Source organism: Rhizobium sp. G21 (assembly GCF_014158035.1).
Classification (GTDB): Bacteria; Pseudomonadota; Alphaproteobacteria; order Rhizobiales; family Rhizobiaceae; genus Rhizobium_E.
On the sequence record NZ_JACFXW010000001.1, the window covers coordinates 110,733 to 338,098 of the forward strand.

208 protein-coding genes, 4 tRNA genes, 28 pseudogenes and 1 riboswitch (2 of these 241 cut by a window edge) are annotated in these 227,366 nt (G+C 62.5%); of the genes and pseudogenes, 143 read left to right on the forward strand and 97 right to left on the reverse strand.

All coding sequences use genetic code 11. From position 1 onward, the window contains the following. The 9 genes from H2O14_RS00625 to H2O14_RS26955 form a co-directional block, all read left to right on the forward strand. Positions 1 to 305 carry the 3' portion of a hypothetical protein gene (locus H2O14_RS00625; RefSeq protein WP_182826080.1) on the forward strand. It extends 79 nt beyond the left edge of the window, so 305 of the gene's 384 nt are visible here — the last part of the coding sequence; its start codon lies off the left edge, out of view; it ends in the stop codon at positions 303 to 305. Positions 306 to 376: 71 nt separating this feature from the next. Continuing rightward, on the forward strand, positions 377 to 2,146 hold the full coding sequence (locus tag H2O14_RS00630) for a hypothetical protein (protein ID WP_182826081.1): 1,770 nt from the start codon (positions 377 to 379) through the stop codon (positions 2,144 to 2,146). Positions 2,147 to 2,289: 143 nt separating this feature from the next. Beyond that, positions 2,290 to 2,673, forward strand: a complete 384-nt coding sequence (locus H2O14_RS29180; RefSeq protein ID WP_409526887.1) for a hypothetical protein — start codon at positions 2,290 to 2,292, stop codon at positions 2,671 to 2,673. After that, a complete protein-coding gene (locus H2O14_RS26940) occupies positions 2,664 to 2,927 on the forward strand; it encodes a hypothetical protein (RefSeq protein ID WP_246697256.1) in 264 nt (87 codons plus the stop codon). The genes H2O14_RS29180 and H2O14_RS26940 overlap by 10 nt, the downstream gene beginning before the upstream one ends. 26 nt (positions 2,928 to 2,953) lie before the next feature. Beyond that, entirely contained in the window at positions 2,954 to 3,130 is a 177-nt protein-coding gene (locus tag H2O14_RS00640) for a hypothetical protein (RefSeq protein WP_182826082.1), read from the forward strand. A gap of 185 nt (positions 3,131 to 3,315) precedes the next feature. Further along, positions 3,316 to 3,540, forward strand: a complete 225-nt coding sequence (locus tag H2O14_RS00645; protein WP_182826084.1) for a hypothetical protein — start codon at positions 3,316 to 3,318, stop codon at positions 3,538 to 3,540. Positions 3,541 to 4,253: 713 nt separating this feature from the next. Beyond that, positions 4,254 to 4,508 (forward strand): hypothetical protein, encoded by a 255-nt coding sequence (locus H2O14_RS26945; RefSeq protein ID WP_246697257.1) that lies wholly within the window; start codon positions 4,254 to 4,256, stop codon positions 4,506 to 4,508. 11 nt (positions 4,509 to 4,519) lie between these two features. Then, positions 4,520 to 5,017 carry a helix-turn-helix domain-containing protein gene (locus H2O14_RS26950; protein ID WP_246697258.1) on the forward strand — a complete coding sequence of 166 codons (498 nt, stop codon included), beginning with the start codon at positions 4,520 to 4,522 and terminating at the stop codon, positions 5,015 to 5,017. Between the two features lie 35 nt (positions 5,018 to 5,052). Beyond that, positions 5,053 to 5,586 (forward strand): ImmA/IrrE family metallo-endopeptidase, encoded by a 534-nt coding sequence (locus tag H2O14_RS26955; protein WP_312858530.1) that lies wholly within the window; start codon positions 5,053 to 5,055, stop codon positions 5,584 to 5,586. A 137-nt stretch (positions 5,587 to 5,723) separates the two neighbouring features. Here the strand turns inward: H2O14_RS26955 and H2O14_RS00660 are convergent, their stop codons facing one another. Then, a complete protein-coding gene (locus H2O14_RS00660; RefSeq protein ID WP_182826085.1) occupies positions 5,724 to 5,978 on the reverse strand; it encodes a hypothetical protein in 255 nt (84 codons plus the stop codon). Positions 5,979 to 6,114: 136 nt separating this feature from the next. Here H2O14_RS00660 and H2O14_RS00665 point away from each other — a divergent pair, with 136 nt between their 5' ends. Then, entirely contained in the window at positions 6,115 to 6,663 is a 549-nt protein-coding gene (locus tag H2O14_RS00665; protein WP_182826086.1) for a hypothetical protein, read from the forward strand. Between the two features lie 69 nt (positions 6,664 to 6,732). Further along, positions 6,733 to 6,912 carry a hypothetical protein gene (locus tag H2O14_RS00670; protein ID WP_182826087.1) on the forward strand — a complete coding sequence of 60 codons (180 nt, stop codon included), beginning with the start codon at positions 6,733 to 6,735 and terminating at the stop codon, positions 6,910 to 6,912. A 15-nt stretch (positions 6,913 to 6,927) separates the two neighbouring features. On the opposite strand, the gene H2O14_RS00675 is transcribed toward H2O14_RS00670, so the two are convergent. The 3 genes from H2O14_RS00675 to wrbA form a co-directional block, all read right to left on the reverse strand. Beyond that, the gene (locus H2O14_RS00675) at positions 6,928 to 7,215 is read right to left on the reverse strand and encodes a hypothetical protein (RefSeq protein ID WP_182826088.1); all 288 of its coding nucleotides are present in this window, start codon (positions 7,213 to 7,215) and stop codon (positions 6,928 to 6,930) included. Beyond that, on the reverse strand, positions 7,208 to 7,477 hold the full coding sequence (locus H2O14_RS00680) for a hypothetical protein (protein WP_182826089.1): 270 nt from the start codon (positions 7,475 to 7,477) through the stop codon (positions 7,208 to 7,210). The genes H2O14_RS00675 and H2O14_RS00680 overlap by 8 nt, the downstream gene beginning before the upstream one ends. Positions 7,478 to 7,943: 466 nt before the next feature. Then, positions 7,944 to 8,543 (reverse strand): NAD(P)H:quinone oxidoreductase, encoded by a 600-nt coding sequence (gene wrbA, locus H2O14_RS00685; RefSeq protein WP_182826090.1) that lies wholly within the window; start codon positions 8,541 to 8,543, stop codon positions 7,944 to 7,946. 217 nt (positions 8,544 to 8,760) lie between these two features. Between wrbA and H2O14_RS00690 the strand changes: the two genes are divergently transcribed. From H2O14_RS00690 to fghA, 14 genes and pseudogenes are all read left to right on the forward strand, one after another. Beyond that, complete coding sequence (locus H2O14_RS00690; protein WP_182826091.1) at positions 8,761 to 9,528, forward strand: competence/damage-inducible protein A; 768 nt, start codon at positions 8,761 to 8,763, stop codon at positions 9,526 to 9,528. Positions 9,529 to 9,616: 88 nt separating this feature from the next. Further along, positions 9,617 to 10,447, forward strand: coding sequence for a universal stress protein (locus H2O14_RS00695; RefSeq protein WP_182826092.1), 831 nt, complete (start codon positions 9,617 to 9,619; stop codon positions 10,445 to 10,447). Positions 10,448 to 10,558: 111 nt separating this feature from the next. After that, positions 10,559 to 11,056 carry a xanthine phosphoribosyltransferase gene (gpt, locus tag H2O14_RS00700; protein WP_182826093.1) on the forward strand — a complete coding sequence of 166 codons (498 nt, stop codon included), beginning with the start codon at positions 10,559 to 10,561 and terminating at the stop codon, positions 11,054 to 11,056. A 414-nt stretch (positions 11,057 to 11,470) separates the two neighbouring features. Further along, a complete protein-coding gene (locus H2O14_RS00705) occupies positions 11,471 to 13,348 on the forward strand; it encodes a methyl-accepting chemotaxis protein (RefSeq protein WP_182826095.1) in 1,878 nt (625 codons plus the stop codon). Positions 13,349 to 13,396: 48 nt separating this feature from the next. Beyond that, positions 13,397 to 13,972: a hypothetical protein gene (locus H2O14_RS00710; protein WP_182829235.1), complete on the forward strand. Its 576-nt coding sequence runs from the start codon at positions 13,397 to 13,399 to the stop codon at positions 13,970 to 13,972. Between the two features lie 680 nt (positions 13,973 to 14,652). Then, positions 14,653 to 18,446, forward strand: a pseudogene (locus H2O14_RS29185) (vitamin B12-dependent ribonucleotide reductase). Positions 18,447 to 19,079: 633 nt separating this feature from the next. Further along, positions 19,080 to 19,484: a hypothetical protein gene (locus H2O14_RS00720; protein ID WP_182826096.1), complete on the forward strand. Its 405-nt coding sequence runs from the start codon at positions 19,080 to 19,082 to the stop codon at positions 19,482 to 19,484. A 724-nt stretch (positions 19,485 to 20,208) separates the two neighbouring features. After that, positions 20,209 to 21,891, forward strand: a complete 1,683-nt coding sequence (locus H2O14_RS00725; RefSeq protein ID WP_182826098.1) for a methyl-accepting chemotaxis protein — start codon at positions 20,209 to 20,211, stop codon at positions 21,889 to 21,891. A 225-nt stretch (positions 21,892 to 22,116) separates the two neighbouring features. Then, positions 22,117 to 22,563 carry a histidine phosphatase family protein gene (locus tag H2O14_RS00730; RefSeq protein ID WP_182826100.1) on the forward strand — a complete coding sequence of 149 codons (447 nt, stop codon included), beginning with the start codon at positions 22,117 to 22,119 and terminating at the stop codon, positions 22,561 to 22,563. A 145-nt stretch (positions 22,564 to 22,708) separates the two neighbouring features. Continuing rightward, a pseudogene (locus H2O14_RS00735) lies at positions 22,709 to 24,332 on the forward strand (FMN-binding glutamate synthase family protein). Positions 24,333 to 24,466: 134 nt separating this feature from the next. After that, positions 24,467 to 25,858, forward strand: a complete 1,392-nt coding sequence (locus H2O14_RS00740; protein ID WP_182826101.1) for a DegQ family serine endoprotease — start codon at positions 24,467 to 24,469, stop codon at positions 25,856 to 25,858. Further along, positions 25,855 to 27,162: a replication-associated recombination protein A gene (locus tag H2O14_RS00745; protein WP_182826102.1), complete on the forward strand. Its 1,308-nt coding sequence runs from the start codon at positions 25,855 to 25,857 to the stop codon at positions 27,160 to 27,162. Before H2O14_RS00740 ends, H2O14_RS00745 begins: the two co-directional genes overlap by 4 nt. A gap of 9 nt (positions 27,163 to 27,171) precedes the next feature. Then, the gene (locus H2O14_RS00750; RefSeq protein ID WP_182826103.1) at positions 27,172 to 28,206 is read left to right on the forward strand and encodes a hypothetical protein; all 1,035 of its coding nucleotides are present in this window, start codon (positions 27,172 to 27,174) and stop codon (positions 28,204 to 28,206) included. Between the two features lie 28 nt (positions 28,207 to 28,234). Then, positions 28,235 to 29,074: an S-formylglutathione hydrolase gene (gene fghA / locus H2O14_RS00755; protein WP_182826105.1), complete on the forward strand. Its 840-nt coding sequence runs from the start codon at positions 28,235 to 28,237 to the stop codon at positions 29,072 to 29,074. A gap of 54 nt (positions 29,075 to 29,128) precedes the next feature. On the opposite strand, the gene H2O14_RS00760 is transcribed toward fghA, so the two are convergent. The 8 genes and pseudogenes from H2O14_RS00760 to crcB form a co-directional block, all read right to left on the reverse strand. Then, a complete protein-coding gene (locus H2O14_RS00760; protein WP_182826107.1) occupies positions 29,129 to 29,416 on the reverse strand; it encodes a hypothetical protein in 288 nt (95 codons plus the stop codon). 58 nt (positions 29,417 to 29,474) lie between these two features. After that, a complete protein-coding gene (locus H2O14_RS00765; protein ID WP_182826108.1) occupies positions 29,475 to 30,035 on the reverse strand; it encodes a hypothetical protein in 561 nt (186 codons plus the stop codon). A gap of 95 nt (positions 30,036 to 30,130) precedes the next feature. Beyond that, entirely contained in the window at positions 30,131 to 30,727 is a 597-nt protein-coding gene (locus H2O14_RS28345) for a calcium-binding protein (RefSeq protein ID WP_182826109.1), read from the reverse strand. A 35-nt stretch (positions 30,728 to 30,762) separates the two neighbouring features. Then, a complete protein-coding gene (locus H2O14_RS00775; RefSeq protein WP_182826110.1) occupies positions 30,763 to 31,317 on the reverse strand; it encodes a GH12 family glycosyl hydrolase domain-containing protein in 555 nt (184 codons plus the stop codon). Then, positions 31,317 to 32,153, reverse strand: coding sequence for an ATP12 family chaperone protein (locus H2O14_RS00780; RefSeq protein WP_182826111.1), 837 nt, complete (start codon positions 32,151 to 32,153; stop codon positions 31,317 to 31,319). Before H2O14_RS00780 ends, H2O14_RS00775 begins: the two co-directional genes overlap by 1 nt. Then, the gene (locus H2O14_RS00785) at positions 32,146 to 32,796 is read right to left on the reverse strand and encodes an HAD-IA family hydrolase (RefSeq protein ID WP_182826112.1); all 651 of its coding nucleotides are present in this window, start codon (positions 32,794 to 32,796) and stop codon (positions 32,146 to 32,148) included. The genes H2O14_RS00780 and H2O14_RS00785 overlap by 8 nt, the downstream gene beginning before the upstream one ends. Before the next feature lie 3 nt (positions 32,797 to 32,799). Further along, positions 32,800 to 33,788, reverse strand: a pseudogene (locus H2O14_RS00790) (RluA family pseudouridine synthase). A 27-nt stretch (positions 33,789 to 33,815) separates the two neighbouring features. Next, complete coding sequence (gene crcB / locus H2O14_RS00795) at positions 33,816 to 34,193, reverse strand: fluoride efflux transporter CrcB (protein ID WP_182826113.1); 378 nt, start codon at positions 34,191 to 34,193, stop codon at positions 33,816 to 33,818. A gap of 112 nt (positions 34,194 to 34,305) precedes the next feature. Here crcB and H2O14_RS00800 point away from each other — a divergent pair, with 112 nt between their 5' ends. After that, positions 34,306 to 34,605: a nucleotidyltransferase family protein gene (locus H2O14_RS00800; protein ID WP_182826115.1), complete on the forward strand. Its 300-nt coding sequence runs from the start codon at positions 34,306 to 34,308 to the stop codon at positions 34,603 to 34,605. Positions 34,606 to 34,631: 26 nt separating this feature from the next. Beyond that, on the forward strand, positions 34,632 to 34,964 hold the full coding sequence (locus H2O14_RS00805) for a DUF86 domain-containing protein (protein WP_182826116.1): 333 nt from the start codon (positions 34,632 to 34,634) through the stop codon (positions 34,962 to 34,964). Here the strand turns inward: H2O14_RS00805 and H2O14_RS00810 are convergent. The 5 genes from H2O14_RS00810 to H2O14_RS00830 all read right to left on the reverse strand — a co-directional run bounded on the left by H2O14_RS00810 (position 34,961) and on the right by H2O14_RS00830 (position 38,152). Next, positions 34,961 to 35,419 (reverse strand): YaiI/YqxD family protein, encoded by a 459-nt coding sequence (locus H2O14_RS00810; protein WP_182826117.1) that lies wholly within the window; start codon positions 35,417 to 35,419, stop codon positions 34,961 to 34,963. The genes H2O14_RS00805 and H2O14_RS00810 overlap by 4 nt on opposite strands. Before the next feature lie 26 nt (positions 35,420 to 35,445). Further along, on the reverse strand, positions 35,446 to 35,859 hold the full coding sequence (locus tag H2O14_RS00815; RefSeq protein WP_182826118.1) for a hypothetical protein: 414 nt from the start codon (positions 35,857 to 35,859) through the stop codon (positions 35,446 to 35,448). A gap of 113 nt (positions 35,860 to 35,972) precedes the next feature. Next, positions 35,973 to 36,983, reverse strand: coding sequence for a P1 family peptidase (locus H2O14_RS00820; RefSeq protein ID WP_182826119.1), 1,011 nt, complete (start codon positions 36,981 to 36,983; stop codon positions 35,973 to 35,975). A gap of 93 nt (positions 36,984 to 37,076) precedes the next feature. Continuing rightward, positions 37,077 to 37,271 (reverse strand): hypothetical protein, encoded by a 195-nt coding sequence (locus tag H2O14_RS00825; protein WP_182826121.1) that lies wholly within the window; start codon positions 37,269 to 37,271, stop codon positions 37,077 to 37,079. Further along, positions 37,268 to 38,152: an ABC transporter substrate-binding protein gene (locus H2O14_RS00830; RefSeq protein ID WP_182826123.1), complete on the reverse strand. Its 885-nt coding sequence runs from the start codon at positions 38,150 to 38,152 to the stop codon at positions 37,268 to 37,270. Before H2O14_RS00830 ends, H2O14_RS00825 begins: the two co-directional genes overlap by 4 nt. Before the next feature lie 170 nt (positions 38,153 to 38,322). Between H2O14_RS00830 and H2O14_RS00835 the strand changes: the two genes are divergently transcribed. From H2O14_RS00835 to H2O14_RS00855, 5 genes are all read left to right on the forward strand, one after another. After that, positions 38,323 to 38,772 (forward strand): flavin reductase, encoded by a 450-nt coding sequence (locus H2O14_RS00835; protein ID WP_246697491.1) that lies wholly within the window; start codon positions 38,323 to 38,325, stop codon positions 38,770 to 38,772. Between the two features lie 53 nt (positions 38,773 to 38,825). Next, positions 38,826 to 39,746 carry an AAA family ATPase gene (locus tag H2O14_RS00840; protein WP_182826126.1) on the forward strand — a complete coding sequence of 307 codons (921 nt, stop codon included), beginning with the start codon at positions 38,826 to 38,828 and terminating at the stop codon, positions 39,744 to 39,746. Positions 39,747 to 39,834: 88 nt separating this feature from the next. After that, a complete protein-coding gene (locus tag H2O14_RS00845; protein WP_312858647.1) occupies positions 39,835 to 41,013 on the forward strand; it encodes a VWA domain-containing protein in 1,179 nt (392 codons plus the stop codon). A gap of 5 nt (positions 41,014 to 41,018) precedes the next feature. Then, positions 41,019 to 41,333 carry an XdhC family protein gene (locus H2O14_RS00850; RefSeq protein WP_409526888.1) on the forward strand — a complete coding sequence of 105 codons (315 nt, stop codon included), beginning with the start codon at positions 41,019 to 41,021 and terminating at the stop codon, positions 41,331 to 41,333. Then, a complete protein-coding gene (locus tag H2O14_RS00855; protein ID WP_182826128.1) occupies positions 41,333 to 42,019 on the forward strand; it encodes an XdhC family protein in 687 nt (228 codons plus the stop codon). The genes H2O14_RS00850 and H2O14_RS00855 overlap by 1 nt, the downstream gene beginning before the upstream one ends. Positions 42,020 to 42,087: 68 nt before the next feature. Here the strand turns inward: H2O14_RS00855 and rpmG are convergent, their stop codons facing one another. From rpmG to topA, 5 genes and pseudogenes are all read right to left on the reverse strand, one after another. Beyond that, positions 42,088 to 42,255 (reverse strand): 50S ribosomal protein L33, encoded by a 168-nt coding sequence (rpmG, locus tag H2O14_RS00860; protein ID WP_137153468.1) that lies wholly within the window; start codon positions 42,253 to 42,255, stop codon positions 42,088 to 42,090. Between the two features lie 89 nt (positions 42,256 to 42,344). Then, positions 42,345 to 43,520 carry an MFS transporter gene (locus tag H2O14_RS00865; protein WP_182826129.1) on the reverse strand — a complete coding sequence of 392 codons (1,176 nt, stop codon included), beginning with the start codon at positions 43,518 to 43,520 and terminating at the stop codon, positions 42,345 to 42,347. Between the two features lie 135 nt (positions 43,521 to 43,655). After that, a complete protein-coding gene (locus H2O14_RS00870; RefSeq protein WP_182826130.1) occupies positions 43,656 to 44,090 on the reverse strand; it encodes a DUF983 domain-containing protein in 435 nt (144 codons plus the stop codon). Between the two features lie 22 nt (positions 44,091 to 44,112). Continuing rightward, positions 44,113 to 46,433 (reverse strand): annotated as a pseudogene (rnr, locus tag H2O14_RS00875) (ribonuclease R). Between the two features lie 5 nt (positions 46,434 to 46,438). After that, positions 46,439 to 49,150: a type I DNA topoisomerase gene (topA, locus tag H2O14_RS00880; protein ID WP_182826131.1), complete on the reverse strand. Its 2,712-nt coding sequence runs from the start codon at positions 49,148 to 49,150 to the stop codon at positions 46,439 to 46,441. A 306-nt stretch (positions 49,151 to 49,456) separates the two neighbouring features. On the opposite strand from topA, the gene H2O14_RS00885 reads away from it, so the two are divergent. Beyond that, the gene (locus H2O14_RS00885) at positions 49,457 to 49,669 is read left to right on the forward strand and encodes a hypothetical protein (protein ID WP_312858531.1); all 213 of its coding nucleotides are present in this window, start codon (positions 49,457 to 49,459) and stop codon (positions 49,667 to 49,669) included. On the opposite strand, the gene dprA is transcribed toward H2O14_RS00885, so the two are convergent. The 11 genes and pseudogenes from dprA to H2O14_RS00940 form a co-directional block, all read right to left on the reverse strand. Then, on the reverse strand, positions 49,627 to 50,769 hold the full coding sequence (gene dprA, locus H2O14_RS00890; protein ID WP_182826133.1) for a DNA-processing protein DprA: 1,143 nt from the start codon (positions 50,767 to 50,769) through the stop codon (positions 49,627 to 49,629). The two genes, H2O14_RS00885 and dprA, sit on opposite strands and share 43 nt — an antisense overlap. Positions 50,770 to 50,775: 6 nt before the next feature. Next, positions 50,776 to 51,393: a glycerol-3-phosphate 1-O-acyltransferase PlsY gene (plsY, locus tag H2O14_RS00895; RefSeq protein WP_182826135.1), complete on the reverse strand. Its 618-nt coding sequence runs from the start codon at positions 51,391 to 51,393 to the stop codon at positions 50,776 to 50,778. Between the two features lie 141 nt (positions 51,394 to 51,534). Beyond that, positions 51,535 to 52,820 (reverse strand): annotated as a pseudogene (locus tag H2O14_RS00900) (dihydroorotase). Beyond that, positions 52,817 to 53,734: an aspartate carbamoyltransferase catalytic subunit gene (locus H2O14_RS00905; protein ID WP_182829237.1), complete on the reverse strand. Its 918-nt coding sequence runs from the start codon at positions 53,732 to 53,734 to the stop codon at positions 52,817 to 52,819. Before H2O14_RS00905 ends, H2O14_RS00900 begins: the two are co-directional and overlap by 4 nt. Positions 53,735 to 53,859: 125 nt before the next feature. Beyond that, positions 53,860 to 54,741, reverse strand: a complete 882-nt coding sequence (locus H2O14_RS00910) for a DMT family transporter (RefSeq protein WP_182826137.1) — start codon at positions 54,739 to 54,741, stop codon at positions 53,860 to 53,862. A 183-nt stretch (positions 54,742 to 54,924) separates the two neighbouring features. Beyond that, a complete protein-coding gene (locus H2O14_RS00915; protein ID WP_182826139.1) occupies positions 54,925 to 55,098 on the reverse strand; it encodes a DUF1328 domain-containing protein in 174 nt (57 codons plus the stop codon). Between the two features lie 114 nt (positions 55,099 to 55,212). Then, positions 55,213 to 55,289: transfer RNA gene (locus tag H2O14_RS00920), tRNA-Arg, on the reverse strand. A 44-nt stretch (positions 55,290 to 55,333) separates the two neighbouring features. Next, a pseudogene (locus H2O14_RS00925) lies at positions 55,334 to 55,638 on the reverse strand (ETC complex I subunit). Between the two features lie 113 nt (positions 55,639 to 55,751). Further along, a tRNA-Pro gene (locus H2O14_RS00930) sits at positions 55,752 to 55,828 on the reverse strand. A gap of 133 nt (positions 55,829 to 55,961) precedes the next feature. Continuing rightward, entirely contained in the window at positions 55,962 to 56,390 is a 429-nt protein-coding gene (locus tag H2O14_RS00935) for a DUF192 domain-containing protein (protein ID WP_246697262.1), read from the reverse strand. 48 nt (positions 56,391 to 56,438) lie between these two features. Further along, positions 56,439 to 57,017 (reverse strand): cold-shock protein, encoded by a 579-nt coding sequence (locus tag H2O14_RS00940; protein WP_182826141.1) that lies wholly within the window; start codon positions 57,015 to 57,017, stop codon positions 56,439 to 56,441. Positions 57,018 to 57,207: 190 nt separating this feature from the next. Between H2O14_RS00940 and gloA the strand changes: the two are divergent. The 3 genes and pseudogenes from gloA (at position 57,208) to H2O14_RS00955 (ending at position 60,476) form a co-directional block, all read left to right on the forward strand. Further along, a pseudogene (gloA, locus tag H2O14_RS00945) lies at positions 57,208 to 57,647 on the forward strand (lactoylglutathione lyase). A gap of 450 nt (positions 57,648 to 58,097) precedes the next feature. Then, entirely contained in the window at positions 58,098 to 59,138 is a 1,041-nt protein-coding gene (locus H2O14_RS00950; RefSeq protein WP_182826143.1) for a D-Ala-D-Ala carboxypeptidase family metallohydrolase, read from the forward strand. Positions 59,139 to 59,267: 129 nt separating this feature from the next. Then, positions 59,268 to 60,476: a UbiH/UbiF family hydroxylase gene (locus H2O14_RS00955; RefSeq protein WP_182826145.1), complete on the forward strand. Its 1,209-nt coding sequence runs from the start codon at positions 59,268 to 59,270 to the stop codon at positions 60,474 to 60,476. On the opposite strand, the gene H2O14_RS00960 is transcribed toward H2O14_RS00955, so the two are convergent. Together H2O14_RS00960 and H2O14_RS00965 are read right to left on the reverse strand one after the other, a co-directional pair. After that, a complete protein-coding gene (locus H2O14_RS00960) occupies positions 60,444 to 61,406 on the reverse strand; it encodes an AEC family transporter (protein WP_182826147.1) in 963 nt (320 codons plus the stop codon). The two genes, H2O14_RS00955 and H2O14_RS00960, sit on opposite strands and share 33 nt — an antisense overlap. Before the next feature lie 15 nt (positions 61,407 to 61,421). Further along, positions 61,422 to 62,171, reverse strand: coding sequence for a cytochrome c biogenesis CcdA family protein (locus H2O14_RS00965; protein ID WP_182826148.1), 750 nt, complete (start codon positions 62,169 to 62,171; stop codon positions 61,422 to 61,424). A gap of 211 nt (positions 62,172 to 62,382) precedes the next feature. Between H2O14_RS00965 and H2O14_RS00970 the strand changes: the two genes are divergently transcribed. Both H2O14_RS00970 and H2O14_RS00975 read left to right on the forward strand, forming a co-directional pair. Further along, positions 62,383 to 62,458, forward strand: a tRNA-Lys gene (locus H2O14_RS00970). Positions 62,459 to 62,478: 20 nt separating this feature from the next. Continuing rightward, positions 62,479 to 62,554: transfer RNA gene (locus H2O14_RS00975), tRNA-Val, on the forward strand. 126 nt (positions 62,555 to 62,680) lie between these two features. On the opposite strand, the gene H2O14_RS00980 is transcribed toward H2O14_RS00975, so the two are convergent. The 4 genes from H2O14_RS00980 to H2O14_RS00995 all read right to left on the reverse strand — a co-directional run bounded on the left by H2O14_RS00980 (position 62,681) and on the right by H2O14_RS00995 (position 65,922). Continuing rightward, positions 62,681 to 62,953, reverse strand: coding sequence for a hypothetical protein (locus H2O14_RS00980; protein WP_210275385.1), 273 nt, complete (start codon positions 62,951 to 62,953; stop codon positions 62,681 to 62,683). Between the two features lie 764 nt (positions 62,954 to 63,717). Beyond that, positions 63,718 to 63,954, reverse strand: a complete 237-nt coding sequence (locus H2O14_RS00985) for a hypothetical protein (protein ID WP_182826150.1) — start codon at positions 63,952 to 63,954, stop codon at positions 63,718 to 63,720. A gap of 708 nt (positions 63,955 to 64,662) precedes the next feature. Next, a complete protein-coding gene (locus H2O14_RS00990; protein ID WP_182826152.1) occupies positions 64,663 to 65,001 on the reverse strand; it encodes a tudor domain-containing protein in 339 nt (112 codons plus the stop codon). A gap of 474 nt (positions 65,002 to 65,475) precedes the next feature. After that, entirely contained in the window at positions 65,476 to 65,922 is a 447-nt protein-coding gene (locus H2O14_RS00995) for a helix-turn-helix domain-containing protein (RefSeq protein WP_182826154.1), read from the reverse strand. 157 nt (positions 65,923 to 66,079) lie between these two features. Here H2O14_RS00995 and H2O14_RS01000 point away from each other — a divergent pair, with 157 nt between their 5' ends. Further along, positions 66,080 to 68,398, forward strand: coding sequence for a heavy metal translocating P-type ATPase (locus H2O14_RS01000; RefSeq protein WP_182826156.1), 2,319 nt, complete (start codon positions 66,080 to 66,082; stop codon positions 68,396 to 68,398). Between the two features lie 159 nt (positions 68,399 to 68,557). On the opposite strand, the gene H2O14_RS01005 is transcribed toward H2O14_RS01000, so the two are convergent. Next, on the reverse strand, positions 68,558 to 69,136 hold the full coding sequence (locus H2O14_RS01005) for a PAS domain-containing protein (protein ID WP_182826157.1): 579 nt from the start codon (positions 69,134 to 69,136) through the stop codon (positions 68,558 to 68,560). A 290-nt stretch (positions 69,137 to 69,426) separates the two neighbouring features. Here H2O14_RS01005 and H2O14_RS26985 point away from each other — a divergent pair, with 290 nt between their 5' ends. Together H2O14_RS26985 and H2O14_RS01010 are read left to right on the forward strand one after the other, a co-directional pair. Beyond that, complete coding sequence (locus H2O14_RS26985) at positions 69,427 to 70,404, forward strand: rhomboid family intramembrane serine protease (protein WP_246697263.1); 978 nt, start codon at positions 69,427 to 69,429, stop codon at positions 70,402 to 70,404. Continuing rightward, positions 70,313 to 70,699, forward strand: a complete 387-nt coding sequence (locus tag H2O14_RS01010) for a CBS domain-containing protein (protein ID WP_246697493.1) — start codon at positions 70,313 to 70,315, stop codon at positions 70,697 to 70,699. The genes H2O14_RS26985 and H2O14_RS01010 overlap by 92 nt, the downstream gene beginning before the upstream one ends. 47 nt (positions 70,700 to 70,746) lie before the next feature. Here H2O14_RS01010 and H2O14_RS01015 read toward each other — a convergent pair whose 3' ends face one another. The 3 genes from H2O14_RS01015 to folE all read right to left on the reverse strand — a co-directional run bounded on the left by H2O14_RS01015 (position 70,747) and on the right by folE (position 72,908). Beyond that, on the reverse strand, positions 70,747 to 71,706 hold the full coding sequence (locus H2O14_RS01015; RefSeq protein WP_182826160.1) for a patatin-like phospholipase family protein: 960 nt from the start codon (positions 71,704 to 71,706) through the stop codon (positions 70,747 to 70,749). 124 nt (positions 71,707 to 71,830) lie between these two features. After that, entirely contained in the window at positions 71,831 to 72,280 is a 450-nt protein-coding gene (gene hisI, locus H2O14_RS01020; protein ID WP_182826162.1) for a phosphoribosyl-AMP cyclohydrolase, read from the reverse strand. A gap of 10 nt (positions 72,281 to 72,290) precedes the next feature. Further along, the gene (gene folE / locus H2O14_RS01025) at positions 72,291 to 72,908 is read right to left on the reverse strand and encodes a GTP cyclohydrolase I FolE (protein ID WP_182826163.1); all 618 of its coding nucleotides are present in this window, start codon (positions 72,906 to 72,908) and stop codon (positions 72,291 to 72,293) included. A gap of 314 nt (positions 72,909 to 73,222) precedes the next feature. Here folE and H2O14_RS01030 point away from each other — a divergent pair, with 314 nt between their 5' ends. Both H2O14_RS01030 and H2O14_RS01035 read left to right on the forward strand, forming a co-directional pair. Further along, positions 73,223 to 73,687: an iron-sulfur cluster assembly scaffold protein gene (locus H2O14_RS01030; protein WP_182826164.1), complete on the forward strand. Its 465-nt coding sequence runs from the start codon at positions 73,223 to 73,225 to the stop codon at positions 73,685 to 73,687. Between the two features lie 123 nt (positions 73,688 to 73,810). After that, positions 73,811 to 75,463, forward strand: coding sequence for an acyl-CoA dehydrogenase family protein (locus tag H2O14_RS01035; RefSeq protein ID WP_182829240.1), 1,653 nt, complete (start codon positions 73,811 to 73,813; stop codon positions 75,461 to 75,463). Positions 75,464 to 75,674: 211 nt separating this feature from the next. Here the strand turns inward: H2O14_RS01035 and H2O14_RS01040 are convergent, their stop codons facing one another. Further along, positions 75,675 to 76,937 (reverse strand): Glu/Leu/Phe/Val family dehydrogenase, encoded by a 1,263-nt coding sequence (locus H2O14_RS01040; protein WP_182826165.1) that lies wholly within the window; start codon positions 76,935 to 76,937, stop codon positions 75,675 to 75,677. Between the two features lie 463 nt (positions 76,938 to 77,400). Here H2O14_RS01040 and H2O14_RS01045 point away from each other — a divergent pair, with 463 nt between their 5' ends. Beyond that, positions 77,401 to 78,627 carry an MFS transporter gene (locus H2O14_RS01045; protein WP_182826166.1) on the forward strand — a complete coding sequence of 409 codons (1,227 nt, stop codon included), beginning with the start codon at positions 77,401 to 77,403 and terminating at the stop codon, positions 78,625 to 78,627. On the opposite strand, the gene dgcA is transcribed toward H2O14_RS01045, so the two are convergent. Continuing rightward, the gene (gene dgcA, locus H2O14_RS01050; protein WP_182826167.1) at positions 78,579 to 79,562 is read right to left on the reverse strand and encodes an N-acetyl-D-Glu racemase DgcA; all 984 of its coding nucleotides are present in this window, start codon (positions 79,560 to 79,562) and stop codon (positions 78,579 to 78,581) included. The two genes, H2O14_RS01045 and dgcA, sit on opposite strands and share 49 nt — an antisense overlap. 152 nt (positions 79,563 to 79,714) lie before the next feature. Between dgcA and H2O14_RS01055 the strand changes: the two genes are divergently transcribed. From H2O14_RS01055 to H2O14_RS01080, 6 genes and pseudogenes are all read left to right on the forward strand, one after another. Next, complete coding sequence (locus tag H2O14_RS01055) at positions 79,715 to 80,863, forward strand: ABC transporter permease (protein ID WP_182826168.1); 1,149 nt, start codon at positions 79,715 to 79,717, stop codon at positions 80,861 to 80,863. A 7-nt stretch (positions 80,864 to 80,870) separates the two neighbouring features. Then, positions 80,871 to 81,680 (forward strand): ABC transporter ATP-binding protein, encoded by an 810-nt coding sequence (locus H2O14_RS01060; protein ID WP_182826169.1) that lies wholly within the window; start codon positions 80,871 to 80,873, stop codon positions 81,678 to 81,680. A gap of 53 nt (positions 81,681 to 81,733) precedes the next feature. After that, positions 81,734 to 83,103: pseudogene (locus H2O14_RS01065) on the forward strand (MlaD family protein). A gap of 62 nt (positions 83,104 to 83,165) precedes the next feature. Next, on the forward strand, positions 83,166 to 83,723 hold the full coding sequence (locus tag H2O14_RS01070; protein ID WP_246697494.1) for an ABC-type transport auxiliary lipoprotein family protein: 558 nt from the start codon (positions 83,166 to 83,168) through the stop codon (positions 83,721 to 83,723). Between the two features lie 55 nt (positions 83,724 to 83,778). After that, positions 83,779 to 84,567 carry a carbon-nitrogen hydrolase family protein gene (locus tag H2O14_RS01075; RefSeq protein ID WP_182826171.1) on the forward strand — a complete coding sequence of 263 codons (789 nt, stop codon included), beginning with the start codon at positions 83,779 to 83,781 and terminating at the stop codon, positions 84,565 to 84,567. A gap of 340 nt (positions 84,568 to 84,907) precedes the next feature. Beyond that, complete coding sequence (locus H2O14_RS01080) at positions 84,908 to 85,405, forward strand: DUF930 domain-containing protein (RefSeq protein ID WP_182826172.1); 498 nt, start codon at positions 84,908 to 84,910, stop codon at positions 85,403 to 85,405. 60 nt (positions 85,406 to 85,465) lie between these two features. Here the strand turns inward: H2O14_RS01080 and H2O14_RS29190 are convergent. From H2O14_RS29190 to H2O14_RS01095, 3 genes and pseudogenes are all read right to left on the reverse strand, one after another. Further along, positions 85,466 to 86,038 (reverse strand): annotated as a pseudogene (locus tag H2O14_RS29190) (hypothetical protein); the annotation flags it as partial. Positions 86,039 to 88,350: 2,312 nt separating this feature from the next. After that, a complete protein-coding gene (locus H2O14_RS01090; protein WP_312858648.1) occupies positions 88,351 to 91,431 on the reverse strand; it encodes a hypothetical protein in 3,081 nt (1,026 codons plus the stop codon). Then, positions 91,386 to 93,401: a hypothetical protein gene (locus H2O14_RS01095; protein ID WP_182826175.1), complete on the reverse strand. Its 2,016-nt coding sequence runs from the start codon at positions 93,399 to 93,401 to the stop codon at positions 91,386 to 91,388. The genes H2O14_RS01090 and H2O14_RS01095 overlap by 46 nt, the downstream gene beginning before the upstream one ends. Before the next feature lie 435 nt (positions 93,402 to 93,836). On the opposite strand from H2O14_RS01095, the gene H2O14_RS01100 reads away from it, so the two are divergent. Together H2O14_RS01100 and H2O14_RS01105 are read left to right on the forward strand one after the other, a co-directional pair. Next, a complete protein-coding gene (locus H2O14_RS01100) occupies positions 93,837 to 94,205 on the forward strand; it encodes an Hpt domain-containing protein (protein WP_182826176.1) in 369 nt (122 codons plus the stop codon). Positions 94,206 to 94,293: 88 nt separating this feature from the next. Next, complete coding sequence (locus tag H2O14_RS01105) at positions 94,294 to 94,614, forward strand: 2Fe-2S iron-sulfur cluster-binding protein (RefSeq protein ID WP_182826177.1); 321 nt, start codon at positions 94,294 to 94,296, stop codon at positions 94,612 to 94,614. 330 nt (positions 94,615 to 94,944) lie between these two features. Here the strand turns inward: H2O14_RS01105 and H2O14_RS01110 are convergent, their stop codons facing one another. Continuing rightward, positions 94,945 to 95,550, reverse strand: coding sequence for a DUF922 domain-containing Zn-dependent protease (locus tag H2O14_RS01110; protein ID WP_182826178.1), 606 nt, complete (start codon positions 95,548 to 95,550; stop codon positions 94,945 to 94,947). Positions 95,551 to 95,666: 116 nt separating this feature from the next. On the opposite strand from H2O14_RS01110, the gene folP reads away from it, so the two are divergent. The 3 genes from folP to folK are packed head-to-tail and all read left to right on the forward strand — an operon-like array spanning position 95,667 to position 97,412. Further along, the gene (gene folP, locus H2O14_RS01115) at positions 95,667 to 96,539 is read left to right on the forward strand and encodes a dihydropteroate synthase (protein ID WP_182826179.1); all 873 of its coding nucleotides are present in this window, start codon (positions 95,667 to 95,669) and stop codon (positions 96,537 to 96,539) included. Continuing rightward, on the forward strand, positions 96,536 to 96,910 hold the full coding sequence (gene folB, locus H2O14_RS01120; RefSeq protein ID WP_182826180.1) for a dihydroneopterin aldolase: 375 nt from the start codon (positions 96,536 to 96,538) through the stop codon (positions 96,908 to 96,910). Before folP ends, folB begins: the two co-directional genes overlap by 4 nt. Then, positions 96,894 to 97,412: a 2-amino-4-hydroxy-6-hydroxymethyldihydropteridine diphosphokinase gene (folK, locus tag H2O14_RS01125; protein ID WP_409526936.1), complete on the forward strand. Its 519-nt coding sequence runs from the start codon at positions 96,894 to 96,896 to the stop codon at positions 97,410 to 97,412. Before folB ends, folK begins: the two co-directional genes overlap by 17 nt. Before the next feature lie 55 nt (positions 97,413 to 97,467). Here the strand turns inward: folK and H2O14_RS01130 are convergent, their stop codons facing one another. The 4 genes from H2O14_RS01130 to H2O14_RS01145 all read right to left on the reverse strand — a co-directional run bounded on the left by H2O14_RS01130 (position 97,468) and on the right by H2O14_RS01145 (position 101,270). Then, positions 97,468 to 98,013, reverse strand: a complete 546-nt coding sequence (locus H2O14_RS01130; RefSeq protein ID WP_182826182.1) for a hypothetical protein — start codon at positions 98,011 to 98,013, stop codon at positions 97,468 to 97,470. Between the two features lie 198 nt (positions 98,014 to 98,211). Continuing rightward, a complete protein-coding gene (locus H2O14_RS01135) occupies positions 98,212 to 99,243 on the reverse strand; it encodes a YcjF family protein (RefSeq protein ID WP_182826183.1) in 1,032 nt (343 codons plus the stop codon). Beyond that, on the reverse strand, positions 99,240 to 100,712 hold the full coding sequence (locus H2O14_RS01140; RefSeq protein ID WP_182826184.1) for a YcjX family protein: 1,473 nt from the start codon (positions 100,710 to 100,712) through the stop codon (positions 99,240 to 99,242). The genes H2O14_RS01135 and H2O14_RS01140 overlap by 4 nt, the downstream gene beginning before the upstream one ends. 54 nt (positions 100,713 to 100,766) lie before the next feature. After that, positions 100,767 to 101,270, reverse strand: a complete 504-nt coding sequence (locus H2O14_RS01145) for a SixA phosphatase family protein (RefSeq protein WP_182826185.1) — start codon at positions 101,268 to 101,270, stop codon at positions 100,767 to 100,769. Positions 101,271 to 101,576: 306 nt separating this feature from the next. Here H2O14_RS01145 and dksA point away from each other — a divergent pair, with 306 nt between their 5' ends. From dksA to H2O14_RS01160, 3 genes are all read left to right on the forward strand, one after another. Next, positions 101,577 to 101,996: an RNA polymerase-binding protein DksA gene (dksA, locus tag H2O14_RS01150; protein WP_182826186.1), complete on the forward strand. Its 420-nt coding sequence runs from the start codon at positions 101,577 to 101,579 to the stop codon at positions 101,994 to 101,996. A 273-nt stretch (positions 101,997 to 102,269) separates the two neighbouring features. Beyond that, the gene (locus H2O14_RS01155) at positions 102,270 to 103,553 is read left to right on the forward strand and encodes an O-acetylhomoserine aminocarboxypropyltransferase (protein WP_182826187.1); all 1,284 of its coding nucleotides are present in this window, start codon (positions 102,270 to 102,272) and stop codon (positions 103,551 to 103,553) included. Beyond that, entirely contained in the window at positions 103,550 to 103,897 is a 348-nt protein-coding gene (locus H2O14_RS01160) for a cupin domain-containing protein (protein ID WP_182826188.1), read from the forward strand. Before H2O14_RS01155 ends, H2O14_RS01160 begins: the two co-directional genes overlap by 4 nt. A 57-nt stretch (positions 103,898 to 103,954) precedes the next feature. Here the strand turns inward: H2O14_RS01160 and H2O14_RS01165 are convergent, their stop codons facing one another. Both H2O14_RS01165 and H2O14_RS01170 read right to left on the reverse strand, forming a co-directional pair. Then, positions 103,955 to 104,971 carry a hypothetical protein gene (locus H2O14_RS01165; RefSeq protein WP_182826189.1) on the reverse strand — a complete coding sequence of 339 codons (1,017 nt, stop codon included), beginning with the start codon at positions 104,969 to 104,971 and terminating at the stop codon, positions 103,955 to 103,957. A 41-nt stretch (positions 104,972 to 105,012) separates the two neighbouring features. Next, positions 105,013 to 106,260 (reverse strand): cytochrome P450, encoded by a 1,248-nt coding sequence (locus H2O14_RS01170; protein WP_182826190.1) that lies wholly within the window; start codon positions 106,258 to 106,260, stop codon positions 105,013 to 105,015. Positions 106,261 to 106,376: 116 nt separating this feature from the next. On the opposite strand from H2O14_RS01170, the gene H2O14_RS01175 reads away from it, so the two are divergent. From H2O14_RS01175 to hupB, 6 genes and pseudogenes are all read left to right on the forward strand, one after another. Further along, complete coding sequence (locus tag H2O14_RS01175) at positions 106,377 to 106,622, forward strand: type II toxin-antitoxin system Phd/YefM family antitoxin (protein ID WP_409526889.1); 246 nt, start codon at positions 106,377 to 106,379, stop codon at positions 106,620 to 106,622. A gap of 178 nt (positions 106,623 to 106,800) precedes the next feature. Beyond that, a complete protein-coding gene (locus tag H2O14_RS01180; protein ID WP_182826192.1) occupies positions 106,801 to 106,992 on the forward strand; it encodes a hypothetical protein in 192 nt (63 codons plus the stop codon). A 218-nt stretch (positions 106,993 to 107,210) separates the two neighbouring features. Then, positions 107,211 to 107,842 (forward strand): annotated as a pseudogene (locus tag H2O14_RS01185) (ATP-dependent Clp protease proteolytic subunit). Positions 107,843 to 108,173: 331 nt separating this feature from the next. Beyond that, positions 108,174 to 109,454, forward strand: a pseudogene (gene clpX, locus H2O14_RS01190) (ATP-dependent Clp protease ATP-binding subunit ClpX). Between the two features lie 350 nt (positions 109,455 to 109,804). Then, positions 109,805 to 112,224: pseudogene (gene lon, locus H2O14_RS01195) on the forward strand (endopeptidase La). A 193-nt stretch (positions 112,225 to 112,417) separates the two neighbouring features. Continuing rightward, a complete protein-coding gene (hupB, locus tag H2O14_RS01200) occupies positions 112,418 to 112,693 on the forward strand; it encodes a DNA-binding protein HupB (RefSeq protein ID WP_137158040.1) in 276 nt (91 codons plus the stop codon). Between the two features lie 36 nt (positions 112,694 to 112,729). Here hupB and H2O14_RS29195 read toward each other — a convergent pair whose 3' ends face one another. Beyond that, positions 112,730 to 113,485, reverse strand: coding sequence for a hypothetical protein (locus H2O14_RS29195; RefSeq protein ID WP_409526890.1), 756 nt, complete (start codon positions 113,483 to 113,485; stop codon positions 112,730 to 112,732). Further along, positions 113,473 to 113,916 carry an MFS transporter gene (locus tag H2O14_RS29200; RefSeq protein WP_409526891.1) on the reverse strand — a complete coding sequence of 148 codons (444 nt, stop codon included), beginning with the start codon at positions 113,914 to 113,916 and terminating at the stop codon, positions 113,473 to 113,475. The genes H2O14_RS29195 and H2O14_RS29200 overlap by 13 nt, the downstream gene beginning before the upstream one ends. 170 nt (positions 113,917 to 114,086) lie before the next feature. Further along, positions 114,087 to 114,231, forward strand: a riboswitch (FMN riboswitch). Between the two features lie 96 nt (positions 114,232 to 114,327). Here H2O14_RS29200 and H2O14_RS01210 point away from each other — a divergent pair. Both H2O14_RS01210 and H2O14_RS01215 read left to right on the forward strand, forming a co-directional pair. Then, positions 114,328 to 115,225, forward strand: a pseudogene (locus H2O14_RS01210) (DMT family transporter). A gap of 115 nt (positions 115,226 to 115,340) precedes the next feature. Then, the gene (locus H2O14_RS01215; protein ID WP_182826193.1) at positions 115,341 to 116,987 is read left to right on the forward strand and encodes a Wzz/FepE/Etk N-terminal domain-containing protein; all 1,647 of its coding nucleotides are present in this window, start codon (positions 115,341 to 115,343) and stop codon (positions 116,985 to 116,987) included. Positions 116,988 to 117,169: 182 nt separating this feature from the next. Here the strand turns inward: H2O14_RS01215 and H2O14_RS01220 are convergent, their stop codons facing one another. From H2O14_RS01220 to H2O14_RS01255, 8 genes are read right to left on the reverse strand one after another with little or no spacing between them, the layout of a single operon-like run. Next, positions 117,170 to 117,730 carry a putative colanic acid biosynthesis acetyltransferase gene (locus H2O14_RS01220; protein ID WP_182826194.1) on the reverse strand — a complete coding sequence of 187 codons (561 nt, stop codon included), beginning with the start codon at positions 117,728 to 117,730 and terminating at the stop codon, positions 117,170 to 117,172. After that, positions 117,727 to 118,485 (reverse strand): glycosyltransferase, encoded by a 759-nt coding sequence (locus H2O14_RS01225; protein WP_182826195.1) that lies wholly within the window; start codon positions 118,483 to 118,485, stop codon positions 117,727 to 117,729. The genes H2O14_RS01220 and H2O14_RS01225 overlap by 4 nt, the downstream gene beginning before the upstream one ends. After that, positions 118,428 to 118,889: a glycosyltransferase gene (locus H2O14_RS01230; protein WP_182826196.1), complete on the reverse strand. Its 462-nt coding sequence runs from the start codon at positions 118,887 to 118,889 to the stop codon at positions 118,428 to 118,430. The genes H2O14_RS01225 and H2O14_RS01230 overlap by 58 nt, the downstream gene beginning before the upstream one ends. Beyond that, positions 118,886 to 120,127, reverse strand: a complete 1,242-nt coding sequence (locus H2O14_RS01235; protein ID WP_182826197.1) for a polysaccharide pyruvyl transferase family protein — start codon at positions 120,125 to 120,127, stop codon at positions 118,886 to 118,888. Before H2O14_RS01235 ends, H2O14_RS01230 begins: the two co-directional genes overlap by 4 nt. A 59-nt stretch (positions 120,128 to 120,186) precedes the next feature. Then, a complete protein-coding gene (locus H2O14_RS01240) occupies positions 120,187 to 121,551 on the reverse strand; it encodes a hypothetical protein (protein ID WP_182826198.1) in 1,365 nt (454 codons plus the stop codon). Then, positions 121,538 to 122,809: a hypothetical protein gene (locus H2O14_RS01245; RefSeq protein ID WP_210275386.1), complete on the reverse strand. Its 1,272-nt coding sequence runs from the start codon at positions 122,807 to 122,809 to the stop codon at positions 121,538 to 121,540. The genes H2O14_RS01240 and H2O14_RS01245 overlap by 14 nt, the downstream gene beginning before the upstream one ends. Positions 122,810 to 122,814: 5 nt before the next feature. Next, a complete protein-coding gene (locus tag H2O14_RS01250; protein WP_182829241.1) occupies positions 122,815 to 123,984 on the reverse strand; it encodes a WcaI family glycosyltransferase in 1,170 nt (389 codons plus the stop codon). Further along, complete coding sequence (locus tag H2O14_RS01255) at positions 123,939 to 124,166, reverse strand: hypothetical protein (RefSeq protein WP_182826200.1); 228 nt, start codon at positions 124,164 to 124,166, stop codon at positions 123,939 to 123,941. Before H2O14_RS01255 ends, H2O14_RS01250 begins: the two co-directional genes overlap by 46 nt. Positions 124,167 to 124,888: 722 nt before the next feature. Here H2O14_RS01255 and H2O14_RS01260 point away from each other — a divergent pair. Further along, positions 124,889 to 125,176, forward strand: a complete 288-nt coding sequence (locus H2O14_RS01260) for a hypothetical protein (protein WP_182829464.1) — start codon at positions 124,889 to 124,891, stop codon at positions 125,174 to 125,176. A 452-nt stretch (positions 125,177 to 125,628) separates the two neighbouring features. Continuing rightward, positions 125,629 to 127,020, forward strand: coding sequence for an efflux transporter outer membrane subunit (locus H2O14_RS01265; protein ID WP_182826201.1), 1,392 nt, complete (start codon positions 125,629 to 125,631; stop codon positions 127,018 to 127,020). Here H2O14_RS01265 and H2O14_RS01270 read toward each other — a convergent pair. Further along, positions 127,017 to 128,030, reverse strand: coding sequence for a LacI family DNA-binding transcriptional regulator (locus tag H2O14_RS01270; RefSeq protein WP_182826202.1), 1,014 nt, complete (start codon positions 128,028 to 128,030; stop codon positions 127,017 to 127,019). The genes H2O14_RS01265 and H2O14_RS01270 overlap by 4 nt on opposite strands. 101 nt (positions 128,031 to 128,131) lie before the next feature. Here H2O14_RS01270 and H2O14_RS01275 point away from each other — a divergent pair, with 101 nt between their 5' ends. Together H2O14_RS01275 and H2O14_RS01280 are read left to right on the forward strand one after the other, a co-directional pair. Then, a complete protein-coding gene (locus tag H2O14_RS01275; protein WP_182829242.1) occupies positions 128,132 to 129,325 on the forward strand; it encodes a phytanoyl-CoA dioxygenase family protein in 1,194 nt (397 codons plus the stop codon). A gap of 260 nt (positions 129,326 to 129,585) precedes the next feature. Beyond that, a complete protein-coding gene (locus H2O14_RS01280; protein ID WP_182826203.1) occupies positions 129,586 to 130,407 on the forward strand; it encodes an SDR family oxidoreductase in 822 nt (273 codons plus the stop codon). Positions 130,408 to 130,422: 15 nt separating this feature from the next. On the opposite strand, the gene H2O14_RS01285 is transcribed toward H2O14_RS01280, so the two are convergent. Beyond that, on the reverse strand, positions 130,423 to 131,340 hold the full coding sequence (locus H2O14_RS01285; protein ID WP_182826204.1) for a LysR substrate-binding domain-containing protein: 918 nt from the start codon (positions 131,338 to 131,340) through the stop codon (positions 130,423 to 130,425). 119 nt (positions 131,341 to 131,459) lie between these two features. Between H2O14_RS01285 and H2O14_RS01290 the strand changes: the two genes are divergently transcribed. Then, entirely contained in the window at positions 131,460 to 131,690 is a 231-nt protein-coding gene (locus H2O14_RS01290) for a hypothetical protein (protein ID WP_182826205.1), read from the forward strand. 9 nt (positions 131,691 to 131,699) lie between these two features. On the opposite strand, the gene H2O14_RS01295 is transcribed toward H2O14_RS01290, so the two are convergent. The 3 genes and pseudogenes from H2O14_RS01295 to H2O14_RS01305 form a co-directional block, all read right to left on the reverse strand. Further along, positions 131,700 to 132,608 (reverse strand): LysR substrate-binding domain-containing protein, encoded by a 909-nt coding sequence (locus H2O14_RS01295; RefSeq protein WP_182826206.1) that lies wholly within the window; start codon positions 132,606 to 132,608, stop codon positions 131,700 to 131,702. Positions 132,609 to 132,683: 75 nt separating this feature from the next. Further along, positions 132,684 to 132,899 carry a hypothetical protein gene (locus tag H2O14_RS01300; protein ID WP_182826207.1) on the reverse strand — a complete coding sequence of 72 codons (216 nt, stop codon included), beginning with the start codon at positions 132,897 to 132,899 and terminating at the stop codon, positions 132,684 to 132,686. 109 nt (positions 132,900 to 133,008) lie between these two features. Then, a pseudogene (locus tag H2O14_RS01305) lies at positions 133,009 to 133,922 on the reverse strand (LysR family transcriptional regulator ArgP). A gap of 92 nt (positions 133,923 to 134,014) precedes the next feature. Here H2O14_RS01305 and H2O14_RS01310 point away from each other — a divergent pair. Further along, complete coding sequence (locus H2O14_RS01310; RefSeq protein ID WP_182826208.1) at positions 134,015 to 134,623, forward strand: LysE/ArgO family amino acid transporter; 609 nt, start codon at positions 134,015 to 134,017, stop codon at positions 134,621 to 134,623. Between the two features lie 48 nt (positions 134,624 to 134,671). Here H2O14_RS01310 and H2O14_RS01315 read toward each other — a convergent pair whose 3' ends face one another. Then, on the reverse strand, positions 134,672 to 136,570 hold the full coding sequence (locus H2O14_RS01315; protein WP_182826209.1) for a hypothetical protein: 1,899 nt from the start codon (positions 136,568 to 136,570) through the stop codon (positions 134,672 to 134,674). A 161-nt stretch (positions 136,571 to 136,731) separates the two neighbouring features. After that, a complete protein-coding gene (locus H2O14_RS28350; protein WP_263822301.1) occupies positions 136,732 to 136,860 on the reverse strand; it encodes a hypothetical protein in 129 nt (42 codons plus the stop codon). 328 nt (positions 136,861 to 137,188) lie between these two features. On the opposite strand from H2O14_RS28350, the gene H2O14_RS01320 reads away from it, so the two are divergent. Then, positions 137,189 to 137,776, forward strand: a complete 588-nt coding sequence (locus H2O14_RS01320) for an endo alpha-1,4 polygalactosaminidase (protein WP_182826210.1) — start codon at positions 137,189 to 137,191, stop codon at positions 137,774 to 137,776. Further along, positions 137,752 to 138,159 (forward strand): hypothetical protein, encoded by a 408-nt coding sequence (locus tag H2O14_RS01325; RefSeq protein ID WP_182826211.1) that lies wholly within the window; start codon positions 137,752 to 137,754, stop codon positions 138,157 to 138,159. Before H2O14_RS01320 ends, H2O14_RS01325 begins: the two co-directional genes overlap by 25 nt. A gap of 219 nt (positions 138,160 to 138,378) precedes the next feature. On the opposite strand, the gene H2O14_RS26990 is transcribed toward H2O14_RS01325, so the two are convergent. Next, a complete protein-coding gene (locus H2O14_RS26990) occupies positions 138,379 to 138,900 on the reverse strand; it encodes a hypothetical protein (RefSeq protein WP_409526892.1) in 522 nt (173 codons plus the stop codon). Further along, a complete protein-coding gene (locus H2O14_RS29205) occupies positions 138,866 to 139,354 on the reverse strand; it encodes a PHB depolymerase family esterase (protein ID WP_409526893.1) in 489 nt (162 codons plus the stop codon). The genes H2O14_RS26990 and H2O14_RS29205 overlap by 35 nt, the downstream gene beginning before the upstream one ends. Positions 139,355 to 140,028: 674 nt before the next feature. Here H2O14_RS29205 and H2O14_RS01335 point away from each other — a divergent pair. The 3 genes and pseudogenes from H2O14_RS01335 (at position 140,029) to H2O14_RS01345 (ending at position 144,848) form a co-directional block, all read left to right on the forward strand. Beyond that, a complete protein-coding gene (locus tag H2O14_RS01335) occupies positions 140,029 to 141,147 on the forward strand; it encodes an AI-2E family transporter (RefSeq protein ID WP_182826212.1) in 1,119 nt (372 codons plus the stop codon). A gap of 769 nt (positions 141,148 to 141,916) precedes the next feature. After that, a pseudogene (gene thrS, locus H2O14_RS01340) lies at positions 141,917 to 143,901 on the forward strand (threonine--tRNA ligase). A 119-nt stretch (positions 143,902 to 144,020) separates the two neighbouring features. Next, on the forward strand, positions 144,021 to 144,848 hold the full coding sequence (locus H2O14_RS01345; protein WP_182826213.1) for a lysophospholipid acyltransferase family protein: 828 nt from the start codon (positions 144,021 to 144,023) through the stop codon (positions 144,846 to 144,848). A gap of 15 nt (positions 144,849 to 144,863) precedes the next feature. On the opposite strand, the gene H2O14_RS01350 is transcribed toward H2O14_RS01345, so the two are convergent. Beyond that, positions 144,864 to 145,862 (reverse strand): hypothetical protein, encoded by a 999-nt coding sequence (locus H2O14_RS01350; protein ID WP_182826214.1) that lies wholly within the window; start codon positions 145,860 to 145,862, stop codon positions 144,864 to 144,866. Between the two features lie 92 nt (positions 145,863 to 145,954). Here H2O14_RS01350 and H2O14_RS01355 point away from each other — a divergent pair, with 92 nt between their 5' ends. Both H2O14_RS01355 and H2O14_RS01360 read left to right on the forward strand, forming a co-directional pair. Further along, entirely contained in the window at positions 145,955 to 146,530 is a 576-nt protein-coding gene (locus tag H2O14_RS01355; RefSeq protein ID WP_182826215.1) for a nitroreductase, read from the forward strand. A 4-nt stretch (positions 146,531 to 146,534) separates the two neighbouring features. Further along, positions 146,535 to 147,140, forward strand: a complete 606-nt coding sequence (locus H2O14_RS01360; protein ID WP_182826216.1) for a flavin reductase family protein — start codon at positions 146,535 to 146,537, stop codon at positions 147,138 to 147,140. Between the two features lie 3 nt (positions 147,141 to 147,143). Here the strand turns inward: H2O14_RS01360 and H2O14_RS01365 are convergent, their stop codons facing one another. Continuing rightward, positions 147,144 to 147,668, reverse strand: coding sequence for a hypothetical protein (locus H2O14_RS01365; protein ID WP_182826217.1), 525 nt, complete (start codon positions 147,666 to 147,668; stop codon positions 147,144 to 147,146). Between the two features lie 112 nt (positions 147,669 to 147,780). Between H2O14_RS01365 and H2O14_RS01370 the strand changes: the two genes are divergently transcribed. Further along, the gene (locus H2O14_RS01370; protein ID WP_182826218.1) at positions 147,781 to 148,920 is read left to right on the forward strand and encodes a DUF2336 domain-containing protein; all 1,140 of its coding nucleotides are present in this window, start codon (positions 147,781 to 147,783) and stop codon (positions 148,918 to 148,920) included. 41 nt (positions 148,921 to 148,961) lie between these two features. On the opposite strand, the gene H2O14_RS01375 is transcribed toward H2O14_RS01370, so the two are convergent. The 5 genes and pseudogenes from H2O14_RS01375 to H2O14_RS01395 all read right to left on the reverse strand — a co-directional run bounded on the left by H2O14_RS01375 (position 148,962) and on the right by H2O14_RS01395 (position 152,298). Next, entirely contained in the window at positions 148,962 to 149,378 is a 417-nt protein-coding gene (locus H2O14_RS01375) for a hypothetical protein (protein ID WP_182826219.1), read from the reverse strand. Positions 149,379 to 149,429: 51 nt separating this feature from the next. After that, the gene (locus H2O14_RS01380) at positions 149,430 to 149,870 is read right to left on the reverse strand and encodes an HIT family protein (RefSeq protein WP_182826220.1); all 441 of its coding nucleotides are present in this window, start codon (positions 149,868 to 149,870) and stop codon (positions 149,430 to 149,432) included. Between the two features lie 74 nt (positions 149,871 to 149,944). After that, positions 149,945 to 151,112, reverse strand: a pseudogene (locus H2O14_RS01385) (GNAT family N-acetyltransferase). Beyond that, positions 151,109 to 151,831, reverse strand: coding sequence for a glycerophosphodiester phosphodiesterase (locus tag H2O14_RS01390; RefSeq protein ID WP_182826221.1), 723 nt, complete (start codon positions 151,829 to 151,831; stop codon positions 151,109 to 151,111). The pseudogene H2O14_RS01385 and the gene H2O14_RS01390 overlap by 4 nt, the downstream one beginning before the upstream one ends. Beyond that, positions 151,831 to 152,298 (reverse strand): RidA family protein, encoded by a 468-nt coding sequence (locus H2O14_RS01395; RefSeq protein ID WP_182826222.1) that lies wholly within the window; start codon positions 152,296 to 152,298, stop codon positions 151,831 to 151,833. The genes H2O14_RS01390 and H2O14_RS01395 overlap by 1 nt, the downstream gene beginning before the upstream one ends. A gap of 117 nt (positions 152,299 to 152,415) precedes the next feature. Here H2O14_RS01395 and H2O14_RS01400 point away from each other — a divergent pair, with 117 nt between their 5' ends. The 7 genes from H2O14_RS01400 to H2O14_RS01430 all read left to right on the forward strand — a co-directional run bounded on the left by H2O14_RS01400 (position 152,416) and on the right by H2O14_RS01430 (position 158,523). After that, the gene (locus tag H2O14_RS01400; protein WP_182826223.1) at positions 152,416 to 153,246 is read left to right on the forward strand and encodes a cell envelope integrity EipB family protein; all 831 of its coding nucleotides are present in this window, start codon (positions 152,416 to 152,418) and stop codon (positions 153,244 to 153,246) included. A 190-nt stretch (positions 153,247 to 153,436) separates the two neighbouring features. Next, positions 153,437 to 154,195, forward strand: coding sequence for a 30S ribosomal protein S2 (rpsB, locus tag H2O14_RS01405; protein ID WP_182826224.1), 759 nt, complete (start codon positions 153,437 to 153,439; stop codon positions 154,193 to 154,195). Between the two features lie 235 nt (positions 154,196 to 154,430). After that, positions 154,431 to 155,357: a translation elongation factor Ts gene (gene tsf, locus H2O14_RS01410; protein WP_182826225.1), complete on the forward strand. Its 927-nt coding sequence runs from the start codon at positions 154,431 to 154,433 to the stop codon at positions 155,355 to 155,357. A 211-nt stretch (positions 155,358 to 155,568) separates the two neighbouring features. Further along, positions 155,569 to 156,291, forward strand: coding sequence for a UMP kinase (gene pyrH, locus H2O14_RS01415; protein WP_182826226.1), 723 nt, complete (start codon positions 155,569 to 155,571; stop codon positions 156,289 to 156,291). 62 nt (positions 156,292 to 156,353) lie between these two features. After that, complete coding sequence (gene frr / locus H2O14_RS01420; protein WP_182826227.1) at positions 156,354 to 156,914, forward strand: ribosome recycling factor; 561 nt, start codon at positions 156,354 to 156,356, stop codon at positions 156,912 to 156,914. Between the two features lie 44 nt (positions 156,915 to 156,958). Then, positions 156,959 to 157,696: an isoprenyl transferase gene (locus H2O14_RS01425; protein ID WP_182826228.1), complete on the forward strand. Its 738-nt coding sequence runs from the start codon at positions 156,959 to 156,961 to the stop codon at positions 157,694 to 157,696. After that, positions 157,693 to 158,523 (forward strand): phosphatidate cytidylyltransferase, encoded by an 831-nt coding sequence (locus H2O14_RS01430; protein WP_182826229.1) that lies wholly within the window; start codon positions 157,693 to 157,695, stop codon positions 158,521 to 158,523. The genes H2O14_RS01425 and H2O14_RS01430 overlap by 4 nt, the downstream gene beginning before the upstream one ends. A 5-nt stretch (positions 158,524 to 158,528) precedes the next feature. Here the strand turns inward: H2O14_RS01430 and H2O14_RS27000 are convergent, their stop codons facing one another. Then, positions 158,529 to 158,753, reverse strand: coding sequence for a hypothetical protein (locus H2O14_RS27000; RefSeq protein ID WP_246697695.1), 225 nt, complete (start codon positions 158,751 to 158,753; stop codon positions 158,529 to 158,531). On the opposite strand from H2O14_RS27000, the pseudogene rseP reads away from it, so the two are divergent. The 16 genes and pseudogenes from rseP (at position 158,658) to H2O14_RS01510 (ending at position 176,822) form a co-directional block, all read left to right on the forward strand. Further along, a pseudogene (gene rseP, locus H2O14_RS01435) lies at positions 158,658 to 159,699 on the forward strand (RIP metalloprotease RseP). The gene H2O14_RS27000 and the pseudogene rseP overlap by 96 nt on opposite strands. A gap of 189 nt (positions 159,700 to 159,888) precedes the next feature. Next, positions 159,889 to 162,226: pseudogene (gene bamA / locus H2O14_RS01440) on the forward strand (outer membrane protein assembly factor BamA). A gap of 57 nt (positions 162,227 to 162,283) precedes the next feature. Beyond that, positions 162,284 to 163,339 (forward strand): UDP-3-O-(3-hydroxymyristoyl)glucosamine N-acyltransferase, encoded by a 1,056-nt coding sequence (lpxD, locus tag H2O14_RS01445; protein WP_182826230.1) that lies wholly within the window; start codon positions 162,284 to 162,286, stop codon positions 163,337 to 163,339. After that, positions 163,336 to 163,800 carry a 3-hydroxyacyl-ACP dehydratase FabZ gene (fabZ, locus tag H2O14_RS01450; protein ID WP_182826231.1) on the forward strand — a complete coding sequence of 155 codons (465 nt, stop codon included), beginning with the start codon at positions 163,336 to 163,338 and terminating at the stop codon, positions 163,798 to 163,800. Before lpxD ends, fabZ begins: the two co-directional genes overlap by 4 nt. Continuing rightward, positions 163,797 to 164,611: pseudogene (gene lpxA, locus H2O14_RS01455) on the forward strand (acyl-ACP--UDP-N-acetylglucosamine O-acyltransferase). Before fabZ ends, lpxA begins: the two are co-directional and overlap by 4 nt. 8 nt (positions 164,612 to 164,619) lie before the next feature. Then, positions 164,620 to 165,492 (forward strand): LpxI family protein, encoded by an 873-nt coding sequence (locus tag H2O14_RS01460; protein WP_182826232.1) that lies wholly within the window; start codon positions 164,620 to 164,622, stop codon positions 165,490 to 165,492. Next, a complete protein-coding gene (lpxB, locus tag H2O14_RS01465; RefSeq protein WP_182826233.1) occupies positions 165,489 to 166,658 on the forward strand; it encodes a lipid-A-disaccharide synthase in 1,170 nt (389 codons plus the stop codon). The genes H2O14_RS01460 and lpxB overlap by 4 nt, the downstream gene beginning before the upstream one ends. Before the next feature lie 115 nt (positions 166,659 to 166,773). Beyond that, the gene (locus H2O14_RS01470; protein WP_182826234.1) at positions 166,774 to 167,157 is read left to right on the forward strand and encodes a phasin family protein; all 384 of its coding nucleotides are present in this window, start codon (positions 166,774 to 166,776) and stop codon (positions 167,155 to 167,157) included. Positions 167,158 to 167,388: 231 nt separating this feature from the next. Then, positions 167,389 to 167,742 carry an ATP-dependent Clp protease adapter ClpS gene (gene clpS, locus H2O14_RS01475; RefSeq protein ID WP_182826235.1) on the forward strand — a complete coding sequence of 118 codons (354 nt, stop codon included), beginning with the start codon at positions 167,389 to 167,391 and terminating at the stop codon, positions 167,740 to 167,742. Between the two features lie 10 nt (positions 167,743 to 167,752). Next, a complete protein-coding gene (gene clpA / locus H2O14_RS01480; RefSeq protein WP_182826236.1) occupies positions 167,753 to 170,200 on the forward strand; it encodes an ATP-dependent Clp protease ATP-binding subunit ClpA in 2,448 nt (815 codons plus the stop codon). A gap of 174 nt (positions 170,201 to 170,374) precedes the next feature. Next, a complete protein-coding gene (gene pcsA / locus H2O14_RS01485) occupies positions 170,375 to 171,109 on the forward strand; it encodes a phosphatidylcholine synthase (RefSeq protein WP_182826237.1) in 735 nt (244 codons plus the stop codon). A 16-nt stretch (positions 171,110 to 171,125) separates the two neighbouring features. Further along, on the forward strand, positions 171,126 to 172,109 hold the full coding sequence (locus H2O14_RS01490; protein WP_182826238.1) for a quinone oxidoreductase family protein: 984 nt from the start codon (positions 171,126 to 171,128) through the stop codon (positions 172,107 to 172,109). Positions 172,110 to 172,144: 35 nt separating this feature from the next. Next, positions 172,145 to 173,717: pseudogene (locus tag H2O14_RS01495) on the forward strand (ABC transporter ATP-binding protein). Then, the gene (locus H2O14_RS01500; RefSeq protein WP_182826239.1) at positions 173,707 to 174,798 is read left to right on the forward strand and encodes an ABC transporter permease; all 1,092 of its coding nucleotides are present in this window, start codon (positions 173,707 to 173,709) and stop codon (positions 174,796 to 174,798) included. Before H2O14_RS01495 ends, H2O14_RS01500 begins: the two are co-directional and overlap by 11 nt. 1 nt (position 174,799) lies before the next feature. Continuing rightward, on the forward strand, positions 174,800 to 175,720 hold the full coding sequence (locus tag H2O14_RS01505; RefSeq protein ID WP_182826240.1) for an ABC transporter permease: 921 nt from the start codon (positions 174,800 to 174,802) through the stop codon (positions 175,718 to 175,720). Positions 175,721 to 175,752: 32 nt separating this feature from the next. Continuing rightward, positions 175,753 to 176,822, forward strand: a pseudogene (locus H2O14_RS01510) (BMP family ABC transporter substrate-binding protein). A gap of 205 nt (positions 176,823 to 177,027) precedes the next feature. Here the strand turns inward: H2O14_RS01510 and H2O14_RS28355 are convergent. The 6 genes and pseudogenes from H2O14_RS28355 to H2O14_RS01540 form a co-directional block, all read right to left on the reverse strand. Next, on the reverse strand, positions 177,028 to 177,603 hold the full coding sequence (locus H2O14_RS28355) for an acyltransferase family protein (protein ID WP_182826241.1): 576 nt from the start codon (positions 177,601 to 177,603) through the stop codon (positions 177,028 to 177,030). Beyond that, a complete protein-coding gene (locus H2O14_RS28360; RefSeq protein ID WP_182826242.1) occupies positions 177,603 to 178,184 on the reverse strand; it encodes an acyltransferase family protein in 582 nt (193 codons plus the stop codon). The genes H2O14_RS28355 and H2O14_RS28360 overlap by 1 nt, the downstream gene beginning before the upstream one ends. Positions 178,185 to 178,200: 16 nt before the next feature. Further along, positions 178,201 to 179,132, reverse strand: a pseudogene (locus tag H2O14_RS01525) (GDP-L-fucose synthase family protein). Between the two features lie 5 nt (positions 179,133 to 179,137). Further along, entirely contained in the window at positions 179,138 to 180,211 is a 1,074-nt protein-coding gene (gene gmd, locus H2O14_RS01530) for a GDP-mannose 4,6-dehydratase (RefSeq protein WP_246697265.1), read from the reverse strand. A gap of 258 nt (positions 180,212 to 180,469) precedes the next feature. Next, positions 180,470 to 181,192 (reverse strand): transcriptional repressor LexA, encoded by a 723-nt coding sequence (gene lexA, locus H2O14_RS01535; RefSeq protein ID WP_182826244.1) that lies wholly within the window; start codon positions 181,190 to 181,192, stop codon positions 180,470 to 180,472. 177 nt (positions 181,193 to 181,369) lie between these two features. Continuing rightward, positions 181,370 to 181,603, reverse strand: coding sequence for a hypothetical protein (locus H2O14_RS01540; protein WP_182826245.1), 234 nt, complete (start codon positions 181,601 to 181,603; stop codon positions 181,370 to 181,372). Positions 181,604 to 181,755: 152 nt separating this feature from the next. On the opposite strand from H2O14_RS01540, the gene H2O14_RS01545 reads away from it, so the two are divergent. Next, a complete protein-coding gene (locus H2O14_RS01545; protein ID WP_182826246.1) occupies positions 181,756 to 182,622 on the forward strand; it encodes a VOC family protein in 867 nt (288 codons plus the stop codon). A gap of 6 nt (positions 182,623 to 182,628) precedes the next feature. Then, positions 182,629 to 183,471: a 3-deoxy-8-phosphooctulonate synthase gene (gene kdsA / locus H2O14_RS01550; protein ID WP_182826247.1), complete on the forward strand. Its 843-nt coding sequence runs from the start codon at positions 182,629 to 182,631 to the stop codon at positions 183,469 to 183,471. A 60-nt stretch (positions 183,472 to 183,531) separates the two neighbouring features. On the opposite strand, the gene H2O14_RS01555 is transcribed toward kdsA, so the two are convergent. Further along, positions 183,532 to 185,490: a methyl-accepting chemotaxis protein gene (locus tag H2O14_RS01555; RefSeq protein WP_182826248.1), complete on the reverse strand. Its 1,959-nt coding sequence runs from the start codon at positions 185,488 to 185,490 to the stop codon at positions 183,532 to 183,534. A gap of 370 nt (positions 185,491 to 185,860) precedes the next feature. Between H2O14_RS01555 and eno the strand changes: the two genes are divergently transcribed. The 36 genes and pseudogenes from eno to H2O14_RS01735 all read left to right on the forward strand — a co-directional run bounded on the left by eno (position 185,861) and on the right by H2O14_RS01735 (position 220,179). Continuing rightward, positions 185,861 to 187,132: a phosphopyruvate hydratase gene (gene eno, locus H2O14_RS01560; protein ID WP_182826249.1), complete on the forward strand. Its 1,272-nt coding sequence runs from the start codon at positions 185,861 to 185,863 to the stop codon at positions 187,130 to 187,132. Positions 187,133 to 187,280: 148 nt separating this feature from the next. Next, positions 187,281 to 187,589, forward strand: a complete 309-nt coding sequence (locus H2O14_RS01565) for a septum formation initiator family protein (RefSeq protein ID WP_182826250.1) — start codon at positions 187,281 to 187,283, stop codon at positions 187,587 to 187,589. A 208-nt stretch (positions 187,590 to 187,797) separates the two neighbouring features. Further along, a complete protein-coding gene (gene pdhA, locus H2O14_RS01570) occupies positions 187,798 to 188,850 on the forward strand; it encodes a pyruvate dehydrogenase (acetyl-transferring) E1 component subunit alpha (RefSeq protein WP_182826251.1) in 1,053 nt (350 codons plus the stop codon). A gap of 100 nt (positions 188,851 to 188,950) precedes the next feature. Continuing rightward, positions 188,951 to 190,363 carry a pyruvate dehydrogenase complex E1 component subunit beta gene (locus H2O14_RS01575; protein ID WP_182826252.1) on the forward strand — a complete coding sequence of 471 codons (1,413 nt, stop codon included), beginning with the start codon at positions 188,951 to 188,953 and terminating at the stop codon, positions 190,361 to 190,363. Between the two features lie 15 nt (positions 190,364 to 190,378). Next, complete coding sequence (locus H2O14_RS01580) at positions 190,379 to 191,719, forward strand: pyruvate dehydrogenase complex dihydrolipoamide acetyltransferase (RefSeq protein ID WP_182826253.1); 1,341 nt, start codon at positions 190,379 to 190,381, stop codon at positions 191,717 to 191,719. Positions 191,720 to 191,792: 73 nt separating this feature from the next. Further along, on the forward strand, positions 191,793 to 192,041 hold the full coding sequence (locus H2O14_RS01585; protein ID WP_182826254.1) for a hypothetical protein: 249 nt from the start codon (positions 191,793 to 191,795) through the stop codon (positions 192,039 to 192,041). Positions 192,042 to 192,073: 32 nt separating this feature from the next. Next, positions 192,074 to 192,712, forward strand: a complete 639-nt coding sequence (locus H2O14_RS01590) for an SGNH/GDSL hydrolase family protein (RefSeq protein WP_182826255.1) — start codon at positions 192,074 to 192,076, stop codon at positions 192,710 to 192,712. Positions 192,713 to 192,788: 76 nt separating this feature from the next. Next, positions 192,789 to 193,055 (forward strand): YdcH family protein, encoded by a 267-nt coding sequence (locus H2O14_RS01595; protein ID WP_182826256.1) that lies wholly within the window; start codon positions 192,789 to 192,791, stop codon positions 193,053 to 193,055. A 75-nt stretch (positions 193,056 to 193,130) separates the two neighbouring features. After that, positions 193,131 to 194,574: pseudogene (gene lpdA / locus H2O14_RS01600) on the forward strand (dihydrolipoyl dehydrogenase). Between the two features lie 76 nt (positions 194,575 to 194,650). Next, the gene (locus H2O14_RS01605) at positions 194,651 to 194,908 is read left to right on the forward strand and encodes a GlsB/YeaQ/YmgE family stress response membrane protein (protein ID WP_182826257.1); all 258 of its coding nucleotides are present in this window, start codon (positions 194,651 to 194,653) and stop codon (positions 194,906 to 194,908) included. 109 nt (positions 194,909 to 195,017) lie between these two features. Continuing rightward, positions 195,018 to 195,987 (forward strand): annotated as a pseudogene (gene lipA, locus H2O14_RS01610) (lipoyl synthase). 27 nt (positions 195,988 to 196,014) lie between these two features. Further along, positions 196,015 to 196,293, forward strand: coding sequence for a type II toxin-antitoxin system RelE/ParE family toxin (locus H2O14_RS01615; RefSeq protein WP_182829243.1), 279 nt, complete (start codon positions 196,015 to 196,017; stop codon positions 196,291 to 196,293). Next, positions 196,253 to 196,513 carry a HigA family addiction module antitoxin gene (locus H2O14_RS01620; RefSeq protein WP_210275388.1) on the forward strand — a complete coding sequence of 87 codons (261 nt, stop codon included), beginning with the start codon at positions 196,253 to 196,255 and terminating at the stop codon, positions 196,511 to 196,513. The genes H2O14_RS01615 and H2O14_RS01620 overlap by 41 nt, the downstream gene beginning before the upstream one ends. Before the next feature lie 477 nt (positions 196,514 to 196,990). Then, a complete protein-coding gene (locus H2O14_RS01625) occupies positions 196,991 to 197,356 on the forward strand; it encodes an NADH-quinone oxidoreductase subunit A (RefSeq protein WP_182826259.1) in 366 nt (121 codons plus the stop codon). Then, a complete protein-coding gene (locus H2O14_RS01630; protein WP_182826260.1) occupies positions 197,347 to 197,931 on the forward strand; it encodes a NuoB/complex I 20 kDa subunit family protein in 585 nt (194 codons plus the stop codon). Before H2O14_RS01625 ends, H2O14_RS01630 begins: the two co-directional genes overlap by 10 nt. Positions 197,932 to 197,942: 11 nt before the next feature. After that, positions 197,943 to 198,542: an NADH-quinone oxidoreductase subunit C gene (locus H2O14_RS01635; RefSeq protein WP_182826261.1), complete on the forward strand. Its 600-nt coding sequence runs from the start codon at positions 197,943 to 197,945 to the stop codon at positions 198,540 to 198,542. Positions 198,543 to 198,573: 31 nt separating this feature from the next. Beyond that, positions 198,574 to 198,936, forward strand: a complete 363-nt coding sequence (locus H2O14_RS01640) for a four helix bundle protein (RefSeq protein ID WP_182829244.1) — start codon at positions 198,574 to 198,576, stop codon at positions 198,934 to 198,936. Between the two features lie 78 nt (positions 198,937 to 199,014). Beyond that, positions 199,015 to 200,205 carry an NADH-quinone oxidoreductase subunit D gene (locus H2O14_RS01645; protein ID WP_182826262.1) on the forward strand — a complete coding sequence of 397 codons (1,191 nt, stop codon included), beginning with the start codon at positions 199,015 to 199,017 and terminating at the stop codon, positions 200,203 to 200,205. Further along, a complete protein-coding gene (locus tag H2O14_RS01650) occupies positions 200,205 to 200,453 on the forward strand; it encodes a hypothetical protein (protein ID WP_182826263.1) in 249 nt (82 codons plus the stop codon). Before H2O14_RS01645 ends, H2O14_RS01650 begins: the two co-directional genes overlap by 1 nt. 15 nt (positions 200,454 to 200,468) lie before the next feature. Further along, a complete protein-coding gene (locus H2O14_RS01655) occupies positions 200,469 to 201,587 on the forward strand; it encodes an NADH-quinone oxidoreductase subunit E (RefSeq protein WP_182826264.1) in 1,119 nt (372 codons plus the stop codon). Positions 201,588 to 201,597: 10 nt separating this feature from the next. Beyond that, positions 201,598 to 202,902: an NADH-quinone oxidoreductase subunit NuoF gene (nuoF, locus tag H2O14_RS01660; protein ID WP_182826265.1), complete on the forward strand. Its 1,305-nt coding sequence runs from the start codon at positions 201,598 to 201,600 to the stop codon at positions 202,900 to 202,902. Then, positions 202,899 to 203,444 carry a hypothetical protein gene (locus H2O14_RS01665; RefSeq protein ID WP_182826266.1) on the forward strand — a complete coding sequence of 182 codons (546 nt, stop codon included), beginning with the start codon at positions 202,899 to 202,901 and terminating at the stop codon, positions 203,442 to 203,444. The genes nuoF and H2O14_RS01665 overlap by 4 nt, the downstream gene beginning before the upstream one ends. Before the next feature lies 1 nt (position 203,445). After that, a pseudogene (gene nuoG / locus H2O14_RS01670) lies at positions 203,446 to 205,529 on the forward strand (NADH-quinone oxidoreductase subunit NuoG). A gap of 22 nt (positions 205,530 to 205,551) precedes the next feature. After that, positions 205,552 to 206,595: an NADH-quinone oxidoreductase subunit NuoH gene (gene nuoH, locus H2O14_RS01675; RefSeq protein ID WP_182826267.1), complete on the forward strand. Its 1,044-nt coding sequence runs from the start codon at positions 205,552 to 205,554 to the stop codon at positions 206,593 to 206,595. A gap of 38 nt (positions 206,596 to 206,633) precedes the next feature. Further along, positions 206,634 to 207,126 (forward strand): annotated as a pseudogene (nuoI, locus tag H2O14_RS01680) (NADH-quinone oxidoreductase subunit NuoI). A gap of 117 nt (positions 207,127 to 207,243) precedes the next feature. Further along, entirely contained in the window at positions 207,244 to 207,858 is a 615-nt protein-coding gene (locus H2O14_RS01685) for an NADH-quinone oxidoreductase subunit J (RefSeq protein ID WP_182826268.1), read from the forward strand. 21 nt (positions 207,859 to 207,879) lie between these two features. Next, a complete protein-coding gene (gene nuoK, locus H2O14_RS01690; RefSeq protein ID WP_137153656.1) occupies positions 207,880 to 208,188 on the forward strand; it encodes an NADH-quinone oxidoreductase subunit NuoK in 309 nt (102 codons plus the stop codon). A 75-nt stretch (positions 208,189 to 208,263) separates the two neighbouring features. Next, the gene (nuoL, locus tag H2O14_RS01695) at positions 208,264 to 210,228 is read left to right on the forward strand and encodes an NADH-quinone oxidoreductase subunit L (RefSeq protein WP_409526894.1); all 1,965 of its coding nucleotides are present in this window, start codon (positions 208,264 to 208,266) and stop codon (positions 210,226 to 210,228) included. Continuing rightward, positions 210,228 to 211,739, forward strand: a complete 1,512-nt coding sequence (locus H2O14_RS01700; protein ID WP_182826269.1) for an NADH-quinone oxidoreductase subunit M — start codon at positions 210,228 to 210,230, stop codon at positions 211,737 to 211,739. The genes nuoL and H2O14_RS01700 overlap by 1 nt, the downstream gene beginning before the upstream one ends. 18 nt (positions 211,740 to 211,757) lie before the next feature. Then, positions 211,758 to 213,200 (forward strand): NADH-quinone oxidoreductase subunit NuoN, encoded by a 1,443-nt coding sequence (nuoN, locus tag H2O14_RS01705; RefSeq protein WP_182826270.1) that lies wholly within the window; start codon positions 211,758 to 211,760, stop codon positions 213,198 to 213,200. After that, positions 213,200 to 213,958, forward strand: coding sequence for a biotin--[acetyl-CoA-carboxylase] ligase (locus H2O14_RS01710; RefSeq protein ID WP_182826271.1), 759 nt, complete (start codon positions 213,200 to 213,202; stop codon positions 213,956 to 213,958). The genes nuoN and H2O14_RS01710 overlap by 1 nt, the downstream gene beginning before the upstream one ends. 19 nt (positions 213,959 to 213,977) lie before the next feature. Beyond that, positions 213,978 to 215,645: a ribonuclease J gene (locus tag H2O14_RS01715; protein ID WP_182829245.1), complete on the forward strand. Its 1,668-nt coding sequence runs from the start codon at positions 213,978 to 213,980 to the stop codon at positions 215,643 to 215,645. Between the two features lie 88 nt (positions 215,646 to 215,733). Then, entirely contained in the window at positions 215,734 to 216,003 is a 270-nt protein-coding gene (locus H2O14_RS01720) for a DUF1467 family protein (RefSeq protein WP_182826272.1), read from the forward strand. An 846-nt stretch (positions 216,004 to 216,849) separates the two neighbouring features. Beyond that, positions 216,850 to 218,180: pseudogene (gene proS / locus H2O14_RS01725) on the forward strand (proline--tRNA ligase). Positions 218,181 to 218,191: 11 nt separating this feature from the next. Beyond that, entirely contained in the window at positions 218,192 to 219,493 is a 1,302-nt protein-coding gene (locus H2O14_RS01730; protein ID WP_182826273.1) for a lipoprotein-releasing ABC transporter permease subunit, read from the forward strand. 8 nt (positions 219,494 to 219,501) lie between these two features. Continuing rightward, entirely contained in the window at positions 219,502 to 220,179 is a 678-nt protein-coding gene (locus H2O14_RS01735; protein ID WP_182826274.1) for an ABC transporter ATP-binding protein, read from the forward strand. Here H2O14_RS01735 and H2O14_RS01740 read toward each other — a convergent pair whose 3' ends face one another. Next, positions 220,180 to 220,752 (reverse strand): hypothetical protein, encoded by a 573-nt coding sequence (locus H2O14_RS01740; RefSeq protein ID WP_182826275.1) that lies wholly within the window; start codon positions 220,750 to 220,752, stop codon positions 220,180 to 220,182. Positions 220,753 to 220,790: 38 nt separating this feature from the next. Further along, positions 220,791 to 221,798, reverse strand: coding sequence for a carboxylesterase (locus H2O14_RS01745; protein WP_182826276.1), 1,008 nt, complete (start codon positions 221,796 to 221,798; stop codon positions 220,791 to 220,793). Positions 221,799 to 221,875: 77 nt separating this feature from the next. Between H2O14_RS01745 and H2O14_RS01750 the strand changes: the two genes are divergently transcribed. After that, positions 221,876 to 222,196, forward strand: a complete 321-nt coding sequence (locus tag H2O14_RS01750) for an HlyU family transcriptional regulator (RefSeq protein WP_182826277.1) — start codon at positions 221,876 to 221,878, stop codon at positions 222,194 to 222,196. A gap of 54 nt (positions 222,197 to 222,250) precedes the next feature. Here the strand turns inward: H2O14_RS01750 and H2O14_RS01755 are convergent, their stop codons facing one another. Together H2O14_RS01755 and H2O14_RS01760 are read right to left on the reverse strand one after the other, a co-directional pair. Continuing rightward, a complete protein-coding gene (locus H2O14_RS01755; RefSeq protein ID WP_182826278.1) occupies positions 222,251 to 222,907 on the reverse strand; it encodes a DsbA family oxidoreductase in 657 nt (218 codons plus the stop codon). After that, complete coding sequence (locus H2O14_RS01760; RefSeq protein WP_182826279.1) at positions 222,904 to 224,709, reverse strand: extracellular solute-binding protein; 1,806 nt, start codon at positions 224,707 to 224,709, stop codon at positions 222,904 to 222,906. The genes H2O14_RS01755 and H2O14_RS01760 overlap by 4 nt, the downstream gene beginning before the upstream one ends. A gap of 266 nt (positions 224,710 to 224,975) precedes the next feature. On the opposite strand from H2O14_RS01760, the pseudogene H2O14_RS01765 reads away from it, so the two are divergent. Further along, positions 224,976 to 225,595, forward strand: a pseudogene (locus tag H2O14_RS01765) (invasion associated locus B family protein). A gap of 115 nt (positions 225,596 to 225,710) precedes the next feature. Here the strand turns inward: H2O14_RS01765 and H2O14_RS01770 are convergent. The 4 genes from H2O14_RS01770 to H2O14_RS01785 all read right to left on the reverse strand — a co-directional run. Continuing rightward, positions 225,711 to 226,412: a glutathione binding-like protein gene (locus H2O14_RS01770; protein WP_182826280.1), complete on the reverse strand. Its 702-nt coding sequence runs from the start codon at positions 226,410 to 226,412 to the stop codon at positions 225,711 to 225,713. Positions 226,413 to 226,526: 114 nt separating this feature from the next. After that, positions 226,527 to 226,772: a hypothetical protein gene (locus H2O14_RS01775; RefSeq protein WP_182826281.1), complete on the reverse strand. Its 246-nt coding sequence runs from the start codon at positions 226,770 to 226,772 to the stop codon at positions 226,527 to 226,529. Further along, positions 226,769 to 227,065, reverse strand: a complete 297-nt coding sequence (locus H2O14_RS01780) for a hypothetical protein (protein ID WP_182826282.1) — start codon at positions 227,063 to 227,065, stop codon at positions 226,769 to 226,771. Before H2O14_RS01780 ends, H2O14_RS01775 begins: the two co-directional genes overlap by 4 nt. A 218-nt stretch (positions 227,066 to 227,283) precedes the next feature. Next, positions 227,284 to 227,366, reverse strand: partial view of a LysR family transcriptional regulator gene (locus tag H2O14_RS01785; RefSeq protein ID WP_182826283.1) — the end only. The gene runs 853 nt beyond the window's last position; only the last 83 of its 936 coding nucleotides appear in the window; its start codon lies beyond the right edge, outside the window; the stop codon is at positions 227,284 to 227,286.

The window sequence follows — 227,366 nt, forward strand, 5'->3', positions numbered from 1 at the left end:
GGTTCGTTCATGATTTCGGCGGCGCGATCGGGGCGCATCGGATCGCCACGACGCCTGCGGATCTCGACGGCTGGGCGCGCGTGACGGCGCTGGCGCAGGCGATGATGCTGGCCGGCGACGACAGCGCGTCGATCGAGATCGTGACCGAGACGGGGGCGGCGCGCGTGACGCCGGCCCAATGGAATGCGGCGATGCTGGCGTGGCGTCGCGAGCATGAGCAGCCGATCCTGCTCGCGGCCATCCGGCTGCGCGCGATGAGACCCCCGCCGCAAGACGCGGCATTGCCGGCGCACTGGCCGGCCTGACCTGACCCTATCGAGACGAGACGCGCCGCCCGGCCTGCCGGAGCGATGGCGCATGACCTGTGGAGAGACAGATGGCGCAGCAGCCGACCTATAATGACGGCACGGTGACGGTGGGGGCGGGCGGCACGACCGTGATCGGCGTTGGCACGCAATTCAACGTTTACCCCAGAGTAGGCGACTATTTCTGGGCGCAGGGGCGCTCGGTGAGGATCGCGGCAATCGCCAACGCGACGCAGCTGACGCTGGCTTATGGCTGGCCGGGCGAGGCGATCACCAACGGCAATTACGAGATCATTTATACGCCGGCGCAGCAGGTCGCGCAGGCGAAGACGACGGCGCTCCTGGGGCAGCTGTCGAACGGCAATCTGTCGTCGATCGCGGCGCTGACGACGGCGGCGAACAAGCTGGCTTACTACAGCGCGCAGGGCGTAGCGGCGCTGGCTGATTTCAGCGCGTTTGGGCGCACGCTGCTCGACGACGCCGATGCGGCGGCGGCGCGGACAACGCTGGGGCTGGTGCTGACATCAAGCACGACGGACACCACCGCGGGGCGAGTCGTGAAAGTGGCCGACTTCGGAATCGGCACGCCGCTAACGGCGGCATCCGGTGTGGATTTTTCGTCCTACTCGACGTCGGCCTCATTTGTGCACAACCCGTCAACCTCGAACGTACCTGCAGATCTGCCTGGCAGTGGAGAGAGTTGGTATGGTTTCAGCGTTAACACCCTAGGCGGCGCTCGCGGAGCCCAATTGCTTGTCGGGCACAATTCGGGGCGAATGTTCTGCAGAGGACATGTCGGCGGCACCTACGGCTCTTGGTATGAGAGCGTCGATACGACCAGATCGCAGACGCTGACGAATAAAAAGCTCGACGATGCGACGACGACCATCATCGACAACAGTGACGCCACGAAAATCGGGAAGTTCGAGCTATCCGGCGTTTCGACTGGAACGACGCGCACGTTGACGTGGCCAAACACTTCCGGAGCAATCATGCTCAGGGAGGCGTTTGAAACGCTGACCGGCCTCAAGACGAAAACACTATCCAATTCCACGACGACGACACAATACGACTCCTGGACGCCGACTGATTATGGCGCTGGGAAGCCCGCCTTGGGCGTCGTGAAGAAGAGCACCGCAGATCTTTGGGCGCTCGAGCTGTGGGATGGGGCCAGTATCGCCGGAACGATCATGGTCAACAGCGGATCGTTCCGCGCAACCGGCGCATACTCCACCACGACAGCGAGCGCGGCTAATGCGAATATTGCTTCGGATGGCACTGTCGCTCGATCAACATCTTCGGAACAGTATAAAACCGGCATTGAGCCCATGTCCGACGAGTGGGCGGACACCATCCTCGACATGGAGCCGATCTACTACCGATCCACCTGTGAAATCGACAATAGCGCATGGAGCTGGTGGGGACTCAGCGCCGAGGCGGTCGCGGAGATCGATCCGCGGCTCGTACATTGGCGAACGCATCAAATTGTGCATGAGCCGCGCCAAGTCGAGCGCATTGAGACGGAGCAATATATCGAGCGGGTCGAGACGCATTATGAGCCCCAGCTTAATGAGGCCGGGCAACCGCTTGATCTACCCGAATACAGGGCAGTGGAAGTTCCGATCTATGGAACGCGAGAGGTGACGCGCATTGAAACGGTGGTTGAAACGACAGCCGTGCCGCTTGAAACTCCGGTTCCGGAAGGCGTCGCCTATGAGCGCCTGACCTGCCATCTCATCAGCGTCGCCAAACGCGAAAACGCGAACGCGCGGCGCGGCTGTCGATCGAGGCGCAACTCGCCAACCTCGCCGCCCGTGTGGCGGCGCTGGAGGTCTGACTAACGCTCGCGCCAAAGCCACCAGCCGGCGGCGACCAGCGCCAGTGCATTAACGACCGTCGTGGTCGCATCGAACATCTCAAACATCACGCGCCCTCACGCCTGCAACAGGCAGAATAGGCCGCATTTTCCAGAAAGGAAAGATCAATGGACCGCTCGAAACTTTTCGACACGGTGCGCGACCCGCTGTTCGGCGGGCGCTTTGCGCAGCCGCAGGTGGATGGCATCGACGCCATTCTCGACGCCTGGGACGAACAGGGGCTGAGCGATGCGCGCTGGCTCGCCTATATGCTGGCCACGGCCTATCACGAAACCGGGCGGCGCATGGAGCCGGTGGAGGAAAACCTCAACTATTCGGCTGTCGGCCTGCGCAAGACGTTCCCGAAATATTTCCCGACCGACGCGATCGCCTTGCCTATGCGCGCCAGCCGCAGCGCATCGCCAACCGCGCCTATGCCAACCGGATGGACAATGGCGACGAGGCCTTGGGCGACGGCTGGCGGTTTCGCGGGCGCGGCCTGGTGCAGCTGACCGGCCGGCGGAATTACGAGATCTATGGCGTCGCCAATCGGCCCGACATCGTGCGCGAGCTGGATTTCTCGGCGCGGATCCTCGTGCTCGGCATGCGCGACGGCGTGTTCACCGGGCGCAAGCTGGAGCACTACATCACCGGCTCGCAATGCGACTATGTCGGCGCGCGCGCCATCATCAACGGCAAGGACAAAGCCCGTGAGATCGCGGCTTACGCCCGCGTCTTCGAACGCGGCGCGGCCAAGACGCTGTAGGCCAAAACCCTCAAAGGAGAATCGAGATGAAAACCTATTCGAAAGCGATTGGGGCGGCGATCGGCGGCGGTCTGGCGGGCACGGGCGTGAGCATCGCCGCGCTGCCGGAGGGCTCGCCCTGGTACGCCTATGTGCTGATGGCGCTGGTGACGACGGCTGTGCCGGCGCTCATCACCTATTTCGCGCCGCAGAACGCCAAGTGACCTACATTTTGTTGCAAGTTATCGCAGTGTTTTAATCCTACAGTCGCGCCCAGAGCCAACGCGCAGAAGCCTACATAGCCCACAAATTCATGCTTGGAGGTTGATGTTCTTAATGCAAGATAATTATCTTGACAACCAAAGCATTTCAATGATGTTGCAGTCTCTTGAGCTAACAGGAGGTAGAGATGAAACTTTCAAGCGCCGATCATAACAATATGGATAAGTTGCTTGGTAATATTCTCGATGCGCATGCCAGTGGAAAAGTGACGCGCGGTGAAGCAATTGGCGTACTGGCGCACATTATTTCAGCGCTTGCTATCGAGAATCCGCAGGAATTTAATAATTGGATTTCCGATCCGGCGGTGTTCGAAAGATGGCTGAACGATACCTCGCAACATCGTCGCTCTTAAGTTTCGGATGTTGCGTTCACTATAGATAAAATCAGCAATTTTCTAAAAAATGTAAATGGCAGCATGTTGCCACTTACAAGGGATGCGCGCGGAAATGTCCGCGTGTCACTCTTGTCCGACACGTCGAATATGATTCCGATTCTATACTTGTTAAGACGTGTCGGGCCAGTGAACACGGTAGGAACTTGGTGGCTATGTAAGTCGTCTTGTATGGCGGGGCCGCGGTTGGCAATTGTCCTCTTATCCGGCATGGCTGGTGTATCCTGCAGAGGCTGCTGAGAATATCGCTTGCCATGTTGATTTTTTTAACCTACTGGTAGGTTGAATAAATCGACATGGCAAGGATCAGTTATGATTGTTGAGACACGGGTGCTTCGTGAGGAAGCGGACATCGACAAGCGATTGGGCGAGCTTGGCCTGGATCGGCGGCGTCTCCTTGAAGTCAGAGATGTGGCAAGGGGCGCTGCATCGAATGCCACGCCATTCCATCCCGTTAATGCAGCTGGAACGTTTTCTTATCAAGAGGGCTCATGGGCCATGCGGGACAGGTTTGTAGGCGATGAATGGGAAATCGACCGTTCCGAGGGCGTTGAAGCAATTAAAAATGAACGCCGTGGTCTTCGAGTAGTATTTTCAAATGTCGACATTGCTTCCCATGATGAAAAAAGCCAAAGCCGCGTTCGCCCAAAGGAGCGGGAGCGGAGCGCGCCTGCATGGGCAACCTTTTTGGTGCCGACTTGCCCGAATATGCTAAATTCAACAGTGAAGCTGTTCCCACCTATTTTTTGATGGTGGACGAACGTGGAGCAGCAGAGCTTACGCGACCAGTGGTTGAAGGAAGGACTTTTAGTGCCTACATTGAGCGCATCTACCTTTCGGATGGTGCGGATATGGAGCTTGACAAGCTTCTCCTCGATGATGGAGACCGCGCTGATGATTTTGATCCAATGGTGGTGGCGCGTAAATAGCAAGAAATACCATGTTTAATAGTAAACGGCTTGTCCTAGCTCGAACACGTCGACGTCTCACAGCAAAAGGTCTGGCAGATCTAACTGATTTATCGGCGATGACGATCACTCGCCTAGAGAAGGGAGAAAACAGACCCGATCCTTCGACGGTTGAGAGGATTGCCAAGGCAGTCGGCTATCCAGCGGCCTTTTTCTACGGTGATGATCCCGAAGAGTTGAACATCGCGGCCGTCAGCTTTCGAAGCCTCACGAAAATGAGCGCCAAGGAGAGGGATGCTGCATTGTCTGCTGGCGCTTTGGGTCTGCAGTTGAGTGACTGGGTTGAAAGACGTTTTTCTTTGCCTTCCTCAAATCTGATCGATCTTAGCTACGAGACGGATGTCGAAGCAGCGGCGAGGTCTCTTCGTCAACATTGGGGGCTCGGCGAAAAACCTGTTGGCAATGTCATTGGTCTCTTGGAGGCTCAGGGTGTTCGGGTTTTTCGCTGTCGGAGAACACCAGGACTGTAGATGCGTTTTCGTTCTGGCGAGATGATAAACCCTATGTGTTTCTGAACAATTTTAAAACTGCAGAACATAGCCTTTTCGACTCAGTTCATGAACTCGGTCATTTGGTTCTGCACCAACACGCTGGACCGCAAGATCAGTCGCGAGCAGCTGAAAGAGAGGCTAATGCCTTCGCGTCGGCGTTTCTTATGCCGGCAAATGACGTTAAAGCGCGTGCTCCTCGCTTCATTGACGCGAATGTTGTCATCAAATTGAAAGGCAGGTGGCGGGTTTCCGCCATGGCGATGGCTTATCGACTGCATGCTTTGGAGCGGCTGACGGAATGGCAATATAAATCGATATGCATTGAGCTTGGCAAGCGTGGATACAGATCAGGCGAACCCAATGGTATAGAGCGTGAAGCTTCAATCGTTTGGAGGAAAGTCTTGGCGCAGCTGTGGCAGGATCGCACAACCAAGAATGACGTTGCTGCTGAACTAAAGATTCCGCTGGATGAGCTGGAAGGTTTAATTTGGGGTGTTGCGAGCACGTCCGTTACCCCGCCAGGTAAGCGATCGCTTCATTTAATTTAGTATAGCCCGCATACTCCCCAAAATTACTCGCAGGATCAATTTTTTGATCACATTCTTGGATATCAACGAGTGGTGTCTTACGTTCAGGTTTCTCCGCCAGTTACTCCAATCGGAAATTTTGTATTTGCAGGCATACGTTAATCCCATTGATGCTTACGGAGGGCGGTCAAAATATCCGCGTCCGTTTTTGCGTTGGCCTCGCGCTGCAACATGAGGTTCTCCGCGACGGAGATGATGGCCGCCAACGATTCTGCGCCGCCCCAGCCAGCCGCCTCGGCGGCGTCGACAAGCGCGATAACGCCAGCCTCGATCTGCGCCTCGCATTCCAGTAACCGGTCGGGGTGATCCTGCGGCAGGCGCGGCGAGCTCATGGGCGGCGAGTTGGTCGTCATTGGTCAAGTGCTTCTTATGGTGAAGGAAACGAGGGCCGGGACTTATTCAGTCCTCGCCCTCAATGCCATCGGGCGATGTAAACGGCGCGTCGAGGACACGACCTTTATCAAGCCATAAAAAGTTGATCTTGCCTATATGAAGAAGTCGGTGACGCTAAACTTATGCAGCATCATAGTAAATTCCGGAAATGCCAACGTGAATTGCGGCTTTCACGGGCGCGTGTTTTGTTTTCTACATCATCCTCAAAGGCGAGCCATGACTTTCGAGCAAGACCGTATCCAATCTCTCATTCTCGATCGGCTGACGCAGATCGACAGCCGGATGAACCGGATGGAAGAGAGGATGGATGACGAGAAGGATGCGGCGAGCGAGAGCCGGCGGCGCATGTATGATCGCCTTGAGCAACAGGGCTCGACGCTGATCACGGTGTCGCACCGGATGGAAGGACTGGAAAAGGCTGTGGCCGCCGACAGTGTAACGCTGTCGGATTTTCGTGAGACGCGCGCCAAGGCGGCGGCGGCGGGATGGGTCGGCGGCTGGCTGTGGCGCACGGGAAAGTGGCTGTTGGCCGGGGCGGCGGGGCTTTACGCCATGCGCCAGGACGTGGCCAGCTGGTGGCACTGGTTTATCGGGAGGTGGGGATCGAAGATCCATTCGCATAAAGTTGATGTTTTAAATCAATAGTAGACGCTAGGTTGCGTCGAGAGTATATCTGTTCTCCATATTGAAATGCGACGTTTTGTGGGGGACGTAATGGTCATTTCGCATAGTTATCTCGCCTCTCAATTGCGGCCTTTTCTCGAAATCGCAGGCCAGATGGATGATGTTTTCCCGGCTTATGCGCTCAGCATGCTCATCGAGCATTGTGACGATGTGGCAATGAAAAAGCCGATCCGGTGCGGGCAGGGGCGAGATTTGCGCCCTATGTGCTGACGCCTCCGGAGCGCCTCACCTAACCAGATCTTCATTGCTGAGGCAGCGCCGTCGCGCCTCTTCGAAGGCCGCCTCGACCGCTAGCGCGGCCGTCTTCTTGCTCACCTCAAAGCCGGCAATTGCCACACCGCTTGCCGTGTAGCGATCATCGTTCATGTGCCATTCCCAGCGGCCTTGCTGCGGACCATAATCGAGGCGGCGGATACGGCCGAAAACAACGCCATCGGGATCTTCGGCCTTGAAATCATAATGGGCGCTGACGAAGGTGCGCGACCAGGCGTGCTTAAGTCTGACCTCAGTCATCGCCCATCAACGCGTTGACGATCGCCTGCGCCTCCTCCGTCAGATCATCCGGATCGCCAACGCCGCCTGCGGCGTGACCGAGTGTGAAGAGCTTGCGCATGGCGGCGCGCGCTTCGGCGCGGCTCATCAAGTGACGCTGCAGATCAGGCGCGGCGGCGCGCGCCATCCTTTCCCAAAGCTCCATCGCCGCGCGCGGCTCCATGCCGGCGGCCTCGATCATGCCATCCGTGGCGTCGATCGGCAAAAGCATCCATGCGGACATCGTGCGCCCCTTTGTTCACTTTGCGTTCTCGTATCGCAAAGGACGCAAGGAGTCGAGCCGGTATGGCAATCATCGTATATCTTGGCGCAGATTGGATAGGCACTGCGCGCGAGGCCGTGTGACACGCGCCCTTGAAAAAGCTGATCGTTCTCGAAGCTTCCCAAGCTGTATATGAGCTCTTTAAAGCCGATATTTCAGCCGCAAATTGTTGTGCAAACAGGCGGAAAAATGCATCCAAATGCATCCGTTTCCGCTAGGCCGTTGTGTACGATAACGTAATTAAATCAAGGGTCAGATGGAATTTTAAGTCCCTTGCGTCTACCAGTTCCGCCATGTCCGCAGGGTAGCCTATCCCGCCTAACCCGGCGGCGGGATTCGTTCAAGAGGGACTTGTCCACGCTTGGAGCCACGGCGCGAAAAAGGGCGACGCGCGCGCCGCCCTTCCCATGATGATCTCGATTCGTGATCAGGCGCCGAGCTTGGCGGCGAGCTTCGCGATATGGGCGCCCTGGAACTTCGCGCCTTCCAGTTCCACTTCGGACGGCTGGCGGGAGCCGTCGCCGTCGGTGATCGTGGACGCGCCGTAGGGCGAGCCGCCCTTGACGGCGTCGACGCCCATCTGACCGGCGAAAGCGTAGGGCAGGCCGGCGACGACCATGCCGTGATGCAGCAGAGTCGGGATGAAGCTCAGGATTGTGGATTCCTGGCCGCCATGCTGGGTGGCCGACGAGGTGAACACGCCGCCGACCTTGCCGACCAGCTTGCCCTGGAACCACAGGCTGCCGGTCTGATCCCAGAAATTACGCATCTGCGAGGCGACCGAGCCGAAGCGGGTGCCGGCGCCGACGATGATGGCGTCGTAATCGGCCAGCTCTTCGGCCGTGGCGATCGGAGCGGCCTGGTCGAGCTTGAAATGCGCGCCCTTGGCGACGTCTTCCGGAACCAGTTCCGGAACGCGCTTGACGGTGACGTCGGCGCCGGCGGACTTCGCGCCTTCGGCGACGGCGTAGGCCATCGTCTCGATATGGCCGTAAGAGGAGTAGTAGAGCACGAGAACCTTTGCCATTGTGGCGTCCCTTCGTTGTCTGAGAAAAATTCGACACCCGTTATATAGGCGGATCGTCTCGTTCTGGCAGCATGGCAATTTGCGGCTTGAGTGTTCTCTATTGTTGAACAATGGAGGTTTTGTGAAACCGATTTCCTTTACGCCGCGTCGACGCGCCCGGCTTGACAGGCGATAAACGCAGGCCCAGTTTGCCCCCATCTTCCCGGAGACTCTGATTATGACCCATACAGACATCGTGACGGCCGCCATGCTGGCGATCGGCGACGAACTCCTGTCCGGACGAACCAAGGACAAGAATATAGGCTATCTCGCCGACATGCTGACGTTGAACGGCGTCGACCTCAAGGAGGTCCGCATCGTCCCGGACGAGCAGGACGAGATCGTCGCGGCGCTGAATGCGCTGCGGGCGAAATACGACTATGTCTTCACCTCCGGCGGCATCGGCCCGACCCATGACGACATCACCGCCGACGCCATCGGCGCGGCCTTCGGCGTGCCCGTGGCGCATGAGGAAAAGGCGATGGCGCTGATGGCCGCCATGTATGCTGCACGCGGGCTCGAGTTCAACGAGGCGCGCCAGCGCATGGCCCGGCTGCCGGTCGGCAGCGTTCATATCGACAATCCCGTCTCGACCGCGCCCGGCTTTTCGATCGGCAATGTGCATGTGATGGCGGGCGTGCCCAATATCTTCCAGGCGATGCTGGACAATGTGCTGCCGACGCTGCGCACCGGCGCGAAGATGCTGTCGCGCTCGACGCCCTGCAATTTCGGCGAGGGCGACATCGGCGGTCCGCTGACGGCGGTGCAAAAGGCCCATCCGGACACGGTCATCGGCTCCTATCCGAAATTCGACGGGCAGCGCTATTCCACCGACATCGTGGTCAGGGCGCGGAGCGCCGAGGCGCTCGAGGCGGCGGTCGCGGCGGTGCAGGCGATGCTGGCCGAGGTGGCCGCCCGGCGCGAGGCGAAAGCCGACACGGATTGAGGCGGCAGGATTGACCTTGATCAAGGTTGGGCGGAACTTTGCGCCTATTGTCGACTTGAAACCGTGAGAACAACGACGGGAGGCTCCTATGCCCATCAAGACGATCGCAGTCGTATTGTCCGACCCCAAGACCGCCCAGGCGGTAACCAGCGCCGCCATCGGCGTGGCGCGAAAGGAGAGTGCTCATCTGATCGGCCTTCATGCGGAGATCGTCGATCCGCCGCCGATCATGACGCCTTTCGACCTGCCGGATTCCTCGATCATCGCCAGCCTCTATGAAGCGGCAGGGGAGCGGCGCAAAGCCATCGAGGCGATGTTCAACGAAGCGACGGCGCGTGAAGGCGTCTCCGCCGAATGGCGCGCGAGCCGGGGCACGGGCGTTATGGCGTCGCAGGCGCTGATCGATTCCTGCCGTATCAGCGATCTCGTCATCGCCAGCCAGCCGGCCTCCGACCGGGTTGGCGATGTCGACGAATTGCTGTTCGAGACGGGGCGGCCCGCGCTGTTCATCCCCTGGATCGACCAGCCTGTCGCCGGCTTCAACCGGGTGCTGGTCGCCTGGGACGGTTCACGCGAGTCGACACGGGCGGTGTTCGACGCCATTCCGCTGATCAAGGATGCGGCCGAGATCGAACTTTTCTCCGTCGATCCGCAGGAGACCAATTCCAAGAGCGCGGTGCTGACAGGGGCGGATCTCGCCGAGTCGTTGGCCCGTCACGGTTTGAAAGTGACCACGAACACGCAGGATTCCGAACGCGTGGCCATTTCGGCGGTTCTCGAGAACCGCTGCACTGATTTCGCCGCCGACCTGCTGGTCATGGGCGCCTATAGCCATGCCCGCATTCGCGAACGGCTGTTCGGCGGCGTCACCCAGATCATCCTGGAATCGATGACGGTGCCGGTCTTCATGTCCCGCTGATCGGCGATATGAGGGTTTTGTCGGGGATCAAGGCCGCCGCGCACTTTACGGCGCGGCGGCAACTCGGATAATGGCGCGACAGATCTTCCACCTTCCATCCGAGGACATTCCATGTCGCTGCCTGAAAAAGCTTTCCCCGTTTCCTGGGATCAATTCCATCGCGACGCCCGCGCGCTCGCCTGGCGGTTGGCGGGGCAGAACAAGCCGTTCAAGGGCATCGTCTGCATCACCCGCGGCGGTCTCGTTCCTGCTGCGATCATCTCGCGCGAGCTCAATATCCGGCTGATCGAGACGGTCTGCGTCGCGTCTTATCACGACTATGTCAATCAGGGCGACATGAGCGTTCTCAAGGGCATCGCCGAACCGCTGCTGGAAAATGGCGGCGAGGGCATGCTGGTGGTCGACGATCTCACCGACACCGGCAAGACAGCCGCCGAAGTCCGCGCCATGCTGCCGAATGCGCATTTCGCCGCCGTCTACGCAAAACCGAAGGGCGTGCCGATGATCGACACTTTCGTGACGGAAGTGTCGCAGGACACATGGATTTATTTCCCTTGGGATATGGGCTTCACCTATCAGGAGCCGATCGCCAAGGACCATCGCGGCTGACCTCGATCGACTATCGGCAAAACAACAACCGCTCGCGCTGTCGGCCGCGAGCGGTTTTTAGTTCGTCACGTGGCGGGAGGCGTGGTGCGTATCGCGGACGCCGAACCCATGAAATCACGGTCGTCGAAAGGGTGTGCTGACCTGGTCAGTCGCCACTGACGATTGATAATATTTTTCGCTAAATTGTTCCATTTCTCACGATATTTTTCGTTTTCTCGGCGCTTAAACGTCATTTTTGCGAAAATTGTCCACCGCGATAAAATCAATCGGCGCGTGTTTCATGGTTTGTTAATATAGCGATTGTAGGTTTGGCCTGCAAAACACGCAAGGCAGCCATGCATTCTTGCCATGAGGGCAGGCGAATGAGGCGAAATCTCCCGGCGTTTTCCGGGAGGCGCTCAATGAGGTCCCTCCATGACGCTATTCCGCAATCTCTCCCTGACCGTCAAGCTGTCGGCGCTGATCGTGGCGATCAACGCCGTGGGGCTGGCGGGGCTCGCCGTCAATACCTGGCGTCAAGAAAGCGCCCAGATGCTGTCGATGTCGGAGCGGGGTTGGATCAAGGATTCCGAACAGTTTGCGACGCTCGCGGCCGGCGGTGTCAAATGGGGCAAGGCGTCCGTCGTCCAGGAAGCCTATGCGCTCTACCGGGACAATGCGGGCCTCAACCTTACCCAATTTACCGCGCTCAACGCGAGCGGCGCTCCGGTCGACGCCTGGGTGAGACCGGACAGCGTGACGTCCTTGACCCCGGAAGATATCGCCGCGCTGGCGAAGCAGGGCGCGGAGACATCCGACGTGAGCCATGCGCGGGTCGCCGATGGACTGGTGGCCGTCGCCTCTCCATTGCCGCTCGACAAGAAGGGCAAGCCGCAAGGCGTGGTGGTGACCGTCTGGTCGGCGGAGGCCATTTTCGCCGAAGCGCGCAACAAGGCGCTGATTGCGCTCGGCATTCAGTCGGCGGTCATCATCCTGGCCATCGGCGCTTTCCTGTTCGCCATGCGTCGGCTGGTGGGCGCCCCGCTCGCCTCGATCGGCGACCGGATATCGCGCCTGCAGGCCGGCGACCTCGATACGCCTGTGATCCATCAGGATCGCAGCGACGAGATCGGGTTTCTCGCCAGGGCGCTGGATCAATTCCGGCAGCAGGCCATCGAAAAGGTCCGCCAGACCGAGGCGTCCGAACAGCAGCGCCTCAACATCGAAGCCGAACGTCGACACAACGCCGAAGCCGAGAGGCAGTCGTCGCACCGGCAGAAGGCGGTGGTCGACACGCTCGCCACGGCGCTCGGCAAGCTCGCCGACGGTGATTTCAGCATTCGTCTCCACGATCTCGGCGCGGATTTTTCGGATGTCCAACGCGACTTCAACCGCATGATCGAAGCCGTGGCCGACGCCATCGACAACATCAAGCGCGTCTCCGTTGCGGTAGAGAACGGATCGCAGGAACTCGCCAATTCCGCCGAGCAGCTCGCCAAGCGCACCGAGCAGCAGGCGGCTGCTCTCGAAGAGACGGCGGCGGCGCTGTCCGAAGTCAGTTCGACGGTGGATCTCACCGCCCGCAGCGCCGAAACCGCGGTGCGCATGGTGGAGGACGCCAGAAGCGACGCCCATAATTCGGCCGTCATCGTCCGCGAGGCGATCGGCGCCATGGACCAGATCCAGACTTCGTCGAGCCAGATCGGCAAGATCATCGGCGTCATCGACGAGATCGCCTTCCAGACCAATCTTCTGGCGCTCAATGCCGGCGTCGAGGCGGCGAGGGCGGGCGAAGCGGGCAAGGGCTTTGCGGTGGTTGCGCAGGAAGTGCGCGAACTCGCCCAGCGCTCCGCCAACGCCGCCAAGGAAATCAAGCAGCTGGTGACGATGTCGAGCGCGGAAGTGTCCAACGGCGTCAACCTCGTCAACCGCACGGGGGATGCGCTGGTGACCATCGAAGAGCGCGTCAACGGCATCACCCATTCGATCCAGGCGATGGTCCAATCCTATCAGAGCCAGGCGCATGGGCTGCGCGAAATCAACGGCGCCATGAACCAGATGGACCAGACCACGCAGCAAAACGCCGCCATGGTCGAGGAAACGAGCGCCGCCTGCCACGATCTGCTCAGCCAGAGCCGCGCCTTGCAGGCCGGCGCCCAGCGCTTCCGCATCCGTGAGGCGGCTCCTGCGCCGCGGCAGGAGAAGAAGCAACTGGGGGCGGATGTCGCGCCTGCTCGTCGGCCGGCGCCGGCAAGGTCGGTGCGGACTGCGACAGCCGTGGCGCCGGTTGCGGATTCCTGGGAAGAGTTTTGAGATTTACATGCGCACGAAACCGTGCGGGGCGAAAGGAAAGGGCGAATGATGAGGAACACACTGACGGCCGCCTTGATGGCGGCGACCATGATCGCGCCTTGGTCGGCGCGGGCGGAAGAAGCGCATGTCGCGCCTGTCACCGACTATGTGAAGGTGAATGTAGCCCCGTGGATCAAGGATCCCGTGATCGTCAATGCGGTCAAGGCGCAGAACGCTAAAAATGCCGGGCTCGCCCAGGCCGATATCGACGGGCTCGACAAGGAGTGGCGCGCAGAGGTCGACGGCGGCGATCGCAAGATGATCGACGAGGTTCTCAACAACGCCGTTTCGAAATTCCTGCATGAAAAGCAGGAGGCGTCCGAGGGCGTCATCTCCGAAATCTTCGTCATGGACGCCAAGGGGCTGAATGTCGGCCAGAGCGATGTCACCTCCGATTACTGGCAGGGCGACGAGGCGAAATTCGAGAAGAGCTACGGGGCGGGCGCCGATGGCTTCTTCGTCGACGAGGCGGAGAAGGACGAGTCGACCCAGGCGCTGCAATCCCAGGCCTCGATGACCATCGTCGACGAAACCGGCGCGCCGATCGGCGCCGTCACCATCGGGATCAATCTCGACGCGCTCTGAGCCGTTTCTCCCTCGAAAGCAAACCCTGTTGCGGCCGGCTCCGGCAGGAGTTGGCCGCTCTTTTTCCGCATAGAGACGGCCTTTTTCCTGATTCGTTTTCGGGCTGCCACAGATCGCTCTCGCGCAAAAGCGATAGGGTCTTTTTGAAGAAAAAATAAATATTCGATTTACCAAACTGTGAACAAGCAGCCCCGGCCGGACCCCGGCTCGACCCGAAACGCCGAGATTAGAAGCGGTTAGCAGATATCCCGTTTTTCCACATGCCAGCGCCACTAGATATGGTGTTAATAAATCCGTCACAGACCACCCCTTGACGGAATCGTGCCCCTGTTTCTTAATGGGAACGTTGCGGCGGCGACTGGACCGGAAAGTTACGAGGACCCGGTTCATCCTAAGGAAAATTCGGTGGTTTTTACGCTCTCCGGCGATCGTTTGGTTGCGTCCGGGGGCTGGGAAAGCCGCGTCGAAAAATTCCGCCCGCCATGGAACGAATGCTGGATCAGTAAAGTTGTTGATACTATATTTAGTGTTTGCAGCTAGATTGAACACCAGATAAAGGGGCGACAGGACAGCGTGTTTCCCAAAAGGTGAAGAGACGCGAACTGGCTGCGGGGCTAACCCTCGCACCGGACAAGGATATTCGCGCCCATGGCGCGGGCAAGATGCTAGGGGTTAACGAGATGCGCATAGAACGGAAATTCACCGAGGCCGGCAAGTCAGCCTATGACGCCATTGCCTTCCGCACCGCCACCAGCGAGATCCGCAATCCCGACGGGTCCGTGGTCTTCCGGCTCGCCGACATTCATGTGCCGGAGCAATTCAGCCAGGTTGCGGCCGACATTCTCGCCCAGAAGTATTTCCGCAAGGCCGGCGTGCCCAAGGCACTGAAGAAGGTCGAGGAAAACAACGTTCCGTCCTGGCTGTGGCGCTCCGAAGCCGACACCGCCGCGCTCGCCAAACTCCCCAAGGACGAGCAGTACGGCTCAGAAACCGACGCCCGCCAGGTCTTCGACCGTCTGGCCGGCACATGGACCTATTGGGGCTGGAAGGGCGGCTACTTCACGTCCGAAGAAGACGCGCTGACTTTCCGCGACGAACTCGCCTATATGCTCGCCACCCAGCGCGTGGCTCCGAATTCGCCGCAGTGGTTCAACACCGGCCTGCATTGGGCCTATGGCATCGACGGCCCGGGTCAGGGCCATTTCTATGTCGACCCCTTCACCGGCAAGCTGGTGAAGTCGAAGTCGGCCTATGAGCATCCGCAGCCGCATGCCTGCTTCATCCAGTCGGTCGAGGACGATCTCGTCAACGAAGGCGGCATCATGGATCTGTGGGTGCGCGAGGCGCGCCTGTTCAAATACGGCTCCGGCACCGGCTCCAACTTCTCCTCGCTGCGCGGCGAGGGCGAAAAGCTCTCGGGCGGCGGCAAGTCGTCGGGCCTGATGAGCTTCCTCAAGATCGGCGACCGCGCCGCCGGCGCAATCAAGTCGGGCGGCACCACCCGCCGCGCCGCCAAGATGGTGGTGGTCGACATCGACCATCCGGATATCGAGGCCTATATCGACTGGAAGGTCAAGGAAGAGCAGAAGGTCGCAGCCCTCGTCACCGGCTCCAAGATCGTCGCCAAGCATCTCAAGGCGATCATGAAGGCCTGCGTCAATTGCGAGGCCGACAACGACGCCTGCTACGACCCCAAGCAGAACCCGGCGCTGAAGCGCGAGATCAAGGCCGCCAAAGCCTCCCTCGTTCCGGAGAATTACGTCCAGCGCGTCATCCAGTTCGCCCGCCAGGGCTATAAGGACATGGAATTCAAGACCTATGACACGGACTGGGATTCCGAAGCCTATCTGACGGTCGCCGGCCAGAACTCCAACAATTCCGTCTCGATCAAGGACGACTTCCTGCGCGCCGTCGAGCGCGACGACGTCTGGAACCTGACCGCCCGCAAGGACGGCAAGGTCGTCAAGACGCTGAAGGCGCGCGATCTCTGGGAATCGATCTCCTACGCCGCCTGGGCGTCCGCCGATCCCGGCCTGCATTTCAACACGACGATGAACGACTGGCACACCAGCCCGGCGGCAGGCCCGATCCGCGCCTCCAATCCGTGCTCGGAATATATGTTCCTCGACGACACCGCCTGCAATCTCGCCTCCTTGAACCTGATGATGTTCAAGGATCCGGCGACCGGCTCTATCGACATCGCGGCATACGAACACGCCGTGCGTCTGTGGACCGTGGTGCTCGAAATCTCGGTGATGATGGCGCAGTTCCCGTCCAAGCGCATCGCCGAACTCTCCTATGAGTATCGCACGCTCGGCCTCGGCTACGCCAATATCGGCGGTCTCCTGATGTCCTCGGGCATCCCCTACGACTCAAGGAAGGCCGCGCCATCGCCGGCGCGCTGACCGCCATCATGACCGGCGTCTGCTATGCGACGTCTGCCGAAATGGCCTCCGAACTCGGTCCGTTCCCGATGTTCGCCCCGAACCGCGACAACATGCTGCGGGTCATCCGCAACCATCGGCGCGCCGCACTCGGCCAGACCAGCGGCTATGAGAAGCTGTCGGTCGATCCGGTGGCGCTGATCCATGGCGATTGCCCGGACCAGACGCTGATCGCGCACGCCACCGCCGCCTGGGACAAGGCGCTGGAGCTCGGCGAACAGCATGGCTATCGCAACGCCCAGGTCTCGGTGATTGCGCCGACCGGAACGATCGGTCTCGTGATGGACTGCGACACGACCGGCATCGAGCCCGACTTCGCGCTCGTCAAGTTCAAGAAGCTGGCCGGCGGCGGTTACTTCAAGATCATCAACCGCGCTGTGCCGGAGGCGCTGCGTTCGCTCGGCTATACGGAAAGCCAGATCGCCGAGATCGAGGCCTATGCGGTCGGCCATGGCAATATCAATCAGGCGCCGGGCGTGAATCCCGGCTCGCTGAAGGCCAAGGGTTTTTCCGACGAGAAGATCGAGGCGATCAACGGCGCCACCAAGGCCGCCTTCGACATCAAGTTCGTCTTCAATCAGTGGACGCTCGGCGCCGACTTCCTGCGCTCGCTCGGCGTCAGCGACGACGCGATGAACGCCATCGACTTCAATCTGCTCGATCATCTCGGCTTCTCCAAGAAGGAGATCGAGGCGGCCAACATCCATGTCTGCGGCGCGATGACGCTGGAAGGCGCGCCGTTCCTGAAGAAGGAGCATCTGCCGGTCTTCGATTGCGCCAATCCCTGCGGCAAGATCGGCAAGCGCTATCTCTCGGTCGAAAGCCATATCCGCATGATGGCGGCCGCCCAGCCGTTCATCTCGGGGGCGATCTCCAAGACGATCAACATGCCCAACGACGCCACCGTCGAGGATTGCAAGAGCGCCTACATGCTCTCCTGGAAGCTGGGTCTGAAGGCCAATGCGCTCTATCGCGACGGCTCCAAGCTCTCCCAGCCGCTCAACGCCTCGCTGATCGAGGACGAGGAGGACGAGGATGCGATGGAGGAACTGTTGCAGGCTCCGGCCGCCGCAGCCGCCGTCACCGTCACCGAGAAGATCGTCGAACGGGTGGTCGAGCGTCTCGTCCGAGCGCGAAAAGCTGCCGAACCGCCGCCAGGGCTACACCCAGAAGGCCGTGATCGGCGGCCACAAGGTCTATCTCCGCACCGGCGAATTCGGCGACGGCCGTCTCGGCGAAATCTTCATCGACATGCACAAGGAAGGCGCCGCCTTCCGCGCGATGATGAACAACTTCGCCATCGCCATCTCGCTCGGCCTGCAATATGGCGTGCCGCTTGAGGAATATGTGGAGGCCTTCACCTTCACCAAGTTCGAGCCGGCCGGCATCGTGATGGGCAATGACGCGATCAAGAACGCCACGTCGATCCTCGACTACGTGTTCCGCGAACTCGCCGTCAGCTACCTGAACCGCCATGATCTGGCGCATGTCGACACATCCGACTTCTCCAACACGGCGCTCGGCAAGGGCATCCAGGAAGGCAAGACCAACCTGATCTCCACCGGCTGGACGCGCGGCTATAAGCCGACGCTGGTCGGCGGCGCGGGCGTCGATCGTTCGGAGGCCAAGGGGCGGCGACGACCGCCGCTCCCGCCAAGGGCTCGGTCAATGTCGCCGCCTTCTCGGGCAACGCCGCGCGCAAGCTCGAACCGGTGGCAGCGATCTCGACCTCGGAAGTCGTCTCCTTCAAGCGTGATTACGAAGAGCGCGCCAAGGAGTTCGTCGAAGACATCACTGAGGAGATCACCGAAACCGCCTCGGACGCCACCGCGCTCTTCTCCGACAAGGCCGCCGCCGATGCCGCCGCGGCCAAATCGGAAGCCAAGAAGATGGAGAACGCGCGGCGCATGCAGTCGATCGCCCAGGGCTACACCGGCAATATGTGCTCGGAATGCCAGAACTTCACCATGGTGCGCAACGGCACCTGCGAGAAGTGCGACACCTGCGGCGCGACGAGCGGCTGCAGCTGAGGCCAAGCGCAATGGTCGGCGGCGGCAATAAATTGCAGTTGCAGCTGGTTGAGGGAGGGGCAGCCACGGTTTCACCGTGGCTGCGTATTCCGTCTACCGTTATTGGACGTTCCATATTTGATCGGTCTCAGAGTGCAGTCTATAGGATTGCTCAGGACGACATTAGGAAAGCGCTAAATTTAAATCGCAAACAGCCTCTAATCGACCTATGGTCTGTTGTGTTGGGAGAAATTCCCCCGTTTCCTAACGCACACTCCAAATGGTCTAGCTGTCAGATTTCCCTATCATCCTTAGGTGATGCTCATGCTTGTTTCCGGGGCCTTAAGCGCCCGGTTGGCGACGATCTTCGGGGATTCGATCATTTTGCTCTGATTTCAAAACCGAAAAGTTTTTTGTTTACGAACCATCGATGTCTTGTAACGTTAAGTTAATGGACGTGCCCCACGATTTGGTTCATATTGCTTATGTGCGATGCGACTTTCCGGCAGGTCGAGGAAAACGCGATGTGGCGGGTGATGTACCCTCTATAGGAAGTGTCGGTGTTGTTACTCACTGGCAGTTCGTTGAAGCGGACGTATTTGCCCCGGATCTGCCGCACGATTATCGGGAGCGCTACAGACAGAGAATATGGTGATGTCTCAACATATGAATCCGACGCGTGACGGTGGCTACCGACCAACGGCGGTTTACTATGAAGACGCGGATTTTGTAGAATATGTTCGCCGAGATGTAGCGGCATTACATCGCCGGATTGATGGTCGCTTAACACTCGTAATTGATATGTACTCTAGAGAGCCTATAGGCTTCAGCTTGAAGGGCTTCAAGCATTTCTGCAATAATTTTGGTTCATCGAATATAGAAAAGCAGAAGATTTTTCTTGATATGGTCGTTATTCTTGAGAAGCTTGTCTCTGAGTTAGGTGATAAAGTTTTTAACGAGGACTCTCGGCGGGTTGCTTATCGGCAGGCTATAGAAATTGCGAAAGATGACCAAGTAGAGTTGCGAGATCTTCCAAAGTATGCGGAAAATATGTCTTAAAATTTGCGGCATTAGTATTTTTTTATAGCGTAATAATCATTATTCAACTCTGATGCTTTCTCTCTTTGCGACTAGTGATTGTCGTGTATTTGTTGAAGATTTTAGAGCAGGGCAAGGTGCCTGAGGCGGGCTCCCTTATGTGGTGTTTTTGGACTGTCTTAAGGCGCGGTTGTTCAAGCTTCAGATTAATGGTGATCATGCGGCACATTGCCCGGGCTTGACTTATATCAAGGAGCGTTTGCGGGCGGGGATTAAAACGGGAAGCCTCAAGCGAAGAGACTTCCATCCTGAGTGTCCGCCTCAAGCAGCCGTCCACCGCCGGCCTTCTACAGTCGCCGCTGAAACAGGCGGTCGCGCCCGCGGAAACCATGGCTTCGCTCAGCGCCGCATAAGGGGCAAAATCTTGATGGCTGGCGATGTCGTCTCATTTCCCGCAAGCGTTCCGGAAATCTTTATTGGGTGGTGAAATGCCGCCCTTAGTCGATTATTGTCGGCGCATTGATGGGATATGAAAATTTTTCCAGAAAAAATACAGCTTCGGTGATCCGTCAAACTTTTGTTTTCGTATAAAAATACAGCGTCTCCTTTTAAGTATAACTCTGCGTATGAAAGTATAATTCTCACTTGCTCGCGTTTATTAGAAGTCAATAATGCTTGATTAAGCTTTATTGCGTAGAATTCCTCTCAGTTTGCGCAGGATTGCGCTGTTCATCCGGAGGGGTTCATGTTTGTGAATGCGAAAATGGAAGCGCAGATACAGGCTTTGGCGGCGATGAAGGCCAATGTCATGGTGGCGGACGCCAAACTCAACATCACCTATATGAACCCGGCGGTGGTGGAGCTGTTGCAGGATGCGGAAGAAGATCTGAAGAAGGAACTTCCCCGCTTCTCCGTCGCCACCCTCATCGGCAGCAATATCGACGTCTTCCATAAGAACCCCGCCCATCAGCGCAACATGCTGGCGGCGCTGACCAAGACGCACAACGCCACCATCCGCGTCGGCGCCCGCGTCTTCGATCTGGTCGTCACGCCGCTGAAGAAGGGAACGAAGATCACGGGCTTCGTGGTCGAATGGTCCGACGCGAAGGCGCGGCTGCTCAATATGGATTACACCGCCCAGATCGCCGCCATCAGCCGGTCGCAGGCGATCATCGAATTCACGCCCGAAGGCGAGATCATGACGGCGAATGCCAATTTCCTCGCTCTGATGGGCTATTCGCTCGACGAAATCCGCGGGCGCGATCACTCGATCTTCGTCGATCGCGCCTATGCCCATAGCGACGGCTACGCCGCGTTCTGGCGCAACCTCAGGGAAGGGCGCTATCAGGCCGCCGAATTCAAGCGCGTCACCAAGCAGGGCAAAGAGGTCATCATCTCCGCGTCCTACAATCCCATCCTCGATCACAATGGCAAGGTGATCAAGGTGGTCAAGTTCGCCACCGACGTGACGCAGCGGGTGCAGACGGTGAGCTCGCTCGGCGAGGCGTTGAAGAAGCTCTGCTCGGGCAATTTCGGCTTCCAGCTGTCGACGCCTTTTTCGCCGGAGTTCGAAGAACTTCGCCACGATCTCAATCGCTCGGTTTCGCAACTCTGCGATACGTTCCTGGAAATTTCCGGCAGCGTCGACACGATCAGCACCGGCAGCCAGGAAATCCGCCAGGGCGTGTCGGATCTGTCGCGCCGCACCGAGACCCAGGCCGCGACGCTGGAAGAGACGGCCGCCGCGCTGGACGAGATCACCGCTAACGTCACCTCCTCGTCCGCCCGCGCCGAGGACGCGCGCCGCGTGGCGTCCGAAGCAAATTCGAGCGCCAATCGTTCCGGTCAGGTCGTGGCGCAGGCGGTGGAGGCCATGAGCCGCATCGAGGATTCCTCGTCGAAGATCTCCTCGATCATCAGCGTCATCGACGAGATCGCCTTCCAGACCAACCTTCTGGCGTTGAACGCCGGCGTCGAGGCGGCGCGGGCGGGCGAGGCGGGACGCGGCTTCGCCGTCGTGGCGCAGGAAGTGCGCGAACTCGCCCAGCGCTCGGCGAAGGCCGCCAAGGAGATCAAGGATCTCATCCAGAATTCCACCGCCGAAGTTGCGAGCGGCGTCAAGCTGGTCAGCGAGACGGGCCAGGCGCTGAAGGCGATCAGCGACCTCATCTACCAGATCCACAACCATATGGAGGCGATCTCCACCGCCTCGCGCGAACAGTCGACCGGCCTCTCCGAAATCAACACGTCGGTCAACAGCATGGATCAGACGACGCAGCAAAACGCAGCGATGGTGGAGGAAAGCAGCGCGGCGGCGTCCACGCTCGCCTCCGAGAGCCAGAAGCTGCGGTCGATGATCGGTCAATTCCAGCTGACCGACGACAGCGCCGGCGGCTATGGCGCCGCATCCAATCGTCGCGCGGCCTGACGCGGCTGTCATCCTCGGTTGATCCGTCCGACCTCCCGGGCCCTATAAATGGTGGACGCTCTCGCCGAGCGTCCACTTGCCGTGAGGGCCATTACTGACGGAGAAGCCGATGCTAGTGATCGAAAGACGCGCCTTCGTCCTCAGCGCCTTTGCGTTCGTCGCCGCCGGCGGCGCGCGCGCCGAAGAGGTCTGGGGGAGTTTCGCCGCGGCGACGCGCTGGCGCTGATGCGGCACGCCACCGCGCCGGGAACGGGAGATCCGCCGGGCTTTCGCCTGGGCGACTGTTCGACCCAACGCAATCTTTCCGATGAGGGACGAGCGCAGGCGCGTCGCATCGGCGAATATATCCGCCGAAACGGAATCGCCAGAGCCTCCGTCTATTCGAGCCAATGGTGCCGGTGCCTCGACACGGCGCGGGCCTTGGACCTGGGTGAGGCGCGCGAACAGCCGCTGTTGAATTCCTTCTTCGGCAAACCCGGACAGAGCGATGCGCGCAGCCGCGAAACGCTCGCCTGGATCGGGACGCTGAGGCGCGCCGCGCCGACTGTGCTGGTCACCCATCAGGTGAACATCACCGCGCTTACCGGCGTTTTTCCAGCCTCCGGCGAAATCATCTTCGTCTCTCCGGGACAGAACACGATGGCGGTTCGCGGGCGCATGACGCTCGGCTGATCCATGTCGGGAGCGCCGGGTTCATCACGGGTGAGGTCGGCCGCAGCGCGAGAGCGAAAACATGCGGTTTGGCCCGGAGGAGCTTCACGTTTATATAATGGAAATCATCTAATTTACGGCCTTCAGCATCCTTTCGGGTAGCACCATGGCCGCACTCCGTCTCGTCTTCTCCGCCCGCATCCTGCCGCTCACGATCAGCATCGCCTGTCTGGGGATCTTCGGGCTGGCGCTTCTGGCGATGGGCTTCCTCCATCCCGTCATCCTCGGCTTCTTCCTTTTGTCGCTGTTCCTCTCGGTCGTCGGCGTGCACGACATCGTCCAGAGCCGGCATGCGGTGCTGCGCAACTATCCGATCAGCGGTCATGCGCGCTACATCATGGAGGATCTGCGTCCGAAGATCCGGCAGTATTTTTCGAAGGGGAAAAGGATGGTCGGCCTTTCCCGCGTGACAAGCGGTCGCTCGCCTATCAGCGCGCCAAGGGCAAACTCGACAAGCGGCCGTTCGGCACCGAATACGACGTCTATGAGCCGCGCTACGAATGGATCTCGCATTCGCTCGCGCCCACCAGGATCTCGGATCACCATTTCCGCGTCGTTGTCGGCGGTCCCGATTGCGCCCGGCCCTACAGCCATTCGGTCCTGAATATTTCCGCCATGAGCTTCGGCTCGCTGTCGGCCAACGCCATCCGGGCGCTCAACAAGGGCGCCAAGATCGGTGATTTCGCCCATGACACCGGCGAAGGCGGCATTTCCCCCTATCATCGCGAACATGGGGGCGACCTCGTCTGGGAAATAGGCTCGGGCTATTTCGGTTGCCGCAATCCCGACGGCTCGTTTTCGCCGGAGCGTTTCGAGAAGACCGCCGCCGATCCGCAGGTCAAGATGATCGAGATCAAGCTGAGCCAGGGCGCCAAGCCCGGCCATGGCGGCGTGCTGCCCAAGGCAAAAATCACAGAGGAGATCGCCGAGATCCGCGGTATTCCGATGGATCGCGACTGCGTGTCGCCGGCCGGCCATCCGGCCTTTTCGACGCCGCTCGAGCTCATGGCCTTCATCGCCCAGCTCCGCAAGCTCTCCGGCGGCAAGCCGGTCGGCTTCAAGCTCTGCATCGGTCACGCCCATGAGTTTCTCGCGGTGGTCAAGGCGATGCTGTCGACGGGGATCACCCCGACTTCATCGTCGTCGACGGCAAGGAGGGCGGCACGGGCGCTGCGCCTTCCGAATATATCGATCATATCGGCATGCCGCTGCGCGAGGGTCTGACCTTCGTGCACAATGCGCTGGTGGGCGCCGGCCTGCGCGACAAGATCCGCATCGGCGCCTCTGGCATGATCATCTCGGCCTTCGACATCGCCCGCGTCATGGCGCTCGGCGCCGACTGGGTCAATATGGCGCGCGGCTTCATGTTCTCGATTGGCTGCATCCAGTCGCAATCCTGCCATACCGACCACTGTCCCGTCGGCGTCGCCACGCAGGACGAGCATCGCCAGCGGGCGCTGGTGGTGCCGGACAAGGCGACGCGCGTGGCGCAGTTTCACGCCAAGACGCTCGAAGCGCTGGCGGAAGTGGTGGCGGGCGCCGGCCTGCATCACCCGTCGGAATTCAAGCCTTTCCACTTTCACAAACGCATCAATCACAGCCAGGTGACGACCTTCACGCATCTTTATCCGCCGCTGCGCTCCGGCGAACTCCTGGAAGGGACGAACGACGTCCGCTTCCACATTCCCTGGCAGATCGCCCGCGCCGAAAGTTTTGCGCCGATGCACTGATTTTTTCTGTCGCGACGATGAAATCTCGCCCCGATCGGCGCGTTATAGTGCGGCCGGCGCAAAGCGTCGCTGCCGCACTTGGCAAGCCGCGCGCCGGAGTGAGACAATGAACGCCGCAAGAAAAAGGGAATCACATGCTGTTTCGTCCGCGCTTCCTGTTGATGATCATGGCCTTGTCGATCACCGTCCCGGCCGGGGCGGAAGAGACGAAAGCGCTGCCTCAAAGCCGCGCCGAAATTCAGCTGTCGTTTGCGCCGCTGGTGAAACAGACTGCGGGAACGGTGGTGAATGTCTACGCCGAAAAAGTCGTCCAGCGGCCCTCGCTCTATTCCGATCCGTTCTTCGAAGAATTCTTCGGGCAGCGCCTGCCGAACCGCACGGAGAAGCAGAGCTCTCTCGGATCCGGCGTCATCATCGGCAAGGACGGCCTCGTCATCACCAACAACCATGTCATCTCCGGCGCCGACGACATCAAGATCGCGCTGTCGGACGGACGCGAATTTTCCGCCAAGGTCACGTTCAAGGATGAGCGGCTCGATCTCGCGCTGCTGAAAGTCCAGGGCGGCGGCTCGTTCGCGGCGCTGCCGATCGGCGATTCCGACGGCGTCGAGGTCGGCGATCTCGTGCTGGCGGTCGGCAATCCCTTCGGCGTCGGCCAGACGGTGACTTCGGGCATCGTCTCGGCGCTGGCCCGCAACAGGGTGGGCGAGGGCGATTTCTCCTTCTTCATCCAGACAGACGCCTCGATCAATCCCGGCAATTCCGGCGGCGCGCTGATCAATATGCGCGGCGAGTTGATCGGCCTCAACACCGCCATCGTCTCGCGCGACGGCGGCTCGAACGGCATCGGCTTCGCCATTCCCGCCAATCTGGTCAAAGTGTTCATCGAGGCGGCGCGCGGCGGCCAGAGCGGTTTCACGCGCCCGTATGTCGGCGCGTCCTTCGAGCCTGTCACGTCCGAAGTCGCCGAGGCGCTCGGCCTGAAACTCGCCCGCGGCGCCCTCGTCACCAAAATCGTCAAGGACGGCCCGGCCGACAAAGCCGGCCTGAAGCCCGGCGAAGTCGTCACCGCCGTCAATGGCCGGGCCGTCGAACATCCCGACGCGCTCGGCTATCGCCTGACCACCGCCGGCCTGGGCTCGACGGTCACGCTGGCCGTGTCCGACAACGGAAAGGAGCGTGAAGTCAGCCTAACCCTGCAACAGGCGCCGGAAACGCGGCCCAAGGACGAGCGGCTGATCGACGGTCGCAATCCCTTCGCCGGGGCGCTGGTCGCCAATCTCTCGCCGCGGCTCGCCCAGGAACTGCAGATGCCGGCCGAAGCCACCGGCGTGGTGATCGAGGAAATCTCGCGCGGGTCGCCCGCCGCCCGCCTCGGCTTCGAGCCGCGCGACATCATCATCGCCATCAACGGCCAGGAGATCACCTCCACAGAGGGACTGCAGGCCATGCTCGAATCCGACCCGAATTTCTGGCGGGTGGAGATCGATCGCGGCGGCCAGCGCATCCGGCAGTTCATTCGATGAGCAGCCTGTTCGATCATGCCGGCGTCGCCGACGCGATCCGGCCGCTCGCCGATCGTCTCCGGCCAAAGAGCCTCGCCGAAGTCTCGGGCCAGGAGCACCTGACCGGGCCGGACGGCGCGTTGACGCGCATGATCGAAGCGAAATCCCTGGGCTCGATGATCTTCTGGGGACCGCCCGGCACCGGCAAGACCACCGTGGCGCGGCTGTTGAGCCGCGAGACGGATCTCTATTTCGAGCAGATATCGGCGATCTTCTCCGGCGTCGCAGATCTGAAAAAGGTGTTCGAGGCGGCGCGCATGCGGCGGGAGCAGGGGCGCCAGACGCTGCTGTTCGTCGACGAGATCCACCGCTTCAACCGGTCCCAGCAGGACAGTTTCCTGCCGGTGATGGAGGACGGCACCATCGTGCTGGTCGGCGCGACCACCGAGAACCCTTCCTTCGAGCTCAACGCGGCGCTTTTGTCGCGCGCCCGGGTGCTGACCTTCAAGTCGCATGACGAGGCGAGCCTGTCGTCGCTACTCGCCCGCGCCGAAGCAGAGATGGGCAAGCCGCTGCCGGTGGATGACGAGGCGCGCGCGCTGTTGCTCACGCTCGCCGATGGCGACGGGCGCGCCATCCTGACGTTGTCCGAGGAAGTTTGGCGGGCGGCGCGCGAGGGGGAATTGTTCGATTCCGGGCAGTTGCTGAATGTCGTGCAGCGTCGCGCGCCGATCTACGATAAGGGCCAGGACGGGCACTACAATCTGATCTCGGCGCTGCACAAGTCGATCCGCGGCTCGGATCCCGACGCCGCGCTCTACTACATGTGCCGGATGCTCGACGCGGGCGAAGATCCGCTGTTCGTCGCGCGCCGGTTTGTGCGCATGGCGGTTGAGGATATCGGGCTTGCCGATCCGCAGGCTCTGGTGGTCTGCAACGCCGCGAAAGACGCCTACGACTTCCTGGGATCGCCGGAGGGGGAACTGGCGCTCGCCAACGCCTGCATCTATCTCGCCACCGCGCCGAAATCCAACGGAGCCTATCTCGCCTACAAGGCTGCCGTACGCGACGCGAAGGCCAATGGTTCGCTTCTGCCGCCCAAGCACATTTTGAACGCTCCGACCAAGCTGATGTCGAGCGAAGGCTATGGCGACGGCTACCGCTACGATCACGACGAGCCGGACGCCTTTTCGGGCCAGAATTATTTCCCGGAAAAAATGGGCCGCCGCCGCTATTATGCGCCCCCGGAGCGCGGCTTCGAGCGGGAAATCAACAAGCGCCTGCAATATTGGGCGAAGCTTCGCGAGGAGCGGGGCGAGAAGTGAGGGTTTGGAATGGCTCTTGTCAGTCTCTGCATGCCGAGCCGGCGACCGCTGGCCACGGCCAAGCCCTCGATCGACAATATGATCGCCTATGCGCGCGCGCGGGGCTGTCGGCTGATCATCTCGGACAATTCCGATGATCTCGACAAGGCCGGCTATTATGCGCAGGCTTGCGATGTAGCGACGGTGCTGCAAAATTCGGGCGCGGGGCCGCTCGACAATCTGATGCGGACGGTCGAGGCCGCTGATACGCCTTTTATCCTTCCGGTCGGCGATGACGACTTCATCGAAGAGGTGGCCGGCGCGCCGATGCTCGATCTCGCCCGGCTGCCCGCCGATTGCGTCGGAGCGCGGCCAAGCGTGGTAATTTTCGCCGAAGGGGAGCCGGAACTGCGACGGCTCGACTATGCCTTGCCGGAGGACACCGCTGTCGATAGGTTTCACGCCTATGCCCAACGCCGAGGCGGCTGCAATTCTCTCTATTACAGTTTCTTCAGGCGCGATTCCTTTCTGGCGGTGCACGAGCCCTACTGGCGTCGACGCAGGACCGTGATCGGCGATTTCGACTGGGCGGTGACGACGTCGCTGTTGTTTGAAGGCAAAGTCGTCCACGATCCCTCGACGCTCTATCGCTATGATCTCGGTCGCTGGCGCCGGCAGGCGAGTATAGATGCGACGGTCAGGAGCTTTTATCTCGATGCCGGCCTGCCCGATTGGGCGGCGAAATTCGACACGCTGTTCAAATATATCGACATCTATGTCACGACACAGCGCCCATCGCTGCAACTGTCCGATCTCGATCGGTTGAAAGCGCTCTACACCGCGACGATCGCGCTTCTCGGATCGCTGTTGCGCAACGCGGCCCAGAACGCCGAGCGCTATCGGGGCTTCGAGGATTACGTTGCCGAGATCAAGGCCGCCGTCACCGATCCCAACGACGACCTGTCGAGCGTCTTCGACGCCTGCGCGCGCATCGCCGGACGCATGAAGCCCGGCTTCGAAGACGAACTTCACCAATGGCTGGCCGCCACGCGCGCCGCCGATTGACGCCACTGACGTTCACAGGAGACTATCTATGCTCAACATCATTTCCGAAACCACCGCCCATGGCGGCATGCAGGGCGTGTTCTCGCATGCCTCGGAGGCCTGCAAATGCGACATGACCTTCGCGGTCTTCGTGCCGCCCCAGGCCAAGGACGAATTGTGTCCTGTGCTCTGGTATCTTTCGGGACTGACCTGCACGCACGCCAATGTCATGGAGAAGGGCGAATATCGTCGTCTCGCCGCAGAGCTCGGCCTGATCATCGTCTGCCCCGACACCTCGCCGCGCGGCAACGACGTGCCGGACGAGTTGACCAATTGGCAGATGGGCAAGGGCGCGGGCTTCTATCTCGACGCCACCGAAGCGCCCTGGGCCGAGAATTACCAGATGTACACCTACATCACTCAGGAACTGCCCGAACTGATCGGCAAGACCTTCCGCGCCGACATGACCCGGCAGGGCATTTTCGGCCATTCCATGGGCGGTCACGGCGCGCTCACCATCGCGCTGAAACATCCCGATCGCTTCAAGAGCTGCTCGGCCTTTGCGCCGATCGTCCAGCCTTCGACCGCGGACTGGTCGCGTCCGGCCTTCGAGAAATATCTCGGGACGGACGAACTGACCTGGCGGAAATATGACGCCGTGGCGCTGGTAGAAGACGGCATGACCTTTCCTGAATTCCTGATCGACCAGGGACTCGCCGACAGTTTCCTGCAGACCGGTCTTCGGCCCTGGCTGTTCGAGGAAGCGCTCGAGAACACCGACATGAAGCTGACCTTGCGCAACCACGAGCGCTACGATCACTCCTACTACTTCATTTCGAGTTTCATGGACGATCATCTGCGCTGGCATGCCGAGCGGCTCGGCAAATAAGCAAAAAGCCCGGGAGACCGGGCTTTTTTCGTATGGCGTCTCACCTGTCTGAGCTCAGCATTTCTTCTCCAGCGTTTCCACGCAGGGCTCGCCATCGTCCGCCGGCGCAGGCGCAGATTGTTGGTTGGTCGCCGGTGTCGTCTGCGGCGCGGCTTCGGCCTGGGCGCCGGTTTCCGGCGACGCCGGCGCTTCCGACTTCTTCGGCATGATCACGACCTTCGCCTTGGCGCCGTCTTCCACGGTGGCTGGGGCGGCGGCGTCCGGCTGCGCGGCGTCGTTCAAGCCGGCCTGCGGCACCTTCGCCGGCGTCGCCTGTCCCGCGACGGGGGTTTTGGAGTTCAACAGCGGATCCTGATCCGCGCCGATCACGGGCGCGTTTTTCAGAGGAATGACGACCGGCTTATAGTCTTGCTCGGCGGCCGGCTGCGTTTGTTGTTCGGTCGTCGGCAGGGACGGACGAATCTGCGTCGACAGCGGGGGGGTCATGGGTCAGGCGCTTGACGATCGGCGGTTGGTTCAGGCGATATTCGTAGCGCAGCCGCGCCGCGATGGCTTCCGCCGCCGCCCAGTTCGCTGCGCGCCGGTCGACCGACAGGCTGAGCACGAGATAGCTGCGGACATGGACGGGATGACCCGAGACGACATCGCTCAGCATCACCGAAATTTCGGTCTGCGTCTGCAATCCATCCTCGGTCGGAACCTGCTGGACGCCGACGACATGCACCGTCATCACCGCCCTCGGCATCGGGGTCGGGCGGACGGTTGCGGCGATCGCGTCGTCGAGCCGGTCCTGGATGGCGCTCATCAGCTTCTTGGGCGATCCCGCGTTGCCGGTGACCAGCGCGGCGCGGACCTCGTAGATCTGTGTCGCTTCCGGCAGGCTTTTTGGTCTGGTACCGCAGGCGGTCAGAAGCAGGCCAGCCGCAAAGATGACGACCACGCGCAGAAAAAGCCCCAGCATCGTTCGAATCCCCCATAAGCAAGTGCTTAAGCGACCATGAACGTTTATGGTTAGCGGGGAGTTAACGAGGGCGTGACGCAGCTTAAAACAGCCGATCAGACGATGTGGAAATCATCCGCTTGCAGCGTCGGGGTGTTGGACAATACGCCGATCAGTCGCCGGCCATGCGCTGCGCCGTCCCCGTCCGCATCGTAGAAGAGCGCGCCGGTCTCGCGGATATAAAGTATCCGCGTCGCGTCTCCGAAAGCCTTGCCTTGTCTGAATTCCCCGGCATCCAGCTCGCCCTTGCCGAGGGCCGCGAAGACATCGGCGTCCAGCTCAATCCGATCGTGATCCGATCTGAAGTCGAGAACGGTGTCGATCTCTTTGCCGATATGATCGAAGACGAAGACGTCGTTGCCGCCGCCGCCGGACAGCAGGTCGGCACCGGCGCCGCCGTCGAGATAATCGTCGCCGCCCCGACCATGCAGCCGGTCGTCGCCGCCTTTGCCGAACAGGCGGTCCCGGCCTCCGTCGCCTTCGAGCAGATCGGCGCCGGCGCTTGCGTCATAGGTCGAAAAGCGGTGCTCCACGCTGTCGAGCGTGACGCGCCCCTTTCCGCGGACGATCTCCGCGCCGATTTCATATCCGGAGACGAAGTCGCTTTCCTTCACCAATCCGCGGCCGATCAATTCGGTCAGCACGTCGCGCATGTCGATGCTGGCCCGGAGAGCGTCCTTGTCGGGGATCAGGGCGATATAGCGCCAGGTCTGGTCGTTGTCGCCCGCCCGGAAATCGTCATAGGTGACGATCGTGTAGTCGACGCCTCTGTTGACATAGTGTCCGACGACCGATGCGGGTCGATGTCGAACTCATAGGCATGCGCCCAGACCATCAACTCGGTTGTGATCGTCTGGCTGCCGCCGAGCTCCTTGTCGGTCAGCCACAGATCATAGGCGACATTGAAGTTCCGGGTCTGCCCGTCGATCGTGATGTCATGTGAGAGTACGAAATTCTTGATATCCGAAATCCGGCTGCTCAGGCTGTCCGGCCGCTGCGCGGGCGTCAGTGAAGCGTCCCATGGCTTGTAGCCGACGATGAGCTCGGGATACGCCAGTACATCATCCGACGAAGACGGCCAGTTCCAGGCGAAAGTGATGTCACGGCTGAGATCGGAGGGATCGTATGTAACGGTCTGGCTGTAGTCGACGCCGGACTGGAGATCGCCCTTGTTCCAGACATTGTTGCTGACCTCACGGTCGCCGAGCCTGTAGGCGTCCCAATCCCGCGCCAGTTTCGCCATCACGGATCCGTCGTCTCGTCGGCCTGATGCTGATGCATGGCGCCGAACAGATCGGCTGCAGTCTTCATCTCGACCCAGCGGGCCTTGCGACGGGCTTCCGCTTCCGCGTCAGCTCCCCATTGCGCGATGTTGAAGTCTTCATCGACATGAGCGGCGGTCCAGGCGGCCTCGGCGTCGAGACGACCCTTGGCGAAAGCAAGAGCCAGAAGCGCCGAGCCGGTGAGGGTGGTGATGGTGTGCAGGGCGGCGAGCGCCAGCGGATGGCGATGATCGGCCAAGGCCCTGCGATAGGCGTCGAGCGCCTCTGCCGGCTGCTGTTGATGCATGACGCCGGCGGCCAGGATGAAGCGCGCGCCGAGATCGTCTGCCGCCCAGAACAAGACGGGATCCCAATGCGCCGCCTGGAGATTTGCAAGCCGCTCCGGATGTTCTGCGCGATAGCAGACGAGATCCGTGCCGGCGAAGGAGACGATGTCCTCCGCAACCGCATCGATCTCGCGCGCGATGCCGTCGATGGCGGTGTTGGCGAGACGGGTCGCCGGCATTTTCGCAGGGTTGATCTCTTCGCCCTGAGCGCGCCATTCCGCGGCGACGATCCCGGCCGCGGCCGCCGTCGGCAGGACGAGCGCCGATTTCATCGGCGTCTTGACCGGCCGGCCGTCGAGCAGGATCTGATGACCGCCCTCGGTCTGTTGCACCGACACGTCCTTGTAGAAGCGCTTCGGCAGCGGCCGCTTCATCTGGATTTGCGCCCGTCGGGTAGGGTCCTCATCGGACAGGACCGGCGCGGCGAGGTCGCTGAAAATGTCGCGTAGCGATTGATCGTCTTCAGACATGAGCCAGGATCTCCAAGGGGGCGTGCAGCACGGCGTCGGCGCCGGCGTCCCAGAGGGCGTCGACCGCGCCATAGCCCCAGGATACGCCGAGCGCTTTCGCGCCGGCGGCTTTCGCCATGCCTATATCGTAAATCGAATCGCCGATGACAATGGTCTCGGAAGCGTCGATACCGGCTTCCGCGCAGCATTCGAGCACCATGGCGGGATGCGGCTTGGAGGGGCAATCATCCGCCGTGCGCGACACGAAAAACGTCTTCTCGAAGCCATGCGCATCGACGATCAGGTTCAACCCGCGCCGAGATTTGCCGGTGACGGCGCCGAGAAGCAGATCGTCGCGCGCCGAGAGCGTCGCCATCACATGACCGATGTCTTCGAACAACGGCTCCTGGAAATGCGGCAGAGCGCGGACATCGCCATAGATCGCCTTGTAATGCGCCGTCATTGCCGCCACGCGCTCGTCGATATGCTCCTGACCCATGATGCGGGCGATGGCGCTGTCGAGCGTGATGCCGATGATCGCCTTCGTCGCTTCGTAACTGGGTTCGGGCATGTCGTGATGCACGAAGGTGCGCACCATGACTTCGTGGATGAGGCGGCCGCTGTCGACCAGCGTGCCGTCGCAATCAAACAGGACAAGTTTCAAGGCTCATTCCCCGTAATCGTCGCCGTTGCCTTCCTCGAAGCCGAGCAGGTTCCAAGTCTGGACCATATGCGGGGGAAGGGGGCGGTCACGCGCAGGCGGCCGCCGTCGGGATGCGGAATGTCGATATGGCGGGCATGCAGATGCAGCTTGTTCTGCACGCCGCCCGGGAAATCCCAGCCTTGTTCGGCCTCGAAATATTTGGGATCGCCGATGATCGGATGGCCGATATGGGCGGCATGGACGCGCAGCTGGTGGTGGCGGCCGGTATAGGGCTCCATTTCCAACCAGGTCAGGCGCTGGGCGGCGTGTTCGCGGACACGGTAGTAGGAGACCGCGTGATCGGCGCCGTCGTCGCCATGCTTGGCGACGCGCATGCGGTCGCCGTCCGGCGTCTGTTCCTTGACCAGCCAGGTCGAAATCTTGCCTTCATGCGGCTTGGGCATGCCCTTGACCAGCGCCCAATAGGTCTTTTTGGTGTCGCGCTCGCGGAAAGCGCCGGTCAGCGCCTGGGCTGCGCCGCGGGTCCGGGCGATCACCAGCACGCCGGTCGTGTCGCGGTCGAGGCGGTGGCAGAGGCGGGGCTTTTCGCCGCGCGGGCTGGTCCAGGCTTCCAGCATCTTGTCGACATTGCGCACCACGCCCGAGCCGCCTTGGACCGGCAGGCCATGCGGCTTGTTGAGCACGATGACTTTCTTGTCTTCATACAGCACCATGCGCGACAGGAGTTCGTGATCGCTGGAATGCGAGAGCTCCTTGCCCGACAGGGGCTTGCCCTTCTTCTCGTCGACATCGAGAGGCGGCACGCGCACCGTCTGGCCGGCCTGGACGCGGGTGTCGGATTTCACCCTACCGCCATCAATGCGGATCTGGCCGGAGCGCAGGAGCTTCTGCAGCGGGCCGAAGCCCAGTCCGGGATAATGAACCTTGAACCAGCGATCGAGCCGCATGCCCGCTTCGTCTGTTTCCACCTGTTTATGCTCTACGCCAGCCATCGTCTCAATTTTCCTTTTCGGCAGGCTTTAGAGCAAAGCGCGTCCGAGCGCCAGCCCCGCGAAAACCGCGGCAATCGAGATCACCAGCGTCGCCGCCAGATAGGCGAAGGCGAGCCCGAGATCGCCGCGTTCGAACAGCGTAGCGAAATCGAGCGAGAAAGACGACAGCGTCGTGAAGCCGCCCATGACGCCGGTGACCAGGAGCAGCCGCATCTCCATGGAGGCGCTGAGCCTGCGCGCGATCAATTCCACCAGAAGGCCGATAGCGAAGGAGCCGACGATGTTGACGACCAGCGTGCCCCAGGGGAAGCTCGGGCCGAACAGGCGGGTGGTCAGAACGCCGGTGAGATAGCGGGCGACGGAGCCGAGCGCGCCGCCGAGCGCGACGAGGAGGATGGGGAGCATGGTGATCCTCTCACTGCGGGATGATCGATATGTCCTCACGTCGCATGGCCGATGGGGAGTGTCAAATCGGCGCTGGATGACTTTTCAGTCTCTTGGCGCTACATTGTGAGGCATGAACAGAGATGTCGTGATCGAGAAGCTGAAAGCGCTGGAGCCGAGACTGAGAAATCTCGGCGTCGGCGGGCTTTATCTCTTTGGCTCCGTCGCCCGCGATGAAGCCGGACCGGCATCGGATATCGATCTTTTCATCGACAAAAGCGATCCATCGCGCTTCGGATTTACCGAATTCATGGCGTCCTATGACATTCTGGCCGAAATAGCTCCTCGTGAGAGCCTGTCATACACGACGCGAGAGGGACTTGTAGACTTCTACCGAGCGGACATCGAAGCGACGGCGATCAAGGTGTTCTAGTGATAAGTAGGAACCCGCTACTCCGATTGAAACATATAGAGTTTCATATCGCGAGCGTCATTGAGGCTCTGGAGGGGAAGACGGTCGACGACTACGCAGGGTCATATCTGCTCGAGCGCGCGACTGAGCGTGCAATTTCAATCATCTCAGAAGCGGCCAAGCTCTTGACGCCGGAGTTGCGCGACCAATATTCGTCTGTTCCGTGGATGCAGATCATCGGCATCGGAAATTTGCTGCGGCACGAGTATGAGCGGGTCGACACGATGATCATGTGGGACATAGCCCGGAACCACCTGCCACCGATGCTGATCACGATAAGGCAGATGATTGCAGCCCTGGATGAAGCCGATCCCGCCTAAACGGCCGCCTTCGCCCGCCGGCACAGTTTCTCCAGCGTTTCCAGAAAGGCCGAGCGATCCCGGGGCGAGAAGGCGGCGTTATAGCCCTTGCTTTCGCCAGTTTCACGCAGATGCTGGCCGAGATCGCGCATGGCGGAAGCCATGCCGATATTGGTTTGATCGAAGACCCGGCCGGTCGGGCCGGTCACATGCGCGCCCTTGGCTACGCAGCGCACGGCGAGCGGCACGTCGGCGGTGATGACGATGTCGTTGGTTTTGACCTCGTCGGCGATCCAGTTGTCGGCGGCGTCGAAACCGTTGGACACGATAATGTTGCGCACAAGCGGATCTCGCGACGGGCGCAGGCCCGAATTGGCGACCAGCGTCACCCTCAGGCCATGCCGTTCGGCGACTTTCAGGATTTCGGGCTTCACCGGGCAGGCGTCGGCGTCGACATAGATTTCGATCGTGGACAAGAGAGTTCCGTTAAGAGTGCTGGGGGTCAGGGTTTGGGCGCCGCCGGCGCCTGGGCGCGCGGCTTGGACTCCACTTTCGTGGTCGCCGTCTTGGTTTTGGCCGATGCGCGCGCGCCGTCTTTCGGCGTCCAGGTCTCATAGGCGACGCGATCGACGTTCTCATAGGTCCATGCGCCGCTCCAACTGCCGTCCGCCTGTTCGGAATAGACGGCGAGGCCGACATCTTTGCCGCTGCGAAACAGGATCGAAATCGCCGTATCGCTTTCCGAGGCCGGCGCGGGGGTGAAGACGCCATCGATCATGGATCCGCCGATGCCGGTGCCGGTGAATTTGGTCGAACCGACGACCCAGTTCGCCCTATAGGTTTCGCCGTTGCGCGTGACGGTGATTTTCCCTGATACGCCGCCGATCCGTCGGCATTGCCGCCATTCACCAGCCACGAGCCGGTGGGATCGGCCAACGCCGGCGCGGCGAACGCAGCGGCGAGAAGGAGACCTGTAAGCCAGGCGCGCATGGACGGCTCCGTGAATCGCGTTTTCAAGCAAGAAGACTATCAGGCGCGGGCGCGGTCCGTCCACACCGGCAGGAGATCGCCGTCCATCGGTTCGGCGCAATGGACGCCGCGGGCGATGGCGCGGGCCATGACGGCCGCAGCCGCCGCCGACAGCGCCACGAAATCCATCGGCTCTGGTCTGCGCCCGGATGCGCCGGTCGCCAGCGTGAAGACGATGTCGCCGTCGAACGGCGTATGCGAGGGCCAGAGCGCATGGGCGAAACCATCATGCGCCGCCATCGCCAGCCGCTTGGCTTCGGCCTTGGTCAGCACGGCGTCGGTGGCGATCACGGCAATGGTGGTGTTGGCGTCTTTCGGTTGGCCCAGATCCATCTTGGTGAAGATCTTGGTGGCGTCGTCCGGCAGCCGCGGCGGCAGGCCTAGCCCGCCGAATTCGCCGTCGAGCTCGAAGGCGGCGGCGCGGAAACAGGGCGTGGCGCCGAAGGTGGCGGAGCCCAGCGCATTGACGGCGGCGAGAGCGCCGACGGTAAAGCCACCCGGCAGAATGGCGGAGGCCGAACCGAGCCCGCCCTTGAGCCCCGCCGTCAGCGCGCCCGCGCCGGCGCCGACCGAGCCGAGCTCGAACTCGACCGAAGCTGAGAGCGCCGCCTCGTAGCCGAGATCGCGATAGGGCGAGTGGCGTCCCCAGCTCTTATCGCCGCCGTTCAGGAGGTCGAAGAGGATGGCGGCGGGCACGATCGGCACTCTGACCGGACCGACCGCAAAGCCGCGGCCTTTTTCACGCAGAGCCGATTGCACGCCGGAGGCGGCGTCGAGGCCGAAGGCCGAGCCGCCCGACAGCGTGATGGCGTCCACCTCCTGAACCGTGTTGTGCGGCTCCAGGAGATCCGTTTCGCGTGTTCCAGGCGCGCCGCCCATCACATGCGCGGCGGCCACCGCTGGCGGATCGCAGAGAATCGCGGTCACTCCGGACTTCAGCCGATCATCCGTCGCATGCCCCACAGAAAGACCGGCGACATCTGTGATGCGGTTGCGCGGACCCATTTTCATAGAGATCTCCGTGGTTTCGAGGCAAACGCTCAAAGTTCGAGTCACCGATCTGAGACATTGAATCCGGCTGACTGCACAAGCCTCTGACGCGACTTACTCCACCGTCACGGCCGGCTCGAAGCGCTCACCCGTCCAGCGCATGAGCGTGAAGGGATTGGTCTCCAGTTCATGGCTCTTGGTGAAGCGGACTGGCCCTATGGCGGTGTCGAACGGCGTGTCGACAAGCGCTTCGGCGAGGTCGGCGCCGCTGTTGGCGGAAATTTCGGCGGCGTCGATAGCGATGGTCACGCCGCCGCCGCCGCGGGCAGGGCGTAGCCATCGGCAGACTGCCCGGTGGCGGCCAGCGCCTCGACGATCGCCTTGGCGTCCGGCTGCTCGGTCCAGTCGGGCGTCGTCACGGCGAGGACGCCCGATTCCAGCGGCGCATCCATATCCACGGCGTTCAAGGCGTCGCCGCCGAGGAAGACCAGCGGCAGGCCCGCTTTCTTGGCGTCGCGCGCCATCACCGCCATGTCCGCGCGGTCGGCGGCGGCGAAGACATGGGTGACGCCGGCTTTGGCAAGCCGCCGCATGAGCTGCGTCTGCACCTCCTGGGCAGGGCGGAACGTATCGGTGAAGGTCGGTTTCAGCCCCTGCGTCTCCAGCGCATTGCGCACCCATTCGGCGGTGTCGCGGCTGGTGATCGTGCCGTCGTCGAGAATGGCGAAGGGTTTGTCGGCCCAATAGCGGCGGATGGTCTCGGCGAGACGTTCGCGTTCGGCCTGCGGGCCCGGCGCGAGGCGAAAGAGCGGCCAGCCATGCCTGAGCGCGTCTTCCATGGGGATGGGCGCGCGGATGCCGATGGTGATCACCGGGATCTTCGCTTCGGATAGGGGCGCGAGCGATCCGTCGAGCGAGTCCGTGCAGAGAAAGCCCACCGCCGCCTGGACGCCCGCCGCCTTGATCATGTCGGCGAGTTTCGGGCCGGAGCCGTCCTCGCAACTCTCGCTCAGCATCACCAGTTGAGCTCTGTCGCCGGCTGCGGCGTTCGCTCCGCGCCGCGCCTGATCGCCCAGCAGTCCCAGCGCGTCGCCCTCCGGCGCCACGACGGCGATCTTGATCGGCGCGGACAGCGCTGAAGGCGCGAACGCCGCGACGAGGGCGGCGAGGAGGAACGGCTTGATCGACATAGGTTTTCGTCCCCTGGGGATGAATGCGCATCAAAAGCCGTATTGGCGCAATTTCGCAAGCGCCTATCGCGTCGCTTCGAACTTTTTCAATCCTTCATCTGTATATAGCCTGTCACCAAACAAACGAAGGCGGGAAGACATTGGTCGAATCCAAACTCTATCGCGACGCCATGGCGCGTTATGCCGGACATGTGCAGATCGTCACCACGGCGTTCAACGGCGAGAGACGCGGCGTGGCGGTCACGGCGGCCTGCTCGGTGTCGGACGCGCCGCCGACGGTGCTCGTCTGCCTCAACCACCATAATGAGAAGAACAAGATCTTTTTCGACAGCGGCGTCTTCGCGCTCAATTCGCTTGCGGCCCATCACCAGCCGCTGAGCCATGCGTTTTCCGGTCTGGAAAAGCTGACCATGGACGAGCGCTTCGCCCGGGGCGAGTGGGACGTGCTGGCCACCGGCGCGCCGGCGCTCAAGGATGCCGTGGCGACCTATGATTGCCGCATTGCACAGATGATTCCTTACACGACCCATACGATTTTGATCGGCGAAGTCGCATCTCTGCGACTGGGCGGTCAGGATGCCGCGCTGGTCTATATGGACCGCTCCTATCATTCGCTGTAGTCTGGCGCGGACGGATGCCCGCGCGTCGCGCCGGGTCGAGAGGAGTTCGCCTGATGGTCCAGACCGCGCTGCCCGCTTCGATCGACGAAACGCTGCGGCTTCTGGAAGGTCAGGATTATCTGGCCGGTCGGCCGCTCGCCACAGTGCTCTATCTCGCGCTGAAGCTAAAGCGGCCGCTGTTTCTCGAAGGCGACGCCGGCGTCGGCAAGACGGAGATCGCCAAGGTGCTTGCCAAGGGGCTGGGCCGCGAGCTCATCCGGCTGCAATGCTATGAGGGGCTCGACGTCTCCTCCGCCGTCTATGAATGGAATTACCCGGCCCAGATGCTGGATATCCGACTGGCGGAGGCCGAAGGCGTCACTGATCGCGGACGGCTCGAAAAAGATTTGTTTTCGGAAAAGCATCTGATTCGTCGGCCGGTGCTGCAGGCTCTATCCAATGCCTCGGGCGCGGCGCCGGTGTTTCTGATCGACGAACTCGACCGCACCGACGAAGCTTTCGAAGCCTTCCTGCTCGAAATCCTGTCCGATTATCAGGTGACGATCCCGGAGTTCGGCACGATCAAGGCCGCCGAGCCGCCGCTCGTCATCATCACCACCAATCGCACCCGCGAAGTGCATGACGCGCTCAAGCGCCGTTGCCTCTATCACTGGGTCGATTATCCCAGCGCATCACTGGAACTCGCCATCGTGAAGCGCAAGGTTCCCGGTTGCAACGAGCGGCTGGCCTCCGAAATCGTCGGTTATGTGCAGCGGCTGAGGACGCTCGATCTGTTCAAGAATCCTGGAATCGCCGAGACGATCGACTGGGCCACCGCGCTCACCGAACTCGATCGCGTCGCGCTCGATCCCGAAACCATTTCCGACACGGTCGGCGCGCTGCTCAAATATCAGGAAGACATCGCTCGAATTCAGGGCGGCGAGGGGCGCCAGGCGCTTGACGCCGTCAAGGCCGAACTGTTGGCGGCGGGCTAGGCGAGGCCATGATCGAGGGTCGTTCGAGCGTTCAGGACGGTCTCGTCGTTCCCCGGTCGCGCCGGGCGCGGGCCGCTTCGCCGACAATATCGTGCATTTTTCCCGCGCCCTGCGCCGCGCCGGCCTGAAGATCGGCCCGGGCGCGGTGATCGACGCGATCGAGGCGGCGGAAGCGATCGGGGTCGGCTCCCGCGACGAATTCCACACGGCGCTGTCGGCCACGCTGGTCAAGCGGCATGAAGACATGGCCGTGTTCGACGAAGTGTTCGAGATTTTCTGGCGGCCGCGAGATTTCGAGGGCAAGCTGATCCAGATGCTGTCGCGGATGACGCCGGATCTGGGAGAGAAGGAAAAGCCGCGCCCGGCGCAGGCGCGCGCCACGGATGCGCTCTACGCCGAACGGCCCGAGCAGACGCGGGAACGGCAAGAGATCGAGATCGATTCCCGCTTCTCCGTCTCCGAGCGTGAGACGTTCCGGCAGATGGATTTCGCGCAGATGAGCGCCGTCGAACTGCGCGAGGCGCGGGCGGCGCTCGCGAAACTCACGCTGCCGATGGACGAGGTTCTGACCCGGCGCTTCGAGCCCTCCAAGCGTCCCGTCCGCTTCGACGCCCGCGCCACGCTGCGGGCGGCCATGCGCACCGGCGGCGACCTGATGCTGCCGAAATGGCGCAAACGCCGGCGGGTGCAGCCGCCCCTGGTGGTGCTCGCCGATATCTCCGGCTCGATGAGTCAGTATTCGCGCATCTTCCTGCATTTCATGCATGTGCTGACCGAGCGCCGCAAGCGGGTGCATACGTTCGTGTTTGGCACGCGGCTGACCAACGTCACGCGCGCCATGCGTCACCGCGATCCCGACGAGGCGGTGGCGCTCTGCCTCGGCTCGGTCAAGGACTGGTCGGGCGGCACCCGCATCGGCGAGACGCTCAAGGAATTCAACCGTCGCTGGGCGCGCCGGGTTCTGGGGCAGGGCGCGACCGTGCTGCTGATCACCGACGGGCTGGAGCGCGACGACGCCGCACTCTTGGCCCAGGAGACCGACCGGCTGCATCGCTCCTGCCGCCGGCTGATCTGGCTCAATCCGCTGCTGCGCTTCGAGGGTTTCGAGGCGCGGGCGCGCGGCGTCATCGCCATGGCCGCCCATGTCGACGAACTCAGGGCCGTGCATAATCTGGACGCCATCGGCGATCTCGCCAAAGCGCTGTCTAGCGTCCCCTCGCGCGACGCCGATCCGCGCCGTTTCCTGCCCGAAAGACGAAAGGACTGACCGCCATGCCGCATGATCCGCTGGATATCGCAGAGGCTTGGACCGGAGAGGGCCGCAGCGTGGCGCTCGCCACCGTCATCGAAACCTGGGGCTCGGCGCCGCGACCGGTGGGGTCGCATCTGGTGATCGACGCCGACGGCAATTTCGAAGGCTCGGTGTCCGGCGGCTGCGTGGAAGGCGCTGTCATTTCCGAGGCGCAGGACGTCATCGCCTCGGGCGAGGCGAAACTGCTGGAATTCGGCGTCGCCGACGAGACCGCCTGGCGCGTGGGCCTGTCCTGCGGCGGCCGCATCGCCGTCTATGTGGAAAGGATCGCCTGATGAAGCGCGCGGATCTCGTCCGGTTGAACGCGCTGAGGGCGGAGCGGCGCGCGTCCGTCTATGTCGCGGATCTCGATCAGGGCGACGGGCGGTTGATTGCGGAGGGAGAGGTTGTCGACGACAGTCTCGCCGCAGCCGTCAGATCGGCTTTTCGCACCGGTAAATCGGTGCAGGTCGAGATCGACGGAAAGCGTTTGTTCCTCAATGTCCAGGTTCCGCCGCCGCGCATCGTCGCCATCGGCGCCGTCCACATCACACAGGCGTTGGCGCCGATAGCGGCCATTGCCGGCTTTGATTTGAGCGTCATCGATCCGCGCACCGCTTTCGCGACGCCGGAAAGGTTCGAGGGCGTCGATCTCGTCGCCGATTGGCCGGAGGATGTGTTGGAGGCGCGGCCGCTCGACGCCTATACGGCGCTGATCGCGGTGACGCATGATCCGAAGATCGACGACTTTCCGATCGCTGCAGGCTTGAGGGCCGGCTGCTTCTATGTCGGCGCGCTCGGCAGCCGCAAGACGCATGCAAAGCGGGTGGAGCGGTTGTTGGCGCTTGGCCTGACCGAGGATCGGATCGCCCGCATCGATGCGCCCATCGGGCTCGATATCGGCGCAATCAGCCCGGCTGAAATCGCGGTGTCGGTTTTGGGCGCGGTCATCCAGTCTTTCCGGCGTCGCGACATCCGTTGATCCACACAAACAAAAAGCGCGTCAGCCGGTAGGCGACGCGCTCTCATTCCGGAACCGGAAGACCAAGATTACTTGATCTTGGTTTCCTTGAACTCGACGTGCTTGCGCACGACCGGGTCATACTTGGTCTTGACCATCTTCTCGGTGAAGGTGCGGCTGTTCTTGGTGGTCACGTAGAACGTGCCGGTGTCAGCCGTCGAGAGAAGCTTGATCTTGATGGTGGTTGCTTTCGCCATGGTCGTACTGCCCTTAAAAAGTTGACGCCGTGAAAACCGGTGAGGCCACGGCGAAATCTGGCGCGAAACTACGCATAAAGCCTGGAAAGTCAAGTCCGGCGCGGATGAAAAATCAGGCGGTAGAGAGCGAAGACCACGAAGACCACGAAGAAGGCCGTCAAAGTCCAGGCGAAACCATCGGTTCCGCCGAGATCCATGCCCGCGCCGATCGCCGCAGGACCGGCCACCGTGCCGACCGCATAGAAGAAAATGAATGCCGCGTTGGCGGCGGCGAGGTCGGAGCCCGAGAATCGCTGCCCTATGAGACTCAGACCGACCGTGTAGAGACCGGCGACCACGCCGCCCCAGATCAAGAGCAGCACCGCGAGCTTGACCCAGGAGGACGACGCATGCGGCAGCAGGAAAGCGCCGATGAGACCGATCACGCCCATGGTCAGAAGCAAGAGGCGGCGGTCGCGAATGCGGTCCGCCATCAGTCCGATCGGGATCTGCAGCGCCACATTGCCGATCGCCATCACCGTCAGCAGCGTGCTCGCCTGGGATTCGGTGAAGCCCAAACGCGTCGCATAGACCGGAAGCAAAGCCAGCCCGCCCGCTTCGACCGCGCCGAAGACGAACACTCCCATGATGGCGGTCGGCACGGCGAATGTATAGCGCAGGAAATGCTGGCGCGGCTTCTCGTCGAGATAGGGGCTTTCCTTGCGGGCGATGAAGATCGGGATCGCGGCCAGCGTGATCACCAGCGCGCCGATCACGAAGGGCAGCACGCCCTGCGTTCCGACCAGCGAGAAGATCGCCGTGCCGCCGGCGAAGCCCATGGACAAGACCGTGGCGTAGACGCCGAGCACGAAACCGCGTTTCGACGGCGGCGCCGCGTGGTTGATCCAGAATTCCGACAGAATGAACAGCGTGGTCGTTGCGCCGTGGAAGACGATGCGCAGCGGAAACCAGGCCCAGAAATTCTCGATATAGTAGAAGCCGAGCGAACTGATCGCGGCGACGAAAACCGCCCAGATCATGGTGGTCGCCACGCCGTAATCATGGGCGAGCTTGGTGGTGATCGGGGCCGCGATCATCGCGGCGATGCCGGCGGTGGCGGTGTTCAGGCCGTTCAGCGACGAGGGAATTCCGCGCTGTTCGAGCAGCAACGACAAGAGAGGAAGCCCGAGACCGATGGCGATGCCCACGGCGGAGATGGACGCAATCGCAGCGATCAGCGAAGGCCAATGGATCGCCTCGCTCTCGCCTCCCAAGGGTTCACTCATGCAAACTTCACTTTCAAGGGCTCGATTCCTGCTCGCTGCGCACACGCGTGTCTCGCCGGCGGCTCCAGACAGTTAGACGGCTCAGGGCCGGATTTCAAAGCCTGGACGCGCATTTTCCGGTAATTTTTAAAGATGTCAGGATTCGGGCTTCGGTTCTTCTCCACCGAATCCGTGCATACGCGCGCCCCATTGCAGTCCGATGACAGCGCCCTTGATGGGCTGAATGGTCGTCAACGCCAACAGCAGGGTCACCGGCGTCCAGATGGCCAGATGCGTCCAGTTGGACGCCGGCCAGACGAGATCGGTCATCATGAAGCCGCCGACCACGATATGGCCGACCACGACGATGGAGAGATAGGCCGGCAGATCGTCGGCGCGCTGATGGGTCATGTCTTCGCCGCAGACCGAGCAGACGTCGACCGGTTTCAGATAGGCCTTGAACAGGCGACCTTGGCCGCAATGCGGGCAGCGGCAGAACAGGCCTCGCTTGACGGCGCCCCAGATGTCGCGCGGCGGGCGTTCGCTCGCCGGTGCATTGGTCCAGACTGCGCTGTCTTCGATCTCGGCCATGGGTCTCTCCTTGGGCTTTGGGTCACCGTCTCCCACGAGGCGGTCTTGTGCCCGGCGTCTTGCGCGCCGGTTCGCGTCCGCGCTTACCCGATTTGTGGAAGGAGCGCGTGGCCGTCGGCATTTTGCGGCCCTCGCTCAGAATATCGAAACGCAGCGCTCCGGCAAGCGGAACCGCTTCGGCGAGCCTCACCCTCACGGGATCGCCCAGCCGGAAGCCGAGGCCGGATTTGTCACCGGTCAGGGCCTGATGCGCCTCGTCGTAGATATAGTAGTCGCGGCCGATCGTAGATACGGGCACGAAGCCGTCGGCGCCATAGGCGGGCAGTGAGACAAATAGTCCCGACTTGGTGACGCCGGAAATGCGGCCGTCGAATTCCTCGCCGATGCGGCCGGCGAGATGATGGGCGATCAGCCGCTCGATCGTCTCGCGTTCGGCCGCCATGGCGCGGCGTTCGAAGGTGGAGATCTCGGCGGCGATATCCTCGAGTTGCTCTTCCTCCTCGGGCCGCAGCCCGCCCGCGCCGAGCCCGAGCGAGGCGACCAGCGCCCGGTGCACGATCAGGTCGGCATAGCGGCGGATCGGCGAGGTGAAATGGGCGTAGCGCAACAGGTTCAGGCCGAAATGACCCATATTGGCGGGGCTGTAGACGGCCTGGCTCTGCGAACGCAGCACCATCTCGTTGACCATGGCCTGATAGGGCTTGCCGTCGGCCTTCTGGAGGATCGTATTGAAATTGTTGGAGCGCAAAGCGCCGTGCGCCAGCGTGATGTCGAGGGTGACCAGGAATTGCCGGAGCGTCTCCTGTTTGGCCAAGGAAGGCTGATCATGGACGCGATAGATCAGCGGCTGTTTCTTGGTCTCCAAGGTCTCGGCGGCGCAGACATTGGCCTGGATCATCATCTCTTCGATGAGCTTGTGCGCGTCCAGCCGTTCCGGCACATAGACGCGATCGACCGTGCCGTCGGGCTTCAGGAGGATCTTGCGCTCGGGCATGTCGAGTTCGAGCGGCTGGCGACGGTCGCGGCCGTTCTTCAGGATCGCATAGGCGTCCCAGAGCGGCTTGAGGATCGGTTCCAGCAGCGGGCCGGTCTTGTCGTCGGGCGCGCCGTCGATCGCCGCCTGGGCCTGCTGGTAGGAGAGCTTGGCGGCGCTGCGCATCATGATGCGATGGAAGGTGTGGCCGGCCTTGCGGCCTTCCTTGAGAAGATCATGCGCACGGCGAGCGCCGGGCGGTCGACATTTTCCTTGAGGGAGCAGAGATCGTTGGAAATCCGCTCCGGCAGCATGGGCACGACGCGGTCGGGGAAATAGACCGAATTGCCGCGCTTCAGCGCTTCGCGATCGAGACCCGAAAAGGAGCGGACATAATAGGAGACGTCGGCGATGGCGACGACGACGATCACGCCGCCCGGATTGTCGGGCGAGGGATCGGGCTCGGCCCAGACGGCGTCGTCATGGTCTTTGGCGTCGGCGGGGTCGATGGTGATCAGCGGCAGATGCCGCCAGTCGTCGCGATCCTTCATGTCGGCGGGGCCGGCTTCGTCGGCCTCGCGCAATACGGCGTCCGGGAAAATGTGGGGAATGCCATGGGCGTGGATGGCGATCATCGAAATCGCCTTTTCCGAAGCGACCGAGCCGATCACCGAAACCACCTTGGCGCGCTGCAGGCCGAAGCGGCCGATTTTCAGCGTTTCGACCTCGACCAGATCGCCGTCCTTGGCGTCGCCGACGAAGGAGGGATCGACCTCGATCTCCATGCCGCGCTTTTCGATCGGCATGATGCGGCCGCCCGCGCCCTGGGAGCGAAACACGCCCAGCGCCGCGTTCTTGCGCTTGTCGATGATCTTGACGACGCGGGCCGTATAGGCCGGGCCGCCGCGATCCTTGTTGACGAAGATCTTGGCGACGACGCGATCGCCCAAACCCGCCACCGGCGCTTTCGACTTCGACCGTTCGGAGGAGCGGCGGATCAGCACAGCGGGCGCCACGCCGTTCTCGTCGTCCCATTCTGCGGGCCGGGCGATCAGCTCGCCCGAGGAATCGCGCAGCGTGATGTCGAGCACGGTGACGGGCGGCAGCGAGCCGGGACGCATCAGCGTCTTGCGGTTCTTCTCCACCATGCCGTCGTCCTCGAGCGAGCGCAGAAGCTCTTTCAGCTCGATGCGCTGCTCGCCCTTCAGGCCGAACGCCTTGGCGATGTCGCGCTTGGTGGCGAGATCGGGATTGTCCTGAATGAATTCGAGGAGAACCTCGCGCGTCGGCGCCACGCCCTGAATGATTGCGGAACGGCTGGTGGTTTTCTGATCCGGTTTGCCCGTCCGGGATCTCGGCGCCTTGGACACTGAGCTCAGCTCTCCTTCGATTTCGTCTTGGCAGCGGCCTTGGTCTTGGTCGCGCTGGTCTTGGCCGTCGCGGTCTTGGCGGCGGTCTTCGTCGTCTTGGCCTTCGTCGCCGCCTTCTTGGGCGCAGCGCCCTCGGCGTCCGCAGCAGCGGCCTTCTTCGCCGGCGCCTTCTTGGCGGCCGGCTTCTTACCAACGCCCGCCTTGGCCGCGCGTTCCGCGATCAGGACCAGAGCCTGTTCGATCGTGACGCTTTGCGGATCCGTGCCCTTGGGAATGGTGGCGTTGACCTTTTCCCAATTGACGTAAGGACCGTATTTGCCGTCGCGGACGGTGATCTTGCCGCCGTCGGGATGGTCGCCGAGCTCCTTGAGCGCGGCGGGCGCCGAGCGGCCGCGACCGGGACCCTTGGCGGCCTTGTCGGCGATCACTGAGACGGCGCGGTTGAGACCGATCGAGAAGACGTCCTCGACGCTTTCCAGATTGGCGTAGCCGCCGTCATGCAGCAGGAACGGTCCATAGCGGCCGATGCCGGCGGAGATCATCTTGCCGGTTTCGGGGTGTTGGCCGACATCGCGCGGCAGGTTGAGAAGCGCAAGCGCCTTTTCATGGTCCATGCTGTCGGGTGTCCAGCCCTTGGGCAGGCTGGCGCGCTTGGCCTCCTTGCCGTCGCCGCGCTGGACGTAAGGTCCGAAACGGCCCGAACGCAGCGAGATGTCCTCTCCGGTCATCGGATCGGCGCCGAAGGAGACGGGTTCGCTCGACACCGAGCCTTCGGCATCCGCGGAATCCGCCGACAATTGCCGGGTGAAATTGCAATCCGGATAGTTGGAGCAGCCGATGAAGGCGCCATAGCGGCCGAGCTTCAGCGACAGCTTGCCGGTGCCGCAGACCTGGCACACCCGCGGATCGCCGCCGTCTGCGCGGGCCGGAAACAGCAGCGGCGCCAGCGCCTCGTTCATCGCGTCGATGACGTCGGAGACGCGAAGCTCCTTGGTTTGCTCGATCTGGGAGAAGAACTCCTTCCAGAAATCGCGCAACACGTCCTTCCAGTTCAAATCGCCGGCGGAGATGCTGTCGAGCTTCTCCTCGAGCGAGGCGGTGAAATCATACTCCACATAGCGTGTGAAGAAATTTTCCAGGAAGGTAGTGACGATGCGGCCTTTGGCGTCCGGTACGAGCTTGCGCTTGTCGATCGCGACATAGCCGCGATCGCGCAGCGTCGCGAGGGTGGACGCATAGGTTGAGGGCCGGCCGATGCCGAGTTCTTCCATGCGCTTGATCAGCGTCGCTTCCGAATAGCGCGGCGGCGGCTCGGTGAAGTGCTGGCTGGCGTCGATCTTTTCCTTGGCGAGGCTTTCCTTGGCGCGGATATCCGGCAAGCGGCCGTCTTCCTCCTCGCCGGAATTGTCCTCGATCTCCTCGCGCTGATCGGTATAGGCGGCGATGAAGCCGTCGAACTTGATCACCGAACCGACGGCGCGAAGGCCGGCGACGCGTCCGGCGTTCTCCGCGATGATTTCGGCCGTGGTTCGCTCGATGTCGGCGCTCGCCATCTGGCTGGCGATGCCGCGCTTCCAGATCAGGTCATAGAGACGGAACTGGTCGGCGTCGAGGAACTTGCGCACGCTGTCCGGCGTGCGGGTGAAGTCGGTCGGGCGGATGGCTTCGTGGGCTTCCTGGGCGTTCTTGGCCTTGGTGGAATAGAGCCGCGCCTTATCCGGCACATAGCGGGCGCCGAATTGCTGGCCGATGGCGCTGCGGGCCGCGTCGATCGCTTCCGGCGCCATCTGCACGCCGTCGGTACGCATATAGGTGATGAGACCGGCGACTTCGCCGCCGATATCCATGCCTTCGTAGAGCTTCTGCGCCACCTGCATGGTGCGCGAGGCGGAGAAGCCAAGGCGGGAGGAGGCCGCCTGCTGCAGCGTCGAGGTGGTGAAGGGCGGCGAAGGATTGCGCTTGACGGGCTTGGCCTCGATGCTTTCGACGCGATAGGACGCGCCTTCCAGCATGGACTTCAGGTCTTTCGCCTGCACGCCGTCGCCGATGGAGCGGGGCTGAAGCTTCTTGCCGTCTGCCGAAACCAACCGGGCTTCGAACGTGTCGTTGCGGGGTGTCCGCAAGAGCGCCACGATGTTCCAGTATTCCTCGGCGACGAAGCGTTCGATCTCGGCTTCGCGGTCGCAGACCAGACGCAGCGCCACGGACTGCACGCGGCCTGCAGATTTCGCGCCGGGAAGCTTGCGCCACAGCACCGGCGAGAGGTTGAAGCCGACGAGGTAATCCAGCGCGCGGCGGGCGAGATAGGCGTCGACGAGCGGCGCGTCGATGTCGCGCGGATCGGCCATCGCGTCGAGCACGGCCTTCTTGGTGATGGCGTTGAACACCACGCGCTTGACCGGCTTGTCGCCGATGACCTTCTTCTTCTTCAGAATGTCGAGAACGTGCCAGGAAATCGCTTCGCCTTCGCGATCCGGGTCGGTTGCGAGAAACAGTCCGTCGGACTTCTTCACCGCGTCGGCGATTTCGTTCAGCCGTTTCTGCGAGGCGGCGTCGACTTCCCAGGACATCTCGAAGTCTTCGTCCGGACGGACCGATCCGTCCTTGGCCGGAAGGTCGCGCACATGGCCGAAAGAGGCGAGAACCTTGTAGTTCGAACCGAGATATTTGTTGATCGTCTTTGCCTTCGCAGGCGATTCCACCACCACTACATTCATTATCGACATTCCGCCTGACGGCTTCAGATTGTGGTTTTGTTGACCCTTTCGCCGCTTGCGAGAGGGAAATCTTGCTGGCTTGGCGTCCAGACTTCGCCGCGCTTATAGCCTTGCTACGCTGGGCAATGCAATCCATGGGCCAGACAAACCTTTCCGGATCGCCGTTGCAATCAATACAACGCGCCACAACCATAAAATGTTATGCAATTTGTTGCAATCTGAAATCAGTCGTCTATACTAACCTTAAGTCAGTACTGGCTCGTGAATCTATCACAGGTAGAGATTGGTTGTGCGATGGATAGACGATTGGAAGCAGGCTCCACGGCCGTGGCGACCTCCTGGGAGCGCATCTCCTATATCAAACAGATGCTGGCGGAACTGTCCCAGGTGGCGCGAGCCGAGCGCGCCGACCTTCTGGTCTATCTGATCGAGATGGCGTTTACCGAGGCAGGCGACCTGCTCGAGGCGCGGCCGCGTCAGGCCATATCGAGCGACACCAGGCCGCCGGGGTGGCGGTAGAGCCTGCCGGCCAGATCAAGCTCCAAGAGCACGAGATAGACGGTTTGCGCCGACGCGCCAGTGTGGCGAATGACGTCGTCTATCTCCACCGGGCTCGGCCCGAGCGCATCGATGATGCGCTGGCGGTCGCTGTCGGATGGCGGCGACAGATGCGCGCCGTCGCCCTCTCGCGGCGGTTCCTGCGCTTCGGGCGGCGAAAACAGGTCGCGCTCGGTGATCGGAGCCATCGCCCGTATCACATCCTCCGGTTCGGTGACGATCTGCGCGCCGTCCTTGATCAGGCCATTGGCGCCCTTGCAGCGCGGGTCGAGAGGCGATCCGGGGGCGGCGAAGACCAGCCGACCGAATTCGGCGGCGTAACGGGCTGTAATCAACGAGCCCGACCGTTCCGCCGCCTCCACCACCACCAGGCCGAGGCCGATGCCGGCAATCAGGCGGTTGCGCCGTGGAAAATCGCGGGCGCGCGGCTCCCAGCCGAACGGCATTTCGCTGACGGCCGCGCCGCCTCGCGCGACGATATCGCGCAGCAGATCGAGATTTTCGGGCGGATAGGGACGGTCGAGCCCGCCGGCGAGAATGGCGATCGTGCCGCTGTCGAGACTGGCGCGATGGGCGGCGGCGTCGATGCCGCGCGCGAGTCCGGAGACGGTGGCGTAACTGGCCCGGCCCAAATCCTTGGCGATCAGGCTCGCGAACTTGGCGCCCGCCACAGAGCAGTTGCGGGAGCCGACGACCCCGACGGCGACATTGCGCAAAATCTTGGGATCGCCTTCGACCGCGATCAGCGGCGGGGCCGCCTCGATCTGGCGAAGCGCCTGCGGATAATCCGGCTCGCCAATGCCGATGAAACGGGCGCCGCGTCGGGCCGCTTCGTTCAGTTCGGCTTCCGCTTCTTCGCGGCTGGCCACGCGGATCGGTCGGGTCGAGCCGCCGCGCGCCGACAGTTCCGGCAGCATGTCCAGCGCGGTTTCGGCGGAGCCGAAATGGTTGATGAGATCGCGGAAGGTCGCAGGGCCGACATTGTCGGACCGGATCAGCCTCAGCCAGGCGATCCTTTGTCGGTCGGAGAGCGCTATTCCCTTGGCGCTCCCCTGGGACATGGAGCCTTACCCCTTCTTGCCGATCTTACTTTCCGTGCCCGACAGCAGCCGGGAAATATTGGCGTGATGCTTGGCGTAGGCGATGACCGTCATCACGGCCGCGACAGCGGCGATCTTCGGATCTCCGGTCAGATATTGCACCACCGGCACAACCAGCATTGCAACCAGAGCGGATAGAGAAGAGTAGCGTGTGATGGCCGCCGTTGCAATCCAGACCAGCAGAAAAAGCAGACCCATCCGCCAGTTGAGGCCGAACATCACGCCGATATAGGTCGCCACGCCCTTGCCGCCCTTGAAGCCCAGCCAGACCGGGAAGATATGGCCGATAAAGGCCGCAAAACCGGCGATCACGCCCGCTTCGACACCGAGGAAGGCGTAGGCGAGGGCCGCCGGAACCGTGCCCTTGACCGCATCCAGCAGCAGCGTAGCGGCCGCCAGCTTCTTGTTGCCGGTGCGCAGCACATTGGTCGCGCCGATATTGCCCGAACCGATCGAACGGACATCGCCGAGGCCGGCGAGCCGGGTCAGGATCAGGCCGAACGGCACCGAGCCCGAGAGATAGCCGAGAATGAGGGCGATGAGCGCGGGCATGGCCGCGATGTTCCAGGTGGTGAGCGAATCCATGCGATCCCCCTCTAGTAGATGGTCTATGCGCCGGTATCTAGCGCGAAATCCCGCTGGCGCATAGGCGCGGAGCGCCGACTGCGCCGCGATCAGCTGGCAAAAACTATGATATCGGGCGAGCCCGCAGGCCCGCCGTGGTCGTTACGGGCCGAACACCTGCTTGCCGCCCACATAAGTCGCCACCGCCCGGCCCGAGAAGCGGGCGTTTTCGAACGGCGTGTTCTTGGAGCGGGAGATTAGGTCTTCCTTGATGCAGAGCCAGGGCTCGTCGAGATCGATCAGGGTGACATCCGCGGGCGCGCCCGGCTTCAGCGTGCCGCCCGGCAGGCCGAAAATCTCAGCCGGACGGGTGGACAGCGCGTCGATCAGACGTTTCAGCGACACGGAGCCATCATGATGCAGCCGGAGCGCCGCCGAGAGCAGCGTTTCCAGGCCGATGGCGCCATCGGCGGCCTCGGCGAAGGGCAGGCGCTTGGTGTCGACGTCCTGCGGATCATGCGAGGAGACGATGATGTCGATATCGCCGCGCGCCAGGGCTTCGACCATGCCGACGCGATCGTCCTCGGAGCGGAGCGGCGGATAGAGCTTGAAGAAGCTTCGATATTCGCCGATGTCGTTTTCATTCAGCGCCAGATTGTTGATCGACACGGCGCAGGTGGCGCGGGCGCCGCGCTCGCGAGCGAGTTTGACGGCGTCCACGGAGCCGGGAACCGACAGTTGCGCGGCGTGATAGCGGCCGCGGGTGAGGGCGGCGACGCGGAGATCGCGTTCGAGCGGGATGATCTCGGCCTCGCGCGGAATGCCTGACAGGCCCAGCCAGCTTGCGAGCAAGCCTTCATTCATCACGCCTTCGGAGCCGAGATATTTGTCGCGGGCTTCGAGCGCGATCACCGCGTCGAAATCCCGGGCATAAGTGAGCGCCCGGCGCAGCACCTGGGTGTTGTGCAGCGACTTGCGGCCATTGGTGAAGGCAACCGCGCCCGCCTCTTTCAGCAGGCCGACCTCGGTCATCTCGTCGCCGGTCAGGCCCTTGGTCAGCGCGGCGGCCGGATAGACGCGCACGGGCGAGGCGTCGCGCGCCATCTTGCGCACAAATTCGACCAGCGCGATGTCGTCGATCACCGGATCGGTGTCCGGCATCATGATGAAGGAGGTGACGCCCCCGGCTGCGGCGGCGCGGCCGGCCGAGGCGATGGTCTCGCGGTGCTCGCCGCCGGGCTCGCCGGTGAAGACGCGCGCGTCGATGAGGCCCGGCGTCGCGACGAGGCCTTGGCAATTGCGGATGACCGCGCCTTCGGGCGCGCCCTGGTTCAGCGCGTCCTCGCCGGCGGCGGCGATGACGCCGTCCCGAATGATGATGGCGCCGACTTCGTCCATGTCGCGGGAGGGTCGATGATGCGGACCCGATCGAGAACCGTCACGCTCATGCGCGTTCTCCCAAATTCTGGCTGATCAGCAGCGCTTCCATCACCGCCATGCGCACCGCCACGCCCATTTCCACCTGTTCGCCGATCACGCTTTGCGGACCATCGGCGATCTCGGAGGCGATTTCGACGCCGCGGTTCATCGGGCCCGGATGCATGACCAGCGCATCCTCCTTGGCGGCCTTCAGCTTTTCGGCGTCGAGGCCGTAATGGTGGAAATATTCGCGCACCGAGGGCACGAAGGAGCCGGCCATGCGCTCGCGCTGGAGTCTCAGCATCATCACCACATCGGCGTCTTTCAGCCCTTCCTTCATGTCGTGGAAGACTTCGCAGCCCATATCGGCGATGCCGGAGGGCAAAAGCGTCGAGGGCGCGACGACGCGCACGCGCGCGCCCATGGCGTTGAGCAGCAGGATATTGGAGCGCGCCACGCGCGAATGCAGCACGTCGCCGCAGATGGCGACGATGATGCGCGACAGCTTGCCCTTGGCGCGGCGGATGGTCAGCGCGTCGAGCAGCGCCTGGGTGGGATGTTCATGCTGGCCGTCGCCGGCGTTGACGACGGAGCAGGAGACTTTCTGCGCCAGAAGCGCGGCGGCGCCGGCGGCGGAATGGCGGATCACCAGCACGTCGGGGCGCATGGCGTTCAGCGTCATCGCCGTGTCGATCAGCGTTTCGCCCTTCTTCACCGAGGAATTGCCGACCGACATGTTCATCACGTCGGCGCCCAGCCGCTTGCCCGCGAGCTCGAAACTGCTCTGGGTGCGGGTGGAGGCTTCGAAGAACAGATTGATCTGGGTGAGGCCTCGAAGCGTCGAGGTCTTCTTTTCCCGCTGCCGGGAAATCTTGACGGCCTCGTCGGCCTTGTCGAGCAGAAATCCGATATCGAGCTCGTTCAATCCCTTGATGCCGAGCAGATGGCGGTGCGGAAAAAGACCATGCGGCGCGTCCTTCCTGAATTTTCACGGTCTATAGGGGGCGACCGCATCAGGAGCAAGGCGGGAAGGGCGGAAAAAGCGGCCCGTCCCCAGCCCGAGTCGGGTTATTTCAGCACGAGCAGGCCGGAGACGATAATGATGGCGGCGCCGGCGATCGTGTAGCCGTCGATGCCGGTGTTGAACAGGAGATAGCTGATCAGCGTGCCCCAGACGATCTGGCTATATTGGGTGGGCGCCACCAGCGAGGGCTCGCCCAGCCGGAAGGCGCGCACAAGGAACATGCTGCCGCCGACGATCGCCGCGCCGCCGGCAAAGAAGGTGGCGGCGGCGGGCAGGGTCAGCGGCTTCCATTCGCCGGAATAAGCGAGATAGGCTGTGGCCCCGATGGCCAGCAGCAGCGCCGGCGCAAAGGCCAGCGCGATGTTCGATTCGTCCGGATGCGCCTTCTTGACCATGACCAGCGTGATCGAGAACAGAAAGGACGAACCGATCGCCGCGAGATGGCCCGGCATGAAGCCGCCTGCGCCCGGCCTGAGCGCCACGATGACGCCGATAAAGCCGAGCACCACGCCCGCCCAGGCCAGGGCCGTCAGTCGCTCCTTGAAGACGAGGAATGACATCACCGCCACGAAAATCGGCGACATGAATGCGATCACATAGGCTTCCGGCATGGGAATGGTGGCGAAGGCGTAATAGATCATCGCCGTTTCGATCGCCAAGAGCAGCGCGCGCAGGTAGGTGAAGCCCGGCTGGCGCGGAATGACGCTCTTCGCCCGTCCGCTCATGGCTGCGATGGCGAGCAGGATGACGCCGGCGGAAATTTCCAGCATCAGCGTAACCTGCGCCAAGGCGTAAGCGCCGCTCTGAAGCTTTACCGTGGCGTCGGCCAGGGTGAAGGTGGCGTAGGACGCCAGCCCGATCAGGGCGGCCTTCAGCTTGACGGCGGCGACGGTCGGCATGGCGGGCTTGGCGGCGAGGTCGGACATGGATTCTCGGGAGGCTCTCAGGGCGGGCGTAACGGAGGTCGCGATCCGGTCCCTGCTCGCGCCGGCTCACCGTGATTCTCCTCCTCATGTACCTGACGGTACGGTCGTTTACGCCCGTCCACAACGAGAAAAGCAGGCCCGAAGGCCTGCTCGACGATTCTCAGGACGACCGTGTCCTTGCGGCTACAGCACGAAACTGCCGGCCATGAAGGCGAGGACCACGAAGACCAGGAAAACGATCAGCGCCAGGACGAACAGCACCTTGGCGATGCCTGCCGTCGCGGCCGAGACGCCGGAAAAGCCGAGAAAGCCCGAGACGATCGAAATCAAAAGAAAAATAAGCGCCCATTTCAGCATGAAGAACCTCCGTCATGTTTCGCAAACCGAACGTCCGGAAGCCGGAATTGTTCCGTTGAGAACGCCGTGCGGCGCAAGATCCGGCTGGGATGCGATATCAGGAGTCCGGAAAAATGGCGATCCCTGCAGGGCTCGAACCTGCGACAACCTGCTTAGAAGGCAGGTGCTCTATCCAGCTGAGCTAAGGGACCGCTCAAGGCCCCGGGGACCGGGGCCGTGACGCGAGCGCGGACGATCAGTGCGTCCAGGGCTGGGTGCGCGTATAGCGAAAATTATCGGTGTAGGAAACAGCCTTGCGGGTGGCGTCCTTGGGCTGGATCACGCGATAGGCGATGTCATGGCGCTTGGCGTAGGCTTCGGCGAGTTCCTGGGTCTCGAAGGTCAGCTTGACCTGCTGCTTCATGTCGCCCGAGCCGGTGTAGCCGAACAGGGGTCGATGACCTTGGGCTTTTCCATCTCATGCTCCAGCACCCAGAGATGGGTCTTTGCCTTGCCGGACTGCATGGCGGTCTTGGCGGGACGGTAGATCTTGGCCGTCATAATCTCGGACACCTCATCAAGCATCAAAAGCGGTCGTCGGTCGGCTGTTCGCCGCAACTCCGGCAATCTGCCACAAAATCCTGAAAAGGAAAACAATGCGTGGCGTTTCAGACTGGTCGGAGTGGAGAGATTCGAACTCCCGACCCTCTGGTCCCAAACCAGATGCGCTACCAGGCTGCGCTACACTCCGATCGTCTGAATGCGCTCCGATTACACGCTTGGCCGGGTCGCCGCAACTGCAAAATCTCTGAAAAACGCTTGGATGTTCAAGAGTGTGTTTGTAACCGGCGTAGTCGCCGGTTTTGTAATCATCGACCTAGCGGTCAGGGCGGGGCGGGTTTGGCGATCGCAGGGCTCGCCACCGTATCGCCCACGGCTATCCCGAGCTTTGCCGCCAGCCCGCCGTTGATTTCGAGCACGAATCTCACTGGCGCATGCGAATCGATGATGTCGTCGGACAGCGGCGTCGTCTCGGCGCGGATGTGTCTGACGACGCCGGACGCGTCGATGAACAGCATATCGAGCGGGATATAGGTGTTGCGCATCCACATATAGACGGGGCGGGTCTCGCCGAAATCGAACAGCATGCCGCGGTCTGCCGCCATGCTCCTGCGGTCCATCAGGCCGACGCGGCGCTCATCCTCGGCAGCGGCGACTTCCACGGTGAAGGTCGCAGCGCCGCCGGAGGCTTTCGTGATGGTCAGCGTCTCGCGATTCGGCAGTTCGGCGGCGACGCTGAGAATTGGCGACAAAAAAGCGCCAGGACGGCGCTTTTCAGGAGGGGTCTGCGAGCGATCACGTCAATGCGCCCGATTGACGGGGCTGGCGACATCCGGGTGGATCTCGGCGGCCATCAGGCCCTTGTCGCCGTCGCCGAAGCGCACCAGCACGGTCTGTCCCGGACGAAGCTCGGTGATGCCGTAGCGGCGCAGCGTTTCCATATGCACGAAAATGTCCTCGGTGCCTTCGCCGCGGGTCAGGAAGCCGAAGCCCTTGGTGCGGTTGAACCACTTGACGAGGACGCGCTCGAGCCCGCTCGACGGCGTCACCTGCACATGGGTGCGCACCGGCGGCAATTGCGACGGATGCACCGCGGTGGACGTGTCCATCGACAGGATCCGGAAGGCCTGGTAGCCGCGGTCGCGTCGCTGGATCAGCGCCACCACGCGGGTGCCTTCGAGGATCGTCTGATAGCCGTCCCGCCTGAGGCAGGTCACATGCAGGAGAACGTCGCCCGAGCCGTTGTCCGGAACGATGAAGCCGAATCCCTTGGCGACGTCGAACCATTTGATCACCCCCGTGATCTCGATGAGATCGACGGGATCCGAGGCCATCTCCTCAAATATGGAGATATTCTTGGAAGAAATCCTATCCGCCATCCTGCCTTGCCCCTCTACGCGCCACATGCTCGGTTAACTGATTCTTCATCTCGAAGATTAACATCCCGAAATGATACATATGCAAGTCCTGGGTGTTGCATTCCCGGACCTTTTCCTGCCAGAAATGCCTTGCCTCAAGCTGGCTTTGTGGCCAGAACTGGAGCCGATTGTTCGCTTATGAGGAATTCCAATGCGTTATCTTCACACCATGGTTCGCGTCAAAGATCTCGACGCATCTCTCGATTTCTATTGCGGCAAGTTCGGCCTCAAGGAGGTCCGCCGCATGGACAACGAGGCCGGCCGCTACACGCTCGTCTTCCTGGCGGCGTCCGAGGATGTCGAGGCCGGTCAGGCCGCATCCGCGCCGCTGGTGGAGCTCACCTATAACTGGGACACGGAAGACTATACCGGCGGCCGCACTTCGGTCACCTCGCTTACGAGGTGGACGACATCTATGCGCTCTGCGCCTCGCTGCAGGAAAAGGGCGTGGTGATCAATCGTCCGCCGCGCGACGGCCGGATGGCCTTCGTCCGCTCGCCCGACGGGATCTCGATCGAGATTCTGCAGAAAGGCGGGGCGCTCGCGCCGGCCGAACCCTGGCTCTCCATGCCCAATACCGGCGCCTGGTAACTCTTTCTTCACCAAGCCAGCCTATCCACACAGGGCCCGCTCGCGGAGCAAATGCGCCGGAACGCTGTTCTGGCGCAAGTTTCGCGAGGCATAACGAGATCGGCGCGGCGCCCTTTGACCGGGTTCGCTGCGCGATCACGCGGATGTGACGGCAGTTTACAATGCGCGAGGAGTGCTTTAACTCTGGCGCGACAACGAGGACAGGCCTGGCGGGGATGGATAGTTGCGATTGAACCGGATCATGTCGTTCGTACCGAGGCCATCCATCCGGCTCGCCCTTCTGCTCGCATCCGTCGCCTGCATCAGTTCCTGCATGGCTTCGCCCGGCGCGGAACTCGCCTCGATCCAGACCAATGAAGCGCCCCGCGCCTCGGCCGGCCGTCAGGTCGTCGCGACGACCCGGACGACGCCTCGAAGATCGCCAGCCAGGCCTATGCCGATATCCAGTCGATGAGCGCCCGCGACGCCTCCGTGGTGCCTGACGCCTGGAGCGCCGAGGAAAGCAACGGCGAGCCCGCGGCGCCCATGGTGGCTGCGGCGCAGAACAGTATCTTCGCCACCGGCGCCGCAAGGCCGCAGACCGGGCAACCGGCCGGCGTCAACGCCGCCCAGAACAGTATCTATGCCGGCGCGGCCGCGCAATCGCGCGACATGGGCGCGATCCCGCTTCCGAACGCCGATCTCGCCAGCGAGGCGCAGGATCTCGCGCTCGCCGGCTTGCCGATTCCGGAAGAACTCGCCAGCGCCGATCCGGCGGCCGCGCAAAGTCAGCAGGCTCAGGCGATGCCCTCCTATCAGACGGCGCTCGCCAACACCGAGGCCGAGCCGGCGGCCAAGCCCGCGCCGCGCAGCCGGCGGGTGAAATCTCTCGCCGACTTCTTCCGCTCGTCGATCGACGACGACAAGGAGCGCAAGACGGCGTCCTTCAACCGTTCGCGCTTCGGCGAATCGCCGCGCCAGATCAGCACGGCGTCCATTCCGAATATGCGCACCGCAAGCGCGGCGGAGACGGATCTGCCCGGTGTCAACGCCATGATGCCGACCGGCCGCGCGCCCGATATGGGCGACGAGGACGACCGGCCCGCGGGCCTGATGAAGCTCGCCTCGCTTTCGGGCATGGCGCGTCTCGGTCCGAACGGATTGTGGACGCAGACCGACGAAGTGCAGGTGTCCTGTCTCCGCCCGCAGCTGGTCAGCATGCTGAAGATGGTCGAGAAGCGCTACAACAAGCCGGTTGTCGTGACCTCGGGTTTCCGCGATCCCCGGCACAACCGCGTCGCCGGCGGCGCGCGGCATTCGCTGCACACGCTTTGCGCGGCCGCCGATATTCAGGTGGAAGGCGTCTCCAAATGGGAGCTCGCCGATTTCCTGCGCTCGATCCCCGGCCGCGGCGGCATCGGCACCTACTGCCATACCCAGTCGGTGCATGTGGATATCGGTAGCCAGCGGGACTGGAACTGGCGCTGTCGGCGCAGCTCCCGCCGGAGCTGATGATCGCTCTGGAATTCGACCGCCACCGCGCATGCGCCAATTCGGCCCATGGATTTCGGGATGGCGAAGCCCTATGTCCTTGAGGAGGCGGCGCGAGCCGTGCGAGACCGCAGGATAAGGAACAGCGTGATGAGCCAATTCGACATCGCCGTCATCGGCGGCGGCCTGGCGGGATCGATCGCCGCGATCGCTTTTGCCGGGCAGGGCTTCACCGTGGCGATGATCGCGCCGCAAGGCGGCGGCGACCGGAGAACCACGGCGCTGATGGACGATTCCATCCGCTTCATCGACCGGCTCGGCCTGTGGGACGGTATCCGGCCGCATGCGGCGGCGCTGGCCACCATGCGTATCATCGACGGCACCAACAGGCTGCTTCGCGCCCCCGTCGCCTCCTTCCGCGCGAGCGAAATCGGGCTCGACGCCTTCGGCTACAATATTCCCAATGCGCCCTTCCTCGATATTCTCGCCGAACGTATCGCCGCGACGTCGGCGATCACGCTGAAATCCACGACGGTCGAGGCTTTCGATCTCCAGGGCGACGTCGTGCGGTTGACGCTGGCCGATGGCGAGACGATCGAGGCGCAGCTCGCCGTCGGCGCCGACGGCAAGCAGTCGCCGACGCGGCATGCCGCCGGCATCGGCGTCAAGACCACCTCCTATCCGCAGACGGCGCTGGTGGTGAACTTTTCCCATGATCTGCCGCATCAGAACATCTCCACCGAATTCCACACCGAGACCGGGCCCTTCACCGCCGTGCCGCTCGGCGATCTCAGGTCCAGCCTGGTCTGGGTCGTCAGGCCCGAACAGGCGACTGATTTGCTCGACATGACCGAAGAGGCGCTCAATCGGCGGATCGAGGAGAAGATGCAGTCGCTGCTCGGCAAGATCCGCATCGAGGGCATGCTTCAGGCCTGGCCGCTCTCGGCGATGACCGCCGAGCGGTTCGGCAGTCGCGCCGTGGTTCTCGCGGGCGAGGCCGGGCACGCTTTCCCGCCGATCGGCGCGCAAGGGCTCAATCTGTCGCTGCGCGACATCCGCGACGCCGTCGATCTTTCGGTGAAGGCGCGCGACGCCGGCCGGTCGCTTTCGATCGGCGAGGCCTATGATCGGGCGCGGCGCTTCGACGTGGTCAGCCGCACCGCGGGCGTCGATCTTCTGAACCGCTCGCTGCTTTCGAATGTGTTGCCGGTGCAGATGCTGCGCGCCGCGGGCATTCATCTTCTCGCCAGTCTGCCGCCGCTCCGCCTCTTCATGATGAATGAGGGCGTGTCGCCGGGCCGCGCCTTCAAGCGCCTGCCGGAATTGCTACGGGAAAAGGTCGGGCGGCAACGCGCCTGACTTGAACAAATAGAGCGCGGCCGATACGCTCAGCACCGAGATCACCGTGGTGATCAGCACAGCCGCCGAGGCGCGCTCCTGCCAGATCCCGTATTGTTGAGCGATGACGAAGACATTGGTCGCGGTCGGCAATGCGGCGAGCAGAACCGCGGTCTCCACCCAGATCGCCGGGTAATCGCCAGTCGCGCTCATCGCCAGATACATCAGCGCCGGCAGCAGGGCGAGCTTCAGGGGCGCCAGCGCATAGATCTCCTGCGGCACGCGTTTCAGCGGCCTGAGCGCCAGCGTCACGCCCATGGCGAACAGCGCGCAAGGGGCGGCGGCCAGCGCCAGATTGTCGATCATCGTCTGCAGCATTGTCGGCGCGGAGAAGCCGGTCGCGGCGGCGGCGAAGCCGGCGGCGGTGGCGATGATGAAGGGGTGCGTGACGATCTTGCGGCCGACATCTTTGGCCAGCACGAGGGCCGGGCGCTTCTCCTGGCCGTCGAAGGCCATCAGCGCCGGCGCCGCGATGAAATGCGCCATATTCTCGAAGGCGAAGATCAGCGCCAGCGGCAACGCCGCCTGTTCGCCGAATGCGGCCAGCGCCAGGCCGGGGCCGAGATAGCCGATATTGCCATAGGCGGCGGCGAGCGCCTGCACGGTCGATTCCCCCACCGGGCTCTTGCGCAATCCGCGCGCAAACAAAAAGGCCATCAGGAACACCGTGTAAGTCGCGGCGAGGCTGGTGAGGATGAAATCGAAGCGGGTGAGCTCGGCGATCGGGGTGCGGCCGATGATCTTGAAGAACAGCGCCGGGAGCGCGATGTAGACGATGAAGAAATTCAGCCAGCCCAGCGCCGCCGCATCGAGTTTTCTCACCCGTCCCGAGATGTAACCGAGCAGGATGAGGCCGAAAAACGGAATGACGAGGGCGGAAATTTCGGCCATGCGGAACGCCCTGTCTCAGCCGATCCGCGACAGGATCGGGAAGGTCTGCTGGAACCAGATCGCCACGTCGCCGATATAGCCGAAAATGAAGGCGAGGCCGGTGAGCACGAGAAGCGCGCCGAGCGCCTTCTCGACCAGGCCGAGATGGCGGCGGAAGCGGGTGAGGAAGGCGAGGAACGCGCCGGAAAAGCCCGCCGCCAGCCAGAAGGGCAGAGCGAGCCCCAGCGAATAGACCGACAGCAGGGCCGCCCCTTGCCCGACCGTGTCGCTCGCCGCCGCAACGCCGAGAATGGCGCCGAGAATCGGGCCGATGCAGGGCGTCCAGCCGAAGGCGAAAGCCAGGCCCATGACATAGGCGCCGGTCCAGGTGGCCGGCCGCCCGCCCGACTGGAAGCGCGCCTCGCGCGAGAAGAAGGGGATGCGCACCAGTCCGAGGAAATTCAACCCCATCAGGATGATCAACAGCCCGCCGACCTGGGCGAGAATGTCGATATGCTGGCGCAGCGCCATGCCGATGGTGCTGGCGCTCGCGCCGAGCGCGATGAAGACGGTGGAAAAGCCCAGCGTGAAGAAGACGGAGGCGATCATCACCGAGCGCCGCGGCCGACGGTCTCCGGCGGCGTCGGTCTGGTTGGCGAATTCCTCGATCGACACGCCGGCCATATAGCAGAGATAGGGCGGAACCAGCGGCAGCACGCAGGGCGACAGGAAGGACAGGGCGCCGGCGATCAGCGCGCTCAGATAGGAAATATCGGCGCCAGCCAAGGCGGCCTCCTTGCCCAGAAGATATCGGCCGACTTAATCGGTCGCGTTTATTCGCGCTGTTTAGCCGAGCCTTTCTGCGCGCGCCAGTCACCATTTGTTGACGACGGTACGCTTCTCAAAAAATCTTCGCCGAACGGGTTGACCGGCCCGGCGGCTTTACTTATGACACGCCCACTTCCAGGGGACGGCGCTTCGCCGGTTTCGCGATTGGGAGAGCGTAGCTCAGCCGGTAGAGCAACTGACTTTTAATCAGTAGGTCATGGGTTCGAATCCCATCGCTCTCACCACCTTCGCGACCACCTTGCGGGGGCGATTAGCTCAGTTGGTAGAGCGCTTCGTTTACACCGAAGATGTCGGGAGTTCGAGTCTCTCATCGCCCACCATTTATTTTTAATGAAATCAAGCGCTTAGGTCTCTTCTCTGGGTGAAATGTGACACAGGTTTGTGACGTCGATTTGTGTCACAGTCCAAAGGCGGCTTCACCGCGCCCGAGCCACGCCGGGGAAGCCTCAAAAGTAGAGCGGCTTGTTCCTGCCGAAGCGCGCTTTGCAGCAATTAATAGTTCGGGACGGTTTGTCCTTCGCCGGGTCGGTGACGGGCTTGTCCATCTCGTCGAAGTAGCGGTCGCCTGTATAAAGACACATACCGTCCTTTCGGAACGAATAGTCGAACTGTGCGACGAGCGGCGTCCTTTGCGTGTCGATGATCCGGCCGTCATCCATTTTGATGAAGCGCTGTTCGGGCCCACGCTGTAACCGGCAAAGCGGCGATATGGCGCTCAACAATATTTTATTCAGTTTCCTTAATGAAAATATGAAGGCTTCCCGTATTTTCGAGAAATTATTGATGAAAATGTGCGAGTTCTACAATTAAAAATCCAATGCTGATATCAGTATGCGAGAAATGCTATTAATAATAGACGGAATATTATACAGTATAATCACAATTATTACTGAAAATGCGATCTGAATTATTAATTCTTTTCTATTGTTGCTCATGCTGCATATTCTTTCTCGCGGCCTGTCACAACATACACACTGACAGTGAATAATTAGCTGAAAAAGCCCGCCGATCTTCACTGGCGGGCTTCGTTGTCAGGTCGTCGCGAGCGGCTTAGGCAGCCGCACTAGACTGCCGAGTGATGGCAGGGACTCGAATGTTGATTTGCGCTGAGAACTAACCCGGGATTTGCGCCGAGAATTGACCCGCCCTTTAGATATCCGTTGGGTCGGGCGTGGTGGTCAATACCTTGTTTTTCTCCTTTCTGGTTTTGGGTTCGTGGGCCGGGCTGTTCTTGAGCTTGGGCATCGGAGCCGGGAGCTTGACCCTGCGGCATCGCTCGGGCTCCGTCCTGCATGGCACCTGTGAGCTGGCGTTCCTTGGTGACCTCTTCGGCCGCCTGTAGGAACTCAGGGTCGAGGGGAGGGCTGCTTGTTGTCTGGCATGGTATTGGTCCTTAGTTGGATTTGGGCATGACGCTGCGTTCTCCCCGGCGCTGACGCCGAGAGAGGTCTTGTGGGGATGGGGAGGTGGATGGTGGTTCGCCCTACGGAGCGACGTAGGCTTCTCGCTCTTCCTCAAGGGCTTCGAGGAGGTCCTCTAGGTTCGCCAGGTACGCTTGCGCGGAGAAGCCGTCAGGAAGGGTCCCGCTGAGCCCCCGCTCGCTAACCAAGCGAACGACGTGGTGTCGGAGAAGCTCGATGGCGTCCTTCTTCGGCCGGACCTCGAATGATTTCGCAAGGTTCACGGGCCGGAGATCAGAGCAGTTATCCAGCATGTTCACGGCCTCACGCTCCTCGGCCGCCGCGAAGAGCCTCCCGATGGGCTGGTTGTCCTTGGCGGCGTCACGGAAGATGAACTTGGCGTAGATGCGCGGTTGAACTTTGCGTGGTTGGAGTTTGTCGCCACCGAGTGACCCAGTGCGGTGCAGTGGATCAGAAGGGCGAGGTGTAGGGATGTCATTGTAATGGACACCCTCATTTTCTTGCCAAGTACGACGGCAATGGTCGGGGACAGGCGAGGGTCCTGAGCTGCCTCTTCTGCGTCCACGAGCGTCCATGTCGTAGCCCAGGGTGGCAGGTAGCGAAATGCGGCCTCGGGGTCTGTCTTTGCGAGGGCAGGGGTGATGAGATCGATTGGAACCGTTGTTGTCATTCTGCGAATACCTTCTTGAACCGTTTCACGACTAGGTGCTACAGGAAGGTACCGGTTTGACAGCCGACCGCTTGTTCATGGTCAGAGGTGAAAGCGCTTTATTCCAAGTGGCTTGAGGCGATCACCCTTGTCTTCTGGAAGTTCTTGGAAGCGAATTCGAGTCTCTCATCGCCCACCATTACATCTCAAAAAGCAACAATAAGCCCCCAACGGTGAGACGTGAGTTGGCGTCTTGCGGAAGCTGTCCGCAAGCAACTGGCGCGGCGCGGCAATCTCTAGGGTCGGTGAGCGAAAGCCCGCGCTGATCGGCGGGCTTTCGCTTTTGGCGGTCGTCCGCTCAGCGAGAGCGGCAGCGTCCGGTTCTCGTGGTCTCCTGGTCGCCGTCGTCATAGGCGATGCCGATTTTCGCGCCGGCGAGCGAGGCGATGGTGCCGCGATACCATTTGCCCTGGCCCTGGTAGTTGCATTCGACCTTTTTGCCGATCGACCAGTTGTAGGGCTTGGTCTCGCTGACCGGAAGCGTCTCGCGGTCGCCGTCGTCGTATTGAATCGTGACCTTGGAGCCTTTCACCGAGGCGATCACGCCGGGATACCAATAACCGCCGCCCTTGTAGTTTCCAAGGATCCAATCGCCCTTGGTCTGCGCCATGGCGGCGGACGAGAACAATGCAATCATCGTTGCGGCTAAGACTGTTGCTGGAATGACTTTCACGATTTTACCCTCCCGGGACTGCGTCCCATTCGTTCGTCCTATCGACGGGTCCGACTCCAGAAAAGCTGGATGAGATCTACTTACCGGTCTCGAATGAACCGAAGATGAACGGAGGCCCTCAGTTGGCGCAACGCAATATAAATATGTCTCGCAACGGATGGAAAAAATTATCTCTTCCATATAGTTTTGCTTACAAACGAAATGTGTTTCGGATATTTTCCGAGAAACGAAGGTTTTACGTGAAAAATATAGGAATTCAATGGATATGGAGGCGAATAGACCCAATAATGGGGTGTTGACACTTCTGTAATTCTGAGTTTGTCGCGTCACTACGACCGAGGCCGAGCCGCTTGATAAGCGGGGCAGCCCGGCGTGCCGGGGTGACCCAATGCAGGATCGACCATTGCGCCAGTCGAGATTGGGCGTCGACGACCGCTGCTACAGGCGACCGGATTTGCGCGCTCCATGCTGCTCATACACGCAGCGCCCATGGTCCGCCAGCGTTTCAATCACCCTGCATTCGGAGACGTGGCCGTGGCGGCAGCCTTCGACCATCGCTTCGAGTTCGGCCTTCAGCGCGAGCAGGCTGCGGATGCGCTGGTTGACGTCGGCGAGGCGGGCCTGGGCGATGGCGTCGGCGGCGCTGCAGGGCTGGTCGGGGCGGTCCTGCAGGTCCAGCAGGGTGCGGATGGCGTCGACCTCGAAACCGAGTTCGCGCGCGTGCCGGATGAAGGCGAGGCGCTGCAGATCGGCCTCTGCGAAGACGCGGCGATTTGAGCCGTCGCGACCGGGCGCGGGCAGGAGCCCGATCTCCTCGTAATAGCGGATGGTGGGTATTTTCACGCCGCTCTCGCGGGCGGCGTCCTTGATGGACATGGCGCGCATACTTGTCTCCTCTAGTCTCTAGAGCATGGCGATCGGAAAGCGCAGTTTCAAGCCCCGTGATCGGGTTGCCCGGATTTAGGGCCGGTGGCAAAAATCTCTTGCTCCTCCAGCGGCTAGAGGATGTAGCCCTCGGGAATCGAAAAGAGGAGCCGACATCATGGCCAAGGAATCGGGCAAAATGCGCTATCGGGTCGATGGCATGGACTGTGCGAGTTGCGCGGCCAAGATCGACACGGCCGTCCGCAAGCTGCCGGGCGTGCGCGACGTCTCCGTGTCGGCGACGGCGGGGGCGTTGACGGTCGAGGTCGAGAGCGACGGCGCGCGCGCATCGGTCGAAAACGCGGTCCGCAAGCTCGGCTATGGCCTGAGCCCGCGCGACGGCGCCGGCCCTCCACAAAGCGGTCGCGGCGAGCTCGGTCACGACCATGCCCGTGGTCATGCTTGCTCCGGTCACGCCGGCCACGATCTTCATGGCTGCGATCATGCGGGGCATGATCATCCTGGGCATCACCATGGGTCCAGCCACCGCGACAGCGCCGGGGCGGAGCTCGGTCAGCACTGGCATGATCACGGCCCCTCCGACGGCCCGTGGTGGAAGACCGGCAAGGCGCGGCTGACGCTGGCCAGCGGCGTCGCGCTGATCGCCGCCTTCGTGATCGGCCATCTGCTTCCACCCATAGACGCTTATGTTTTCGCTTTGGCCATGCTGGTCGGGCTCGTTCCGATCGCCCGTCGCGCCTTTGCCGCAGCGCGGGCCGGCATTCCCTTCACCATCGAAACGCTGATGACCATCGCCGCTGTCGGCGCCGTGCTGATCGACGCCAGCGAAGAAGCGGCGGCGGTGGTGTTTCTTTTCCTGGTGGGCGAATTGCTGGAAGGCGTCGCCGCCGGCCGGGCTCGCGCCGGCATCCAGTCTCTGACGGCGCTGATCCCGAAAACGGCGCTGCTGGACGAGGGCGGTCAGACGCGTGAGGTTCCGGCCGACAGGCTGGCGATCGGCGCGATCATCCTGGTGCGCCCGGGCGATCGCATTCCGGCCGATGGCGCGGTCGTCGAAGGCGAGGGCGCGGTCGATGAGGCCCCGGTGACGGGCGAGAGCGTGCGGGTGCGCAAGGCGGTGGGCGACGCCGTGTTCGCCGGCACGATCAATGGCGAGGCGGTGCTCAGGATCCGCGTCACGGCGGCCGCCGCCGACAATACGATCGCGCGGGTGGTGCGGCTGGTCGAGGAGGCGCAGGAATCAAAAAGCCCGACCGAGCGGTTCATCGACCGTTTTTCCCGCTATTACACGCCCGGCGTTCTCGCCGTCGGCGCGCTGGTGGCGGTGGCGCCGCCGCTCGTGTCGGGCGCATCCTGGTCGGAATGGATCTATAAGGGGCTGGCCGTGCTGCTGATCGGCTGCCCCTGCGCGCTGGTCATCTCGACGCCGGCGGCGATCGCCGCCTCGCTCTCGGCCGGGGCGCGGCGCGGCTTGCTGATCAAGGGCGGCGCAGTGCTGGAAGGGCTGGGCAAACTGACGGCCGTCGCGTTCGACAAGACCGGCACGCTGACCGAGGGCAGGCCCGTGGTGACCGATGTCGTCGCGCTCGGCCGCAGCCAAAACGAGGTTCTCGGCTTTGCGGCGGCGCTGGAGACGGGCTCCAGCCATCCGCTGGCGCTGGCGATCCTGACCGCCGCGAAAGAAGCGGGCGTCGCGACGCCCTTGGCCTCGGACGCCAGGGCGATCGGCGGCAAGGGCGTGAGCGCCGTCGTTTCGGGTGAGATCGTCTTCCTCGGCTCGCCCCAGGCGGCGCGCGAACTCGCCGTGCTATCTTCCGAGCTCGAAAGCCGCGTCCGGGCGCTGAATGATGAGGGGAAAACAGTTTCGGTTCTCGTGGCCGGCTCGGACGCCATCGGCGCGCTGGCGATGCGCGACGAGCCGCGTCCCGATGCGCGCGCGGGCCTCACGGCCCTCGGCGACCTCGGCGTCAGGACGGTGATGCTGACCGGCGACAACAGCCGCACCGCGCAGGCCATCGGCGCGCAGCTCGGCATGGATGACGTCAGGGCCGAATTGCTGCCGGAAGACAAGCAGGCGATCGTCAACAGGCTGAAGGCCGAGGGGCTGGTCGTCGGCAAGGTCGGCGACGGCATCAACGACGCGCCGGCGCTGGCCGCCGCCGATATCGGCATCGGCATGGGCGGAGGAACCGACGTCGCGCTCGAAACTGCCGATGCGGCGGTGCTGCACGGTCGTGTCGGCGATATCGCCGAGATGATCCTTCTGTCCAAGCGCACCATGCGCAACATCGCGCAGAACATCGCCATAGCGCTCGGCTTGAAGGCGTTCTTCCTCGTCACGACGGTGATCGGCGTCACAGGGCTGTGGCCGGCGATCCTCGCGGACACCGGGGCGACGGTGCTGGTCACCATCAACGCGCTGCGACTCCTGGCCCCGCGATCCCAGACAGAAGCAAGACGTAACGGCTCCACTTGAAATCAGGCCCGCCGATCCCGATTTCAAAAGGCGATTCCCACGCTCGAGGAGAGACCATGAAATCGCCTTTCATCCGCTGGACCACTTACATCTTGCTCGGTCTGACCGCCTTTTCGATCGTGGCCGCGGATTTCCTGATGGTGGCCCAGTAAAGGCGGCTCAGCCCGCCTTGCCGCCGTCCAATACGCGGAGCGCTAAGCCGCGGGCCCGTATGACTGTTTCGGGGGCAGGGCGGATTTCCGGCTCCGGCGGCCGCGGCTGGTCGGCTGTGACGAAGCGCATCCGCTCGACGGCGAGCTCCATGCCCAGCCGCAACGGCCGGTCGGGATCGGTGCGCGAGAAGACGCCGATCAACCGGTCGCATTCCGCCTCGCTCGAGCGCAGCGGCAAGAGCGACAGCTCGACCGCTTCGCCGCTATGGGCGTCGCGGGCCTCGACGATCAGCGGCAGCCTGTTGGCCAGCACGGATTGGGCGGCGAGCGTCATGCGCCGGCGGTCGTCGAGCGTCCAGACCATGCCGAATTCCTCGCCGCGCGCTTCCTGTCCCAAAGCGGCGCACAAACGCGTGCCGGCAAGGCGAAAGCGAAACCATCTGTTGTCGACCGCTTCCAGCATGAAAATATCCGGAAGCAGGCGTGGTATTTCGGAAGGATTGACGTCGCGCCGGAGCGGAGCGTCTTCCTTGCCGCGGATGCGGTTAAAATAATCTAGAAGAAGTCTGGTGGCGTTGTGCCGCATTGGGGCATTCCATGGTTCATTTCGGCGAAATCGGCGCGTTTTTCGCCCCGACAGAGATATGGCAGCGATTTCCGTGCCAATACCAACGCCGCCCGGAATTGCCCTCCGTTAACGTTAATCCCCGGTTTAGGTTGCAAAAACGCAAGCCGCGTGGGATTTCTAGGGCAACAGGAAGGCTTGACCTTCGGCACACCACTCGATCAGACCTCCAATCATGATCGCGCCGCCCGCGTTCTACGCCGGGCGGTTTTTTTTGTCCGAAAACAGGATCTTGCCGACAGGAGAGCGCTTTGACAGACACGACGACACCGCAGCCGACGCCGCCGCGACGCGAGCCGGCCATCCGCATGCCGACCGTGGTCTGGGGCGTCATCGCCGTGATGGCCGCCATTCACGCTTTGCGGGTCTATGTCCTCGACGAGGCGGCGGACGACTGGGTTCTTTACCATTTCGCCTTCATCCCCGCCCGTTACACCTTTCCCATTTCGGAACAGGATTTCGGCTGGTTGACCGGCCCGGTCGCCTCGTCGCTCCTGCATGCCGACTGGCTGCATTTCGCAGTCAACAGTTTCTGGCTGGCCGCTTTCGCCAGCCCGCTGGCGGAGCGCTGGGGAACGGTGCGGTTCATCGGTTTCTGGATCGCTTCCGCCGCTGTCAGCGCCTTCGTCTATGGCGCGTCGATCGGCTTCGCCGACGCCTATCTGATCGGCGCATCTGGCGTCGCCTCCGCCATCAGCGGCGCCGCCTGCCGCTTCGCGCTGCCGATCCGGCGGGGACGCCACAGCGTTTTTGCACGCATGGCGCCGCGGCTGGGCGTCATCGAGGCGCTTCGTCAGAAGTCCGTTGCGGTGTTCATCGCGGCCTGGGCGCTGTCGAACGGTCTGGTGGTGTTCGGCATCGGCTTGCCGGAAGGCGATGCCTACAACATCGCCTGGCAGGCGCATGTCGGCGGCCTCCTATTCGGTTTTTGGGTTTCGGCCTGTTCGATTTTGGGAGGCCGCGGAGCGCCCAGGTCTGAACCCTTGCATTCCGTCTGCAAGGCGCGCACACTCTCGTCGTTAGCGGATGGCGTGAATGCTGCCTCCGTGCGGCCCGCGCCATCCCCTGCATCTGCCATGCAAGGAGGAGAACAGCATGCGCGTGAAGGCCATACTCGATCAGAAGGGACGCGCCGTCCTGACCACCAGCCCGCAGGCCACGGTTCGCGAAGCCGCCCGGTTGTTGAGCGAACACCATGTCGGCGCCGTCATCATCGTCGATCAGCATGAACACATCGTCGGCATCGTCGCCGAGCGCGACATCGTCGCGGCCATCGCCAGCCACGGGGCGGAGGCGCTCGACAAGCCGGTGCTCCTGATCATGTGGAAGAATGTCCATCGCTGTTCGGAGGACACCTCCGTCGGCGAGCTGATGGCGATGATGAGCGCCCGACGCGCCCGCCATATTCCAGTCGAACATCAGGGACGGCTGGCCGGCATCATTTCGATCGGCGATGTCGTGAAGGCGCATATCCGCCAGATCGAGCGCGAGGCCGAAGAGATGAAAGCCTATATCGCCAGCTGATTTTTTCGAGCGGGGGCGCGCCGCGCATCGGCGGCGCAGCCCCTGTGTCATCCGTAGATCTTGATGGCTTCCTGCATGCGCTGGATTTCCGCGATGCGGGCGCGGCCTTCATTATAGCCGCGTTCGATGAGTTCGGACGCGCGGTGGAATTCGGAGAGGCCGATATCGGAGAGGCGCGGTTGCAGCGCGAGATCCGGCGGGTCACCGGCGAGGCGAGCGCGCGAAATGCGATCCTGGATGATGTTGAAGGCTTCGACCATGACGCCGGTCAGGCCTAGATTGGCGCGGCGGTCGCGGTCGCCGTCGCGCTCGAACTGGGTTTCCAGCGACTGGCGGCTCGCGGAGTGCTTGACCACGGCGGACCGTCCGTAAAGGTCGTAGTGGAGATTGACGGCCACCACCAGCGGCTGCTCATAGGCGCGGCAGACCGTGACCGGCACGGGATTGACCAGCGCGCCATCGACGAGCACCCGATTGTTGCATCTGATCGGCTCGAAAATGCCGGGCAGGGCGTAGGAGGCGCGGATGGCGGTGATCAGCGAGCCCGAATCGATCCAGACCTCGTGGCCGGTGCGTATCTCGGTGGCGACCGCGACGAAGGGGCGGCCGAGATCCTCGATCGCCATGCCTTCCAGATGCTCCTGCATGCGCTTGGTCAGCCGCATTCCGGCAAACAGTCCGCCGCCGCCGATGGTGAGATCGAGCAACGCCGCCATGCGCCGCATGGTCAGCGATCGGGCGAAATTTTCCAGTTCGTCCAGCTTGCCGGCCAGATAGCAGCCGCCGACCAGCGCGCCGATCGAGGTGCCGGCGATCATGCCCACTTCTACGCCGGCCTCGTCGAGCGCCCGGAGGACACCGATATGAGCCCAACCCCGAGCGGCGCCGCCGCCGAGCGCCAGCGCTATTTTGGGCTTCTTGAGAACAGGGGCAGGTGACGACCCGGCGCCGGCGGGTTCGAGCGTGGCGGCCGCATCGGCCGAGCGGAAGAAACTCCAATTCATCATGCGGCGCCCCTCCGGCGCGATCAGCTTGTTATGGAGAGAGTGTTGCGCGGCCCGGTTAATAAATGGCGAAGCGCCCACCGATCTGCCCAACAAGCGGGCAAACGCCGCTAGATCGGACGACGATTCATCGCTGATAGACGGCGTCGGGCTCAAAATGCTTGTGGTCGTCGACCACCGACAGCTTCGGGGAGCCGTCCGTCAGCGTCACGGAGCGGTAGAAGCAGGAGCGGCGGCCGGTATGGCAGGTGGCGTCATGACCGCTCACTTTGACCCTGAGTTGCAGCGCATCCTGATCGCAATCGGTCAGGATCTCGACGACATGCTGGAGATTGCCCGACGTCTCGCCCTTCTTCCAGATCTTGCCGCGCGAGCGGCTGAAATAGTGCGCCACGCGGGTTTCGAGAGTCAGCGCCAGCGCTTCCGCATTCATGTGGCCGACCATCAGGAGGGCATTGTCGCGATGATCGGTGACGATCGCAGTGATCAGACCATTCTGGTCGAATTTCGGCGTAAAGGACACGCCTTCTTCGAGCGAGGCCTTGTCGGCCGGCGGCGGATCGAAAGCGATCGTCATGCTGTCCTGCTTATTTGAAGCCGCGAACCATCGACATGAACCGCGCCTGTTCGCGCGGATCAGTCTTGAATTCGCCGGTGAAGGTGGTCGTCATGGTCGACGCGCCGAGCTTGTTCACCCCGCGCATGGCCATGCACATATGATCTGCTTCGAGCAGGACCGCGACGCCGCGCGGGCGCAGCGTGTCGTTGATGGCATGCGCGACCTGCGCCGTCATCGACTCCTGCGTCTGCAGCCGCTTGGCGTAGATGTCCACGACGCGCGCGATCTTGGAAAGCCCCAGCACGCGCCCTTCCGGCAGATAGGCGACATGCGCCTTGCCGATGATCGGCACCATGTGATGTTCGCAATGCGAAAAGAAGGGTATGTCGCGCACCATGACCATGTCGTCATAGCCCGCCACTTCCTCGAAGGTGCGGCCGAGCACCTCGTCGGCGTCGGCATTGTAGCCGGCGAACAGTTCGCCATAGGCCTTGACCACGCGCGACGGCGTGTCGAGCAGGCCTTCGCGCTCGGGGTCTTCGCCGATGAAGCGCAGCAGCGTGCGAACGGCGTCCTCGGCTTCCTGCTTGGTGGGTTTACGCGAAAATTCCTCGTCGCGCGAAAATTTCTTCACGATCGCGTCCATGTATGGCCTCTTGATCCCTTTTGGAACCTCGGTAATCGGAACGGACTACTCGCCTCTGGCCATCTTCCTGACTCTGCAGGCATGGGCACCGTTGGCGGGCTCCGGGGCATCGGACTCCATTGCCACGCAATGAATTCCTCCGCACGGTTTCCCAGACAACAGGTAACAGATTTCCTTGAAATTCTGTCACCCCATCGCGACATAACATATAGTAAGCGAACCAATGCCGCAAAGGGGACTGTTGTCTTTTTCGGTATTACGGTGGAAAATCATCCCCGGTTCAGGTCAGCAAACGAAAATGTTGCGATAGAGCGATGGACGACATCTACAACGCGAAAATTCTCGAATTCGCCGGCAATATCCCCGCAACCGGGGAACTGGCCGACGCCGACGCCGTCGCCCAGGCGCATTCCAAGCTCTGCGGCTCCAAGGTCAAGGTGTTCGTCAAGATGGACGGCGACCATGTGAGCGACTTCTCCCATATCGTCAAAGCCTGCGCGCTCGGCCAGGCCTCGTCCTCGATCATGGCGCGGCATGTGGTGGGCGCGAGCACCGAGGAAATCCGCGCCGCCCGCCGCGATATGCTGGCGATGCTGAAGGACGGCGGCGAGGGGCCCGCGGGCCGCTTCGAGGACATGCGCTATTTGAAGCCGGTCAAGGATTACAAGGCTCGGCACGCCTCGACAATGCTGACCTTTGACGCAGTGGTCGATTGTCTCGATCAGATCGAGACGAAAAAGCGCGGCGCCCGCGGCGCTGCCGGCCTGAACCGCGGCTAGGCCTGCTTGAAATGCCTGCTGTATCTCCGTAAGGTCGGGTTCTACTCCCGTTTTCAACAGGGATTCACCAGGTGCGGGGCTCATGCCCATGGCAATGCGGGCGAATCCGCGTAAATGGCCATTATGAGCACCCCCGATCTCGACCTGACGCCCGAAGAACTCAACCAGCCGCAGCCCTGGAGCGGCGTCAACGCCTATCGCTCCGATCCGCTTCTGGTGGATATTTCCTCGCAGCTGCCGCGGATGGTGCGCGACGAATTCGACCTGATCGGCCGCTACGTCACCTCGCATGAGGCGCAGGAACTGGCGCGCATGGCCAATGAAGGGGTTCCCACTCTTCGGACGCACGGTCCGCGCGGCGAAAGGCTCGACGTCGTCGATTTCCACCCTGCCTGGCATGCGCTGATGCGCCGATCGGTGTCGAACGGCCTCTCCTCGTCGATCTGGGAAAACAAGCCGGACGAACAGGGCGCCGCCCACCGGGCCCGCGCCGTACGATTCTTTCTCACCGCCCAGCTCGAATGCGGCCATCTCTGCCCGCTGACCATGACCTCTGCCTCCGTCGCCGCGATCAAGGCCAACGACACGGCGCTGCGCAACTGGTTCGGCAAGATCGCCTCGCGCCGCTACGATTCCGCCAACAAGCCCGCGCATGAAAAAGCCGGCCTCACCATCGGCATGGGCATGACGGAAAAGCAGGGCGGCACGGATGTGCGCGCCAACCGCAGCGTCGCCGAGCCCGTGGGCGACAATGTCTACCGCCTCTCCGGCCACAAATGGTTCATGTCCGCGCCGATGAGCGACGCCTTCGTGATGCTGGCGCAGACGCGCGAGGGCATGGGCTGCTTCCTGGTTCCGCGCCTGCTCGAGGACGGCGCACGCAACGGGCTGCGTTTCCAGCGGTTGAAGGACAAGGTCGGCAACCGCTCCAATGCCTCGAGCGAGGTTGAATTCTCCAACACCTACGGCTTTCTGCTCGGCGCGCCCGACCAGGGCATCCGCACCATTCTCGATATGGTCACGCTGACCCGGCTCGATTGCGCCGTGGCATCGGCCGGCTTGATGCGGGCTTCGCTCGCCGAAGTCGTCCATCACATCCGCGGCCGCTCGGTGTTCGGCAAGACTCTCATCGACCAGCCGATCATGACGCGGGTCGTCGCCGACATGGCGCTCGATGTCGCCGCCGCCACGGCGCTGGTCTTCCGCCTCGCCCAGGCCTTCGACCGAGCCGCCGAAAGCCCCGAGGAACAGGCCTATCAGCGGATCATGACGCCCGTCATCAAATATTGGGTCTGCAAGATCGCGCCGGGGCTGGTCTACGAAGCCATGGAATGCCTGGGCGGCAGCGGCTATGTCGAGGAGCGCCCGATCGCCCGGCATTATCGCGAGGCGCCGGTCAATGCGATCTGGGAAGGTTCCGGCAATGTCATGGCGCTCGACGTCATCCGCGTCGCCTCCAAGCAGCGTGACCAGTTCGAATTGCTGTTCGCCGGTCTGGCGCGCGATCTCGGCTCCGCCGGCGCCAAGACCGTCGACGTTCTCAGGGCGGCGCTGGCGCTGACCGAGCGCGACGAGGGCTCCGCCCGATTCCTGGTCGAACAACTGGCGCTCGCCGCCGGCTCGGCCGAACTCGTGCGTCTCGGCGCCGGCCGCATCGCCGACGCTTTCCTCGAAAGTCGTCTGACCGGCGGCTGGCGCTCGACCTATGGCATGCTGGAATCGCGCTTTGACGCCCGGTTCATCGTGGATCTTCTGTACCCGGCGTCCGGGCATTGACGTCGGCCGGCTCGCCGGCCGCATTGCGCATCATGCCATAGAGACGTCTCGGCGCTGCCAGCGCTGATGCAGCCTTGCCGGGGACGACAATGGCGATCCGATGGGCGTCGTCATTCCATTGATCCGCATCTGGCCGCTTGGCTGGCGTCAGCAAAAGGAAAGGCCGCGATGGATGTCCCTCGCGGCCCAGTTTTTCCAATTGCGCAATCGCTCAGGGAAACAGGCCGCGGGTCTGCTTGGCCTGGGCCACCTTGTCGACGCCGATGGCCATGGCCGCGACGCGGTGGGAGATCTTGTCCTTCTCGACGCGGTCGATCACCCGCTGGAAGGCGTCGTCGAGCAGGCCGCGCAGGCGGTCGAGCACTTCGTGCCGCTTCCAGAACAGCTGCTGCAGATCCTGCACCCATTCGAAATAGCTGACGATGACGCCGCCGGAATTGCAGAGAATGTCCGGGATGACGAAAATCTCGTCGCGGCGCTGGTCGAGCACGGCGTCTGCCTCCGGCGTCGTCGGCCCGTTGGCGGCTTCGGCGAGGATGCGGCAATTGAGCTTTCCGGCAACGTCGGCGTCGATCACCCGTTCGATGGCCGCCGGCACGAGGATGTCGCAGGGTTGGACGAGCATTTGATCGGGATCGAAGGCGGCTTCGGTGGAAAAGCCCTTGAGCGAGCCATGTTCGGCCGTGTGCGCGATCAGCGCGTCGACGTCGAGACCGTTTCGGTCGAGATAGCATGCGGTGTGGTCGGAGACGCCGATGATCTTGACGCCCTGGCGCGCCAGTTCGATCGCCGCATAGGAGCCGACATTGCCGAAGCCCTGGATGATGGCGGTGGAGGCCGACGGCGTCATCTTCAGCCGCTCCATGGAACGGCCGATCAGATGGGCGACGCCGAGGCCGGTGGCTTCGCGCCGACCTTCGGTGCCGCCGGAGGAGACGGGCTTGCCGGTGACGATCTCGTTGACCGTCTTGCCCTGATACATCGAATAGGTGTCCATGAACCAGGCCATGACTTGCTCATTCGTGCCCATGTCCGGGGCCATGACGTCGATATGCGGGCCGACGAAGGGGATCATTTCCTGCATGTAGCGGCGCGACAGGCTTTCGAGCTCGCGCTTGGAGAGCGAATAGGCGTCGACCGTGACGCCGCCCTTGGCGCCGCCATAGGGCAGGCCGGCAAGCGCGCATTTCCAGCTCATCCAGATCGCCAGCGCCGAGACTTCGCCGATATCGACGCTGGGCGCGAAACGCGTGCCGCCCTTGGTGGGCCCCAGCGTCAGGTGATGCTGGACACGATAGCCCTGGAACACGGCGACTTCACCATTGTCCATATGGATCGGGCAGGAAATGGTGATGGCGCGCTTGGGATAGAGCAGTCGGTCGCGGCGGCCCTCGGGAATTTCGAGATAGTCGGCGACGCTGCGAAACTGGTTGCGGGCCATTTCGAACACCGGGCCGGTATAGATGCTGGACATGTCACTCCCCCTGCCGCCTCTAAATCGGCTAAACCATGGCCGGCGGCTACCATGGGTAGAAAATGAGGTCTTGCTCCGCATATGCGGATTTTTCAGAAATCGGCCTGAATCGTGACGAATTTGAGCCAAATGTCCAGAAAAATCCAAAAATGCGGACAGAAGTGATCTAGGATCGCACGATTGACTGTAAAATCTTACAAATCGCACCCAAAATCACGATTCCTCTTGAAAATCTGATAGCAACTATCGGTAAGATGGTCACCGCAAATTTGCCGGTTTAAACCGTAAATCATGCGGAGTGTTGCGGCTTTGCAATCAGTATGACGAATTCGCCGAGCGCGGAGTTTGCCATGGCGAAGCAGCGGCGCGAGTGATAGCCGATGGAAGTCCCGGCCGTTTCTCGCTTTGCAGGGACGCCGGAGGAGGCCGTCATCCCCGATGGCCGGCTTTAGGGACAACCATCATGCATCAAACCCTGTCCGTCGGCCAACGCGCCGGCGCGCCGCCCCTGTTCGCCTTGCGCGTGGCGCTGCTGTTCTGCGCGCCGCTGATGGTCAACGGCATCGGTCTTCCCTATTTCCCGGTCTTTCTCGATTATCTCGGCATGAGCGACGCCGAGATCGGCGTCATCCTGGCCATGCCGTATCTGCTGCGCATGATCGGCACGCCCTTGGGGTCTTGGGCTGCGGACCGCGCGCCCGATCGCGTCCATGTGCTCATCTGGTCGTCGGTCGTGTCGCTGGTCACGGCGCTGGCGCTCTGCTTCAGCCAGTCGTTCTGGGCGGTGCTGATCATCTATGGTCTGCAAGGCATTGTCTATGCGCCCTATGTGCCGGTCGCCGAGGCTATTCTGGTCACCGGCGTGCGGCGCTGGGGCTTTGATTACGGCTTCATCCGGCTGTGGGGCTCTGCGGCTTTCATTCTCACCAATCTGATCGGCGGCTGGCTGTTCGCCATCGCCGGCGGCGGCATGGTGGCGCCGGCCATGGCCGCCTTCTTCGTGCTCACCATCGTGACGGCCCTGACGGCGCCGCGGCTCGGCCGCACAGGTTTTCGCGCGAGCGCGGCGGGCGACGTGGCGCAGACGGTCGGGCCGTCTCCCTTCATGAAGCCTTATTTCATTCTCGTGGTCGCCGGCGCGGCGCTGTCGCAAGGCAGCCACGCCATGCTCTTTACCTTCGCCTCGATCTATTGGGCGAAGCAAGGCTATTCGGGCGGCGCGATCAGCCTGTTCTGGGCGGCGGGCGTGGTGGCGGAAATCCTGATGTTCTGGCTGTCCGCCCGTTTTCTGTCGCGCATTTCGCTCTGGGGGCTCATCCTGTTCGGCTGCGGCGTCGCGGTGCTGCGCTGGATCATTTTTCCGATGCATCTCGGCTTCTGGGGACATCTCGGCCTGCAATGCGCCCATGCCTTCACCTTCGCCACCGCCCATATCGGCATCCAGCGCTTCCTGATCGCCAATGTCGATGAAAGTCGCGAAGCTTCGGCGCAGGGCTATTACACCACCATGATCGCGCTGTTCATGGCGCTGGGCACCTGGGTGTCCGGCTTTCTCTACAACGCCTGGGGCGTGCACGGCTTCTACGCCATGTCCATCGCCGCGGGACTCGGCTTTGCGATGGTGCTCGCCGCCCGGATCATTCAGCCCCAGAGCGCGGGCGCGGGCGGCGTCACGGTCGAGCCCTCATAGACGAGACCCGGCTCGCAATCGCGCGCCAGCAGCAAGGGACCGTCGAGATCGACGAAATCGACGCCCTGGGCCAGCAGCGTCGCCGGCGCCATGGCCAGCGACGAGCCCACCATGCAGCCGACCATGATCTTGAAACCGAGCCGTTCGGCCTCGCGCTTCATCGCCAGCGCCTCGGTGAGCCCGCCGGTCTTGTCCAGCTTGATGTTGACGGCGTCGTAGCGGTCGCGGAGAGCCGCGAGATCCTCGGTCGCATGCACGCTCTCGTCGGCGCAGACAGGCACGCGGCGATCGATCGTGGCGAGCAGGCTGTCGCGGCCGGCGGGCAGGGGCTGCTCGATCAGGCTCACGCCGCATTCGGCCGATACCGCCAGAAGCCCGGCCAGCGTCTCTTCGCTCCATCCTTCGTTCGCGTCCAGGATCAGCGCGCTGTCGGGCGCGCCGGCGCGGACGGCGCGGATGCGCGCCTCGTCGCCCTCGGCCCCGAGCTTGATCTTCAGCAGCTTGCGATGCGCATACCGAGCCGCCTGCCGTCCCATGGCGTCGGCGTCGCCGAGCGACAATGTATAGGCCGTGACGAGGGCCGAAGGCGCTGCGACGCCGATCCTGTCGGTGACGCGCCCCCATCCGAGCTTGGCTTCCAGATCCCATAGCGCGCAATCCACCGCGTTGCGCGCCGCGCCCGGCTTCATGCGCGTCAGCAGAGCCTCACGGTCGATCCCAGCGGCCACCGCCTCGCCGATTGCGGCGATTTCGGCGGCGACGCTGTCCATCGTTTCACCATAGCGACGGTAGGGCACGCATTCGCCGCGTCCGACCGCCTCGTCGTCGCGGATCTTGCAGACGATGACCTCGGCTTCGGTCTTGGCGCCGCGGGAAATGCGGAATTCGCCGGCGATGGGGTAGCGTTGGAATGTGATTTCCAGGGCACGCGTCATGATAGAATCCTAAATCGCGTCATGCTGATCCAAACAGCGCCTTGCTCCTGTGAGTAAACTATTGTCAATAGTGCCCTTACGTGACTCGCCGTCCGGCGACGAAAATTCAGTGCGAGGCGGCTATGACGGCCGTCCTATCGAAGGATGACCCTATGCAGGATCAGGACACGGCCCAGGCGGCCGTCCTGAACGCCGAACAAAGCGGCGGCGCGCTCACGCTGCGTCTCGAAGGCGCGTGGGTGAACGGCACGATCGCCGTCGTCGAAGGCGACCTTCGCAACGCCGCCGAGAAAGACGCCGACCGCGTGTCGTTCGATCTCTCCGGCGTGACACAGATGGATACCGGCGGCGCGTGGATCGTCAAGCGCGCCATCTCCGCATTCGCATCCAGAAATATCTCATCCGAGCTCACAGGCGCCGGAGAGGACGTCGACGAACTCATCGCCGCTCTTCCCGAACAATTGCCGGAACCGAGTTTCGACGCATATCCGAGAAAACCGCTTTTCAACCGGGTGTTCGAACCGATCGGCAAGCTGACCGTCAGTTTCGTCGCCGATTTTCTGCGGGCCATGTCGATCATTGGCGCTGCGGTGCGCGGCGCTCAGCTCAAGCTGGGGCGCGGCAGCGGCCTGTCGCCCGCCGCCGTCTTCAACCAGCTCGAACAGATGGGCGTCAACGCGACCCCGATCATTGCGCTGATGTCGTTCCTGATCGGCGCGATCATCGCCCAGCAGGGCGCATTCCAGCTCCGCTATTTCGGGGCCGAGGTTTTCGTCGTCGATCTCGTCGGCATTCTGCAACTGCGTGAAATCGGCGTGCTGTTGACGGCGATCATGATCGCCGGCCGGTCGGGCAGCGCGATCACGGCGGAAATCGGCTCGATGAAGATGCGCGAGGAAATCGACGCGCTGCAGGTCATGGGGCTCAATCCCATCGGCGTGCTGGTGTTTCCGCGTCTCCTGGCGCTGACCATCGCTCTGCCGCTTCTGACGGTGATCTCCAATTTCGCGGCGCTGTTCGGCGCTGCGCTGGTGGCCAATGTCTATTCCGGGGTCACCTACGAGGTCTTCCTCGCTCGCCTGCAAGGGGCGATCGACCTGTCCACGATTATCTCGGGCATGCTGAAAGCGCCGTTCATGGCGGTGATCATCGGCGTGGTGGCGTCGATCGAAGGGCTCAAGGTCGGCGGCAGCGCGGAATCGCTCGGCAAGCATGTGACGGCCTCGGTGGTGAAGTCCATCTTCGTGGTGATCCTGGTCGACGGGCTCTTCGCCATGTTCTACGCAGCAATCGATTTCTGAGGTGGACATGGACACCAACACGCGCCGCAACAACGTCACCGAGACACAGGACCGCGAGGTTATCCTGTCGGCGCGCGGCGTGTCCGTGGGCTTCGGCGAACATCTCGTGCTCGATCAGCTGGATCTCGACGTCTATCGCGGCGAGATCCTCGGCTTCGTCGGCGCATCGGGCACCGGGAAGTCGGTGCTGATGCGCACCATCCTTCGATTGATCCCGCGGCGCGCCGGCGAGATCCGTCTGCTCGGCGCCGACTACAGCCAGATGCCGGACAAGGAGCGCTTTCAGCTCGACATGCGCCTGGGCGTGCTGTTCCAGCATGGAGCGCTGTTCTCCGCCCTGACCGTCAAGGAGAACATCCAGTTTCCGATGCGGGAATATCTCGATCTTCCCAAGCAACTGATGGACGAGCTCGCGCGTTTGAAGATCGAATTGGTGGGGCTGGCTCCGGAAGCTTTGGACAAATATCCATCCGAATTGTCTGGCGGCATGATCAAGCGCGCCGCGCTCGCACGGGCGCTCGCGCTCGATCCTGCGCTGGTGTTTCTCGACGAGCCGACCTCGGGCCTCGATCCGATCGGGGCTGCGGAATTCGACCAGTTGATCGCCAAACTGCGCGATACGCTGGGGCTGACGGTGTACATGGTGACCCATGACCTCGACAGCCTGTTTTCCGTCTGCGATCGGATTGCCGTGCTCGGCAACAAGCGTGTAATGGTGGAGGGGACGATCCAGGACATGCTCGGTTGCGACGATCCCTGGGTCCAGTCTTATTTCCGCGGCAAACGCGCGCGTACAATTCCGGGACTGGTCACCTAACTGCAATCCTAGGGATTTTTTGAATCCTTTTTACGAATGAAACGGCTTGAGGCATGGAAACGAAAGCAAATTACGCAATCGTCGGCTTGTTCACCCTGGTGGTGCTGCTGCTTGCCTTCGGCTTCGTCTACTGGATGTCCGCCTATGGACGCGAAGGCAAGATGGAGCGGCTGGTGGTGCGCATTCCCGGTTCGGCCAACGGGCTGAGCGTCGGCTCGGCGGTGCGCTTCAACGGGATCCCGGTGGGCACGGTGCGCGCGCTGGATTTCGACCGCAAGGACCCGCGCTTTTCGCTGGCCGTGACGGAAGTGCGCTCCGATGCGCCGATCTACCCGTCGACGCGGGCCGTTCTCGAGATCCAGGGCCTGACCGGGGCCGCCTATATCGAGCTTTCCGGCGGCGACACCAAACAGGAATTGCTGATCGAGAAGGCGTTGAAGGACGGCGAAGTGGCGACCCTGCTCGCCGAACAATCCGGCGTGACCAATATCGTCGCCACCGCATCCGAAATCATGAACCGCACCGAGACGACGCTGATCCAGCTGCAGGGCTTCGTGAACGATAATCGTAAGCCGCTGACCAGCACGATCTCCAATGTCGAGGTGTTCTCGCAGGCGCTGAAGAACAATTCCAAGGGCATCGACGAATTCCTGCAGTCGGTGACCTCGCTGTCGGGAACGATTAAAGGTCTTTCGGGCCGGCTCGATTCCACGCTGGCTTCTGTCGAAAGCCTCCTGAAGGCCGTGGACGCCAAGAAGATCGACGCTATCCTCGCCAATGCCGAGAAGGTCAGCAAAGATCTCGCCGATGCCTCGGGCGGAGTCGGGCAGGCCGTCGCGACGTTCAACAAGACCGCCGAAGCCTATCGGGTCGTCGGCGAAAAGGCGTCGAAGACGCTCGACAAGGTCGACCAGCTGATGGCCGCTGTGGAGCCCGCCGACGTCAAGAGTTCGGTGGCCGATATCCGCGCGGCCGTCGCCGACGCCCGACAGGCGATTCAGACCTTCCGCGGCGTCGCCTCCGATATCGAGAACCGTCGTCCCGATATCGACAAGACGATCAAGAACATTTCCGAAATGTCGGAGAAGCTCAACAAGGCCTCGACCCGCGTCGACGGCCTGCTCGCCAAGGCCGACAGCTTCCTCGGCACGGGGATTCGTCGTCGCTCTTCGCCGACGCGCGGGAGACGTTGAAGTCCTTCAAGCAGGTGGCCGACAATCTGAATTCTCGGATCGGTCCGATCGCCGACAATCTGGCGCGCTTCTCCGGCTCCGGCCTCAAGAATATCGATGCGCTCATTTCCGATACCCGCCGCACGGTGCAGACCCTGGATTCGGCGATCACCAAACTGGATGAGGACCCGCAGCGGCTGCTGTTCGGCGGCGACGAGGTCAAGACCTACAACGGTCGGGCGCGGCATTGATGTGGAAACGGACCAATATGACAAGGGAGCGTAGCGTGATCCGACTGGCGCGGGCATCTTTCATGGGCGTATGCCTGCTGGCTCTGGGCGGTTGCCTGGGCGGAACTCCCGACGACACCTTCTCATTGACGGCTGTTTCCGGCGTCGAAGGACCAAGGCTGACCCAGCGCCAGATCCTCGTTCCCGAACCGACAGCGGTCAAGGCGCTCGACTCCGAGCAGGTGGTCATCCGCGTCAGCCAGTCGGAGATCCAGTATCTCGCCAAGTCGCGCTGGAGCGACCGTCTGCCGAAACTCGTGCAGGCGCGTCTCGTGCAGGCCTTCGAGAACACCGGCCGGCTCGGCGGCGTCGGCATTCCGGGGCAGGGACTCGCCATCGACTATCAGGTGATCACCGAAATCCGCGCCTTCGAGATCCTGGCCTATGGCGGCAGCCGCGCCCAGGTGGAAATGTCCGCCAAGCTGCTCAACGACCGCAACGGCGAAGTGCGCGCCAGCCGCGTCTTCACCGCCAGCGCGCCTGTCGGCGGCTCCGGCAACGAAGCCTTCATCAAGGCCCTGGACGCCGCCTTCGCCCGTGTCACCACCGATATGGTGGGCTGGACGCTCAAGGCGATGTGACGAGGCGACGAAGGCCCCGGTGAACAATCGGCTTCGGTCGCATGAGGAGATCCGCTTGAAGAGCACCCATTTTCGCGTGGCGCTTGCTCAGGTGACGACCGGCGCCGATGCAGACGTCGTCTGCGCCGCAGCGGCCGCGCAGCAGGCCGAGCTCATCGTTTTTCCGGAAATGTTCTCCAACGGCTATAGCCGGTTCGAACCCGACAGCCAAGCCTCCCGCAAGGCCTGGCTCGACGGGGCGGAACCGCTGGATGGCGCTTATATCGCAGGTTTTCGAGACGTCGCCCGCAGGCGTCGACTGTCGATCGTGGCGACTTTTCTGGAACAGGGCGAAACCGCCCCCTTCAACGCCGCCGTACTGATTGATGCTGACGGCGAGATCGTCCTGCATCAGCGCAAGCGGCACATCTGCTTCTTCGATGTGCCCGAAACGGCCTGCGCGCCGGGCGATCGATCTTCAGTGGCGAGATTGAAGACGAGGGCCGGCGAGATCACTGTCGGCGTGATGATCTGCATGGATCGCGAATATCCCGAAGTCGGCGCCGATCTGATCCGCCAGGGCGCCGACATCATCCTCGTACCCAACAGCAGCCCTTTGATCGACGATCCGACCGTCGGCGACGTCAGAGTTGCCGGCGTTCGCGCCATGGCTTTCCAATACGCCGCAGGCATCGCGGTGGCCAATTATCCTGCGCCGAAAGACGATGGCCATTCCTTCGCCGTCGATGGGCTCGGGCGGATCATCGCGATGGGCGGAGCCGAAACCGGTCTGGTGATCGCGGACTTCGACATCGAGGCTCTCAAGGCCGTCCAGCGACAGGAATGGTTTCGCCGGACCCGGTGAAACCTCGATGACGATGCAGTAAAGCGAGCATCGGTCACATTTATCGCCCGAATCTCGCCCATTCTCCGGCCGCCGCGGCGGCAGGATAGGAGCGGGGTTTGCAGACAGCGAGGGACGACCGCCCCGGAGCGGAAGGGGGCGACTGTGGCGCATCATCGTCGCCATGATAGGGCGTCGTCGCTTCACGTTGAGCTTGACCTTGTCCGTCTGCGGCCATGCGACTGTTGCCGGCTTGTTGTTCTTTGGCGCCCATCAGCCTCCAGCGCCTGCGCCCGCCCGTGAAATTTCGGTCTCGCTGGTCGAGATCACGCCAGGCGTCCCGAACCGAGGGCCAAAGCGAATGAAAGCTCCGCCGCCGGTGAAGGTATCCGAGCCGGACGATCGCTCCACTCGGCCCATTCCGAACATCGCGCCCTCCAGGGAGAGGTTGCGCCCCTTCAACTCTCTCCATACGGCGCAGCATCTATACGCCACGGACGTCTTGTCCCGCCCCGACAACATCCGGGCTCGCAAGGCTTTGCGCAGTCTGGCGTCCGACGACAGACGGATTGAGCTGTGCAATATCGAAGCGATGGAGCAATTGCGCCGGACCGGTAGAATCTCCGCCGAACTGGTCGCGCCCTATGCCTTTCAGGATCTGGCGCTTCACGCAGCGGAAATCGTCGCCGACGGTGCGGCGGTCAAAGCCGGGAATCGTTGGTTCAGGCTGCGCTACCGATGCGTGGTCGCGCGGATGGCGCAAGCGCCGTCCGAATTCGCTTTCGCGCTCGGCGACGCCATTCCCGAATCGGAATGGAGCGAGCACTTCCTCTCCGCAGGCACCGCGATCGACGAATGATATCCGAATCGAAGAGGCCGCCCGGTTTCCCGAACGGCCCTTGTTCAAGTCGCTGCATACTTACGAGAAGCGGCCCGCCGCATGCGCCAGCATGGTGTAGACCTTGCCGGTGTCGGAGGTGAGGTAGCTCTGCGTCAGGGTCTTGTCGCGATCGTTGCGGGCGACATCGTTCAGCAGTTTCTCGAAATCGTCGATGTAGCGGTCGACGGCCGAGCGGAACTCCGGCTCGCGATCATATTTGCGTTTGATCTCGTCGAAGGTCTGCTGGCCCTTCAACGTGTAGAGCCGACGGGTGAACACGTCACGCTCGCCGCGGTGATAGCGACGCCAGAGATCGACCGAGGCTTCATGGTCGATGGCGCGGGCGATGTCGACCGACAACGAATTCAGTGATTCCACCACCTGCCGCGGATTGCGGTTTTCGACGCGCGAGGCGGCCGGGGGCGCGGTGCGGGTGTCGGCTTCCGCTTCGTCGCGGGAGGCGTTGCGCAGCAGATCGCTGATCCAGCCCTGGCCTTCTTCCCGACGCGCCGTCGGCTGGGCGGGAGCAGGGCGCTCCTCGCGCGGAGCCGAGGGACGATTGAGCGGATCGACACCGAGGCTGCCGCGCAGACCGAGCGGCTCGCGGGACGGCGCGGACACGCGGCTCTCCTGGCGCGGGGTCGAAGCGAGAGGGATCGACGGGCGCTCCGCCGCCGGTTGCGCTTCGGCGCGACGCGGCTCTATCGCCGGCTGGGGCCGGCTCGCTTGCGGGGTCGCCGGCTGACGCGCTTCGGTCGGGCGCTGTTGCGGCTGCGGCTGCGGCGGCGTCGCCATGCGCTGAGGCTCCGAACGCGCCGTTTCGATCGCCGCGGGCGGCTGGGCCGGGGCCGTTGCGCGGGGAGGAGCCTGATAGGCAGGCTGCGTGTCGACGCGGGCCGGCTGGTAGGCGACCGGCTGCGCTTCCACGCGCTGCGCCTGATAGACGGGTTGCGGCTCTACGCGCGGCGCGGGCTCCTGGCGGGCCGGACGCGGCGTTTCGAAATGCGATGCGGAGACGCCGATGATGCCGGTCAGCTCCTGCAGGGCGCGGACCTGTTCGGCCACGGCCTTGCGCATCTGGGCGGCGTTCTCCTTGGCTTCTTCCGGCAGGTCGAAGGCGCCGCGCTTGAGTTCGGCGCGGGTGTCGGTCAGTTCGCGGCGGATCTCGCCGGCGGTGCGGCGGATCTCGTCGGTGGCGCCGGCGAAGCGGTTGATCGAATCCTCGATCGCAGCCTGAAGCGCCTGGCGCATGTCTTCGGCGGTCGCCGTCGAGCGGGCGCCGGTTTCGCCGAGCATGCGGTCGACATCGGCGAGCGAGCCGGATACGGCGCCCCGCAATTTACCGGCCACCTGATCGGCCTGTTCGCTGGCCTTTCCGAGCGCGGTCTCGACCGAACGGGCCGCTTCCTGCGCCGCGGCGCCGACGGTGCCGCGCAGCGCGTTGGCCATCTGGTCGGCGCGCTGTTCGGCTTCGCCGAGCACACGGCCGATATCGGCGAACGAGGTCTGGATGCCGGTGCGCACGGTGTTGGTCACCTGGCCGGCGCGGTTTTCGGCGCGGTCGAAGGCGGCTTCCACCAGACCGGACACCGAGCGCATGGTGTTCTCGATGTCTTCGGAGCGACGGACGAGGCCGACGGCCAGCGCCTGCAGCGCTTCCTCGCGTTCGGCGAGCGTCGACACCAGGTTGGACTGCGCCGCGCCCAGCAGGTTCGAGGCCTGGCCGAGCACCTTGGAGTGATCGTCGAAGCGTCCCACCAGCGCGCCGATCTGACCGAGCGTGTCGTTGGAGACCGAGGAAAGCCTTTCGGCATTGCCTTCCAGCAGGCGCGCCGCCGCGTTGACCGAATCCGAGGCGCGGGTCGCGCTCTCGGTGAAGCGGTCGGCGGTGCCGGTCAGAGTCTCGTCGATCGCGCCGAGGTTGGCGGCGGCTTCGGCCACCAGTTGCTTGAGGCCGGCATTGCTCTGGCCGAGCGCGTCGATGAGGCCGAGGGCGGTGGAGCGCAGCGACTGCTCGCTGTCGCCGAGCGCGCGAGCGGCTTCCTGCGTGCGGCTGGAAATGGCGTCCACCAGCGCGGCGTTCTCGCCTCGCAGCAGGGCCGCGCCCTGTTCGGCGGCGCTGCGGATGTCTTCCGCTGCCGTCTGACCCAAGCTCTGCAGGCTCTCGGCCGCCGGCCGCGCCTTTTCCTCGATCAGGCGGTTGAGTTCGGCCGAGCGGGCGGCCAGCATGGAGTTCAGCTCGCGGGTGCGATCGTCGAGCGTCGTGCGGATCGCCTCGTTGCGGGCGGCCAGCGCCTGCTCCGCCGAGGTGAGGCTCTGGCTGATCGCGGCGCCGTCGTTCATCACCTTCTGCTGCGCCGCGCCCACCTGTTCGGCGAACTGGCTGGCGTTGCGGGCGAAACTGCTGGTCAGCGAGTCGGTCTGCGTGGCGAGCTTGCCCGTGAAGGTTTCGGCTTCGCCGGCGATGCGGCCGGTGAAAGCCTCGGCGTCGTGGACGAGCTTGCTCGCGAAGCTTTCGGTCTCGGTCGCCAGCTTGCCGGTGAAGGCGTCGGCGCCGGAGGCGAGCTTGCCGGCATAGGCGTCGGCTTCCGACACCATCCGGTCCGAGAACCGATCCGCCTCGCTGGAGAGACGCGCGCTGATGAGTTGCGCGTCACCGGTGAGCCGGGTGGCGAACTGATCGGCGTTGCTCTGCACGGTGCTGGCGAAGCTCTCGGCTTCTTCGGTGAGGCGGCTCGAGAAGCCGGCGCTGCGCGCGGCCATCTCGTCGGCATATTCGAAAGTCTTGCCGGAGATCTGGTCGATCGCCCGCCGCGCTTCGTCGTCCATCGATTGCGCGGCGTCGATGACGGCGGAACGGAGGGTGGAGGCGAGGCCGGACGCTTTGCCGTCTATGGTGCGCGACACGTTTTCGAGACCGATCGTCAGCGCGCGGTCCATCGTCTCCAGCCGTTCGTCGAGATGCGCCGTATGGCTTTCGAGCGTTTCGAGATCCGGCTCGCGCCGGTTTCGGTGACGCGGTCGAAGGACTGGATCTGCGTTTCGATCAACGAGCCCAGTTTCACGCCGGCTTCGTCGATGGTCTGGGCGAAGCGGCCGGCGTCGTCGCGGATGCCGGTCTCCAGGCGGTCGAAGCTGGTGAGGATGCGGCCGCCGGTCTCGTCGAAGCGGCTCGACACCGTCTCCAGCGCGCCGTCGATTCGCTGGCTGAAGGTTTCGGCGACATTGGCGATTTCCGCCGCTCTTTCGCCGAAGCGATCACTGAGAGCCTGCGTGGAGCGGTTCATCGACTGGTCGAGATCCTCGGAGGCCGTCGCGATCGCCTGCTTCAGCGCATTTTCGCGTTCTTCGAGCTTCATGTCCAGCATCATGATGTTGGACAGCATCGAGGCCGCGCCGCTTTCGAGCCGTTCGTCGATCGACACGGTCGAGGCTTCGATGGTTTCCTGCAGCGCCTGTCGATGGGCGGAAATCTGCGCCGACAGGCGCTCCGCCATTTCGTTGAGCGTCAGCGTGCTGTCGTTCAGCGTATCGCGGATGGCGCCATGGCTGAGTTCGACGCCGGCGTTCAGATTGGACAGGGCCGAGAGGAACTGGTCGTCGAGCGACTGCGCCACCCCTTCCACGGCGCGGATCATCGAGTCCTGCCGTTCGGCGAGACCGCTTTCCAGACGTTCGGTCGCGCCGGTCAGCGCCTGACGCAGAGAAGCTTCGCCCTGGCTCAGCGTGGCGTCGAGACGCTCGATATGGCCGAGCACGGCGTTGGAGCCGCGCTGGAAGCGCTTGTCCAGCGCTTCGCCGGACTGCTCGAGAGCCTGGATCAGAATCTCCTGCCGCAGCGACAATTCGCCGTCGAGGCGGCTCGTCGAGACTTCGATCGCCTCGCGCATAGACTGTTCGCGCGCCTCCAGCGTCATGTCGAGCGACATGATGTTGGACAGCAGGTCCGTCGCGCCGCTGTCCATCTTTTCGCCGATGGTGCGCGCGGTGGCGTCGAGCGATTGCAGCAGGCTCTCCTGGCGCTGGGCGAGATCATGGTCCAGTCGACCCGTCGACTCCGCGATCGTTTGGCGAAGCTCAGCTTCGCGCTCGCCGAGCCTCGCGTCGAACTGATCCACGGAAGAGGAGATGGCCGCCGCGCCCGTGTCCAGCCGCTCGCCGATCGCGCGCGTCGTCGCGTCCAGCGTCTGCGCCAGGCCTTCCTGACGGCGGGCGAGATCGCCGTCCAGCCGGGCGGCGGAGGATTCGATCGCGTCGCGCAGCGAAGCTTCGCGGGCTTCGAGCGTCATGTCCACCGACATGATGTTGGAAAGAAGATCGGCCGCGCCGGTGTCGAGCCGTTCGCCGATCGCCCGCGACGTCGCATCGAGAGACTGGACGAAGGTTTCCTGGCGGCGGGCGAGATCGCTGTCGACGCGCTCCACCGAGTCGGAAATCGTCTGCGTCAACGCGATTTCGCGCGCGCCGAGTTTGGCGTCGAACTGGTCGATCGACGTCGCAATGGCCGAGACGCCGGCGTCGAGCCGGTCGTTGATTGTCCGCGACGTCGCGTCCAGCGACTGGACGAGGCTCTGCTGATGCAGGCCGAGCTCGCTTTCGAAGCGATTACTCGCCGCGGCCACGGCGTCGCGTAGAGCCGCCTCGCGCTCTTCGAGTTTCATGTCCAGCATCATGATGTTGGACAGCATGTTGGCCGCGCCGGTTTCCAGCCGTTCGTCGATCGAATGGGCGGAGGCGTCGACCGTGTCGCGCAGAGCGTCGCGGTGCGACGCGATCTGGGCGATCAGCCGTTCGGCGGTTTCTTCGAGCGTCAGGCCGCTTTGGCCGAGCGTCTGGCGCAAAGCGTCATGGCTGCGCTCGACATCGGCGTTGAGCCCGCCCACGGTGGCGATCAGGCGCTCGTCGAGCGACTGGGCGAGATTTTCGATCGCGGTGGCGAGGCTCGCTTCGCGTTGCGCCAGCGTGTCTTCGATCTTACGGGCATTGGCGTTGAGCGCCATGGCGCTCGCCTGCATGCGGCTGTCGAGCGAATCCGCGGTCGCGTCCAGCACCTGGCGCAGGCTGCGCTCGCGCTCGGCGATCTTGTCGGAAAAGCTGCCGGCGCTGGATTCGAAATCGGTCGCGCTGCGGGACAGCGCATCCTTCAGCTGGCCGGTGGTCTGCTCCACCGACGAGGTCAGCGAATCGGTGGCGCCGTCCACCGCCGAGGTCAGTTTCTGGGTGGATTGCTCCACGACCTCGCGCAGACGGCTTTCGCCGTCCTCGAACGACATTTCCAGCATGCTCGCGCCCATGGCGATGCTGGCGCCGATTCCGGTGGCTTGTTCGTTGATGGTGTCGTCGAGCTGCTTGCGGCCTTCTTCCAGCGCGACGGTGATCGCGTTGGAGCGGTCTTCCAGCGTCTGGCGGATCAGGTCGTGGGTGGTGGCGAGCTGGATGCCGAGATCGGCGCCGCCGTTTTCAAGCGCTTCGGAGATGTCGCGCACGCCCTGTTCGATCGCGCCCTGCACGAAGCGGGCGCTTTCCTGGGACGAGGTCGCGATGCGGTTCGCGCCGTCGCCGAGCGTCTGCTCGATTTCGCCCGTCAGCTCGCGCAGCGTCTCGTCGATCCGCTTCTGATGCTCGCCGTAGACGGCGGCGATGGTGATGGCGTTTTCGCCGAGCGTCTTGGCGAGCCGCGAGCGGGCGTCTTCGGATGCGCCGGTGATCAGTTCGGAGCCGCGCGTCATTGCGGTGTCCAGACGCTGCTGGTTGTCGGCGAGCGTCCGTTCGATCGCCTGACCCTTTTCGTCGAGCATGCGGGCCAGATGCTCCGGCGTCGAGCCGATGGCGTTTTCGATGCGGGCTCCGCCTTCGGCCAGCGACTTCTCCAGCCGTTCGCCGCCGGTGGCGACCGCGGTTTCGATGCGCGCGGCGCTGTCGGCCAGCGACCGTTCGAGGCTGGAGCCGCGTCCGTCGATCAGATCGGAGAGGCGGCGTTCGCCGTCGCCGATGGTCTCGGATATGGTTTTTCGGTCTTGTCGAAGGCGGAGATCAGCGCGCCCGAGCGTTCGGACAACAGCGCGCCGAGACGCTGCTCGCCGCCCGACAGCGTCTGGTCGAGCTTGCGATTGGTTTCGTCGAACGCCGCCGCAATTCCCGACGAACGGTCGTCGAGCAGGCTCGACATGCGATCATGGCCGGTGGAGATGGCGGTTTCGATCGCCTGGGTGCGTTCGGCGATCTTCTGCGCCAGAGCGTCGGCGCGCGCGCCGAAGCCGCTGTCGAGTTCCTGATTGGCGCGGCCGATGACCTGGGTGATGTCGCCGACCTTGGCGTCGAGGGCGGTCTCGATGACCTCCTGGCCCGCGCCGAGCGCCGTCTCGATGGCCACGGCCTGCCCCATGAAGGATTGGGCGATCCGTTCGAGCGAGGATTCCAGCGTGCTGGACAGCGCGTCCTGGCCCTGGCCGAGCGCCTTGTTGATGCGGGTGAGGCTTTCGTTGAGCTTGGCGTCGAGCGAGCCGCTGCGTTTGTCGAAGGCGTCGGCGAATTCGCCGAGCCGGCCGTCGAAGGCCGACGACACCTGGTCGACCGAAGACTTGAGACGCTCGTCGAGGAAGGCGGTGCGGACGTCGAGATCCATGATCGCATCGTCGGCCGTCGTCTTGAGCGCCTGGCGGAAGCTCTGATTCTTCTGGTCCAGCGTCGCGTTCAGCGATTTCAGCATCGATTCCAGCGAATTGCTGATGACGCCGCCGCTGTTGGTCAGCGTCTCGTTGATCTGCCGGGTGCGGGCGATCAGCGTCTCGTTGAGCTGCCGGGTGCGGTCGGCGAGCGCCGCGTTCAATTTCTCCGTTGTGGCGTCCACCATCGAGGCGCGTGTCTCGAATTCGGACAACAGCTTGTTGCCGCGCTCGTTGATCGTCACGCCCAGCGTTTCGATGCGGGTGTCGAATTCCTCGGTCAGCGCCAGGCCGGAGGTTTCGAGCGCGCCGACCAGTTCTTCGGTCTTCTTGGACAGGACCGAGCCGATCGTATTGGCGACATTGCCGCTCTTCTGCATGATGATCGCGGCTTGGGTGTCGATCATCTGGGCGACGGCTTCGCCCGACGTGGCGATGTTCTTGGCGATGGTCAGGCTGGCGCTGGCGAGTTCGTCGCGGAGCAGGTCCTGTGCGCCGGTGATCGAGGACCGCACGCGCTCGGCATGGCCGATGATCGCCTCGCGCTCGCTGCCGAGTTCCTGCACCAGGCTGCGGACGCGCAGTTCGTTGTCGCTGTAGCTGCGTTCGAGAGCGTTCACTTCGGAATGCACCAGCGTTTCGAGTTCGGAAGCGCGCGCGATCGTGCGCTCGATGCCCTCGTTCATGGCCGAGACTTCGCGACGCACAGCCTGGCCGACGGTCATGATGCGCTCGGCGGCGATGTTTTCCGGCTCGGCCAGTCTGAGGGCGACTTCGGCCATCGAGCGGGCGGCGTTCTTGAGTTCCTGCGCCCGCGCGATCATCGAGGCGAAGGCGAAGAAGATCATGATCGGGAAGAGGATGCCGATCAATGTCGCCAAGGCGCCCGGAATGGCGCCGAGATCGCGCAGAGACGAGATCTGCCAGATTTCCGGCGCGTAGAGAAAATGCGCGGCGACCAGCCCCAGAATGACCCAGAGCGCGGAAATGGCCGCGGCGATCCGCATGGGCGATTTCGAGCGCGGCGTGTCGAAGCCGCGGGTGAGGGCGGCCGAAGCCGTGGGAAGGGGATCGTTGGCGGGGCGGTGAGAGGGCGCTCTCGGCGCGGGCTCCGGGCCGAGCGAACGCGCATTGTCCGCCTTGCGCTGCTGCGCAGTCTTCCCGGTCTGGTTTGCAACGTCGGACACACGGCTCTCCCGCTTTTGCGGCTGCGTTCCGGAATGGTCGTCCTGAAAGTCGATCGCCAGGGCCTCTTCCAACGCCCTGTAGGCGTTTTCCGACACGGCGTCGTTTTCGCTCTTAATCGTCATTCCGAACTGCCTCGTTTTACTACCTCGCCGCGGCCGCTCCGAGCGGAAGCGAAACGTCGAGGCCCTGTATCCGATCCGGAGATTGTCGCATGCCGCGCCTCATGCGGCGATGGATGCGCTTCCCGGGACCGTCACTTTCGCGGCCGCTGGTTAAGGACGGCCTTTTTACCCACGTTACGTAGTGGCACAGAAGCCGTTTTGATACAATCACTTGTGGGGAAGCTCCGCGCAAGGTTGAGGAGATATTAACGACAATTTTGCCGCGCCCGCTCAAAAAACCAAGCGTTTAGGCGCGTTTAGATATCGTTAACCATCTTTGCAGAATGCCTTCCCTGAAAACGCCCCAATTAAGCGTTCTTGCGTCCATCGCTGCGACACTGCCGATCATAAGAAAACTCGCATGTGTCACAAACAAACAAGAACAGGGAAATGAACATGGCAGCCGCATCCGTCGCCTTCGAAGCCCCCGACAACTACGCCTCCGTCGCGCCTTCGCGGGCTCGCCCCATCGATCTCGTCCATCTGGCGCGCCAGACGTCGGGCGACAAGAACCTCGAGCTCGAAGTCCTCAACATCTTCGCCCGCCAGGCGCGTAACTGCATGGCGGAACTGTCGTCGTCGGCAAACGACAATCGCTCGGCCATCGCGCACCGCCTCAAGGGCGCCGCGCTCGCCATCGGCGCCTTCAGCGTCTCCACCGTCGCCGAGAAGGTCGAACATGACGCCGACGACGCCGCGGCGCTCGCCATGCTCGGCGCAGCCGTCATCGAAGCCGAAAATTTCATTCTCAAGCTGTCGCGTTGATCTCCCCGGGCTTTCTCAGCCGTTGTTGACGCATTTCTGAATATGTTGGAAAAGGCTCGCCAGTCTTTTCCAACTCGTCAGGACAATCATGCCGAAACTCACCTTCGTCGCCTTCGACGGCGCCCGCTTCGATGTGGACGTCGCCACTGGATCCACGGTCATGGAAGCCGCGATCCGCAATTCCGTTCCCGGCATTCTCGCCGAGTGCGGCGGGGCCTGCGCCTGCGCCACCTGTCATGTCTATGTCGACGACGCCTTTGCGGACAAGGCCGGTCGTCCCGATCCCATGGAGGAGGACATGCTGGACTTCGCTTATGACACCCGCCCCACCTCGCGCCTGTCCTGTCAGATCAAGATGACCGACGCCCTCGATGGCCTGGTCGTCCATATTCCGGAAAAGCAGAGCTGACGGCGTTCCGGAGTCCGGCAAAAAAATGCCTCGCTCGACGGTGAAGGCGAGCGAGGCAAGTAAGACGCATCGTCAAACAGGCGAGGGAGGAGACACCTGTTGCCACTCCAATGCGTCGGGGAAACCACACATGACACCGTAAGGAAGGCTGCTCTACGCTGCGACCGCTTCGACCTGTTCAGTGATTGAGAACCTATTTAAGTTAGTCCGCAAGTTCAATTGGGACAAATGGCGGGCCAATTAACAGGAAGTGCGCAAGCTACGCGCAAGCCTGTTACTCCATTTGGGCGGATTTTGCGGATTCGAGAGCGCCCGAAACGGCCGGGATCGTTATTCGGCGCGGCCGGTCGCCCGATAGCGCAGCAGGCGCGTCATCCGAGCGCTGAAATTTGCGGCTTCGATTCGGTCGAATCGCTTCTGATCCGCGTCATGCGCTTCGAGTGCCTCTGCGGTGACCCGCGAGACCTGGGCCTTGAGCGTTTCGCAATCGCGTTCAGGCCGAAGCGCGCGCAGCGCCTTTTCGAGCGCGCGGGCATGGTTGCGGGCGATTTCCGCATGCCGCTCCTCATGCCGTTTGATGTCGGCCGACAGCGTGTCCCACAGCAACCCCATGCGGGCGTCGGCCTTCGAGCGGTTTCTCCATCGCGGCAGCGTCATCTTCGTGGTCAGCAGAATGCGCGCCTCGCCGATGCTGCAACGACCTTTTTCCGCCACGTAGGACGCCTTTCCGGAAAAAGTGACGCGCGTCGCGCCGGGATGCCGACGCCCAGTGCCGAGCAGCGGGCCGCGTTCGGCCATTTCCCGGTCGAGGTCGGCGGCCGTCTTTCCGCCGATGCTGAAATAGGTGACGGTCTTGCGCGCGATCATTTCGGATTGTGCGGAGGGAGCGATCGCGAGAACGGCGGCGACAAGCGCGAGGCGGGCCATTCTCTTCATCGGTTCACTCCTCGCATCCCCGGCGCGTCTATGCCGTCCGCCGGCATTTTCGGTGATTGTCTGTCGGCGCGCAATATGCAATCAGCAACCCAGCACATTCCGAGCGGAGATCCCGGATGACCTCGCCCTTCGCGCCCTTCGACTGGAAACTCGCGCATGGACGCAGCCTGACGCTGGGTCCGGACGCCGTGATCATGGCGGTGATCAACGTCACGCCCGATTCCTTCTCCGACGGCGGCCGAAATCTCGCGCTCGACAGCGCCGTGGAGAATGCTCTGCAGGCAGTGAGGGACGGCGCGGCGATCATCGATATCGGCGGCGAATCCACCCGGCCCGGCGCAGCCCCCGTATCGGCCGAGGAGGAGCAGGCGCGCATCCTTCCGGTGATCGAGCAACTGGCGCGCCGAACCGACGCGCTGCTGTCCGTTGACACCTACAGGGCGGAGACCGCGCGGTCGGCGATCCGCGCCGGCGCGCATATCATCAACGATATCGAGGGGTTGCAGAAAGATCCTCAGATGGCCCCGGTGGCGGTGGAGGCCGGCGCCGGCGTGATCGCCATGCATACCGGAAGAGGTCGCGAAAAACTGGCCGATCCCATCGAGGATCAGCGGCATTTCTTCTCGGCGACGCTCGCCGTCGCGAAGGCGGCCGGACTTGCTCGGGAACGGATCGTGCTCGATCCCGGTTTCGGCTTCAACAAGGAAACGCCCTCCGAGAATCTGGCGCTGATGGCCCGGTTTGACGAGTTGATCGCACTCGGCTATCCGCTTCTGGCGGGAACGTCGCGCAAACGGTTTCTCGGCGCGCTGACGGGCCGCGAACCTGCCGAGCGCGACGTGGCCACCGCGGCGACGAGCGCCCTTCTCAGAATCTCGGGCGCGGCCATTTTCCGCGTCCATAATGTCGCAATCAACCGCGACGCCCTGCGCGTCGCCGATGCTATTCTCAAGGCCCGCGAAACGGATGGGCGAGGAACACCTGCATGACTGGCACTTACACGATCACACTCGCCAACTGCGCCTTCTTCGCGCGCCACGGCGTCATGGACGAAGAGGAAGTGCTCGGACAGCGCTTTTTCGTCGACGCCGAGCTCGAAGTCATGCCGGCCGGCCCGCTCGAGCACGACGCGCTGGAGACGACGGTCGATTACGGCGTCGCCTTCAAGTTGATCGAGAAAATCGTGACGGGCCGCCGTTATTACCTGATCGAGGCGCTGGCCACTGAGATCGCCCGGGCGCTCGCCCAACAGTTCCCGCAGATCGTGCGGGCCAAGATCACCTTGCGCAAGCCGAATGCGCCGATTTCCGGCGTTCTCGATTATGTCCAGGTGTCCGTCGAGCATCATGCCCAACGCTGAGGCCGTCGCCTATCTCGGGCTCGGCGGCAATCTCGGCGATCCCGTCGCCAATATGGCCGAGGCCTTGAGACGCGTCGACGAACGCCCTGACTGTCGGGTGGTCTCAGTGTCGCGCCTCTACCGGACGCCGCCCTGGGGCAAGACCGATCAGGACTGGTTCTTCAACAGCGCGGCGGAGATCGCCACCACGTTGGAGCCCTTGTCGCTTCTGCGTCTCTGTCTGGAGATCGAGCGGTCGATGAAGCGCATCCGGGTGGAGCGCTGGGGCCCGCGCACGATCGATCTCGATGTGCTCGCCTATGGCGACCTGCAGATGTCGACGGATGACTTGACCCTGCCGCATCCACGGATGACCGAACGCGCCTTCGTGCTCCAGCCGCTCGCGGACGTCGCCCCGGGCCTGATGATCTCCGATCGTCCGGTCACCGCATGGCTCGCCGAAGTCGACGCCGCGAGCATCGAACTGGCCGACGCCGATCGAGACTGGTGGCGGCGCGCATAAAACAAAAAGGCCGGCGCATCCGCCGGCCGATATTCAGATCATCGAGTTCAAGCTTTCACTCGACCGAGCCGACCGCGATCTCATCCGTCTGGCGGTTCAGCGACATGCCGATCACCGGGATCATCGTTTCGTCGACCTTGACCGAAATCGTCACGGTCATGGAATTCTTGCCCTGCAGGCGGGCGATCATCGCTCCGTTCAGACGGGCGCGGGTGATGCCGACGACCATCTTCTGGCCTGTCACGTTGCCCGAGACGATGTCGAGGCCCTTGCCGGCCGCGCCGTCGAGGAACTTGCCCTTATAGCTGCGTCCGTCGGCCATGATGGTCGCCTTCATCGGCTGCTTGAAGAAGCCGACGCGGCAATGGCCGTCGAGCGTCATGCCGGTGGACTTGCCCTCGGTGACGCCGGTGAGCGTGCATTTGAACTTGGTGCCCTTGTACTTGCCGGCGACGATTTCGCCCGGGCCGCTCCACTCGCCGGCGACGCCCTCGAAGAACACCTTGTCGCGGCTGCCGGCTTCCGCCGGCGCAACCATCGCCGACCCGAAGGCGACGAGGCTCGCAAAGCCAAGGACGAATGGGGTAACGCGCGAAAACATTGAGCTTCCTTCCGGGTCAGCCGCTACTGGAACTAAGGCGAGTTTTGGCCGATATTGGTTAACGGAGAGTTTCGATATAGTCGTATTTAGCCGTCTCTCTCCGCGGATGGGAAGCGTTTCAGGCCGCGAGCGAGTCTCCCGCCGCCATAGGCCGCGGGGGCTGTTGCGCGGTTGCAACGGCAAGCCGTCCGAGATCGTTTATCCACCGGAATATCCGGTCAGATCCCCTACGAAATCACTGACGCCGGGCCGCCGCTGGGCGCGGAATGGAAGCGGACGCAGCAGATCCATGGCCGCGATGCCGATTCGCGCCGTCATCAGGCCGTTGACGACGCCTTCGCCGAGGCGCGCGGAAATCTTGGAAGCGACACCGTGGCCGAGCACCTGTTGGGCGATGCCGTCGCCGACCGCGATCGAACCGGTGACGGCGAGATGGGCGATCACGTCGCCGAACAGCCGCAGCATGCCGAGACGGCCCGGCCGGGTGCCATAGGTCTCGGCCACCGTCCGCACCAGCCGCGCCGATTCGAACAGCACATAGCCGAGATCGACGATGGCGCGCGGGCTGACCGCGGTCACGATCGACACCCGTTTGCTGGCGTCGAGGATCAGCCTTCGCGCGCGGCGGTCGGCGGGAGAGAGCAGTTCGAGCTCGGCAAGCCGGATCAGGCCCTCTGGATCGATGACGTCCTGTTCTGTCGCCGCCAGCGCCTTGCGGCCCGATTCGGTTTCCGGGATAGACGCCGACAGCGCCACGAGCCGCGCCACGACGGCGCGGGCATGGGCGGGTTTGCGGTCGGCGAGGGCGATTTCCGCCTCTCGCTTCAGGTCCTGCACCGACGACAGCCGGCGCAGCGCCCAGATCTCGCGGCCGACCATGCCGAGCGCGGCGAGCACGGCCACGACTGTCAGCGTCAGCGCCGTGTAGCCGAGCCAGTCGGCGCGGGCGTAGAGATCGCGGATCAATCCGTCGAGCCACAGCGCGAAGGCGGCTGAAAACAGCAGGCCCAGCGCGCCCGTGAGGATGGAAAGCAGCGGCAGACCTCTGCGGCGCGGCGCGGCCACCGGCGGTTCCGCCATCTGCTCGGCCAGAAACGGGTCGTCCTGCGCCGCGGTCAGCGTCACGTCGGCGTCGAAGGCGGCCGGCGCCCGCGGCGATTTCGGCGCGGCCGGCTGCGGTTCGTTCAGGGAAAACGCCTGGGGAGGGCGGCTCCGCTTATCGTCGGTCATGTCAGCCGGTCTCCGATGAGGAACTGGAGGGCGCGGTCGAGGCGGATATGCGGCAGCGACAGTTTCACGCCGCCGCCGGTGGCTTCGATCTCGGGCGGCCTGAACCTGACGATGTTGATCTGCGGCGGTGCGGTCGCCGCGACCTGTTCGTCGCGGTCGAAATAGACGTCGGGGTTCGACGGCAGGTCGCCCGGAAACACCGCCGTCTTCTTTTCGCCGTCGAAGGTCTCGCCGCCGATCTTCTCGCCCAATATCGGGGTGCCGACGATCACCGGCAGCGTGTCGCCGTCGCGGGACACGGTCGCCTCGCGGGTGGCGCGCACCGAGGCGAGAGCGATCACGTCGATGCCCGCCCCGGTCCGGCCGATGCGCTTGACGGCGCGATCGACCATGCGACGGGTGATGGCTTCCAGCCGGTCATGACTTTCATGATGCAGGTGATCGGCTTTGGTGGCGGCGATCAGGACCTTGTCGATCTTCCGCGTCAGAAGCGAGCCGAGAAAGGAATTGGCGCCGGGGCGGAAAGAAGCCAGCACGTCGCCGAGCGCCGATTCGAGATCCTCGATCGCATCCGGCCCGCCATTGATCGCCTGCAACGCGTCGACGAGCACGATCTGTCGGTCGAGACGCGTGAAGTGGTCGCGGAAGAACGGCTTCACGACATGCGCCTTATAAGCCTCGAAGCGCCGCTCCATCATCGCCTGGAGACTGCCTTTCGGCGCCTTGCCGGGCAAGAGCTTGACGAGGGGCGCAAAGGTGAGCGCCGGCGAGCCGTCGAGATCGCCGGGCATCAGAAAGCGGCCAGGAGCCAGCGAGGAGAAGGCCTGTTCATCGTCCTTGCAGGCGCGCAGGTAAGCGGTGAAATCCTGGGCCAGATCCCGAGCCGTCATCTCGTCGGCCGCCGCATCCGGCGGGATCCGTTCGGCGCGCGCCAGCCACTCCCGGGCGAAGGCGGCGCGGCGCGGTTGGCGCGCGAGCCGCGCGGCCTGTTCGCAGAAGCCTGCGAAATCCTGCGTCAGCAGCGGCAGGTCCATCAGCCATTCGCCGGGGTAATCGACGATGTCGATCGACAGCTTTCCGGGCGACAGCCAACGCCCCCAACCCGACGCGCTCTGATAATGCAAGGTGATGCGCAGCTCGGAAATCGCCCGCGTCGATCCCGGCCAGATCCGTTTTCCGACCAGCGCCTTGACATGATCCTCATATTGAAAGCGCGGCACGGCGTCGTCGGGCTGCTCCTCAAGCGCCACCGATTTGATGCGCCGGGACCTTTGCGCTTCGAACAACGGCAGACGGCCCTCGTTGAAGAGATTGTGGATCAGCGTCGTGATGAACACGGTCTTGCCGGCGCGGGAAAGGCCGGTCACGCCCAGGCGTATGGAGGGATTCAGCAGCCCGGCGGCTTTGTCGCCGAGATTTTCGAGCGCGATCCGAGCTTCATCGGTGAACGAGGTGGGGGAAGGAGACAAGGCGACATCCGCATGCGTTTCTGTGAGTTCAATATAGGTCGCCTGGATCGGAGATCAAAGCGGCGCGATCATGTCTACGACCGCCGCAGCTTTCGGCCTCAGGCGCGCGGGACGCTCAAAATCGAGAACCAGCAATCCGGCCGTCGGGTAGCCGAAGGCCAGTTCCGCCGGCTGCTCTTTCGCAAATTGCCCGGCAAGCGCCTCGATCATCGGGTTATGGCCGACGATCATCAGCGCCGGCTCGCTCACATGGCGTTCGATCAGCCGGCGGTAGGCGTCGGGACCCTGATCGTACAGCGCTTCGTCGAAATCCACTTTCGCGGCCCCGAACACGTCGACGACGGCCAGCGCCGTCTCCCGGCAGCGACGCGCCGGCGAGGCGATGATCCGGTCGGGCTGGTAGCCGGCGGCATAAGCGCGTATGGCGACGTCGCGGATGTCGGCCTGTCCCTTGCGATCGAGCGCGCGGTCGAAATCGCGACCGCCCGGCTCAGGCCAGGCGGCGTTTGCGTGGCGCAACAGGAAAAGACGGAAAAACGGACTTATGGGCGACGTCATCTCGTTCTATCCGGCTCGCTACGGCATGATCGTCGTTTAAACCAGCCGTGCCGGGAAAGGTCAATCCTGTGCCGGATCGGGACGCGATGTCACGGGCCGGTGAATTGCGTCGCCTCTGACGCAGCGTAACGCAGTCCGCCTGCGGCCGCCCATTGGCAAGAAAGGTAATTCTTGCACGAAAAATAACCACTTAGCACAAGAATATGACAGATTTAAAATTTGTTAAAGCCGCGCTTTCCGCTTGAAACCAAAAGGCGGCGGAGCTATAGAGCCGCCTTGTACGGGTTGTTCTTCAGGAGAAGCGCGTTGAGTGAGAGTATCGATCTTACGAACTATGTTCCCTCGGAAAACGAAGAATTCATGAACCCGAGACAGCGAGCATATTTCCGGACCAAACTGATCGCCTGGAAAAACGAGATCCTGCGCGAGGCGCGCGAGACGCTCGGCCATCTCGCCGAAGAGAGCGCCAACCATCCCGATCTCGCCGATCGCGCGTCTTCGGAAACCGACCGCGCCATCGAACTTCGGGCGCGCGACAGGCAGCGCAAGCTGATTTCCAAAATCGACGCCGCCGTGCAGCGTATCGACGACGGCACCTACGGCTACTGTGAGGAAACCGGCGAACCGATCAGCCTCAAACGTCTCGACGCAAGGCCGATCGCCACGCTGTCGATCGAAGCGCAGGAACGCCACGAGCGCCGCGAAAAAGTCTACCGCGACGAATGATGTTCAAGGCCGCCTCCGAGCGGCTTTTTTATTGTTCCGCTGCGCTTCGGCTTCGTTGGCGAAGGGCGCCTTCCGCCACATAGTCGGTTGCTTTCCTTTTCGGCGTGACCGGGCGTCAGAAAGTTGTTTTGAAAGAATATTTCAGGCTTGAGCGATATCCAGCGCAAATTTTGCGCGCGCTTCTCTCGGCAGACGTTATAGTCGCCGTTGCACAATCATCACGGCGTTTCCGGGATATGTCTTTTCGGAACGCGCCGACCAAGGGAGGACTTCATGAGCAAAGACAATCCGGGCTTTTCCACGCTCGCCGTACACGCCGGCGCGCAGCCTGATCCGACCACCAAGGCGCGCATCACCCCGATCTATCAGACGACGAGCTTCGTGTTCGACAATGCCGATCACGCCGCCGCTCTGTTCGGCCTGCAGCAGTTCGGCAATATCTACACCCGCATCATGAACCCCACCCAGGCCGTGCTCGAAGAGCGCGTCGCCGCGCTCGAAGGCGGCACCGCCGCTCTGGCCACGTCTTCCGGTCACGCCGCACAGTTGCTGATCTTCCACACCATCATGAACCCGGGCGACAATTTCATCGCCGCCAAGCGCCTCTATGGCGGCTCGATCAACCAGTTCGGCAACGCCTTCAAGAGCTTCGACTGGCAGGTGCGCTGGTCCGACATGTCCGATCCCTCCGCCATGGAAGCGCTGATCGACGAAAAGACCAAGGCGGTGTTCATCGAAAGCCTGGCCAATCCCGGCGGCACCTTCGTGGATATCGCGGCCATCGCCGAGATCGCCCACAAGCACGGCCTGCCGCTGATCGTCGACAACACCATGGCCTCGCCCTATCTCGTGCGCCCGATCGAGCACGGCGCCGACATCGTCGTCCACTCGCTGACCAAGTTCATGGGCGGCCATGGCAATTCCATGGGCGGCATCATCGTCGACGGCGGCACCTTCGACTGGTCGGCCTCCGGCAAATATCCGATGCTGTCGGAGCCGCGTCCGGAATATGCCGGCGTGATCCTGCACCAGACCTTCGGCAACATCGCTTTCGCGATCGCCGCCCGCGTGCTGGGTCTGCGCGATTTCGGCCCGACGATCGCGCCGATGAACGCCTTCCTGCTGATCACCGGCATCGAGACGCTGCCGCTGCGCATGCAGCGCCATTGCGAAAACGCGCTCGCCGTCGCCAAGTGGCTCAAGTCGCATCCGAAGGTCGGTTGGGTCAGCTATGCCGGTCTCGAGGATGATCCGAACAACGCGCTGCAGAAGAAATATTCGCCCAAGGGCGCGGGCGCCGTCTTCACCTTCGGCCTGAAGGGCGGCTACGATTCGGGCAAGACGCTGGTCGAAAGCCTGACGCTGTTCTCGCATCTCGCCAATATCGGCGACACGCGCTCGCTCGTCATCCATCCGGCCTCGACCACGCACCGCCAGCTCACCCCCGAGCAGCAAATCGCCGCGGGCGCCGGCCCGGATGTGGTGCGACTGTCGGTCGGCATCGAAGACGCCTCCGACATCATCGCCGATCTCGAACAGGCTCTGGAAAAAGCATGACCAACTACGCCCTCGGCTTCGATCTCTCCTCCGTCACTCCGGAAACCGGCGCGCCTGCGCCGGACAGGCTGATCGCGGGAGAACCGGTTTTCACAACCTGGAACATCGAAGAGGCCGAGGGCGGCCTCTATGCCGGCGTGTGGCGATCCACACCCGGCAAGTGGCGTATCGTCTATGACGAGTGGGAATATTTCCATATCCTCGAAGGCTATTCGATCGTCACGGAGGAAGGGGGCGAACCGATCCACCTCCGCGCCGGCGACAGACTTATCCTGAGGCCCGGTTTCATCGGGACATGGGAAGTGGTCGAGACGACGACGAAGGATTATGTGATCCGGGTGTAGCGTCGCTGGTGCCGAATGGGTCTTTCGAAAAGGGCGTTTCGGGCGTCAGCAGATTCGTCAGCGCAAGTCGACCCTTACAAACTGCTGTGTTCGGAGAGCCCAGGCATAAAGAATATACCCGTTCTCAAGTTGCACAGTCATCGAGGCATGATTGTGATCAGGATTATATGCGAAGGGAATGGGGGGCGCCCGTGCGGTTAGGAAGCTCATGTCCCACCGGGATGTGAGCGGACGACCGCGGGAGGCGAGCCAATAGGGTTTGCCCATAGCCACCTGCTCAGCTTGAGAGGCAAAGCTGTCCGCCGTGTATGCCGCAAGGCATACCAAAACGACAATACCTGCGGTTAGCCCGAAGCCGACGCTTGCAAGGGAAAAAGATCGCATCCTTCGGCCGGCAAAGCCGATCGTCGCTGCGGCGATGCCGATCGAGATGAGCACGAGATAGACGGCTTTTCCAGGCCATTCCGAAAAGACCCCGAAATAGCCGATCTCAACGGAGACGAGAAATCCGGCGCCGAACAATACAGCATTATCGACAGGCAGTTTCTCGATCGATCGGGCGATCTTTGGGGTATCAATCCATTCATATCGAGCCAGTTGTCGTGGTAGCATGATGAGCGGAGCGCCTGCCAAAGCAAGAAACGCTGCTAAGTCCACCATGCCAAACCGCATATTCGGCGTTAAGAACAAGGCTCCACATATCGTGAAAACGACAGCTGCCGTGAAAATCCAAAACAACGCGCCGGTCAGCATCGCGTGCACCAGTGAGCTGCCAAGGGGAACAATATCTGGCTTCGTGCGGGCATTAGCGGCATTCACCGCAAGCGCGATTACCATAGCCGCCGAGACGGAAATCGGAACGAAGTAAATTCCAAATGGCGCCGCCTGCCAATCCTCCAAAATGGCGAAACTGTAGATTTCGGAAACGCCAATGGTGAGATAGAAGGCTAGATACAACCAGCATACTTTGCGCCATGCACCGTGCAGAAACGTGAGGCATGCATAAGTAACAAGCGCTGGCCAGATGAAGATCAGAGTATAAAACAGAGTTTCTCCAAGTCTGTCTTCCGTCATTCACGAGATCTTTCTTCGATGATCGTCTTTCTTTGCTTACCTCACCACTCCAGATCAAGCCGCTCCAGTCCGTGGAAGTGATACACGTCCTTCACCACGGGCTCCCGGGCGATCCGCATCTTCGGCAGCCGCTCGAACAGGATCGGCAGCGCGATGTTCATTTCCAGCCGCGCGAGCGGCGCGCCGATGCAGAAATGGATGCCGGCGCCGAAGGAAAGGCTGAGGCCTTCGTCGCGATCCGGCTTGAAGGCGAGGGGATCCGAGAACTTTTTCGGATCGAGATTTGCCGCGGCGAGGATCAGGCCGATCTCGTCGCCCTTGCGGAGTTGCACGCCGTCGACTTCGACATCCTCGAGCGCCCAGCGCTTGAAGATATGGACGGGGGCGGAAATTCGGAAGCTTTCTTCGACGGCCAATTCGGTGCTCTTCGCGTCTGAAAACAGCGTCTTCGGGTCGTGCTCGGAGCCGAGGATGATGTTTACCGCATTGCCGATCTGGTGAACGGTCGCCTCGTGGCCCGCGTTCAACAGCACGATCGCCGTCGAGACGAGTTCGTCCTCGGTCAGGAACTGGCCATCGCGGGCCGGAGACAGCATCAGCGTGAGAAGGTCATCCTGCGGATTGGCGCGCTTTTCCTTGGCGAGCGTCTTCACATAATCGGCGAATTCCCGCGCCGCCTTATTGGCCAGCGTTTCATCTTCCGCGGTGCGGCCGAACATGTACATCCGCACGTAGTCGTGGCTCCAGTCGAGCAATTGCCGCCGCATGTCCATCGGCACGCCCATCATGGCCGCGATGATGGTGACGGGGATGACCTCGGCGAAGGAGGACAAAAGCTCCGTGCCGCGGTCGGGCGCAAAGCCGTCGATCAGTTCGTGACAGAGCGAGGTGATCTCGGGCCGGAGCTTCTCGATCTGGCGCGACACGAAAGCGCGGTTCACCAGCGTGCGCAGCCGGGTATGCTCGGGCGCTTCGAGCGACAGAAGCGATTTCGACTCGGCGCGATCGAAATCGGCGAGATCGGCGCGCGGCTCCGCCCAGCCCAACTCTTCGCGGCTCATCACATGGGTGATCTGCCGGCCGAAGCGGCGGTCGCGCAGGAAGGCGTTCACCGTGTCATAGCCGGTGAAATACCACTGCTTTTCTTCCTCCCACCAGAAGGTGGGCGAGGCGGCGTGCATGGCCGCGTAAGCGATGTTCGGATCGCGGTAGAAGTCTGGATTGCGGGCGTCGAGCGACACGCGGCGATTGCCAGCGTCGAATTTGAAATAGGAAGGGAACTGGGACATGCGGGGGTACTCGTGTGACTTCGCCGGGACTTTATGGACAGGCCCGCGAAAATTGCAATGGCGCCGCTCCTGTCCTATATTCAGTCCTGTTGAGCGGGAGAACGGCCATGCGTCATGTGAGCCTGCCGGAAGCGGAAGAAAACTTCAGCGACTTGATGTCGGCCGCCGAGAGCGGCGAGACGATTATCGTTGAAAAGGCGGGCAAGCCCGTGGTGCGTTTCGAGCCAGCGGAAAAAGCTCCTCGCCGACCGCGCCGTTTAGGCTTTCTCGATGGCCAGATGAGCGTTCCCGACGATTTCGACGCCATGTGTCAGGACGAGAGCATTGCGCTTTTCGAGGGGCGCGATGAACTGCCTCGTTGACACCAACATCTTGATTTGGATGTCGATGCAGTCGGCTCGATTGTCCAGGGACACGACGGAAATTCTGGAGAACTCCGGCAACACTGTCTGGTTCAGCGCGATCTCGGTCCTTGAGGCGGCGATCAAGCAATCGCCGAGGAAGGCGGACTTCAATGTCGACCCATAAAGGCTGAGGTCGATGCCGATCGCCGAAGGCTACGAGGAACTCCCCGTCACCGGCGCCCATGCGGTTCGCGTTCTGGATCCGCCGCTCATCCACCGCGACCTGTTTGATCGGCTGCCGATCGCCCAGGCGCCGGCCGAAGATCTGCTGCTGATGACGTCGGACCATGTGATAGCCGAATATCCCGTCCGCCATCTCCGCGTCTGATTTTGACGCGGCATTTCATAGATTGTTCACCGTGACGGCCAATTCCGGTGCAGGCATGCCCCGCCGTAATCTGACCTTAAGTGCGAATCGTACAGGGATAGCGCAATTTCCGCGCATGGCTTGAAGTCCGGGGACGGACACTCTATGTATGGGAAAAGAGAAAAGGTTGATTCCCGAGAAAATAACCGATCTCCGGGGAGTTTATGTGAAGGATGGACATGAGAGATCCGATTGAAACCACCATGGCGATTATTCCCCAGGTGATCGAGCAGACCAATCGCGGCGAACGTGGTTGGGACATCTTCTCGCGGCTGCTTCGGGAGCGGATCATCTTTTGATCGGCCCGGTGGACGACACGATGGCGGCGCTCGCCTGCGCGCAGCTTCTGTTCCTGGAGTCGGAAAACCCGAAGAAGGAAATCTCGCTCTACATCAATTCGCCGGGCGGCTATGTTACGGCCGGCATGGCGATCTACGACACGATGCAGTTCATTCGTCCGCCGGTCTCGACGCTCTGCGTCGGCCAGGCCGCGTCCATGGGCTCGCTGCTGCTGACCGCCGGCACAAAGGGCCTGCGTTTCGCCACGCCGAACGCCCGCATCATGGTCCACCAGCCCTCCGGCGGCTTCCAGGGCCAGGCGGTCGACATCGAACGTCACGCCCGCGACATCCTCAAGATGAAGCGCCGCTTGAACGAGATCTACGAGAAGCACACCGGCCGCTCTTACGAGGAAGTCGAACGCGCTCTCGACCGCGACAATTTCATGACCGCCGAGGAAGCCAAGACCTGGGGTCTGGTGGACGACGTGATCACCACCCGCGCCGAACGCGAGGGCGGCGAGGAGGCCTGAGGCTCATGGCCGGGCGAAATGCTTCGACTGGAAGAGCGGCGCGTCCGCTCTTCGCTTGACAAGCCCTGTTCTTGACAAGATTGTGTCCGATAGCAGTTTGCGTGGAAGCCTTGGGCGTTTAGGAATAGCATTAAGCCTATGTTGAAGAATTGTGACATAGGCTTCCCATTGAGCAATGGGGACATGTTGCTGTTTTCTGGCGAATGTGCTGCGTTACGCCGAACCATCTGTCCCCCAGGCCTCGTGTAACAGCGGAATGCCGCTTCATGCCGGGGTGTCATGATCGACCCCGCGTTCCTTTCTGGTCGCGGCGTGCTGGAAGGAAGTGAAAATGAGCAAAGTCAGCGGAAGCAACAGTGGCGACTCGAAGAACACGCTTTATTGTTCTTTCTGCGGCAAGAGCCAGCATGAGGTGCGCAAGCTGATCGCGGGGCCAACCGTGTTCATCTGCGACGAATGCGTCGAACTCTGCATGGACATCATCCGCGAGGAAAACAAATCCTCCATGGTTAAGTCGCGGGAGGGCGTGCCGACCCCGCAGGACATCATGAAGGTTCTCGACGAATATGTCATCGGCCAGAAGACGGCCAAGCGCATTCTCGCCGTCGCCGTGCACAATCACTACAAGCGGTTGGCGCACGCCTCCAAGAGCCAGGACATCGAACTGGCGAAGTCTAACATCCTGTTGGTCGGCCCCACCGGATGCGGCAAGAGACCTATCTCGCCCAGACGCTGGCCCGCATCATCGACGTGCCGTTCACCATGGCGGACGCCACGACGCTCACCGAAGCGGGTTATGTCGGCGAAGACGTCGAGAACATCATCCTGAAACTGCTGCAGGCTGCCGACTACAATGTCGAGCGCGCCCAGCGCGGCATCGTCTATATCGACGAAGTCGACAAGATCAGCCGCAAGTCGGACAACCCCTCGATCACCCGCGACGTGTCGGGCGAGGGCGTCCAGCAGGCGCTGCTGAAGATCATGGAAGGCACCGTGGCTTCGGTTCCGCCGCAGGGCGGCCGCAAGCATCCGCAGCAGGAATTCCTGCAGGTGGACACGACCAACATCCTGTTCATCTGCGGCGGCGCTTTCGCCGGCCTCGAAAAGGTCATCTCGGCGCGATCGGAGAAGACCTCGATCGGCTTCGCCGCCAAGGTCGCGGCTCCGGACGATCGTCGCGTCGGTCACGTGCTGCGCGATCTCGAGCCGGAAAGATCTGGTCAAATTCGGCCTCATCCCGGAATTCATCGGTCGTCTGCCCGTCGTGGCGACGCTGGAAGACCTCGACGAGGACGCGTTGATCCAGATTCTCAGCGAACCGAAGAACGCGCTGGTGAAGCAGTATCAGCGCCTGTTCGAGATGGAAGACGTGGAACTGACCTTCCACGAAGCGGCGCTTCGCGAAATCGCCCGCAAGGCGATCATCCGCAAGACCGGCGCCCGCGGCCTTCGCTCGATCATGGAAAAGATCCTGCTCGACACGATGTTCGAACTGCCGGCCATGGACGGCGTCCAGGAAGTGGTGATTTCGGAAGAAGTGGCCAAGGGCAGCGCCCGTCCGCTCTACATCTATGCCGATCGCCGCGACGAAAAGGCTCCGGCCTCCGCTTGAGGTCATGACCGCCGATATCCGACCTGAAGCCCGGCTCCGGCCGGGCTTTTTGCGTCCGAGACGCGGTTTGGCGAGCCGATGGCGAAAAACGCGTTGCCTTGGCGGCCGTATGGGCGCAAAACTCTCGTGAGATTCCGGCGATGCTAATACGCGGCGACCGCGTAAGCTTCGGACCATCCGGATCGTATTGAATGTTCACGGGGATATGACGGATTTTTGACGGCAGGCAATTGGGGGCGCTCGTTTCAGTCTTGAATTGCATGCTTAGGATCTCCACCTCTACCCCGAACAGGCCGATGGCGCGGACCACTCTCCGGCAGTCATAGGGGTCTGGACTGAAAGGGAAACAAATGACCAAAAAAACATTCCCGACGGAAGAAAGCCAGCAGAACTATCCCGTCCTGCCGTTGCGCGACATCGTGGTGTTTCCACATATGATCGTGCCGCTGTTCGTCGGCCGCGAGAAGTCGATCCGCGCGCTGGAGGAGGTTATCGGCACCGATCGCCAGATCCTTCTGGTCACGCAGAAGAACGCCACCGATGACGATCCGTCGCCCTCGGCGATCTTCGAGGTCGGAACCGCAGCCAACGTGCTTCAGCTTCTGAAGCTGCCCGACGGCACCGTCAAGGTGCTGGTCGAAGGTCGCGGCCGCGCGAAGATCGACAGCTACACAGATCGCGAGGATTACTACGAGGCCGCCGCCAGCGTTCTGGTCGAGCCGAAGGAAGACGCCGTCGAGATCGAGGCTCTGTCTCGCTCCGTTGTGTCCGAGTTCGAGAACTATGTGAAGCTCAACAAGAAGATCTCGCCCGAAGTGGTCAACGCCGCCGGCCAGATCGACGACTATTCCAAGCTCGCCGACACCGTGGCCTCGCATCTGTCGATCAAGCTGACCGACAAGCAGGGCATGCTGGAAACCGTCAGCGTCAAGGAACGGCTCGAGAAGGCGCTGGGCTTCATGGAAGGCGAGATTTCCGTCCTCCAGGTCGAGAAGCGCATCCGCTCGCGCGTGAAGCGCCAGATGGAAAAGACCCAGCGCGAATATTACCTCAACGAACAGATGAAGGCGATCCAGAAGGAACTGGGCGACGAGGACGGCCGCGACGAGATGGCCGAAATCGAAAGCCGGATCGCCAAGACCAAGCTGTCGAAGGAAGCGCGCGAAAAGGCCGACGCCGAATTCCGCAAGCTCAAGCAGATGAGCCCGATGTCGGCGGAAGCCGCCGTCGTGCGCAACTATCTCGATTGGCTGCTCGGCCTGCCCTGGGGCAAGTTCTCGCGCGTCAAGACCGACCTGCTGAACGCCGAGAAGATCCTCGACACCGATCACTTCGGCCTCGACAAGGTCAAGGAGCGCATCGTCGAATATCTCGCCGTGCAGGCGCGGTCGACCAAGATCCGCGGCCCGATTTTGTGCCTCGTCGGCCCTCCGGGCGTCGGCAAGACCTCGCTGGCGCGTTCGATCGCCAAGGCCACCGGACGCGAATATGTCCGCATGGCGTTGGGCGGCGTGCGTGACGAGGCTGAAATCCGTGGTCATCGTCGGACCTATATCGGCTCCATGCCCGGCAAGGTCGTGCAGTCTATGAAGAAGGCGAAGAAGGCCAATCCGCTCTTCCTGCTCGATGAAATCGACAAGATGGGCATGGACTTCCGCGGCGATCCGTCTTCGGCTCTGCTCGAGGTGCTGGATCCGGAACAGAACTCCACGTTCATGGACCACTACCTGGAAGTGGAATACGACCTGTCCAACGTGATGTTCATCACCACGGCGAACACGCTGAACATCCCTGCGCCTTTGATGGACCGCATGGAGATCATTCGCATCGCCGGCTACACCGAAGACGAAAAGCTCGAAATTGCCAAGCGGCACCTGATTTCCAAGGCCATGCGCGATCATGCGCTGCAACCGAAGGAATTCTCGATCACCGACGAAGCGCTGCTCGAGGTCATCAGGTCCTATACCCGTGAAGCGGGCGTTCGAAATTTCGAGCGCGAGATCAGCAAACTGGCCCGCAAGGCCGTGACCGAAATCCTGCGCACCCGCGTGCTCAAGGTCGAAGTCACCAAGGATAATCTGTCCGATTATCTCGGCGTGCCGCGCGCTTCCGTCACGACGAGGCCGACAAGGAAGACCAGGTCGGCGTGGTCAACGGTCTCGCCTGGACCGAGGTCGGCGGCGAATTGCTGATGATCGAAGGGCTGATGATGCCGGGCAAGGGCCGCATGACGGTCACCGGCAATCTGAAGGACGTGATGAAGGAATCGATTTCCGCGGCGGCGTCGTATGTCCGTTCGCGCGCCATCGATTTCGGCATCAAGCCGCCCTTGTTCGAAAAGCGCGACATCCACGTGCACGTTCCGGATGGAGCGACGCCCAAAGATGGTCCGTCCGCCGGCATCGGCATGGTCACCGCCATCGTCTCGGTGATGACCGGCATTCCGGTTCGTCACGACGTGGCGATGACCGGCGAGATCACCCTGCGCGGGCGCGTTTCGCCGATCGGCGGGCTCAAGGAAAAGTTGCTGGCGGCGCTGCGCGGCGGCATCAAGAAGGTGCTCATTCCGGCCGACAACGCCAAGGACCTGGCGGACATCCCGGACAACGTGAAGAACAATATGGAGATCATTCCGGTCTCCAGAATGGGCGAGGTGCTGGAGCATGCTCTGGTGCGTCAGCCGGTTCCGATCGAATGGGACGAATCTTTCGAGAACGCGCCGGCCAAGGCCGACGCCGACGGCGACGCGACGGTGTCGATCGCTCACTGATGCCGCGACGCCTCAGAATGATCCGAAAACACGATGGCCGGTCGAAAGACCGGCCATTTCGTTATGGAAAAAGCGTTGAACAGGCTGGATTCGCCGGGTTTTTCGTATAACAGAGTTGCCGCCGGGCAGCCTATGACTATTCTGCCCATCGCGTTACGAATCGTTTCATACCAACCAAGAAAGGGGTGGAAACATGAACAAGAGTGAACTCGTGGCGGCTGTCGCCGAACGCTCTGGCCTCAGCAAGGCCGATGCAGCGACCGCTGTGGATGCGGTGTTCGACACCGTGCAGGACGAGCTCAAGAAGGGCGGCGAGATTCGCCTCGTGGGTTTCGGCAACTTCTCCGTTAGCCGCCGCGAAGCCTCCGTCGGCCGCAATGTTTCGACCGGCGAAAAAGTGGACATCCCGGCGCGCAACGTGCCGAAGTTCACGGCAGGCAAGGGCCTGAAGGACGCGGTCAACAGCTGATCGCTTCCGCCTAGATTTGGCGCAAGGCCCGGCCCTTCACATGGCCGGGTTTTGTTTTTTGCGGCCCGGCGTGGACGGCGCGATCAGGCCCCGCCAGGCCACGAAGGCGATCAGCGCCAGGAGCGCCACGCCGCCATGGGCGAGATAGGCGAGGCTGTAGCCGCCCTGTTTGGTCAGGAAACCGGCGGCGATATTGCTCAGTGAGGCGCCGACGCCCTGCACCGTCATCACGGCTGCAAGTCCGGTGTTGAAACGGCCCGTGCCCGCCAGGATCCGCTCCGCCGCGATCGGCGTCGCGATGCCGATCAGGCCAGCCCCGACGCCGTCGAGGATCTGGATCGGATAGACCATGACGAAACCTTCGGTGAGACCGGCGAGCGCCCCGCGGAGCGGCAGGGCCGCCAACGCGACGATGAACAGCGCCGGCAGGCCGAAGCGTTTGAGGGCAAACGGCGCCAGCGCCGCCATCACGATCATCGACAGTTGCGACACGCCGGTGGTGATGGCCGTGGTCTGGAAGGGCGAGCCGAGTTCGATCGAAAATTGCTGGGCGATCAGCCGGCTGATCGGCGCGTTGCCGAAATGGAAGATCAGCAACACCACCGCCAGCCGCCAGAGGCCCGGCGCCGACAGGGCCTGGCGGAAGCCCTGATCGCCGCCGTCGTCTCCGCCGCGCGCCGCCTCATGGTCGATCTCCTCGCCGCGAATGGCGCCGGCCGCAGCGCTCGCCGCCAGCGCCGTGAAGATCATCAGGCCGATCACGCCCGACAGGCCGAACATCATGCTGGCCACGAAGACTGCCGCCAGCGAGGCGACATTGCCTGCGTGGTTCCAGATTTCGTTACGCGCAACCTGATGGGAACCCTTTCGCCCACCAATCCCAAAGACAGCCCCATCACGGCCGGGCCGATCACCGCGCCGACCACGGCGGTCAGCGCCTGGCCGCCGAATACGGAGATCGGGTTGGGCGCGATCAGCGTCCACAGCGCAGCCGCCGTCACCAGCACGATCGGACAGACGATCAGCAGTCTCTTTCGCGTGCTCTTGTCGACCAACGCCCCGAAGAACGGCGTGGCGGCCATGCCCAGCAACCCGCCCATGGTGGCGATAATCCCGAGCGTGAAGGGGGACCATCCGCGCGTGGCCAGAAAACCATCGAGAAAGGGCCCCAACCCGTCGCGGGCGTCGGCGAGAAAGAAGTTGAGGAAAGCGAGAGCGATCAAGGACCGGGTGGAGGGGAGGAGGCCATGAAAAAAATCCGAATCTGGAGCCGCGCCCACCTCAACGCGCCGATCCGAAAGCGGTTCCCCGTCGCCGCACCGTGGATCGTTGGTCCCGTGCAGCCTTGATCTCTCGCCGTGGCGGCGCTACATCTGCCGCGCCGGGCGACCGGCGACGTTCTCAGGGCGGGGTGAAATTCCCCACCGGCGGTAAAGGAGAAATCCAAGCCCGCGAGCGGCCTCTGTCAAAAGGAGGCGTCAGCAGATCTGGCGCAATTCCAGAGCCGACGGTCACAGTCCGGATGAAAGAGAGCGGGTTTGACAATGGCTGCCGGGAACGCGCTCTGCGCATCTGCGGTGAAATTGCGCATCCTCGTGCGCCCTGATTTGTGTTGGCCCCGATGGGATAGGAACATGAATCAGTCTGGTTTGAATACAATATCTTCGCCCGCCTTCCGGGGCGCGGCGTTCATGGTGCTGGCGGGCCTCGGCTTCACGCTTGTGAATGTGGTGACGCAGCATGTCACCATGAATCTCGGCCTTCCCCCACCGCCGACGCTTTCTGGCAATACGGCTTCGCGCTGTTGTTTTCACTGCCTGTCGTGGTGAAAGCCGGTTTTCGCGCGCTGGCGACCCGGCGGCCGCTGACGCATCTGGCGCGCGTGGCGCTGTCGGTGCTCGGCGTGCAGGCCTGGGTGATGGGGCTGGCCAATGGCGTGCCGATCTGGCAGGCCATCGCGCTGGTGATGACCTCGCCCTTCTTCGTCACATCAGGCGCGGCGCTGTTTCTGGGTGAAAAAGTGACGGTGGAGCGCTGGGGGCGATCACGCTCGGCTTCACGGGCGCGATGGTCATCCTCAGCCCGTGGTCCGACGCCTTCTCGCTCTATTCCCTGGCGCCGGTGCTGGCGGCGGCCTTGTGGGGCGGCGCGTCGCTTCTCACCAAAAGCCTGCTGCCCGAGGAGAGTTCGGCGACGGTGACAGTCTGGCTGTTGCTGTTGCTGACGCCCGTCAACGCCGCCTTCTCGGTCGCAGCCGGCTTCCAGTGGCCCAGCGGCGAGGTTCTCGGTTGGGTGGCGCTGTCGGGGCTCGTGATGGCGCTTGCGCAGTATTGGCTGGCCAAGGCCTATGAAAGCGCCGACGCCGCCTATGTGCAGCCTTTCGACGATCTCAAGCTGCCTCTCAATGTCGCGGCCGGCTGGATCGTCTTCGGTTACGCGCCTGAAGGCTATCTCTGGCTCGGCGCAGCGATGATTCTCGTCGCCTCCATGGCCAATATCGCCGTCGAACAGCGACGCATCAGGGCTGTGTAAGGGTCGCCCGTTCACCATGGCGCGTCGGTCACCTTGATTGCGACACAAGCCCATTCTATATCGCCTGGGCGGCTTCGTCAGGGGCCGCCTTTCCTTGGCGACATAGGGTGCTTTCTTGGCCAACAGCGCGGCTTCCTCTTCCGACATTCACGTTCTCGAACAGCTCGCGGGCGTCTTTCGCCGGCGCTGGAAGGGACTGGCTGTTTTGACGCTTCTCGGTCTGGCCGCCGGCGGCCTCTACGCCGCCAGCCAGCCGCCGCGCTATAGCGCCGCCGCCACCGTCATGGTCCGCTCCGGCTTCGCCGTCGATCCCCTGCGTCAGGGCGCAGTGACCACGACGCCGGAAGAAGAAGGCCAGTTCCTCAGCCAGATGGAGCTCGCCAAGTCCTCTCTGGTGATCCGCAAGGTCGCCGCCGGTCTCGGCGCGGACGAGCGCACCGCTCTGTTGAACGGCGGCGAGCCGTCGCTGCTCGAAAAAGTGCTCTCGGGACTGGAAACGCATGCGCAAACCGCCGTTGCGCCCGCTGCCGACAAGATCGAAAGCGCGCTGAAATCCGGCGTCAGCGTTACCCGTCAGGGCCGCACCTATGTCGCCGCCATCGGCTTTTCACATGGCGATCCCGCCGTCGCCCGCGCCATGGCGCAGGCCTTTGCCGAAGCCTTCCGCGCGACGTTGACCGAAACCACCGACGCCGCCAACGCCCGCATCCGCACGACGATCGAGGCCGAACTCGTCAAGGCGACCGGCCCGGCCCGCGACGCGCTGGACGCCAGACTGCAGGACATCGCCGTTTCCCGCGCTCTGCCCGGCGTCGACGCCGTCATCATTTCAGACGCGAGACAGCCCGGCGCGCCGATCGCGCCGCGCAAGGGCTTCCTGCTGGCTGTCGGCGCCATTCTCGGCGCGGCGCTCGGCTGCCTGTTCGCCGCCTGGCGGGAGATGCGCGATCGCGGCTTGCGCGACGGCGATGCGCTCGCCCGCAGCCTCGGCGCCCGCTTCCTCGGTTACATGCCCGTGGTCCCCAAGGAGCGCCGCCGCGCCGGCTCCACAACCGTCTCCGAATTCAGCCTCCCCGCCGGCGCGCGCCGCTCGGTCGATCAGCTCTACAACCGCTTCGCCGAGACGCTGCGCGCCGCTGGCGTCGCCGCTCTTCCCACGCCTCAGGACAAAGCCCGGATCATCGGCGTCACCTCGGTTCTCCCAGGCGAGGGCAAGACCGTGTTTGCCGCCAATCTCGCCGCATTGCTCGCCAATCAGGGCCGCCGCGTGCTGTTGGTCGATGGTCATCTTCGCGATCCCGATCTCACCAACTGGCTGGCCGGCCGTCCCGCAGGCGGCATCGTCGACGCCGTGATGGTGGATGCGCCGCTCGATCAGGCCGCGCTTCATGACCGCAAGAGCAATCTGACGCTGCTGCCCGTGGGCGAGGGGCGCAAGGCCGATCCCGCAGCGCTGTGGACCGGCGACAAATTCCGGGAATTCCTCGCCAAGCAGGTCGGCGAGCACGACGTCGTCATCATCGACCTGCCCGCCATCGCCTCCGCTTCCGACGCTTCCGCCATCGCCCCCGTGGTCGACGGTTTCGTGCTGGTGTCGGAGTGGGGCGGCGCGCCGGCCGATCTGATCACGTCGGTGCTGGCGGGCGAGCCGACGATCAAGTCCAAGCTGCTGGGCGTGGCCGTGTCGAAGACCCGCCTCGGCAAATTGTCGCGCTATGTGTCGGGGGCGTCTCGCGGCGCCTATCAGCATCGCATCGGGTGAACCTCGAGGGGCGTGCGCCGCCCCTCATCCCCTGCCGGGACCTTCTCCCCGCGCGAGCGGGGAGAAGGTGGACGTGGCACGGACGGCGCTCCATTGCCCTTCTCCCCGCAAGCGCAGGGAGAAGGTGGCGGCAGCCGGTTGGGGCTATGCACGCCGGCCAGATCACCAAGTGACGCCCAGGCTTAAAACCTCTTCCGCTCCCGGATCTTCTTCGCCGGGTTTCCCGCATAAATCACCCAGGGCTCCAGATTCTTCGCCGCCACGCCGCGCGCGCCGAGAATCGCGCCTTCGCCCACCGTGACCCCGGGGCCGACGAAGGCCTCCGCCGCCACCCAGGCCTTGGGCTCGATGGTGACAGGCTTGGGCTGGATCTGGAAATGCGGGTCATCCGGATCATGCGTGCCGCCGCAGAGATGGGCGCGCTGGGAGATGATCGCGTAAGCGCCGATTTTCATCGGTCCCATATTGTAGAGAATCACGCCCGGACCGACCAGCGCATGGTCGTCCATGGTCAGATTGGGCGGATACCAGATCGTGGTTTTCGGATAGATCCGCGCCTTGGGTGACAGTTTTGCGCCGAAGGCGTTGAGCAGGAAGCGCCGCCAACTGTGGAGCGGCACCGGCGTCCAGCTGCCGGCGACGGCCCAGGTCAGGTTCCAGGCGGCGCGGAACAGCCGGTGTTTCAGCGAAAAGCTCGGGCCGCCCTCGCGCGGATTGGCAGATTTGGCGTCGAGAACGCTCATCGTTTCACCCTCTTCCAATCGATGGCCGCCTGATAGAGATCGAGCAGGCCGTTGCGCACGCTTTCCTCGGAGAACTCTTCCGCCGCCAGCGCCTTCGAACGCTCTGACGCCGCATCCCAGTCCGTATCCGGCAGCGCATGGGCGGCCTGCAGCGCCGGATAGATCGTCTCGGGCGTAAAGCCGGTTCGGTAGGCCGCGCCGCGCTCGAAGCCGATGGCGAGATTGCATTCCGGCGTCAGGATACAGGGCACGCCCGCCGCCCAGGCTTCGAGCACCGCCATCGGCAGCCCCTCGCTCTTCGACGGCAGCAGGAAATAGCGGGCCGAGGCCATGGAGCGCGCCTTATCATGTCCATATTGCGGGCCGGCGAACAGCACATTGCCGAATTTACGGTTGAGCTCGCCTGCGCGCCTCTCGAAACCCTCGATGCCGTCGTTCCAGCCGCAGAACACGAGCAGCGACGAGCGGGCGAAATCTGGATTGTCGAGCGACAGCTTCTCCCAGGCCTGCATCAGCTCCATGCAGCCCTTCTTCTCGTGGATGCGGCCGAGAAACAGATAGACCTTGCGGCCCTCATACTCAGGCTTCATCCAGGAGGGCGGCTGGCCGTCGCTGGCAAAGGCCTGGGCGAAGTTGCGGATGATCCGGCTCGGCTGGCCCGTCACGAATTCGGCGACATCGCCGCCTTCCTTGTCGGTCAGCAGGTGAAAGCCGGCAGCCTTGCGCAGGAACCGGTTCTGGTAGAGTTTGGACACCGCACCTTTGAGTTGGGGGAGCGCGCCCGGATCCACGGCTCCAGCATCCCATGCGGGCTCACCACATAGGGACGCCCCGTCAGCATCGACCAGGCATAGACGGCGGCACATTGAAACTGCCAGACGCCATGCACATGGACGAGGTCGGGATTGGCCTTGAGCAGCGAGACAAGCGCTCCGGGCGCGAAACTATAGCTCTTCGGCCCGAAGAAGCGATGCAGATGCAGTTCCGCCGCCCGCCATTGCTCGGGATCGACCTTCTCGGTCGAGTCGTCCACGGCATGCACGCTGATTTGCTCGAATCCCGCCGGCGCGAGCGCCGACAGATGCAGCCGCACCGCTTCCGACACGCCGCCGCCAAGCGGCGAGATGGTGGGCAGCGTCAGCGCCAGCCGCCTGATCATGCGCGGCTCCCGATCTTAGCGAGAATGTCCTGCAGCCGGGTGAAATTGGTCTGGTAGACCTTCACCGCATTCTGGATCTCGGCCTCGGATGCGGCGAGATCGGCGTAATCCTTCGACACCCGCTCGATCAGATAGGCGTAGTCGATCTTGTCGATCGGCGTATGCCGGTGGCTGAGCTTGAGGTCGTTCATGATATATTCGGTCTTCGGAAGATAGGCGATGGCGAAGGTCGGCCGGCCCGCCATCATCGCGAAGATGCAGGAATGAAAGCGCGTGCCGAGAAACACGCTCGAGCGGCGGATCAGCGCCCGCAGGATATCCGGCTCGCGGCTCACCGCATCGATCACCACCGGATGCTTGGCCTTCTTCTGCACGTCGTAAGCCGTCGGCAGGTCTTCGGAGACCTGATTGAAGATCACCGGCGTCACGCCGTGCGTCTCGCTCATATGGTCGGCGGCCCGCGCCACGGCGTCGGTATAGCGCTCATAATCGGCGCGCGGCTCCTTCGATTTCGGGAAGGACCAGTTGACCACCGTCATGCCGAAGATCGGCCTGGCCGGATCGACGCCGATCTGGCGATAGATGCCGTCGACGAGGTCCGCGTCATCCTCGACGCGGTCGTTCCAGAAGGCGCTGTCGCCGGTGCGGAAGATCTGCTTTTCCGGCAGTTTGAGCTCATGGGCGAGGAAGTCGTAGGAATAGCTTTCTCGCGCGCAGAGGAAGGGCACCTTGCCGAGCACATGGCGGGCGACGGCGCGCGACAGCGGCCGCTCGATCGGCCCGACGCTTTGCGGCGCGAGTATCACAGTCTTTTTGTAGAGCGTGCCTAGATGCACATGCAAAAGCGCGATGAAATAGGCGAAATTGGTGTCGTGGATATAGCCGCCCGGCGCTGAAATCACCACATCGGCGTCGCGGATGGCGGCCAGCGTCTCGCGCTGCGCCGGCGGCAGCAGCTTTTCGAGACCGAGAAAGGGCAGATAGGGCGACAGCCAGGCCGCCAGCAGATAGACGAGCGACTTCAGCCGGTTGACGAGACCGCCGCCGCCGGTATTGCCGATGCGTTCGGACCAAGCCACTTTCGGGTGCACGGCGGCCGCGTCGGCGATGCCTTCGAAGACCGCGCCGGCGATCTTCGCATCCGGATAACGCGCGCGGATTTCGTGGATGCATTCGTCGAGCAGGACGGAGTCGCCGCGGTTCGAACGCCCGAACGCGTTGACGATCATGAACTTCATCGGTGGTGGTTCTCCGAAATGAGGGCAGGGCGGCGTCAAACGATCATAATGCGGTGAGATTAAGTCGGTTCCGGCTGTTTTTCCTGCCAGACCGGGTCGTCGCTGTCAAAAGTATCGGTGATTTTCCGATTCCGTCTGCGCATCAGCATCAACAAACCGAAAAAGGCTGGCCAGAGCGGATTGGCGATCAGGAAGTTCGACGCCGGAAATGCGAAGACGATGGTGTAGATCAGGTAAAAATAGAAGAACAGCGCGATATCGTCGAGCCGGCCGCGGGACAGATCGGCAAAGAACATGCCGAATATTGTCACGATCAGCCCGCCGACCAGCGCCAACCCCGCGAAGCCGAATTTATGGAAGATGGCGAAGTGCAGGAAGTGGATATTGTGCACTTCCGTCGCGCCGAGCAGCGCATGCTGTCCCGGCGTCTTGTCGGCGGCGCCGGTCATGTCCACGGTGCGGCCCAGGCCCATGCCGAACAGCCATTCGGCGTCCGTGGCGTCGCGATAATCCTCCATCACCATCTGGCCTTCATAGACGCGCTGATAGGAGGAGACGTGATTGTAGACGTCGTCTCCTTTCATCAGCATGATGGCTTCCTTGATGTTGCGCGGCAGAGTCTCCACCGTCTCGTCGTCGAGCGACAGCGCGTAACCGATCGAACCGAGCGCGGCGAAGATCAGGAAGAACAACACGACGAGATGCCGGCGCGACAGCAGATAGAGGACGCCGATCGCGCCCACCGCCAGGATCGAGGCGCGGTTGATCTCCACCTGCACGAAACCGTCGTTCGAACCGAGATGGATCAGCAGATAGATGATCGCGCCGAAGGCCTTGTCGAACAATCGCGGCCGCACCAGCATGCCGTAGAGGGCGATCACCTCGAACAGCATATACTGGTAGTGATTGTCCTTGTTGAACACCGAAAGGAAGGCGAAGACCAGCGCAATCGCCAGGAAGGGCGGCGAATAGAGCAGCTTCACCACAGTGTCGGCGTCGCGCTCCACTCTGGGATTGCGGAAGAACTGAAACACCAGCACGGCGGTGACGATATAGAGGCTCCAGGCGACGATATATTGTTGCGCATTGCCGTTCAGCAGGCCGGTCACGGCGGCGATGAAGCCTGTGAGCAGAAACAGAATCGCAAAGGGATGCGGCAGGAAGTAGCGGATCGTCACCTTGTTGAGCGCAAGCCCCGCGGCCACGAAGCCGAGAGCGTAGAGATAAGACGCGGCGTTGAGATAGGGCGCCTTGGCGAAACCGACGATGCCCGCGACATGTTCTAGCGACAGCGACACCGCGCCATAGAGCAGGATGAAGCCGGCCAGAAACAGCGTGAACGGCTCCATCCGCGCGAGCCGACCAATCAGGCCCGCGCGCTCCGCCGTTTCGGGGTCCAAGCCGCCGCCATCAGTTCCTGTCACCTCTCTTCAGCCAATAGAATGTCAGCGAAATCACCAGCATATGCGACAGAAGATCCGACAGGATGAACACCTGCGGTCCGAGGCTGCGCGCCAGAGCATAGCCGAAGATCGTGGCGGCGACCACCGCCGTCAGCCGCGCCAGGCCCGCGCCATGGATGCGCCCGCGCGCGAACAATCCTTGCACCAACCCCTGTCCGACGGATTCGCTGAGGATCGTCACCGAAAACAGCGCCAAGAAGGTCCAGGCTTCCACACTGAAGCCCGAGGCGAAAGCCTTGACGACGAAGCTGGTCGCCACGACGCCCAAAAACAGCACGACGGCGATCGCGAAGGAGCCTTTCTGCATCATCATCAGCGGCCCGACGCCGAGCGAAGGGTTGCGCTCCAGCGCCTGCACCATGCGCGGAAATTCGATGCGCCGGGCAAAGGCCGCGACCTGGCTCGCCGCGCCGATGATCTGCTTGGCGTAGACCAGCATGGCCGTAGGGGTCGCGCCGAGAAACAGCGAAGAGATCGCCAGTTGGGCGCGGAAATAGAGCTGACCGGGCAGAAGCCCCATCAGCATCGAGCTTTCCTCTATGAAAGCCTTGCGGATGCCGACTGCGCTGGGACGCGCCCAGGCAGGCCGCCAGCCGAAAGCCGAAAGCGCTATAAACTGGGAGAGAACGGTGACGGCGTAACCGAGGCTCAGCGCCCCGCCGGTCACATAGCCGGCGGTCTCAGGATCGAGATCGAGAGAAAGCACAAGCGCCACGGCTGAGGCGACATAGGCGATCGCGCCGGTGAGGCCGCTGACGCCGCTCTTCTGCAAGCCGTCCAGAAAGCCCGCGCCGTTGAAGGCCCAGACCGCGAAGGCTGGCAGGATCGACATCACATAGGCGCGGGAAAAAGCGGGCAGGGGCAGGAACGCGACGGTCAGGAGAGACCCGACAATCAGCATCGCCGCCATGGTGAGGCGGAAGGTCGTGGTCTCCCAGTAAAGCCGCCACAGGTCGCGCGTCTCGCCGCCGGAATGCAGCAGTCTTGCGATCTGCGCCGCCAGAATCGTCAGCGATCCCGCTTCGACAGCGATAATGCCGAGCATGGCGAAGGAGAAATGCGTGCCGAACAGCGCCAAGAGTTCGGTGCGGCCGGTGGCGACCAGATAAGACTGTGCGAGAAAGATGGAGCCCTGGCCGGCGCCGAAGCCGCCGATCAGCAGGCCCAAATTGACAAGGCGCCGAAAGGCGCCTTGCTCGGTCGATCCGGATTGCGGCATCGGGCTCAGCCCGTGACGGCGTTGATGAACAGAATGCAGCCGTCCTGCTTGGACAGTTTGCGCGACAGGTCGGCGCGGCGATCCTTGAAATCCTCGCGATCGCCCTTCGAGGCGTTCTGGATGGCGCGGGTCAGCGCGTCGACATCGCCGGGCGGGGTGATCAGCGCGCTGTCGCCGAGGAAGTTGGCGAGTTCCGTGCCCATGTCGGCGGTCACAACCACCGGGGCGCCGGAGGCCAGCATGCCGCCGAGCTTGGAGGGCAGCACGAGGTCGGCTGCGCCGCGCTCCTGCGGCAACGCATGCAGGCTGGCGAGGTTCATGAATTCGTTGAAGCGTTCATAAGGCTGGAACGGCAGGAACTGCACATTGGTCAACCCTGCGTATTTGGCCATCAGCGATTTTTTCGCCGGGCCTTCGCCGGCCACGACGAACTTGATCTTGCGATGGCTGTCTTCCAGCTTGCGGGCGGCTTCGAGCAGCGTGTCGAGACCCTGCTTGGCGCCGATATTGCCGGAATAGAGCACGATGAAATCATCGTCGGCATAGCCGAGTTCCTGGCGATAGGCCGAGGTCCGGCCGAGCGGATAGATATGTTCGAGATCGACCCAGTTGCGGACGATCACCACCTGTTCGGGATTGCCGGTCTTCTCGGCGAGCTTGCCCGCCATACGCTCGGAAATCGTGATGATGCGGTCGAACATCTTCAGCGTCGTCTTCTCGAACAGGAAGGCGGCTTTCTGCAGCCACTTGTTCGCTTTCAGGTGACCGACGGCGAATGCCGCGTCGACTTCTAGATCCTGCGAATGCAGCACGGTGCGCGCGCCGACCGCCTTGGCCGCCAGGATGGCGAGCGGGGCGGCGAACAAGGTCGGCTCGATGCAGATGACGATATCGGGACGATGGCGCAGGATACGCCAGAGCGCCACGGGCGCCGAGGTCAGCGCGAAGGAGAGGGGCGCGATCAGCCGCCAGACGCCGCTCATATTCTCCTTCAGGAAGAGCGGCACGCGGAAGACCTTCACGCCCTTGCGGCTTTCTACCGAATAGGCGTTCTTGTAGCCGTCGCGCACGGCCCAGCCGGGATAATGCGGCGGCGTGGTCACGACGGTGACATCGGCATTCTGACCGCTCAGATATTCCGCGATTTCGCCGGTGTATTTGCCGACGCCCGCGATCTCGGGGAGAAATTCATCCCGTAAATCAGGACTTTCTTTCCTTCGATATCGGTCATCTCCGCCTTGGCGGCGCGAGAGAAGGAGGTCGGCGAGACATTCATCGTCATGTTGTGGAACCCGTTAGACGCAAGCAGCGAGGGACGAATCTGGTGTTTTCGATCGATAATCAAGGTTTCGGGCAAGAGTCTGTCGAATTTGCGGTTTTAACGCGCCGCCGTCGGCGCTGGTTCCATAAGCCTTGTGCGGCGCCCCTAACTGAGGGCCTCAACAGTGCATGGCCGGCAAATTGTCTGGTCGGCTCCCTTGCATTCGCGTTCGTATCGTCCTTGCGCCTCCGATCTCCTGGACGCGGCTATCCGCCAGCCGACGCGTCTCACCGGCCGGCGCCGTGTCGGATCACGACAGGGCACGACCGCCGGTGCGGCGGCGATGGATATGCGCGGGCTTGACGAGAGGCGCATGGGGCGGCTCTTCCAAGCCGACCACATTCAACTCCAAGCGGTTGAAATACGGTCGATTTATGACGTGGGAAAGCCGTGGCTCACAATTACGTGAAATCTGTTTTTTCCGCAACGCGGCGCCGAAAAAAAATCTGTTCGAAAATGCATGCCTTTCGCGGTTTTTTAACGGCTCGAAAACGGATTGATCCAGGTCATTGAAAAGTCCTTTTCCGTGCCCATATCTCCTCGCGCCGGCGGCGACCAAACGCCGCCCGGTTCGCAATCCAGATCAGGGAGGCAAGCGAATGAAAATCGATGATCGTTCCGCTTCTTCTTGCGGCCGCTCCATGACGGCCGGCTGTACCGGATACAGTCGCTAGCGCGGGTTTCCCGCCTCCAGTGATTTCACTCCCCAGCAGAACGACAGAGCGACCTGCACAACAGGCGCAATGGAAAGGAATGCCATGGAAAAACAAGTCATCGAACATGCCGGTCAACCGGTCGGCGTTGCGCTTCACCACGACGGCAAGGTCAAGTTCATGGCCGTCAAATATCACGTGATGGATCTCGACGACGTCGTCTTCAATTCCGTCACGGAACTGCGCGGCGCCCTGGCGCGGCTCAAATCTCCCCCAGCCTCGCGCCGCGGCCTGACGGTCGATAATCCTCTCGCGGGCCGCCGAACGGGCGGCCCTTCGTCGTCGTCGATTCGACGGCTTTCATCGGCGCAAAGCCGTCGCGACTGCGTATAATCGTGGTAAATCCGCAACAATCCCGCGCAAAAGATAGTGTGTGCTACGACCGGCTCGATGAGCGGTGATCGCTATCGATTTTGACTAAATTTCTAAGCATGAATAGTAAATCCGGTGGGTTTCCCGCATCGCGGCGAACGCGCCCGGCCCGCCCAGCGACGAAAGTCGACCGAATCAGCGGCTTGGGCTTGCGAGCCGGCATCGGGAGCCGTGTGGACAAATCTTAAATTTTTGTTGAATTCCTGTCATCCGCGCTGAATAAAAGAGTATGGTTCCGGAACTCGGCGCGGAGGAAGCCGCGCTGCTCGTTTTGCGTGATGTGCCGGTCGCGGCTTTTGCATTCTGCTGGTTCGCCAGCATCCAGTTAGGTTCGCGCTTTCGCATGTGCGGGAGAAGCGCATTTCACAATGCCTCGGGGAATGATTCCTGGGGATCAGGAGTTCGTCTGATCCATGTCGAAAAATCTTGTCGCGCTGGCCGCTTTCGCAGCCCTGATGTCGTCCTGCAGCACCAATTTCATCGCCGGGCCCGACATTGCCCTGACGCCGCATTTCAAGGAACGAGTGACGACCAAGGGTGAGACCATCCAGCCGACCACGACCTGGTGGGCGAATTTCGGCGATTCCAATCTCAATCGCCTGGTCGACGAAGCGCTCGCGCAAAACCTCAACGTCGAGACGGCCCGCGAGCGTGTTCGGCAAGCCCGGATCGTGGCGCGCGTCAATGTCGGCGCCTATCTGCCGGCCGGCGGCCTGAACGCGTCGATCACGCGCAGCCACACCAATCCGGAAGGCCAGCCCAGCACGACGTTCACCAACAATTCCGCCACGGTCGGTCCGACCTGGACCCTCAATCCGTTCGGCTGGGCGAAAACGTCCGAGCGCGAAAAGGCCAATATCGAAGTGGCCAAGGAAAACCTCAACGACGCCCGCCTGACGGTGATCGCCAATATCGCGACCGCTTATATGAATGCGCAGGGCACCGGTCGTCAGATCGAGATCGCCAAGAAGTCGCTGGCGGTGCAGAACAATACGACGCAGATCACCAAGGCCAAGCTCGAAGCCGGATCGGCGAGCGCGCTCGACGAAGCCCAGGCCTCCGCTCAGGCTGCGCTGACGGCCGCCGATATTCCGCAGCTGGAGCAGGCGCGTCTGCAATATATCAACCAGATCGCCATCCTGCTCGGCAAGGAGCCGGCGGCGCTCGACAATCTCTTCACCAAATACAACGCCATCAAGCGTCCCAAGGTGAAGTTCAACGAAGGCATCCCGGCCGACCTCCTGCGCAATCGCCCCGATGTGCGCTTGGCGGAGCAGGATCTCAATTACGCGCTCGCCGATATCGGCGTGGCCGAAGCCGACCGCCTGCCGACGATCACCCTGTCCGGCTCTGTCGGCCCGGGCCGTTCGAACGGCGTGTCCTACAACGGCTGGAGCTTCGGCCCGTCGCTGAACATCCCGATCTTCAATCAGGGCACGCTCAAGGCCGCGGTCGATCTCAACAAGTCCACCGCCAAGGTCCAGTATCTCGCCTATAAGAGCGCGGTGCTGACGGCGGTCAAGGATGTCGAGGATGCGCTGGTGGCGCTGCGCAAGGAACGCGAGCACTATTCACGCCTTTCGGTCGCGGTGAGCGAATATCGCCGCGCGCTGGAACTCGCCCAGCAGCTCTACGACGCCGGCAACACGGAATTCTCCGACGTGCTTCTGGCGCAGGATTCGCTCTACACGGCCGAGCTGCAGCTCGCCCAGAGCTCGCAGCAGCTGGCGCTGAACTATATCGCGCTGTGCCAGGCGCTCGGCGGCGGCTGGGCCGGCGACGAACAGGTGATGGCGTCCAACTAAACCGGCGCGTTGAACGGCGTCACCACATCCAGTTTCGACAGAATCGGCCCCCGATCGGGGCCGATTTTTTTGTGCCAGTCGAGAAAGGCGCGAAACACCGACGCCGCGTCCCGACGCAGGTCGTGCCATAGAACGAAATTCACCCGCTCCTGCGCAAGCAGATCGCGATTGTCCTCGTCGAGATCATGCGCCACGAAACAGGCGATCTTTCTGCTTAGGGCGTCGAATTCCGCCAGGATCGACCTGTTGCCGCCGCCGATCGAATAGACGGCGTTGACATCGGCATGGCGGCGAAGCGCGGCGCGCACGATCTCGCCCGTCGCCCGATCCCGGCCGTATCCTTCGCTCGCCTCGACGATTGCGAGATGCGGCCAGCGCGCCCCGAGCAACCTGCGAAAGCCCGCGATCCGCTCCTCTTCGCCGCGGAAGCGGCTGGACGACAGGGTGACCAGGACCGCGCCCTTTGCCAACGTCGAGCCGATCAGATAGGCGGCGGTTTCCCCGGCCGCGCCATTGTCGGCGCCGGCATAGGCGATCCGCACGGAGCCCGGCAGGTCGGTGGCGATGGTGACCACCGGAATGCCCGCCTGCGCGAGATCCGCGACGGCCTGGTTGACCAGAGGCGTATCGGCCGCCTTCAGCACCACGCCATGGCTGCCGCGGCTGCGCACCCGGGCCAGTAATTTCACCAGCGCCGCGTCCTCGATGCGCTCGGAAAAGTGAAAACGCGCCCGCAGCACCGCCGGCGGAGAAATCGCCGCCTCCTGTTCGAAGGCCTGCCGCACCGCCGTCGAGAACCGGTCGGGCGTTTCCATGATGACGTCGAAGACGTAGGTCCGCCCGGCCAGCGCTTGAGCCTGTTCCTGCTGCCTCAACTCCTCGATCGCCGCCTGCACCCGGTTGAGGGTTTGCCGCCGCACGCCGCCGCGGCCGTTTATCGCCCGATCGACTGTGGCGGTGGAGAGACCGGCCTGAAAGGCGATGTCCTTGATTAGAAAGTCATGCGCCATACGCGCCCCGATATGATGGATTTTTGATGGATCTCGCCCCTGTGCCTATCACGACGCGCGCCTATACTGAACTCACATTCGTCAAGCTCGGGGAGGAGCGCATGAAGACCGATAATCCCAAGGCCGTCAGGGCAAACCGCGTCTGGTATCGCGAGACCGATTGCGATCTCGACGATTTCGCCGCGCTGGTCAGCCGGACCACCGACCTCACTGACTATCCGCATGCGAGCGCGGTCGAGAAGAATGTGCTGATCTACGACGCCCGGGACATCGTCGAGGCCTGCGCCACGGAGGAGGGGCGTCGCGACGTTCTGGCCGAGATCTGCGACGTTTTCGCTCACGGCCCCGGCGTCGCCGTGTTCAAGCGCGCCTACATGGATCTCGGCGCGATCGATCGCGCCACGCAGATCTTCGCCGACATCATCGAGGAACAGCATCGCAGCAAGACCGGCGGCGGCGATCACTTCGCTAAGCCCGGCGCAAACGATCGCATCTGGAATTCGCTGGAAAAGCACTGCCTCGCCGACGCGGAGAATTTCGCGCATTACTACGGCAACCCGATCGTCGCGCTCGCGTCCGAAGCCTGGCTCGGCCCGCATTACCAGATGACGGCGCAGGTCAACCGGGTCAATCCGGGCGGGGCGGCGCAAAAATTTCACCGCGACTACCATCTCGGCTTCCAGTCGGCCGCCGAGATCGAGCGCTATCCCGCCCATGTCCACCACCTGTCGCCGGTGCTGACGCTGCAGGGCGCGGTCGCCCATTGCGACATGCCGCTCGAAAGCGGCCCGACCTTGTTCCTGCCCTATAGCCAGCTTTACCCGCTCGGCTATCTGGTTTCGGCGCGGCAGGAGTTTCAGGACTACTTCACCGCCCATCACGTTCAATTGCCGCTGGAGAAGGGCGACGTGGTGTTCTTCAATCCGGCGCTCATCCATGCGGCGGGAACCAACCGGTCGGAGAATATTCTGCGCACCGCCAATCTCCTGCAGGTCTCCTCGGCTTTCGGACGCGCGATGGAATCGGTCGGCCGGGAAAAGATGTCGGCGGCGCTCTATCCGGCGCTGAAGGCCATGCTCGCTTCCGGCCGGATCAGCGACGCAGCGGCTGACAACGCCATCGCCTCCTGCGCCGAAGGCTATTCCTTCCCGACCAATCTCGATCGCGATCCTCCGCTCGGCGGCCTCGCGCCCAAGACGCAGGCGCAGTTGTTCCGCGAAGCGCTCGCATCCGACATGACGCCGGATGACTTCGTAAAAGCACTGACCGATCAGTCTGAGAAAAAGCTGACCTGACCACCCCTTTCGTCTGCGCCGCCGACCGATCGGCGCAGGCGTCGAGCCGGGGCGCGTTCCGGCTCGCACAAGCGGGGATCAAAATCCCCGCATGGGCATTTCCCGCAAATACGCCAAGCTTTGCATGGGGAAATGCTCCGGACGTCCGTCTCCTGTCGCGGTTTCTCCCCGCGTCCGGACGTCGTCAAAGACCCTCCCCGGCGCCGGGGAGGGTTCTTCGTTTTTGGATCGGGTCACCGCGAAGTGACCAAGGAGGACGCATGACTGACAACGCCGCCCGTCTCACGGGCAAGATCGCCGTCGTCACCGGCGGAACGCAGGGACTGGGCGCCACCGTAGCGCGGCTGTTCGCCGAACGCGGCGCGGAAGGACTGGTGATCTGCGGCCGCAACCAGGCCAAGGGCGAGGCCAAGGCGCGCGAGATCGAAGCCGCCACCGGCGTCAGCACCATCTATCAGCCCGCCGATCTGGAGCGGGTGGAGGACGCGCGCGCTGTGATCGCCCGCGCCGACTCCGAATTCGGCCGGATCGATTGCCTGGTCAACGCCGCCGCTATCACCGATCGCGGCACGATCCTCGACACCAGTCCCGAGCTGTTCGACCGCATGTTCGCCATCAATGTGCGCGCGCCGTTCTTTCTGATGCAGGAGGCGATCGGGCTGATGCGAAGGGAAGGGACAGAAGGCGCGATCGTCAGTATCGGCTCGATGTCGGCCATGGCCGGACAGCCCTTCCTGGCCGCTTATTGCGCCTCCAAGGGCGCGCTGGAGACGCTGACCAAGAACACGGCCTATGCCGTGCTGCGCAACCGCATCCGCGTCAACGGGCTCAATATCGGCTGGATGGCGTCGGAGGGCGAGGATCGCATCCAGCGCGAATTCCATGGCGCCCCCGCCGACTGGCTTGAAAAAGCGGCGGCAGGCCAGCCCTTCGGTCGCCTGGTGGATCCGCAGGAAGTGGCGCGCGCCTGCGTCTATCTCTGCTCGCCGGAATCCGGTTTGATGACGGGGTCGGTGATCTGCCTCGACCAGTCGATCTGGGGCGCCTATGATGGTTCGCCTCATCCCGTCGCACCGCTCTGACCCGGGCAGGGCGCGTCAGATCTGCATCTGTCGCGCCTCTTCCACCACCCATTCGCGAAACGCGGCGATGCGGGCGTCGCCGGCGTTCTGCTGCGGATAGACGAGGAAATAGGCGTATTCCGAGGGCGCGCGGATGCTGAGGTCGAACGGCCGGATCAGCTTGCCTTCCGACAGGTCGCTGGCCACCATGGCGAAATCCGCCAAAGCCACGGCTTCGCCGGCAAGCGCCGCCTCGACCGCGTCGGTCGAAGTGCCGAAGACGATGGTGCGGCTGTCGTCGAAATCCGCCACGCCGGCGGCGGCCATCCACATTCGCCAGTTCGGCCAGGTCACGCCGGGGCGCGACCATTCGATATGCGCCAGCGTGTGCAGTTGCAGGTCGCGCGGCTCCTTCAACGGCTTGCCGGAATCGAGCAGCCGCGGGCTGCAGACGGGCACGATGATGTTGTCGAACAGGCGATGCGACCCCAGCCCGGCATATTTGCCGGAGCCGTAACGGATCGCGACATCGACGTCGTCGAGATCGAAGTCGCGCACTTCGTAGGACACGTCGAAGCGCAGTTCGATTTCGGGATGCCGCTTGCGAAATTGATCGACGCGGCGCATCAGCCATTTGGTGGCGAATTGCGGATCGACGGTGACGCGCAGATAGTCGGCCCCGCGCGCTTTCTTGCGCGCCCGCGACACGGCTTTCTCCAAAACGTCGATCGCTTCCTTGGCGGCGTCGAACATGATCGCGCCGGCTTCGGTCAGGCGAATGGAGCGGCTCGTTCTGACAAACAACTGCGCGCCGACCTGATCCTCGATTTCCTTGATCTGGTAGCTCACCGCCGCCGGCGTCAGGCCGAGTTCGTCGGCCGCGCGTGTAAAGTTGAGGTGATGTCCTGCGGCCACCAGCGTTCGCAATGCTCGGGCGCCGGGTGCGGCTCGCATATTGGACCTTCAAAAAATGCTTGAAATTAGATTGAGAATTACTCGTTTCCCCAATTCCCGTCAATGCGTCATAACAGGACCATCAAATCAGCTTAAAGAAAAACTTGATGGAGCAGGCTATGTCTACCTCTTTCGCCACGCATCACGCCGGCCATGTTTCCCTCGATTGGAGCAATGCGCTCAATCGCATCGCAGCCCTGTTCGGCGCAGACGAGACCACCGCAGCGGCGCCGGAACTTCCGGCCGAATTGCGCCGGCTGTCGCCGCATCTGCTCGCCGATATCGGCGTGGACCCGCGCTTCGTCACGGACGACGATTTCTCCCGGCGCGGCACCTCGCCCGGCCTCTGAGCGTTCCCGTCATCGGTCGCGGACCGCGCGCGCCGTCTCCGCGATCCGGAGAAACTCGCGCGCCGCGGTCGGCAGGGAAGATCCCCTCCGCCAAACGAGCCCGACCTGAACGACGGGCAAAGCGCCGGAAACATCCCGGCTTTCGATCCTGTCGCCTTCCAGTGACCACGGTCGATAGACGAGGTCGGGGAGCAGCGCGACCCCGGCGCCGGTGGCGACGAGGCTGCGCACCGCTTCCACCGATCGCGTCCGGAAGGCGACATGCGGCTTGGCGCCCAACGCCGTCAACAGCTTGCCGGTATTCTCCTCGATTTCATCGACCGTCAACATGATCAGCGGTTCGCGCGCGATGTCCTTCACCGAAATGATGTCGGCGCCGCCGAGCTTGTGGCCCATCGGCAGCCAGAGCCGATAGGGCGAGGTTTCGATGATCTCCGCCTGCAACGCCATGCGGTCGCGCAGGTTGGAAATCGTCATCACGGCTATGTCCAACTCGCCGCCGACCAGCAGATGTTCGAGGTAAGAGCCGTTGTCCTCCATGGCGGTCACGTCGACGCCCGGATAGGCGCGCCTGTAGCGGCGGAGAAGATCCGACAGAACGTAACCTGCGACCAGCGAGGTGACGCCGAGATTGAGCGCGCCGGAGACATCCTGCTTCTGTTCGGAAAAAGCCCGGCGGGCGTCCGACACCTGCGAAAGAATGTTGGTGGCATGGCGCAGGAACTGATGGCCGTTATGGGTGATCGTCAGCCCGCGCGAATGCCGCTCGAACAGCGCCACGCCGAGATCGCTTTCGAGTTCCTTGATCGCTTCGGTTATCGAGGATTGCGAGATAGACAACATCTGCGCCGCCCCGGATACGGTGCCCTGTTCGGCGACGGCGATGAAATATTGCAATTGTCTGAGCGTGAAGGCCATGGGACGAGTTTAAAGCACATCGCCCCTGACGGCGCAGCAAGTTTCCGCCCGGTTTCGCGGCGGCATTTTATGAGATCACTGCAGCTCCAGAATCTTCTGCAGCACGCGCTGGGCTTCGTCCTGATCCGGCTCCCAGAAATGGATGCTGGCGCTGTCTTCCGAGCCCAGCGAAATATGGAACGCCTCGCGGTCCATGCCGAGTTCGACCATGCGCGCCTCGATCCGGCTGGCGTCGGCGGGAACACCGTTGAATTTCAAGGTGGCGCTATACTGAGCTGCGTGGCTGGACATCCGTTTTCCTCCCGTATTCCTTGCAGAATGCTATCGTATATAGAGAGAATTTTCGCAATGTGAAGGTTTTGTTAACCTTAATAACGCGGCCAACTATAAGTAATACTATTTATATTTTACTTTTGGCAGGTTCGAGGCAAGTCTTGGCGGCCTGGGCGATTGCAGCGGTGAGTTGCACGAGCTGGTCCGCCGCCATACGGTTGATCTGCCAGAACAGGGGAATGTCGAGATGCGCGCCGGGCACGAGTTCGACGAGCCGTCCGGCTTTGAGATGGTCGCGCACCAGCAGATCCGGATTCATGCCCCAGCCCAGCCCCAACAGGCAGGCGTCGACGAAAGCCTGGGTCGACGGCAGCCAATGACCCGACAGCGCCGCCTCGCAGCCGAGCGCGACTTTCGCCCATTGTTCCTGCAACAGGTCTTTCTGATTGAAGGTCAGCGACGGCGCGTCCGCCAGCGCCTCCGCGGTGACGCCCGACGGAAAATGCCGGGCGAGGAAGGCGGGGCTGGCGGTGGCCCTGTAGCGCAGGGCGCCGAGCGGCAAAGCCCGGCAGCCGGACACCGGCTTGGCGAGGCTCGTGACCGCGGCCAGCACCTGGCCGCGCTTCAGCCATTCCGCCGTGTGATCCTGATCGTCGACGGTGACGGCGAGCAGATGCCCGGCGCGCTCGGAAAACCGGGCCGCCGCCGGCAGGAACCAGGAGCCGAGACTGTCGGCATTGACCGCCACCGCCACCGTGGCGCGCAGGTTTTGCCGTCGCCGTCCTCAAGTCCCGGAAGTTCGCGAAACAGGTCCTGCTCGAGCAGGCTGACATGCTGCATGTGCCGGCACAGCCAGGCGCCTTTTTCGGTGGCGACGCAGGGCGCGCCGCGGACGATCAAGGCCGCCCCGATCCGGTCTTCCAATTGTTTGACGCGCTGCGACACGGCCGAGGGCGTGACATTCAGCTGTCGCGCGGCCTTCTCGAAGCTGCCGGTCTCGGCCACTGCGGCCACGGCGCGCAGCGAGGCGTAGTCGATCATCGTGATTAGCCCTGCTTAATCCGAGTAAGATTGTTTAACTAGCCTAAATCAACTGGCCGCGCTAGCACAGCTCCGACCGCAAAGGAGCGCAGATGACATTGCCTATTTTCTTCACCGGTTTCGGCGCCGGTCTCGGCCTGATCGTGGCCATCGGCGCGCAGAACGCCTTCGTGCTGCGGCAGGGACTTCTGAAACAGCATGTGCTGGCCGTCTGCCTCGCCTGCGCGCTGTCGGACGCGGCGCTGATTGCGCTGGGCGTCTCGGGCTTCCGGCTGGTGTCCACGGTGATGCCCTGGCTCGACCCCGCCATGCGCATCGGCGGCGCGCTGTTTCTCCTCTGGTATGGAGCCCGCAGCTTTCTCTCCGCCTGGCGCGGCGGCGCGGCGCTGCTGGCCGAGCAGGGCTTGACACGTCCGCTCTGGCCGACGCTTCTCACCTGTCTGGCGCTGACCTGGCTCAATCCGCATGTCTATCTCGACACGGTGGTGCTGCTGGGCGCGATCTCCACCCGCTATGACGGCGCCGAACATGTCTTCGGCCTCGGCGCCGTCACGGCGTCGTTCGCTTTCTTCTTTTCGCTCGGCTACGGCGCGTGCCTGCTCCGGCCGCTATTTGCCCGCCCCAATGCCTGGCGGATCCTCGACGCCCTGATCGGCGTGGTGATGTGGACGATTGCGCTCACCCTCGTCGCCGGTCGGTGATGCCGGCGCGACAGCGCCCGGAAAGCCAGCGCCCGGAACGCCAATGTTTCAGCGCGGCAGCGCCGGAACGTCGATATGATCGGGCGCCAGCCCCCGCCGCGCCCGCTCCGCCATCATGTCGTACGCCGTTTCGAGATGTCGCGTCATCCTGACGGGATCGAACAGCGGCGAAATGACCCTGGCCGCCTCCAGCTTCGCCCGGTAGCCGGCGCGCCTGTGGCCGTCGCCGATCAGCTGAAGCGCCAGCCGCACATAATCGCGCTCCGTCCCCGCCGCCAAGTCCTCGCAATCGGAGTGCTTCAGCAGCGCCCAGCTGACCCGGGAATGATAGGATTGCCCGCGCATGGTGACGAGCGGCGTTCCGGCCCGAAGGATATCGGCGCTGGTCGAATGACCGTTGTAAGGCAGGGTGTCGAGCGCGAGATCGGCGAGCGCGATCTGGCCGAGATAGACCGGATGCGGCGCAGGCCCGTCGATGAAAAAGATCCGGTCTGACGTCACACCCTGCCGCGCGGCTTCCGCCAGCAGCGAGCGCTGCGCCTCCGGATTTCGACACAGGATCCACAGCACCGCCTCCGGCGCTGCGCGCAGGATCTGCATCCAGAGATCGAACAGTTTCGGCGTCATCTTGCGCGGCGCGTTGAAGGCGCCGAGAATGACCTTGTCCGCCGGCAGGCCGACATCGGCGCGGCTGACCGTGCGGATACCGGCGGCGTCGAAGGCGCGGTTCGGCATTTGCGTTTCCGGCAAGCGGCAAAGCTTTTCGCGATACTGCGCCTTTGCGTCGTCCGGCGTCACGAGCCGGTCGGTGACGGCGTAATCGAAATCGCCGCCGGGCACGCTGGCGGGATAACCGAGATAGACGGCCTTGACCGGCGCGCCGCAAAGGCGGGCGATGTTGAGGCGGGCGTTGCGGGTGAAACCCTTGAGATCGACGAGAATGTCGATCCCCTCGGCATCGATCCTGTCGGCCGCCGCCTGGTCGTCGAGACCCGACAGATCGATATAATCGGGCTCGAGCGCGCCGAGCCGTTTGTCGGCGATTTTTCTCGAGCCATAACCGAACAACCGGATCTCGAACCGCGCGCGGTCATGGGCCAGAAACACCGGCTCCATCACGTCGAAGACGATGAAATTTCCGAATTCGTCGCTGAGATAGCCGATGCGGACCTTGCCTTGCGGCTGCATGGTTCGGCGTGGACGCGGAGCGGGGCCTGTCTTCGCCATCTGCCGCAGCCGCAATTCATCCGCCGACGGCGCGCTCTGCTTCGCCGGGTCGTCGAGCCAGTACAGCCGGTCGAGCGCCGCCTGGTGGGTAAACACGGCTTCGGCGAAAGGCGTGCGCGGCGGCGTCATCATCGCGTCGAAACCGTGCATCGTGTCGAAATCCATCATGGCGCGGGCCGACGAGATCAGTTCTACGGTCAGCATCACATCGTCTGGATGATGGGCGAGCGCCGCCTTCAGGCAGTCGCGCGCCGCCGCCATCCGCCCGATCGCCTTGAAGCAATTGGCTTTGAAGAAGGCCTGCGCCGGCGTCTCGTCGCTGAGCCGATTGAGAAGGGCGGGCAGCGCATCGACGTTCCCGCGGGCCTGCAGGGCGCGAATGAGCGCCGTCACCAGCTTGGGCTCCGGCGCGGGCAAAGCCGCGATCAGCGGCGCGACCCGGTCGAGATCGTCACCGGCGCCGGCTTGCAGAAACAGCTGGCAGGCCAGTGTGGTGAAGGCGTTCGCTTTGTCGGGGACCAGCGCGCCGAGCTGTTCATAGAGCCGGCCCGCCTCGATCGTCCGGCCGGTTTTGGCGAGACTCGCCGCGAGCGCGCCGATCAGCGCCGGCTCGCCCGCCGCCTCCGGCAGCGGCGACAACAAGTCGACGACGCGCGGATGATCACCGCTCTGCTGCAACTGGCGGATATCGGTGAGCAGGGAAATGAGGTCGGGGCGCATGCGGGGCTCGATTCGGTTGCGCCGATGCTACATCAGGCCGCAGGCGGTCGAGCGAACAAAAAAATGACCGGACGGGCAGGGGAGGCCGTCCGGTCAAGAAAAGCGCGGGTGATGCGGGGAGGGGAACGCACCCGCGCTGGGGGAGGAGGTCAGTTGGTTGTTTAGAAGGCGGCGCGGCGAAGGGCGGCGCGGCGGGCGGCGTCGTTCTCGCGGATGGAGGTGACGATCGACGACACGGCGGTCGCGACGAACATTACGGTGATCAGGCCTGCCATTGCTGTAAGGGTCATGTACATCATCTCGTTCATCCTTTCGTCAGACCGTTTGTCCGCCTGGCCACTCTTATGGCCGATTTCGCGGGTCTTGCCTGTTTCCTGGGGAACACCGGCTGAGTTCCGGACTTTCCCTCTCATCGGCGTTGATTAGAACCGATCAGCCTTGAAGCGCCGCTGAATGCTTCGTTCAGATAACGTTCAGCCTATAAAAAAAGTTTCGGGTCTTTCGAAAATTTAGTTGACAGGGGCGAGCGGCTGGCGCAGCCGCCCGCCCGTCCTTGTGTGAAAGGCCTATGAATATCCTGCAGGAATCGGCTAGTTTGCCTCCAGATAGGAGATGCCGATGCCCCGCTACAAAACCCGCGACGGATGGATCGAGGTCGACAATTGGGGTTACCAGCTCCAGGGCCGCAACGCGCCGCTGTCGGTGGAGGCGCTCGCCCGCCAGCCGCATGACATGCTGGTGATCGACGCCACCCGCGACGGAACCGACGCGACCCGCTTTTCCCGCAGGGATGTCGCCGCCATGCAAGACGGCCCGGACGGCCGCCGTCTCGTCGCATCCTATATCTCCATCGGCGAGGCCAGCGATTTCCGAGATTACTGGGACGAGGACTGGACGACCACCGGCAAGGCGACCGGCAGGCTCACCGCCGACGCCCCCGACTGGCTCGGCCCCGTCAATCCCGATTGGCCCGAAAGCCGCAAGGTCCGCTACTGGGACGAGGATTGGCAGGACATCCTCTTCAACGACAAGCGAAGCGGCGATCTCGACAATATCGTCAAGGCCGGCTTCGACGCCGCCTATCTCGACATCGTCGACGCCTATTACTTCTGGGGTTCGGAGGTGAAGAAATCCGACCGCCAGCCCGGCGACCCGAAAACGACACCCACGCCGCCGACCGCATGGTCGAGTTCATCAAGGACATGACCGACCACGCCCGCGAGAGAAACGACGATTTCTTCGTCATCCCGCAGAACGGCGCCTGGATCATCGACGCGCTGAAGGACGGAGGCCGGGCTTATCGCGACGAGATCGCCGACTACTATGCCTCCATCGGCGGCATCGGCATCGAAGACCTCTATTTCCGCGGCGACAAGGACGAAAACAACCGTTTTCGCCCCGACGAAGACACGATCCGCATCCTCAAGCGCGACTTCCTCGCCCACGACATCCCCGTCTATGTTACGGATTACATCACCGGCGACAAACGGGTCGCGACGTTCCAAGCGGCGGCTGCGGAGGATGGATTCATCCCCTATGCGGCGCCGGACCGGGATCTGGACCGGATGGGGGATGGGTGGGAGATGTGAGTTCCAGCACACGACCTGCGCTGCCCGGCGACGCTGATGCGAAGCGCAGGGTCGATGCGCGACCTGCGGGCCCTGACTGATCGACCAAGTCGCCGCCGACGACTGCATGGAGACGTTTTGGAAAGCGGCGGAGGGCCGATCACTCCCGGCGCCGCGCCGGACCAGGATGGATGTCGGCATTTGGCCCTGAGCGGACTTGGCGGGAAATCGGCGCGGACATCATTTCAATAGCCCGGCTTTACGCAAGGCGTCGTTTATGACCTTGCCGACACCCTGCTCCGTCGAACGGTCGCCACGAGTCTGGCCGCCTTTGCTCTTCGCGAAGTCGAGCGCCCTGGCCACGAGGGATTCTATCCGGTCGTGCCCGGCGTCGACGTTCCGGATGGTGGTGGACTGTTCATACATGGATACGTCGTTCGCATCGGCCAGCCCCCAGGACATGGCGATTCGAGCCGTAGACGATATGCCGGCGCTCAGCATGTAAGGTCCCGCCTTACCCAATGCAGTGTCGGCCGGCGATGCCAGGGGAACGCCATGCGCCATGCCTTTGACGAGATAGAGCTCGACCAGCGTCCGCCCATGCGGGTCCGACCAAGCCTGGCGCAGATGGCCATTGATCGTCTCTTCGCTCGGCAAGCCCAGCAGTTCGTGAGCGCCGCGCCATTGATCGGCGATCTGTTCGGCATTGAGAGATTTTACGGTCTGGTCATGCGTGCCGTGCCAGATGGAGACGGACGGCAATCGCCGAGGTCTCGTCGATATGGTCGCCAGCGCCTTCCGCAACGTCTTGCTGCTCGGCGGATTTCTGCCATGCATACGCTCGAAAGCCTGGGCAACGCCGGAGGACACCCCGTAAGGCAGCCCGCCAATGATGGCGCCGCCCGCGAAGAGATCGATAGGCTGCAAGCATCACATTGGCCATAGCCCCGCCTGCCGATAGGCCCGTGACGTAAATGCGGTCCGAGTCCAGTCCATGCGATTGCATGACGTGGTCGACCATCTCTTTGATGGAGGCGGCTTCGCCAACATCTCTGCGGATGTCGCCCGGCTCGAACCAATTGAAGCAGAGATTCGCATTGTTCGATCTCTGCTGTTCTGGAAACAGCACCGCGAAGCCCTTCTCCTCGGCAAGCTGCGACCATCCGGAACCGAGGTCGTAGCCTGCCGCAGTCTGGGTGCAGCCATGCAGGACCACGACGAGTGCTGCCCTGGGAGCCAGGACCGAGGGCAGAAAGAGCCAACCCCTCAAAGCGCCCGGGTTTGTGCCGAATCTTTTCAGTTCAACGAGTTCTCTTACTCTGTTTGCGGGGGACATTTTCATTCTCCAAAGCCCGGCCATGGGGCGAGGATTAGACATGGGGACGAATGCTGCGCTGCACAATGAGGCGTCGGAATTTATCGCGCCGCGCCTTGGGGCCCTGCTGAGACGGCGGCCTTGCTGTTGCTCTTGGCCGGAAATCCAGGACAATAAGCGGAACTGGAACTCGCTTCCGCCGTTAACTCCGCCACGGGACACTCAGGTTTCGCATCAGGGAGACGACGATGGGAGGCGCCGCAGATAAGGTCGTCGGCAAGGCGAATGAATTGGCCGGTCAATCTCGCCAGGGCGTCGGTCAGGCCTTCGAACACGATGAGATTTCCTGCTGCGGGTCGTTGCGCTGATGGGCCGAGCCGCCAAGCAACGAAAAGACACATGTCCTTCTGAGCGGGATATTCGACCAGCAGAAAGCGACGCATGCGAAACCGACGACGCCGGCGATGACTGCCCTCAATTTGAAAACGTCCAAGTGCTATGGTGAATTCTGGCCTCGTCGCATAAAGCGGCGGAGCGTTCACCGCTCACAGGCTTCCAACGCGGAGTGCGCGAACATGACCACAGATCCACAGGCGCCGGCGCCTCCAGCTTCCGACGCCTCGCCGGGATCGACAAGACTTCAGAAATACGTGGGATGCATCCTGTTTCTGATGGTCATCTATAGCCTCTATGTCGGCCGGGAGTTTCTCACGCCGATTGTGTTGGCGTTCCTCCTCGCCCTTACGCTAAGCCCGATCGTCCGCTTCCTGTCCAAGCGCTCGGTGCCCGCGGCGATTTCCGCGACGCTGCTCATCATTCTGACGGCGCTGTTCATTTCGGCTCTCGTTTATGTGACCAGCGGCCCGATATCGGCGCTGGTCGCCGATGCGCCCGCCATCGGCCAGAAACTGCAGGACAAGGCTCATAGCCTTCAGATGACGGTCGAAAAGGCGATCAAGGCGACCGCGCAGATCGACTCCGCCACAGAGGCGGTCGCGGACTCCAATGTCCAAAAAGTCGTCGTGGCTCAACCCGGCATCCTGTCGCGGGCCGCCGGCAACGCGGTGTCTATTGGAACCACGCTTGCCATCACCTTCGTTCTGTCCCTGTTTCTTCTCGCATCAGGGACCCTGTTTTACGAGAAGATCATACAGTCGGCGCCGAAGCTGAGCGACAAGAAAAAGGCGCTGCGGGTGGTCTACAATGTCGAGCGGGAAATCTCGCGCTATCTGTTCACGATCACGATCATCAACGGTCTTCTTGGCGTCACGATCGGCATCGGGCTTTGGTTCATCGGAATTCCAAACGCGCTCGTTTGGGGTGTCGCCGCAGCCATCCTCAACTTCCTCCCCTATATAGGCGCATTGCTGACGGTGATTGTTGTCGCCGTCATCTCGCTGGCCACGTTCGATGGAATTCTGATCGGTCTTCTTGCGCCCGCCTTCGTGCTGACCTGCAACATCGTCGAAGGACAGTTCGTCACCCCGCTGATGCTTGGCAGACGGCTGGAGCTGAACACCGTGGCGGTGTTCATCTCGATCTCATTCTGGTCCTGGATCTGGGGTTTCATCGGCGCTCTTCTCGCAGTCCCCATTCTTGTTGTGATCAAGGTCATCTGCGACCATTTCGAACCACTGCAAGCGTTCGGAAACTTCCTCTCCGCCCAACAGACGATCAACAAGTCGGAGGAATGACGCGATCGCCGTTTTCCACCGCTTTACATCCATCGGCATGATGGGGACGTCAGCATTACGGAAGTGAAAGCGAAACCCACACTTATGAACGCGCAAGAACGACGGTTGCCGCCATCAACGCGGATGATGCGCTTTGGACGAGTTCATAATAGATTCTTTCGACGCGCCTTCACGCCAAATTTTCAAAAGAATCTTCCCCTGCCTCATCCCCCACCATCCCACACCCCTTATCCTCGTCTCGTCCCATCATCGGCTACACCGCGAGGCGTCGCGGCGAGGTGGGGCCGGCGCTGGGGCAAGGGGGACGACGTGAACCCTCTTTCTCCGGGGCTTCGAGAAACGACGACCCCCGAAGACTGGGGACCTGGGCGTGAAAGCGTCCCCCAGGGTGGCGTCTCGCAAGGGACGTCATAGTAAGGCCCGCTTTAGAGGCGGATTACCCGCAGGCTCGATCTGCGGCGACGAGCGTCAAGTTCGAGGCACAAACCGCCGACTGCGGGGCGCGACGAGCGTCATACTAAACTAACTTAACGAGGCGTTCTTCGCGCCCCGGCCGAGCCCGCATGGGCGAAGCGAGAGAATGAGGCTTAACTCCGGGCGATGAGACGCGGCGGGGGTTTTGGCGCGCCCGGTCCCGATCAACGGCCGGGAGGCCCGCCGCCCACCCTTCCAAAACCGCCCAAATCGCTCTATACCGCGCGCGTCAACTGCCGGATCTTCCGGCCTCACCACCCGCATTCGTTGGCGGGACTGGATAAAGGAAAAGCATATGTCCGTTTCCCTGACTTTCCCCGATGGCTCCGTCCGCTCTTATGACGCCTCCGCAACCGGACGCGACGTCGCCGAGAGCATTTCGAAATCGCTGGCCAAGAAGGCCGTCGCCATCAAGATCGACGGCGCGCTGCGCGATCTCTCCGACCCCGTCGTCGACGGCCGGATCGAGATCGTCACCCGCACCGATCCCGCCGCCCTCGAGCTCATCCGCCATGACGCGGCCCATGTGATGGCCGAAGCCGTGCAGGAACTCTGGCCGGGCACCCAGGTCACCATCGGCCCGGTGATCGAAAACGGCTTCTATTACGATTTCTATCGCGACGCGCCCTTCACCCCCGACGACCTGCCGGTCATCGAGAAGAAGATGAAGGAAATCATCGGCCGCAACAAAGCCTTCACCAAGGAAGTGTGGTCGCGCGACCGCGCCAAGCAGGTCTTTGCCGATAAGGGCGAGACGTTCAAGGTCGAGCTGGTCGACGCCATCCCCGAGGGACAGGATCTCAAGATCTACCACCAGGGCGACTGGTTCGATCTCTGCCGTGGGCCTCATATGGCTTCCACCGGCCAGATCGGCACGGCCTTCAAGCTGATGAAGGTGGCCGGCGCCTATTGGCGCGGCGACAGCAACAATCCCATGCTGACCCGCATCTACGGCACCGCCTGGGCCGAACAGGCCGAGCTCGACGCCTATCTGCACAAGCTCGCCGAAGCCGAAAAGCGCGATCACCGCAAGCTGGGCCGCGAAATGGATCTCTACCATTTCCAGGAAGAAGGCCCGGGCGTGGTGTTCTGGCATGGCAAGGGCTGGCGCATGTTCCAAACGCTGACCGCCTATATGCGCCGCCGGCTGGCCGGAACCTATCAGGAGGTCAACGCGCCGCAGGTGCTCGACAAGTCGCTCTGGGAAACATCCGGCCATTGGGGCTGGTATCAGGAGAACATGTTCGCGGTGAAATCCGCCCATGCCTTCACCCATCCCGACGACGAGGAAGCCGACCAGAAGGTTTTCGCGCTCAAGCCGATGAACTGCCCCGGCCATATCCAGATCTTCAAGCATGGCCTGAAGTCCTATCGCGACATGCCGGTGCGTCTGGCCGAATTCGGCCTGGTGCATCGCTATGAAGCCTCGGGCGCGCTGCATGGGCTGATGCGCGTGCGCGGCTTCACCCAGGACGACGCCCACGTCTTCTGCACCGACGAGCAGATGGCGGCGGAATGCCTGCGCATCAACGACCTGATCCTCTCGGTCTATCAGGATTTCGGCTTCGACGAGATCGTGGTCAAGCTCTCCACCCGCCCGGACAAGCGCGTCGGCGAGGATGCGCTGTGGGATCGCGCCGAAAGCGTCATGATGGAGGTGCTCAAGACCATCGAGGAACAGTCCGGCGGCCGCATCAAGACCGGCATCCTGCCGGGCGAGGGCGCCTTCTATGGTCCGAAGTTCGAATACACCCTGAAGGACGCCATCGGCCGCGAATGGCAGTGCGGCACGACCCAGGTCGACTTCAACCTGCCCGAACGCTTCGGCGCCTTCTATATCGACAGCAATTCGGAAAAGACCCAGCCGGTGATGATCCATCGCGCCATCTGCGGTTCGATGGAGCGCTTCCTCGGCATTCTCATCGAAAACTACCGGCCGGCCATATGCCGTTGTGGTTTGCGCCGCAGCAGGTGGTGGTCGCCACCATCACCTCGGAGGCCGACGACTACGCCATGAAGGTCGTGGAGCGTCTGCGTCACGCCGGCCTGTCGGTCGAGGCGGATCTGCGCAACGAGAAGATCAACTACAAGGTCCGTGAGCACTCGGTGACCAAGGTTCCGGTGATTCTGGTCTGCGGCAAGCGCGAAGCGGAGGAGCAGACGGTCAATATGCGTCGGCTCGGCTCGCAGAACCAGACGCCGATGGCGCTGGAGGAAGCCATCGCCGCGCTCGTCGACGAGGCGACGCCGCCGGATCTCAAGCGTCGCAAGGCGCTTTAAACGCGCAAGCGAGACAAAAGTTCCGACAGGCGTGGACAAAATCCACGCCTGTCGTCATTATGTCACCATAGGTTCTTATGGGTGTAAGAACTGTCGACGATAATACTGGAAACGCCCCCGTGAAATTCAGAGAACTGTCTTACGCCAATGAGAGCGACCCGCTTCTCAAGCGCATGGTGATCCGCACCGTCGAGAACCTTTCCGGCCGTGACAGATATGTCGAAATGTACAAGATCTGGCGCTCCGAAGTGGTGGGCAAGTCCGATCGGGTGTTTTCCAGGATGCTCGAACTGATCAAGATCGACCTTTCGGTCAAGGGCAACTGGCCGCCGAAGGATCTGCCCGAAGGCCCGGTGGTCATGGTCGCCAACCATCCCTATGGCATCGCCGACGGCATCGCCGTGCTGGCGCTGGCCGAACAGCTCGGCCGTCCCTTCAAGGTGCTGATCAACGACCAGCTGTTGAAGATCCCGGAAATGAAGCCCTATGCGCTGCCGGTGTCTTTCGAAGAGACCAAGGAAGCGCTGGCCATCAACATGGCCACCCGCAACGAGGCGCTCCGGCTGTTGAAGGAAGGCGTCACCATCGTGATCTTCCCGGCCGGCGGCGTCGCCACCGCGCCCAAGGGGTTCGGCCAGGCCGAGGATCTGCCGTGGAAGATGTTCCCGGCCAAGCTCATCCAGTCGGCCAAGGCCAGCGTGCTGCCGATCTATTTCGAGGGACAGAACGGCTGGCTGTTCCATCTCGTCAGCCGCTTTTCGCTGACGTTGCGCCTGTCGCTGCTGATCCGCGAATTCTGCCAGTTGTCGGGCGAGACGATCTATTCCAATATCGGCCAGATCGTGCCCTGGGACGAGCTGTCGCGCATTCCCGACCGCAAGGCGATCCTGCAATATATTTACGAGTCGGTGTTTTCGCTGGACGCGCGCGCGGTGAAAACTGCGTAAGACTGGACCGACGGATCAGCCGTCGTCCAGCAGCACTTCGACATCCTGATTCTTGCCCGGCGCGACGGTGAAGTCGCGCTGGTAGATCTTGTCCTTGTGGCGCGCCACGGCGGTGTATTTGCCTTCGGCCAGGATCACCACCGGAAAGGCGCCGACGCTTTCGCTGACCGAGTCGCCCGAGCCCGACAGGATCGACCAGGCCGTGTCGGCGATCGCCTCGCCGCCCTCCTGCGACACCAGCTTGAGCGCGATCTTGGCCGCCTTGTGCTGCAGCGTCGCCTTGGTCAATTGCCCGGCTCGGATCTGGATATCGGCGCGGATCGTGGCGTTGATGTCGCCGTAGTTGGAGACGATGTGATAGGTGCCGGCGTTCAGCCGCACGATCTCGCCGGGCTTGACGTCGCTCATGATCAAGCCGCGCTCGCCATCCTCGCGGACCTCGGACGCATAGATGTTGAATTTCAATTCGCTGACCGGAATGCGGTTGTCGGAGCCCGACACCGCGTTCAGCACCACGCCGCCGGCGTCGAGCACCAGCGTCTGCGCGGCGACATCGCCTTTGGCGGGCACGACCAGCTTCTTGGTGGCGCCGGCGCGGCCGAAGGCCACATGCACGAAATATTCGCCCGGCTCGAGTTCGAGGTCGGCCGAGCCGCCCTCTGCGCTGGCCAGCAGCGGCAGCTTGCCGTCGGGACCGGCGATGGGGCGGAAGACCCGCCAGGAAAGGCCGTATTTCATCGGCTTGCCGCCCTCGGTCAGTCGGGCCTCGAAATGCACGGGCTTGCCGGTGGACAATAGCGCGTCACCGCTCGGGGACAGTGGCGAAAACGCGTTGATCGCCGGTGTTTCGGCCGGCGGCGTCATCTCCGCGCCGGGCTTGGCTTCATCCGGCCGACGGCTCGGTTCGATGACGGTGAAAGGGTCGGTGTCCTGCGCTGCGGCCGGCGCGGCGAGGCCGGCGACCATGAGGGCGAGGGCCGCTGGCGCGAATGAGGCGATGATGGCGGTCTTCATTTCCGAGCTTGACTCTCCGTTCGCGGCGGATCACTTCTCCCGCAAGCTGGACAGGATTTCAAGTCCGACATCTCCGTCGGAATAGAGGCAATATGAAGACCGATATCACGCTGATCGATTATCTCCGCACCCGCCGCTCCATTCCCGCTTTCCAGATGCGCGAGCCGGGTCCCTCCAAGGAAGAGGTCGACGCCATGTTGACGCTGGCGAGCCGCGTGCCCGACCATGGCAAGCTCGCCCCCTGGCGCTTCATCGTCTATTCCGGCCCGGTTCGCGAGCGGATCTCGCTCGAACTCTCCGCCATCCGCAAGGGCGACCAGCCGGATCTCTCCGAAGAGATGGTCAAGGTCGAGGAGACACGCTTCACCCGCGCTCCCGTGGTGATCGCCGTCGTCTCCCGCGCCGCGCCGCATGCGAAAATCCCGGAATGGGAACAGGTGATGTCGGCCGGCGCCGTCTGCCTCAACCTGCTGATGGCGGCCAATGCGCATGGCTATGTCTCGAACTGGCTGTCGGAATGGATGGCCTTCGACGAGCGCGCCTTCCCGATCCTCGGCGTTCAGCCGGGTGAGAAGGTGGCGGGATTCATCCATATCGGCTCGACCGATTTCCCGGTCGTCGACCGGCCGCGGCCGGAGCTGTCCGACATCGTCAGCTGGGCGGAATAGACGGATGTTCTACAGGGCCGATACGCGTGATCATGGTCTGCCGCATGATCCGTTCAAGGCGATCGTCGCGCCGCGGCCGATCGGCTGGATCGGCACGCGCGGCGCCGATGGCGGCCGCAATCTCGGCCCTTACTCCTTCTTCAACACGGTCTGCGACACGCCGAAGATCGTGATGTTCTCGTCGTCGGGCTACAAGCACTCGGCCCGCAACGCCCTCGAGACCGGCGTCTTCACCGTCAACTATGTCAGCGCCGACCTGATGGCGGCGATGAACGCGTCCTCCGCCGCCGTACCCTACGGGGTCGACGAATTCGACCTCGCCGGCCTGACCGCCGCCGAGGGCGAGATGGTCGATGCGCCCTATGTGGCCGAGGCGAAAGCCGTTCTCGAATGCCGCGTCACCCAAATCATCCGCCCCGTCGGTCTCGACGGCAGGGAGGCGGATGCGCATATGGTGTTCGGCCAGGTGGTCGGCATACGCATCGACGACTCCGTCATCCAGAATGGCCGTTTCGACGTGGCGCTGGCGCGTCCGGTGACGCGGCTCGGCTATATGGATTACGCCGAAGCCGGCCCGCTGTTCGAGCTTGCCCGACCCAAGGTCGGTTGACGCTTACCCGATATGCCCCGCAAAGCCGAGCGAGCGGGCTTCGTCGGCATTGCCGCTCGCGCCTGTGCGCCATTCCAACGCCGGCACTCCGGCCGCCGCCGCCGCGAACAACAATTGCAATCGCGCCTGGTCGAGAAGCGGCGAAGGGTCGGCGCAGCCGAGGCTGGTTCGCAGGCCGGCGCGGTCCCAGGTGAAGCCGACGAGGCGCGGCGAGGCGATCAGAGGTTTCTGCAGCGCGAGCACGGCGCGCGCGGTGTCGGCCATGCTGGCGACGACAGGCGTGGCGCCGTCGGCGATCCCCATCCGCGCTTCTGCGACCCGCAAAGCCGTCTCCGCTCTTTCGAGGCCCGCCAGGCCGGTGCAGCATCGGATGAGAAGCCCGTCGCTGCGCGCGCCAAGGGCCGATTGAAGGTCGGAGGCGAGGCGGTCCGACTCGCCGTTGACGAGCGCCAACGCCAATGGCGGCCGATCCGACTGAAACCAGCGAAGCGTCGCCAGAGCCGTCGCGGGAATGGAGTCTTCGTTCATTTCGCCGCTCGTCTCATAGAGTTAACCGACCCTCTCCAAACATGGTGAACCAATCTTAAACTTTTGCCGGATAGGCTCAATTCAGTACAGGGCGCGAGTCTGGGAGTCGGGCGTGATCATAGAGACGTTTATCCGTTGGGCGGAAAAGGCGAAAGCGTCCGAACGCGCCAAGGCGGCCAATGCGCTCGGCCGCGCCTATCTTCACTCGGTCATGGACGCGCATGAGCGTCAGGCGGCTCTCCTGGCCATGACCTGGCTGCTCGACGATTCCTCGCCGAAAGTTCGTCTGGCGCTCGCCCAGGCGCTGGGCGGTGCGGAGCAGGCGCCGCGAGCCCTCGTGCTCTCCCTCTGCCTGGACCAGCCGGAAATCGCCGCCGAAGTGATCGGCCGGTCGCCGATCCTGTCCGATATCGATCTCGTCGACCTCGCCGCCCGCGGCGATGGCGTCACCCGCGCTTTGATCGCCTCGCGCTATGTCTTGACGCAACCGGTCTGCGCGGCGATCGCCGAGATCGGCGACGAGGCGGAGATCGAGATCATGCTCGCCAATCCCGGCGCGATCGTCACGCGCCACAGCCTGCGGCGCATCGCCGAACGGCATGCCGGCAGCGCCATCCTGCGCGAGATGCTGCTGGAGCGCGAGGAACTGCCGCTCGACGCCCGCCATCGACTGGCGCTCAGCCTGTCGGAGGCGCTCGGCGACAGCGATCTGGTGCGCAATATTCTCGGCGCGCGCCGCTCCGAGCGGCTGCTGCGCGAAGCCTGCGAAGAGGCGACGGTCGCGCTGGCCGGCGCAGCCGACGTCGCCGACATGGACAGCCTGATCGACCATCTGGCGGAACAGGAATTCCTGACGCCCGCCTTCCTCATGCAGGCGCTCTGCCTCGGCAAGATCGATTTCTTCGCCGCCGCGATCTCGCATCTCTCGAGCCTGCAGGAAAAACGCGTCCGCTCCATTCTCGCCGATGGGCGCTGGCACGCGATCCGCGCTCTCTACGAGGCGGCGGGCCTCGCTCGGGAAATGTCCGAAGTGTTCGTCGAAGCCACGCTGGAATGGCGCCGTCAGGCGCTCGATCCTCATGCCCAGGGTTTCGGCGCGATCGCCCTGAGGCTTGTGGATCGATTCCGCAGCCGCAAGGCGATCGGAGAATTGTCGAGCCAGCTCATCGACATGGTCGAACGGCTGCATTTCGTCGAACAGCGCCAGTCGGCTCGCGCTTACGCGTCATTCCTCGCGGTCGAGGCAGCTTGAGCATCCAAAGCACAGTGTGGGAATTGCCGATGCTTTCGGCGTTACGGTGAGATCTTCCGCGCGACCCAGGAATAGGTGTCGCCGACGAAATGCACCGGCGCTTCCACCGATTTCTGCAGCGCCGCACGGCTCGGCACGGCACGGCCGAACAGCGCCTTGGCCCGCGTCATCAGCCCCTCGTGATCGTCCTTGTGGGCGGGCGGCGGCGCCGGCGGCTGCGAGACCGTACTTTCCGAGATGTCGGAGGACGGCTCGATGTCGTCGCCCGTATCCGCCGTCTGGCAGATGGCCGCGACCATGGGCTTCTTGACGTTCTGATACCGTTTGAGGACGCTTTCCGACGCCGCGTCGCAGGCGGCGATGCTTTGCCATTCCTGCGACACCGACGCGACCGGCGTGCAGTGGACGCCGGAATCGTCGCAGCCCAGAATGCTCATCACGATGAATGCGGCCTTCATGACAGTTCCTTTCCGCCCCCGTCATCCGGCTCGCATTCAATCATGGTGTTTTCATGAAATGAATTTCAGCGCTTCCCGGATCATCTCGGCATTGTGGGCGAGCTTGCCGCCGTCTTCCATCTTGCCGCCATGCGGCTTCAACGCCACGCCGTCCTTGATCGGGATGATGTGGAAATGCAGGTGGAACACGGTCTGGCCTGCGGCTTCCTCGTTGTATTGGACGATCTTGACGCCGTCGGCGTGAAACGCCTTCTTGGCGGCGCGGGCGATCTTCTGCACCGTCGGCATCAGCCACATGAAGGTGGTCGGGTCGGCGTCGAGCAGATTGCGCGACGGCGTTTTCGGGATGACCAGCGCATGGCCTTCGGCCTGGGGCATGATGTCCATGAAAGCCAGCGTGTGCTCGTCCTCATAGATGGCGTGGCACGGAATCTGACCCTTGAGGATCTTCGAGAAAATGTTTTCGGGATCGTAGGGAATGGTTCCGGGCATGCGCGTTCTCCTCAGTCTGTAGAGAGAAATTTGCGCCCGAAACGATTTGTTTTCAAGCCGCTGAAGGCGGCAATTCACTCTTCTTCGGCGCCGCTTTTTCGGAACGGGCTGTGTTCCGTCAAATAAGAGCCGATCGCCTCGACCTCGGCGCGCTCCTGGCGAAGATAGTCGTCGACCGCCCGCCTCAGGCCGGGATGGGCGATATAATGCGCCGAATGGGTGGTGACCGGCAGATAACCGCGCGCCAGTTTATGCTCGCCTTGCGCGCCGGCTTCCACCCGCTTCAAGCCTCGATCGAGCGCGAAATCGATGGCCTGATGATAGCAGACCTCGAAATGCAGGAAGGGATGATCCTCGATACAGCCCCAGTGGCGGCCATACAGCGCGTCGGACCCGATGAAGTTGATGGCGCCCGCCACATAGCGGCCTTCGCGTTTGGCCATCACCAGCAGGATGTCGTCGGCCATGCGCTCGCCGATCAGCGAATAGAAGCTGCGAGTGAGGTAAGGGCGGCCCCATTTGCGGCTGCCGGTGTCCATGTAGAAGTCGTAGAACTGGTCCCAAATGTCTTCGGTCAGATCCTTGCCGGTGAGCCAGTCGATGGAAATGCCGTTCTCCAGCGCAGCGCGCCGTTCTTTCTTCAGCGCCTTGCGCTTGCGCGAGGCGAGCGTTTCGAGAAACTGGTCGTGGTTCGCGTAGCCGGCATTTTGGAAATGGAACTGCTGATCGGTGCGGTGCAGGAAGCCTTGCGCCTCCAGAAGCCGCCACTCCTCCTCCGGCAGGAAGGTCGCATGCGCGGAGGACAAGCCGAGTTCGTCCGTCTCTTCCTGGATGGCGGCGGCGAGGCGTCGCATCAAGGCGGGCCGATCTTCGCCGTCGGCCGTCAACAGCCGCGGGCCCGTGGCGGGTGTGAAGGGTGCGGCGATCTGGAGTTTGGGATAATAACGGCCGCCGGCGCGTTCGAAGGCCTGCGCCCAGCCATGGTCGAAGACATATTCGCCCTGGCTATGGCTCTTGAGATAGCCGGCGACGGCGCCGACCAGCCGGCCCTCGTCCTCCAGCAGCAGATGCCGGCCCATCCAGCCGGTTTTCGCCACCGCCGATCCCGACTCTTCGACTGCCGAGAGAAAAGCGTAGGAGGCGAAGGGATTGTAGTCGGGCCCGCCGCGGCGGGCGCCGGTGAGCTGGCCCCCAGGCTTCCGGGTCGATGTCCCCAAAACTCTGAACCAGCCGGGTCTTCATGCCGCCTGCGTTTCCGGCGAAAAGCCTTCGAAAGTGATCTGGTCGACATGAGCGTCCGAATGCGCCTTGAGTTCAGGCGTCCGCACCGTCCAGGAGATCACCGGCACGCCGCGCTGTTTCTGTTCGCTGACGAAAGCGTTCGGCAGATGCATGACATTGTAGGAAATGAAGTCGAGGCCGTAGGCCATCGCCTTGCGGTGAAGGGCGAAATCACTGTCCTTTACGCCCTCGGCGGTGAGGCCGACGGGGTAGGGGCTTTCGAGCGCCTTCAATTCCTCGAGCAGCCACACGTCGAAGCTCATCAGCGCGACCTCGCCCTGATAGCCTTCGAGCGTTTCGAGCACGGCGGAGGCGAAGCCTTCGTCGTCGCCCCGGCGGCCCTTGAGCTCCAGCACCAGCGGCGCGCGGCCCTTGACCAATCGCAGAAGCGCCTTGAGCGACGGCACCTTGTCCCTGGTGCCGCCGATCGAGATCAGGCCGAGCTCGCCGGAGGTCTTTTCGCGCACATCGCCCTTGATGTTGCAGAGCCGTTCCATGTCGTCGTCGTGAAAGACGACGGGCTCGGCGTCGGAAGCGTATTGCAGGTCGCATTCGATGGCGTAGCCGCCCGCGATCGCCGCCTCGAATGCCGACAGCGTGTTTTCCCACACCGCCTTGTTGCCGTCATGCAGTCCACGATGAGCGATGGGGCGGCGAATGATGAACGAGGCGTCGGCCATTATCTCACTTCCAGGATGGCGTCGATTTCCACCGCCGCATTGAGCGGCAGCGCCGCCACGCCATAGGCGGCGCGGGCATGCTTGCCGGCGTCGCCCAGGACGTCGGCGAGGAAATTCGACGCGCCGTTGGCGACCAGATGATGTTCATAGAAATCGGGCGCGGAAGAGACCATGCAGGTTATACGCACGACGCGGGTGATCCGGCTCAGATCGCCGCCGAGTGCGGCCTTGGCCTGGGCCAGAATGTTGACGGCGCAGTTCTTCGCCGCCTCCTGGGCCTCGGAGACCATGACGCCGGCGCCGAGCTGGCCGGTATGGGAGAGCTTGCCGTCAACGAGCGGCAGCTGACCCGAGATGAACAGCTGGTCGCCGCTCTGGACGAAGGGCACGTAATTGGCCGCCGGGGCCGCCGCCTGCGGCAGGGTCACGCCGAGTTCTTCGAGTTTCGCGTCGATCGCGTTCGCCATGGTCGTCCTCGCCTTTCAAATGATTTTTGTTTGCCGATCCGGTCGGATCGTCTATTTCCTGTGAAGCTGACGGCTCTTACTTAATCGCAATCGGATGCGGCGCAACAGGAGATTTGCATGATTTCGCGGCGTGTATTTTCAGCGGCGATCCTCTCGGTTCTGTCGGCCTCCAGCCTGACGCCGGCGCTGGCGCAGACGCCGGCCGGCCTCGTGCCGCATCGCGCCGTCTATAATCTCGAACTCGCGGAGGCGTCGGAAAGATCCGGCATTTCCAACATGTTCGGCCGCATGGTGTATGAATTCACCGGTTCGGCCTGCGAAGGCTGGCGGGTGAATTTCCGCTTCGTGACCCAGCTCGAATCGGGCGGCGAGAAGAAGACCACCGACCAGCAGAGCTCGACCTTCGAGGATCCGAAATCCGGTCGATTCGAGTTCGAATCGCGCACCTACAACGAGGACCGGCTCGAGAAGGAAGTGAACGGCTTCGCCGAGCGCAAACCGGAGGGCATCGCGGTGGACATCACCTCGCCGGAAGAGAAACAGGTCGATCTCGCCAATGCCCGCTTCCCCACCCAGCATACGCTGGACGTTCTGAACATCGCGGCAAAGGGCCAGCACTTCTACGAAGCGCGGATCTTCGACGGGTCCGATGACGGCGACAAGACGCTGGTGACCTCCACGGTTGTCGGCGCGCCTGTGGCCACCGACACCGACGCCAAGGACCTCAAGGCGATCGGGGCGCTCAAGGACGAGAAGGCATGGCCGGTCACCATCGCCTATTTCGAGGACGGCAAGATGACGGATGCGCTGCCGAACTACCGCATGTCCTTCAAGCTTTTCCCCAACGGCGTTTCCCGAGACCTGACCATGGACTATGGCGACTTCGTGCTGAAGGGCAGCCTGGTGAAGCTGGACATGCTGCCGGGCGAGGGCTGCAAGAGCAAATAGACGGTGTTTCGAGCGCCGAACGTCGAAATCTCGGCGTCGTCGCTTGCATTCGCGGGCGTTTCGGTTTAAGGCGCGCCCATTCCACACGTGAAGTCGGGCCTGTCCGGGAGAAATCCGGTCCGGTCCACCCGGTGGCGGGGCAACCTGCTTCAAGCTTCACGGAGGTTCAACCGGAAAAGGAGTCAGAGGCATGGCATTGCCCGATTATTCCATGCGCCAGCTGCTGGAAGCAGGCGTTCATTTTGGTCACCAGACCCATCGCTGGAACCCGAAGATGAAGAAGTACATCTTCGGCGATCGCGGCGGCATCCACATCATCGATCTCGCCCAGTCCGTGCCGATGCTGCATCAGGCGCTGAAGGTCATCAGCGACACCGCCGCCAACGGCGGCCGCGTGCTGTTCGTCGGCACCAAGCGCCAGGCGTCCGACATGATCGCCGACGCCGCCAAGCGTTCGGCCCAGTATTATGTCAACTCCCGCTGGCTCGGCGGCATGATGACCAACTGGAAGACCATTTCCAACTCGATCCAGCGCCTGCGCAAGGTCGACGAAATCCTCGCCTCCAACGGCTCGGGCTATTCCAAGAAGGAACGCCTGAACCTCGAGCGCGAACGCGAGAAGCTCGAAAAGGCTCTCGGCGGCATCCGCAACATGGGCGGCACGCCGGATCTGATGGTCGTGATCGACACCAACAAGGAAAAGATCGCCATCGATGAAGCCAAGCGCCTGGGCATCCCGGTCGTCGCCATCATCGACTCCAATTGCGATCCGGACCTGATCGACTATCCGATCCCCGGCAACGACGACGCCTCGCGCGCCATCGCTCTGTATTGCGACCTGTTCGCCCGCGCGGCTCTCGACGGCCTGTCCCGTCAGCACGCCGCTTCCGGTCAGGACCTCGGCGCCGTCGCCGAGCCGATCGCCGAGCCGGCTCTGGCCGACGCCTAATATCGACATGGGCAGGCTCAGGCCTGCCCAGAGACTTCAGGGCAAAGGTCCCGGCGGTCCCCGCCCGAGGCCTTTGCCTTTCTGATATCCAGGACTGCGTTCGACGACCATGACCGAGCTCGACAGGGCCTGTCACATGCGTGTCACGCGTCTGGCTAAACTCCGTCCGCAAAGCGCGGCCCGCTGAATTCATCTGGAAGCACGGCGCGGCTCGCCGACATGAAAGAGGTTTGAAATGACTGCTATTACGGCTGAAATGGTCAAGACCCTGCGCGAAAAGAGCGGCGCGGGCATGATGGATTGCAAAAAGGCCCTCGCCGAAACCGGCGGCGACATGGAAGCCGCCATCGACTGGCTGCGCGCCAAGGGCATCGCCAAGGCCGACAAGAAGTCCGGCCGCACCGCTGCGGAAGGCCTGATCGGCATCGCCTCCAACGGCGCGAAGGCGGTGGCCGTCGAGCTGAACTCCGAAACCGATTTCGTCGCCCGCAACGAAGCGTTCCAGGAACTGGTCCGCGGCGTCGCAGCCGTGGCGCTGACCACGGACGGCACTGTCGAAGCCGTCTCCAAGGCGACCTATCCCGCCACCGGCAAGTCGGTCGAAGATTCGATCAAGGACGCGATCGCCACCATCGGCGAAAACATGACGCTGCGTCGTTCGGCTCTCCTGCAGGTCGAAGACGGCGTGGTCGCCACCTATATCCACAACGCGGCCGGTGACGGCATCGGCAAGCTCGGCGTTCTCGTGGCGCTGAAGTCTGTCGGCGACAAGGAAGTTCTGAACTCGATCGGTCGTCAGGTCGCGATGCATATCGCCGCCACCAACCCGCTCGCCATCCGCGCCGAAGAAGTGGACGCCGCCGTCGCCGAGCGCGAACGCAACGTGTTCATCGAGCAGGCCCGCGAATCCGGCAAGCCGGACGCCATCATCGAAAAGATGGTCGACGGCCGCATGCGCAAGTTCTTCGAAGAAGTCGCGCTGCTGTCGCAGGCTTTCGTGATCAACCCGGACATCACCGTCGGCCAGGCCGTCAAGGACGCTGAAAAGCTCGCCGGCGCCGAAATCGAAGTGACCGGCATGGTCCGCCTCCTGCTCGGCGAAGGCGTCGAGAAGGAAGAGACCGACTTCGCGGCCGAAGTCGCCGCCGTCGCCAAGAAGTAAGACTTAGCGAACCTTTATTCAAAAGGTCGAAACGAAACCGAAGGGCATTGCGTGACAACGCGATGCCCTTCGTGTATCGGGCAAGGCCACAGGATGATTCCGATCGGAGTCGTCGACGCGGGGCCGCGCCTAGGTCCCGCCCGCGGCGGTCCCCGCTTTCGAAGAGCGATGCCGGCCAGTCGCGTGAAAAACCAGATGTTCGGGAGACGATATGACGTCCACTCCAATCTACAAACGGGTGCTTTTGAAAGCCTCAGGCGAAGCGCTGATGGGAAGCCAGGGCTTCGGCATCGACGTGGCGGTCGCGGACCGCATCGCCAATGACATTTTCGAGGCCCGCAAGCTCGGCGTCGAGGTCGGCGTCGTTGTGGGCGGCGGCAATATCTTTCGCGGCGTCGCCGTGGCCTCCAAGGGCGGCGATCGCGTCACCGGCGATCACATGGGCATGCTGGCCACCGTCATCAACGCGCTGGCGCTCGCCACCTCGCTGCGCAAGCTCGACATCGACACGGTCGTGCTCTCGGCCATCGCCATGCCGGAGATCTGCGAGAGCTTCTCGCAGCGCGCCACGCTCTATCACCTGTCGCTCGGCCGCGTGGTGATCTTCGCCGGCGGCACCGGCAATCCCTTCTTCACCACCGATTCGGCCGCGGCGTTGCGCGCCGCCGAGATGGGCGCGGAGGCGATCTTCAAGGGCACGCAGGTCGACGGCATCTATTCCGCCGATCCCAAGAAGGATCCGCACGCCACGCGTTTCGACGAGTTGACCCATTCCGAAGTGCTCGAAAAAGGCCTGGCGGTCATGGATGTCGCCGCCGTCGCGCTGGCGCGGGAGAACCACATTCCGATCATCGTCTTCTCGATTCACGAAGATGGTGAATTCTCGCGCATCCTGACCGGCGGCGGACGCCGCACGATCGTCAAGGACGCTTAAAATCAACTGGATGGCTGCTCGCCGGGGGCGGCGGGCCGAATTTGTGAAAACGGGAGCTGGTTATGAGCTTGAAATTCGATCTCAAGGAGTTGAAGCGCCGGATGGAAGGCGCCGTGGCGGCGTTCAAGAGCGATATCGCCTCGCTGCGCACCGGTCGCGCCTCGGCCAATATTCTCGATCCCGTGCAGGTGGAAGCCTATGGTTCGCGCATGCCGCTGAACCAGGTCGCCAACATCACCGTGCCGGAGCCGCGCATGCTGGCGGTGTCGATCTGGGACAAATCGATGGTCAAGGCCGTGGAAGTCGCGATCCGCGAATCGAATCTCGGCCTCAACCCGATCATCGAAGGCCAGAACATGCGCATCCCGCTTCCGGAGCTCAACGAAGAGCGCCGCAAGTCGCTCGTCAAGGTCGCGCATGATTACGCCGAAAAGGCCAAGGTTGCGGCCCGCCACGTTCGTCGCGACGGCATGGACGCCCTTAAAAAGGCCGAAAAGGACGGCGACATGGGACAGGACGACAGCCGGTCCAATTCCGAGAAGGTCCAGAAGATGACCGACGACACCATTTCGGAAATCGACCGCTTGCTTCAGGACAAGGAAAAGGAAATCATGCAGGTCTAAACTGACAGGCATGATGGGCGGCATCGAACGGCGAGCTTATTTTAATGAATAAACTGGAAACGGTGAAGATACCCAGGCATGTCGCCATCATCATGGATGGCAATGGCCGCTGGGCTCAGAGCCGCGGACTTCCGCGCGCCATGGGCCATCGCAAGGGCGTCGAAGCCGTGCGCGAAGCCGTCCGGGTCGCCGGCGACACCGGGGTGCGTTACCTGACCCTGTTCGCCTTCTCCTCGGAGAACTGGACGCGGCCGGAAACCGAGGTCAACGAATTGATGGGGCTGCTGAAGGCCTTCATTCGTCGCGATCTCGCCGAGCTGCATGGGCAGAACGTGCGAATTCGGGTGATCGGCGCGCGGGACAATCTGCGCGGCGACATCCTGCCGCTGTTGATCGAAGCCGAGGAAACCACCAGGGCCAATACTGGCCTTACGCTGGTGATCGCCTTCAACTACGGCGCGCGCGACGAGATCGCCCGCGCGGCCCGAAAACTCGCCGAGCAGGTGGCGGCGGGAGCGTTGCGCCCGGAGCAGATCGACGCGGTGGCGCTGGACGGCCAACTCGACACGCAGGGCATACCGGATCCGGATCTCGTCATCCGCACGTCCGGCGAGGAGAGGCTTTCCAATTTCCTGCTCTGGCAGGCGGCCTATGCCGAATTGCTGTTCGTGCCGGAATACTGGCCGGATTTCACCCGCGAGGTGTTTTACCGGGCGCTGGCCGTCTATGCCGGCCGTGAGCGTCGCTATGGCGGCCTAGGCGCCGCTGCGGTGACGGGATGACCCGGGAACTGAGATTGCGCATTCTCTCCGCGATCGTGCTCGCGCCGATCGTGCTCGTGGCGACCTGGCAGGGCGGTCTACCTTTCCGCTTGCTGTCGGCGCTGACCGGTGTGCTGATCTTCTACGAATGGTCGACGATGACGGGTCTGGCGAAAAGCCGATTCGGCTATGTCTTCGGCTGGGCGGCCACAGTGCTGATCGCTTTCGAAACGGCGTTCCGGTCGATCGAAACGGCGCTGGTGCTGCTCTTGGGCTTCAGCCTGACCGCCTTGGCGCTCGCGGCGTTGCGTCGCTCCAGTTGGTGGCTTCCCGGCGGCGTGCTCTATGCAGGTCTCTCGGCCGTGTCCCTGGCTGCGCTGCGCGGCGCCGATCGTGACGGCCTGATCACCATGCTGTTCCTGATCGCCATCGTCTGGGCGACGGACATCTTCGCCTATTTCATCGGCCGGGCCATCGGCGGTCCGAAGCTCGCTCCCGCCATTTCGCCCGGCAAGACATGGTCCGGCGCCATCGGCGGGGCCGTCTGCGCGGTGATCGCGGGTTACGGCGTGATTCTCGGGGTCGGGGAGGCTGTGAGCTTCTGGCTGATACCCGTCATTCTTCTGCTGTCGGCGGCGTCGCAGAGCGGCGACCTGTTCGAATCCTGGGTCAAGCGACGGTCCGGCGTCAAGGATTCGAGCCGACTGATTCCGGGTCACGGCGGGGTGATGGACCGGGCCGACGGCCTGGTGGCGGCCTGCTTCCTCGCCTTTGTCGGCGGGCTGGCGCTGTCGGCGGCGAATGGCGGCTGGATCGCCGACGCCGGCAAGCTTGTGACCGGCCCCTGAACGTCTTAAGTATGCGCAACCCGCTGTAAGGAGGCGCAAGCCCAATGATCGTGATCGCCGATTTCTTCTCGACGCTGTTCGGATATGTCATCCCCTTTCTCGTCGTGATCTCGCTGATCGTCTTCGTGCATGAGATGGGTCACTATCTCGTCGGGCGCTGGAGCGGCATCCGCATCCTCGCCTTTTCCTTCGGCTTCGGCCCCGAACTTGTCGGCTTCACCGACAGGCATGGCACACGCTGGAAGATTTCGGCGATTCCCCTGGGGGATATGTGCGTTTCTATGGCGATGCGGATGCGGCGAGCTCACCCGATTTCGACGGCGTCGGCGCTCTGCCCGAATCGGAACGCGACAAGACGTTCCTCGGCGCCGCCCTTTGGAAGCGCGCGGCCACCGTGGCGGCCGGTCCGATCGCCAACTTCATCCTGGCGATCGTCATTCTGGCCGGGATTTTCATGGCCTTCGGCAAATATGTCGCAGATCCCGTGGTCAGCGAAGTGAAACCCGGAAGCGCCGCCGCCGAAGCCGGCGTCGTCACCGGCGACATTCTGCTGAAAATGGATGGCGAGACGGTGGAAACCTTCGACGACGTCCGTCGCTATGTCAGCGTCCGTCCCGGTTTGCCGATTTCTCTGACGATCCGGCGCGACGGCCAGGACATACCGCTGACGGTCACGCCGAAATTGACCGAGATCACCGATGGTTTCGGCAACAAGATGGAAATCGGCGTCATCGGCGTCCTGACGACTCGAGACGCCGGGAATATGCGCACCGTCACCTATTCGCCGCTCGGCGCGGTGAAGGAAGGCGTGCGGGAGACCTGGGGAATCGTCACCGGCACGTTCGACTACCTGTCCAACCTCGTGACGGGACGGATGTCGGCGGACCAACTGGGCGGGCCGATCCGTGTGGCGCAAACCTCGGGCCAGGTCGCGACGCTCGGGGTGGTGGCCTTGCTGCATCTCGCAGCGGTTCTGTCCGTTTCGATTGGATTGCTGAATTTGATGCCGGTTCCGGTACTTGATGGCGGCCACTTATTGTTCTATGCGATTGAGGCCTTGCGCGGAAAGCCCTGGGGGAGGCTGCGCAGGGCGTGGCCTTCCGTATCGGAATGGCGCTGGTTTTGTCCTTGATGGTCTTCGCCACCTGGAACGACATCACGTCTCTGATCGGTTGAGTGGGGAATTCGGCAGGAATTTGTTTACCATAACTTCGACTGTCCGTGGCGAAACAGCCACGCATCGAAATGAAGTAAACAGAATTTAACTGTCTCCCTTGCTTGTAAGGGAAAAGCGGTTAAAACGGCAGACGAGGACTAAGGTCGTCGTTGCTGCTGCTGTGAAGCGGAAAAAGGTAAGACGTTACAATGAATGGTAGTTCGAGATTTCGGAACGCGGTTTCTGTCCTGGCTATAACAGCCAGTGTTTTGACTTCTACCGGAACTATGGTGTTCGTCGCGCCTACTTCCGCCGAAGCCGCAGTTATTCGCAACATTGTCGTACGCGGCGCTGACCGCACCGGACCCGATGCGGTTCGCGCGCGGCGCTGACGATCGCTCCCGGCAAGAATTTCACCAATGCCGACATCGATGCGTCGATCAAGAAGCTCTATGCGACCGGTTTCTTCTCCGACGTTCGCATCAGCGTTTCCGGCGGCTCGCTGGTGGTGACGGTCAATGAAAACCAGCTGCTGAACCAGGTCGTGTTCAACGGCAACCGCAAGATCAAGGACGACAAGCTGTCCGGCATGGTGCGCTCCCGCGCCCTCGGTCCGTATAGCCAGGCCTCGATCGAAGCCGACATTCAGGCCATCAAGAAGGCTTATGCCGACATCGGCCGTTCGGACGTCGAAGTGACCACGCAGACCGCGCCGGTGGGCCAGGGGCGCGTGAACCTCGCCTTCGTGATCAACGAAGGCGACCGCACCAAGATCGCCGACATCAACTTCACCGGCAACACGCATTACGGCGCCGGCCGCCTGCGCTCGGTCATCCTGACCAAGGAATCGGGCATCCTGTCCTTCCTGACCCGCAAGGACATCTACAACGAGGACAAGCTGCGCGCCGACGAAGAGGCGCTGCGGCAGTTCTACTACAATCATGGTTTCGCCGACTTCCGCGTCATTTCCTCGAATGCGGTGCTCGATCCGGCGACCAACAAATACACCATCACCTTCGACGTCGATGAAGGCGAGCGCTACAACTTCGGTCCCATCAATGTCGAAAGCACCGTCGACGGCGTGAACGCCGATGACCTTCGCGGACTGACCGAAAGCGCCGAAGGCAAGACCTATCGCGCCAAGGACGTGCAGGACTCGATCAGCAAGATTTCCGAGCGCGTCGCTGCGGCCGGTTATCCCTTCGCCCGCGTGACGCCGCGCGGCAATCGCGATACGGTCAGCAAGACGATCTCGGTCGATTACCTCGTCGACCAGGGCGAGCGCGCCTATGTCGAGCGCATCGAAATCCGCGGCAACACCAACACCCGCGATTACGTCGTTCGCCGCGAATTCGACCTGTCGGAAGGCGACGCCTTCAATCAGCAGGAAATTGCCGAAGCCAAGCGCCGTCTCGAGCGCCTGGGCTATTTCCAGTCGGTGAACATCACGACTCAGCAGGGCTCTGCCCCCGACCGCGTCGTCATCATCGTCGACGTCGTCGATCAGTCCACCGGCTCCTTCGGCATCGGCGGCGGTTACGCGACCGGTTACGACGGCGGTTTCATCGTGGAAGCCTCTGTGGAAGAGAAGAACTTCCTCGGCCGCGGCCAGTATATCCGCGTGGCTGCCGGCGGCGGCGCCTCGACGCGCAATTACTCGCTGTCTTTCACCGAGCCTTACTTCCTCGGTTATCGCCTTGCGGCCGGCTTCGACCTGTTCAAGACCGAAAACGACTATTACGACAATTACAGCTACGGCGAACAGGGCTTCTCCCTGCGCGTGGCCGCGCCGATCACCAACGACATCAGCAGCCAGTTCAAGTACACCTATCGTGAGATGCGGTACGAGGCTGACGACGAGGATATCGACGATCTGTCGAGGCCTTATCAGCGGATTGTGAACGGCAGCCCCTGGGTGACGTCCTCGGTCGCCAATACGATCACCTTCAACACGCTCGACTCGACCGTCCTGCCGCGTGAAGGCGTGTTCGCGTCGCTCACCAACGAAGTGGCCGGTCTGGGGGCGACTCCTATTTCCACAAGATCAGCGCCAAGGCGCGCAACTACTATACGCTGTCCGACGAGATGGATCTGATCGGGTCGGTGGCCGGCACGGCGGGTCATGTGACCTCGCTCAACGGCGGCAACCTGCACGTCTTCGACCAGTTCATGCTGGGATCGAGCGACATCCGCGGCTTTGCGAGCCAGGGACTTGGTCCGCGCGCCTACAAGAACGACGATCCGCTCGGCGGCACCACGTATTTCACCGCTTCGGCGGAAGTTACGTTCCCGCTGCCCGGCGTTCCGCAGGACTCCGGTTTCCGCGGCGGCTTCTTCATGGATGCCGGTTCGCTCTGGGGCAACGACGTGAAGGTGAAGAACAGCGACGCCCAGGGCAGCGCCTTCGCTCTGCGCGCGTCGGCCGGCGCAAGCCTGATCTGGGCGTCGCCTTTCGGCCCGTTGCGCGTCGATTATGCGATCCCCTTCATGAAGGAAGATTTCGACGAGCAGCAGCGCCTGAAGTTCGGCATCTCCAGTTCGTTCTAATGTCTTGACGGTCGGCCGCGCCCGGTGTTCGCGCCGGGCGGGGCCGCATGGTGTATGATGACCCATTCGGAATTTTTTCCGCCACATGGGGGCGTGCGGCTGGATGATCTGGCCGCTGCCCTCAATTTGCGCTTGGCCGACAGCGAGTCCGGCGCGTTGACCGTGACCGGCGTGGCGCCGGTCCATCGCGCCAGGCAGGGCGACATCTGCTATATCCTTTCCCGGAAGAACAAGGCCGAACTGGAAACCTGCCAGGCGACGGCCATCATCTGCGACGAGGCGCTGGCATCGATCATTCCGGCGCATATCGCGGTGCTGACCACGGCGCATGCGCAGACTGCCTTCGCCAAGGCGGGTAATCTCCTGCATCCGGCGGCGAGCCGGCCATTGCCGACAACGGCGGGCGAGGGGGTGCATCCGGCATCCTTCGTCGATCCCACCGCCGTTCTCGAAGACGGCGTCACCGTCGAGCCGATGGCGGTCGTCGGCGCGGGCGCCCATATTGGGTCGGGCACCCGGATCGGGGCCGGCGCGGTCGTCGGGCCAGAGGTCAAGATCGGTCGCGACTGCACAATCGCATCCGGCGCAACGGTGCTGTGCGCCTATCTCGGCAATCGGGTGATCATCCATAACGGCGCGCGGATCGGCCAGGACGGTTTCGGCTATGCGCCGGGTCCGGCCGGCATGATCAAGATCGCGCAGATCGGCCGGGTGATCATCCAGGACGATGTCGAAATCGGCGCCAACACCTGCATCGATCGCGGCGCGATGGACGACACGGTGATCGGCGAAGGCTCCAAAATCGACAACCTCGTGATGATCGGCCACAATGTCCGCATCGGGCGTCATGTGGCGATCGTGTCGCAGGTCGGCATCGCCGGCAGCGCCCGCATCGGCGACGGCGTGCAGATCGGCGGCCAGACGGGCGTCAACGGCCATATCGAAATCGGCGCCGGGGCCAAGATCGCCGCCATGAGCGGCGTGGCGGCGGATGTGCCGCCGGGGCAAATCTACGGCGGCGTGCCCGCGCGGCCCTACAAGGACTTCATGCGCGACATGGGCGAGATCCTGCTGCGCTCCAGATCAGGCAAAAAGGGGGATTCCGGCAAATGAGCGAGGAGACGAAAGTTCTCACATCGATCGATGTTTTGGAGATCATGAAACTCCTGCCGCATCGTTATCCGTTTCTGCTCGTCGACAAGATCATCGACATCGACGGCGACGACTCGGCGATCGGCGTCAAGAACGTCACTTTCAACGAGCCGCAGTTCCAGGGGCATTTCCCGGAACAGCCGATCATGCCCGGCGTGCTGCTCATCGAGGCGATGGCGCAGACGGCAGGCGCTATCTGCGCGCTGAAGACTGGCGGCAAGGCCAATCTGGTCTACTTCATGACCATCGACAACGCCCGCTTCCGCAAGCCGGTGGTGCCCGGCGACCGCGTCGAGTTCCACGTCGTCAAGCAGAAGCAGCGCGGCAACATCTGGAAGTATCACTGCGACGCCAAGGTCGACGGCGTGCTCGTCGCCGAGGCCGATGTCGGCGCCATGATGGTGGCCAAGGATAAAGCATGACAAGCATCTCCCCGTCCGCCCGCATTCATTCGATGGCGATCGTCGAGGACGGCGCCGTCATCGGCGACGATTGCGAGATCGGTCCGTTCTGCCGGGTCGGTTCGCAGGTCGTGCTGGGCCAGGGGTTCGACTGCTTTCCAACGCCGTGGTCACCGGCAAGACCACGATCGGCAAGGGATGCGTCATCCATCCCATGGCGGTGATCGGCGGCGTGTCGCAGAGCCTGCACGAAGCCGGTGAGGACTCGGTTCTCATCGTCGGCGACAACTGCACCATGCGCGAAGGCGTGACGATGAACGCCGGCACGGTGGGCGGCGGCGGCGTGACCTCCGTAGGCGACAATTGCCTGTTTCTCGCCAACAGCCATGTGGCGCATGACTGCCGCCTGGGCGACAACATCATCCTGTCGAACAATGTCATGCTGGCGGGCCATGTCCGCGTCGAGGATCGCGTGATCCTGTCGGGCGGCTGCGCCGTGCACCAGTTCACCCGGATCGGCCGTCAGGCCTTCGTGGGCGGGCTGACGGGCGTCGCCTACGACGTGATCCCCTTCGGCATGATCAACGGCAATCCGGGCGTGTTGAGCGGGCTGAACATCGTCGGCATGAGCCGGGCCGGCATCGCGCGCGAGACGATCCATCGCGTCCGCCGCGCCTACAAGGACATTTTCGAGAGCGAGGAAGCGGTGCGCGTCGCCGCCGCCCGCATTCGCGACGACTATCTCGATTGCCCCGAAGTGATCGAAATCCTCGATTTCATCGCCGCCGATTCGGATCGCGCTTTGTCGTCGCCGAACCGCATCAAGGGTTGACGGCTCAGATGGTCGGGGCGGGCGACAAGGGCCGGCTGGCGATCATCGCAGGCAGCGGAAAGCTTCCCCAATATGTGGCCGATGCGGCGTCCGTCGCCGGCGAAAAGCCGTTCATATTTGCGCTGCAAGGCGAAGCGGACGGCGATTGGTCGGCCTATGACCATGTCGCGATCGGACTCGGCGACATCGCCCGCTTCAAGCGCATGGCCGAGGAACTGGGCGTCGACAGGATCATCATGTCGGGCGGCGTCTCCCGGCGACCGCCGATCCGCGAGGTGAGGCTCGGCTGGGCTGGACTCGTCAAGATTCCCGGCGTGATCCGCAAGCTCACCGGCGGCGGCGACAATACGGTGCTGACCGCCGTCATCGAATTTCTGGAGGCGCCCGGCCGTCGCGTCATCGGCGCCCATGAGGTCGCGCCGGATCTTCTCGCCCAGACCGGTTCGCTCGGCGCGATTGCCCCGGATGACGCCGCGCGCAAGGATATCGCCGCGGCCGTGCGCGCGGCCCGGTTGATCGGCGCGCTCGACATCGGCCAAGGCGCGATCGCCGTCGGCGGCCGCGTCGTGGCGTTGGAGGGGCCCGAGGGCACCGACGCGATGGTCGCCCGGGTGCGGGATCTCAAGGCGGCGGGCCGCGTCTCCGCGAAACGCAAGGGTGTGCTGGTGAAACTCTGCAAGCCCGGCCAGGACATGCGCGTCGACCTGCCGTCGGCGGGTCTCCGCACGGTGACGGCGGCGGCGGAAGCAGGACTGGCGGGCATCGCGCTCGAGGCCGGCCGCTCGCTGCTGCTCGACGCGGCCGAGGCACGGGCGCTCGCCGACCGGCTGGGCGTCTTCGTGTTCGGGCTCGAGCCAGAAATCGGGGAGGGCGGCGCATGAGACCGCTTCGCATCGGCATCGTCGCTGGCGAGTCTTCCGGCGACCTGCTGGGCGCGGACCTGGTCGCGGCGGTGAAGACGCAGAGCGGTCGGCCGGTCGAACTGGTGGGCGTGGGCGGTCCGGCGCTCACCCGCGAAGGTCTTGCTTCCGTCTTCGAATTCTCGGAAATTTCGATCATGGGCTTCGTCGCCGTGATCAAGAAACTGCCGCGCCTGCTGTCGCTGATCCGCAGGACGGCCGACGCGATCATCGCCGCAAAGCCCGATGTGCTGGTGATCGTCGACAGTCCGGATTTCACCCATCGCGTCGCCAAGCGCGTGCGCAAGGCGCTGCCCGATCTGCCGGTGGTGGACTATGTCTGCCCCAGCGTCTGGGCCTGGAAGGAATACCGCGCCGCGGCTATGCGCGCCTATGTCGACCATGTGCTGGCGGTGCTGCCGTTCGAACCCGAGGTGATGCGCCGCCTCGGCGGACCCGAGACCACCTATATCGGCCACCGGCTTCGCTATCTGCCGCAGGTGCTTTCGGCCAGGGCGGCCAACGAGGCCCGCTGGGACGCGGCAGAGCCGGCGCGGAAGACCGTGCTGTTGCTGCCGGGCTCCCGCAGCCATGAGGTGAAGCGCCTTCTGCCGATCTTTGGCGAGACGGCGCGCCAGATGCGCGCCGCCGATCCTGATGCGCGCTTCGTCATCGCTACAGTGCCGCATAAGGAAGAGATGGTCCGCTCAATCATTGCCGATTGGGAGGAGAAGCCCGAGATCTTCGTCGGCGAAGAGAGCAAATGGGCGGCCTTTTCCAGCGCCGATGTCGCGCTGGCCGCCTCCGGCACCGTGCTGCTCGAACTGGCGCTCTGCGGCATACCGACCATTTCCACGTACAAGACCGATGTGCTGATCCGACTGGTGCTCAACCGCATCAAGGTCTGGAGCGCGGCGCTGCCGAACCTGATCGCCGATCGCCCGGTCATTCCCGAATATTTCGACGAGTTCATTCGGCCCTCGATGCTGGCGCGGTCGCTGGCGCAATTGATGCGCCCCTCCCTGGACAGGACAGCGATGCTCGCCGGGTTCCGTGATGTTTTCGACCGCATGACGGCGAGGCGGCTTCCGGCCGAGGTCGCCGCCGAGATTGTGCTTGCGAAAATCAGCGAGAAGTTGAAAAATTAACCCTTTCCAATCAGGCACATGGCGCAAATCGGATATTGCGACGCGGCAGAATTCTTGACTTTTTGTGCGCTGCACCTAAGTATTAGCAGCAACGGAAATGGGAAGGAGACCATTCATGTTCAAATTCGACGACGCCAATATGTTCGGCAAGGACGCCATGGACAAGATGCTGAAAAGCTATTCGACCACGGCCAAGGGCTTCCAGGCGATCGCCTCGGAGACCAGCGAATACTCCAAGAAGTCCTTCGAATCCGCCGTCGCCCATATGCAGGCGCTGATGGGCGTGAAGAGCTTCGAAGCCGCCATCGAACTGCAGACCAATTTCACCAAATCGGCGCTCGAAGGTTATGTGTCGGAAATGACCAAGCTCAGCGAGATGTACGCCGATCTGGCCAAGGACGCCTACAAGCCGGTGGAGAACGTGGTTCCCGCCGCAGCCGAAATCGTCAAGACGAAGGCCGAGAAGATGACCAGCGCCGCCGCTTCGGCCGCCGCCTGATCATTCCGACTTCAACGTTTCGCCGGCCGCTCCTTTCAGGGGCGGCCTTTTTCGTTTGCGCTCGGTCAAAAGCGTGGACCATCAGGCGCACGACGTCATTTCCGGTAAAGCCTGGTTAATTATTATTGCGGCCTGATGAAAGGGCCTTAAAATGGCGCTTCGGGACACCACATAGTGCGTTGCATTCCGACTTGGGATGCAGTCGCAGTTACGGCAGGTTTTACGGCACACATGAATATCCACGCATACCGCATGCAGGGCGAAGGCGAACGGGACGGGTTCTCTGGCAACAAGGGCACCTCCGTGATCACGCGCGTTCAGCCCAAGGTCAAAAAACCCAGCCTTTACCGCGTCTTGCTTTTGAATGACGACTACACGCCGATGGACTTCGTCATCCACGTCCTCGAGCGTTTTTTTCAGAAAGACAAGGAAGCCGCCACGCGCATCATGCTCCAGGTTCACAACCACGGTGTGGGTGAGTGCGGCGTCTACACCTATGAAGTCGCGGAAACGAAGGTGATGCAGGTCATGGATTTCGCCCGCGAGCATCAGCATCCCCTGCAATGCGTCATGGAAAAGAAATGAGGTTCTGATCGTGCCCACATTCTCATCAAGCCTTGAAAAGGCCCTTCACCGGGCGCTAACCCTCGCCAATGAACGCCGCCACGAATATGCAACCCTCGAACATTTGCTGCTTTCCCTGATCGACGACGGCGACGCCGCTGCGGTGATGCGGGCCTGCAGCGTCGATCTCGACAAACTGCGCAAGACCGTTACCGACTATGTCGACAACGATCTCGCCAACCTCGCCACCGGCTATGACGAGGATTCCAAACCGACTTCCGGCTTCCAGCGCGTCATCCAGCGCGCGGTGATCCATGTTCAGTCCTCCGGACGCGAAGAAGTGACCGGCGCCAATGTGCTGGTGGCGATCTTCGCCGAGCGCGAGAGCCATGCCGCCTATTTCCTGCAGGAGCAGGACATGACCCGCTACGATGCGGTCAACTACATCTCGCACGGCATCGCCAAGCGTCCGGGCGGCGGCGAAGTGCGTTCGCCCAAGGGCGTGGAGGAAGAAACCCAGGACGCCAAGGCGGCCAAGGAAGGCGACGACGCCCAGAAAAAGCCGCAGGACGCGCTGAAAGCCTATTGCGTCAACCTCAATGAAAAAGCCAGGAACGGCCGCATCGATCCTCTGATCGGGCGTCATTCTGAGGTCAACCGCACGATCCAGATCCTGTGCCGTCGGTCGAAGAACAACCCGCTCTATGTCGGCGATCCCGGCGTCGGCAAGACGGCCATCGCCGAAGGTCTCGCCAAGCGCATCGTCGAAAAGCAGGTGCCCGAGGCGTTGCTCGACGCGACGATCTTCTCGCTCGACATGGGCACGCTGCTCGCCGGAACCCGCTATCGCGGCGATTTTGAAGAGCGGCTGAAGCAGGTGGTCAAGGAACTCGAGGATTTCCCGGGCGCCGTGCTGTTTATCGACGAGATCCATACGGTGATCGGCGCGGGCGCGACCTCGGGCGGCGCCATGGACGCGTCGAACCTCTTGAAGCCGGCTCTGTCTTCCGGCGCGATCCGCTGCATCGGCTCGACCACCTATAAGGAATATCGCCAGTTCTTCGAAAAGGACCGGGCGCTGGTGCGCCGCTTCCAGAAGATCGACGTCAACGAGCCGAACATCGACGACGCCATCGAGATCATCAAGGGCCTGAAGCCCTATTTCGAGGAGTTCCATCACCTGCGCTATTCCAACGACGCCATCAAGGCGGCGGTGGAGTTGTCGGCGCGCTACATCACCGACCGCAAGCTGCCGGACAAGGCGATCGACGTGATTGACGAAACCGGCGCCTCGCAGATGTTGCTTCCGGTCAACAAGCGCCGCAAGCTGATCACCGAGAAGGAGATCGAGGCGACGATCGCGACCATGGCCCGGATACCGCCGAAGACCGTGTCGCGCGACGACGAGGAACTGCTCTCCAATCTCGAGCAGGAACTGCGCGCCGTGGTCTATGGCCAGGAAATCGCCATCGAAGCGCTGACTTCGGCGATCAAACTGGCGCGGGCCGGCCTGCGCGAGCCCAACAAGCCGATCGGCTCCTATCTGTTCTCCGGTCCGACCGGCGTGGGCAAGACGGAAGCCGCAAAGCAGCTGGCCTCGTCGCTCGGCGTCGAGCTGATCCGCTTCGACATGTCGGAATATATGGAGCGTCACACCGTCTCCAGGCTGATCGGCGCGCCTCCGGGCTATGTCGGCTTCGATCAGGGCGGTCTTCTGTCCGACCAGGTCGACCAGCATCCTTATTGCGTGCTGCTGCTCGACGAAATCGAGAAGGCGCATCCGGATATCTACAACATCCTGTTGCAGGTGATGGACAACGGCACGCTGACCGACAATAACGGCAAGAAGATCGACTTCCGCAACGTGATCCTCATCATGACCACGAATGCGGGCGCCGCCGACATGGCCCGTTCGGCCATCGGTTTCGGCTCCTCGCGTCGTGAAGGCGACGATATCGAGGCGATCAACAAGCTGTTCACGCCGGAATTCCGCAACCGCCTCGACGCGATCATTCCTTTCGCGCCGCTGCCGATGACGGTGGTCCACAAGGTCGTGCAGAAATTCGTCCTGCAGCTGGAAACGCAACTGGCCGAACGCAATGTGACCTTCGAACTGACCCAGGAAGCCACCGACTGGCTGGCCGAAAAGGGTTACGACGAAAAGATGGGCGCGCGTCCGCTCGGCCGCGTGATCCAGGAAAACATCAAGAAGCCGCTGGCCGAAGAGATCCTGTTCGGCAAGCTCAAGAAGGGCGGCGTGGTGCGCGTCAGCATCGGGCCGAAGGAAAACGGCAAGACAGGCATCGTGCTGGAATCCCTGCCGGATGCGCCGGTGAAACCGAAGGAAGAGGCCGAAGTCGCCTCCACCCCCTCGCGCAAGTCGCCGCGCTCCAAGCCGGCGGAAGCGGTGGCCGTTGACGCCTCCGCCGTCAACGAAGAGGAGCCGCCGCGCAAGCGCCGGACCAAGAAGGAAGACTGAGGTTTTCAACCATAGTTGAGCAAAGGGCGGGGCAACCCGCCCTTTGTCGTTTCAGGCTTTTGGCGACCCACAGTCCCCGCTAGGACCGATTTTGTCTGGCGCATCCGTTTTTCAGCATGTATCAAAAACCTCGGGCGGATGACGCCGGCGACTGCCAAGGGAGAGGCCTGGGGTATGAGGATTTTCAGCTACCTGTTCAATTACAAGGCCGCGCCCTATGCTGAAATCCGGGCTTTCTGCGTCCATTTGCTGACCGCGTCGGGCTCCTTCCTCGCCTTCCTCGGCGTGGTGGCGGCGTCGGAAAAACGATTCGTCGACATGTTCTGGTGGCTCGGCCTCGCGCTTCTCGTCGACGGCATTGATGGCCCGATCGCGCGCAAGGTGCGGGTCAAGGAAGTGCTGCCCAACTGGTCGGGCGATACGCTCGACAACATCATCGACTATGTCACCTATGTGCTGCTGCCGGCCTTTGCGCTCTATCAAAGCCATATGATCGGCGAACCCTGGTCCTTCGTGGCCGCCGGGCTGATCGTGGTGTCCTCGGCGATTTATTACGCCGATACCGGCATGAAGACCGGGGAATATTTCTTCTCCGGCTTTCCGGTGGTCTGGAACATGGTGATTTTCACCCTGTTCGTGATCGACGCCAGCGAGGCGGTGGCGTTCTCGGTGGTGATCGTCTCGGTCATCCTCACCTTCTTCCCCATCCATTTCCTGCATCCGGTGCGCGTCAAGCGGCTGCGTCCGCTCAATCTGGCGGTCTTCCTGCTGTGGTCCGTGCTGGGCGGCATTTCGCTCCTGATGCATTTCCGCGCGCCGGACTGGGTGGTCTGGGGCGTTATGGCGACGGGGCTCTATCTCTATGTGATCGGTTTCATTCTGCAGCTTTTCCCAAAACTCGGTCGTTGAGATCAGGCGAGGCGTCATGACCAAAAGCAAGGCGATCGTCATTGGCGCCCATGGCGGCCGCGAGGTTCTGGAACATGTCGAGATCGACGTTGCGGCGCCCGCGGCCGGCGAGGTGCAGATCCGCCATCACGCCATCGGCGTCAATTTTATCGACACCTATATCCGCACCGGGCTCTACCCTGCGCCGGGCGGCTTTTCCTATGTGATGGGCAAGGAAGGCGCGGGCGAGGTGATCGCTGTGGGCGAGGGCGTGTCGAGCCTGGTCGTCGGCGACCGCGTCGCCTATCCGGCCGTCGACGGCGCCTATTGCGAGATCCGCAACATCGCCGCCGCCAAGCTGGTCAGGGTGCCCGAAGATATCTCGCTGGAAACGGCCGCCGGCATGATGATGAAGGGCATGACGGCCGAATATCTGCTCAACCGCACCTATCAGGTCGGGCCGGAAACGGTGCTGCTGTTTCATGCCGCAGCCGGCGGCGTCGGCTTGATCGCCGGCCAATGGGCGAAGGCGCTGGGCGCCACGGTGATCGGCACTGCGGGCGGTCCCGACAAGGTCAAGCTCGCGCTGGCGCATGGCTATGACCATGTCATCGACTACCGCAAGGATGATTTCGTCGCGGCCGTGAAGGATCTGACCGGCGGAAAAGGCGTCGACGTGGTCTATGATTCCGTCGGCAAGGATACGTTTCCTGGCTCTCTGGATTGCCTGAAGCCGCGCGGGCTGTGGGCGTCCTTCGGACAGTCCTCTGGTCCGATCGAGCCGATCAGCCTCGGCATCCTGGCGCAGAAGGGTTCGCTTTATGCAACGCGGCCGACATTGTTCAACTATATTGCGACGCCGAAAGAACTGGATGACTGCGCCGGGGCGCTTTTTTCTGTTGTTCGCAGCCGCAAAGTGGTTATCAATATCAACCAAACCTATCCTTTGGCGGAAGCCGCACGCGCGCACGCCGATCTGGAAGATAGAAAAACGAGCGGAACGACACTGCTGCTTCCCTGAGGCCAAAACGGCCCGGGCGGGCGGCGAAGACTGGGGTGGTTCGTGGTCAACACGCAATCGGGGGCTCGCGTCCTCTGCTGGAAGTGCGCGGGATAACCAAGCTGTTCGGCTCGTTCGCCGCTTGCAGCGCGATAGACCTTACGATCGAGCCGGGTGAAATCCACGCGCTTCTCGGCGAAAACGGCGCCGGCAAATCAACTCTGGTCAAGATGCTGTTCGGCGTGTTGCAGCCGAGCGCGGGCGACATCCTCTGGGAAGGACGGCAGATTTCGATCGGCAGTCCCGGTGAAGCGCGCAAGACCGGCATCGGCATGGTGTTCCAGCATTTTTCGCTGTTCGAGGCGCTGACGGTGGCCGAAAACATCGCGCTGTCGCTGGACGGCAAGGCGCCGCTCTCCAAGATCGCCGAAGAAGCGCGCCGGCTGTCTGAAGCCTATGGCCTGCCACGACCCCAATGCGCATGTCGCCGATCTCTCGGTCGGCGAGCGCCAGCGCATCGAAATCGTCCGGGCGCTGTTGCAAAATCCCAAGCTGATCATTCTCGACGAGCCGACCTCGGTGCTGACGCCGCAGGAGGCCGACCGGCTGTTCGAAACGCTGGACAAGCTCAAGGCCGAGGGACGCTCGGTGCTCTATATCAGCCACCGGCTGGAAGAGGTGCAGCGCATCTGCGACCGCGCCACGGTGCTGCGTCACGGCAAGGTGACCGGCGCCTGCGACCCCCGCCAGGAAACCCCGGCCTCGCTCGCCCGGATGATGGTGGGCTCGGATGTCGCGAGCGTGTCGCGGCCGCACCATGCGGACGCCGGCGCGGTGGTGCTGGAGACGCGCGCGCTCAATGCGGCGGCCCGCACGCCCTTCGCCGTCGCCTTGAAATCCGTATCGCTGAGCGTCCGCGCCGGAGAAGTGCTGGCGATTGCGGGCGTGGCTGGCAATGGGCAGGGCGAACTGTTCGATATTCTCTCCGGCGAGTATCTCGCCGAGAGCCATGACGCAGTCCAGCTAAAGGGCAAGCCCTGCGGCCGCGCCGGCATTTCCGCGCGGCGGCTGATGGGCGGGGCTTTCGTGCCCGAGGAACGCCATGGTCACGGGGCGGTGACAGGCATGAGCCTGTCGGACAACCTCGTTCTGTCGCGCAACGCCTCGGATCGCGCCTCGCTGCTGACAGGCGGTCTCCTGAAGGTGATCAAAGGCGGGGCAGTGAGATCGCTGTCGCGCAAGATCTGTCACGACATGGATGTGCGCAAGAGCGGCGATGACCCGGCCGCCGGCTCGCTCTCTGGCGGCAATCTGCAGAAATTCATCGTCGGCCGCGAACTCGACCGCAAGCCGACGCTGCTGGTGGTCAACCAGCCGACCTGGGGCGTCGACGCCGGCGCCGCGAGCCGCATCCGCCAGGCGCTGGTCGATCTCGCCCGTTCCGGCTCGTCGGTGATCGCCATCAGCCAGGATCTCGACGAGATCTTCGAGATCGCCACCCATATCGCCGTCATATCCGACGGCGCTCTCTCCCCGGCCTATCCCGCCGCCGACCTCAACCGTGAAAAGATCGGCCTGTTGATGGGCGGCATGCATGACAAGGCGAAGGAAGCGGCGCATGCGCATTGAGCTCGAAAAGCGCGCCGGCGCATCCCGCTTCTATTCGATCGCCTCGCCGATCATCGCGCTGATCCTGACACTGATCTGCGGCGCCATCCTGTTCGCCGCGCTCGGCAAGGATCCGCTGGAAGCGCTCTATCTGTTCTTCATCGATCCGCTTCGCGAGGAATGGTCGCTGCACGAACTGGCGATCAAGGCGGGGCCGCTGATCATGATCGGCGCAGGCCTGTCGATCTGCTATCGCGCCGGCAACTGGAATATCGGGGCCGAGGGACAGTTCATTTTCGGCGGCATCGTCGGCTCCATCCTGCCGGTGGTCTTCTATGGCTGGAACTCGCCCCTCGTGCTGCCGCTGATGCTGCTGATGGGGATGATCGGCGGCGCGGCCTATGCCGCCATTCCGGCTTTTCTCAAGACCCGCTTCAACACCAACGAGATCCTGACCAGCCTGATGCTGGTCTATATCGCCCAGCTCTTCCTCGACTGGCTGGTGCGCGGTCCCTGGCGCAATCCGGAAGGGCAGAACTTCCCCGAGACGCGTCTGTTCGACGCCGCCGCCGTGCTCGGGCCGATCTGGCCGGATTCAGGCCGCGCCCATTGGGGCTTCGCCTTCGCCATCATCGCCGCCGCGCTGCTGTGGTTCATGATGGAGTTCACGCTGCGCGGCTATCAGGTCAAGGTGCTGGGGCAATCTGCGCGGGCAGGGCGCTTCGCCGGCTTCTCCTCCTCGGGCATGGTGTGGTTCTCCATGTTGCTTTCGGGCGCGCTGGCGGGGCTTGCGGGCATTTCGGAAGTCTCCGGCGCGATCGGTCAGCTGCGTCCGTCGATCTCGCCGGGCTATGGCTTCACCGCCATCATCGTCGCTTTTTTGGGCCGGCTCAATCCGATCGGCGCGATCATATCCGGTCTCATCCTGGCGCTGACCTATCTCGGCGGCGAGGCGGCGCAATTGTCGCTCGGCGTGTCCGACAAGGTCACGCGTCTGTTTCAAGGACTGCTGTTGTTCTTCGTGCTCTCCTGCGACACGTTGATCCTCTACAAGATCCGGCTTGTGGGGACGCGGGCCGCTCAACTGGTCAAGGGAGGCTGACATGGGCGTGTGGGAATCGATCCTGATCACCATCATCACGGCTTCGACGCCGCTGGTCATCGCCTCCCTGGGTGAATTGGTGACGGAACGCGCGGGCGTGCTCAACCTCGGCGTCGAAGGCATGATGGTCATGGGCGCAGTCTGCGCCTTCGCCGCCAGCCAGATGACCGGCTCGCCCTATCTCGGCATCGTGGTCGGCATCCTCGCAGGCGCCGCCATCTCGCTTTTGTTCGCGTTCCTTACGCTGACGCTGGTCGCCAATCAGGTGGCCACGGGCCTGGCGCTCACCATTCTCGGGCTCGGCCTGTCCGGCATGATCGGCGAGCCCTATGTCGGCATGCAGGGCGTCAAGCTGCAGCCCATCGCCATCCCGCTGCTCTCCGACATCCCTTTCATCGGGCCAGTCCTGTTCCGGCAGGACCTGATCTTCTATATGTCGATCGCGCTCATCGTCGGCGCCAACTGGATGCTGTTCAAGAGCCGCGCCGGCCTCGTGCTGCGTTCGATCGGCGACAACCACGCCTCGGCGCATGCGCTCGGCATCAAGGTGATCCCGATCCGCTATCTGACGGTGGTGTTCGGCGGCGCCTGCGCCGGTCTCGCCGGCGCCTATCTGTCGCTGGTCTATACGCCGCAATGGGTGGAGAACATGACCGCCGGACGCGGCTGGATCGCGCTGGCGCTGGTGGTGTTCGCCTCCTGGCGGCCCTATCGCCTGCTGGTGGGCGGCTATCTGTTCGGCGCCGTCTCGATCGGGCAGTTGCACGCCCAGGCTTTCGGCATCGAGGTGCCCTCGCAATTCCTGTCGGCGCTGCCATACGCCGCCACCGTCATCGTGCTGATCGTCATTTCGCAGAACCGGCGGATGACGCTGATCAACACGCCCGCATCCCTCGGGAAACCCTTCGTTCCCGACAGATGATCCTCAAGAGTAACAACCAACAGGGAAAACCCATGAAGAAATTCCTTCTCTCCCTCGCCGCCACCGCCGCCGTGCTCGGCTTCTCGATCCAGGCCCAGGCCGCCGACAAGCTGAAGGTCTGCTTCCTCTATGTCGGATCCAAGACCGACGGCGGCTGGACCCAGGCCCATGACATCGGCCGCCAGCTTCTCGAAAAGGAAATGGGCGACAAGATCGAGACCCAGTATCTCGAAAACGTGCCGGAAGGCCCCGACGCCGAGCGCGCCATCGAAGCGCTTCGCCCGTTCCGGCTGCGGCCTCGTCTTCACCACCTCCTTCGGCTTCATGGACGCGACCGTAAAGGTCGCCGCCAAGTTCCCGAAGGTGAAGTTCGAGCACGCCACCGGTTACAAGACCGCGCCGAACCTGACCGCCTACAATTCACGCTTCTATGAAGGCCGCTACATTCTCGGCCAGATCGCCGCAAAGACCTCGAAGAAGGGCGAGGCCGCCTATATCGCCTCCTTCCCGATCCCGGAAGTGGTGCAGGGCATCAACGCCTTCGTCATCGGCGCCCGCTCGATCAATCCGGCCTTCAAGCTGAAAGTGATCTGGGTCAACACCTGGTTCGACGCCGGCAAGGAAGCCGACGCCGCCAAGGCCGCCATCGACCAGGGCGTCGACATCATCACCCAGCACACCGACTCCACCGCCCCGATGCAGGTGGCCGAAGAGCGCGGCATCAAGGCGTTCGGCCAAGCCTCCGACATGATCAAGGCCGGCCCGAATGCGCAGCTGACCGCGATCGTCGACAATTGGGGCGCCTACTATGTCAAGCGCGTCAACGCGGCCCGACGGCAGCTGGAAGTCGGAAATGAGCTGGGACGGCCTGAAGGACGGCATCCTCTACATGGCGCCCTACACCAACATGCCCGACGACGTGAAGAAGATGGCCGAGGACACCGAGGCCAAGATCAAGTCGGGCGAACTCAAGCCCTTCACCGGCCCGCTGAAGAAGCAGGACGGCGCCGAATGGCTGAAGGCTGGCGAAAGCGCCGGCGACGATGTGCTCGGCGGCCTGAACTTCTACGTCGAAGGCGTCGAAGGCGACCTGCCGAAGTAATTGTCTCTCGCACTCATCGGAAAGCCCCGCCGTCGACTGCGACGGCGGGGCTTTTCTGTGGCGCCATGGGGACAGGAAAGTCGAGGCTCGGCCCCGCCTTTGTTCGCAGCGGCGCTTCTTGCCGAAGAGAAAATCGCAAGGCCGTGGCGGATAGGCCGCCGGATCGCCGGAAACAACGGGTGACCGGCCGAACCGGACCGATCGCTCAGGCGAGAGGGGCTGCAGGTTTTGCAACGCCGCCGGCGAGACGACGTCCAAGCGAAATGCCGGGCAGTTCGATCAGTCGATAGGCGAGATAGGCGAGCCCATAGGTGATCGCCAGCGTCAGCGCGAGCGCTGCAGCGAAACGAGGCTCGGGCGACAGGCCGGGCTGGGTGCGCGCCAGCCAGGCGCAGACCGGAAGCATCACCAGAAGATGGATCAGATAGACGCCATAGGAGACGTCGCCGAAGAAGCGGCTCACCGCGTTGGACAGCAGCCAATCCACTCCGCCGAGCGCCTTCTGCGCGAAATTCGGCAGGCTCTCGCGATAGAGGAAGGCGAAAAAGGCAAGCACGAGGCCGATCTTGATCGCGCGGTGCAGGCTGTCGCGTCCGCCGCCGAGAGGCACGAAGACGACGGCGCAGGCGGAGATCAGGTAAAGCCATTTCGCCTGGCCCTCGGCTCTCAGCGACATCGCGATCAGCATGCCGGCCGCGAAGAGGTGGAATTTCATCGGCAGCATGGAGAACGCGCCTTTGACGAAGCCGTTGGCCTGCAGCCAACTCCCAAACGCCCACATCACCGCGACCAGACCGGCGATCGCAACGAGTCGGCCCCCTTCAGCACGAGCAGCATCATCAAAGGCAGAAAGGCGTAATACTGCATCTCCAACCCAATCGACCAGTCGGGCAGGGGCGTCTGGAAATTATGAGTCCAGGTGGCGCCGAAGATGAAACTCACATGCAGGAGGATATTGGTGAGCGACTGATCGAGATAGCGATCGGCGTAGCGCATCTGCTCCTCGACGCCGCCCGGGAAAATGGCGGCCGCATCCAGCCGGTCCTGCCAGAGTTGCGGGCCGAACCAGAGCGCCAGCGCCAGACAGACATAATAGAGCGGCGCAATGCGGAAAAAGCGCCGGATCCAAAAAATCGTCCAGGTCGAGGCCTTGTCCCACGGCTCGCGGTTTTCGCGCAGCTGGTAATGGTAGGTCATCAGGAAGCCGGATATGATGATGAAGATCTCCACCGCCAGATCCGGCTGAGCGAAGAGGCCGACCTTGTAGCCTGTCAGAAACATCGCATGGCCGATGACGACCCAGAGCGAGGCGTAGCCGCGCAAGCCGTCGAGAAATCCCAGTTGTTGCCGGGGATCGGCCATGCGCGGCTCCCTGATATCAGGCCTTGTTGGCAAGGAACCACTGATAGACGCTGGCCACGCCCTCTTCGAGCCCGATCTTCGGCGCCCAACCCGTGGCGCGGAGCTTGTCGGCGCTCATCAGCTTGCGCGGCGTTCCATCCGGCTTGGTCAGATCATGGACAATCTCGCCCTCGAAGCCGACGACGTCACAGACCAGTCTGGTCAGATCGAGGATGGTGATGTCCTCGCCCGAGCCGATATTGACGTGACCGGCCTCCGAATGCGTCTTCATCAGATGCACGCAGGCGTCGGCGCAGTCGTCGACATGCAGGAATTCGCGGCGCGGCGTGCCGGTGCCCCAGACGGTGATCGAGGGCGCGCCCGAGAGCTTCGCTTCATGCGCCTTGCGGATCAGCGCCGGCATGACATGGCTGGAATTCAGATCGAAATTGTCGCCGGGTCCATAGAGATTGGTCGGCATGCCCGAGATGAAATCGGAGCCATGCTGCTTGCGATAGGCGTCGCAGAGCTTGATGCCGGCGATCTTGGCGATCGCATACCATTCATTGGTCGGCTCCAGCGCGCCGGTCAGCAGCGCATCCTCGGTGATCGGCTGGGGCGCGAATTTTGATAGATGCAGGACGATCCCAGGAACATCAGCTTTTCGACGCCCACCTTATGGGCGCCATGGATGATGTTGGCCTCGATCATCAGGTTGTCGTAGAGAAAATCGGCCGGGTAGGTGTCGTTGGCGAGAATGCCGCCGACCTTGGCCGCGGCGAGAAACACCGCGTCCGGCTTGGTCTTGTCGATCCAGGCGGTGGTGGCCGCCTGGTCGCGCAGATCGGCGTCCGCGCGAGAGGCGGTGACAACCTCCGCGCCTTCCGACGCCAATCGCCGGACGATGGCGGAACCCACCATGCCGCGATGGCCGGCCACCCAGACCTTCTTTCCGCTGAGCGAATACATCGGTCTCACGCTTCCTTCATCACGGTGGCGGTCTGCATGACCTTGAGGTCTTCATTGACCATTTCGCGGCAGAGTTCGCGCACCGGCGTCTCATGCTTCCAGCCGAGCTTGGTCTGCGCCTTGGTCGGATCGCCGATCAGCAGTTCAACTTCGGTCGGGCGGAAATAGCGCGGATCGATCTCGACCACGACCTTGCCGGTCAGCGTGTCGTAGCCCTTCTCGTCGACGCCTTCACCCTTCCATTCGAGATGGATGCCGACATCCTCGAAGGCCCAGGTGATGAACTGGCGCACTTCGGTGGTCTCGCCGGTGGCGAGCACGTAATCGTCTGCCTCTTCCTGCTGCAGCATCATCCACATGCCGCGGACATATTCGCGGGCATGGCCCCAGTCGCGCTTGGCGTCGATATTGCCGACATAGAGCTTTTCCTGCTTGCCGAGCCGGATGGCGGCGGCGGCGCGGGTGATCTTGCGGGTGACGAAGGTTTCGCCGCGCAGCGGGCTCTCATGGTTGAACAGGATGCCGTTGGAGGCGTGCATGCCATAGGCTTCGCGGTAGTTGACCACGATCCAGTAGGAATAGAGTTTCGCGGCCGCGTAAGGCGAGCGCGGATAGAAAGGCGTCGTTTCGCGCTGCGGCACTTCCTGCACGAGACCGTAGAGTTCGGAGGTCGAAGCCTGGTAGAAGCGTGTCTTCTTCTCCATGCCGAGAATACGAATGGCTTCCAGCAGGCGCAACGTGCCGATGCCGTCCGCATTGGCGGTGTATTCCGGCGTCTCGAAGGACACGCGCACATGGCTCTGGGCGGCGAGGTTGTAAATCTCGTCCGGCTGGGCTTCCTGGACGATGCGGATCAGGTTGGTTGAGTCCGTCATATCGCCGTAATGCAGGATGAAGCGCTGGTCGGCCTCATGCGGATCCTGATAGATGTTCTCGATGCGGCTCGTATTGAAGGAGGAGGAGCGGCGCTTGATCCCGTGGACAATGTAGCCCTTGCTCAGCAGGAGTTCCGCGAGATAGGCTCCGTCCTGGCCGGTGATGCCGGTTACCAGCGCTACCTTCTTCTTGTTGTCGCTCAATGCAGTCTCCCAGAAACAGTGTGATGGCGCAGATGCGCCGCCAGAGCCGCTAAGCAGGGATTCTGGCGGTAAAATGTCAAGCACGACGACTGCTGAAATTCGTCGACAAGAACATTCGTCAGCCGGCCCCATTTAACAAAAAAGAGGCCGTACGACGCTTTGCATATTCAAATGCGCGAGAAACTGCAACGGTTCCGAAAGAAGTCAAGCCGCTATGGATAACAACCGAAAAAACGACGCCGGCCGTCTCCGGCTTTCTCAGTGATAGCGACGAATGAGGCCGACCAGTTTACCCTGCACCTTCACCCTGTCGGGGCCAAAAATGCGTGTTTCATAGGCTGGATTGGCCGCCTCGAGGGCAATCGACGCTCCCTTGCGGCGAAAGCGCTTGAGCGTGGCTTCCTCGTCGTCGACCAGAGCGACGACGATATCGCCGGGACTTGCGGTCGAACCATTGCGGATGATGACCGTGTCGCCGTCGAGAATGCCGGCCTCGATCATCGAGTCGCCTCGAACCTCGAGCGCATAATGTTCGCCCGCGCCCAGCATTGACATCGGCACCGCGATGTCGTGCGTGATGTTCTGTATCGCGGAGATCGGCACGCCCGCTGCAATCCGACCCATCACGGGTACGGTTACGCTTGAGCCCGCCTCGTCGTTGGCCGCCGCTTTCGGCGCTGTCTGCGGCTGCTGCTTTCCGAGAGAGCCCTCGATCACGCTCGGGGAGAAACCTCGCGCCGCCGGCGGCCTGAGGCTCGGCGAATAGGCCTCCGGGAGTTTGATGACTTCCAGCGCCCGCGCCCGGTTGGGAAGCCTCCTGATGAAACCTCGTTCCTCGAGCGCCGTGATCAATCGATGAATGCCGGATTTCGAGGCGAGATCCAGCGCATCCTTCATTTCGTCGAAGGACGGCGGCACACCCGACTCCTTCATACGCTCATGAATGAACAGCAGTAATTCCTGTTGTTTTCTGGTCAGCATCGGCGCGCCCCGGGAATCGCACAAGAAACAAATCTGGAACAGACGGTATCTGTTCTTTTTATGTTCTGCAAGCGTTTTCCCGGATGCTGGGTGCGGGCTTTCCTTGGTGGAGGCGGGCCCGAGCGAATGCCCGGTTCGACCTCCGCCGCATGGGCGCGCCGGAGGCCGATGCGGCTTTTACTGGGCGGTTGTGTCGGTCTGGCAGTTGGTGCCGGAAGTCGCGGCGTCGTCGCGGCAGTTTTGCGATGTGCTGGTGGGGTCGTTGTTGTCGCCGGCGCCGCTTTTTCCAGCTTGGCCGCTCTGAGCGCCGGAATTTGCGCCGCCATTATTGTTGTCCTGCGCCAGGCTGACGCCTGAAAGGCTGGCGAGGGCGAGCGCGGAAGCGAGCGAGAGGTTGACGAGTCTTTTCATTGGGTGTCTCCTTGGGAATGTCCGCTCTCCGGCGGCATATTCGTAACCGCGTCGACGCCGATTTGTTTCCGGCGCGACATAAGAAAACGTCTCGCGGCTTGTCTTCCGTCGCCGACCCGTGCGAGAGGCGCGGCAACAGAAAGGCATCGCCCATGCGCCCGCTCGATCACCTCGTCCTGCCCGTCGCCGATCTGATGACGGCGAGGCAGCGTCTTTCCGCGCTCGGCTTCACGGTCGCTCCAGACGGACTGCATCCGTTCGGCACCGGCAATTGCTGCGTCTATTTCGCCGATCAGACCTTTTTGGAGCCGCTCACGATCATCGACCGAGATGCCTATGAAAACGCCGCCGCAGCCGGCAACCGCTTCGTTCTCGGCGATCGCACCTTTCGGGACGCGCGCGGCGCCGAGGGCTTTTCGGCGGTCGTCTATGGAACAGCGGACGCCGCTTCGGACCACGTCGCCTTCGCGGAGAACGGGTGTTCGGCCGGAAAGATGCTGGATTTTTCGCGGTCGATGGTGTTGCCGGATGGAAGCAGCGGGGTGGCAGGTTTTCGCTTGGCCTTCGCCGGGGCCGATCCCGCCGGCGACGTCTTCGCCTTCACCTGCCAGCGCGTCAACGTTCCCCCAAACGGTCGGACGACGCTGACCGACCATGACAACGGCGTGCTCGGCATCCGCGAGGCGGTCTTCGTGCATCGGCATCCGCACGACGTCTCGTCATTTCTCCGGGTGGTGATATGTGGCGACGCGACCGTCTCGGCGAGCGGCGATGGCCTGTCTTTCGCGAGCGCGCGACTGACCGTCTTGACGCCGGCGGCATTTGTCGACACCTATGGCCTCGAATTGCATGAGGATGCCGGCTTGACGGGTGGTCTCATCATGTTCTCGGTGGCATCGATGGTCGAACTCGACACGATATTGACGCGTGCGGGCATCGGCTATTTCAGGCGCGGACCCTTGCTGCTCGTACCGCCCTTGGCGGGGCAGGGCGTCGCGTTCGCATTTTCGGAGGTATGAATACTCATGACCGCTAACAACAGCACCGTGACGGTGGGCGAAGGCTCCCGGAAGGTCTCGTTTTCCAATGCCGACCGACTGTCGATCATCGCTGGTCCCTGCCAGATGGAAAGCCGCGACCACGCTTTTATGATCGCCGGCAAACTCGTCGAACTCGCCGATGCGCTCGGCATCGGCCTGGTTTACAAATCCTCCTTCGACAAGGCCAATCGCACCTCGCTGACCGGCAAGCGCGGCATCGGGCTGGAAAAGGCCATGGAAGTCTTCGCAGATCTCAAGGCCGAATACGGCTTTCCGGTGCTGACCGACATCCATACGGAAGAGCAGTGCGCGCTCGTGTCGCCCACGGTCGACATCCTGCAGATCCCTGCTTTTCTCTGCCGCCAGACGGACCTGCTCGTGGCCGCCGCCAAGACCGGCCGGGCGATCAACGTCAAGAAGGGGCAGTTTCTCGCGCCTTGGGACATGAAGAACGTGCTCGCCAAGATCAACGGCAGCGGCAATCCCAACGCGCTGCTCTGCGAACGCGGCGCTTCTTTCGGCTACAACACGTTGGTCTCCGACATGCGCTCGCTGCCGATCATGGCGGCGATGGGCGCGCCGGTGATCTTCGACGCCACACATTCGGTGCAGCAGCCGGGCGGTCAGGGCGGATCGAGCGGCGGCGACCGCACCATGGTGCCGGTTCTCGCGCGCGCGGCCGTGGCGGTCGGCGTGGCCGGCGTGTTCATCGAGACCCATGAAGATCCCGACAACGCCCCGTCCGATGGTCCGAACATGGTCAAATTGCCGGACATGCCGGCGCTGCTCGAAAAGCTGCTGGCTTTGGACGCGATCGCCAAGGGCTGACCTCGTTTTCCGCGGTCGTCGCCACTGGCCGGACCCGTCCGGCCAGTGTTTTTGCGGCGGTCAGAATTCTTCCCAATTGCCGCCGCCTTGCGCCGCCGCCTGTCTCGGCCCCGTGAAGGCGCTGGCGATGCGGCCGGCCAGGGCGCGGGCCGGGGAGGGGCGCGACACTGTCTCTCGCTTCCCGCCGCGCGGCGTCTGGCCGATGGCGGCGATCGCAACCGGCGCGGTCAGCGGCGCCTGTTTCGCGCCGAGACGGAAGACGCTCAGCACGCTGTTCAGCGTGTCGGCTTCCGTGCTCAATGACCGACAGGCTGCGGAGGTCTGCTCCACCATCGCGGCGTTCTGCTGGGTCGTCTGGTCGAGCATCTGCACGGATCCGTCTATCTGTCGTATCGCGTCCGACTGTTCGGCGGAGGATGCGCCGATGCCGTTGATGATGTCCGCCACGCGGGTGACGCGGGAGGCGATTTCATTGAGAGCCTCGCCCGTCTTGTTGACGAGCGAAACACCATTGTTGACCTGGGATGTCGAGGTCGAAATCAGCGCCTTGATTTCCTTAGCGGCATTGGCGGAGCGCGACGCCAGTTCCCGCACTTCCTGGGCGACCACGGCGAAGCCCTTTCCGGCTTCGCCCGCGCGCGCCGCCTCGACACCGGCGTTCAGCGCCAGGAGATTGGTCTGGAAGGCGATCTCGTCGATCACGTTGATGATTTGCCCGATCTGGCTCGACGAGCCGGCAATGCCTTCCATCGCTGCGATCGCCTGTTTGACGATCGCGGCGGATCGTTCGGTCGACTGCGTCGCCTCCGTCATCATCATGCCGGCTTCGCGAGAGCGCGCCGCCGACGATTGCACGGTGGTGGATACTTCTCCGAGCGCGGCGGCGGACTCTTCCACCGTCGCCGCCTGCTGTTCGGTTCGCTGCGCCAATTGATCTGTGGCGGAAGAAATCTCGAAAGCGCTGTTTCGCACAACTTGCGTGATCGCGGTCACCTTGGCCATGGATTCCGACAGGGCGGACTGGCTGCCGTTGAAAGCCTGACGCAGATTTTCATAGGCGGCGTCGAAGGGCTGTTCGATCCGATAGGCGAGATTGCCGCCGGCGAGCTGCGACAGGCCCTCGGTGAGCTGATCGATGACGAAGCGACGCTTCTCATCCTCGACGGCTTCCTCGGCGGCGAGCACGCGTTCCTTCTCGAGTTCGGCGGCTTTGGCCGCGTCGTCGCGCTTGCGCTGGTCGATGCGCTCCATGGCGTTGCCGCGGAAGATCGCCACGGACTGCGCCATGGCGCCGATTTCGTCGCGGCGGCCCGCAAAGGGAACGTCCTTGCTGTAGTCGCCCTTGGCCAGCACGCCCATATAGCTCTTCATATCGTCGAGCGGCTTGATGGCGCGCGCCTTCAGCACCCAGAGGCCGGCCAAAAACAGCAGGATCGAGCTTGCGGCGGCCGAAAGCGCGAGATTGGTGAGGACAAAAGAACTGGCGTCCGCGTTCGCCTCCGCCTTGGCCAGGAAGGCGTTCGCCGCCTCCACGAGTTTCGCCACCGCGGCGCGGTGCCTGTAGAAGGCGTCCATCAATGCGTCCAGAGCCGCCATGCGGATATCGGGGTCCGAGGATTCGAACGCCTCTTCGATCTTCTCGTCGACTATGCCCCAGAACGCGTCGCCGGTGGTGATGACGTCACGCTCCAACTCGCTCTTGATCTCGTCGGGCAAGCTCGAGGCGCGCCAATAATCGCGTCGCGAGAGATAGTCCTTATGCAGCGCGTTGATCTTTTCGAGATTTTCGGGACCGCGCTCCGGGTGATACATACCCTCCGTCGCAAGCATATAGGACTCTGCGACGAAGAGCGGCGGCGGCAGAATGTCGGCGATGAGATCCTTGCCGAAAATGATCTGCGTATAGTCGGGACCGCGAACCTTGAGCTTGTTCAGGGTGTAAAACTGCACGCCGGTCGCAGTGAGAAGCCCGGCCGTGACCAGCACGCCGAACAGAATAAGTAGCCTCGAAATAGACATTCCCTGAACAAGCTCCCCAATGGCGTTCGTTCGCCGTCTCATTTTTCCGGCGCAAATTAACCGAACCAAGGACAAGTTTGCTGCGTCAGGATTGCCAATGCGTTAATAAATCCATTCGGTGGAACTATAAGATCTTATATTTCTCATGTATTTCGCGGCATGGTTTTGGAGCTTTTCGGCCAGAACGCAGGACGCGTGCGTTCTGGCTCGAAACGAGACATGCGCGGCATGGCGCACCCGATCGCATCCAGCAAGCCGACGCTCGTTTAAATCGTTTCGTTGCCGGGTCCGCCATTGTTTTTTCGCAGAAACGGGATAATGCAGGGAACCGGAAACACTCTCTCAACCTCTCAAACGCAAGGAAGAGCATATGACCGCTATCGTTGACATTCTGGCCCGGGAAATTCTCGACAGCCGAGGCAACCCCACCGTAGAAGTCGATGTGCTTCTAGAGGACGGCAGCCTCGGTCGCGCCGCGGTTCCGTCGGGCGCCTCCACCGGCGCGCATGAAGCGGTCGAACTGCGCGACGGCGGCAAGCGCTATCTCGGCGGTGTCGAGAAGGCCGTCGAGGCCGTCAATACCGAGATCTTCGACGCCATCAGCGGCATGGACGCGGAAGACCAGGTCGAGATCGACATGGCGATGATCGAACTCGACGGCACGCCCAACAAGGCTCGCCTCGGCGCCAACGCCGTTCTCGGCGTGTCGCTCGCCGTCGCCAAGGCCGCGGCTCTCGCCTCTGGCCTGCCGCTCTATCGTTATGTCGGCGGCGTCAACGCCCGCGCGCTGCCCGTGCCGATGATGAACATCATCAATGGCGGCGCTCACGCCGACAATCCGATCGACTTCCAGGAATTCATGATCATGCCCGTCGGCGCCGAATCGCTGAAGGACGCCGTGCGCATGGGTTCGGAAGTGTTCCACACCCTCAAGAAGGAACTGGCGTCGCAGGGCCATAACACCAATGTCGGCGACGAGGGCGGATTCGCCCCGAACCTGGCGTCCGCCCCGGCCGCGCTCGATTTCGTAATGAAGTCGATCGAAAAGGCCGGCTACCGTCCCGGCGAAGACATGTTCCTGGCGCTCGACTGCGCCTCGACCGAGTTCTTCAAGGACGGCAAATACGACATGCATGGCGAAGGCAAGGTGCGCGAGCCGGCCGAAATGGCCGCCTATCTCGCCGAACTCGTCAACAATTATCCGATCATCTCGGTCGAAGACGGCATGGCCGAAGACGATTGGGAAGGCTGGAAGATGCTGACCGATCTCGTCGGCTCCAAGTGCCAGCTGGTCGGCGACGACCTGTTCGTGACCAACTCGACCCGCCTGCGCACAGGCATCGAAAAGAAGGTCGCAAACTCTATCCTCGTCAAGGTCAACCAGATCGGCTCGCTCACCGAGACGCTCGACGCCGTCGAGACCGCCCACAAGGCCGGCTACACCGCCGTGATGTCGCATCGCTCCGGCGAAACGGAAGATTCGACGATCGCCGATCTTGCCGTCGCCACCAATTGCGGACAGATCAAGACCGGCTCGCTGGCCCGCTCCGACCGCACCGCCAAGTACAACCAGCTGATCCGCATCGAGCAGGAACTGGGTTCGGCCGCGATCTTCGCCGGCCGCTCGATCCTGAAGCGCTGATCGGACCGTCGCCTCTGACGAAAAGGGCCGGCGCGGAGATCTCCGCGCCGGCTCTTCTCATTTTCGGGCTTGCGGCGAATTATGCTAAACGCTCGGTTAAAGAATTTGCGGCACAATGCGCTTTGTCGTTTTGCGTCAAAGGCATGTCATGTGGACCAAACACCATAAGCGGCGGCATTGGGGTCGTCTGATCACACCGCTGCTCACAATCGCTTTCTGCAGTTACTTCGGCTATCATTCGGTGCACGGCGAACTCGGCTTGAACGCCACCAAGGAGTTCGAGCGCCGGCGGATCGAGCGGGAAGCCCAACTCGCCGAGTTGGTGAAGGCGCGAAAGGATCTCGAACGTCAGGTGTCGCTGATGAGCGACGGCTCGCTCGAGAAGGACATGCTCGACGAAAAAGCGCGCTATTCGCTCAATGTCAGTCGCGCCGACGAAATCGTCATATTCAAATAGTATAATTCCCGTTTTGGGAGAGATTGTGCATCGCAATAACCTTGTTGCGATGCACGGTTGAATTAACCGTAATTTGGTTAATAATAGCTTTTCCTATACATTTCATAGGCTTGCACCGAATGTCCGCCATGCATTTATGGCATTGCTAGGGCGGTCAATATTTCTTATGCTCGCTCCAAAATCGGACGCCCATAGGGAGGCATTCTGGATGGCAGCGCGTAAGGTCGCGTCTACCCCTGCTCGCAAACTCGCAAGCGGCAAATCTCAAAAATCAGAAGGAAAAGCGATGATCGCAGAATTCGATCGTGATCAGGAGCTCAAGGCTTACCGCGAGATGCTTCTCATCCGCCGCTTCGAGGAAAAGGCCGGCCAGCTCTACGGCATGGGCTTCATCGGCGGCTTCTGTCACCTCTATATCGGCCAGGAAGCCGTCGTGGTCGGCATGCAGATGTCGCTGATCGAAGGCGACCAGATGATCACCGGCTATCGCGACCACGGTCACATGCTGGCCATGGGCCTGAGCGCGCGCGGCGTCATGGCCGAGCTGACCGGCCGTCGCGGCGGCCTGTCCAAGGGCAAGGGCGGCTCGATGCACATGTTCTCGAAAGAGAAGCATTTCTACGGCGGCCACGGCATCGTCGGCGGCCAGGTGTCGCTCGGCACCGGTCTGGCCTTCGCCAACGCCTATCGCGGCAACGGCAATATTTCCTGCGCCTTCTTCGGCGACGGCGCCGCCAACCAGGGCCAGGTCTACGAGAGCTTCAACATGGCCGCGCTCTGGAAGCTGCCGGTGGTCTATGTGGTGGAAAACAACCGCTACGCCATGGGCACCTCCGTCAATCGCGCCTCGGCCCAGACCGATTTCTCCCAGCGCGGCGCCTCCTTCGGCATTCCCGGCATGCAGGTCGACGGCATGGATGTGCGCGCCGTCAAGGCCGCGACGGACGAAGCGGCCGAGCACGCTCGTTCCGGCAAGGGTCCGATGATCCTGGAAATGCTGACCTATCGCTATCGCGGTCACTCGATGTCCGACCCGGCGAAGTATCGCTCCAAGGACGAGGTGCAGAAGATGCGCTCCGAGCACGATCCGATCGAACAGGTGCGCCTGCGCCTTCTCGAAAAGAACTGGGCTACGGAAGACGATCTCAAGGCCATCGACAAGGATGTGCGCGACATCGTCGCCGACTCGGCAGATTTCGCCCAGGCGGACAAGGAGCCGGATGCGTCCGAGCTCTACACCGACATCCTGCTCGACGCGTAAGGCGACTCCGGCCGGCCTTTGCCGGCCGCTTCGCTCCGCCAGCATCAATTTCGCGGCCGGCCGAGGTCGCCGCACACGATACACCAGGTGAGGAAACACCATGCCGATTGAGATTCTCATGCCCGCGCTGTCGCCGACCATGGAGGAAGGCACGCTCTCGAAATGGGTGAAGAACGAAGGCGATACCGTGAAGTCCGGCGACGTGATCGCTGAGATCGAAACGGACAAGGCCACGATGGAAGTGGAAGCCGTCGATGAAGGCGTGATCGGCAAGCTGCTGATCGCCGCCGGCACAGAAAACGTCAAGGTCAACACGCCGATCGCGGTGCTGCTGCAGGATGGCGAAAGCGCCGACGCGATCGGCTCCGCATCCAAGAAGTCCGATGCCGACACGCCGGCTGCGACCGCCGACGACGCTGGCGGCAAGGCGCGCGAATCCGCCGCCGAGCCGACCGTTGCGACCGACACGAAGGTCCCGGCGGCTCCCAAGACGGACGTCGCTTCGGATCCGGATATTCCGGCCGGCACGGAAATGGTACAGACCACGGTGCGTGAAGCGCTGCGCGACGCCATGGCCGAGGAAATGCGCGCCAATCCCGATGTCTTCGTCATGGGCGAAGAAGTGGCGGAATATCAGGGCGCCTATAAGGTGACCCAGGGCCTGCTGCAGGAATTCGGCGCCAAGCGCGTCGTCGACACGCCGATCACCGAACACGGCTTCGCCGGCATGGCGGTGGGCGCTGCGATGACCGGTCTGCGTCCGATCGTCGAATTCATGACCTTCAACTTCGCCATGCAGGCGATCGACCAGATCATCAACTCGGCCGCCAAGACGCTTTATATGTCCGGCGGCCAGATGGGCGCGCCCATGGTGTTCCGCGGCCCGAACGGCGCCGCCGCCCGCGTCGGCGCGCAGCACTCGCAGTGCTACGCCGCTTGGTACAGCCATATCCCCGGCCTCAAGGTCGTCATGCCCTACACGGCCGCCGACGCCAAGGGCCTGCTGAAGGCCGCGATCCGCGATCCCAATCCGGTGATCTTCCTCGAAAACGAAATCCTTTACGGCCAGACCTTCGATGTGCCGAAGCTCGACGATTTCGTGCTGCCGATCGGCAAGGCCCGCATCCACAAGGCCGGTAAGGACGTGACCATGGTGTCCTTCGGCATCGGCATGACCTACGCCATCAAGGCGGTCGCCGAACTCGAAAAGCTCGGCATCGACGTCGAACTGATCGACCTGCGCACCATCCGTCCGATGGACCTGCCGACCGTCATCGAATCAGTCAAGAAGACCGGCCGCCTCGTCGTCGTCGAAGAAGGCTTCCCGCAGAATTCTGTCGGCGACTTCATCGCCAACCGCGTCAACCGCGAAGCTTTCGACTATCTCGACGCTCCTGTCATCACGATTGCCGGCAAGGACGTTCCGATGCCCTACGCCGCCAATCTCGAAAAGCTGGCTCTGCCGAATGTCGGCGAAGTCGTCGATGCGGTCAAAGCCGTCTGCTACAAGTAAGAGGGAGGCAAGGTCATGCCGATCAATATCACCATGCCGGCGCTCTCCCCGACGATGGAAGAGGGCAATCTGGCCAAGTGGCTGGTCAAGGAAGGCGATACGGTGAAGTCCGGCGACGTGATCGCCGAGATCGAAACCGACAAGGCGACCATGGAAGTGGAAGCCGTCGATGAGGGCGTCGTCGCCAAGCTCGTCGTTCCCGCCGGAACCGAGGCCGTCAAGGTCAACGCCGTGATCGCCATCCTCGCTGTCGATGGCGAGGATGTCGGCGCCGCTGCTGCCGGTGGCGGCGCTGACGCGCCGAAGGCGGACGCTGCGCCGGCGCCCAAGGCTGAAGCCGCTCCTTCGCCTGCCGCCGAGGCTCCCGTCGCCGCGGCGCCCGCGCCGGCTGCTGCCCCCGCCGCACAGGGAGAACGCGTCTTCTCGTCGCCGCTGGCCCGTCGTCTCGCGAAGGAAGCCGGGTTGGACATCAAGCTGATTTCCGGCTCCGGCCCGCGCGGTCGCGTCGTGAAATCCGACGTCGAGAAGGCCGTCTCCACCGGCGGCGCCAAGCCTGCAGCCGCCGCTGCTCCGGCGGCAGCGCCGCAGGCTGCAGCCGCCGCGCCGCTCGCCAAGGGCATGAGCGAAGACGCCGTGCTCAAGCTGTTCGAGCCCGGCTCCTACGAACTCGTGCCGCATGACGGCATGCGCAAGACGATCGCCAAGCGCCTGCAGGAAAGCAAGCAGACCATTCCGCACTTCTACGTGTCGGTGGATTGCGAACTCGACGCCCTGCTTGCGCTGCGCGCCCAGCTCAACGACGCTGCGCCCCGCAAGGACAGCGCGCCGGCCTACAAGCTGTCGGTCAACGACATGGTGATCAAGGCGCTTGCGCTGGCGCTTCGCGACGTGCCGGACGCCAATGTCTCGTGGACCGACCAGAACATGGTCAAGCACAAGCATGCCGATGTCGGCGTCGCCGTGTCGATCCCGGGCGGCCTGATCACGCCGATCATCCGCTCCGCCGAGCTCAAGAGCCTGTCGGCCATCTCCAACGAGATGAAGGATCTCGGCGCACGCGCCAAGAGCCGCAAGCTGAAGCCCGAGGAATATCAGGGCGGCACGACAGCCGTCTCCAACATGGGTATGATGGGCGTCAAGAATTTCGCCGCCGTCGTCAACCCGCCGCACGCCACGATCCTGGCTGTCGGCGCAGGCGAAGAGCGCGTCGTGGTCAAGAACAAGCAGATGGTCATCGCCCAGGTGATGACGGTGACGCTCTCGACCGACCATCGCTGCGTCGACGGCGCGCTCGGCGCCGAACTCCTGGGCGCCTTCAAGCGCTACATCGAAAACCCGATGGGGATGCTGGTGTAATGACCCTCCAGCGGACGCCTTTGGGCGTCCGCTCCTTTCGGCATGGCAGTCCCCATTTTTCGGAGAATGCGTAATGGCGATCAATGAGAATCCGGCGTCACTAGTTCGGCTGATGACGGAAGAGATGCGCACGATGTTCGGTGAGCTGGATCAGCAATTTGACGCGTTGAAGTTACGATTAGAGGCTCTAGAGGCTGAACAGGAAGAGTTGGCGAAAAGGATAGAGGCAAAAGCCGCAGCGTCCAAGGTTATGTGGGCTCGCTACGGCGCCAGGATCAGCGATCTCGAACGCAAGGTCGAGGACCTGAGGAATGCGGATTAGAAATAGCCAGCGAAGCGGATGGTTTGAGCGGCATGAAAACAGTTCTCGCTTATGGCGACAGCCTCACCTGGGGTGTGGATGCGGAAAACCGCACCCGGCACGCCTATGAGAATCGCTGGCCGTCCGTTCTGCAGAAGGCGCTGGGGCATGGCGTGCGGGTGATCGCCGAGGGGCTGAACGGCCGCACAACCGTCTATAGCGACTACACAGCCGATTGCGACCGCAATGGCGCGCGCATTCTGCCGACGATCCTGCACACGCATGCGCCGCTCGATCTCGTGATCATCATGCTCGGCACCAATGATTTGAAGCCCGTCTACGCCAACAACGCCGTCGTGGTGGGCCATGGGATCAAGAGGTTGGTGAGCCTGGTTCGCAATCACGAATGGCCGGCGGAAATGGAGACGCCGGATATCCTGATCGTCTCGCCGCCGCCGCTCTGCGAAACCGACGATCCGCTGCTCGGGCCGATGTTTTCGGGCCGGATCGAGGAGAGCCATATGCTGGCCTCCGTCTATGCCGATCTCGCCGACGAACTCGAATGCGGCTTCTTCGACGCCGGCTCCGTGGCCAAGACCACGCCCGTCGACGGCGTGCATATGGACGCCGAGAATACCCGGGCGGTGGGCAAGGGGCTGGAGCCCGTCGTCCGCATGATGCTGGGGCTTTGAATCGCTTGATCGTGATCAAGGAGGACTGACGCGGAAGGTCTAGTCTGGTTCCGAACTCAAATGAGGGAGAGGGACCATGTCGAACACACCGCACGAACTGGCTGCAGAGTTTCCGGAATATGTCGCGCAGATGCGGCATCTCAAGGAAACGGATGGACATTTCGCCCGGCTTTATGATCGCTATCATGAGGTCAACGGCAAGATCCACCGCGCCGAAACCGATATCGAGCCGGCAGACGATCTGACCATCGTCGATCTCCGCAAACAGCGGATGCAGCTCAAGGATGAACTTTACGGGATGCTGGTTCACTACGAGCCGGAGGCCGAGCCGCTGACCGAATAGCAAGCGCGGCGTCCACATCCCCACGGCTTCCGGACAGCGAGCCGGAAGCCGCACACGCAAGGAGTGGAAGCGCCCATGTCGAATGCTTATGACGTCCTCATCATCGGTTCCGGCCCCGGCGGCTATGTGACCGCGATCCGCTCGGCCCAGTTGGGCCTCAAGACGGCGATCGTGGAGCGCGAGCATCTGGGCGGCATCTGCCTCAACTGGGGCTGCATCCCCACCAAGGCGCTGCTGCGGTCCGCCGAAATCATGGACCACGCCAATCATGCCAAGAGCTTCGGCCTGACCTTGAACGGCACGATGACGGCGGACGTCAAGGACGTGGTCGCCCGTTCGCGCGGCGTCTCCGCCCGCCTCAACGGCGGCGTGGCCTTCCTCATGAAGAAGAACAAGGTCGACGTGATCTGGGGCGAAGCGAAACTCACCAAGCCAAACGAGATCGTCGTGGGCAAGATGACCAAGCCGGTCGTCGAGCCGCAGAACCCGGTGCCGAAGGGCGTGCTGGGCGAGGGGACGTATACCGCCAAGCACATCATCGTCGCCACAGGCGCCCGCCCGCGCGCGCTGCCGGGCATCGAACCGGATGGCAAGCTGATCTGGACCTATTTCGAAGCGATGAAGCCGGATTTCATGCCGAAGTCGTTGGTCGTCATGGGTTCGGGCGCGATCGGCATCGAATTCGCCTCCTTCTATCGCTCCATGGGCGTCGATGTGACCGTGGTCGAGCTGATGCCGAACATCATGCCGGTGGAAGACGTGGAGATCTCCACCTTCGCCCGCAAGCAGCTCGAAAAGCGCGGCCTCAAGATCATCACCGAAGCCAAGGTCTCCAAGGTCGACAAGGGCGCCAATTCCATCACCGCCCATGTCGAGACCAAGGACGGCAAGGTGCAGCAGATCACCGCCGACCGCCTGATCTCCGCCGTCGGCGTGCAGGGCAATATCGAAAATCTCGGCCTTGAAGCGCTCGGTGTGAAGACCGATCGCGGCTGCATCGTCATCGACGGCTATGGCAAGACCAATGTGCCGGGCCTCTACGCGATCGGCGATGTCGCTGGCCCGCCGATGCTTGCCCACAAGGCAGAACATGAAGGCGTGATCTGCGTCGAGAAGATCGCAGGTCTTCCGAATGTCCACCCGATGGACAAGGCCAAGATCCCGGGCTGCACCTATTGCAATCCGCAGGTCGCTTCTGTCGGCCTCACCGAAGCCAAGGCGAAAGCCGAAGGCCGCGACATCCGCGTCGGCCGCTACAATTTCAACGCCAACGGCAAGGCCATCGCGCTCGGCGAAGACCAGGGCATGATCAAAACGATCTTCGACAAGAAGACCGGCGAACTGATCGGCGCCCATATGGTCGGCGCAGAAGTGACGGAACTCATCCAAGGCTTCGTTGTGGCGATGAACCTCGAAACCACCGAAGAAGAACTGATGCACACCATCTTCCCACATCCGACCCTGTCGGAAATGATGAAGGAGCGTGCTCGACGCCTATGGGCGCGTGTTGAACGCCTGAAAGAGTCGAATGATGGAACTCTTGCGCCAATCAACCGTTTTCTCCGCGTCGAACAGTCGAAACGGGGACGTAAAACATGGATTTGAATGGCGTAGGATTTTTGGGCGCAATCATCGTCGGCGGTCTGGCCGGTTGGCTCGCGGAAATGTTCATGAAGTCCAATATGGGCCTGATCATGAACATCATTCTCGGCATCGTCGGCGCGGCGTTGCTGAACTTCGTGCTGGCGCTGCTCGGCATCTACACCGGCTCGGGTTGGCTGGTCTATCTGCTGGTGGGCTTCGTGGGAGCCTGCATTCTCATCGCGATCGGACGCGCGCTCAGGCGCGGTTGATTTCCCGATCCCTTGGACCTAAGTGTGCCGAGGCCGCCGCATCTTGCGGCGGCCTCATTTTGTTTTCAGAAGCCATCCGGTCTCGGCCGGTAGCGAAACGGGGGCCCGAATGGTCACGATCCTCGACACGGTGAACACGGAAAAGCGCGTCCGGCATCCGGAAAAGGCCTATCGCCCGGACACCGAGGTGCTGCGCAAGCCGGAATGGATCCGGGTGAAGGCGCCGGTGTCGAAGGGTTACCAGGAAACCCGCGAACTGGTGCGCGAGCACAAGCTCGTGACCGTCTGCGAGGAAGCCGGCTGCCCGAATATCGGCGAGTGCTGGGACAAGAAGCACGCGACGTTCATGATCATGGGCGAGATCTGCACGCGCGCCTGCGCCTTCTGCAACGTCTCCACCGGCCGCCCGCTGCCGCTCGACCTCGAAGAACCCGGCAACGTCGCCAAGGCGGTCAGAAAGATGGGCCTCAGCCATGTCGTGATCACCTCGGTCGATCGCGACGATCTGGCCGACGGCGGCGCCGAGCATTTCGAAAAGGTGATCTTCGCCATCCGTGAGGCCTCGCCCAAGACCACGATCGAGATCCTCACGCCCGACTTTTTGAAGAAGCCGGGCGCGCTGGAGCGCGTCGTCGCCCGCCAAGCCCGATGTCTTCAACCACAATCTCGAGACCGTGCCCGGCAACTATCTCACCGTCCGTCCCGGCGCGCGCTATTTCCACTCCATCCGCCTGCTGCAGCGGGTCAAGGAACTCGATCCGACCATGTTCACCAAATCCGGCATCATGGTGGGCCTCGGCGAAGAACGCAACGAAGTCCTGCAGCTGATGGACGACCTGCGCACCGCCGACGTGGACTTCCTGACCATCGGCCAGTATCTGCAGCCCACCCGCAAGCATCACCAAGTGATGTCTTTCGTCACGCCGGAGGAATTCAAGTCCTATGAGACGGTCGCCTACGCCAAGGGCTTCCTGATGGTGTCGTCGAGCCCGCTCACCCGCTCCTCCCACCACGCCGGCGACGATTTCGCCCGGCTGAAAGCGGCCCGCGAGAGGCTGGTGCTGGCCAAGGCTGGGTAAAGCTGTATCGGGAGCCTTGGGAATAAGATACAAGGCTTCAGAGACAAGCGAACTGAAGAGCTCTTTCGAGGCCGACCGACAAAATCTATTCCGTCGGACGTCGTGGCCAGGGCGCGGCGGAAGCTGATGAGCATAAACGCCGCGCATGTGGTCGAGGACCTTCTTGCGCCTCCGGGAAACCGGTTGGAAAAGCTGAGCGGAAGTAGGTCAGGCCAGGATTCCATCCGCGTGAATGACCAGTGGCGGATCTGCTTTAGGTGGAGCGATGGCGACGCCTACGATGTCGAGTTCTGTGATTATCATTGAGGCGGTCATGAAATTCATTCCAGATGAGGCGATCCATCCGGGCAAAATTCTCGAACACGAATTCATGGCCGACTTCGATCTGACGCCGGATCTCCTGGCTGCAGCGCTCGGCGTCTCCTCGAGCGCTCTGCAGCCGGTGTTGAGCGGCGCCGCGCCGTTGACCGCAGAACTTTCGCTTCGACTGGCGAGGTACTTCGGAAACACCCCGAGTTTTGGCTGAACCTGCAGCGAACATTTGATCTCGCGGTGGCCACGCGGACGGTGCGTGATCTGGATTCCATACGCCCGGTTTCCGCCGCCTGACAGGCAGAAACTCCCGCATCGCAGCATGTCGTAACGAAAGCTTCGGGACATCACGTAACGTAAGCTCTGGCTGATCGTGACGAGCCGAATCCGTTGAGTCTCCCGCGTCGCCATCGCCTTTTGAAATTACCCAATTTTCGCCCGATTTCATCGAGATGGTGAGGCATATCCGGGAGGAAATTAAACCGCTTTTAACCTCTTGAAGCCCCTGAAATCGGGGCAATAAACTTCACCCTGCGCAAAATTTTCGCAGGGGGTGATTATTGTTAATCTGCGCTTGCTTCTCCCCCTAGCTGCGCTAACCACGTCGCGTTGCAACAATTTTCGGCTATGCCGGAGCGGTGATGCGCACTCGCGCGCCTCCCATCGCGCGGCGCGGCGGGGTTGGATTGAAATGACTGCACTTCTTGGCTCTTACCTGCCAATCGCCATCTTCATCGGAATAGCTTTGGTCATCGGTTTGGCGCTCCTCGTGACGCCGTTCCTGGTCGCCTATCGCGCACCCGATTCGGAAAAGCTTTCCGCTTATGAATGCGGCTTCAACGCGTTCGACGATGCGCGCATGAAATTCGACATCAGGTTCTATCTCGTGTCGATCCTCTTCATCATTTTCGACCTGGAAGTGGCCTTTCTCTTCCCGTGGGCCGTATCATTCGGCGCGATCGGCTGGTTCGGCTTCTGGTCCATGATGGTGTTCCTGGGCGTGCTGACCATCGGCTTTGTCTATGAATGGAAGAAGGGAGCGCTCGAATGGGAGTGACATCCACGAATTCGACCCTCGTCGCCCCGCAGCCGAAGGGCCTCGTCGATCCGTCGACGGGCCGGGCGCTTGGCGCCGACGACCAATTCTTCGGCGAGATCAACAATGAACTCGCCGACAAGGGTTTTCTCGTCACCTCGACGCAGGACCTGATCACCTGGGCGCGCACCGGCTCCCTGATGTGGATGCAGTTCGGTCTCGCCTGCTGCGCCGTCGAGGGCCTGATGCAGGCGTCCGGCCCGCGTTACGACATGGAGCGCTTCGGTGTCGCCCCGCGCGCCTCGCCGCGCCAGTCCGACGTCATGATCGTCGCCGGCACGCTGACCAACAAGATGGCGCCCGCGCTTCGCAAGGTCTATGACCAGATGCCAGAGCCGCGTTACGTGATCTCGATGGGCTCCTGCGCCAATGGCGGCGGCTATTATCACTATTCCTATTCGGTGGTGCGTGGTTGCGACCGCGTCGTGCCGGTGGATGTCTATGTGCCGGGCTGTCCCCCCACTGCGGAAGCGCTGCTTTACGGCGTGCTGCTTCTGCAAAAGAAGATCCGCCGCACCGGCACGATCGAGCGCTGAGGACCGCACTGATGACGACTGCACTCGAAGATCTCTCGATCTATCTGCGCGAAACCCATGGCGAAGCCATCCTAGACGTCAGCGCCGCTTTCGGCGAATTGACGATCGAAGTCGCTCCGGAAAGCTATGTGGCGGTGCTCAAGTTCCTGCGCGACGACCCGCGCTGTCGCTTCCTAAATTTCATCGATACATGCGGCGTCGACTATCCGGAGCGTGAAAAGCGCTTCGATGTCGTGACGCATCTTTTGTCGGTTCACAAGAACATGCGCATTCGCGTCAAGGTTCAGGTGGGCGAGGAAGATGTTCTGGAATCGGCGACCGGCTTGTTCCTGGGCGCCGACTGGTTCGAGCGCGAAGCCTACGACATGTACGGCATCCTGTTCTCCGGCCATCCGGATCTGCGCCGCATCCTCACCGATTACGGTTTCGAGGGCTTCCCGCTGCGCAAAGACTTCCCGATGACCGGCTTCGTCGAAGTTCGCTATGACGACATGGTCAAGCGGGTTGTCTATGAGCCGGTCCAGCTTCGCCAGGAAATGCGCAGCTTCGATTTCCTTTCGCCTTGGGAAGGCACGGATTACGTGCTGCCGGGCGATGAGAAGGCTAAATGAGCGAATAGCGAATAGCGAATAGGGGAGCGGCATCGACTCGTACAAGGACCTCCGCATCTGGCAATTGGCGGTAGATCTTGCAGTAGATTGCTACAAGATCACGAGCAGCTTTCCTCGGGAAGAAATGTTCGGGCTGAGTGCGCAGATTAGAAGGGCGTCCGGATCGATTGCCGCGAACATCGCAGAAGGCCACGGGCGAGAGAGCAGCGGAAGCTTCGTACAGTTTCTGAGGATCGCCCAGGGGTCGCTGAAGGAGTTGGAAACGCATCTTTTGATTGGACATAGGGTGGGTCTGATCGAAAGATTTGATTTCGAAACCCTTGAGTTGAGGTGTATCGAGATCGGCAAGATGGTTCGGGCCCTGATACGGAGCCTGCAAGGTAACAAACGATGAATAGGAAGAGCATGCGGTGACTATCGAACTATTCGCTACTCGCTATTCGCTATTCGCTTCCACATCGGAGCGCGTGACATGACTGAACATAACGTCCGCAATTTCACCATCAACTTCGGACCAGAGCATCCGTCTGCGCACGGCGTGCTGCGTCTGGTGCTGGAGCTGGATGGCGAGATCGTCGAGCGCGTCGACCCGCATATCGGACTGCTGCATCGCGGCACCGAGAAGCTGATCGAATCCAAGACCTATCTCCAGGCCTTGCCCTATTTCGACCGTCTCGACTATGTCGCGCCGATGAACCAGGAGCATGCCTATTCGCTGGCCGTCGAGAAGCTGCTCGGCCTCGAAATCCCGATGCGTGGTCAGCTGATCCGCGTGCTCTATTCCGAAATCGGCCGCATCCTGTCGCATATCATGAACGTGACGACGCAGGCCATGGACGTGGGCGCGATGACGCCGCCGGTCTGGGGTTTCGAAGAGCGCGAAAAGCTGATGGTGTTCTACGAGCGCGCCTCGGGCGCCCGCATGCACGCCGCTTATGTTCGTCCGGGCGGCGTCCATCAGGACATTCCGGAAAAGCTGGTGGAAGACATCGGCAACTGGTGCGATCCCTTCATCAAGACGCTCGACGATATCGAAGGTCTTCTGACCGACAACCGCATCTTCAAGCAGCGCAACGTCGACATCGGCGTGATCTCGCTGGAAGACGCGCTGTCCTGGGGCTTCACCGGCGTGCTGGTGCGCGGTTCGGGCGCGGCCTGGGACTTGCGCCGTGCGCAGCCTTACGAATGCTATTCCGATCTCGAATTCGATGTCGCCGTCGGCAAGAACGGCGATTGCTATGATCGTTACCTGATCCGCATGTTCGAAATGCGTCAGTCGGCCCGGATCATGAAGCAGTGCGTCGAACTCCTGAACGGCAAGCACAAGATCGGTCCGGTCTCGGCGATCGACGGCAAAGTCGTGCCGCCCAAGCGCGGCGAGATGAAGCGGTCGATGGAAGCGTTGATCCATCACTTCAAGCTCTACACCGAAGGCTATCACGTGCCCGCCGGCGAGGTGTATGCCGCCGTCGAAGCGCCCAAGGGCGAGTTCGGCGTCTATCTCGTCTCCGACGGCACCAACAAGCCGTATCGCTGCAAGATCCGCGCTCCGGGTTTTGCGCATCTGCAGGCGATGGACTTCCTCTGCAAGGGCCATCAGCTTGCCGACGTCACCGCCGTTCTCGGCTCTCTCGATATCGTGTTCGGGGAGGTCGACCGCTGATGATCCGGCTTCTGTCCTCGCTTTTGCTTGCGTCCGCCGCGGCCCCCGTGCTCGCGGCGGAAGCCGGCATCGTCGCCGACAGCGACGGGGCGAAGACGCAAATCGGTCAGCTGATCGCCGACGGATACGAGATCAAGGCGGCTGTGCCCAACGGCAAGCGCTTCGTCGTGTTCCTGCAGAAAGACTCAACAGCCTATGCCTGCGAGATGTCCTCCCTGACACAATCGCAGTGCGGCCAGATAAATTGATAGGGCGTCCATAACATGTCCGTACGTCGCTTAGCCGAAGACAGCGTTCAGCCAGCCAGCTTCGCCTTCAACCCGGAAAACTCCGTCTGGGCGGAAGCCACCATCAAGAAATATCCCGCGGGTCGCGAACAGTCGGCGGTCATTCCGCTGCTGATGCGCGCCCAGGAGCAGGACGGCTGGGTGACCAAGGCTGCGATCGAAATGATCGCCGACATGCTCGGCATGGCCTATATCCGCGTGCTCGAAGTCGCCACCTTCTACACGCAGTTCCAGCTTCAGCCGGTCGGCACGCGCGCCCATATCCAGGTATGCGGCACCACGCCCTGCATGCTGCGCGGCGCGGAAGACCTGATTTCGGTCTGCAAGTCGAAGATCCACCACGATCCCCATCATCTCAATGAAGACGGAACGCTGTCCTGGGAAGAAGTGGAATGTCTCGGGGCCTGCGTGAACGCGCCGATGATCGCGATCTTCAAGGACACCTATGAAGACCTGACGGCGACCCAGCTCGAGCACATCATCGACCGTTTCAAGGCCGGCAAGGGCTCCGACATCAAGCCCGGCCCGCAGGTCGAGCGCATTTATTCGGCTCCGGCCGGCGGCCTGACCTCGCTGACGGAAGAAATTCCGCCGGCTCCGAAGTCGGAAGCGCTGACGGGCGCGCCCGCCGCCTCGTCCGAGCCGGCTCAGCCGGCCCATACGCCGCCGTCGAACGCCGCCAAGCCGGACACCAGCGCGCCGGAAACCGATCCCAAGCTGAAGACGCCTGCCGACGGCAAGTCGGCCGAGCCGGATGCGTCGGTCAAGCCGGCGGAGACGGACGCCGGCGTCAAGGCCGCCAAGCCTTCGCTCGACGATCCCAATCGTCCGGCCGGCGTGGATAAGCCCGAGACGCCGGATGACCTCCAGCTGATCTCCGGCATCGGTCCGAAAATCGAGGCGACGCTGAACGGCATCGGCATCTACACCTATGCACAGGTTGCGGCCTGGGGCCCGGCCGAACGCGATTGGGTCGACGGTTTCCTCAATTTCAAGGGCCGCATCGAGCGCGACGATTGGGCGCGCCAGGCCAAAGCGCTGGCCGATGGCGGCGAAGAAGAATATATCAGGGTCTTCGGAAAGAAGCCGCGGTAAGGAATGAGCCATGCTGAGTGACAAGGATCGTATTTTTACCAATATCTACGGCCTCAAGGACAAGTCCCTGAAAGGCGCCATGGCGCGCGGCCACTGGGACGGCACCAAGCAGTTGCTTGAGATGGGCCGTGACTGGATCATAAACGAAGTGAAGGCGTCCGGTCTTCGCGGTCGCGGCGGCGCGGGCTTCCCGACCGGCCTGAAATGGTCCTTCATGCCGAAGGAAAGCGACGGTCGTCCGCATTACCTCGTGGTCAACGCCGACGAATCCGAACCCGGCACCTGTAAGGACCGCGAAATCATGCGCCACGATCCGCATACGCTGATCGAGGGTTGCGTGGTGGCGTCCTTCGCCATGGGCGCGCATGCCGCCTATATCTATGTTCGCGGCGAGTTCATCCGCGAGCGCGAGGCGCTGCAGGCCGCGATCGACGAATGCTATGACGCCGGTCTGCTCGGCAAGAACAACAAACTCGGCTACGACATCGACATTTATGTCCATCACGGCGCCGGCGCTTACATCTGCGGCGAAGAAACCGCGCTGCTCGAAAGCCTCGAAGGCAAGAAGGGCCAGCCGCGCCTGAAGCCGCCGTTCCCGGCCAATATGGGCCTCTATGGCTGTCCGACCACGGTGAACAACGTCGAATCGATCGCCGTGACCCCGACCATCCTGCGTCGCGGCGCGGGCTGGTATTCGAGCTTCGGCCGTCCCAACAACGCCGGCACCAAGCTGTTTTCGGTCTCCGGCCACGTCAACAAGCCGTGCACCGTCGAAGACGCGATGTCGATTACCTTCGAAGAGCTGATCGAAAAGCATTGCGGCGGCATTCGCGGCGGCTGGGACAATCTTCTCGCCGTCATTCCCGGCGGCTCGTCGGTGCCTTGCGTGCCCGGCGCGCAGATGCGTTCGGCGATCATGGATTACGACGGCCTGCGTGAACTGGGCTCCGGCCTCGGCACCGCCGCCGTCATCGTCATGGATAAGTCCACGGATATCGTCAAAGCCATCTGGCGCCTTTCGGCTTTCTACAAGCATGAGAGCTGCGGCCAGTGCACGCCCTGCCGCGAAGGCACGGGCTGGATGATGCGCGTGATGGAGCGCATGGTGAGGGGTCAGGCGCAGAAACGCGAAATCGACATGCTGTTCCAGGTGACCAAGCAGGTGGAAGGCCATACGATCTGCGCGCTCGGCGACGCAGCCGCCTGGCCGATCCAGGGTCTGATCAAACATTTCCGTCCGGTGATGGAAGAGCGGATCGACCAGTACACCCGCAACGCCATGGCGCATGGAGCGGTGCTCGAAGCGGCGGAGTGAGCGAGATGGGCAGTGGCGGGACGGAGAAGCAAGGCAAGACCGACAACGGGTCGAGCAGCCGCTCTCCGGAACTCGCCGAGCTGTCCGCCCGCATGCTGGCCGAACAGGCCTCGATGCTTCAGGTGATGACCGTCTTCGGTATGCAGATGGCGGGAGCCTTCATGGGTGCCGTCGCCAATGCGCTGGAGCGGAAGACCGAAGAAGGCCCTGCCGCCGAACCGACGCCGCAAGAGGCGTCGGTGGTGGAGACACCGGAACCGCAACAGGAGCCTGTTGCGGCAAAGCCGCAGAAAAAGGCCAGGGCGTCGGTCGCGAAAAAGGTTCGCAAGTCGACACAGGCGGGCCCGGACGATTTGAAGAAGATTTCGGGCGTCGGCCCGAGATTGGAAAAAGTGCTCAACGGCATGGGCGTCACGACCTACGCGCAGATCGCGACATGGTCCGACGACGAAATGCTGAAAATGGATGAGACGCTTGGCCTCGATAACCGGATTGTCCGGGATCAATGGGTCAAACAAGCGAAAGCGCTGTTGGAAGGCTGAAATGGCGAAGCTGAAAGTTGACGGAAAAGAGATCGAGGTCCCGGATCATTTCACGCTGTTGCAGGCGTGCGAAGAGGCTGGCGCCGAGGTTCCCCGGTTCTGTTTTCACGAGCGACTGTCGGTCGCCGGCAATTGCCGCATGTGTCTGGTCGAGGTGAAGGGCGGCCCGCCAAAGCCGGCGGCCTCCTGCGCCATGGGCGTGCGCGACATCCGCGGCGGCCCGAACGGCGAACTGCCGGAAGTGTACACCAACACGCCGATGGTCAAAAAGGCGCGCGAAGGGGTGATGGAGTTCCTGCTCATCAACCATCCGCTCGATTGCCCGATCTGCGACCAGGGCGGCGAATGCGACCTGCAGGACCAGGCCATGGCCTTCGGCGTCGACTCCTCGCGCTACACCGAAAACAAACGCGCGGTCGAAGACAAATATATCGGCCCGCTCGTCAAGACCGTGATGAACCGCTGCATTCACTGCACGCGCTGCGTCCGCTTCACCACCGAAGTGGCAGGGATCACCGAGCTCGGCCTGATCGGTCGCGGCGAAGACGCCGAGATCACCACCTATCTCGAACAGGCGATGACGTCGGAGCTTCAGGGCAACGTCGTCGACCTCTGCCCGGTCGGCGCGCTGACCTCCAAGCCCTTCGCCTTCACGGCGCGTCCCTGGGAACTCGGCAAGACCGAATCGATCGACGTGATGGACGCGCTCGGCTCGGCGATCCGCGTCGACACGCGTGGTCGCGAAGTGATGCGCATCATGCCGCGCGTCAACGAAGACATCAACGAAGAGTGGATTTCCGACAAGAGCCGCTTCATCTGGGACGGCCTGCGCACCCAGCGCCTCGATCGTCCCTACGTCCGCAAGGATGGCCGCCTCGTTCCGGCCTCTTGGGCTGAAGCCTTCGCGACCATCAAGGCCGCCGTCGCCAAGACCTCGGGCGACAAGATCGGCGCGATTGCCGGCGATCTGGCCACCGTCGAGGAAATGTTCGCGCTGAAGTCGCTGATGGCCTCGCTCGGCTCCGAGAATATCGATTGCCGTCAGGACGGCGCACAGCTCGATCCGTCGCTGGGCCGTTCGACCTACCTCTTCAATCCGACAATCGCCGGCATCGAAGACGCCGACGCGCTGCTGATCATCGGCTCCAACCCGCGCTTCGAAGCGGCCGTGCTCAACGCCCGCATCCGCAAGCGCTGGCGCCGCGGCGGCTTCCCGATCGGGGTGATCGGCGAAAGCGGCGAACTGCGCTACGATTATGACTATCTCGGCGCCGGCACTGATACCCTCAACGATCTTGTCGCCGGCAACGGCGCGTTCCTCGACAAGCTCAAGAACGCTCAACGTCCGCTGATCATCCTCGGTCAGGGCGCAATCACCGGCGCTGAAGGCCGCGCGGTTCTCGCCGCCGCTGCTGCGCTCGCCGAAAGCGTGGGCGCGATCAAGGACGGCTGGAACGGTTTCGCCGTGCTGCACACTGCGGCGTCGCGTGTCGGCGGCCTCGACCTCGGCTTCGTGCCGGGTGAGAAGGGCGTGGATGCGCAGACCCAGGTCGCAACCATGGACGTGTTGTTCCTGCTCGGCGCCGATGAACTCGACTTTTCGAAGAAGAGCACGAATCTGCTCGTCTATATCGGCTCGCATGGCGACGGCGGCGCGTCGCAGGCCGACGTGATCCTGCCGGGCGCCGCCTACACCGAAAAGGCCGGCGTCTTCGTCAACACCGAAGGCCGCGTCCAGTTCGCCAACCGCGCCAACTTCGCCCCCGGCGAGGCGCGCGAGGACTGGGCTGTGCTGCGCGCTCTGTCGGATGTTCTCGGCAAGAAGCTTCCCTTTGATTCGCTTCAGCAATTGCGCGCCAAACTGTTCGCGGCGCATCCGCATTTCGCAGAAGAGGATACGATCGTGGCAGGCTCGGGCGACGAGGTTGCTGCGCTTGCGAAAAAAAACCGAGGGCAATGGCGAAATCTGCGTTTGCTTCTCCGGTCAAAGACTTCTATTTGACGAACCCGATAGCGCGTGCGTCGGCCGTCATGGCCGAATGCTCGGCCTTGGCTCGCAACAACTTCAAGGCCGCCGCCGAGTAAGGCGCGAAGGGGCTAAAGGATCATGGACACTTTTCTTTCGACCTATTTGTGGCCAGCGTTGATCATCGTAGGGCAATCGCTGCTCCTGCTGGTCTGCCTGCTCGTCTTCATCGCCTATGTTCTGCTCTATGACCGCAAGATCTGGGCGGCCGTTCAGCTGCGCCGTGGTCCTAACGTGGTGGGTCCCTGGGGACTTTTCCAGTCCTTCGCCGACCTTTTGAAATTCATGTTCAAGGAGCCGGTCATTCCGGCCGGCGCCAACAAGGGCGTCTTCCTGCTCGCCCCGCTGGTCGCCGTGACGCTCGCGCTCGCCACATGGGCGGTGATACCGGTCAACAACAACTGGGTGATCGCCAATATCAATGTCGGCATCTTATTCGTGTTCGCGATTTCCTCGCTCGAAGTCTATGGCATCATCATGGGCGGCTGGGCGTCGAACTCGAAATATCCGTTCCTCGGCGCGTTGCGCTCGGCGGCGCAGATGGTGTCCTACGAAGTCTCCATGGGCTTCATCATCGTCACCGTTCTGCTCTGCGTCGGCTCGCTGAACCTGACGGACATCGTGGTCGCGCAGCAGGACGGCCTCGGCACGCGTCTCGGCCTTCCCAGCTCCTTCCTGGACTGGCATTGGCTGGCGCTCTTCCCGATGTTCATCATCTTCTTCATCTCGGCGCTGGCTGAAACCAACCGCCCGCCCTTCGACCTTCCGGAAGCGGAATCTGAACTGGTGGCGGGCTTTATGGTCGAATACGGCTCCACGCCCTACATGATGTTCATGCTCGGCGAATATGCCGCGATCGTGCTGATGTGCGCGCTGACCACCATCCTGTTCCTCGGCGGCTGGCTGCCTCCGGTCGACTTCTGGCTGATCAACTGGGTGCCGGGCATCGTCTGGTTCCTGCTCAAGGTCATCCTGTGCTTCACGATGTTCGGCATGGTGAAGGCGATCGTTCCGCGCTACCGCTACGACCAGCTGATGCGTCTGGGCTGGAAGGTGTTCCTGCCGCTGTCGCTCGCCATGGTCGTCGTGACCGCCTTCGTCCTCAAGCTGACGGGTTGGGCATGATGTCGGCGGCAAAGTTTACTGGAAAAGGAGAATAGACGATGGCTGCTCTTTCCCAAGCTGTCAGCTCGCTGTTCCTGAAGGAATTCGTGAAGGCGCTCGGCCTCGCCTCGAGCTATTTCATCAAGCCCAAGGCGACGGTGAACTATCCGTTCGAAAAGGGTCCGGTCAGCCCGCGCTTTCGCGGCGAACACGCGCTGCGCCGTTATCCCAACGGTGAAGAGCGCTGCATCGCCTGCAAGCTGTGCGAGGCGATCTGTCCTGCCCAGGCCATCACCATCGAAGCCGGCCCGCGCCGCAACGACGGCACCCGCCGCACGGTGCGCTACGACATCGACATGGTAAAGTGCATCTATTGCGGCTTCTGCCAGGAGGCATGCCCGGTCGACGCGATCGTCGAGGGCCCGAATTTCGAATTCGCGACCGAAACGCGCGAAGAGCTTTATTTACGACAAGGAAAAACTGCTCAACAACGGCGACCGGTGGGAGCGCGAAATCGCGGCGAACATCGCCATGGACGCGCCGTATCGCTGAGCGGGAACGACAAAACCCCGGTCTCCGGGGTTCATTCAATTGGGCCCGGAAAAACCGGGCGATATTCGGGGCAGGGGCTGGCTTTCGTCACGCTCCGGGGAAGAAAAAGGCGCCAAAATGGGTCTGCAGGCTCTGTTTTTCTATCTGTTCGCCTTCGTCGCTGTGGCGTCGGCATTCATGGTCATCTGGGCTAAAAACCCGGTTCATTCGGTTCTGTTTCTGATTTTGACATTCGTCAACGCGGCGGGTCTGTTCCTGCTGACCGGCGCCGAATATCTGGCCATGCTTCTGCTGGTCGTCTATGTCGGCGCGGTCGCGGTTCTCTTCCTGTTCGTGGTGATGATGCTCGACATCGATTTCACCAAGCTGAGAGCCAGCGCGCTGGAATATGCGCCGGTGGGCGTGTTGATCGGCCTGATCCTCGCGGCCGAACTGATCATCGTGATCGGCGGCAGCGTGTTTTCTCCGGAAGTCGCCAAGAATGTGTCGATGCCGATTCCGGCGGTGACGGAACGCCAGAACACCGCGGCGATCGGCGACGTGCTCTACACCCATTACGTCTTCTACTTCCAGCTCGCCGGCCTCGTGCTGCTGGTCGCGATGATCGGCGCCATCGTGCTGACCTTGAAGCATCGCACGGACATCAAGCGCCAGGACATTTCGCGTCAGGTGGCGCGCAAGCCGGAAACCGCAATCTCCGTGGTCAGCCCGAAGCCGGGCCAGGGCATCTGAGGGTAGGGGAAGGAAAGAAACATGGAAATCACCATCGGTCATTACCTCACCGTCAGCGCCATCCTGTTCATGCTCGGCGTGTTCGGCATCTTCCTGAACCGCAAGAACGTCATCATCATCCTGATGTCGGTCGAATTGATCCTGCTCGCGGTCAACATCAACATGGTGGCGTTTTCCACCTTCCTGAACGACATCACCGGTCAGGTTTTCGCATTGTTCATTCTGACCGTCGCGGCAGCGGAAGCCGCCATCGGTCTCGCAATTCTCGTCGTCTTCTATCGTAACCGGGGCACGATCGCGGTCGAAGACGTCAACATGATGAAGGGCTGAGAAGGCTATGATCATCTACAAACTCATTGTCTTCCTTCCGCTGTTGGGATCGCTGATCGCGGGTCTGGGGGACCTGTGATCGGCGCCAAGGCGTCGGAATATGTGACCACCGGCCTCATGATGATCGTGGCGGCCCTGTCATGGATCGTCTTCTTCGACGTCGCGCTCGGCGAGACGCAGACCATCGTTCCGGTGCTGCGCTGGATCCAGTCCGGCGGCGTCGATGTCGAATGGGCGTTCCGGATCGACACGCTGACCGCCGTGATGTTCGTGGTCGTGAACTCGGTGTCCTGCCTCGTCCATCTCTATTCGATCGGCTACATGCATCACGATCCGCATCGGCCGCGCTTCTTCGCCTATCTGTCTCTGTTCACCTTCGCCATGCTGATGCTGGTGACGTCCGACAACCTGCTGCAGATGTTCTTCGGCTGGGAAGGCGTGGGTCTCGCATCCTATCTGCTGATTGGTTTCTGGTATAAGAAGCCCTCGGCCAGCGCCGCGGCGATGAAGGCGTTCATCGTCAACCGCGTCGGCGACTTCGGCTTCGCGCTCGGCATCTTCGGGATCTTCGTGCTGTTCGGCTCGATCAACTTCGACTCGATCTTCGCCGCCGCCGCCACCTATCTGCCGGCCGCCGCCGAACATGCCGCTGAAGGCGCCGCCGCCGCGACCGGCGAACACGCCGCCGTCGCCGGCGACACGGTGCTCAACTTCCTGGGCATGCATCTCGACAAAGCCAGCGCGCTGACCGCCATCTGCCTGCTGCTGTTCATGGGCGCAATGGGCAAGTCCGCCCAGTTCCTGCTGCACACCTGGCTGCCGGACGCCATGGAAGGCCCGACGCCGGTGTCGGCGCTCATCCATGCCGCGACCATGGTCACCGCCGGCGTCTTCCTCGTCGCCCGCATGTCGCCGCTGTTCGAACTGTCGCACACCGCGCTGATGATCGTGACGCTGGTCGGCTCGATCACCGCCTTCTTCGCGGCCTCGGTAGGCTTGGTGCAGAACGACATCAAGCGCGTCATCGCATACTCGACCTGTTCGCAGCTCGGCTATATGTTCGTAGCCCTCGGCGTCGGCGCCTATGGCGCGGCCGTGTTCCACCTGTTCACGCACGCCTTCTTCAAGGCGCTGCTGTTCCTCTGCGCAGGTTCGGTCATCCATGCCGTCTCCGACGAGCAGGACATGCGCTACATGGGCGGACTGCGCACGCATATTCCGCGCACCTTCTGGATGATGATGATCGGCACGCTGGCCATCACCGGCGTCGGCATCCCCGGCACCCCGATCGGCTTCGCAGGCTTCTTCTCGAAGGACTCGATCATCGAGGCGACGTTTGCCGCGCACAGCCCGCTGTCCGGTTGGGCCTTCACGCTGCTGGTCATCGCCGCCTGCTTCACGAGCTTCTATTCGTGGCGCCTGATCTTCATGACTTTCTTCGGCAAGCCGCGCGCCTCGCACGACGTCATGCACCATGTGCATGAATCGCCGAACGTGATGCTGATCCCGCTCTATCTCCTCGCCATCGGCGCGGTGCTGGCCGGCGTGATCTTCCACGACCACTTCTTCGGCGAAGCCTATGCCGAATTCTGGAAGGGCGCGCTGTTCACGGCTCCCGGCAACGAAGTGCTCGAACACTTCCACCATGTGCCGCTGCTGGTGAAGTGGAGCTCGTTCATCGCCATGGCGCTCGGCTTCATCGTGGCCTGGATCATGTATATCCGCGCGCCCTGGATGCCGTCCTACCTCGCCCAGCAGCATGACGGTCTCTACAAGTTCCTGCTGAACAAGTGGTACTTCGACGAGCTCTACGACCTACTGTTCGTGCGTTCGTCCAAGTGGCTCGGCCGCTTCCTGTGGAAGCAGGGCGACGGAACCGTCATCGACGGCTTCGGGCCCAACGGCATCGCCGCCCGCGTGGTGGATGTCACCGGCCGCGTCGTTCGCCTGCAGACCGGTTTCCTTTATCAATACGCCTTCGTGATGCTGATCGGCATTGCCGCTCTGATAACCTGGATGATGCTCGGGAGTTCGTTCTAATGTCCGGTTGGCCCATTCTCTCCCTGGTCACCTTCCTGCCTCTGGTCGGCGTGGTGCTGTTGCTGCTGATGAGGGGCGACAGCGAGGCGGGGCGGCGCAACGTGCTGCTCATCTCGCTCGCCACCTCGGTCGTGACGTTCGTCGTCTCTCTGTTCATCTGGACGGGTTTCGACAATTCCAACCCCGGCTACCAGTTCGTCGAGAAGATGAACTGGTTGAACACCGGCATTTCCTACCATGTCGGCGTCGACGGCATCTCGATGCTGTTCGTGATCCTGTCGACCTTCCTCGTGCCTTTCTGCATCCTGGCCAGCTGGTATTCGGTGGAGAAGCGCATCAAGGAATACATGATCGCCTTCCTGCTGCTCGAAACGCTGATGATCGGCGTGTTCGTGGCGCTCGACATCGTGCTCTTCTACGTCTTCTTCGAAGGCGTGCTGATCCCGATGTTCATCATCATCGGCGTCTGGGGCGGCAAGGATCGCGTCTATGCGTCCTACAAGTTCTTCCTCTACACGCTGCTCGGTTCGGTGCTGATGCTGCTCGCCATCATGGCGATGTATTGGGACGCCGGCACGACGGACATCACGGTTCTCGCAGGCCACAAGTTCCCGGCCAATATGCAGACCTGGTTGTGGCTTGCCTTCTTCGCGTCGTTCGCGGTGAAGATGCCGATGTGGCCGGTTCACACCTGGCTGCCCGACGCGCACGTTCAGGCGCCGACGGCGGGTTCGGTCATTCTGGCCGGCGTCATGCTGAAGCTCGGCGGTTACGGCTTCCTCCGTTTCTCGCTGCCGATGTTCCCGCTGGCGTCCGACTATTTCGCGCCCTTCGTTTTCGCGCTGTCGGTCATCGCCATCATCTACACCTCGCTGGTGGCGATGATGCAGGAAGATATCAAGAAGCTGATCGCCTATTCGTCGGTCGCCCACATGGGTTACGTGACCATGGGCATCTTCGCGGCCAACACCCAGGGTGTGCAGGGCGCGATCTTCCAGATGCTCAGCCACGGCATCGTCTCCGGCGCGCTGTTCCTCTGCGTCGGCGTGGTCTATGACCGCATGCACACCCGCGACATCGACGCCTATGGCGGCCTGGTCAACAACATGCCGAAATATGCGGTGGCCTTCATGGTGTTCACCATGGCCAATGTCGGTCTGCCCGGCACGTCCGGCTTCGTCGGCGAATTCCTGACCCTGCTCGGCGCCTTCCGCGCCAACACCTGGGTCGCGCTCTTCGCCACCACCGGCGTCATCCTGTCGGCAGCCTATGCCCTCTGGCTCTATCGTCGGGTCGTTTGGGGCGCGCTCGAGAAGGAAAGCCTCAAGAAGCTTCTCGACCTGTCGCCGCGCGAACAGCTGATCCTCTATCCGATGATCGTGCTGACCATCTTCTTCGGCGTCTATCCCGCGCCGGTGTTCGACGCCACGGCCGCCTCGGTCGAGCTTCTCGTCAACAATTACTCTGCGGCTCTGGAGGCAGCGCACAGCGTTGCCGCCGCGGCCAACTGATCACAGGACCTTGCCCCAATGACGGCTGAAACCCTTCTCGCAAGTCTGACCATCACGACGCCGGAGTTGATCCTGGCGATCGGCGCGCTGGTTCTCCTGATGATCGGCGTTTTCGCGGGCGAAAAGTCCGCGAAGACCGTGACTTACCTCAGCGTGCTGCTGCTGCTCGGCGCGGCCGCGACCGTGGTGCTGCATCCGGCTGAAGGCGGAGCCTTTGGCGGCGTCTTCGTCGCCGACGGCTTCACCCGCTTCATGAAGACCTTGGCGCTCGTCGCCTCCGCCGTGGCTCTGTTCATGTCGGCCGGCCAGGCGAAGCTCGAGAATATCGACAAGTTCGAATTCCCGATCCTGGTGGTGCTGGCGACGCTCGGCATGACCATCATGATCTCGGCCAACGACCTGATCACCGTCTATATGGCGCTCGAGCTGCAGTCGCTGGCGCTTTATGTCGTCGCCGCCCTCAATCGTGATTCCGCCCGTTCGACGGAAGCCGGCCTGAAATATTTCGTTCTCGGCGCCCTGTCGTCGGGCATGATGCTCTACGGCATGTCGCTGGTCTACGGCTTCACCGGCCATACCGGGTTCACCGAGATCACCCAGGCGCTCACCGCCGAGACCCGGTCGATCGGCCTGGTGTTCGGCTTGGTCTTCGTGCTGGCCGGCGTCGCGTTCAAAATCTCGGCCGTTCCGTTCCATATGTGGACGCCCGACGTCTATGAAGGCGCGCCGACACCGGTCACCGCCTTCTTCGCCGGCGCGCCGAAGGTGGCGGCCATGGCGGTGTTCATCCGCGTCGTGATGGACGCCTTCCAGCCGTTGATCGCCGATTGGCAGCAGATCATCGTCTTCATCTCCATCGCTTCGATGCTACTCGGCTCCTTCGCCGCGATCGGCCAGAGCAACATTAAGCGCCTGATGGCCTATTCGTCGATCGGTCACATGGGCTACGCGCTGGTGGGCCTCGCGGCCGGCTCTCAGGAAGGCGTCACCGGCATCGTCCTCTATATGGCCATCTACGTCGTCATGACGCTCGGCGCCTTTGCGATCATCATGGCGATGCGGTCAAAGGACGGCAAGGCGCTGGAAAACATCTCCGATCTCTCGGGCCTTTCGAGCACCAGCCCTTTCATGGCGTTCGTCCTGACAGCGCTGATGTTCTCGCTGGCGGGCATTCCGCCGCTGGCCGGCTTCTTCGCTAAATATTTCGTGTTCCTGGCGGCGATCAAGGCGGGCCTCTACTGGCTGTCGGTGATCGGCGTTCTGGCTTCGGTGGTGGGCGCCTATTATTATCTCCGCATCGTCAAGGTGATGTGGTTCGATGCGCCGGCGGCTGAAATGGCCCGCGCGCCCGGCGCCCTCAAGTTGGTCTATGGCCTGTCGGGCCTGCTGGTGATCTGCTACATCGTCGTCGGCGGCCCGATCGGGGCCGCGGCGGAAGCGGCAGCGGCCGCGCTGTTTTGATGGTGGCCAGCAACAAGTCCGCCATCGCCCGGTTTCGTCATGAAGCGCTGGGCGATGTCGGATCCACCAATACCTTATGTCTGGAGCGGGCGCGGGCAGGAGATCCGGGCCCGCTTTGGCTTACGGCGCGCCGTCAGCTGAGCGGCCGCGGCCGTCGCGGTCGCACTTGGATTTCCGAGCCGGGCAACCTCTATGCCTCTCTGCTGCTTACCGATCCTGCCGCGCCGAATGCGCTTGGCTCGCTGCCGATCGCGGTGGCGTTGGCCCTTCATCGCGCCGTCGCTTCGGTCGGTCCGTGGCTCGACGACAGGCTGCGGATCAAATGGCCGAACGATCTGCTGATCGATGGCGCAAAGATCTCCGGAATTCTCATCGAGGCCGAGCAGCTGGCGGATGGCCGCCGCGCCGTGGTGATCGGCTGTGGCGTCAATGTTACCCATAAACCCGAAAATCCCCTCTATCCGGCCATGACGCTGGCCGAGGCCGGTGTGTCGACCTCCGCCGACGATCTCTTCGCGCATCTGTTCGAGGAGATGGCGCTCGTGCTGTCCGAATGGGACGCGGGACGGGGCGTGGCGAGCGTGGTGGAAGCCTGGAAAGAGCGGCTGGCGGGTCTGGGGGCGGCTATTACGGTGAACCTTCCTGACCGGTCGATTTCCGGCGTTTTTTCCGCTATAGATCTCGACGGATATTTGCATCTCAAGACGGCGGATGGCGCCGTTCTTCGTATCGCCTCGGGCGATGTTTTCTTTTCATGATGAAAGACTGTGAGTGACGATGGCCGACAAGGATGAACTTGTGTTCCTGCCGCTGGGCGGCGTGGGCGAAATCGGGATGAACCTGGCGCTTTACGGCTATGGACCGCGGCACAAACGCCAATGGATCATGGTCGATTGCGGCGTGTCTTTCGCCGGTCCCGATCTGCCGGGCGCCGAACTGATCCTGCCCGATATCCGCTTCATCGAGGAAGAGAAGCAGAATCTGAAAGCGATCTTCATCACGCATGCCCATGAAGACCACTACGGCGCCGTTCGCGATCTCTGGCCGCGCCTCAAGGCGCCGCTCTATGTGTCGCCCTTCACGGAAGGCCTGCTCGAAGCCAAGGGCGACTACGACAAAGCCGATCGCATCCCCGTGCAGATGCTGTTGCCGGGCCGGCAGATCACCGTCGGTCCGTTTACGGTCGAGCCGGTCAACGTGGCGCACTCCATTCCGGAAGCAATGTCGCTGATCATCCGCACGCCGCTCGGCAATGTCGTGCATACCGGCGACTGGAAGATCGACCCCGAGCCGTCGCTCGGCAAGCCCACCGACGACGCGCGTTTCCGCGAAATCGGCGAGGAGGGGGTCCTGGCGCTGATCTGCGATTCGACCAACGCCCAGCGCGAAGGCGTGTCTCCCTCCGAACTCGACGTGTCGCGCGGCCTGGAAGAGATCATCACCAAGGCGGAAGGCCGGGTGGCGATCACCACCTTCTCGTCGAATGTCGGTCGCATCAAGTCGATCGCCATGGCCGCCGAGAAGGCCGGGCGCGAGGTCTTGCTGCTGGGTTCCTCCATGCGGCGGGTAACGGACGTCGCCAAGCAACTGCACATGCTCGACGACATCAAGCCTTTCGTGGCCGAAGACGAATTCGGCTATCTGCCGCGCCAGAACGCCGTGGTGATCCTCACCGGCAGCCAGGGCGAGGCGAGGGCGGCTCTCGCCAAGATCGCCCGCGACGAGATGCGCAATATCGGCTTCACCAAGGGAGACACATTCGTCTTCTCCTCGCGCGCCATTCCCGGAAACGAGAAAGCCATTCTCGACATCAAGAATGCGCTCATCGATCAGGGTATGATCGTGCTCACCGACGCCGACGGCCTCGTACATGTCTCAGGCCATCCACGTCGCAGCGAACTCAAGCAGATGTATGACTGGGTGAAGCCGCAGATCCTGGTGCCGGTGCATGGCGAGGCGGCGCATCTGCGCGCCCATGCCGATCTCGGTCGCCAATGCGGCATCCCGGAAGTCGCCGAAGTCCGCAATGGCGGCATCTTGAGGCTCGCTCCGGGACCGGCGGAAATTATCGACGAAGCGCCGTTCGGCCGCATCTTCAAGGACGGCAATCTGATCGGCGATTTCGACGAGATGGGCATCGGCGATCGCCGCAAGCTCTCTTATGTCGGCCATGTCGCGGTCAATGTGCTGCTCGACGGTCGCTACGACTTCATCGACGATCCCGACGTCTCCGCTTTCGGCTTGCCGGCTTTCGACGAGGCGGGCGACGAGATGGAAGACATTCTCTATGACGCCGTGCTCGGCGCCGTGGAGAGCATTCCGCGCGTCAAGCGCAAGGATCTCGACATGGTCAAGGAGGCGGTCCGTCGCTCGGTCCGGGCTGCGGCAAATCAGGTCTGGGGCAAAAAACCCATTGTGACCGTCTTCGTCACGCGGATACAATAAGGCTAAGGGGCGTCATTCGCCCCATTCAATCGATCTGTGACCTCGGTCCGTCGCCTTCTCGGCGGCGGCCGCGTGCTGGGAGACGGCCATGAACATCGTTTCAATTATCGCCGAATACTTTATCTGCTGGTGGATCACGCTGTTCATCGTGCTGCCGATCGGACTGAGGACACAGGCCGATGAAAAGACCGTGATCAACGGCACGATCTCGAGCGCGCCGGCCAAGTTCCGTCCGTTCCGGGTATTCGTCGGCACCACGGCGCTGGCCGCGATCATCTATGCCTGCTGGTTCATCGCCACGCGGGTCTATGGACTGAACGCCCTGTCGATCCCTCGCATCGTTCCCGACTTCCATTGAGCAGCATGACGCAACGTCGGTTGACGTTGCGTGACGGGACTCTGCCCGGCCTTGGCTCGTAAATGATGCTTCGCCAGGACGCCTCACGCTTTCCGGTCGGATCCGCTGATTTTACGGCTGCTGCGCCATTCTGACACATCCCGAATATAAGCGTCGGGTTTCCTATCTGGGACTTTTGCGCCGCGTGGCCCATTGGCGTCCAAGCCGCGCGATCGACGGCGCGAAGAAGGCCATTTCGCCGCAAAATTAGTCATATTTATTTCAAGGCTGTCTTCCGCCGTCGTCGAAACACCGAAAGCATGTCCGAAAACGAGAAGCAGCCGTAGCGCAGCAAAAAAAAAAACAAGGCTTAACGCCTTGTTTTTAGGTAGTTTCGCGTGATCTTCAACCCAATTAAGGGGGCAGCGGGTTAACGCGCCTCAGATCCCATCCTCCCAAGACTTAACCGCGAAGTTTGGCAAGGATTTGATCCCCTTGCCTCTTTTATGACCGGAAACTAGCCCAAAGATTAATCGTTGTCATCACCTTTTTTCAAAAATGCGACAAGCGTCGAAAAAAAATACGTTGACAGGAAAATAACGGCTTCCGTAGCGTGAGGGTCATAATCTTGTCGCAATGAGTCGAATTTTTGGCCGCGCAACCTGGCGCGCGCTGCATTGACGCACCGGGCGCCAGGAGGCGGCCCTGTAGAGGCCGTGCGCTTTCCCCCTTTCGCAGACATGGCTTTCAGAGGGGAATTCTCCGGCTCCGGGTTTCTTTCTTGCTGCGAACTGGCTAAAGAAACAGCGGAAAATTGCTGTCTTTGCCGCGATTCCGATCAGGGTCGCCGAAATTCCGGATCACACCATGCGCCTTAGCCGTTACTTCCTGCCCATCCTCAAGGAAAATCCCAAGGAAGCGGAAATCGTTTCCCACCGCCTGATGCTGCGGGCCGGCATGATCCGTCAGCAGAGCCAGGGCATCTACAGCTGGCTGCCGCTGGGCAAGCGGGTGCTGGACAAGGTCAACAGGATCATCCGCGAAGAGCAGAACCGCGCGCCGGCGCCATCGAGCTATTGATGCCGACCCTTCAGTCGGCCGAGCTCTGGCAGGAGAGCGGCCGCTACGACGCCTATGGCAAGGAGATGCTGCGCATCAAGGACCGTCAGGACCGCCAGATGCTCTATGGTCCGACCAACGAGGAAATGATCACCGAGATCTTCCGCTCTTATGTGAAGTCCTACAAGGACCTGCCGCTCAATCTCTATCACATCCAGCTGAAGTTCCGTGACGAAGTGCGTCCGCGCTTCGGCACCATGCGCTCGCGCGAATTCCTGATGAAGGACGCCTATTCCTTCGATCTGGACCGCGACGGCGCCATTCATTCCTACAACAAGATGTTCGCCGCCTATCTTCGGACCTTTGATCGTCTCGGCCTGCGCGCAATCCCCATGCGCGCCGACACCGGCCCGATCGGCGGCAATCACAGCCATGAATTCATCATCCTCGCCGACACGGGCGAATCCGAGGTGTATTGCCACAAGGATTTCGTCGATTTCGACATTCCGGCCGAGGACACCGATTTCGACAGCGTCGACGGTCTCAAGGCGATTTTCGACAAGTGGACCTCGCGCTACGCGGCGACCTCGGAAATGCATGACGAAGCCGCCTTCGACGCCATTCCGGAAGGCGAGCGCCTGTCGGCCCGCGGCATCGAAGTGGGCCATATCTTCTATTTCGGCACCAAGTATTCCGATAGCATGAACGCCACCGTCCAGGGTCCGGACGGCAAGCAGCACAATGTCCATATGGGCTCCTACGGCATCGGCCCGACGCGCCTTGTTCCGGCCATCATCGAAGCCTCCCATGACGAGGCGGGAATCATCTGGCCGAAGTCGGTGGCGCCCTTCGACGTGGCGGTGATCAACATGAAGGCGGGCGATGCGGCCTGCGACACCGCTTCCGAAGGCATCTACGCTGCTCTGACCAGGGCCGGCTTCGATGTGATCTACGACGACACCGACGACCGGGCCGGCGCGAAATTCGCGACCGCCGACCTCATCGGCGTGCCGACGCAGATCATCGCCGGTCCGCGCGGCGTCGCCGCCGGCGAAGTCGAGATCAAGGATCGCAAGACCGGCGCGCGGGAAACCATGACCATCGAGGCAGCGATCAACAAGCTGACTTCGGGCAACTGAACGGGGACGACATGACCGACAGAACGGGCGCTCAGGATGGCGCGAGCTCGCGAGCGTCTTCGCGGCCTTTCTCAGCCTATGAGCGCCTGGTGGCGTGGCGCTATCTGCGCCCGCGCCGCAAGGAGGCGTTCATCTCGGTGATCGCCGGCTTCTCCTTCGTCGGCATCATGCTCGGCGTGGCGGCGCTCATCATCGTCATGGCGGTGATGAACGGCTTCCGCACCGAGCTGATCACCCGCATCCTCGGCATCAACGGTCATATGGTGATCGAGGCGGCCGACGGGCCGCTCGACAATTACGCCGAGATCACCGCCAATGTGTCCAAGCTCCCCGGCGTCAAATTCGCCATTCCGTTCATCGACGGTCAGACGCTCGCGTCGGGCAAGGGCGGAGCGGGCACCGGAACCATCGTGCGCGGCGTGCGCGCCGACGATCTGACCAAATTGAAGATGGTTTCGGACAACATCAAGGCCGGAGACCTCGTCGGCTTCGCGGCGGGGCAGGGCGTTGCGATCGGCAGTCGGCTGGCGACGCAGCTGGGATTGCAGGTGGGCGACCAGATCACGCTGATTTCGCCCGAAGGCGATGTGACGCCGCTCGGCGTCAGCCCGCGCGTCAAAAGCTATCGGGTCGACGCGGTCTTCGAGATCGGCATGTCGGAATATGACGGTTCCATCGTCTTCATGCCGTTCGACGAAGCGCAGCTCTATTTCAACGCCGACGGCATCGCCAAATCCATCGAGGTCTTCGTCGATCACCCGGACAAGATCGACGATCTGATTCCGAAGGTCGAGGACGCCGCCGGCCGGCAGATTTTCCTGACCGACTGGCGCGACCGCAACCGCACCTTCTTTTCGGCGCTGAATGTCGAACGCAACGTGATGTTCATGATCTTGACGCTGATCGTGCTGGTCGCGGCGCTCAACATCATCTCTGGCCTGATCATGCTGGTGAAGGACAAGGGCAGCGACATCGCCATCCTGCGCACCATGGGCGCGACATCGGGCGCGGTGATGCGGATCTTCTTCATGACCGGTGCTGCGATCGGCGTGACCGGCACATTCGCCGGCTTCGTGCTCGGCAGTCTCGTCTGTTTCAACATCGAGCGGATCAAGGAGTTCTTCTCCTGGATCGCCGGCACCGACGTCTTCAATCCCGAGCTTTATTTCCTCAGCCAGTTGCCGGCGGAAATGAATGTCAGTGAGACGATCTCGGTCATGATCATGGCGCTGACCCTGTCGTTCCTCGCCACCATCTTCCCGGCCTGGAGGGCGTCGAAGATCGATCCCGTTCAGGCGTTGCGCTACGAATAAGGCCAGATATGACCGAAATACTCAAGCTCGCCGCCGTTTCGCGCCATTACGGGGAAGAAGAGACGCGGCTCGACATTCTGAGAGACGCCGATTTCGTGATGCGTCCCGGCGAAATGATCGGTCTGGTCGCCCCGTCGGGCACCGGAAAGTCGACGCTGCTGCATCTCGCAGGCCTGCTGGAGCGACCCGACGGCGGCGAGGTCATCGTCAACGGCCGGTCCTGCGGCAATCTTTCCGACGCCGAGCGCACCGATATCAGGCGCTCCGACATCGGCTTCGTCTATCAGTTTCACCATCTGCTGCCGGAGTTTTCCGCGCTCGAAAATGTGATGATGCCGCAGATGATCGGCGGCCTCGCGCCCAGAGAGGCGGCCGAAAGGGCAGGGCAATTGCTCGACTATATGCGCATCGGCCATCGCGCGACCCACCGTCCGGCTGAACTCTCCGGCGGCGAACAGCAGCGCGTCGCCATCGCGCGCGCGGTGGCCAATGCGCCGCTGGTGCTGCTCGCCGACGAGCCGACGGGCAATCTCGACCCGCACACCGCATCCTATGTCTTCGACGCGCTGGAGGCCCTCGTCCGGCAATCCGGCCTGTCGGCGCTGATCGCCACGCATAACCACGAACTGGCGTCGCGCATGGATCGTCGCGTCACAATCGACGGCGGCAGGATCGTCGAGCTCTGATCACTTCAAGGTGAAACGCTGCTCGACATCGGTCTTGTTGCCGGAGGCGAGGTCGGTGAAGGTGTATTTCAGCACATAGGCACCGGCCGGCGCCTGGGATACGTCCAGCGTCAGCGGAGTGAAAATCTCGAACAAGGGCTCGACCGAGGTGATCGAGAAATTGCCGAACGATTTCTGCTCGGCGAGCAGTTCGCCCTCCGGGCTGCGCAATTCGAAATCGACCGTAAATCGAGCCTGCACCCTGCCGTCATCGGAGTTCTTCCATGCCAGCCCGATCGGCTCGACATAGGAGATCAGGGTGGCCCCGACGGAAAACTCATTCGTCTTGACGCGCTTGTAGGCCCCGAACATCAGCGGCTTCTCGTTGACGAAAAACGCCTTGCGGATATCGAACGGGATCTTCGCCTGGGCCGCAGCCATGGCGGAGCGCATCTTCTCGAAGGCGGGGCGGCCGCCCTCGGGTTTGGCGAGTTCATCCTCGGCCTGTTTGGCGAGGTCCGCCATCTGACCAGCCGCGACGATCGAAGGCGCTGCGAGCGCGAGGAGCGATGCCAGGAGAACAGGTATCCGCATACGGCGTCCTTTCGGATGAAGGTGCTTCAGCGCTCAGTTTATAAGCGATTCGCTTGTTTCGTCTGCGGCGAAGGCAGGGCGAGCGTCTTTTCTACCCAGGCGGCGATGACGTCCGTCACCACGCCGTTGGTGGCGGGCGAGAGAGCGTCGCCGGCGAGCACGTGCAAATAGGGATCCCCGACGGCCTGGATCTCGATCAGCGCGCTCGGCCCGCCCCAACGCGCCTGAGCGTCGCGCACGAGATGTGGACGGATGACGCGATCGTCCGGCGAGACCAGAAAGAGCGCCGGCGTGGCGATCTCGCTGAGATCGACGGCTCGGGCCTGTTTGACGCTTTCGGCCATGGGCAGCAGCGCGGCCGTCGGATAATCCGAGGTCCAACTTGCGGCATGACCCGGCGTTGCCGGCTCGAAGCCCCGCCGCGGACCGAGAACCATATACGCCAGTCGTCGCGCCCAGGGTCCCTCGAGAAGAAATGCGCCAGCCGCCTGTACGCCGTAATTGGGCGAGACGAATACGACTGCGGCCATCCTCTCCCGAATATCGGGGCGTGCGAGCAGGATGGTCACCAGCGACGCGCCGGTCGAGGTCGCCATGATCACCACCTTGCGCCCCAGACGCTCGCCGATCGCCAGGGCCTCCGCCGTATCATTGAGCCAGTCCTGCAAGCTCGGTTCGGCCATGGCGTCGCGATCGGCGCGGCCGTGTCCGGCGAGGCGCGTCAGGAAGAGGTTTGCGCCGAGACGCTTCGAAAGATCGTCCGGCACGGGCCGCATCTCGCCGGCCGACGCCGAAAAACCGTGAATATAGACGAGCGAGACGGGCGTTTCCTGCCCCTCGAAGCCGTTCAGCCAGACGATCTGTTTGGCGAGACCGGCCCGGATGTCGGCATAACGCGCTTCTCGCGCCGCGAGCCAATCGTCGAGATCGGCGCCGATTTCGTCGGCGTTGAACGTGACGGTCAGATCGGCGGGCTCGCGGGGCCCGAGGGCATAGACGATGCCGGCAGCCGCTGCGAGCGCGACGATCACCCATAACAGGATCATGATATGCCCTCCGCGGCTTGTCTTGCGGTTCCGCATTTCGGCTTCCCCCTCGCCGGAGGCTGTGCTACATCGCCACCATGACCGGATTTCTCGATAAAATCAAAAGCCTGTTTTCTTCCTCCGCCGCCGGCGAACCGGCCGGCCAGAAGGAAACCGCCCAGACCATTCACGATTGCCGCGTTGTCGCGACGCCGCGCAAGGAAGGCGCGCAATATCGCCTGGCCGGCCGGATCGAAAAAGTGGTGAATGGCGAGACGTTGACGCGCAATTTCGTGCGCGCCGACCTGTTCAGCAGCGAAAGCGACGTGCTCGAGATCACCTTCCGCAAGGCGACGCAGATCATCGAACAGAACGGCCCGACGCTCTGGTCGGACGGAGCCAAGGACCGCCAGGTCTGATATTTATCTGATCGACGGCGAGGGCGCAGTCACGTGGCCGCGCCCTTTTCCATGTCACGTCTTCATCGACGCCAACTGGCGGAAGGCGTTTTCAAACACCTCGACGCTTTGCGCGCCGGTCACCACATACTGGTCATCGATCACGAAGCAGGGCACGCCGGAGACTCCCATGCGTTGGGCGGCGGCGATTTCGTCCTTCACCGTGTCGACATCGATATAGGAGGCCAGCTTCTCCGCTGTCGCGCCTCGGTCCATGCCCGACTTCTCGGCAATGTCGAGCAGCACGGCGTGATCCCCGACATTCTCGCCCTCGACGAAGTTGGCGGTGAACAGCGCCTTCGACACTGCGTTCTGCACCGTCTCTCCGGAGGCTGCCGCCCAATGGATAAGCCTGTGCGCGTCCAGCGTGTTCGGAAAAATCCTGGCCTTTTCAAACGCGAAAGGCAGGCCGATCTCATCGCCCAACTGTGTCAGCATCTGATGGCCCCGTTTGACAGCTTCGGCGCCGCCGATCTTGCGGGCGAGGTAATCGAAAGTATCCAAGCCCTCGGCCGGCGCGTTCGGCTCGAGTTGATAAGGTTTCCAGGCGATCGTCGCAGTCAGCACATCCTTGACGCGGTCAAGCGCCAGCGCCAGCCGCGCCTGTCCGAGATAGCACCAGGGGCAGACGACATCCGAGATGATGTCGATTTTCACGGTCGTTTTGGTCATTTCCGAGCTCTTTCGTCCCACCAGGTGGAGAACTGGACGCCGTAGAGAGACAGCGTCGCTGGGTGATCGATGTGTTTCCAGCGCGCCACCCGCTGTTCCGGCGAATGGAAGAGTGGGATGGCGTAATATTGTGACAGCAGCAGCCGGTCGAAAGCGCGGACGGCGGCCTTGAATCCTTCGTCGGTGCGGGCGGCGAGGATGACGCCGATCATCCGATCGATATCCGGGTCACCCGCGCCGGCGGCATTGTCCGATCCCTGAATGTCGCGAGAGGCCGAGGCCCAGCGGGTTTCCTGTTCCAGCCCCGGCGACAGCGTTGCGGCATAAGTGCGGAAAATCATGTCGAAATCGAAGCGCTGCGTGCGCTCCTGATACTGCGCATCCTCCACCGTGCGGATGGTGACCGCGATGCCGAGAGCGCTGAGCGTGCGCTGATAGGCGATGGCGATACGCTCCTGATCGAGGCTCTGCGACAGAATCTCGAAGGCGAACGGCCTGCCGTCGGGACCTATCATCCTGCCGCCATCGATATGATAGCCGGCTTCCTTCAGAAGCGCGAAGGCCTGTTTGAGAACCTTTCGATCGCGCCCCGATCCGTCGGATACGGGCAGGCGGAAGGATCCGTCCAGCAGCGAGGGCTCCACCTTGGCGCTTGCAGGCCCGAGCAGGTCGAGTTCGCGCGGGCTGGCGGGTACACCAAGGCTGGACAGGTCGGAATTTTGCCAGAAGCTCTCCGTCCGGCGATAGGCTTTCTCGAACAGACTGCGATTGAGCCATTCGAAATCGAAGGCGAGGGTAAGCGCCTTTCTCACCCGGAGATCGGCGAAAACGGGCCTGCGCGTGTTGAAGGTCATCGCCAGCGTATTGGCGGGCAGGCGCGGCTGGAAGACTTCCTTGATCACGTCTCCGCGCTGAACGGCGGGAAAATTGTAGGCCAGGTCCCAGTTCTTCGGCGAGCCCTCGCTATAGACGTCGATCAGGCCCTTCTTGAAGGCTTCGAAGAGAGTGTTTTCCTGCAGATAATATTCGATGGAGATCTCGTCGAAATTGTCGAAGCCGATCTTGGCGGGAATATCCCTTCCCCAATAGTTCGGGTCGCGCTTGTAGACGATGCGTTCGCCCGGCCGGATATCCTTGACAAGATAGGGGCCCGAGCCCAGTTGCGGCGTCAGCGTGGTCTGGTCGAAGCCCTCCACCTTTGTGGCGTGCCTGGGCAGCACCGGCGACAACGCCAGCAAGAGAGGAAATTCGCGATCCGCCTCGGGCTTGAAGCTGAAACGCACGGAGCGGTCGCCGATCTTCTCCATCTTCTCGACAAGTTTCAGGCGGGTCGAGAAAGGCGGGCGTCCCTTGTCCCGCAGCAGTTCGAAAGTGAACATCACGTCCTCGGGCGTAACGGGCCGGCCGTCCGACCAATGCGCCTTCGGATTGAGATTGAACTGAATGAAGGTTCTCTCCTCGTCCATCTCCACCGTTTCGGCCAGCAAGCCATACATGGTGAAGGGCTCGTCGCGAGACCGCGCCATCAGCGATTCGACCACCAGATTGCCGAGCTCCGGATCCCACATGCCCCGCGCGGTGGTGCGCTTGCCTTTGAGGATGAAGGAATTGAGATTGTTGAACGTGCCGACGACGCCGAAGGTGAGCTTGCCGCCCTTGGGGGCGTCCGGATTGGCGTAGGGAAAATGGGCGTAATCTGCCGGCAGCGCCGGTGCGCCATGCATGGCGACGCCATGCAGGGGCTGCGCCGCGGCCGCGAGCGGCATGAGCGAGAGGAGAGCGATGAGAAGCGTCTTGAACACGACTTGTTCCTTTGCGTCGACGGGCGGCGCCGGATGAATCACGCCAGACAGTACAAATTGTGACGCGCGACTTCAACGAATGAGCCGCAACGTGAAAATATTCACCTGCCGCATAGCAAGAAATACTGGATATCTGCGATTGGCCGATGTAACAGGAGCCCATGCGGGGCGGGTCATGCATTCGCCTCATTTGGTCGGCAGGAGGGGCGCGGCTCAAGCGGCCCGCGTTGCCGCCGAGGAGATCTTCCAAGAGACGGGAAAGCAAAATGACATCCAAGTTCAAATCCGTTGTCGGCGCGCTGATCGCAGGCGCTACTTTCGCAACGACGCTGATCGCGACCCCGATGACGGCGTCGGCGCAGCAGGCGACGCCGCAAGGCTGGTTCAAGGTGTGCGACAAGCAGGGCGACTCGGATGTTTGTTCGGTCCGCAACATCATCGCGGCCAATACCGGACAGCTGATCACCGCGGTGGCGTTGGTGACCGTGTCGGGCAAAGTGAACCGCAAGTTCATGCAGGTCTCGGTTCCGCCCGCGCGTCTCATCCCCCGGGCGTGTTGATGCAGATCGACGGCGGCAAAGGCCAGAAGCTCGATTACGGCATCTGCATGCCCGATCTCTGCATCGCCGAAATGCCGCTGACCGACGCCGTCATCGCCAGCCTCAAGAAGGGCAATGAAGTGGTGTTCACCTCGGTGAACTTCCAGCGCGCGCCCAACCCGATCAAGATGACGCTGTCGGGTTTCACCGGCGTGTTCGACGGCCCGGCCATGGAACAGTCCAAGCTGCAGGAAACCCAGCGCAAGCTGCAGGAAGAAATGCAGAAGAAGGCCGAGGAAGCCCGCAAGAAGCTGGAAGACGCCCAGAAGGCCGCGACCCAGCAGTAAGCCTTCAAGCGCTCGACAAAACAAAAACCCGGGATGCGGCGCGCATCCCGGGTTTTTTCGTATGTCGGGCCGAGATTTTCGGCGCGGCGACCCAGACGCGCCGATTTGCAGCCTGTCAGGCGGGAATCTTTAGGCCCTTCTGGCTGGCGGGGCGCGCCATGCAGCGCTCGTACCAGGCCATCATCGCCGGGAAGCTGTCCATTTCCAGGACGTCCTTGCCGCCATAATAGAAGTCGGCGCACCAGATCCAGGGGAAGGTGGTGATGTCCGCGATCGTGTAGTCGTCGCCCATGATGAACTGACGATCCTGCAGCCGCGCATCGAGCACGCTCATCAGCCGCTTGGCCTCGTCGCGATAGCGCTCCATAGGATAGGAATTGTTGGCGACCTTGTCGGCGGCGAATTTGTAGAAATGGCCGAACTGGCCGAACATCGGCCCGACCCCGCCCATCTGGAACATCACCCAGCACAGCGTCTCATACCGCGCCGCCGGGTCCTTGGGCAGCAACCTGCCGGTCTTTTCCGCCAGATAGATCAGGATCGCGCCGGATTCGAACAGGCCGATCGGCTGGCCGTCCGGACCATCGGGATCGATCAGCGCCGGGATGCGTCCATTGGGATTGAGCGACACGAATTCCGGGCTCTTCTGGGCGTTGCTGGAAAAGTCGACCTTGTGCGGCTCGTAAGCCAGGCCGAGTTCTTCGAGGGCGATCGATACTTTGACGCCGTTCGGCGTGGGCAGCGAATAGAGTTGGATCACAGAGGGATCGGCCGGGGGCCATTTTGCGGTGATCGGGAAGGAAGACAAGGAAGCCATGGAAAGGTCCTGACAGGTTGGCGCGCCGGAGGCGCAGGCGTTTGAGAGCGGCGCGACTGCGCAAACGCACGCCCCGATGTAGGAGGTCATGCCGAAAGCGCAACGGCTGCGCGGTCAATAAGGTCGGAAATTTTCGGCCATTGCGCCCGAGGCGTCCGGATCGCCGTCCGGAGGCCGGCGGCGCCCTTCCCACAAATCCGCGTGGAAAGGACGCTGCCGGGTCGCCATGAGGGTTTGGCTGGCAAACAAAAGGGACAATGCCTGCGCCAACCCGCCCATGAATAATGCCGACCAAACGGCGCGAATTACAATACCCGCGCGCTTGTCAAGTGAAAACATAGTAAATTTGTGGATCGTCAATGTCCTAACACGCCGAGCCGCTCGGCGATCAGGCGCCGCTGCGCGCATGTCTGGCCGTCCGGTTGGGCGTCGGGCGCTGTGATGCGCGCCAGCTTGAGGCGAAACCGACGGCGCGCCTCGGCCGTAAGGTCCCACATCTGCTCGTCGATCGCCCGCCGCACCGCCAGCATGTCCAGATCATAGCCGCATCGATAGGCGCCGCCGATGCCGAGCGCGAGATCATGGACGTAGCGAAGTTCTTCCTGTCCCTTGTCGGCGACGGCGTGGGGAAACCAGGAACAAAGCGGCCACACCGGCGCTCGCGCATGTCAAAAACAGAGACATCATGGGCAAAGCCTGGGTTTGCGATGCGGACCGCGACTGGCGAAAAATGGGACGCGACCGGTGTCCGCCGCCCGGTCGCGTCCGACAGCCCCACAGACGCCGCGGGAGGAGAACGGCGCATGCCCCTGTCTGATCTCAACCTAGCTGATTTGCGCCGACGATTTTTGAGTTGTATCAAAAATCGGCGCTATATTTTCGCGGGAGGGGAAGCCATGAGAGCGGATGAAAACCGTTGCAGATGAGCGAGGAAAGCCCTGACCGCCGGATTGG

Excerpts from the sequence above, each read along its gene's own strand:
- H2O14_RS01315 (WP_182826209.1), bottom strand. The coding sequence starts at position 136,570 with ATGCGCCCCGACCTCATTTCCCTGCTCACCGATATCCGCCAGTTGCAG.
- H2O14_RS01320 (WP_182826210.1), top strand. The coding sequence starts at position 137,189 with ATGCCCCGCTACAAAACCCGCGACGGATGGATCGAGGTCGACAATTGG.
- H2O14_RS01005 (WP_182826157.1), bottom strand. The coding sequence starts at position 69,136 with ATGCGGCACAACGCCACCAGACTTCTTCTAGATTATTTTAACCGCATC.
- kdsA (WP_182826247.1), top strand. The coding sequence starts at position 182,629 with ATGACCGCTAACAACAGCACCGTGACGGTGGGCGAAGGCTCCCGGAAG.
- H2O14_RS01035 (WP_182829240.1), top strand. The coding sequence starts at position 73,811 with ATGAGCACCCCCGATCTCGACCTGACGCCCGAAGAACTCAACCAGCCG.
- H2O14_RS00800 (WP_182826115.1), top strand. The coding sequence starts at position 34,306 with ATGAACAGAGATGTCGTGATCGAGAAGCTGAAAGCGCTGGAGCCGAGA.
- H2O14_RS01040 (WP_182826165.1), bottom strand. The coding sequence starts at position 76,937 with ATGTCCAGCATCTATACCGGCCCGGTGTTCGAAATGGCCCGCAACCAG.
- H2O14_RS01060 (WP_182826169.1), top strand. The coding sequence starts at position 80,871 with ATGGACACCAACACGCGCCGCAACAACGTCACCGAGACACAGGACCGC.
- H2O14_RS01105 (WP_182826177.1), top strand. The coding sequence starts at position 94,294 with ATGCCGAAACTCACCTTCGTCGCCTTCGACGGCGCCCGCTTCGATGTG.
- H2O14_RS01310 (WP_182826208.1), top strand. The coding sequence starts at position 134,015 with ATGACATTGCCTATTTTCTTCACCGGTTTCGGCGCCGGTCTCGGCCTG.
- H2O14_RS00960 (WP_182826147.1), bottom strand. The coding sequence starts at position 61,406 with ATGGCCGAAATTTCCGCCCTCGTCATTCCGTTTTTCGGCCTCATCCTG.
- H2O14_RS01260 (WP_182829464.1), top strand. The coding sequence starts at position 124,889 with ATGGAAAAACAAGTCATCGAACATGCCGGTCAACCGGTCGGCGTTGCG.
- H2O14_RS00680 (WP_182826089.1), bottom strand. The coding sequence starts at position 7,477 with ATGTCCGCATGGATGCTTTTGCCGATCGACGCCACGGATGGCATGATC.
- H2O14_RS01470 (WP_182826234.1), top strand. The coding sequence starts at position 166,774 with ATGTTCAAATTCGACGACGCCAATATGTTCGGCAAGGACGCCATGGAC.
- nuoH (WP_182826267.1), top strand. The coding sequence starts at position 205,552 with ATGGACACTTTTCTTTCGACCTATTTGTGGCCAGCGTTGATCATCGTA.
- H2O14_RS01630 (WP_182826260.1), top strand. The coding sequence starts at position 197,347 with ATGGGAGTGACATCCACGAATTCGACCCTCGTCGCCCCGCAGCCGAAG.
- hupB (WP_137158040.1), top strand. The coding sequence starts at position 112,418 with ATGAACAAGAGTGAACTCGTGGCGGCTGTCGCCGAACGCTCTGGCCTC.
- wrbA (WP_182826090.1), bottom strand. The coding sequence starts at position 8,543 with ATGGCAAAGGTTCTCGTGCTCTACTACTCCTCTTACGGCCATATCGAG.
- H2O14_RS01000 (WP_182826156.1), top strand. The coding sequence starts at position 66,080 with ATGGCCAAGGAATCGGGCAAAATGCGCTATCGGGTCGATGGCATGGAC.
- H2O14_RS00910 (WP_182826137.1), bottom strand. The coding sequence starts at position 54,741 with ATGTCCGACCTCGCCGCCAAGCCCGCCATGCCGACCGTCGCCGCCGTC.
- H2O14_RS01355 (WP_182826215.1), top strand. The coding sequence starts at position 145,955 with ATGAAGACCGATATCACGCTGATCGATTATCTCCGCACCCGCCGCTCC.
- H2O14_RS01460 (WP_182826232.1), top strand. The coding sequence starts at position 164,620 with ATGGTCGGGGCGGGCGACAAGGGCCGGCTGGCGATCATCGCAGGCAGC.
- H2O14_RS00780 (WP_182826111.1), bottom strand. The coding sequence starts at position 32,153 with ATGTCTGAAGACGATCAATCGCTACGCGACATTTTCAGCGACCTCGCC.
- H2O14_RS01290 (WP_182826205.1), top strand. The coding sequence starts at position 131,460 with ATGTCTACCTCTTTCGCCACGCATCACGCCGGCCATGTTTCCCTCGAT.
- H2O14_RS01555 (WP_182826248.1), bottom strand. The coding sequence starts at position 185,490 with ATGTCTATTTCGAGGCTACTTATTCTGTTCGGCGTGCTGGTCACGGCC.
- H2O14_RS01710 (WP_182826271.1), top strand. The coding sequence starts at position 213,200 with ATGGTGGCCAGCAACAAGTCCGCCATCGCCCGGTTTCGTCATGAAGCG.
- H2O14_RS01380 (WP_182826220.1), bottom strand. The coding sequence starts at position 149,870 with ATGCCCGGAACCATTCCCTACGATCCCGAAAACATTTTCTCGAAGATC.
- H2O14_RS01585 (WP_182826254.1), top strand. The coding sequence starts at position 191,793 with ATGGCGATCAATGAGAATCCGGCGTCACTAGTTCGGCTGATGACGGAA.
- H2O14_RS01580 (WP_182826253.1), top strand. The coding sequence starts at position 190,379 with ATGCCGATCAATATCACCATGCCGGCGCTCTCCCCGACGATGGAAGAG.
- H2O14_RS01130 (WP_182826182.1), bottom strand. The coding sequence starts at position 98,013 with ATGTTTTCGCGCGTTACCCCATTCGTCCTTGGCTTTGCGAGCCTCGTC.
- H2O14_RS01100 (WP_182826176.1), top strand. The coding sequence starts at position 93,837 with ATGGCAGCCGCATCCGTCGCCTTCGAAGCCCCCGACAACTACGCCTCC.
- H2O14_RS00720 (WP_182826096.1), top strand. The coding sequence starts at position 19,080 with ATGTCTCAACATATGAATCCGACGCGTGACGGTGGCTACCGACCAACG.
- H2O14_RS01625 (WP_182826259.1), top strand. The coding sequence starts at position 196,991 with ATGACTGCACTTCTTGGCTCTTACCTGCCAATCGCCATCTTCATCGGA.
- H2O14_RS01245 (WP_210275386.1), bottom strand. The coding sequence starts at position 122,809 with ATGCCGCAATCCGGATCGACCGAGCAAGGCGCCTTTCGGCGCCTTGTC.
- H2O14_RS01165 (WP_182826189.1), bottom strand. The coding sequence starts at position 104,971 with ATGACGGAAGACAGACTTGGAGAAACTCTGTTTTATACTCTGATCTTC.
- H2O14_RS01400 (WP_182826223.1), top strand. The coding sequence starts at position 152,416 with ATGATTTCGCGGCGTGTATTTTCAGCGGCGATCCTCTCGGTTCTGTCG.
- H2O14_RS01375 (WP_182826219.1), bottom strand. The coding sequence starts at position 149,378 with ATGAAGGCCGCATTCATCGTGATGAGCATTCTGGGCTGCGACGATTCC.
- H2O14_RS00765 (WP_182826108.1), bottom strand. The coding sequence starts at position 30,035 with ATGCTGGGGCTTTTTCTGCGCGTGGTCGTCATCTTTGCGGCTGGCCTG.
- H2O14_RS01365 (WP_182826217.1), bottom strand. The coding sequence starts at position 147,668 with ATGAACGAAGACTCCATTCCCGCGACGGCTCTGGCGACGCTTCGCTGG.
- H2O14_RS00950 (WP_182826143.1), top strand. The coding sequence starts at position 58,098 with ATGAGCGCCCGCGACGCCTCCGTGGTGCCTGACGCCTGGAGCGCCGAG.
- H2O14_RS01055 (WP_182826168.1), top strand. The coding sequence starts at position 79,715 with ATGCAGGATCAGGACACGGCCCAGGCGGCCGTCCTGAACGCCGAACAA.
- H2O14_RS00940 (WP_182826141.1), bottom strand. The coding sequence starts at position 57,017 with ATGGCGGATAGGATTTCTTCCAAGAATATCTCCATATTTGAGGAGATG.
- hisI (WP_182826162.1), bottom strand. The coding sequence starts at position 72,280 with ATGACGATCGCTTTCGATCCGCCGCCGGCCGACAAGGCCTCGCTCGAA.
- H2O14_RS01170 (WP_182826190.1), bottom strand. The coding sequence starts at position 106,260 with ATGTCCCAGTTCCCTTCCTATTTCAAATTCGACGCTGGCAATCGCCGC.
- H2O14_RS00865 (WP_182826129.1), bottom strand. The coding sequence starts at position 43,520 with ATGAGTGAACCCTTGGGAGGCGAGAGCGAGGCGATCCATTGGCCTTCG.
- H2O14_RS00840 (WP_182826126.1), top strand. The coding sequence starts at position 38,826 with ATGGTCCAGACCGCGCTGCCCGCTTCGATCGACGAAACGCTGCGGCTT.
- H2O14_RS01700 (WP_182826269.1), top strand. The coding sequence starts at position 210,228 with ATGTCCGGTTGGCCCATTCTCTCCCTGGTCACCTTCCTGCCTCTGGTC.
- H2O14_RS01030 (WP_182826164.1), top strand. The coding sequence starts at position 73,223 with ATGGACGACATCTACAACGCGAAAATTCTCGAATTCGCCGGCAATATC.
- H2O14_RS01325 (WP_182826211.1), top strand. The coding sequence starts at position 137,752 with ATGGTCGAGTTCATCAAGGACATGACCGACCACGCCCGCGAGAGAAAC.
- H2O14_RS01145 (WP_182826185.1), bottom strand. The coding sequence starts at position 101,270 with ATGACGTCGCCCATAAGTCCGTTTTTCCGTCTTTTCCTGTTGCGCCAC.
- H2O14_RS00665 (WP_182826086.1), top strand. The coding sequence starts at position 6,115 with ATGAAGAAGTCGGTGACGCTAAACTTATGCAGCATCATAGTAAATTCC.
- H2O14_RS01635 (WP_182826261.1), top strand. The coding sequence starts at position 197,943 with ATGACGACTGCACTCGAAGATCTCTCGATCTATCTGCGCGAAACCCAT.
- H2O14_RS01180 (WP_182826192.1), top strand. The coding sequence starts at position 106,801 with ATGCCGATCGCCGAAGGCTACGAGGAACTCCCCGTCACCGGCGCCCAT.
- H2O14_RS01080 (WP_182826172.1), top strand. The coding sequence starts at position 84,908 with ATGAAAGCTCCGCCGCCGGTGAAGGTATCCGAGCCGGACGATCGCTCC.
- H2O14_RS00775 (WP_182826110.1), bottom strand. The coding sequence starts at position 31,317 with ATGGCGAAACTGGCGCGGGATTGGGACGCCTACAGGCTCGGCGACCGT.
- H2O14_RS00830 (WP_182826123.1), bottom strand. The coding sequence starts at position 38,152 with ATGTCGATCAAGCCGTTCCTCCTCGCCGCCCTCGTCGCGGCGTTCGCG.
- H2O14_RS00990 (WP_182826152.1), bottom strand. The coding sequence starts at position 65,001 with ATGATTGCATTGTTCTCGTCCGCCGCCATGGCGCAGACCAAGGGCGAT.
- H2O14_RS00690 (WP_182826091.1), top strand. The coding sequence starts at position 8,761 with ATGACCCATACAGACATCGTGACGGCCGCCATGCTGGCGATCGGCGAC.
- H2O14_RS01265 (WP_182826201.1), top strand. The coding sequence starts at position 125,629 with ATGTCGAAAAATCTTGTCGCGCTGGCCGCTTTCGCAGCCCTGATGTCG.
- H2O14_RS00750 (WP_182826103.1), top strand. The coding sequence starts at position 27,172 with ATGGCTCTTGTCAGTCTCTGCATGCCGAGCCGGCGACCGCTGGCCACG.
- H2O14_RS01135 (WP_182826183.1), bottom strand. The coding sequence starts at position 99,243 with ATGACCGACGATAAGCGGAGCCGCCCTCCCCAGGCGTTTTCCCTGAAC.
- nuoN (WP_182826270.1), top strand. The coding sequence starts at position 211,758 with ATGACGGCTGAAACCCTTCTCGCAAGTCTGACCATCACGACGCCGGAG.
- H2O14_RS00915 (WP_182826139.1), bottom strand. The coding sequence starts at position 55,098 with ATGCTGAAATGGGCGCTTATTTTTCTTTTGATTTCGATCGTCTCGGGC.
- H2O14_RS01155 (WP_182826187.1), top strand. The coding sequence starts at position 102,270 with ATGAGCAAAGACAATCCGGGCTTTTCCACGCTCGCCGTACACGCCGGC.
- gpt (WP_182826093.1), top strand. The coding sequence starts at position 10,559 with ATGTCGCTGCCTGAAAAAGCTTTCCCCGTTTCCTGGGATCAATTCCAT.
- fabZ (WP_182826231.1), top strand. The coding sequence starts at position 163,336 with ATGAGCGAGGAGACGAAAGTTCTCACATCGATCGATGTTTTGGAGATC.
- H2O14_RS28345 (WP_182826109.1), bottom strand. The coding sequence starts at position 30,727 with ATGCGCGACGTGCTGACCGAATTGATCGGCCGCGGATTGGTGAAGGAA.
- H2O14_RS00695 (WP_182826092.1), top strand. The coding sequence starts at position 9,617 with ATGCCCATCAAGACGATCGCAGTCGTATTGTCCGACCCCAAGACCGCC.
- H2O14_RS26950 (WP_246697258.1), top strand. The coding sequence starts at position 4,520 with ATGTTTAATAGTAAACGGCTTGTCCTAGCTCGAACACGTCGACGTCTC.
- H2O14_RS01540 (WP_182826245.1), bottom strand. The coding sequence starts at position 181,603 with ATGAAAAGACTCGTCAACCTCTCGCTCGCTTCCGCGCTCGCCCTCGCC.
- crcB (WP_182826113.1), bottom strand. The coding sequence starts at position 34,193 with ATGCTCCCCATCCTCCTCGTCGCGCTCGGCGGCGCGCTCGGCTCCGTC.
- folP (WP_182826179.1), top strand. The coding sequence starts at position 95,667 with ATGACCTCGCCCTTCGCGCCCTTCGACTGGAAACTCGCGCATGGACGC.
- H2O14_RS01395 (WP_182826222.1), bottom strand. The coding sequence starts at position 152,298 with ATGGCGAACGCGATCGACGCGAAACTCGAAGAACTCGGCGTGACCCTG.
- H2O14_RS00670 (WP_182826087.1), top strand. The coding sequence starts at position 6,733 with ATGGTCATTTCGCATAGTTATCTCGCCTCTCAATTGCGGCCTTTTCTC.
- H2O14_RS01730 (WP_182826273.1), top strand. The coding sequence starts at position 218,192 with ATGACCGACAGAACGGGCGCTCAGGATGGCGCGAGCTCGCGAGCGTCT.
- H2O14_RS01490 (WP_182826238.1), top strand. The coding sequence starts at position 171,126 with ATGACCAAAAGCAAGGCGATCGTCATTGGCGCCCATGGCGGCCGCGAG.
- H2O14_RS00660 (WP_182826085.1), bottom strand. The coding sequence starts at position 5,978 with ATGACGACCAACTCGCCGCCCATGAGCTCGCCGCGCCTGCCGCAGGAT.
- H2O14_RS01335 (WP_182826212.1), top strand. The coding sequence starts at position 140,029 with ATGACCACAGATCCACAGGCGCCGGCGCCTCCAGCTTCCGACGCCTCG.
- H2O14_RS01595 (WP_182826256.1), top strand. The coding sequence starts at position 192,789 with ATGTCGAACACACCGCACGAACTGGCTGCAGAGTTTCCGGAATATGTC.
- H2O14_RS01350 (WP_182826214.1), bottom strand. The coding sequence starts at position 145,862 with ATGAAGACCGCCATCATCGCCTCATTCGCGCCAGCGGCCCTCGCCCTC.
- H2O14_RS01650 (WP_182826263.1), top strand. The coding sequence starts at position 200,205 with ATGATCCGGCTTCTGTCCTCGCTTTTGCTTGCGTCCGCCGCGGCCCCC.
- H2O14_RS01070 (WP_246697494.1), top strand. The coding sequence starts at position 83,166 with ATGGGCGTATGCCTGCTGGCTCTGGGCGGTTGCCTGGGCGGAACTCCC.
- H2O14_RS01095 (WP_182826175.1), bottom strand. The coding sequence starts at position 93,401 with ATGACGATTAAGAGCGAAAACGACGCCGTGTCGGAAAACGCCTACAGG.
- lpxD (WP_182826230.1), top strand. The coding sequence starts at position 162,284 with ATGACCCATTCGGAATTTTTTCCGCCACATGGGGGCGTGCGGCTGGAT.
- fghA (WP_182826105.1), top strand. The coding sequence starts at position 28,235 with ATGCTCAACATCATTTCCGAAACCACCGCCCATGGCGGCATGCAGGGC.
- H2O14_RS01735 (WP_182826274.1), top strand. The coding sequence starts at position 219,502 with ATGACCGAAATACTCAAGCTCGCCGCCGTTTCGCGCCATTACGGGGAA.
- H2O14_RS01545 (WP_182826246.1), top strand. The coding sequence starts at position 181,756 with ATGCGCCCGCTCGATCACCTCGTCCTGCCCGTCGCCGATCTGATGACG.
- H2O14_RS01270 (WP_182826202.1), bottom strand. The coding sequence starts at position 128,030 with ATGGCGCATGACTTTCTAATCAAGGACATCGCCTTTCAGGCCGGTCTC.
- H2O14_RS01590 (WP_182826255.1), top strand. The coding sequence starts at position 192,074 with ATGAAAACAGTTCTCGCTTATGGCGACAGCCTCACCTGGGGTGTGGAT.
- H2O14_RS00705 (WP_182826095.1), top strand. The coding sequence starts at position 11,471 with ATGACGCTATTCCGCAATCTCTCCCTGACCGTCAAGCTGTCGGCGCTG.
- H2O14_RS26945 (WP_246697257.1), top strand. The coding sequence starts at position 4,254 with ATGGGCAACCTTTTTGGTGCCGACTTGCCCGAATATGCTAAATTCAAC.
- H2O14_RS00675 (WP_182826088.1), bottom strand. The coding sequence starts at position 7,215 with ATGACTGAGGTCAGACTTAAGCACGCCTGGTCGCGCACCTTCGTCAGC.
- H2O14_RS01505 (WP_182826240.1), top strand. The coding sequence starts at position 174,800 with ATGGGCGTGTGGGAATCGATCCTGATCACCATCATCACGGCTTCGACG.
- nuoF (WP_182826265.1), top strand. The coding sequence starts at position 201,598 with ATGCTGAGTGACAAGGATCGTATTTTTACCAATATCTACGGCCTCAAG.
- H2O14_RS01015 (WP_182826160.1), bottom strand. The coding sequence starts at position 71,706 with ATGATGAATTGGAGTTTCTTCCGCTCGGCCGATGCGGCCGCCACGCTC.
- H2O14_RS01770 (WP_182826280.1), bottom strand. The coding sequence starts at position 226,412 with ATGGCTTCCTTGTCTTCCTTCCCGATCACCGCAAAATGGCCCCCGGCC.
- H2O14_RS00645 (WP_182826084.1), top strand. The coding sequence starts at position 3,316 with ATGAAACTTTCAAGCGCCGATCATAACAATATGGATAAGTTGCTTGGT.
- dgcA (WP_182826167.1), bottom strand. The coding sequence starts at position 79,562 with ATGACGCGTGCCCTGGAAATCACATTCCAACGCTACCCCATCGCCGGC.
- H2O14_RS00820 (WP_182826119.1), bottom strand. The coding sequence starts at position 36,983 with ATGAAAATGGGTCCGCGCAACCGCATCACAGATGTCGCCGGTCTTTCT.
- topA (WP_182826131.1), bottom strand. The coding sequence starts at position 49,150 with ATGAATGTAGTGGTGGTGGAATCGCCTGCGAAGGCAAAGACGATCAAC.
- H2O14_RS00745 (WP_182826102.1), top strand. The coding sequence starts at position 25,855 with ATGAGCAGCCTGTTCGATCATGCCGGCGTCGCCGACGCGATCCGGCCG.
- H2O14_RS01295 (WP_182826206.1), bottom strand. The coding sequence starts at position 132,608 with ATGGCCTTCACGCTCAGACAATTGCAATATTTCATCGCCGTCGCCGAA.
- H2O14_RS01605 (WP_182826257.1), top strand. The coding sequence starts at position 194,651 with ATGGATTTGAATGGCGTAGGATTTTTGGGCGCAATCATCGTCGGCGGT.
- pyrH (WP_182826226.1), top strand. The coding sequence starts at position 155,569 with ATGACGTCCACTCCAATCTACAAACGGGTGCTTTTGAAAGCCTCAGGC.
- folE (WP_182826163.1), bottom strand. The coding sequence starts at position 72,908 with ATGGACGCGATCGTGAAGAAATTTTCGCGCGACGAGGAATTTTCGCGT.
- H2O14_RS00630 (WP_182826081.1), top strand. The coding sequence starts at position 377 with ATGGCGCAGCAGCCGACCTATAATGACGGCACGGTGACGGTGGGGGCG.
- clpS (WP_182826235.1), top strand. The coding sequence starts at position 167,389 with ATGAATATCCACGCATACCGCATGCAGGGCGAAGGCGAACGGGACGGG.
- H2O14_RS01500 (WP_182826239.1), top strand. The coding sequence starts at position 173,707 with ATGCGCATTGAGCTCGAAAAGCGCGCCGGCGCATCCCGCTTCTATTCG.
- H2O14_RS01575 (WP_182826252.1), top strand. The coding sequence starts at position 188,951 with ATGCCGATTGAGATTCTCATGCCCGCGCTGTCGCCGACCATGGAGGAA.
- H2O14_RS01750 (WP_182826277.1), top strand. The coding sequence starts at position 221,876 with ATGACCGGATTTCTCGATAAAATCAAAAGCCTGTTTTCTTCCTCCGCC.
- H2O14_RS01645 (WP_182826262.1), top strand. The coding sequence starts at position 199,015 with ATGACTGAACATAACGTCCGCAATTTCACCATCAACTTCGGACCAGAG.
- dprA (WP_182826133.1), bottom strand. The coding sequence starts at position 50,769 with ATGTCCCAGGGGAGCGCCAAGGGAATAGCGCTCTCCGACCGACAAAGG.
- rpmG (WP_137153468.1), bottom strand. The coding sequence starts at position 42,255 with ATGGCGAAAGCAACCACCATCAAGATCAAGCTTCTCTCGACGGCTGAC.
- H2O14_RS27000 (WP_246697695.1), bottom strand. The coding sequence starts at position 158,753 with ATGCCTGTCGGTGAAGCCGACAAGTTCGGGGCCGAAGCCGAAGGAAAA.
- H2O14_RS01715 (WP_182829245.1), top strand. The coding sequence starts at position 213,978 with ATGGCCGACAAGGATGAACTTGTGTTCCTGCCGCTGGGCGGCGTGGGC.
- pcsA (WP_182826237.1), top strand. The coding sequence starts at position 170,375 with ATGAGGATTTTCAGCTACCTGTTCAATTACAAGGCCGCGCCCTATGCT.
- H2O14_RS00740 (WP_182826101.1), top strand. The coding sequence starts at position 24,467 with ATGCTGTTTCGTCCGCGCTTCCTGTTGATGATCATGGCCTTGTCGATC.
- pdhA (WP_182826251.1), top strand. The coding sequence starts at position 187,798 with ATGGCAGCGCGTAAGGTCGCGTCTACCCCTGCTCGCAAACTCGCAAGC.
- H2O14_RS29180 (WP_409526887.1), top strand. The coding sequence starts at position 2,290 with ATGGACCGCTCGAAACTTTTCGACACGGTGCGCGACCCGCTGTTCGGC.
- H2O14_RS01430 (WP_182826229.1), top strand. The coding sequence starts at position 157,693 with ATGACCCGGGAACTGAGATTGCGCATTCTCTCCGCGATCGTGCTCGCG.
- frr (WP_182826227.1), top strand. The coding sequence starts at position 156,354 with ATGAGCTTGAAATTCGATCTCAAGGAGTTGAAGCGCCGGATGGAAGGC.
- H2O14_RS28350 (WP_263822301.1), bottom strand. The coding sequence starts at position 136,860 with ATGACCCTTACAGCAATGGCAGGCCTGATCACCGTAATGTTCGTCGCG.
- H2O14_RS01620 (WP_210275388.1), top strand. The coding sequence starts at position 196,253 with ATGGCGACGCCTACGATGTCGAGTTCTGTGATTATCATTGAGGCGGTC.
- H2O14_RS01655 (WP_182826264.1), top strand. The coding sequence starts at position 200,469 with ATGTCCGTACGTCGCTTAGCCGAAGACAGCGTTCAGCCAGCCAGCTTC.
- H2O14_RS00850 (WP_409526888.1), top strand. The coding sequence starts at position 41,019 with ATGCCGCATGATCCGCTGGATATCGCAGAGGCTTGGACCGGAGAGGGC.
- H2O14_RS01390 (WP_182826221.1), bottom strand. The coding sequence starts at position 151,831 with ATGGCCGACGCCTCGTTCATCATTCGCCGCCCCATCGCTCATCGTGGA.
- H2O14_RS01280 (WP_182826203.1), top strand. The coding sequence starts at position 129,586 with ATGACTGACAACGCCGCCCGTCTCACGGGCAAGATCGCCGTCGTCACC.
- H2O14_RS01685 (WP_182826268.1), top strand. The coding sequence starts at position 207,244 with ATGGGTCTGCAGGCTCTGTTTTTCTATCTGTTCGCCTTCGTCGCTGTG.
- H2O14_RS01745 (WP_182826276.1), bottom strand. The coding sequence starts at position 221,798 with ATGATCCTGTTATGGGTGATCGTCGCGCTCGCAGCGGCTGCCGGCATC.
- H2O14_RS01045 (WP_182826166.1), top strand. The coding sequence starts at position 77,401 with ATGCATCAAACCCTGTCCGTCGGCCAACGCGCCGGCGCGCCGCCCCTG.
- H2O14_RS01300 (WP_182826207.1), bottom strand. The coding sequence starts at position 132,899 with ATGTCCAGCCACGCAGCTCAGTATAGCGCCACCTTGAAATTCAACGGT.
- eno (WP_182826249.1), top strand. The coding sequence starts at position 185,861 with ATGACCGCTATCGTTGACATTCTGGCCCGGGAAATTCTCGACAGCCGA.
- rpsB (WP_182826224.1), top strand. The coding sequence starts at position 153,437 with ATGGCATTGCCCGATTATTCCATGCGCCAGCTGCTGGAAGCAGGCGTT.
- H2O14_RS01425 (WP_182826228.1), top strand. The coding sequence starts at position 156,959 with ATGAATAAACTGGAAACGGTGAAGATACCCAGGCATGTCGCCATCATC.
- lpxB (WP_182826233.1), top strand. The coding sequence starts at position 165,489 with ATGAGACCGCTTCGCATCGGCATCGTCGCTGGCGAGTCTTCCGGCGAC.
- H2O14_RS01755 (WP_182826278.1), bottom strand. The coding sequence starts at position 222,907 with ATGACCAAAACGACCGTGAAAATCGACATCATCTCGGATGTCGTCTGC.
- H2O14_RS00725 (WP_182826098.1), top strand. The coding sequence starts at position 20,209 with ATGTTTGTGAATGCGAAAATGGAAGCGCAGATACAGGCTTTGGCGGCG.
- H2O14_RS01565 (WP_182826250.1), top strand. The coding sequence starts at position 187,281 with ATGTGGACCAAACACCATAAGCGGCGGCATTGGGGTCGTCTGATCACA.
- H2O14_RS00710 (WP_182829235.1), top strand. The coding sequence starts at position 13,397 with ATGAGGAACACACTGACGGCCGCCTTGATGGCGGCGACCATGATCGCG.
- H2O14_RS28355 (WP_182826241.1), bottom strand. The coding sequence starts at position 177,603 with ATGTGGGCGTTTGGGAGTTGGCTGCAGGCCAACGGCTTCGTCAAAGGC.
- H2O14_RS00870 (WP_182826130.1), bottom strand. The coding sequence starts at position 44,090 with ATGGCCGAGATCGAAGACAGCGCAGTCTGGACCAATGCACCGGCGAGC.
- H2O14_RS01160 (WP_182826188.1), top strand. The coding sequence starts at position 103,550 with ATGACCAACTACGCCCTCGGCTTCGATCTCTCCTCCGTCACTCCGGAA.
- H2O14_RS28360 (WP_182826242.1), bottom strand. The coding sequence starts at position 178,184 with ATGGCCGATCCCCGGCAACAACTGGGATTTCTCGACGGCTTGCGCGGC.
- H2O14_RS00730 (WP_182826100.1), top strand. The coding sequence starts at position 22,117 with ATGCGGCACGCCACCGCGCCGGGAACGGGAGATCCGCCGGGCTTTCGC.
- H2O14_RS01740 (WP_182826275.1), bottom strand. The coding sequence starts at position 220,752 with ATGCGGATACCTGTTCTCCTGGCATCGCTCCTCGCGCTCGCAGCGCCT.
- H2O14_RS00995 (WP_182826154.1), bottom strand. The coding sequence starts at position 65,922 with ATGCGCGCCATGTCCATCAAGGACGCCGCCCGCGAGAGCGGCGTGAAA.
- nuoK (WP_137153656.1), top strand. The coding sequence starts at position 207,880 with ATGGAAATCACCATCGGTCATTACCTCACCGTCAGCGCCATCCTGTTC.
- folB (WP_182826180.1), top strand. The coding sequence starts at position 96,536 with ATGACTGGCACTTACACGATCACACTCGCCAACTGCGCCTTCTTCGCG.
- H2O14_RS01285 (WP_182826204.1), bottom strand. The coding sequence starts at position 131,340 with ATGCGAGCCGCACCCGGCGCCCGAGCATTGCGAACGCTGGTGGCCGCA.
- H2O14_RS00835 (WP_246697491.1), top strand. The coding sequence starts at position 38,323 with ATGGCGCGTTATGCCGGACATGTGCAGATCGTCACCACGGCGTTCAAC.
- plsY (WP_182826135.1), bottom strand. The coding sequence starts at position 51,393 with ATGGATTCGCTCACCACCTGGAACATCGCGGCCATGCCCGCGCTCATC.
- H2O14_RS00955 (WP_182826145.1), top strand. The coding sequence starts at position 59,268 with ATGAGCCAATTCGACATCGCCGTCATCGGCGGCGGCCTGGCGGGATCG.
- H2O14_RS00855 (WP_182826128.1), top strand. The coding sequence starts at position 41,333 with ATGAAGCGCGCGGATCTCGTCCGGTTGAACGCGCTGAGGGCGGAGCGG.
- H2O14_RS01235 (WP_182826197.1), bottom strand. The coding sequence starts at position 120,127 with ATGAAGTTCATGATCGTCAACGCGTTCGGGCGTTCGAACCGCGGCGAC.
- H2O14_RS01275 (WP_182829242.1), top strand. The coding sequence starts at position 128,132 with ATGAAGACCGATAATCCCAAGGCCGTCAGGGCAAACCGCGTCTGGTAT.
- H2O14_RS01230 (WP_182826196.1), bottom strand. The coding sequence starts at position 118,889 with ATGATCAGGCGGCTGGCGCTGACGCTGCCCACCATCTCGCCGCTTGGC.
- H2O14_RS01360 (WP_182826216.1), top strand. The coding sequence starts at position 146,535 with ATGTTCTACAGGGCCGATACGCGTGATCATGGTCTGCCGCATGATCCG.
- H2O14_RS01110 (WP_182826178.1), bottom strand. The coding sequence starts at position 95,550 with ATGAAGAGAATGGCCCGCCTCGCGCTTGTCGCCGCCGTTCTCGCGATC.
- lexA (WP_182826244.1), bottom strand. The coding sequence starts at position 181,192 with ATGCTGACCAGAAAACAACAGGAATTACTGCTGTTCATTCATGAGCGT.
- H2O14_RS00640 (WP_182826082.1), top strand. The coding sequence starts at position 2,954 with ATGAAAACCTATTCGAAAGCGATTGGGGCGGCGATCGGCGGCGGTCTG.
- H2O14_RS01720 (WP_182826272.1), top strand. The coding sequence starts at position 215,734 with ATGAACATCGTTTCAATTATCGCCGAATACTTTATCTGCTGGTGGATC.
- H2O14_RS01220 (WP_182826194.1), bottom strand. The coding sequence starts at position 117,730 with ATGAGCGTTCTCGACGCCAAATCTGCCAATCCGCGCGAGGGCGGCCCG.
- tsf (WP_182826225.1), top strand. The coding sequence starts at position 154,431 with ATGACTGCTATTACGGCTGAAATGGTCAAGACCCTGCGCGAAAAGAGC.